Here is a 230686-nt window from a genome sequence, read left to right on the forward strand (position 1 = left end):
GTCGGAACGGAATTCCAGGTCTACACCTTCCATTTCGAACAGCTTGGCATACTGCTTGGTCAGGGCGTTTTTCGGCTCGGTCAGAATCTGCATCAACGCCGCTTCATCCAACTCGTCCAGCGTCGCCAGGACCGGCAGACGACCGACGAATTCCGGGATCAGACCGAACTTGACCAAATCGTCAGGTTCGACTTCACGCAGGGACTCACCGACCTTCTTGCCCTCTTCCTTGCTGCGCACTTCGGCGTTGAAACCAATGCCACCACGGGTGGAACGGTTTTGAATAACCTTTTCCAGGCCGGAAAACGCACCACCGCAGATGAACAGGATGTTACGGGTGTCGACCTGCAGGAATTCCTGCTGCGGATGCTTGCGACCACCTTGGGGTGGAACGGAAGCGACCGTGCCTTCGATCAACTTGAGCAAGGCCTGCTGCACGCCCTCACCGGAAACATCCCGGGTGATGGACGGGTTGTCGGACTTGCGGGAAATCTTGTCGATTTCGTCGATGTAGACAATGCCCATCTGGGCTTTTTCCACATCGTAGTCGCACTTCTGCAACAACTTCTGAATGATGTTCTCGACGTCTTCACCTACATAACCCGCCTCGGTGAGGGTGGTTGCGTCGGCGATGGTGAACGGAACGTTCAGCAAACGGGCCAGGGTTTCGGCAAGCAGGGTCTTACCCGAGCCTGTCGGGCCGATCAGCAGAATGTTGCTCTTGCCGAGTTCGACCTCGTCATTCTTTTTGTCACGCTGGTTCAGGCGCTTGTAGTGGTTGTATACCGCTACGGCCAGTACCTTTTTTGCACGTTCCTGACCAATCACATACTGATCAAGGATGCCGCTGATTTCTTTAGGCGAAGGCAATTTATGCGCGCTGCTCTCGGCCTGGGCTTCCTGCACCTCCTCGCGGATGATGTCATTGCACAGGTCGACGCACTCGTCGCAAATGAAGACCGAGGGGCCGGCAATCAATTTGCGCACTTCATGCTGGCTTTTGCCACAGAAGGAGCAATAAAGCAGTTTGCCGTTGTCCTCGCCGTTGCGGGTGTCAGTCATTCGATCGATCCAAATCCGATAGGCTTGCAACACAAGATGAAGGCAATTGCGGGCTTTTTCAAGCCCGCAGGCGGCCGGTCATCCCAACCACCTGCATTTTGAGCGGCTTAGGCAGGCATTTGACGCTTGTTGATCACCGAGTCGATCAGGCCATATTCGGCTGCACGCTCGGCGCTCATGAAGTTGTCACGCTCGGTGTCGCGCTCAATGGTTTCGAGGCTCTGGCCGGTGTGATGGGCCAACAACGAATTCAGGCGCGAACGAATGTGGAGGATTTCCTTGGCATGGATGTCGATGTCCGACGCCTGGCCCTGGAAGCCGCCCAATGGCTGGTGAATCATCATCCGCGAGTTAGGCAGGCAGTGGCGCTTGCCCGCTGCGCCGCCGGCGAGCAGGAAGGCACCCATGCTGCAGGCCTGGCCGATGCAGATGGTGGAAACGTCAGGCTTGATGAACTGCATGGTGTCGTAGATCGACATGCCCGCAGTCACCGAACCGCCAGGTGAGTTGATGTACAGATGGATATCCTTGTCCGGGTTTTCCGCTTCAAGGAACAACAGTTGCGCCGCGACCAGGTTGGCCATGTAGTCTTCAACGGGGCCGATCAGGAAGATGACGCGTTCCTTGAGCAGACGCGAGTAGATGTCATAGGCACGTTCGCCGCGGGCGGACTGCTCGATAACCATCGGGACCAGGCCGCCTGCGGCCTGGATGTCAGAGCTCTGCTGATAAAAAGAATTGCGGGACATGTCTCGCAGTCACTCCCAAATAGTTATGTCTTGAATACGCATAAGCCAGCACGAAGGCTGGCTTATGGGTGTTTATTTCTTACCGCAGAACCATCAATCGGCTTGTGGAGCTTCCACCGGCTTGACCGCTTCTTCGTAAGAGACCGCTTTATCGGTCACGCTAGCTTTCTGCAGAACAGTATCCACAACTTGTTCTTCCAGCACAACCGAACGGACTTCGTTCAGTTGCTGGTCGTTCTTGTAGTACCAGGACACGACTTGCTCAGGCTCTTGATAGGCCGAGGCCATTTCCTGGATCAGCTCGCGAACGCGGGCTTCGTCAGGCTTGAGCTCGAACTGCTTGACCACTTCGGCAACGATCAGGCCCAGCACGACGCGGCGCTTGGCTTGCTCTTCGAACAGCTCGGCAGGCAGCTGGTCCGGCTTGATGTTGCCGCCAAACTGTTGAACAGCCTGCACACGCAGACGGTTCACTTCGTTGTCCAGCAAAGCCTTTGGCACTTCGATCGGGTTGGAGGCCAGCAGACCGTCCATGACCTGGTTCTTGACCTTGGACTTGATGGCCTGGCGCAGCTCACGCTCCATGTTCTTGCGAACTTCGGCGCGGAAACCTTCCAGACCGGTTTCCTTGATGCCGAACTGGGCGAAGAACTCTTCGTTCAGCTCAGGCAGTTTCGGCTCGGAAACGCTGTTGACGGTTACGGTGAACTCGGCGGCTTTGCCAGCCAGGTCCAGGTTCTGGTAGTCCTCAGGGAAGGTCACGTTCAGAACGCGCTCTTCACCGGCCTTGGCGCCAACCAGGCCATCTTCGAAACCAGGAATCATGCGACCGGAGCCCAACACCAGCTGGGTGGCCTTGGCAGAACCGCCAGCGAACACTTCGCCGTCGACCTTGCCGACGAAATCGATGTTCAGCTGATCTTCGTTCTGGGCAGCACGCTCGGTCACTTCGAAACGGGTGTTCTGCTTGCGCAGGATGTCCAGCATCTTGTCCAGGTCGGCATCCGACACGTCAGCGCTCAGGCGCTCGACGGCGATGGATTCGAAACCGGCAACCGTGAACTCAGGGAACACTTCGAACGTGGCGACGAACTCCAGGTCCTTGCCTTTTTCCAGCACTTTAGGCTCGACGGACGGGGCGCCGGCCGGGTTCAGCTTCTGCTCGACGACCGCTTCGTAGAACGAAGACTGGATCACATCGCCCACGGCTTCCTGACGCGCATCAGCTTCGTAACGCTGACGGATCACGCTCATTGGCACTTTGCCTGGGCGGAAACCTGGGATTTTGGCCTTTTGGGCAGTCTGCTGCAGACGCTTGTTGACCTGAGTCTCGATACGCTCAGCCGGCACGGTGATGCTCATGCGGCGCTCAAGAGCAGAAGTATTTTCAACAGAAACTTGCATGGATATTCCTCGTTGCACAGACGTTGGCCGGGCGTTTCCGACCCCAGAATCAAGGGCATGCATTCTAGTAGGTCAAACTCAAGAAGTCACCCTACTGAAAACGCGCTGGAAACAGGCGCCGGATTTAGGACGGGGCAAACGGTCATGCCCCACCCGGATTGCAAATACAGTCGATTCAATCCAAGGCTCTGCGCCAACGCTTCTATATATAGAAGCGACTTGTCCGGTCGCGCAGCGCCCCGTCCCACAAGGAGACCGACGGGCATGCCGCGCATCATCACGAAACACATTCGCGACGAACCGACCGCAGCGCACAACCACAAAAACAGTGCCGACGCCAAACACAGAACCATTGAAAACAAAAACGGCGCAGCCCTTTTCAGGTACTGCGCCGTTTTCTGCTATTTAAATAGCGACTTGTATGGTGCGGACGGAGAGACTCGAACTCTCACACCTTGCGGCGCTGGAACCTAAATCCAGTGTGTCTACCAATTCCACCACATCCGCGTATCAAGCTTTTAAAGCAAAGGCGCCAGATTGTTAGATCTGGCGCCTTTCTAGAATATGGGGTGGACGATGGGGATCGAACCCACGACAACGGGAGTCACAATCCCGTGCTCTACCAACTGAGCTACGCCCACCATATTGCCTTGTTGCCTTACTTGTGCCAAAGCTGCCTAATTGGCGCACCCGGCAGGACTCGAACCTGCGACCATCCGCTTAGAAGGCGGATGCTCTATCCAGCTGAGCTACGGGCGCCTTTTTAATCTGTATTCTTGGACGATTACAAACTAAGTGCTTTCAGTTTTGCCGAGTTGAAACAACCAACTCCGCTCCACCTTCTTAACCAGTGCTAGGCTGTGCCCGACAAGTGCGACGAATGTTATAGACGGCCTGATAGGTCGTCAACTCTTTTTTAAAAAAATTCATTTAATTAAAGGGGTTAGGGGAATTTGCAGACCAAGCGCCTTTGCCCTCACGCCCCGGCATGCGAGAATGCGTTCTCTTTTTTTCCCCTCTCGATGGTTAACCACGCGCAATGACTGCACAACTTATCGACGGCAAATCGATCGCCGCCAGCCTGCGCCAGCAGATCGCCCAACGAGTCACCGAGCGCCGCCAGCAAGGCCTGCGTACGCCCGGCCTTGCGGTGATCCTGGTCGGCAGCGATCCTGCCTCTCAGGTTTATGTCTCGCACAAGCGTAAAGACTGTGAAGAGGTCGGCTTCCTTTCCCAGGCCTACGACCTGCCTTCCGAAACCACCCAGCAAGCGTTGGCCGATCTGATCGATCGCCTGAACGACGATCCGAACATCGACGGTGTTCTGCTCCAGTTGCCGCTGCCTGAACACCTCGACGCCTCCAAGCTGCTGGAGCGCATCCGCCCGGACAAAGACGTCGACGGTTTCCATCCTTATAACGTCGGCCGCCTGGCCCAGCGTATCCCACTGCTTCGCCCCTGCACCCCCAAAGGCATCATGACCTTGCTGGAAAGCACTGGCGTGGACCTGTATGGCCTCGATGCCGTGGTGGTAGGGGCGTCCAACATCGTTGGCCGTCCGATGGCCATGGAACTGCTGCTGGCCGGCTGCACCGTGACCGTGACCCATCGCTTCACCAAGGACCTGGCCGGCCATGTCGGCCGTGCCGACCTGGTGGTGGTGGCCGCCGGCAAACCCGGCTTGGTCAGGGGCGAGTGGATCAAGGAAGGCGCCATCGTCATCGACGTGGGCATCAATCGCCAGGACGACGGCAAGCTGGTGGGTGACGTGGTCTACGAGACCGCCCTGCCCCGCGCCGGCTGGATCACCCCGGTCCCCGGCGGCGTCGGCCCGATGACCCGCGCCTGCCTGCTGGAAAACACGTTGTACGCGGCCGAGACGCTGCATAGCTGATAGACGCGCTAACAAAGACCCTGTGGGAGCGAGCGTGCTCGCGATAGCGGTGGACCGGCCAACATCCAGTTGACTGACACACCGCTATCGCGAGCAAGCTCGCTCCCACAGGTGTTTCTGGGGCCCGGACTTTAGCCGCCAGGGATCGAGCGCGTACGCGGAGCACGCAAATTACGAATTTTTCAGATTCGATTCGCCAGAATCCTCCTTTATTAAACTTTATTTATTCACAAGCCTTGGCGATACAGGCATATAGCGCTGCTGTCGCCCATACTCCTAGAATGCGACGTTTTTTTAAAAGTCGTTGCTCAACGGCACCTTCAACTCCATCGAGTCTACTCGCGTGAAAATCCGCCTTTCGATCATCAGCCTGTTCTTCGCTTTCACAGGCCCTTTTATCACGCAAAATGCCGTTGCCCAGGAAACCATCGCAGCGCCTCGGGATACGGCCAAGCTGCAAGTTGCCTCGGGCAGCGCGATGCTGTTGGACCTGCAGACGGATAAAGTCGTTTATTCGAGCAACCCGGACGTGGTGGTGCCCATCGCTTCGGTGACCAAGCTGATGACCGGCCTGATCGTGCTGGATGCCAAACAGAACCTGGATGAATACATTTCCATCACCATCGCCAACACCCCGGAGATGAAGGGGGTGTTTTCCCGGGTCAAGCTCAACAGCGAACTGTCGCGCCGGGACGTGCTGTTGATCGCCCTGATGTCTTCGGAAAACCGCGCCGCCGCTAGCCTTGCCCACCACTATCCGGGCGGCTACGCAGCGTTCATTGCCGCGATGAACGCGAAGGCCAAGGCGCTGGGCATGACCAGCACGCATTACGTCGAACCCACGGGCCTGTCGATCCACAACGTCTCCACCGCCCGGGACCTGACCAAACTGCTGATCGCCGCCCGCAAGTACCCACTGCTGAGCGAACTGAGTACGACCAAGGAAAAGACCGTTACCTTCCGCAAGCCCGTATATAGCCTGGGGTTCCGTAATACCGATCACCTGGTCCACAAGGCTAACTGGGACATCCAACTGACCAAGACCGGTTTCACCAACCAGGCCGGACACTGCCTGGTGCTGGTGACGAAGATGGGTAATCGCCCGATGGCGCTGGTGATCCTCGACGCCTTTGGCAAGTACACGCACTTCGCCGATGCCAGCCGGATTCGTAGCTGGGTGGAAACCGGAAAAAGCGCCGCCGTGCCGGCGGTGGCCCTGCAATACAAGGCTGCCAAGAATCTCAAGAGCCGCCAGAGTGGTGTGGTGGAGGCCTCCAAGTAAGCCGCGCGTTGTAATGCTGTTCACTTAGAAAAAGCGGCGCTTCTTTTTGGGAGCGCCGTTTTTTTTTGCTTGGATTTTGAGTTTTGGGTGTATATCCGTTTCTTCGGTAACGGCTACTTAGGGTTCCGCCCTGACGGCGGGTCAATTTCGAAAAGCCCGGAAGCCGGCTCTTTCAAAAGTGACCCGCTGTAAGAGCGGAACCATAAGCCGCCGTTACGCAAAAAACGGATATACACACCAAACCACGCGTCTATCTACGGCTTCAGGTCACCCAGCGGATCATAAGACTTGGGCTTGCCCTCATCCTTCTTCTCGTCCAGAGGCGCCTTGGCCGGCCCTACCGGATCGACCTGGGGATCCTCAAGGTCCGGCGAATCCGGATCGAACCCCAGGTCATCACCGCTGGAATGCTCCGATGAATGTGGCCCCGTAGGTGTTTTCGACTGTGCCATGCGTGCCTCCTCCAATCACGGTCGGAAAATGCCCCAACCCTGACAATAAGAGCCCCAGGACTGCCGGGTCGTGCCCGCCAAGTGACGAACGGGCCGATCAATCAATGCGCAGCGCCCAGGGCCTTGGTGGCCCGCGCCGCAGCTTGCTCCTGCCCTGCCCCGCCCAGATCAGCCGCCGCTTTCAACCAACGCTGTGAATCGACATTGGCGGGAAGCTGCGTGGGTCGCTGCACAAGCACCGCCCAGCCGCCCGCACTCTGAAAGGCCGATTCGAAGGCACTGAAGCTCATCAACTGCCGCGGGTTCATGCCGGCACGCAGCAATACCGTCTGCTTCTGACGGTTGTAGCCGGCGAGAATCCCATACCGAGGCTCGGCCCAGAACGCCGAACCGTCGATATAGCGCACCAGCACCGGATAGCCCGCCGCGACCTGCTCCAACAGCGCAGGCAGCTTGGCGTCGAGGGGATACACCAGCAGTCCATACTCGCGCGCCAGGGTGGACATATTCTGCTGCAAACCGGCTTCGCCGCCCGGTAGGTGCAACGGTTTTTCCAGCAACCCCGGAGTGATCACGGTGCCTTGCAACGTCAACAGAGCGGCCAGGGACTGCGGGGCTCCCTGGTGCATTTCACCACGGTAGAACGGGACGCTGTTGAGCTCCACCCGCTCGGGCAGGCGCTGGATCTGCGGCGATACGCTGCCCGCGCAACCCGCCAGGGCGACGAGGCAGGACGCCGCCAGTACCAGTGATCGAAACGATGAAATGACCGGCGACATAACGACTCTCTTGTTCAGGCACCCGGCATCCAGGCCAGGCTCGGGTCGACGATCATAAGGTGCGCCCAGCCCTGGGTATAGCCATAACCCTCGTTTTACGACGGCAATAGAACGAACCGATCCGAACCCAAGCGCCACAGATCGATTAGCTGCAACACTTGAGCGACTAGACTGTCCATTGTACTGAGTGCGATATCCCGGACCGGGATAGAAGGAGGCACAATGAGCCTGACGACGACAATCCTGATGCTGGTATTCGGCTGGCTGAGCGTAGCCACGGCCATGCTGTGGGGAGTGCTCCGAATCGCCCGGCGCCATCATCACGCGCCACCAGCGCCATCGGAAAAAGCCACCAAACCTGCCCGGCGCCACGCCGCCGCACACTGACTGCTCACTTTCACACCTATATTTCTCAAATCCAAAAAAAAGCCACCCGGGCCTGGACCCGGGTGGCTTCTGTCTGCCTGGAATCAGGCGTTGTCGGGCAGCGTCTTTTCCCTGGCTCGACGGGACAACATGTTCAACACCTCGATCGCCGCCGAGAATGCCATGGCCGCGTAGATATAGCCCTTGGGCACATGGGCGCCGAAGCCTTCGGCGATCAGCGTCATGCCGATCATGATCAGGAAGCCCAGGGCCAGCATGACCACCGTCGGGTTGTCATTGATGAACTTGGCCAGCGGTTCGGCCGCCAACAGCATCACCAGCACCGAAACGACGACTGCGATGATCATGATCGGCAGATGCTCGGTCATGCCCACGGCCGTGATGATGCTGTCGATGGAAAATACCAGGTCCAACATCAGGATCTGACCGATGGCCGCGGCGAAGCCCAGGGTCACGCCGGACGTGGCCGACTTGGGATCATTCGGCGCCGGGTCCATGCTGTGGTGGATTTCAGTGGTCGCTTTCCACAGCAAGAACAGGCCACCGGCGATCAGGATCATGTCCTTCCAGGAGAACGCCTGGCCGAGGATTTCGATGACCGGCTCGGTCAACTGCACAATGAAGGCAATGGTGCTCAACAAGCCCAGGCGCAGGATCAACGCCATGCCGATACCGATCCGCCGCGCCTTGGCACGATGTTGTACGGGCAGCTTGTTGGTCAAAATCGAAATGAAGATCAGGTTATCGATGCCAAGCACGATTTCCATCACGACCAGAGTCGCCAGGGCGATCCACGCGGTGGGGCTGGCGGCGAGCTGTAAAAGATAATCCATGGGTCAGTCCTGACTGATGTGACGCGTTAGATGGTTTTGGTAGGGGTTTGGGTTTCGTCAGCTTTGTCCGACGGTTCTTTCTTCGGGCTGATCAAGCCGCCAGTGGCTTCGCTGATCGCCTGTTCGGCGGCCTTGTGGGTATCGTCGATGGCCTGCTTGGCGGTTTCCGCAGCCTGCCCCATCAGTTGCTGGGCACTTTTTTCAGCCTGCTCACAGCCCGCCAGTGTCAGTGCAGACATGACCAACAGGGACGCAAGCCCGAAGGATTTGTATGTCATGAAATAAATGCCTCTTGAGAAATAGAAGGAGCACGAAAGTGGCCCACCAATGGCGAGGCATTCTAGAGAGGCGAATACTTCAGGAAAATTCGTATTTTCAGCGGTTATACTTCGGTTTTTACGAAGCCATGTGATGCCATGCTCAATTATCGACAACTGCATTACTTCTGGGTGGTGGCGAAAACCGGCAGCATCGTGCGCGCGTGCGAGCAGTTGAACCTGACCCCACAGACCATCAGCGGGCAGATTTCCCTGTTTGAGCAGACGTATAACATCAAGCTGTTTCGTCGAGTCGGGCGACAGTTGGAACTGACCGAAGCCGGCCGCCAGACGCTGCCCTACGCCGAACACATGTTCCAGTTGGGCGGAGAGCTGGAACTGATGCTGCGGGCACAACCCAACGAACAGCAAACCCTGTTCCGGGTCGGGGTGGCGGATGTGGTGCCCAAATCCATCGTCTATCGGCTGCTGGCGCCGACCATGGAGTTGAGTGAGCCGCTGCGCATCACCTGTCGCGAAGACAAGCTCGAACGGCTGCTGGCGGACCTGGCAATCCAGCGTCTGGACCTGGTGATTTCCGACAGCCCGATGCCGACTCACTTGGACATCAAGGGCTACAGCCAGAAACTGGGAGAATGCGGGATCAGCTTTTTCGCCACCGCCGCGCTGGCCGAACGCTATGGGCAGGATTTCCCCCATGGCCTGCATGACGCTCCGCTGCTGATTCCCGGGCCGGAAACCGTGGTGCGCAGCCGTTTGCAACGCTGGTTCGCCGAACAACAGATCCAGCCGCGCATCGTCGGCGAATTCGACGACAGCGCATTGATGCAGGCCTTCGGTCAATCCGGCAGCGGGATTTTCATCGGCCCGAGCGTGATCGCCGAAGAGGTCAAGCGCCAATATGGCGTAGAAGTGATCGGCCAGACCGATGCGGTGAGCGAATCCTTCTACGCCATTTCCGTGGAACGCAAGGTCAGCCACCCCGGCATCGTCGCGATTGCCGAAGGTGCGCGTCGCGAGTTGTTCAGCGCTTAGCTATCCATGCACGTCGCGCGGGGCTTGAAGGTCATCAGGAGCAACGCCAGCAGAATCGATACAAAGATGAACCCGGCCGCCGCGAACCCGACACTGCCCAGGCCCAGGTGATCGATGACCCGGCCACCGACCATCGCCCCCAGGCCAATCCCCAGGTTGGCCCCGGCAATGTTCAACGAGGCGGCAAACGCCGGTGCTTCGGGGGCCGCCTTCATCAGCCGCACGTGGCTGACCAGGAACAACGCCGCCTGGGTCACACCCCAGATGCCCATCGCCGCCGCCAGCGCGAGGGGCGAATGAATGCTCGGCACCAACGCCACCATGCCGCCGATCAGGAACAGGCAGAAGACCATCGACGCGATCAACGGATGCCGATCCACCGCACGGCCGCCCAGGGAATTGCCCAGCAACCCGACGGCACCGAAGCCCATCAGGCACCAGCCCACCAGGGTGCCATCGAACCCGGCGAGACGCTCGAGGATATCCGCCAGATAGGTGTAGGCGGTGAACATGCCGCTGAACACCAGGATCGACAACAGCACGTGCCCTTGCATCAACGGACTGCGCAGGATCTTCAACTGCGAACGGAAGCTCACCTGATGCTGGTGCAAGTTGGTTTTCGGCAAGTAGATAAACAGCAACAAGGCCTTGGCGAAGGCAATGACCGCCAGGATCGCAAACGCGCTGCGCCAGCCAAACGCATCGGCAATCAACGTGCCCACTGGAATGCCGAACACCGTGGCACAGACAATGCCGAAGCCGATCCGGGCAATGGCCCGCCCGGCCAACTGCGGTCCGACAATGTCCACTGCCGTTTCACTGGCCAACGCCCAGAACACCGGCAGGCCCAGGGCCGGGATCAGCCGGGCAATCGCCATCACCCAGATGTTGGGAGCGAAGGTGGCCAGCAGGTTGGCCAGGCCGAACATCACCAGCACGCTGATAAACAGCTTGCGCCGCTCGAAGCGGGCGAACCAAGCCGTCAGGAATGGCCCGAACGCCGCCACCGTAAACGCGAACAACGTCACCAACAGCCCAGCCTGGGGAATGGTGACGTGCAGGTCGCGGGCAATGGACGGTAACAAGCCGACGATGACGAATTCCGTGGTCAGCACGGTAAAACCGGCGGCCGACAACAGGAAAATGGGTAACAACATGCAGAACTCCAGCAAAACGACGACACCAGCGTTAGCCGAAGGGCCCGCTGGCGGAAAGAAAGTGAGAACGACAAAGCCTAACAGAATGCGCGCGTCATACAAACGCTCGGCATGGCCCGGATGAGGGTGACGGACTGTCACAGGCCCGTCAGATTTTTTACCGGCTGTGATAAAGTCCGCGGCCTGCAAACGCCATACTTTCTCTCGGTCCGCTCATGTGGCCTGCCCGCTTGTTGCCCTGATTCGTCGACCGTCGTACACAATAAAATCAGAGATGCCGCTATGACAGCTTCGTCCGTTACCCCTTTGCAACGCCTCAAACGCACCAGCCTGGTGACACAAATCATCATTGGCCTGATCGCCGGTATTGTCCTGGCATGGCTGGCGCCCGACGTGGCGAAGTCCACCGCATTCATCGGCAAGGTCTTCGTGTCCGCGCTCAAGGCCGTGGCACCGATCCTGGTGTTCGTGCTGGTCATGGCGTCGATCGCCAACCACAAGCACGGCCAGGAAACCCATATCCGCCCCATCCTGTTCCTCTACCTGCTGGGCACGTTCGCCGCAGCGGTGGTCGCGGTGGTTGCCAGTACGCTGTTCCCCTCCAGCCTGGTGCTGTCGACCCACGATGTCGCGGTCTCGGCGCCCGGTGGCATCAGCGAGGTGCTGCAAAGCCTGCTGCTGAGCGTGGTGGATAACCCGGTTCGGGCGCTGATGGACGGTAACTTCATCGGCATCCTGGCCTGGGCCATCGGCATGGGCATCGCCATTCGGCATGCTGGCCAGACCACGCGCACCGTGCTCGAAGACCTGTCCAACGGCGTGACCGTGATCGTGCGCCTGGTGATCCGCTTCGCCCCGCTTGGGATCTTCGGGCTGGTGGCCTCGACCCTGGCCACGTCCGGCTTCGGCGCCCTGCTCGGCTACCTGCACCTGCTGACCGTATTGATCGGTTGCATGCTGTTCGTGGCGTTGGTGGTCAACCCACTCATCGTGTTCTGGAAACTGCGTCGTAACCCATACCCGCTGGTGTTTACGTGCCTGCGCGAGAGTGGCATCACCGCGTTTTTCACCCGCAGCTCGGCGGCGAATATTCCGGTGAACCTGGAACTGAGCAAACGCCTGGGCCTGCACGAAGACACCTATTCGGTGTCGATCCCGCTGGGCGCGACCATCAACATGGCCGGCGCCGCCATTACCATCACGGTATTGGCCCTGGCGGCCGTGCACACCCTGGGTATTGCGGTGGACGTGCCAACGGCCGTGCTGCTGAGCGTTGTCGCCGCCATTTGCGCCTGCGGTGCATCCGGGGTGGCCGGCGGTTCGCTGTTGCTGATTCCCCTGGCGTGCAGCCTGTTTGGCATTCCCAGTGAGATCGCCATGCAGGTGGTCGCGGTGGGCTTCATCATCGGTGTCCTGCAGGACTCGGCGGAAACGGCGTTGAACTCGTCGACGGATGTGCTGTTCACGGCGGCGGCATGCCTGGGTGAGGAAGAGAAGCTCGCGCGTACGGCGTAACAACTGCGGTGGCTGTTCGGTCGCTATCGCGAGCAAGCTCGCTCCCACAGGAGATTTGTTGTGTAGCGGCTATTGTGCGAGCACCGTTGCCCCTGTGGGAGCGAGCTTGCTCGCGATAGCGGCGAAACATCCGTCGAGGATGTAACAGGCAGCCACAAAAAAGCCCGGGAACGGCCCACACCGTCCCGGGCTTTTTCATGCCTGCGGGGTTAGAACGCGCCCATGTAGTCGCGCTTGCCCACTTCCACGCCATTGTGGCGCAGCAATGCATAGGTGGTGGTGACGTGGAAGAAGAACTGCGGCAAGCCGTAGGTCAGCAGGTAGTTCTGGCCGCTGAAGCGCTTCTCCTTCGGCGTCCCTGGACGGGTAACGATTTCGATACCTTCCTTGCCGTCGATCTGCGAAGGAGCGATGCCATCGATAAAGGCCAATACCTTGGCGATCAGGGCTTGCAGCTCGGCGAACGTGGTCTCGCTGTCGTCATACTTCGGCACTTCGACCTCGGCCAAGCGGGCGGACACACCCTTGGCGAAGTCCACCGCGATCTGCACTTGGCGCACCAGCGGGAACATGTCCGGGTACAGGCGGGCTTGCAGGAAAGCGTTCGGATCGATGTTCTTCGCGGTGGCGTGGGCTTCGGCCTTGTTCAGAACGTCGCTCAACGCGTTGAGCATCTGCTTGAAAACCGGGACGGAAGCGGCGTACAGGGAAATAGTCATGGCAATCTCATGCAGGTGGCAGGAAAGAATGAATCAAACGGCTGCGATTATAGCCACGGCTTGTTGCACGGCTTGTCTTTTATTGCGCAAGGATTAGGCTAGGCGGCTTCCACAGCATAGGGAACGCGCGATGAGCATCGAAGAACAACAGCAGGCTGAAGAACCACGGCTCAATAGCACGGAAATCCGCATCCTCGGCGCGCTGGTCGAGAAACAGGCCACCAACCCTGAGACCTACCCGCTGACCCTCAACGCCCTGGTATTGGCTTGCAACCAGAAAACCAGCCGCGAACCGGTGATGAACCTCAACCCGGGCCAGGTCGGCCAGAGCCTGCGGGCGCTGGAAGGTCGCGGCTTTACCAAGCTGGTGATGGGCAGCCGCGCCGACCGCTGGGAGCATCGGGTCGACAAAGCCCTGGAGCTGGTGCCGGCCCAGGTGATCCTGATGGGCCTGCTGTTCCTGCGTGGCCCGCAAACGGTCAATGAGCTGTTGACCCGCAGCGGACGTATGCACGACTTCGAAGACGCCGAACAAGTGGTACACCAGCTCGAACGCCTGATCGCCCGCGGTCTGGCGCTGTTGGTGCCACGCCAGGCCGGCCAGCGCGAAGACCGCTATGTCCACGCCATGGGCGACCCGGCGGACATCGAAGCGATTCTAGCCGCCCGCCAGCATCCGGTGGAGCGTGGCGCCAGCGGCGGTGTCTCGCTGGAGCGCATCGAAGAACTCGAAGCACGGATCGCGGCACTGGAAGAACGCCTGGCGCGCCTGGAATAGCAGCGCCTACGCCGACCGGGCGAAGGCGACGGCCTTTTCAAATTGCTCCAGGTTGGGCCGCACACCGGTGTACAGCACAAACTGCTCCAGGGCCTGGATCGCAATGACTTCCAACCCGGTGATGACCCGTTTGCCGTCGGCCCGGGCGCGTACGATCAGTGGCGTTTCCGACGGGATCGCCACCACATCGAACACGGTCTGGGCCGCGGCGATGGTCTCGGGTTCGAACGCCAACTGATCGGCTTCCGGGCCGCCGGTCATGCCGATCGGCGTGACGTTGATCAGCATCTGCGGCCGCCGGGCGCCCAATTCCGCTTGCCATTCATAGCCCAAGGACTCGGCCAGGGCGCGCCCGGTGGCTTCATTGCGGGCCACGATCAGCCCGTGCTTGTAGCCGCCATCGCGCAAGGCACTGGCCACAGCCTTGGCCATGCCGCCGCTGCCGCGCAGGGCAAAAGTCGAATCCTTGGGCACGGCGTGGCTTTGCAGCAATTGGGCGATGGCGATGTAGTCCGTGTTGTAGGCCTTCAGATGGCCGTTGGTATTGACGATGGTGTTGATCGACTGGATCGCGGCAGCGGAAGGATCCAGTTCGTCCACCAGGGCGATGCAGGCTTCCTTGAACGGCATCGACACGCCGCAGCCGCGAATGCCCAGGGCGCGGATACCCACCACCGCGCCAGGCAGGTCCCGGCTGCTGAACGCCTTGTAATAGAAGTTCAGGCCCAATTGCTCATACAAATGATTATGAAAACGCAGGCCGAAGTTTCCGGGACGCCCCGAAAGCGACATGCACAGTTGGGTGTCTTTGTTGGGGTTGATCTGCATGCGTGTCTCCTTGCATTCACTTTCGGACAGACGGAACACCGTCGCGAAAGGTTTATTCGATGATGATACTGCCTGGCCCGGCCCGATCTCAGGCCGCTGGATGACGCGGCGCGGTAAAGAAAAGCGCTACAGACCTTACACAATATTTACCCAACGGCGGCGCAAATCCTGAGAAAATCGCTGTCATAGCAAGTATCCCCGCAACCCTCATCGGGTCTGTTGCAGACCACAAGCGTCGGGGCCGAAACGAGGAACAGCCATGAATCGTAGACTTCCCATCATCGCCCTGCTCATGGGGGCACTCGCGGTCACCGGCCAGGCATTCGCCCACGGTCGTGGTGGTTGGGAGGGGCCCGCCGTGTTTGGTGCCATCGTCGGTTCGGCCATCGTTGGCTCAGCCATCATCAACCGTGATCGTCCGGTGTATGTGCAACAACCGGTCTACGTCCAGCCACAGCCGGTCTACTACCAGGCACCACCACCGGTCTACTACCAGCCGCAGCCAGTGTATGTAGAGCGGCCGATCTACTATCGCCCGGCACCGGTGTATTACGGGCCACCACGGGGCTATTACTACGGCCCACCCCGGGGTCATTACGGCCGCTGGTAATCGGTCTTCCGGTCGGTACAAAAAGGCCTGTGATCATTGATCACAGGCTTTTTCATGTCCGCTAGGTCACGGGTATCTATCAGACATGCTCGCTGCTTTTCAGTCGGATCGGCCCATGCTCCGCTGGCGCGAGAACAGGCTCCGCCACCACGGGGATCTCGTTGCCATCGCAGTCGTGCAGCTTGCCGTCGCTGAAATAGTCGCCTTCGCGCAGCGCCGCCAGGTCCTGGTAACGCAACACCCGCTCGGTACCGGCGGCGAAGACTGACTGCTGGTCGGAATTGCCGGTGGTGAAGTGGTTGAACGTCAGGTTCAGCACGATCGCCATGATTGCCGAAGAACTGATGCCCGAATGAAAGATGGTCGCGAACCAGCTGGGGAAATGATCGTAGAAATTCGGTGCGGCGATAGGAATCATGCCGAAGCCGATGGAGGTGGCGACGATGATCAGGTTGACGTTGTTGCGGTAATCGACTTTCGACAGCGTGCGGATGCCACTGGCAGCCACCGTGCCGAACAGCACGATACCGGCACCGCCCAGCACCGAGGTCGGCACGGCGGCGATCACCCGCCCCATGAACGGCAACAGACCGAGCACCACCAGGAACACCCCACCGGTCGCTACCACGAAACGGCTCTTGATCCCGGTCACCGCCACCAGCCCGACGTTCTGGGCAAAGGCACTCTGGGTGAAGGAACCGAAGATCGGCGCGATCATGCTCGACAGCATGTCAGCCCGCAAGCCGTTGCCCAGGCGCCGGGAGTCGACTTTGGTGTCGATGATCTCGCCCACCGCCAGGATGTCGGCAGAGGTTTCCACCAGGGTCACCATGATCACAATGCACATCGACAGGATCGCGGCGATATGGAACGTCGGCATGCCGAAATGGAACGGTGTCGGGAAGCCGAACATCGGGCCTTGGCTGACCGCTGAAAAGTCCGCCATGCCGAGGAATACCGCGATGACCGTACCGATGACCATCGCCAACAGAATCGATAACCGCGAGATGGTTGCGCTGCCCATTTTGCTCAGCAACAGCACCAGCACCAGGGTCACCGCGGCCAGGCCAATGTTCGCCATGCTGCCGAAATCGGCGGCGTGGCTGTTGCCACCCATCGCCCAACGCGCCGCTACCGGCATCAAAGTGAGACCAATGGTGGTGATCACAATGCCAGTGACCAGTGGCGGAAAGAACCGGGTGATGCGAGAAAACACCGGGGTGATCAGCAAACCTATCAGGGACGCGGCGATCACCGCTCCTAGGATGGCTTGAAAGCCCCCTTCCCCCCCGCTGCCGACAATCGCCACCATGGTCGCGACACCCGAAAACGATACGCCCTGCACCAAAGGCAGTTGGCAGCCGAAAAACGGCAGGCCGAGGGTTTGCAGCAACGTTGCCAGGCCACCCGCGAACAATGACGCGGCGATCAACAGGCCGATGTCCGCCGGCGAAAGCCCGGCCGCCTGGCCGATGATCAACGGCACGGCGACAATGCCACCGTACATGGTCAACACATGTTGCAGGCCGTAAGCCATATTCGCGCCGACGCCGAGGTTTTCGTCCTCGGGCCGTGGGAGTGAAACATGGGGCGTTTTCATGGTTCGGGGGTTCCCTGTTTTTTGTTATGGGCACACTGTATTCAAAACTCAGGACAAATGTCCATAGAGTTGTATACAACTTACTGTGTGCACATTTGGAACAGATCCCTGGCCAAACCCTTTTAGGCCTGGAGCAACCCCACCAGCGCGGGCCGCAACAGCTCGCGTGGCGGCACGCGCAGGCTGAATTCCTGCTCCAATAAATCGATCAACTCATCGGCATCGATGATCACGCGCCGCTCACTCTCCTGCCCTATGCGGTGCACGGCATAGCTGTTGCCGTTCAGGGTCTTGCGCAGCCCGTCACCGGTACGAGCCACCATCAAGCGGCCCATGAACGGCGACTCCGGATGGTTGCAGACGTACCAATTGCCGACTGTGTAGTCGATGTCTTCCTGGCGTTGCAGATCGAACAGGTACATCGGCCGCCATTCGCCGGCAACGTTGGCGCGCAACAGATAACCGTCCGCATGGGTGTCGATGCGATACGGCTCATGGGGCGTGACTTGGGCCTCACGGCTGTCCAGCAGCAGCGGCGCGGTGGGCACCATGCCGCCAAAACCGACGTCGGTGATATAGCGCACACCGTCGATCGTCACCAGACTCAACCGATGGGTCCGGGCAGGCCAGGCGCCCTCAGGCGCATTCATCACCACGCGCCCTGTGATGCCGCGGGCATCGAAACCCAGTGCCTGCAACAGCGCCAGGAACAACTGGTTGAGTTCATAGCAATAGCCGCCGCGCCCCTCTTCGAAAACCTTGCGCTCGACCGATTCCAGGTCGATGGGCACAGGCTGACGCAACAACGTCGACAGGGTTTCAAAGGGGAATTCGGCGGTATGCCGCCATTGCAGCTGACGCAAGGTCTCGAGGGTCGGCGCCGGTGGTGCGTCGAAACCCAGACGCCGCAGATAACGGGCCGTATCGCTCAGTTGGGGATGACTCATGAGGGTGTCCTTTTCCGGGGTCGGCCAGCGCTCACAACAAGCGCATGGCTAATGGCGCCAGGTATAAGGCATTCCCCTTACAGAGACAACAACCGACCGCCCCCCTGCCCCGTCAGCGCCGTTTGCGCGAAGCCAGCCGGATCCAGGTGGGGGCATGGTCGCTGGGGTGGGGCTGGTTCCTGACCCAGGCGTCCACGCCGGCCTCGCTCAGGTAGGCGCTGGCGACCGGGTTGAGCAACAGGTGATCGATGCGCAGTCCAGAGTTCTTTTGCCAATGCTGACGGAAATAGTCCCAGAAGGTGTAGATCCGCTCGTCCGGATACAAGTGGCGCAGCGAATCGGTCCAGCCCTGATCCAATAAGCGCTGGTAGCACGCGCGGCTTTCGGGTTGTAGCAGCGCATCCTTGAGCCAGGAGCGCGGGTTGTAGATATCCATGTCGGTGGGCACCACATTGTAGTCACCGGCCAGCACCACGGGATGATCACTGGCCTGCAACCCTTGAGCGTATTCGATCAGCCGTTCGAACCAGGCCAGCTTGTAGTCAAACTTGGGACCCGGTTGCGGATTGCCGTTGGGCAGGTAAAGGCACCCCACCAGCACGCCGTGCACCGCCGCCTCCAGATAGCGACTGTGGCTGTCATCGTCCCCGCCGGGCAGGCCTCGTCGGCTCTCCAATGGCTGCGCGTCACGGGCCAGGATCGCGACACCGTTCCAGGACGCCTGCCCGTGCCAGATCGCCCCATACCCCACCGACTCCAGCTCCGCCGCCGGGAAATCCTTGTCCGCCGCCTTGAGCTCCTGCAAACAGGCAATGTCGGGTTTCTCCCGCTCCAGCCATTCCAGCAGGTTGGGCAGCCGCGCCCGGATGCCATTGATGTTGAAGGTCGCAATTCGCAGGTTTTTCATAGAGCCAGCACTCGAAATGTCACGTTACTGGCTGTGACCGACAACCGGGCGCGGTGGTTGCATCCGTCTTCAGCAGCCCATTTTCGGCAAGGGCCGGCCGTTCTCCAGCAACTGCGCAAAGGCCTGTTTATCGATCGGCCGGCTGAGGAAATAACCCTGCACTTCGTGGCATTGGTCCGAGCCCAATGAGCCGAGCTGAGCCAGGGTTTCCACACCTTCGGCGGTGACCGTCAGCCCCATGGCCTTGCCCAGGTTGATGATCGCCTGCACCACGGCGCGGTCGTTGCTGCTGTTGCTCATGGAGGCGATGAAGCGCTTGTCGATCTTGATGCCGTCGAATGGATAGGTGCGCAGGTAACCGAGGGACGAATAACCGGTACCAAAATCGTCCATGTTCAAGCGTACGCCTAGCTCCTTCAGGGCATTCATGACCTGCAGGGCGCCATCGACATCATTGAGCATCACGTTTTCGGTGAGTTCGAGTTCCAGGCGACTCGCCGGGAAACGGGTTTCGATCAACACCTGCCGCACATCTTCCACCACGTCGCTGCGCTCGAACTGCACCGGCGACAGGTTGACCGAAACCATCAGTGCCACCGGCCAGGTCAGCGCGGTTTCGCAGGCCTCGCGCAACACCCAACGGGAAAGCGGGACAATCAGGTCGGTTTGCTCGGCCAACGGGATAAAGGTATCGGGGCCCAATAGGCCTTGGGTTGGATGCTGCCAGCGAACCAACGCCTCGACCGCCACGATCTCCCGACCATCGACGGTGTAGCGCGGCTGGAAATGCAGGACAAATTCGTTGTTCTTCACGGCCTGGCGCAGATCGCTTTCCAACTGGCGACGATGCTGGATCTGATCGTTCATTTGCGAGGCAAAATAACACCAGGTTTTCTTGCCCTCGGACTTGGCCTGGTACATCGCAATGTCGGCGCAACGGATCAGTTCACCGGGCACGTAACCCTGACGGTGGCTCAGGGCGATACCAATGCTGGCGCCGATGTGCAACGAATGGGTTTCGTAGAGAATCGGTTGCTGCAGGCTGTCGATCAGCCGCTCACAGAATCGATCGATCTCAGCGGTGTTATCCATTCCACTGAGCACCACCACGAATTCGTCGCCCCCCAGGCGCGCCACCAGGTCTTGCTCGCGGGTGCTGTCGCGCAGCCGCCGGGCCACTTCCAGCAACACCGCATCGCCGGCCGGATGGCCGAGGGAGTCGTTGATCGGCTTGAAGTTATCCAGGTCCACCATCAGCAATGTCAGGGGGGCGGAATGCTCCTTGGCCAGCAGCGCATCATCCAGGTGTCGCGCCAGCTTGTTGCGGTTCGGCAGGCCGGTCAGCGCATCGTGCATCGACAGGTGCTGGACCTGGGCATGGGCGGCCACCTCGTCGGTGATGTCGCTGGCGGTGCCGCGATAACCCATCACCTCGGCCTTGTTGTAGATCGGGCGGGCCGACACTCGACAGAAGCGCAGTTGCCCGGAATGATCGCGGTAGGAGCAGCGCAAGTTGCTGGCGTTCTGTTCCTCTGTCAACTTGGCCAACCAGAGGGCAATCGGCGTAGTGTCGCAATACAGCAGTTGCTCAAGCAGTTGCCCCAGCCATTGCTGGTCGGAAAACCCGGTGACCGTATTGAAACGCCCCGACAGATAAGTGATGTGTTGCTGCCCGTCGATTTCCCAGATCCAGTCGGAAGCCGCTTCGGCCACGGCCCGAAAGCGCTCCTCGCTGGCCTCCAGGGCATGCGCTGATCTTTCCAGGCTGTCGTAGCTGGCGTCCACGTGCCGTGCCGTGCGCAATGCATAGCGAAAAAAGTAAGCGGTCAGCAGGGCCAGGATCAGCAGCGCGCCACCCAGCGGCGGCACCAGGGACCAGAGCAATTGCTGGCCCGGGCGCACCAGTCGGGACACCAGGCTGTAGCCGGTGCTGTCCAGCGACACGGCCGGCTGGCCGGGCTTGAGCTCGGTGTCTTTCTTGAGCTTCAAATCGGTGAGGCCATAACTCTTGCCCAGTTTGCGCAACTTGACGGGCGTCAGCTGGTCGACGAACAGCAGGACCGAGGTGCTTTGGGCCTCGACCAGGGGCCGTTCGTCGTTGGGCGTAATCACCGACGCGGTGACGATGGCCGGCCAGCCCTCGAACAATGTGTAGCGGACCATGGGTATCGTCAGGTCAGGCTGCGCCTGGAGTTGGTCCATCAGCTCCGCCAGCGGCGCGTCCATATAAACTGCGGTATCCGCTTGGACGTTACGCCCACGCACCACGGCATATTTGGTGCGTTGCCGATCGATGACAAACACACCCTCGTATTCATCATTGGTGAACAGGGTCTTGCCCATGTTCTGCTCGGTGTAAGCCCATTGCACATCGACTTCACCGTTGAGGTGGTCATAGGCCGTGGTCCAATACGCATAGCTGGCGATGTAGTTTTTCGAGGCGGTGACGCGATTCTCGAGGGCGCGCTCGGTATAGAAATGCGTCTTGCGCAAATCATCCGCGTCGAGCTTTTGCGCAATGTTGAACAGCGCGGCAATCGCCACCAGGACGCCCAGGACGAACAGCCCCCCGACCGCCACGACCAGGCGACGGGTAATCGGGGTGTGGCGCGCGGTGCGTGAAGGGCTATCGGCAGTGGAATCCATTGACCTACTCCTGTCCTTTCAACGCTGGCTTCGATATCGAGAACGGCGAGGACCGAGCCAGTCGTCTCCCCAACCTTAGCACCCACTGCCTGATCAGCTGGCGAGCCCACGGTTTTTTGCGAAAGAGCCTACACACCGCTTGAAGTTCGCCAGCACAATGCTTGAGTAATGGGCCGGGCAAGCTGCCGGTGATTCCAACCGATCTCAACGATCCGAGCGCGCCAACGTATCGAGCCCGCCCTCCGTGGATAACACCGCCACCCGGTTGCGGCCGCTGTGCTTGGCCTGGTAAAGCGCCGCATCGGCGCGCTGGATAAAGACTTCGATGCTGTCCAGGCTGCTGGGCACAAAGGCATAGCAGCCCAGGCTCACCGTGAGGTAGCCGGTCGGGGAGCCGGAATGAGTGATGTGCTTGTCGATGACGCTGCGACGGATCTGCTCGGCCAGCGCCATGGCCCCCGAAAGGTTGGTGTCGGGCAGCAGTACCGCAAATTCTTCGCCGCCATACCGTACCGCCAGATCGGCCTTGCGGTGACAGCAACTCTTGAGCACTTTGGCCACTTCCGCCAGGCAGTGATCCCCGGCCACGTGCCCATAGGCGTCGTTGTAGCGTTTGAAAAAATCGATGTCGAGCATGATCAGGCTCAAAGGGCTGCGCTGACGAGCGCCCCGCCCGAACTCGATGTCCAGGGCCCGTTCGAACAGACGCCGATTCGCCAGCCCGGTGAGGCTGTCATGGGTGGCAATCAGTTCCAACGCTTCCTGCGCCTTGCGCAAGTCCGCTTCGATCTTCTCGCTGTTGCGTACCTGGCGCACGAATACCCAGCCGAACATGCAAATGCCCAGGACCACCAGGCCGACGATGAGGCTGGATTGGAAAGCCCGGTCATGCCAGCCCACCAGGATCGACTCTTCGGACATCGCGGCGGTGACCACCAGCGGATAAGCCTGTAAATGTTGATGCCCATACAGCCTGACGACACCATCGATGGCCGAACGGATGATCCCATCGCCAGACATCCCGCCGTCCAGGGCATGGTTGTAGATATGTTCCTCGGCCAACGGGCGACCGATCCGCGCCTCATCGAAGGGGCGTCGGGCCAACAGCGTCCCGTCAGACAAAGCCAGGGCCATCTCGCCTTGCTCATCGAGGCTGAAGCTTTTGAAGAACCGGTCGAAGTAGGACATTTTGATGCCGGCCATCAACACGCCCTGGAAGTTGCCGTCGCGATCATTCAAGCGCCGGGAAACCGGGATGATCCACTCGCCGTTTTGCCGACTGCGGATCGCCGGGCTGATATGGGCGATCAGGGAGGCGTTCTGCTGGTGGAAAAGGAAATAATCTCGATCCGCTACCCCTGCCCCCCTGTGCAGGTCGTCAAAGGAGGTAATGACCCAATGACCGTGCTTGTCGAACAGAAACAGGCCATGCAACTGCTCGAGCGACTGCACGCGGCGAGCAAAGGTTTGCTGTAAACGTTGCTGCACCGCAGGACCGAATCCATCGATCTGGATCCAATCCGCCAGGCTGGCCAAGACCAGATCGGCCTGCAGGAAGGTGTCCTGGGCCTGTTGGGCCATGGCCCGGGTAAGGGTAGCCGAGGCAATGCGGGCCGACTCCAAATCGTGTCGGCGGGACTGCTCCACCTGCAGGTAAAGCAAACCACACAGGCACAGGCACACCGCTGCGATAAACGTAACCGCAGCTTTGAGCAACGGCAGGCGTTTCAAGGCACCGGCGGGGAGATGAAAAGGATCGTAGGTGGGGATTGGCAAGCGAATTCCTGAAGAGGGCAAAGCATGAGCGAATTCGCTCATAACCCCCAATATTCGTGAGCTTAGCCTACCGCTTGTGAGGCGGCAATTTGCCTGTGCAGCGGAGCCGATGGGTGGCCGCAGTGGATCCAAAAAGGCACCCCTGAGCCAGCAAAAATACCCGCTTCAAAACGAAGAAATTCCCCGTGGCGAGGGCGCTTGCTCCCGCTGGTCGTAATCGTTGAAGGGCTATTTTTTACAAGCAAACCTTTCTGGGGGCTATCTAAATGGCGTAACGCCCCATAACGTATGGTCGCCTTTGACTTCCAAGTGCCCCGTCGACCATGAGCAAACCGATCCGAATCGATGATGAACAGGCCCTGACCCAACCCGGCGCCGTCAGCCTGCGCGAGGCGTTCTGGTTCTGGCTCAAACTGGGCTTCATCAGTTTCGGCGGCCCAGCGGGGCAGATCTCGATCATGCACCAGGAGTTGGTGGAACGTCGGCGCTGGATTTCCGAGCGGCGTTTCCTGCACGCCCTTAATTACTGCATGTTGCTGCCGGGGCCCGAGGCCCAGCAACTGGCAACGTACCTGGGCTGGTTGATGCACCGAAGCTGGGGTGGCGTGATCGCCGGAGCGTTGTTCGTATTGCCTTCACTGTTCATTCTCATCGCGTTGTCGTGGCTGTACATCGCCTTTGGCGAAGTGCCGGTGGTGGCGGGTATATTCTATGGGATCAAGCCGGCCGTGACCGCCATCGTGGTGCATGCCGCCCACCGGATCGGCTCTCGCGCACTCAAGAACAATTGGCTGTGGGCCATCGCGACGGCATCGTTCACCGCGATCTTTGCCTTTGACCTCCCCTTCCCGCTGATCGTACTGGGGGCCGCTGCCATCGGTTATTTCGGTGGCCGCTGGGCACCGGAAAAATTCAGCCTGGGCGGTCACGCGACCCAGCACCAGTCCTTCGGCCCCGCCTTGATCGACGACGACACGCCAACCCCGGACCACGCCCGGTTCAGCGCCGCCAGGTTGGCCCGATTGGCAGTCGTCGGTGCCCTGTTGTGGATCGTGCCAATGGGCCTGCTGACCCTCGTGTTCGGCTGGAGCGGCACGTTGACGCAAATGGCCTGGTTCTTTACCAAGGCCGCACTGCTGACCTTCGGCGGCGCCTATGCCGTTTTGCCCTACGTGTACCAAGGCGCCGTCGGACACTTCGGCTGGCTGACGCCGACACAAATGATCGACGGCCTGGCCCTGGGCGAAACCACGCCCGGGCCGCTGATCATGGTCGTGGCCTTCGTCGGTTTCGTCGGAGGCTACGTGATGCAGGTGTTCGGGCCCGAGCAAGCCTTTCTCGCCGGAGCCGTCGCGGCCACGCTGGTGACCTGGTTCACGTTCCTGCCCTCGTTCCTGTTCATCCTGGCCGGCGGCCCGCTGGTGGAATCGACCCACAACGCGTTGAAATTCACCGCACCGCTGACCGCGATTACCGCGGCGGTGGTCGGGGTGATCCTCAACCTGGCCTGCTTCTTCGGTTACCACGTGCTCTGGCCCAACGGTTTTGCAGGTGCCCTGGACTGGCCGTCGGCGATCATCGCCCTCTTGGCGGCCGTTGCGCTGTTTCGCTACAAGCGCGGAGTAATCCAGGTGTTGCTGGCGTGCGGGCTGGCCGGGTTGACGGTGCATTTGCTGCGCTAGACGAGGCGTTTGCTCAGGTACGTCGCCGAGGCCGGGCACAAGGTCTTGAACTGGGCCGTCGCGCTGATCGAAGCGGGTGCCAGCGAACGGTCCTCCGGCTGATAGCCCTGGCCGATAAAAAACGCGGCGGCGCTGTCGGTCAACAGGTGAAGCCGCTGTGTGCCCTCGCGTTTCGCAAACGCCTCGATAGCGGCCAGCACCGCCGCGCCAGCACCCTTGCCCCGCTGCCCCTCAAGGACAACCAGCGAGCGCAGCAACCGCTCGGCGCCCTCCCCCTCGATACCGCCAAACGCCACATCAACACCTTGATGGCTGAAGCTGAAAAACCGTCGACCGGGATACGTCAGGTCGTCCACGGGTAGCCCGGCCAGGGTGAGCGCAGCGCGCAGTGGTCCCAGGTCGTTATTGCTCAGTGCTCTCGTGCGCATGGTGGGTGCTCGGTCCTGTGTCTTGTCCTGATCATCGAGCGTTCCCGAGTTTAGTTGCAACTCACCGGGCGCATCGGGGGGCGGAGTTCAATAGGCTTGCTCGAAAGTAAGCCACTGGCGCACATTAGCAATGATCTTTATTGAAACTCCAATTTTTACCCGTCGGGTCAAAGAACTGATGGGTGACGATGATTTCGCCTGTCCTACAGAAAATACTGGTCTGCAATCCTTCCGCTGGTGATGTTATGCAAATGACCAGAACCTCTCAGGCACTGCTTCCATGGGGCGAAGGCGCTTGCTCCTAACACCCCCATGACCCAGCGCAAACGAACGCCCCAGCCCATCAGCTAAGCTCAACCTATCATCACGACAGGGGATCGACATGAGCAAGGCAGACGAGCTAGCGGCCAAATTGAGGAAAACCCAGCAGACCCGCGCGGACACCGACAACTGCGCCGACCTGGCGATCGAGCACTGGCCCGCCCAGGTCTACGAGCTGTATCGCCAGATCGAAATCTGGCTGGCGCCCGTGTGCGAGGCGGGCCTGGACATTCGGCGCAACCCCACCCACGTCTTTGAAAGTCATTCCAGCGGGTCGACGTACAACTACGCCATCGATCAACTGGTGATCGAAGGTAATCATCGCCGCATTTCATTCGACCCGATTGCACGTTTCTCGCTCAAGGGCGAGGGCTGCATTGAAGTCCATATGAAGGGGAGCGAACACTGCATCGTGCGCACACTCGGTGAGCATGGCGAATCGCTTTGGCATGTCCAGGCCCTGCAATCGGCCGGACAACCGCGCCCTGAACCTGCCATCCTGGATGAGGACACCTTGCTCTCGCTGATAGAAGAAGGCCTTGGCCTTTAACGCAAATGGGCGACCCGAGGTCGCCCATTTTTATTGGAGAACACACTAGATCTGTGGCGCTGATTCGAGTGTTGGGTCGGTCCCGGGCACCGGTAGCGCCAGTTCCATCGCCGGCCTTCCCACAAGGGCATTCAAGGCATTGTCGATTTCGTCAGCCGCGCCTTGCGCGTATCGGGCATCCGCCCAGCTCCAGTACGGATCGGATATCAGCCCACCCACGGCCTGCGCGCACAATTCATCGCGGCTGATGCCCATCTTCCCGGCAGCGGCGATCACAGCCATCAGGGCTTGCTCTAATTGGGAAATTCGCTCGGTAGTCACAATCAACCAACATGATGGGTAACAGACCCAGAGTATAACAAGCCATCAATGTGCCATTAACCTCAGGCGCCCAACGGTCGCCCTCTCTTGGCTTACATCACTCGCCTCAAACCGCCGCGCCATAGTGCGTTGCTTGCGTGGTCGATAAAGATTGCCGGAGCGCTGAGCGAGCAGCCAGCACCGTCAGCACAGCCGCCATAGCCAACACGGCTGCACTGGTTTCGAAGGTCGCGCGATAGCCACTCAGATCAAACAGCAACCCACCCACTGTCGCGCCTCCGGCGATGGCGAGCTGGACGATCGCCACCATCAGGCCGCCACCGGCTTCGGCATCTTCCGGCAGCGTTCGCGAAAGCCAGGTCCACCAACCTACGGGCGCAGCGGTGGCCACCAGGCCCCAAAGGCCGAGCAAGAGGGTCGTGAACACCACCGACTCGCCGAACCCCACCAGGGCAATGGCAATCGCGGCCATCAACAGGGGGATGACGATGAGCGTCCGATAGAGGTGGTTTTTCAAGCAGGTCCCGATCAGGAAGGTACCCAGCAGCCCCGCCACACCGATCACCAGCAACATGAAGGACAGCATTGAAACGCTCACCTGCGTCACCGTTTCGAGGAATGGTCGCAGATAGGTGAACAACATGAACTGGCCCATGAAAAACGTGCTGACCGCCAGCATGCCCAGCGCGACCGGTGCCCGGGTCATCAACTTGAAGACGCTGGTACTGCCCTGCTTCGCCTGCGCAGGCATGGAAGGCAGGCGTAGCAGCAGCCAGACCAGGGCGATGGCGGCGACGGGCACGATGCAGAAAAACGCGCCACGCCAACCGATGATCGCCCCCAAGAAACTGCCCAGCGGCGCAGCAATCACTGTCGCCAAGGCATTGCCGCCGTTGACGATGGCCAGTGCCTGCGGAACCTGAGCGTCCGGCACGAGCCGCATGGCCGTGGCCGCCGACAGCGACCAGAAACCGCCAATCGCCACGCCGATCAACGCGCGACCGACCATGAATACCGGGTAGTTCGGCGCGAACGCCACCACGGTGCCTGAGACGATCATCAGCAAGGTCAGCCCCAGCAGGAGCCATTTTCGGTCGACCCGGGCGGCAATCGAAGCGATGAACAGACTGGTGATCAAGGCAAAGGCGCCAGAAACGGCAATGCCTTGACCGGCCTGCCCTTCGCTGACATGAAGATCGGCCGCTACCGGCGTCAGCAAGCTGACGGGCATGAACTCCGAGGCAACCAGCACGAACGCGGCAAGCGCCATGGCAAGTACCGCGCCCCAGGCGGGCCGGTCTTGTGGCAATGAGTTATCGGTCATTGGATGACAATCCTGTGTTGCTTGACGGATCTGTGAGCGCAAGCCTGCTCGCGATGACGGTGGCACATCCAACATCACCGCTTCAGGCAGACCGCTATCGCGAGCAAGCTCGCTCCCACAGTTTTGAATGGGGGTGTTCACCTATTTCGTGCCTGCCACACCTCCCCTGTGGGAGTGAGCTTGCGCGCGAAGGCGTCGGCACAGCCAACATCACGGCCCCAGGCAGCCCCCTTTCGCGAGCAACCCATTGGCACGCCTATCAGCCGGCCAAGGACGCGTTATCGATCACGAAGCGATACTTGACGTCGCCCTTGAGCATGCGTTCATAGGACGCGTTGATCTGCTCGGCCCGAACCAGTTCGATGTCAGCGACGATGCCGTGCTGCGCGCAGAAGTCGAGCATCTCCTGGGTCTCAGGAATGCCACCGATCATCGACCCGGCGAGGGTGCACCGCTTCATGATCAGGTTGAAGACATTCGGCGAAGGATGCGCGGTTGCCGGGGCGCCCACCAGGGCCATCGTGCCGTCGCGCTTGAGCAGCACCAGCAACGCGTCGAGGTCATGGGGCGCCGCTACGGTGTTGAGGATGAAATCAAAGCTCTTGGTATGCCCGGCCATTTCTTCGGCATTGCGCGACACGACGACCTCGTCAGCCCCCAATTGCCTGGCATCCTCGCGCTTGGACTCGGACGTGGTGAACGCCACGACATGAGCCCCCATTGCATGGGCGAGCTTGATACCCATGTGACCCAAGCCACCGATGCCGACCACACCGACTTTCTTGCCCGGCCCGACGTTCCAGTGGCGCAACGGCGAATAGGTGGTGATGCCGGCGCAGAGCAGTGGCGCGACGGCGGCCAGTTGGTCCTCGGCGTGACGAATGCGCAACACATAGCGCTCATGCACCACGATGTTTTGCGAATAACCGCCCAGCGTCCAACCGGGTTCATCCGGGGTTGGGAAGTTGTAGGTCCCGATCATCCCGTCGCAATAGTTTTCCAGGCCACTGTCGCAGTCGTCGCAGTGCTTGCAACTGTCGACGATGCAGCCGACGCCGACCAGGTCGCCCGTCTTGAAGACGGACACATGGGCACCGACCGCCGCTACCCGACCGACGATTTCGTGGCCCGGCACGCAGGGGAACTGGGTACCCGCCCACTCGGCGCGCACCTGGTGCAGGTCCGAATGGCAGATACCACAAAAAGCGATGTCGACCTGGACGTCGTGGGCGCCCGGCGTCCGACGAGTGATCTGCAGGGGTTCAAGGGGCTTGTCGCCCGTGCGGGCGCCATAGGCTTGTACACGCATCAGAAGACTCCTTGCTGGATAGAGTGAGGGGGTATTTTCAGGGCTCAACCCGGCCGGCCGGTAACGCATTACGCTGAGATGCTTGCCTGATCCTATGAGTTCTTCCATCGCGTATAGGCAGCGCTTCATTTAGCGCGTTAATGTTCTGCCTATAGCGCTTGAGCCCAGATGACACCCGGAGCCGACATGGCCGTCCAACGCAGATCCGTACAAGAGACATTGAGCGCCATCATTGGCGCCTGGGCCCCACACCCGGGCGACTTCGAAACGCCCATTCCCGGCCTCGTCTTCTTCCGGCGTGAAACCCCGGCGCCGCCGGTGATTTGCATGATCGAACCAAGCATCGTGCTGGTGGCCCAAGGCGAGAAGCAGGTATGGATCGGCGGCGAAGCCTATGGTTACGACACCAGTCGGTTCCTCATGACCTCTCTGGACATCCCGGCCAATTCCGAGGTGTTGCAGGCGAGCCCGGAACAACCCTGCCTGGGCCTGGTCCTGAGGCTCGACTTGCGCATGGTGGCCGACCTGATCGCCCAAGGCAGCCTGGCGCCGTCGCGTGATCGAGCGGTCGGGATTGGCGCAGGAATTGGCACCGCGACACCAGACCTGCTGGCGCCGTTCGCACGCCTGCTGGCGTTGCTCGATGAGCCGGAAGCGATTCCCATACTGGCACCATTGATCCAGCGCGAGATCCACTATCGGCTGCTACTCAGCGACCAAGCCGCCCGGCTGCGGCAGATCGCCTCGGTCGATAGCCAGGGCTACCGGATCGCCAAGGCCATCGACTGGTTGAAATTGAACTACACCGAGCCCGTGCGCGTGGACGACCTCGCAGCGCGAGTGCAAATGAGCGCGCCGACGTTTCACCACCACTTCCGCCAGCTCACGGCGATGAGCCCGCTGCAATACCAGAAGTGGCTGCGGTTGAACGAAGCCAAACGCTTGATGCTCAACGAGCACGTGGACGTGGCGAGTGCGGCCTTCAAGGTGGGCTATGAAAGCCCGTCCCAGTTCAGCCGCGAATATGCCCGCTTGTTTGGCGTGCCGCCCAAGCGGGACATTGCGGCGTTGCGCGGGCCAGCCAAGGCTGGTTGATTCATCTGTGGGAGCAAAGCTTGCTCGCGATGCAGGCACCTTGGCCTTCAGGAGACCGCGTTAGCTTCATCGCGGGCAAGCCTTGCTCCCACAGGACCGTGCCTTTGCGCCAACGCCACACACTTCAACGCCAGGATCATCGTCGGATCAACCAGCGCCACCGTGTGCCCATTGATATCGAACGCCTCGCAATGCGCCAGCACCAGCGGCAACTCGGTACACCCCAAGATCAACACCCCCGCCCCCAACTCGCACAGGTGCTCCGCCGCCAGCAACAATTGCTCCTTGCAGAGCCCTTGCGTGAAGCCAGCCTTGATCCCCCGCGGTCCGTAGATGGCGTCCATGACCATCGCCTGGTAATCGACACCTGGCGTAAGCACCTGGAGCCCGGCATGACACGCCGCCTGGTGATAAACCTGGCTCTGCACCGTACCGGACGTCGCCAGCAGGCCAATCACCTTGCCCGAACCATAGGTGCGCGCGATCCACGCCACCGTCTCGCCCAGCATGTTCACGATGGGCACCCTCAGGTGAGCCTGGATCCGTTCGACGAACGCATGGGCGGTGTTGCAGGGAATGGCGATGGCGTTGGCGCCGGCACTTTCGAGACGTTTGCACGTGGCGTACATCGCCATCGTCGGATCGGTTTCATCGCGCAGCAGGTTGGCCGTTCGATCCGGTATCTGCGGGTTTTGCTCGACCACCATCTTGATGTGGTCCTGGTCCTTCCCCGCTGGTGTATTGGCCACCACCTTGGCCATGAAATCCACCGTGGCGGCAGGCCCAACGCCGCCCACGATGCCCAACTTGAACGGCGGTCGCCTGGGCTGCTGGTCCAGTGTCGCGAAGTCGGCGTAAATCTCATTGATGTCCAGCACGGTGATTCCACGACGCTGCAAATCGGCGCAGACCAGGGAAAGCTCGGTCATGCCCGGCAGGATCACCGTCGCCCCCCGGGCCTGCAATGAGAGACACGCCCGATAGACCGCTTCAAGCGGCACGCCCTCCAGGTGACCGTCCTTGATGCCGTTGAGGCCGTACATCGCCTCCATCAACCCCGCTTGAGCGTCTGCGTCGGGGTAAACAATCTGGAAGTCTTTGCCAAAATGTCGCTCGAACAAGCCGCAATGGCGCACGAAGTCGGAGGCGATCACCCCCAACATCGCCTGGGGCGGCACCGTGTGGCTGACGTGCCGGGTCAAGGCAGCCATCATGTCCAGTACGGGAATGCCCAGTTCCTCCTCGATTTCAGCGCGAAAGGTATGGCTGGCGAAGCATGGGAGCATCACCGCATCGAAACCACCGTCCTCGAACGACTTGCACACCTGATACACATAAAACTTGCGTGACGTCATGCTCGCGCCCTGGTCCAGCGGCAGTAGCACGTCCTTGAAGGGGTGCTGCTCGAAGAGGAAATGGTAGCGCCCCTGATCCTCTAGCACCGCCCGGGACTTGACCAACTTGTAGAACAGATCGCCGCCGGCCAGTGATCCAAGCCCACCGACAATGCCCAACTTGCGAACCACGGAAGCCTTGCGGCTCGACTTCGCTTTAGCCTTCATGACCGTCTCCTCAAGCCACCGGCACCGGCTCGGATCGCGACCGAGCAGGCGCATGTACGCCTTCGGCCTCGTCGGCCTCTTCATGGGGTTCGGACTTGGCGACCACCGCCGTGGCAATGCTGTTGCCCACCACGTTGGTGGCGGTGCGGGCCATGTCGAGGAACTGGTCGATACCGATGATCAACAGCAGCCCCGCCTCGGGTAGATTGAACATCGGCAACGTCGCTGCGACCACGACCACCGAAGCCCGGGCGACACCGGCCATGCCCTTGCTGGTGATCATCAGCGTCAGAAGAATCAGCATCTGCTGAGTGAAACTCAAATCAATGTTGTAGGCCTGGGCGATGAACAGGATGGCGAACGCTTGGTACATCATCGATCCATCGAGGTTGAACGAATAGCCCAAAGGCAACACGAAACTGGACACACGTTTGGGCGCGCCAAACTTCTCCAGCGCCTCGATAGTTTTCGGGTAGGCGGATTCGCTGCTGGCGGTGGAAAAGGCCAGGAGAATCGGTTCGCGAATGAGCTTGCCGAGGTAGAAAACCGAGCGACCGAGGAACAGGTAGCCGGCTCCGAACAGCAGCGCCCAGAGGATCAGGATCCCCAGGTAGAACTCGGCGATCAGCTTGCCGTAATCCACCAGCAAGCCAAGCCCCTGGGTAGTAATCGCCGAGGCGATGGCGGCAAACACCCCAATCGGCGCGAAGGCCATCACGTAGTCGGTGATCTTGAACATCACCTTCGCCAGCTCTTCGATGGAGTCGGTGATCCGGGTGTAGCCCGCCCGCTTCACCCCCGCCAGTGCAAAGCCGAAGAACAGCGAAAACACTACGATCTGCAGGATCTCGTTATTGGCCATCGCTTCGGCGATGCTGCGGGGAAACACGTGGCCGATAAACGCCTTGAGACTGAAGTCACCGGTATTGACCGGCACAGCCGCCGTTGCGTGCTGGGCCACGTCCATGTTCAACCCGGCACCGGGTTGAAACAGGTTGACCAACCCCATTCCGATCAGCAGCGAGACGACCGAGGCGGTGACAAACCAGGCCATCGCCCGGGCTCCGATCCTGCCGACGGAACGGGAATTGCCCATGCTGGCGATACCGCCCACCAACGTCGCGAAGACCAGGGGCGCGATGATCATCTTGATCATGCGCAGGAAAATATCAGTGACCATCGAGAAGTAACTGGCAATCTCTTTGGCACTTTGCTCGCTCCCTGCGAAATGGTGACATGCCCAACCGACCAGCACGCCCAAGGCAATGCCCATTGCAATTCGACGGGGGAGCTTATTCTTCTTCACGGTGCTGTCCTCAAGTAGTTCTTGGAGTTTTTTTACTTGGCAGGATCGATTCTAAAGAGCGGATTCGGAGGGATGATGAGTAATCCAGCTAGCCCTATGCGGTTTTGGAATAGTTATCGAAAGGCCGCGCTATGCCGGGGAGTTGCGCAGTAAGATCCTGCTCTCACAGCGGGAGTTCTCGATATGCAACTCAAATGGCTGGATGATCTTCTGGCGATTGGCGAATGGAAAAATTTCTCCCGCGCGGCCGAGGTGCGTTGCGTGACGCAATCGGCCTTGTCCCGGCGTATCCGCTCACTTGAGGAATGGGTGGGGGTCAAGTTGGTGGACCGGGGCACCTACCCCGTCCAGCTCACCCCGGCGGGGGTCACTTTCTGCGATGAAAGCCGAGAGGCCCTCGCCGGATTGCTGAGGTTGCGCTCGACGCTGCGCGACGTGGAACGAATGCCCGGGCGCTCGATCCAGATCACCGCCGGCCACAGCCTGTCGATGACCTTCCTGCCCAAGTGGCTCTCGCAGTTCCAGCCACACAACGAGCAATTCAACGCCCGGGTGGTGGCCGCCAACATCCATGACGCCGTCATTGCCTTGGAGGAAGGCAGTTGCGACTTGATGATGGTCTACCATCACCCGCTTGCCCCCATCCTGCTGGACGCCGAGCGTTTTGGCAGCCTGGTACTCGGCCACGACGCGTTCATCCCCCTGTGTGCGCCCAACCGCAAGGGCGAACCGCTGTTCCGCCTGCCCGGCCGCGCCGGCAAGCCGGTGCCCTACCTGGCCTATACGGCAACCACGTTTCTGGGGCGCGTCGCCGACATCGTCATCAACAACGGCCCAGAACCGATCGCGCTGGAACGCTGTTATGAAGCGGACATGGCCATGCTGCTGATGCGCATGGCCATCGAGGGCTACGGCGTGGCCTGGTTGCCGCAGAGCGCGGTGGCCGACGAACTGGAGCGTGGGCTGTTGGTACGGGCCGGTGGAGAGCAATGGAGCACGCGATTGGAGATTCGCTCGTACTGTGCGATTGCCAATCGCAATCCGACGATGCGCAAGCTGTGGAAGACCTTGGAGGGTGCTTCGTTGCATCGGCTGGGCAGCGCATCCTCTACGCCTACAGATGCGGACTGATCAACGCCACTCAAGCGCTGTTCGCCAATGGCGGGTTCACACCAATTGACTGTGGGAGCGAGCTTGCTCGCGATGACGGCAGCACATCCATCATCGCCATCAACTGACCCACCGCTATCGCGAGCAAGCTCGCTCCCACAGTGGACTGAGGGTGTACGCAAAATTTGCGTACCCACCAAACCCTGTGGGAGCGGGCTTGCTCGCGAAGGCGTCGGCACGACCAGCAACCTGCAAACTGACACACCGCTTTCGCGAGCAAGCCCGCTCCCACAGAGGGTTTGCAACGAACGCACTACCTGTGAACTCCCCGAAAAAAACTGTGGGAGCGAGCTTGCTCGCGATGACAACAGCACATCCAACATCGCCATCAACTGACTCACCGCTATCGCGAGCAAGCTCACTCCCACAGGGTTACAAGCTGACAGTGCAGGCGACCTTATGAGGTCGCCCACTTCCATTACAACGCCAACACCTGCGCCTGCAATCGCCGCCCGATCACATCCAGCAGATCACACCCATCGCGCAGGGGGATCGCCAGCACTTGGGCGAAATCATGGAGTACCACCGCGTCCGTACTGATGTCGGAACGCATGGCGAGGTTTTCCAGCAACTGCGTAACAGCGGCGATGCGGTAAGCGGCGGTGTCGTGCAGCACGTCCAGCGGCGCTTCCGTGTCGATCAGGAGCGCGTGGAAATTGTTTTCGATACCGGTGATGGGCATGTAGCGGGACATGAGGGGTTACTCCTGCGGGGATGGGAGGTCAGTGGCGGATTGGGATGCCGCTGGCAAAGGGACCGAATCCGGGATCGAGATTCGGATATTTGGCAGGAGATATTCTTGGGTGACGCTAGACGAAAGCCACCTTGGATTAGCTGTGGTTTTCTGAGAGTTGGGGGTGAGCTTTTTCATTGGCTTGTACCTAGGTTATGTAAAGGAACTGCCTTCACCACTTCCACCTGGTGGGTGGCAGCTGTACGCGGGTGTGGAAGACCGAGAACCTAGGACCCGGCGCACCCGAAGGCGCCCCGCGTACAGCCGCCGTAATTTAACAGCAGACCTAGGAAAAGCGTCTGCTTTTTAATTTAGCGGTGCAACGCGCTAGGTTTTCGTGAGGGCTTCCACACCCTCTCGCTGAATTTGCAGCGACGGAGAAAACTTAGCGCACAGGGTGATGGGGTGGATAGTCAGCGGGGAACGACACAGCTTGAGGGAAACTTCCGATGGGAATGTCCGGCGATGGATTCAGAACTTGTTTAATCCTCAACAACAGTACCAACAACAATCCGCTTGCCCATTTTCTCCCCCACCTCCAACGCCTGCCCATCCCGCTGCTTCCCCCGCCGCGCCAACCCCACCAGTCGAGGAATCAACTCCCCCTCCGGCAAGTGCTGCCAGAATCGCCCCGGCATGTGCTGACGTAGCGCCTGGGGATTGAGCCGCGCCGGGTTGAAAATGTGTTTGTAATAGGTCCGCCAAAGCTCAGCACCGGGATCGTCGGCGTGACGCGCCCAATGCTGCCACTGCTCGGGGCAACGTCGCTGGTAATCCAGCAACCGTCCATCGAAGCGGATGCCATCGCGCGGCGTTGCGATCAGCCAGCGTTGCTGCCCTAGCCGCTCGGCAAAATGGCCGCTGGCGCTTTCGAGGATGTCATGGGCCGGCTGGTGAAAGGCGACCAGGTCCAATTGCAGTTGCTCGGCTAATGCCAGCGGCAGGGGGATAAAGCGCACGAAAGCATGCAGGTGATGAGCCTCGCGCTGGACCTGCTTGATCCGCCGCTGCAGTTCACTGCCCAGACGGTCGCCCGCGAGCATGGCTGTGCGGTCACCATGGGCAACGCGCCAAAGCACTTCATACAACAAATTCCAACGCTGTTCGCCTTGGTAACGGCCAGCCTGTTCGAGCTGGGTCAGCAAGGCTGCGGGGACCCGCGTACGGAACGAGCCAGGCCCTTGAGGCAGCGGCGTTGGCATGGCCAAAAGATCGGCCATCGGACCTTGGGCCCAGGTGACATCGCTCGGGTCGATGCCGTGGCCGAGCAACGTTCGAGCCTGATCGCGCCACGTGGAGAAATCATCATCACAATCCAGGGCAATCATCACCAAAGCCCCATCTGCACCGGCCGCTGAGGGTCACGCAACCGCGCCCGCAGCAGGCCGCTACGCACCTGGGCGTCGGCAGGCCGGTAATCGCTGGTGACAATGAACGGTCGCGCCTTCTCCAGCACGCACCGCAACTGCACCAGGTCGTCATAACGCACCCGCCGTTCCCGGCGCAGTGCAACCAGACGCTGCACGCTACGCAGGCCAATCCCCGGAATACGCGCCAGCAATGCGGGTTCGGCGCGGTTGACATCCAGCGGGAACACCTCTCGATTGGCCAGCGCCCACGCCAGCTTGGGGTCGATGTCCAAATCCAGGTTGTGGGTTTCGCTCAGAAGCTCGCCGGCCTTGTAGCCGTAACCGCGCATGAGAAAGTCGGCCTGATAAAGCCGGTGCTCGCGCAGCAACGGAGGCGCCGCCAGGGGCACGCTGGCAGGGCTGTCGGGAATCGGGCTGAACGCTGAATAGTAAACCCGTCGCAAACCGTACCCCTGGTAGAGCGACTCGGCGTTGCTCAGGATGGCGTGATCATCAGTGGCATCCGCCCCTACAATCACCTGCGTGCTCTGCCCGGCCGGGGCGAAACGCGGCGCCCGCGGCTCATCGGCCACCGCCTGTTGCCCCTGGTGGATGGTGCCCATGGCCTGGCGGATGGTCGTCAACTGCTTTTCCGGTGCCAAGCGCTTGAGGCTGATGTCGGAGGACAGCTCGATATTCACGCTCAAGCGATCCGCCAACCGCCCCGCCTCCTCGATCAACAGCGGATCGGCATCGGGAATGGTCTTGAGGTGGATATAGCCACGAAACTGGTGCACCTCCCGCAACAACCGAGCGACCCGTATCAGCTGCTCCATGGTGTAATCGGCCGAGCGAATGATGCCGGAACTCAAAAACAGCCCACTGATGCAATTGCGTCGATAGAAATCCAAGGTCAGCCGGACCACCTCCTCCGGCGTAAAACGCGCCCTCGGCACGTTGCTGGAACGACGGTTGACGCAATACTGGCAGTCGTACAGGCAAAAGTTGGTCAGCAACACCTTCAGCAACGAGACGCAGCGCCCATCCGGCGTATAGCTATGGCAAATGCCCATGCCATCGGTGGCTCCCAACCCCTCACGGCCTCGAGAGCTACGCTTGGGCGCACCGCTGCTGGCGCAGGAGGCGTCATACTTGGCAGCGTCGGCAAGAATGCCGAGCTTGGCGATAAGCTGCATGAAGTGATCTCGAATACTGGATATAAACACAGTATTTTGAGATGAACCGTAACGCAAGCGCCATTGGTCAATTCAACGCCTGATGCCAGTGGCCCAAGTCGCGACATAGGCCCATGCCAACGGGATGGGCTATAATCGGCCAACCAACGCGATTGAGGTCCAGCCCCATGGGCAATGTCAGCCTTGAAACCAAAAAGGCCTATGCCGCCAGGACGCGTAGATCCAACTACGCGGCCAGCCTCCGTCTGGAAGGCTTCAAAACGACCTTCGCGGACGGCGAACGCAAAATGCCAACGCGTGAAGAGGTCTTGAAGGCCTTCACCCAGACCCGAACTTGATGCCTGACAAATATGGAGTCGGTGAGGACGCTTATTGCTATCCCGGCTCCACAGTCCTTCGCAACAAACTCGATATCCGTGACGAACCGACCCTGAGCGAAGCCGAACAACAGCTTTCGGCCATCGCAGCGGACAACGTCGAATTCAGCCCTCCTCCCTATAGCCTGGCCTACCTTCAAAACATTCATCGAACCCTCTTTTCTGACCTGTTTGAGTGGGCCGGAGAGCTGCGCACCGTTGGCATGGCCAAACAAGCCACCCGCTTTTGCCAACCCGAATACATGGAAAAGGAAGCCAGCAAGGTCTTCACGACCATGGCGGCGGCAAACTGGTTCGAAGGGATGGAGCGAGCAGAGCTGATAATTACCGTGGCAGAGGCCTATTCCGACATCAACGTCGTACACCCCTTCCGCGAAGGCAATGGCCGTGCGCAACGCATTCTGTTTGAACACCTCATCATGAATGCCGGGTTTGAAATCAGTTGGTGGGGGATTGAGAAGGACGAGTGGATTTTTGCCAACATTGCGGCTTATAACGGCGTCATGGAGCCTATGGAGCAGGTTTTTGAGAAGTGTGTTGGGCAGGCGATTCAAGCTTGACTGTACAACGCTATTCCCCCGTCCAGCGTCTTACTGTTTATTTCGCCAAGTGATACAGTCACCGCCAATCAACATCTGCTGAAGCACTGAAAAGTATACAGAACGAGATCGTTCCCACCCAACAAAGAAGGTCGCGACTTTGTAGTGGGCGACGTTCACGGGCATTTTAAACTTCTAACAGCAGCCTTAAACAAACTGGATCGTATTTTTTCCGTGGGCGACCTCATTGACCGAGGCCCGGACTCCATAGATATATTGAATGGCTTGAAATCCGTGGTTCCATGCCGTGCGTGGCAATCATAAACAGATGCTTATTCACTGCATCTCCGGCCACGGGGATATACCCCGACATATCCGAAACGGTGGTGCCTGGCTCTACGAGTTAGAACCCGACATTCAGCAAGAACTATCAAAAACCCTGCAAGCACTTCCACTGGTCATTGAAATCAAACTTTCAAACGATCACACAATTGGAATAGTTCATGCCGAAGCCCCCGTCATCCAAAGTAACGATGACTGGCAGGAAGCCAAAGATGCAATCACAGGAAAATCTGGAGAGCAGCCATCAGCGGCCAGTCTTGAAGACAGCGTTGTATGCCAGAGAAAAAACTTATCAACAATATCATACAACCATTAAAGGAGTAGACCGGATCTATGTTGGGCACTCAACGGTGCCCAACATTATGCTTTTGGGCAATGTCGTATATATCGACACTGGCTGCGCATTTTCCGATAGTGCATTAAGCCTGGTTGATGTAAAAACCGAAGCCAGCATGAGCCAGTGAGACAACACATCGCTCTACTCAGTTTTTTCTTCGAGGCGAAATAGCCATCAGATGAAGTGAAAAGGCTACCAGAGCGCACAGCAAACGATTCCGTTACCTCAACTGCCGGCACCATCGCCTCGATCGGGCTCATCACGCGCTCGCTCAGGGTGCCGTACAGCGCATAGTTGGAGGAGAACGGAACAATGCCGTGCTGCTTGAGCTTGTGCTTGATCTGGAAGTACGACTCGCCCATTTTGATGAATGGCTTGGCGTCGTAGCTCCGGGCGATGACACAGCCATCGTTGTTGCTCAGCAGCACTATGGGCACCTTCGCCGAGTCGGGACGGAATACCCGCTCGCAACTGGCATAGAAGCTGTTGCAGTCGATCAGTGCGAAGGTTGACTGCTGCTTAGACATGGCTGCGTACTGTGCTGGTTATCACGCCCCAGCTCGACAGCTCGACGCCTTCGAGAATGTAGCGTACCGGGAGTTTGGGATTCTCAGAAAGCAGAACCACCTCCCGGCCGAGCTTACAAACGCTTGCAGACAGGCTCATTGTTCCAGCAGTGCAACCACCACATGCCCGTGGATTGGATCAATGGCACGATCCACCACAGCCAGGTCACCATCGAATATCCCAACGCCTTGCAAGCTCTCCCCGGTGATGGCCACCAAGTACACATGCGGCGCGCGGATGTTCAAAACCTCATCCAGCGAGATGTGCTGCTCAATGCGATCCGCTGCCGGCGAAGGTGACCTGGGGATGGCCGATTGCCGTGCATTTGCAACGCCCTCGCAATATTATGCACGGCTGAATTCAAAGGAACCTAGAGCACGCATGAGAAACAAAGTTTGCAAGCAGGCATATCAAGCATGAATGCCATTCCCCCTACCATGAATTTGTCGAAGCTCGACGGCCTGCGCGGCATCGCAGCGACAATCGTCATTTTCTCGCACACATTATTTTGGTTTCTGCCAGCCGTTCACCTGGGCGAAAGGACGAAAGGCCGCCCGCTTGATGGAATTGAGCTATTCAACAGCCCATTCTCTTTTTTCTATCGCGGTGGTTTTTCAGTCTCCATGTTCTTCATTTTGAGCGGCTTGGTACTCACCTATAGCATCTCTAGAAAAAGCGACGTTTTATCAGCCATACGTAAATCCACACTGAAACGATATATCCGTCTCGGCTTCCCTGTGGCAATCTCTGTGTTGATCGGCTGCCTGCTGATGTTCGCGGGCGTGTACGAAGCCCCCGACATCTCACCATTACCGGTTCTATCCGCACCGTATAGCTTCACCCCCAACTGGTTGGTTGCAATAAAAGACGCGTTATATGGGGCTTTGCTATTTGGTGACAGCAGATACAACTATGTGCTTTGGACAATACAAATTGAACTGATAGGCTCAATTGCCGTTTTCGCCGGCTACGCTTTGTGTGGAACCAACAAAAATATTTTTAGAATCTTCTGCGTGGTGACATTTCTAGCCCTATCGGCGTCAACAAATAAGCTAGCGATGTACACCTCACTTTTCTTCCTAGGGGCGCTGTTAACAACCGTAGAGTTTTCGCAGCAATCGACGCGAGCGAGAAAGGTGCTTTCCATTTCGGGCCTGATCTTTGGGCTGTACCTGGCAGGCTTTCACTCAGCCAGTGACTCGTACACCGCCATAACGGCATTCACGAATTTCATATCCCAGAACTTTAACTACGCTCCATCTTGGTTGGCAATAGCGCCTGCACTGGGCGGTTTCTTGATTGTTATCAGTATACTTTCATCAGACTCAACCTACTCAATACTTGATAGTCGCCCGATGAAATGGCTCGGAAAACTGTCATTTTCGGTCTACCTGCTTCATACGTTTGTGCTGGTAATCGCAGGTCAATTTTTCACAAAACACTTTGGCATGACGTTAACAGCACTTGCATTGACGCTATCTTCAACATTGCTCATCACTTTTACCCTCTCATATTTTTATTATAAAAAAGTGGATTTATTGTCTATCGCGCTAGCGGAGAAATTCGCCAATGCCTGCATCACACAAAAATCGGTTGCGCAATTGCCTAGATCTACACGAAAAGTTCAAACTGAGAAATAATCTTCGAACTATGTAAACGTTGATCGAAGCAGCATCACCCTGGCCTTGCAGCGCCCCATGACGTCGGCCATCCACTCGTAGTTCTCAAAGGGAAGATCCACGCCGTAACCTGCCGTCTGCCAGTAAGGCGGATCCATGTAGTGAGACGTATGCGTACGGTGGTAACGTTCAGCGTAACCGATCCGTAAACCCCACCTAGATTACGCATGGTAAACGGTTTACCGTGGCATTTTCGGTGGGCAGTTCCACGGCAACAGTGCTTCATAGTCAGCTACCGACTGCGCATGCGGCAGTCGCTCCAGTACGTGGCGCAGCCTCGTATAAGGCTCTTGGCCGTTGACCTTGGCAGTTTCCACCCTGGGCACTTGCCGTCGCGACTTTGGGCTTGTCGCTGAACAGCCAAGCCTTGCGACCGATCACAAACGGCTTTATTACATTGCGCGCTCTGCCGGGTTGTTGTCGATCGGTAAAAAGCCAGCCTCCACGTAACGCTCCAGCCGACGGAGCGAGTTCCAGTCTCTATGGCCAGATACATTCGACACCCTAGGTATTCCCAGTCCATTTCGAACAGCCTGCTTACGCCTTCATGGCGCAGATCATGGAAAAGAAGATTCTCCACTCCCAACATTGGACAAGCTCGGGTGGAGGCAGGCGACACTGACCTTCCGTTATAAGGGAAAATCCCCTTCTTCACCTTGGGCATCGTTTTGATGATCGCCCAGGCCTCGTCTGGCCAAATGGCACCACACATCGTTGCCGATCTTTTGCCCTGGGTTTTTCATGTCTCGCACCAGTACAGCTTGCCGAGACTCGTCGAGGTCGTCGCAGCGAAATGGCTTATAATCCCAACATAGCAACCAGCGCTCCCAAGGTCCCCGATTAAAACCGGGAATCTCTGGCCCTGGGAGATTCGACTCTCTCCCCGATCTAGCCCGCCAGTCTTACCCGATCCCATTCCTGATAAACTCCCCCGCCTCAGCCCTACGCATTTAGATTCCCCAATGTCCTTATTCACAACTGCCCCCCAATCACCCTCCCGCCGCTTCTCCGTCGCCCCGATGATGGATTGGACCGACGCCCACTGTCGCTTCTTCCTACGCATCCTCTCCAAACACGCCCTGCTCTACACCGAAATGGTCACCACTGGCGCCCTACTCAACGGTGACCACGAACGCTTCCTGCGCCACCACAAGTCCGAACACCCCCTGGCCCTGCAACTGGGCGGCAGCGTCCCAGCCGACCTGGCCGCCTGCGCCCGCATGGCCCAGGAGCACGGCTACGACGAGGTGAACCTCAACGTCGGCTGCCCCAGCGACCGGGTGCAGAACAATATGATCGGCGCGTGCCTGATGGGCCATCCGGGGTTAGTGGCCGATTGCGTGAAAGCCATGCGCGATGCGGTGTCGATTCCGGTGACGGTCAAGCATCGCATCGGGATCAATGGGCGGGACAGTTACGAGCAGTTGTGTGAGTTTGTCGGGACGGTGCGTGAGGCCGGTTGTACGAGTTTTACCGTGCATGCGCGGATTGCGATTCTGGAGGGGCTGTCGCCGAAGGAGAATCGCGACATCCCGCCGCTGCGTTATGACGTGGCCGCGCGGTTGAAAGCGGATTTTCCGGAGTTGGAGATTGTGCTCAACGGTGGAATCAAGACGCTGGAGGCGTGCCACGAACATCTGCAGACGTTCGACGGCGTGATGCTGGGGCGCGAGGCCTATCACAATCCTTATCTGCTGGCTGAAGTGGATCAGCAGTTGTTTGGCAGCACCGCGCCGATCATCACCCGGGCCGAGGCGCTGGCGCAGTTGCGACCTTATATCGCCGATCACCTGGCCGCTGGCGGGGCGATGCATCACATCACCCGTCACGTGTTGGGCTTGGGCACCGGGTTCCCGGGAGCGCGGCGGTTTCGGCAGTTGTTGTCGGTGGACATTCACAAAACCAAGGATCCATTGGCGTTGCTGGATCAGGCCGGGCAACTGCTGGAAGGGCGTTAACCGTCACTTGCTTTGAACCTGCACGCGGTTTTGGCATCGTATCTACCGATACCGCCCCGGCCTTTCAAACAGCCGTTTTCAGGTTGTTGCCGCTGGGGCCGTCGATACCTCTTCACGCCCTTGAGTGGCTGCCGGCCCTCGGGTAATGTCAACGGACCCATAGGACAGAGCACGCTCATGACTTCCAAGCTGGAACAACTCAAGAAATTCACCACCGTCGTGGCCGATACCGGCGACTTCGAGGCCATTGCCCGCGTCAAACCCGTGGACGCTACCACCAACCCTTCCCTGCTGCTCAAGGCGTCGGCCATTCATGGCTATGCCGAGCAACTGAACGCTTGCGTGGCGGACTGCAAGGGCGATGTGGGCCTGGCCAGCGACCGTTTTGCCGTGGCGGTCGGGCAAGAGATTCTGAAAGTGATCCCAGGGCGTATTTCCACTGAAGTGGATGCGCGCCTGTCGTTCGACACCGAGGCCATGCTGAAGCGTGCGCATCGTCTGATCGATCTGTACGAAAAGGCCGGCATTGGCCGAGATCGCGTGTTGATCAAGATCGCCTCCACCTGGGAAGGCATTCGTGCTGCCGAGCAACTGGAGCGTGAAGGCATCCAGTGCAACCTGACGCTGCTGTTCTCCTTCGCCCAGGCCGCCGCCTGCGCCGATGCCGGGGTGTTCCTGATTTCGCCGTTCGTGGGCCGTATCTACGACTGGTACAAGAAAGCCAATGGCAACGACTACACCGGCGCGGATGATCCGGGCGTGCAGTCGGTAACGCGCATCTACAACTACTACAAGGCCAATGACTACAAGACCGTGGTCATGGGCGCGAGCTTCCGCAACCTTAACCAGATCGAGCAACTGGCCGGCTGCGACCGCTTGACCGTCAGCCCGGACCTGCTGGAAAAACTCGCCGCCGACGAAGGCAAGCTGGAGCGCAAGCTGGCGCCAGGGCAAGCTGGGGAGGCGCGCTTGATCCTCAACGAAGCGCAGTTCCGCTGGTTGTCCAACGAGGACGCCATGGCGACCGAGAAACTGGCCGAAGGCATTCGTCAGTTTGCCCGGGACCAGGAGAAGCTGGAGGCGTTGCTGCAAGCCAAGCTTTGAGCTGATTCAGCCGGCATGCAAAAAGGGCGAACCTGGTTGGGTTCGCCCTTTTTTATGCGGTTTGGCTTAAGAGTGTGGCGGCTCGACAGACGCTATCGCGAGCAAGGTCGCTCCCACAGAGGGATGTCGGTTAGGCTCGATTATGAGAACGCCACAAAACCTGTGGGAGCGAGCTTGCTCGCGATGAGGCCAGTGCAGCCTACACAAAGCCCAAGGCTCAAGGTCGCTCCAACGCATTCACCAGATCATGAAAGGCTTCACGATTGGAATCGTTGAGCCCCATGAGAATCTTGTGGGCTTCAAGCACCTTGATCCGCACTTCCTCTTCGGACTGGTCCTGGTCAGGCAGGTCGTCCAGGCACTCCGGACACGGCACAGGGTCGCCCACGATGTTGAACACCTGGTCGAAGCCCATCGATTGCAGCAGACGGGTGATGTCGTTGTGGGTGGTGACGACGGTCGGCAGCAGGCCGACCTTTTGCCGCGACAGGATCGACAGTTTGGCCAACAGGCCCAACGTGGTGCTGTCGATGCTGCGGGTTTCGGTCAGGTCGATCACGATGGCGCTGAAGTTCAGCGCGGTGAAGATCCGCTCAATAGTCGCATCCAGCGCCGAACACAGGGTCAGGCGCACTTCACCGACAAACTTCAGGACGAAGGTGCCGTCCTGCTCGGCGAACTGGATTCTACCGGTACTCATCAAAGGTTCCTGCTCAACACTAACAGGGCGATATCATCCGGCATCTCCCCGAGCGTGGCTAATCCAAACACTTGACGCAAGCCTTCCAGGCTGCCGCCCGCTGCGCTCACCCGTTCAGGCAAGGCCGCTTCTTTCTCTTTGAGTGTAGGTTCTGTCAAAAGGTCCAAAATGCCATCAGACATCAGCGTCAGGCTGAAGGTCGGCGGCAATTCCAGTACGTGATCTTCATAGGTGGCCTCGTTGAACAGGCCCACCGGCAAACCACGCCCTTCCAGATAACGAACACTGTCTGGCGTATACAACACAGGCAACGGCAGGTGACCGCCGATGCTATAGGTCAACAAACCAGTCTCCTCGTCGATGACTCCACCGACCATTGTGACGTGTTTGCCCAGCTTACAACTGATCAGGCCTCGGTTGATATGCCCAAGGACTTCTGATGGCTTGAACTCTGGCAGCGTGCCGTTGCGCTTGGATTCGAACAACAGCCGCGTGGTCATGAACTTCAACAGCACCGTCACGAAGGCCGAGGACGCACCATGGCCGGAAACGTCCGCCAGGTAGAACGCCACTCGCCGCTCATCAACGCGGAAATAGTCCACGAAATCGCCCGACAGGTACAACGACGGGATGATCTGGTGGGCAAAACGGAAATCGTCGACTGTCCAGGGGCTGACCGGCAGCATGTTCATCTGCACCTGGCGCCCGGCGTTCTGATCTTCCTGCAACAGGTTCAGGCTGGCTTCCAGCTCGCGGTTGGCGGTTTCCAGCTTCTCGCGGTAGCGCTGGTTTTCCACCAACAGGCGCGAACGGTCCAAGGCCCGGCGCACCGAGTGCTCGAGCACCGCGAGGTCTTCAAGGGGCTTGATCAGGTAATCCGCCGCACCCAGGCGCAATGCCTCGACCGCATCGTTCATCACGCCCGCGCCCGACACCACGATCACCGGGGTCTGCGAGGAAATCTCGGTGACCTGGCGAATGAGTTCGAGTCCGCCCATCTGCGGCATGCGCAGGTCGCAGATGACCAAGTCGGGCTTGTCTTGCTCGAATACCTGAAGACCCTGTTGGCCATTGCTGGCCTGCAGGACGCTGAAACCACTGTCTTCCAAGTAGGCTGCGAGACTGGCTCGCACCACTTCGTCATCATCGATTATCAGCAGCGTGGCACTGGTTTTTGGCATGTGGGCAAACGGCGCCAGAATTAGGTTGGCGTAGCGGGCTGGGCGGTCGGGCCTGGCACGCACTACTGGATTCGCTTTCTAGCCTCTCTGTCGTACCGGTTTCAGGCCTTTGCCCTACACGCCGTTACATCAGAGGTGCCCTTCTAAGGCGCAGACGGTACTCCCATCCGCCGGGCGTTTCAAGCTCATGCAGATAGCCGCTTGCCGTCTTTATTTGTCAAAGCACAGAGAGTTATAAGAACCGAGCGAAGCGTAACTCAATGGAAGGATCAAACCCGCTCAAGCACGGCCTCAAAACACAGAAGGCGGCCTTTTGGCCGCCTTCTGTGTTTTACAGGTCGAGATTAAAAATCGTCTTCGACCTGGCCATCCTTGACCTTGAATTCGCGGTTTTGCAGGTAGGCATTGCGAATGAAAACGTATTTGTCGCCGCTCACCATCTTCTCGGCCGACAGCAGGCTGGCGCGGGTGTCGACGACATTCAGGCCGCGAATGGAGTTACGCACCGAGACGTTATCGATATAACGGTACGGCGCCGTGTAGTCATCGACCAGCTTGGCCGGCGCGTCACGCAGGGTGCTTGGCCCCAGCAGCGGCAGCATCACATACGGACCACTGCCCAGGCCCCAGTAACCCAGGGTCTGGCCGAAATCTTCATCGCTGCGCTGCAGGCCCATCTGGGTGCCCACGTCAAAGAAGCCCAGCAGGCCGAAGGTGGTGTTGAAGATCAACCGGGCGGTGTCGACCCCGGCGGCGGCCGGCTTGGCCTGCAGCACGTTGTTGGCCAGGTTGCCGACGTCGCCGATGTTACGGAACATATTGTGGATGCCGTCCTCGAGGAACTGCGGCGTCACGTATTGATAACCCTGGGCCAGTGGCTTGAGCGCATAGGTATCGAGGGTGTCGTTGAAGGTGAAGATTGGACGGTTGATGCTTTCCCAAGGATCTTCTTCCGTCGCGGCCTGGGTGGCGAACGGAACCAGCAGGACACAAGCGGAAAGACACAGCTGAGCTAGACGATGGCTCCAGCGCATAGGGGAAAACTCCTTGGATTATTCAGGCAAGGGCGCCGAGCCCAGGCGGTAAGCTGGCTAGTATAAGACGGAACGCGTGGATAGGCAGCACCGAAAAACACGCAGGCCGTAGGACTTTTCCGCGACTGCCCCCCTTCATCTCACTGTCACCGGACTGTCATCGCAGCCCATTAGGCTGCTGGTTATTTCAAGGACGTTCCCATGCCCCGCGCCGAAGCCCTGCCCCTCCCCGCCCCCAGCCTGACCGCCGTACTGTTTGGCCTCAGCGGATGCCTGGTGGATTTCGGCGCACGCATTCGCCAGCCAGGGGCAGCGCCAGCGGATCACGCCCACCCGACACCCGGCGCCCTGGAAAGCCTGCACCGCTTGCAACACCTGAATATCCCCTGCGCCTGGCTCGACGAGTTGCCTCCTGCCATCAGCCATAGCCTGGCGGCCTCATTGCCCACGTCCATCAAAGCGCCGCAACTTCCTGCAACAAATTATCCATGGCCGGCGCCGCATGCCTGCTGGCAAGCGCTGATGGCGCTGAACGTCCAACAGTTGGACGGCTGCGTGTTGGTCAGCGGCGAACCACGGTTGTTGCAGTCAGGACTCAACGCAGGGTTGTGGACGATCGGACTAGCTTCCTGCGGCTCTTTGTGTGGCCTGGCGCCCGCCGAGTGGCAGGCATTGAGCCAACAAGAGCGGGAAAACAAACGCGCCAAGGCCACTGTGCAGTTGTTCGGCCTGGGGGTGCATTCAGTGATCGATCACCTGGGCGAACTCGACACTTGCCTGGCTGATATCTGCCTGCGTCGCATTAAAGGCGAGAAGCCCTGACCGGGATCATGCAGGGCACGTGAGTGTGGATTACTCTTAAGACAGGCCATGGACTTTTGACGCAGCGTCGCGGTCCATGGTGTGCCTATCAATAAAGGGAGTACGCCAATGCCTGCCCGCGAATTGCAAGAACAGCTCAATACACTGCGCGAGCAATTGGAACAGAATCCACCGCTTACCGAAGGCGAGCGCGAGGACCTGCACGCGCTGATGCAAAAGATCGAATTTGAGCTCGCGCTGGAAACCAAAACACCGGACAACAACCTCGCCGACAATGTGAACCTGGCTGTCGAACGTTTCGAGGTGGAACACCCGACGCTGGCCGGGACCTTGCGCAACATCGTGTTGGCCTTGGGCAACATGGGGATCTGAACCCTTCGAATGCAAAAAGCCCTGCTATTGCTAGCGGGGCTTTTTAGTTTCACGTGACCTGCAATGCAATCCCCTGTGGGAGCGGGCTTGCTCGCGATAGCAGTGTGTCAGCCAACCTCAATGTTGGATGTGCTGCCCTCATCGCGAGCAAGCTCGCTCCCACAAGTACCCGCTCCCACAGAGGTTATTACTGGCGGACCAGGCGCTGGTTCGGCAGTTGAACATCTTCGGTACTGCGATACGGGTTGATGTCCAGCCCACCACGGCGCACATACCGCGCATACACCGTCAACTTTTCCGGTTTGAGCAACCGCTGCAGGTCAAGAAAGATCCGCTCCACGCATTGTTCATGGAAATCCGAATGCTGACGGAAGCTGACGATGTAGGCCAGCAGGCTGGCCGGGTCCAAGGCCGCGCCACGATATTCCACCGCCACGCTGCCCCAGTCTGGCTGGCTGGTCACCGGGCAATTGGACTTGAGCAAGTGGCTGTGCAGGCTTTGCTCGACGATGCGCGAAGCATCGCAGCGCAGCAGCTCTGGGCGCGGATGCGCGTAGGAGTCGACGCTGATGTCCAGGTCGTCGATGCAGGTACCGGGCAATGCCACGATGCCTTCACGCTCCACGTCCTTGAGGCTGCGGATCCGCACACCCACCGTCTTGCCGGCCGCCGCCGACAGGTCCTGGCGCAGGGTAGCTTCCAAACTCGCGGTATCGGCGAACGGGGTCTGGTTCAAGGAGTTGAGGTACAGCTTGAAGGATTTGGATTCGATGATGTTCGGCGAATCCGCCGGGATCGCGAATTCACCGATGGCCACCACCGGCTTGCCGGAGGGCAACAGCCACGACAGCTCGAAACAGTTCCAGAAATCCACACCCTTGTATGGCAGGGTCTCGGCCGTCAGGCCCAGTTCCGCCCATTTCGCGGTGCGCGGGATCGGGAACAGCAGTGACGGCGTGTACGTGGCGATGTATTCGCTGGATTTGCCCAGCGGCGAATGTTCGGCTGCGGGATGCATGACGGAAACCTGACTGAATAATCAGCGGATTCTACCAGCCTTTGCCGCAGCCTTTGAGTGCTTACTGACTGACTGTCAGGTCGCCCTTCATCCCGGCCTGGTAGTGGCCGGGAATATTGCAGGCAAACTCCAGGCGCGTGGCCTGGCTGAAGGTCCAGGTCAGCTCGGCGGTCTTGCCCGGCTCCACCAACACGCTGTTGGGATCATCGTGGCGCATGCTCGCCTGGTCGTGGCCCATGGCGGCATGATCCATACCCGGCTTCATCGCGGTTGGCAGCAACTGGCCGCTCTGCTGCATCTTGAGCATTTCCTGTTGATGGTCGGCGTGCATGGCCGCGTTGCCCAGGTTGAATTCGTGGAGCAACCGGCCCTTGTTGATCAGCACGAACCGAACCGTCTCGCCGGCCTTGATATCAAGGGCTCCGGGAGCGAACGTCATGTCCCCCATTACCACCTCAATGCTACGACTGGCCTTGGCCGCCAGCGCTGGCTGACCAAAATCGAAATGGCCCGGCGACGCCCACAACGGCGCACTGAAAGCCAGCGCGCAAGCAGCCAGGATCAGGCGGTTCCCCATCAACATGTCCATACTCCAATCAGATTCAACGTGTGGGAAACTCTATCGTTGCAGGCCTGCCAGTCGGCTGACAGCTCGATTACAACTTTGTCAGGTTGTGCCACGAGCCCGCCTGCCACGGTATAACGCCCTCGTCCCAACCTGCCTTGAGCCGCCCATGAAACTGCTGATCGTCGAAGACCAAACCAAAACCGGCCAATACTTGCGCCAAGGCCTGGGCGAAGCCGGGTTCAACGCCGACCTGGTGGCCGACGGCGTCACCGGCCAGCAACTGGCCTTGAGCGGTGAATACGCCTTGCTGATCCTCGACGTGATGTTGCCCGGTCGTGATGGCTGGCAGATCCTGCAAGCCGTCCGCGGGGCCGGGCTGGATACTCCGGTGCTGTTCCTCACCGCGCGGGACGCGGTACAGGATCGGGTCCACGGTCTGGAGCTGGGCGCCGATGATTATCTGGTCAAGCCCTTTGCCTTTTCCGAGTTGCTGGCGCGGGTGCGCAGCCTGTTGCGCCGAGGCAGTTCGACGCACCAGGAAACCAGTCTGCAACTGGCCGACTTGCGCCTGGACCTGATCCGCCGCCGTGTCGAACGCAGCGGTCGGCGCATCGACCTCACCGCCAAGGAGTTCGCCTTGCTGGAAATGCTCTTGCGCCGCCAGGGTGAAGTGCTGCCCAAGTCGCTGATCGCCTCCCAGGTCTGGGACATGAACTTCGACAGCGACACCAACGTCATTGAAGTCGCCATCCGGCGATTGCGCATCAAGATCGACGATGAGTTCCCCAATAAGCTCATCCACACCGTGCGGGGTATGGGCTACGTGCTTGAAGAGCACAGCCTGTGAGGGGCCGGTGGTCGCTGAGCAGCCGCCTGGCGCTGCTGTTCGCCGCCTGCACCGCGGTAGTGTCCTTGTTCGCCGGGGTCTTGTTCAGCCGTGGCAGCGAAGCGCATTTCATCGAACTGGACCAGCAACTGCTCGAAGGCAAGCTGATCGGCCTGCGCCGAGCCCTGCAAGACCTCGACGCCGAGCAGACCCAGCGCCGACTGGAAGATGAACTGAGCCGTCAGGCCGACCTGGCGTTGCGCATCAAGGGCAGCGACGGCGTGCGTTGGTACGACAGTTCGATCCGGATTCCGCCTCAATTGCCGGAGCGTCCTGGCCTGTCGACCCTCAGCGATGCCGACAACGACTACCGAGTGTTGAATGCGCCGCTGTACCCAGGCCGAGCCGATTCGCCGCAGTTGACCCTGTTGCTGGACATCACCCATCACCAGCACTTCCTGCAACGGATGCAACGGCTGATCTGGCTGACCGTCGGTCTCTCGGCCCTGGCCACCGCGCTACTGGGGGCCTGGGCCGCCCGGCGGGCCTTGCGGCCGTTGCGACGCATGGGCGCCATCGCCGGCAACGTCTCGGCTCGTTCCCTCAATGCCCGGCTGCCTGAAGAACAAATGCCTGCGGAATTGGCGGAATTGGCCCACAGCATCAACGCCATGCTCGGACGCCTCGACGATGCCTTTCAGCGGCTCTCGGCGTTCTCTGCCGACATCGCCCATGAGTTGCGCACGCCGCTGTCGAACCTGCTGACCCACACCCAGGTCACCCTCACCCGCGAACGCTCCCTGGAGGATTACCGCGAGGCGTTGCACAGTAACCTTGAAGAACTGCAATGGATGGCGCAACTGGTCAACGACATGCTGTACCTGGCCAAGGCCGACCATGGCCTGCTGGCGCTCAATCGCGAACCGCTGCAATTGGCCGAGGAAGTGGACGTGCTGCTGGATTTTTTCGCCCCCCTGGCCGAAGACGCCAATGTGCGCCTGAGCCGCGAGGGCGAAAGCCGTATCGAGGGTGACCGCAACATGTTGCGCCGGGCCCTTTCCAACCTGCTGGACAACGCCCTGCGCTTCACCCCCATTGGCGGCGAAGTTCGGGTGCGAATGGTCGATGGGGCTCAAGGGGTGAGCGTAAGTGTGGAAAACAGTGGCGAAGGGATTCCAGCGGACTTGCTGCCGCGCCTGTTCGACCGTTTCTACCGCGCCGACCCGGCCCGCCAGGAAGGCAGCAGCGAACACGCGGGGCTTGGACTGGCCATCACCCGCTCGATCATCCGCGCCCATGGCGGGCAGATTCGTTGCGAGTCGGCCGATGGCTGGACGCGGTTCCTGATCGAATTGCCGAAGGCTAATTAAGCCCGACGCAAATCCCTGTGACGAAGAGACTTATCTGTGGGAGCAAGGCTTGCCCGCGATACAGGCGCCTTGTTTTCCCGCAGACCGCGTCGTCTGCATCGCGGGCAAGCCTTGCTCCCACAGACATTTCGCTAAATCCCCTCGCCACAAGCAGTCTTCAGCAAGCCCCCTCTGCCACAGAGGTCTGTGCCGTATCAGGAATACCGCAACGCCTGCGCCGGCTCGATCTTCGCCGCACGCCACGCCGGGTACACGGTGGCGAGGAAGCTCAGGATGAACCCGGCCGAGCAGATCAGCACCACGTCGCCACGCTGCAGCTCCGACGGCAGGTTGCTGACGAAGTACACATCGGAACTGAAGATGTGCTGGCCGCTGACCCGTTCCAGCCAGCCCACCAGCGCACTGACGTTCAACGCCGCGATCACCCCCAGCACGCCGCCAATGAGCGTGCCGACGACACCGATCACCGTTCCCTGAACCATGAAGATCGCCATGATCTGCCTTGGCGTGGCGCCGATGGTGCGCAGGATCGCGATGTCCGCGCCCTTGTCGTTCACCACCATGATCAGCGTGGCGATGATGTTGAACGCCGCCACCGCGACGATCATCAGCAACAGCAAGCCAATCATGGTTTTTTCCATTTTCATGGCGCTGAACAGGCTGCCCTGGGTATGGGTCCAGTCGTCAGCCTTGTAATCCGCGCCAAGACCGGTGGCGATGTCACCGGAGACCTTCGGCGCCGCGTACAAGTCTTTCACCGCCAGGCGCACGCTTTGCACCTGGTTCGGCTGCCAATGCTGCATCTGCGCGGCGTCGGCCAAGTGGATCAGGGCCATGGAGCCGTCCAGCTCGGCACCGACCTTGAACACACCCACGACGTTCAAGCGCTGCATCCGCGGGGTGATGCCGCCCGGCGCGGTGCTGACTTCCGGCACGATCAACGTCAGTTTGTCACCGACATTCAAACGGAAACGCCGGGCAGTGATTTCGCCGATGACCACGCCAAACTCGCCCGGTTTCAAGGCGTCGAGGCGCCCCTGGACGATATGCTGGGCAACGATGGACACCTTGCCTTCCTGGGCCGGATCGATGCCGCTGATCTGGATCGGCTGCATCGAACCTTTATGGCTCAGCATGCCTTCCATCTCAGTAAACGGCACCGCAGCGGTGACTTCGGGATTCTTCAGCGCCGCGGCGGCCACCGGCTGCCAGTCATCGATCGGGTTGACGCCGACGATGGTGGCGTGGGGCACCATGCCGAGGATGCGCGAGCTCATTTCGCGCTGGAAGCCGTTCATCACCGACAACACCACGATCATCGCCAGCACACCCAGGGCGAGGCCGATCATCGAGGTCATGGAGATGAACGAAACAAAGCGATTGCGGCGCTTGGCGCGGGTATAGCGCGTGCCGATAAAGATCGATAACGGTCTGAACATTCGCGGGGCACCGTATAAAAATAAAAGACCCGGCACGGGTTTCAAGTGCCGGGTTTCTGTCGGTCAGATGGGCGTCAGGCAACCTTCCTGCAAATGCAGGACGCGGTCCATCTGCCGGGCCAGGTTCATGTCGTGAGTCACCACCAGGAACGCCGTGCGCATCGAAGTGCTGAGCTCCAGCATCAAGTCCTGGATACCTTGGGCGGTGTGGGAATCAAGGTTGCCGGTCGGCTCATCGAGCATCACCAGGCCAGGCTTGTTGACCAGGGCCCGGGCAATCGCTACGCGCTGGCGTTCGCCACCGGACAGTTCGGCCGGCTTGTGTTCCAGGCGATGGCCCAGCCCTACCCGCTCCAGCAATGCCGTGGCGCGCTGACGGGCTTCAGGAATCGCCGTGCGACCGATCAACAGCGGCATGCAGACGTTTTCCAGCGCGGTGAACTCGGGCAGCAAATGGTGGAACTGGTAGACGAAGCCCAGGGAACGGTTACGCAGCAGGCCACGGGCCTTTTCGTTCAGTGCCGACAGTTCTTCGCCGGCCAGCCAGACACTGCCGGCGGTCGGCGTATCCAGGCCACCCAGCAGGTTGAGCAAGGTGCTCTTGCCCGACCCGGAGGTGCCGACAATCGCCACGCGCTCGCCAGGGTGCAATTCCAGTTGCAGGCCCGACAACACCACCACCGACTCCGGGCCTTCCTCGTAGGATTTGCCCAGGTTGCGGCAGCTCAAGATTGCTTTTTCACTCATGCCCGACTCACTCATAACGTAACGCCTCCGCAGGCTGGGTGCGCGCGGCACGCCAGGCAGGATACAGGGTGGCGAGGAAACTCAGGACCAACGCAGCGCCGCAGACCATCAACACGTCATCGGCCTGCAACTGCGATGGCAGGTAGTCGATGAAGTACACGTCGGCGTTGAGAAACTTGTGCCCGATCAGGCCTTCGAGGGCGGCGATCGCGGCACTGACATTCAGTGCGGCGAACATCCCGACCAAGGCCCCCACGAACGTGCCGATCACGCCAATGACCGTGCCCTGGACCATGAAGATCCGCATGATCTGCCCCGGCGTGGCACCGAGGGTGCGCAGGATAGCGATGTCGCCCTTCTTGTCGTTCACCACCATCACCAGCGTGGAAATGATGTTGAACGCCGCCACGGCGACGATCAGTAACAGCAGCAGGCCGATCATGGCTTTTTCCATGCGGATCGCCTGGTACAGGTTGCCGTGGGTGCGGGTCCAGTCCCGGGCGTAGTAACGGTCTTCGCCGAGCTGCTGGGCGATGGTCCAGGCCACACGCGGGGCCTGGAACAGGTCGTCGAACTTCAGGCGCAGGCCCTGGACCTGATCCGGTTTCCAGCGGTGCAGGCGAGCCAGGTCCTGGAGGTTGGTGACACCCAGGTAGCCGTCCAGCTCGCCAGCGCCGACATGGAAAATGCCGACCACGGTAAAGCGTTTCATGCGAGGGAACATGCCGCCCGGGGTCACGGTGACCTCCGGGGCGACGAAGGTCAGCTTGTCGCCGATGGCAACGCCGAGCTTGGCCGCGGCCTTGTCGCCGATAACGATGCCGAAGCTGCCGGGCGCCAAGTCGTCGAGTTTGCCCTGCTGCATGAAGTTATCGATGATCGATACCTGCCGCTCGAGCCCGGGGTCGATGCCATTGAGCAGCACCTTGGACACCTTGCCGTCGTTGGTCAGCAACCCCTGCATCTGGATGAATGGCGCCACGGCCAGCACCTGCGGGTTCTGCTTGACCTTGGCGGCCAGGCTCGGCCAATCGCTGATGGCTTCGCCGGTTTCGAGGGTCGCGTGGGGCACCATGCCCAGCACACGGGTGCGCATCTCATGGTCGAAGCCGTTCATCACCGAGAGCACGACGATCATCACGACCACACCAAGGGCCAGTCCGATGATGGACGTCAGGGAAATGAACGATACGAAATGATTGCGACGCTTTGCACGGGTATAACGCGTGCCGATAAATACGAAGAGAGGTCTGAACATGTCGGGGCTTGTTCGGAGGGAAAAGGAACGTCCTTGTGGCGGGGGTCACAAACCAGCTTTACACTCAGACCACCGCCGCTACCATGGGTTCGCCATGTCGACATTAGATGAAGAAGATCGCCGCGAATACTACCGTATCGAGGACACGATCGCACTGGAAATTCGGCCCCTGTCCATTCCTGAAGCTGCTGGCCAGGAAGTGTTGCAGGATGCTTCTCCATTGTTCAATCTGCTCAGCGAACTGCACCTGAGCGAATTCGAGTCACAGCACCTGTTGCGCCAGATCAGTGAGCGCGAACGCAGTATCGCGGCGTACCTCAAGGCGATGAACAAACGCATCGACCTGCTCAGCCAGGTCATTGCCCTGACGGTGCTCGGCGAAATCGGCGAACCGCAGCCGGTGATCATTTCCGAAGGCGGCATCGACTTCCAATACCCCACGCCGATCGCCGTCGGCACCCACTTGTCGATCAAGCTGGTGCTGATGCCCCAGGCCCTCGGCTTGTTGCTGCGGGCGCGGGTGACCCACTGCGACCCCAAGGGCGACGGCTACGACGTGGGCACCGAGTTCGAACGCCCGACCGACGCCCAGCGCCAGTTGCTGGCCCGCTACATCCTGCAGAAACAGGCGCAAGAACGGCGCCTGGCCCGGGAACTGAACGAATCAGGTATCAATAAGGAAGAACCGTGACCCTCATTTATGGCCACCGCGGCGCCAAGGGCGAAGCACCGGAAAACACCCTGACCGGTTTTCAGGAGTGCCTCAAGCACGGCGTACGCCGTTGCGAGCTGGACCTGCATCTTTCGATGGATGGCGAGTTGATGGTGATCCACGATCCGACCCTCAAGCGCACCACGGACCGTCGCGGCAAGGTGGTGGAACATTCCGCCGCCGAGCTGGTGACCTACGATGCGCGCAAGGGTGGCCCGGGTTGGATCAAGCCGTGCCCGATCCCACGCCTGGAGGAGCTGTTCGAGAAGTGTGACTTCGAGCATTGGCAACTGGAGGTCAAGAGCGCCTCGCGCACCCGCGCCGCGGCCACGGTGCTGGGCATCCGTGAAATGGCCCAGCGTTTCGGGCTGCTGGACAAGATCACCATCACGTCCAGTTCCCGGGAAGTGCTCAAGGCGGCCCTGGACCTGACCCCGGACATCTCCCGCGGACTGGTGGCCGAATACGCCTGGCTCGACCCGTTGAAGGTCGCCCAGAGTTACGGCTGCGAGATTCTGGCGCTGAACTGGACCCTGTGCACGCCGGAACGCCTGGTCAAGGCCCAGCGCCAGGGGTTGCATGTGTCGGTGTGGACCGTCAACGAGCCCGCGCTGATGCGCAGGCTCGCCGACTTTGGCGCTGACAGCCTGATTACAGACTTTCCCGGTTTGGCCACTGCCACGCTCGAGAACTGCTGAAATCGGTCTCCCCGGCCGGCTCAGGCCACCGGCCGGAGCCGCTCAAAAAAGCCGGTTGAGGCCGTCGTAGGCGGCTACCCGATAGGCTTCGGCCATGGTCGGGTAGTTGAACGTGGTGTTGACGAAGTACTTCAACGTGTTCAGTTCGCCCGGCTGGTTCATGATCGCCTGGCCGATGTGCACGATCTCCGACGCCTGGTAGCCGAAGCAGTGCACGCCCAGCACTTCCAGGGTCTCGCGGTGGAACAGGATCTTCAGCATGCCTTGCGGCTCGCCGGCGATCTGCGCCCGCGCCATGCTCTTGAAGAAGGCCTTGCCCACTTCGTACGGCACCTTGGCCTGGGTCAGCTCCTGCTCGTTCTTGCCGATCGAGCTGATCTCCGGAATGGTGTAGATACCGGTCGGCACGTCGTTGACGAAGCGCCAGCTGCCGTTGTCGACAATGCTGCCGGCGGCCGAACGGCCCTGGTCGTGGGCGGCACTGGCCAGGCTCGGCCAGCCGATCACGTCACCGGCACCGTAGATGTTCGGCACGCAGGTGCGGTAGTTCTCGTCGACTTCGATCTGGCCGCGGCTGTTGACCTTCACGCCGATGTTTTCCAGGCCCAGGGTGTCAGTGTTGCCGGTACGGCCGTTGCACCAGAGCAAGGCGTCGGCCTTGATCTTCTTGCCGGATTTGAGGTGCAGGATCACGCCATTGTCGACACCTTCGACGCGGTCGTAGTCTTCGTTGTGGCGCACGGTGATGTTGTTGTTGCTGAAGTGATAGCTCAGGGCCTGGGAGATTTCCGAGTCCAGGAAGCTCAGCAACTGGCCGCGGTTGTCCACCAGTTCCACCAGCACACCCAGGCCGCTGAAGATCGAGGCGTATTCGCAACCGATCACCCCAGCGCCGTAGACGATGAGCTTACGCGGGGTGTGACCCAGGCTCAGGATGGTGTCGCTATCGTAGATGCGCGCATGGTTGAAATCGATGTCGGCCGGGCGATACGGGCGCGAACCGGTGGCGATGATGATGTGCTTGGCCACCAGCTTCTCGACCACGCCATTGCCGCAGACCACTTCGACCGTCTGCTCGTCGGCAAAGCTGCCCGTACCGAAGAACACGTCCACACGGTTGCGGGCGTAGTAGCCGGTGCGCGAGGCCACTTGCTTGGAGATGACCTTCTCGGCGCTCTTGAGCACGTCCGGGAAGGAGAACCAGCGCGGCTCGCCGATGGCCCGGAACATCGGGTTGGTGTTGAACTGCATGATCTGCCGGACCGAGTGACGCAAGGCCTTGGACGGGATGGTACCCAAGTGGGTGCAGTTGCCGCCGACCTGCCGACGGCTGTCGACCATCGCCACCTTGCGCCCTGCCTTGGCCGCGTTCATTGCCGCGCCTTCACCCGCCGGGCCGGAACCCAGTACCACCACGTCGTAGTTGTAGACAGCCATGCGTACTCCTCAGAACAGGCCGTGGCGCCTCACTTGGCACCAACGGCTAAATCATGCCGGCCTGCGGCATGAAGGAACAATTTGGGGCCGGTTCACGAGCCCGGCCACAGTCTATAGAAGCGTCAACGCCGCGCACATTACCCCTTGGTCGCGTCGTAGGCTAGTTTTGCCTGCGCTATTTCGCCACAGGTAACCTTTCAGAGCGCTATCATCATTGGGTTTTTCCACCACTGATCCGTTCAAACGCATCGTTGGTACGGGAGACAAAACGATTGCCATCGCGCAACACGAAAAATACCCCGATGCCCTGTTTCTGGGCATAGTCCCAACCCCGTTCAGGCCCGAGAATCAGCAACAGCGTCGACAGTCCATCGGCCATCAACGCCGAAGGATGAATCACCGTGACTGACGCCAGGTTGTGTAGGACCGGCGCACCGGTGCGCGCATCGAAGGCGTGGGAATAACGCACGCCGTCCTGCTCGAAATAACGACGGTAATCACCGGACGTCGAAACCCCGTAGCCATTGACCTCGATGACACGCTCGGCCACTTGCCGGTCATCCCGTGGCTCCTCCAGGGCAATGCGCCAGGCCGAACCATCGGGTTTGCGCCCGACGGCCTTGAGTTCGCCGGTGGCTTCGGCCAGGTAACTGTCGATGCCCAGGGCCTGGAGCCGGGCGGCGATCCGATCAACGGCGTAACCCGCGGCAATACTGTTGAAGTCGACCTCCACTGCGGCATCCTTGCACAACCGGTCGTCGTCGATACGCAGATGACCATGCCCGACGCGCTGGCGCACCAGGGTCAGAGCTTCTGCAGTCGGTACTTTCTCGGCTCGGGACTGGGGACCGAAGCCCCACAGGTTCAGCAGCGGCTCCACCGTCAGGTCAAAGGAGCCATCGCTTTGGGCCGACAACTGCTCGCCCACCCGAATCAATTCCAGGACCGGGCCAGGCATGGGCTGACAGCTGTTGGCCGGCAACGCATTGAAACGCTCAATGTTCGAGTCACTGCGATAGGTCGAGAATTGCCGATCCACTTCGGCAAGGATGTTTTCCACCTCGGCCTGCACCGTTTTCGGATCGGGCCCGGCGGTATGCCTGACGTACTGAATGGAATAATGACTGCCCATGGTCGGACCGTCGAAACGTTCCAGGCTGTCGCCGCTGCCACAACCGGATAACACACCAGCCAGCATCACAAGCCCAACCCATCGTCCAGTTAACAAATCTTCATCTCCCCTCAAAACCGCGCCGGCCATTATGAGCGCCAGCGCACGCAAAAAAACCTGTGGGAGCCAACGGAGTCCTGTGGGGCCATGGAGGTACTGGGGGAGCCATGGGAGTCTGTGGGAGCAAAGCTTGCTCGCGATGCAGGCGACACGGTTTAGCTGCAAGACCGCGTCATCGTTAATCGCGAGCAAGCTTTGCTCCCACAGACTCCCAGATTCCAAGATTCCAAGATTCCAAGGTTCCAAGGTTCCAAGGTTCCAAGGTTTCTACAAGGCTCCCACAGGAGTGCAGCGCACTTCATACAAGATTTGCCAGAGTGAGTACCTATCCATGTCTTCCAATACGAGCAACGGCAAGGCGATTTTTCGCGTTGTCAGCGGCAACTTCCTGGAGATGTTCGACTTCATGGTCTATGGCTTCTACGCCACGGCCATCGCCAAGACGTTCTTCCCCGCCGACAGCGCGTTCGCCTCGCTGATGCTGTCCCTGGCCACGTTCGGTGCCGGGTTCCTGATGCGTCCCCTGGGGGCGATTTTTCTCGGCGCCTACATCGACCGCCACGGCCGCCGCAAAGGCTTGATCATCACCCTGGCGCTGATGGCCATGGGCACCATACTGATCGCCTGCGTGCCAGGCTACGCCGTCCTCGGCGTGGCGGCACCCTTGCTGGTACTGCTGGGCCGATTGCTGCAAGGCTTCTCCGCTGGCGTGGAACTGGGCGGCGTGTCGGTTTACCTGGCGGAAATTTCCACGCCGGGGCGCAAGGGTTTCTTTGTCAGTTGGCAATCCGCCAGCCAACAAGCGGCCGTGGTGTTTGCCGGCCTGCTGGGGGTCGGTCTCAATCACTGGCTGAGCCCCCAGGAGATGGGCGACTGGGGCTGGCGCGTACCGTTCCTGGTGGGCTGCATGATTGTCCCGGCCATCTTCATGATCCGTCGCTCGCTGGAAGAAACACCTGAGTTCCAAGCGCGAAAACATCGTCCCAGTCTGTCGGAAATTGTCCGTTCCATCGGTCAGAACTTCGGAATTGTCCTGGCCGGTATGGCGCTGGTGGTGATGACCACCGTGTCGTTCTACCTGATCACCGCCTACACACCGACCTTCGGCAAGGCCGAGTTGAACCTGTCGGACCTGGATGCGTTGCTGGTCACGGTGTGCATCGGCTTGTCGAATTTTTTCTGGCTGCCTGTGATGGGGGCGTTTTCCGACAAGATCGGACGCAAACCCCTGCTGCTCGGTGCGACGATCCTGGCGATCCTGACCGCTTATCCGGCGCTGTCCTGGCTGGTGGCGAACCCCAGCTTCAGCCATTTGCTGATCGTCGAGCTGTGGTTGTCGTTCCTGTATGGATCGTACAACGGTGCCATGGTGGTGGCCTTGACGGAAATCATGCCGGTCGAGGTGCGCACCACCGGTTTTTCCCTGGCCTACAGTCTGGCGACAGCGACGTTCGGCGGGTTCACCCCGGCGGCCTGTACTTATCTGATTCATGTGCTGGATAACAAGGCAGCGCCAGGGATCTGGCTCAGTGGTGCGGCGGTGCTGGGGTTGATTGCGACCCTGGTGTTGTTCAAGGGCAATCGGCATGAACTGCGGACGGCGCAGGCCTCGGTGGTCGGCGGCGCCTGATCGATCGCTATCGCGAGCAAGCTCGCTCCCACATTGGACCGCATACATCAGCAGCAACTCGGTCAACTGTGGGAGCGAGCTTGCTCGCGATGAGGCCAGACCAAGCAACACAAAACCCAGACAAAAAAAACGCCCCGACAAGTCGGGGCGTTTTCATCTGCGGCTAAAGCTTAGCGCGGGAACGCAGGCGGGTTTACACCGGCCATGTCTTCCATCACGCGAACCACCTGGCAGCTGTAACCGAATTCGTTGTCGTACCAGACGTACAGGACAACGCGGTTGTCTTGGCTGATGGTGGCTTCAGCATCCACGACACCGGCGTGGCGCGAGCCCACGAAGTCGGTGGACACCACTTCCTGGGAATTGACGAAGTCGATCTGCTTATGCAGCTCGGAGTGCAGCGCCATGTAGCGCAGGTACTCGTTCATCTCTTCACGGGTGGCGGCTTTCTCAAGGTTCAGGTTGAGAATGGCCATCGACACGTTCGGCGTTGGCACGCGGATCGCGTTGCCGGTCAGCTTGCCGGCCAGTTCAGGCAGAGCCTTGGCGGCGGCGGTGGCGGCACCGGTCTCGGTGATGACCATGTTCAGCGCGGCGCTGCGGCCACGGCGATCGCCCTTGTGGAAGTTGTCGATCAGGTTCTGGTCGTTGGTGTACGAGTGAACTGTCTCAACGTGCCCGTTGACGATGCCGAACTTGTCGTTCACAGCCTTGAGCACCGGCACGATGGCGTTGGTGGTGCAAGAGGCGGCGGAGACGATCTTGTCGTCAGCGGTGATTTCGCCGTGGTTGATGCCGTGAACGATGTTCTTCAGCTTGCCCTTGCCAGGCGCGGTCAGGACAACGCGGTCGACACCCGGGCAGGCCAGGTGCTGGCCCAGGCCGTCGGCGTCACGCCATACACCAGTGTTGTCCACCAGCAGCGCATCCTTGATCCCGTACTGGGTGTAGTCCACCTCGGTCGGGTTCTTCGCGTAGATCACCTGGATCAGGTTGCCGTTGGCGGTGATGGTGTTGTTTTCTTCGTCGATGGTGATGGTGCCGTTGAACGAACCATGGACCGAATCGCGACGCAGCAGGCTGGCACGCTTGGTCAGGTCGTTCTCGGCGCCCTTGCGCACCACGATGGCCCGCAGGCGCAGGCCGTCGCCGCCACCGGTTTTTTCGATCAGGATGCGCGCCAGCAGACGGCCGATACGACCGAAGCCGTACAGGACCACGTCAGTGCCTTTGCGAGCCGAAACGTTCTGCTGGCCAACCACATCAGCCATCTCTTCACGCACGAACTGCTCGGCGCTGCGGCCATTGCCTTCGTTGCGGAATTTGAACGCCAACTTGCCCAGGTCCACCGAAGCCGCGCCGAGCTTGAGCTCGCTCATGGCCTTGAGCAGAGGGAATGTTTCGTGGACGGAGAGTTCGCTGTCGTCGGAAGAACGGTGGCGAGCAAAGCGGTGGGCTTTGAGGATCGCGATGACAGACTGGTTGATCAGGCTGCGGCCATAGATCGAGCTCACCACGTTGTTATTGCGGTAGAGCTGACCGATGAGAGGGATCATCGCTTCGGCGAGCGCTTCACGATCAATCCATTCACCAAGACACTGGTCGGGCTTCTGAGTCACGGTAACCTTCCACATGTAGGGGCTGAAAAAAGGGGCTACATTATGCCGCCGAGTCCTCGGCGGAGCAATGCGCGCCCGTCGCGCCGTGGTTTTCCTGCCTGCCAGGGTAGTCTGCGACTGACAGCAGCCCCCTTCCCCCGCTACAATTGTCGACTTTGTCGCAATGCTGGAGCTCAATCTTCCGTGCCCGTTCTGCGTCTTCCGCTTCTCCCTGCCGCGGCAGGTAAACAGCACTGGGGCAACCTGCCCGGTGCCGCCCTGAGCCTGGCCATCGCCGAGGCTGCCAGCGCTGCAAAGCGTTTTACCCTGCTGCTGACCGCCGACAGCCAAAGTGCCGAACGGTTGGAACAGGAACTGAGTTTCTTCGCTCCGGATTTGCCGGTCTTGCATTTCCCGGACTGGGAAACCCTGCCCTACGATCTGTTTTCGCCGCATCAGGACATCATTTCCCAGCGAATTGCCAGCCTTTATCGGCTGCCGGAGCTCAGTCATGGCGTTTTGGTAGTGCCGATCACCACGGCCCTACATCGCCTGGCACCGACCCAATTCCTGCTCGGCAGCAGCCTGGTGCTGGACATCGGCCAGAAGCTCGATGTCGAGCAAATGCGCACCCGCCTCGAGGCCAGTGGCTATCGTTGCGTCGACACGGTGTACGAGCACGGCGAGTTCGCGGTGCGGGGCGCCTTGATCGACCTGTTCCCGATGGGCAGCAAACTGCCGTATCGCATCGACCTGTTCGATGACGAAATCGAGACCCTGCGCACCTTCGACCCGGAAAACCAGCGCTCCATCGACAAAGTGCAGTCGATCCGCCTGTTGCCGGCCAAGGAGTTCCCGCTGCAAAAAGACGCCGTGACCCGCTTCAAGGCACGCTTTCGCGAGCGCTTCGATGTGGATTTCCGGCGCTGCCCGATCTTCCAGGACCTGAGCAGCGGGATCACCCCCGCCGGTATCGAGTACTACCTGCCGCTGTTTTTCGAAGAAACCTCGACCCTGTTCGATTACCTGCCCCAGGACACCCAGGTGTTTTCCCTGCCGGGCATCGAGCAAGCAGCGGAAAATTTCTGGAACGACGTGCGCAACCGCTACGAAGAGCGTCGCGTCGATCCTTCCCGGCCTTTATTGCCGCCGGCCGAACTGTTCCTGCCGGTGGAAGACTGCTTTGCCCGCCTCAAGAGCTGGCCGCGGGTGGTAGCAAGCCAGCAGGACGTGGAAACCGGCGTCGGCCGTGAACGTTTCCCGGCCAAGGCGTTGCCGGACCTGGCCATCGAAGCCAAGGCCACGCAGCCATTGGCGGCACTGGCGGGCTTTCTCGATGCTTTCCCCGGCCGCGTCTTGTTCACCGCCGAATCCGCCGGTCGTCGCGAAGTGCTGCTGGAACTGCTCGAACGCCTGAAGCTGCGACCGAAGACCGTCGACAGCTGGCCGGACTTCGTCGCCGGCAAGGATCGCCTTGCGATCACCATCGCGCCGTTGAACGACGGCCTGGTCCTGGACGAACCGGCCCTGGCACTGGTAGCGGAAAGTCCTTTGTTCGGCCAACGCGTCATGCAGCGTCGCCGTCGCGAGAAACGCGCCGACGCCACCAACGACGCCGTCATCAAGAACCTCACCGAGCTGCGCGAAGGCGCGCCCGTGGTGCACATCGACCACGGTGTAGGCCGCTACCTGGGCCTGGCGACACTGGAAATCGACAACCAGGCCGCCGAGTTCCTGACCCTGGAATACGCCGAGGGCGCCAAGCTCTACGTGCCGGTGGCGAACCTGCACCTGATCGCCCGCTACACCGGCAGCGATGACGCCCTCGCCCCGCTGCATCGCCTGGGCTCGGAAACCTGGCAGAAAGCCAAGCGCAAGGCGGCCGAACAGGTGCGCGACGTGGCCGCCGAACTGCTCGATATCTACGCCCGTCGAGCGGCCCGCGAGGGCTATGCCTTCGCCGATCCGAAAGCCGATTACGAAACCTTCAGCGCCGGCTTCCCGTTCGAAGAAACCGTCGACCAGCAGACCACCATCGAAGCCGTGCGCGCCGACATGCTCGCGCCCAAGCCCATGGATCGGCTGGTGTGTGGCGACGTGGGCTTCGGCAAGACCGAAGTGGCGATGCGCGCCGCGTTCATTGCCGTGCACGGCGGCAAGCAGGTGGCGATCCTGGTTCCGACCACCCTGCTCGCCCAGCAGCACTACAACAGTTTCCGCGACCGCTTCGCTGACTGGCCGGTGACCGTGGAAGTGATGAGCCGCTTCAAATCCACCAAGGAAGTGAACGCCGCCGTAGCCGAGCTGGCCGAGGGCAAGATCGACATCGTCATCGGCACGCACAAGCTGCTGCAGGACGACGTGAAGATCAAGAACCTGGGGCTGGTGATCATCGATGAAGAGCACCGTTTTGGCGTGCGCCAGAAAGAACAGCTCAAGGCCCTGCGCAGCGAGGTCGACATCCTGACCCTGACCGCCACGCCGATTCCGCGCACGCTGAACATGGCGGTGTCGGGCATGCGTGACCTGTCGATCATCGCCACGCCGCCGGCCCGGCGCCTGTCGGTGCGCACCTTTGTCATGGAGCAGAATAAAAGCACGGTCAAGGAAGCCCTGCTGCGTGAGTTGCTGCGTGGCGGCCAGGTCTATTACCTGCACAACGACGTGAAGACCATCGAGAAGTGCGCCGCCGACCTGGCCGAACTGGTGCCGGAAGCGCGCATCGGTATCGGCCACGGGCAGATGCGCGAACGTGAACTCGAACAAGTGATGAGCGACTTCTACCACAAGCGCTTCAACGTGCTGATTGCCTCGACCATCATCGAGACCGGCATCGACGTGCCGAGCGCCAACACCATCATCATCGAGCGCGCCGACAAATTTGGCCTGGCCCAGTTGCACCAGTTGCGCGGCAGGGTCGGTCGTAGCCATCACCAGGCCTATGCCTACCTGTTGACGCCACCGCGCCAGCAGATCACCCCGGATGCGGAAAAACGCCTGGAAGCCATCGCCAATACCCAGGACCTCGGCGCCGGCTTCGTGCTGGCCACCAACGACCTGGAAATCCGTGGCGCCGGCGAGTTGCTCGGCGACGGCCAGAGCGGCCAGATCCAGGCCGTCGGCTTCACCTTGTACATGGAAATGCTCGAACGGGCGGTCAAGTCGATCCGCAAGGGCGAACAGCCGAACCTCGATCAACCCCTGGGCGGCGGGCCGGAAATCAACCTGCGAGTGCCGGCATTGATCCCGGAAGACTACCTGCCGGATGTCCACGCACGGCTGATTCTCTACAAACGCATCGCCTCGGCCAGCGACGAGGAAGGCCTCAAGGACCTGCAAGTGGAAATGATCGACCGCTTCGGCCTGCTGCCGGAACCGACCAAGAACCTGGTGCGCACCACGTTGCTCAAGCTCAAGGCCGAGCAACTGGGCATCAAGAAAGTCGATGGCGGCCCCAACGGCGGTCGGATCGAGTTCGAGGCCCAGACCCCGGTCGACCCGTTGGTGCTGATCAAGTTGATCCAGGGCCAGCCCAAACGCTACAAGTTCGAAGGTGCCACGATGTTCAAATTCATGGTGCCCATGGAACGCGCGGAAGAGCGTTTCAATACCGTAGAAGCGCTGTTCGAGCGCCTCACTCCGACCACTGCTTGAAGGACGCCCCATGCGCCTGTTTCGCTCACTGACCTTGTTGTTGACTCTGGTCGCTCCCTTGGCGTTTGCCGATGACCTGTATCAGGTTGAAATGATTCTGGTGCGTCAGAACGCCGAGCCGGCGATTGTCAGCCGCGCCGCGCCGGAAGACTGGGACGCCGGCGCGCAACGCCTGGGCGCGGACAGCCAGCGCACGCCGGCCCTGGGCAACATCGTCGAGAAACTCACCGCCAGCGGCCAATACACGGTATTGATGCACAAGGCCTGGCAACAGACCCTCGGTGAACAGGGCCGCAAAGTCGCCATCAGCGACGGCGCCGAACAGTTCGGGCAATTCCCCATCGAGGGCACCCTGGAGCTGAAACTGGGCCGTTTCACCGACGTGGATGCCGATTTCTGGATCAACCAGATCGACACCAATGGCCTGGTCACCGCCAGCGAGCGCCTCAAACAGCAGAGCCATACCAAGAATGGCCAACTGAACTTCCTCGACAACGGTCACCTCGGCCTGCTGATCAAGATCACCTCGTTGACCGCGCCCGCGCCAAGGCAGGCACCTGAAGTCATTCCGGACTGATTGGCGCGCTTATGCCCTCGCCCCTGAGCAAACCCCTGGCACCTTCCTGGGTCAATCGATTCAAGGAACAGAGCCTGGAGCGCGGGCGCCGTTACGCGCTGGAAAACCGCGTCAGGATCGTCGAGGCCGGCGACAGCACCATCACCGCCAGTTGCGAAGGCTCTGGCGGTAACGTCTACCGTCAAACCATTCGCCTTAAAGAGTCAGCCAAGGGCACGCTGATTCTGCTCGAAGCCGCGTGCTCGTGTCCGGTGCGCATCAACTGCAAACACTGCGCGGCGGTATTGCTGCAAGTCCAGGAAACCCTGGCCTACCCGGCCGCCGAAAAAGACGCCCACTTGCTGGAGAAACTCCAGTCGGTGCTGGACAACCGCAGCCCCAAGGCCCCGCCCCAAGTGCTGGTGGACAACGTGCAGCCGGTGCCGCGCCTCTGGCTGGCCAGTATCGAGTTCAGTGCCTTCGAGCCACGCAACGGCAAGATGCAGCGCTACATCCAACACCGCGCCGCCCTGTCCTTCAGCTATCTGGACGAGTACGTCAGCGGCCAGCGCAACACCGACGTATTGATTCGCCAGGAAACCCAGACGTTGCGGATAAAACGCCACACCGATGTGGAGCAGTCCTACCGCGAACAACTACGAATCCTCGGCTTCAAGGTCGCGACCCGACAAAGCAAGGCCCTGCCGGAAAGCGCCGGTGAACTGTACGAAATGGTCAACGACAGTGCCTGGCTGACGTTCACCCTCAACGACCTGCCGAAACTGCGCACCCAGGGCTGGGAATTGCAGATCGACGAGGATTTCGGCTTCGACCTGACGGCGGTGGACGAGTGGTACGCCACGGTGGAGGAAACACCGGAACGGGATTGGTTCGACCTGGAACTGGGGATCATCGTCAACGGCGAGCGTCTGAGCCTGCTGCCGATCCTGTTGAACCTGATGCGCTCGCACATCGAATTGTTCAACCCGGAACGCCTGGCCAGACGCCGGGACGATGAACTGATTCTGGTCAACCTGCCCAACCGCCCGAACTCGGAGTTCGGCCCGCAGCAAGTGGCCCTGCCCTACGGCCGGCTGAAACCGGTGCTGGCGACCCTGGGCGAGTTCTACCTGCAAGAACCCGGCACCACCAGACTGCGCCTCAACAGCGCGGACGCCTTGCGCCTGAACCCGCTGCAGGACATGCCGCTGACCTGGGAAGGCGGCGAACACATTCGCGGCCTGGCCCAGCGCCTGCGGGACATCAAGGATTACACCACCACCGCGCCGGAAGGCCTGAACGCGACGCTGCGGCCTTATCAACTCGAAGGCTTGAGCTGGATGCAATCGCTCAGGCAGCTGGAAGTCGGCGGCATCCTCGCGGATGACATGGGCCTGGGCAAAACCCTACAGACCCTGGCGCACATCCTCAGTGAGAAAAACGCCGGGCGCCTCGATCGCCCGTGCATGGTGGTGATGCCCACCAGCCTGATTCCCAACTGGCTCGACGAGGCAGCTCACTTCACGCCGCAACTCAAGGTACTGGCCCTGTATGGTGCCGGGCGCAAAAAGCATTTCGAACGACTGGCCGATTACGACCTGGTCCTCACCACCTATGCCCTGCTACCCAAGGATGTCGAGCGCCTGGCCGCACAGCCATTGCACGTGCTGATCCTCGACGAAGCCCAGTACATCAAGAATCCCACCAGCAAAGCCGCCCAGGCCGCCCGGGAACTGAACGCCCGCCAGCGGCTGTGCCTGTCCGGCACGCCCCTGGAAAATCACCTGGGCGAGCTGTGGTCGTTGTTTCACTTCCTTTTGCCGGGCTGGCTCGGGGACGTCAAGAGCTTCAACCGCGATTACCGCGTACCGATCGAAAAGCGCGGCAGCGATGTACGACTGCAGCACCTCAACGGTCGGATAAAACCTTTCCTGCTGCGCCGGACCAAGGAGCAAGTGGCGACGGAGTTGCCGCCCAAGACCGAAATCATCCATTGGGTCGAGCTCAGCGATGCCCAGCGGGACGTCTACGAAACCATGCGCCTGGCGATGGACAAGAAGGTCCGCGACGAGATCACCCGCAAAGGCGTGGCCCGCAGCCAGATCATCATTCTCGAGGCGCTGCTCAAGCTGCGCCAGGTGTGCTGCGATCTACGTCTGCTCAACGACGCCGCCTTGCCCGCCCGAGGCAGCACGTCGGGCAAGCTCGACAGCCTGATGGAAATGCTCGACGAGCTGTTTGAAGAAGGCCGTCGGGTGCTGCTGTTTTCCCAGTTCACCTCCATGTTGGCGCTGATTGAAGATGAGCTGAAGAAGCGCGGCGTCGAGTACGCGATCCTGACCGGCCAGACCCGGGACCGACGCACGCCCGTCAAGGAATTCCAGAGTGGCAAGCGTCAGATCTTTCTGATCAGCCTGAAGGCCGGGGGTGTAGGCCTGAACCTGACCGAGGCCGACACGGTGATTCACTACGACCCGTGGTGGAACCCGGCCACCGAAAACCAGGCCACCGACCGCGCCTATCGCATCGGCCAGGAAAAACCGGTATTCGTCTACAAGCTGATTGCCCGAGGCACGGTGGAAGAGAAGATCCAGCTGCTGCAGAAGGAAAAGTCCGACCTCGCAGCCGGCGTGCTGGACGGACGCGTGGCCGGAGATTGGAAATTGCAGAACGACGATATCGAGGCACTGTTCGCGCCGCTGCCGGAAAAGCTGGAAAAGCGCTGACGCTCCTCAATTCTTGTGGGAGCCGAGCTTGCTCGCGATAGCGGTGGTTCAGTTGGCGCAGATGTTGGCTGTGCGGCCGTCATCGCGAGCAAGCTCGGCTCCCACAGGGGAGTTGCGGCGTTCACAAAACCTGATGTCCACCACACTTCCACTGTGGGAGCCGAGCTTGCTCGCGATAGCGGTGGTTCAGTTGGCGCAGATGTTGACTGTGCGGCCGTCATCGCGAGCAAGCTCGCTCCCACAGGGAAGTTGCGGCGCTCACATAACCTGATGTCCACCACACTTCCACTGTGGGAGCCGAGCTTGCTCGCGATAGCGGTGATTCAGTTGGCGCAGATGTTGGCTGTGCGGCCGTCATCGCGAGCAAGCTCGGCTCCCACAGGGGAGTTGCGGCGCTCACAAAACCTGATGTCCACCACACTTCCACTGTGGGAGCCGAGCTTGCTCGCGATAGCGGTGGTTCAGTTGGCGCAGATGTTGGCTGTGCGGCCGTCATCGCGAGCAAGCTCGCTCCCACAGGGAAGTTGCGGCGTTCACATAACCTGATGTCCACCACACTTCCACTGTGGGAGCGAGCTTGCTCGCGATAGCGGTGGTTCAGTTGACGCAGATGTTGACTGTGCGGCCGTCATCGCGAGCAAGCTCGCTCCCACAGGGGAGTTGCGGCCACACTGCTCAGCGCTAATCAATCAGTTGGGCAGCCCGCAGCGCGCCGAGCGCCGCCAGCCAGCGAGGGTCCTGGCGGTATTCCGTGCACGCGTAGGCCTGGCCGCGCATGCGAGCGATCCGCGCCGAAGGCTTGACCTTCAGGCGCTGGGCGGCGCTCAAGGCCAACTCCGCGGCGGCGCGGTCGTTGCACACCAGGCCCATGTCACAACCCGCCGTCAAAGCGGCCTCTATACGGCTGGCGGCATCCCCCACCACATGGGCGCCGGCCATCGACAGATCATCACTGAAGATCACGCCATCGAATTGCAACTCACCGCGCAGGATGTCCTGCAGCCAGCGTCGGGAAAAGCCGGCTGGATTGGCGTCAACCTGGGGATAAATGACATGAGCCGGCATGACCGCCGCGAGCTGCTTGCTCAGTTTGGCGAACGGCACCAAGTCGTTGGCGCGAATCTGTTCGAGGCTGCGTTCATCGGTCGGAATCGCCACATGGGAATCGGCTTCGGCCCAGCCATGCCCCGGGAAGTGCTTGCCGGTGGCAGCCATCCCGGCAGCGTTCATGCCGCGGATAAAGGCACCGGCCAGCAACGCCGCGCGCTCGGGGTCGCCTTCGAAGGAACGACTGCCGACGACGGCGCTGCGCTGGTAGTCGAGGTCCAGCACCGGGGCAAAACTCAAGTCGAGACCGACCGCCAACACCTCAGTGGCCATGATCCAGCCGCACTGCTCGGCCAGGTATTCGGCATTCGGGTTGTCGGCGATCGCCCGCATCGCCGGCAACCGTACAAACCCCTGGCGCAGCCGCTGAACACGGCCACCTTCCTGGTCCACGGCCAATAGAAGGTCGGGACGGATGGCGCGAATCGACGCGCTCAACTCTCGCACTTGCCGCGGATGCTCGATATTGCGGGCAAAGATGATCAGGCCGCCTACCTCAGGCTGGCGCAACAGGTGGCGATCTTCGGCCGTCAGCCAGGTACCGGCGACGTCCACCATCAACGAGCCTTGCAGGCCAGCAGTCATAGCATTTCCTTAATAACGATGAACCCGCGCGGTGGCACAGGCATGACCACACCGCCAGGCCCGAAGCCCGGCAAGTCGCGGTCATGCACTAAAGAATGGAACGGGTTCGAAACGAGAGTCGGCATGGGCGGCTAGCTTAGCGGATGTGGGCAGCCGCGCCCACCCGTGCACTCAAGCCTTGGCCAGCGCCGGCGTCGATTTGCTGCGTGGACGCAGTTGCGCGGCCGCCATGGCCTCATCGGTGACGCCGCTTTCGGCACGCATGCCGGCCGCCAGGAACGGCACCATCAAGCGCATCACCTGCTCAATTGACGTGTTCACGCCAAAATCGGTTTCAGCGATGGCCCGCAACGCCTTGATCCCGGACATGCTGAACGCCGCGGCACCGAGCATGAAGTGCACTCGCCAGAACAACTCGATGGGTGGGATGCGCGGTGCGGCTTCGTTGACCAGCAGCATGTAGCGACGGAAAACCTTGCCGTACATGTCTTCCAGGTAACGCCGCAGGTGACCCTGGCTCTGGCTGAAGGCCAGGCCCAGCAGGCGCATGAAAATGGACAGGTCGTTACCGCTACGGGGCTGCACGACGAGGGCTTGCTCGACCAGGATTTCCAGCAGCTCTTCCAGGGTCGGCTTGACGTCAGGCTTGGCCTGGCGCCGCTCCAGCTCGCGATCGAGACTGAGGCAGAAGGGCCCGAGGAACCGCGAGAAAACCGCCTGGATCAGGGCTTTTTTCGAGCCGAAGTGATAGTTCACCGCCGCCAGGTTCACCCCGGCCTTGCTGGTGATCAGACGCAACGAGGTTTCGGCGAAACCTTTTTCCGCGAACAACTGCTCGGCAGCATCGAGAATGCGTTCAACGGTTTCCGACTGGGCCATGGTTACTCCGCCTGACAAACACTTGTTTGAAACATACGTTTCAGCCTAGGGGTTGTCAAGCCTGCCGGGGCGTTTTGCGAACGCTCGGTCACGTATTTAACCACACCTTTTCACAGGGGGTAGCCCTGCCCTATCCAACAACCCGACCGACCGTCCAGCGGCCTGCGTAAAAAGGAGGATTGCCAAGCGGCGGCCACTGTATATAATCCCAGTCACTGTATAAAAAGACAGAGCGATCAATATGCTAAAGCTGACGCCACGCCAAGCAGAGATTCTGGCCTTCATCAAACGCTGCCTCGAAGACAACGGCTACCCGCCGACCCGTGCGGAAATCGCCCAGGAACTGGGTTTCAAGTCGCCCAACGCGGCTGAAGAACACCTCAAGGCGCTGGCGCGCAAGGGTGCGATCGAAATGACCCCGGGCGCATCCCGCGGCATTCGTATCCCCGGCTTCGAAGCCAAGGCCGACGAAACCACCCTGCCGATCATCGGCCGGGTCGCCGCTGGCGCACCGATCCTCGCCCAGCAGCATGTCGAGGAGTCCTGCAACATCAACCCTTCGTTCTTTCATCCCAGGGCCGATTACCTGCTTCGGGTACACGGCATGAGCATGAAGGACATCGGTATCTTCGACGGTGACCTCCTGGCCGTCCACACCACCCGCGAAGCCCGCAATGGCCAGATCGTGGTGGCGCGAATCGGCGACGAGGTGACCGTCAAGCGTTTCAAGCGCGACGGCAGCAAGGTCTGGCTCATTGCTGAGAACCCGGAGTTCGCCCCCATCGAAGTGAACCTGAAAGATCAGGACCTGGTCATCGAAGGCTTGAGCGTTGGCGTCATTCGCCGCTAAAGGAGGCTTTATGCAGTTCCCACACACACCACAACACACACAACTTCCGCTGTTCGAGGCATTCATGGCCCAACCGCTGGTTCCAGTCCTGAAAGAGGTCATCGAGTCGCCCTGGGGCGTCGAACCCGAGGCTTTCAGCGAACTGTCGTTACGTGGTGCGGCCGGAAACTGCCTGAACCTGCTGGCGCCGATTCTGCGAGAACTCAGCCAGGACCAGGATGCCCGCTGGTTGACGCTGATCGCCCCACCGGCCAGTGTCACCCAGGCCTGGCTGCGGGACGCCGGCCTGAATCGTGAACGCATCCTGTTGTTGCAACCGCGGGGCACCCAAAGCGCCCAACAGTTGACCTGCGAAGCCTTGCGCCTGGGCCGTAGCCACACCGTGGTCAGTTGGCTCAATCCGCTGACCGCGACGGCACGGCAACAGTTGATCAGCGCCGCCCGCATCGGGGACGCACAAAGCCTGAATATTCGATTGGGCTAAGACAAACGCGGGGCTTCTCCATGATAGAGAAGCCGGACAGTCACACTATCCAAAAAGCCGACAGACGGGATCAGTGAAGAACCCGCGGCCCCTCTTCCTTGCTGAATTCGCCTTCAACCAGGCGACCTGCCATTTGGACGCCCACGCTCAACATCGCCTTGGCGACTTCGACGTGTTGGCCCTGGAGGAATACCTTGGCATCTTCGGAGAAGTTCAAGGTAACCAGAGAACCCTCGTCCTCGGCCCTGCGCAGCTCGATGCGGCCATCAGGAAGTTCGACAATTTCTAGAAAGGACGTAGGCATAAAAGTCTGTTCTCCACGAAAGGCGAGGATTATATAGTCATCGGCCAGGCTCCGCTCGGGATCTTGACCAAGCGTTATCAACGAACGTAACGGGCCGAGGGGAAACTCAGCACTCGTTCAACCCTTCACGAAAGCGTATCGCCAAGCTCTTGAGGTTCTGGCGCCAGCTCTCCAGCTCCTCCCGGCTCAACTCTTGCTCGGGGTCTTGCTCATCCAGATTGACCGCAACGATTAACGGCTGGGTCACGTCCCCCTTGGGCTTGCGAGGGGCCCGTGGCGGCTCGAACAGCGCCGCATGAGCCGCCAAGAGCTTCGCCAGCCAGGTTTCCGGGTTATGCGCCAGTTCGACCATTTCGGCCAACTCTGGAATAGCGATGGTTTCCAGCACTTCGCGGGTCAACAGCAGCTCGGCCCGCGCGGCATTCGCTTGTGGCAGGCGATAAAAACCGGCGATTTCATGGCACAACCCCAACAACGCACCGTACAGGTGAAACAGTGCGGACTCGCGTCCTGCCTGGAGCAGCGCCGGGGAATTCATCGCACGCCCGTCTTCGGCCCTGGTGAGCGCTTCGAGCGACAGACCGGCGAAATATATTTTCTGATTGGTGCGGGTATAGAGTTCGTGGGCCATGGTGGCATCTCCCCAACGAAATGAAAGCTTCACGCAAGTGCGACAGTGTCGTGGATCAACCGAGGCCACTGCAAGCCAAAAACAAAAGGCCACATGAAAACCTATGGGTTGTCATGCGGCCTTTTGTTCAGTCGGGCCCTGTTGGGGACGGCTGCGCCGCCCAGCGGGAGCAAGCTCTCTCGCCACAGGGAAGCTCGCTTAGCCCCGTATTTTCAAACAGACGCCACAATCAGCGCTTGTCTTCGACCGTCCACTTACCGCCGTCGTAGTAGGCTTTCCAACCCGTCGGCTTGCCGTCGACTTCGGTCTGCACGTATTGCTCCTTGGTCTTGCGGCTGTAGCGAATGACCGCCGGGCGCCCTTCCGGATCCTTCTGCGGTGCTTCACAGAGGAAATGGTACTTCGGATCGATTTCGTCCTTGTGCGGCACGATCTCCATCACCAATGGCGCACGGGTCTCACGGTTTTTCGGGAACTGGCTGGCCGCCAGGAACAGGCCGGAGGCACCGTCGCGCAGGATGTAGGTGTCGTTGACCTTCTCGCATTTGAGCTCAGGCATCTTCACCGGGTCCATCTTCGGCGGCGCCGCGTCACCGCTCTTGAGCAGTTTGCGGGTGTTCTTGCAGGTCGGGTTGGTGCAGCCGAAGAACTTGCCGAAACGGCCGGTCTTGAGCTGCATCTCGCTACCACACTTGTCGCATTCCAGGCTCGGGCCTTCGTAGCCCTTGATGCGATAAGTGCCCTCTTCAATCTCGTAGCCGGCACAGTCCGGGTTGTTACCGCAGATGTGCAGCTTGCGCTTCTCGTCCAGCAGGTAGGCATCCATCGCCGTGCTGCAGATCGGGCAGCGATGCTTGCCACGCAACACCAGGGATTCCGATTCACCCTCGTCGTCCGCGGCGATTTCGTCGCCCGGCACCAGGTTGACCGTCGCCTTGCAGCGCTCCTTGGGTGGCAGGCTGTAGCCCGAGCAACCGAGGAAGACGCCGGTCGAGGCGGTACGGATTTGCATCGGCCGCCCGCAGGTCAGGCACGGAATGTCGGTCATGACCGGCTGGTTGGCGCGCATGCCGCTGTCAGGGCTTTCAGCCACTTCGAGTTTTTTCTTGAAGTCGCCGTAGAACTCGTCGAGAACGTTTTTCCAGTCCCGCTCGCCCTGGGCCACATCGTCGAGGTTCTCTTCCATGCCGGCGGTGAAGCCGTAGTCCATCAGGTTCGAGAAGCTCTCGGACAAACGCTCGGTGACGATATCGCCCATCTTTTCCGAATAGAAACGACGATTGTGCAGCGCCACATAGCCGCGGTCCTGGATGGTGGAAATGATGGCTGCGTAGGTCGAAGGACGACCGATGCCGCGCTTTTCCATTTCCTTGACCAGGCTGGCTTCGGAGTAACGTGCCGGCGGCTTGGTGAAATGCTGGGTCGGATCGAGCTTGATCAGCTTCATCACGTCGCCCTGGGCCATGTCCGGCAGGACGTCGTCATCCCCAGGCTTGGTGATTTGCGGCATGACGCGAGTGTAGCCGTCGAACTTCAGGATGCGGCCCTTGGCGCGCAACTCAAAGTCGCCGGCACCAACGCTGACGGTGGTCGACAGGTATTGCGCCGGCAGCATCTGGCAGGCCAGGAACTGGCGCCAGATCAGCTCGTAGAGACGCTCGGCATCGCGCTCCATGCCCGACAGCTTGCTTGGCTCGGTGTTGGCATCGGACGGACGAATCGCTTCGTGCGCCTCCTGTGCGCCTTCCTTGCTGCTGTAGACGTTCGGCGTGTCCGGCAGGTATTTCTTGCCGAACTCGCTTTCTATATAAGTGCGCGCCATTGCCACGGCATCGACCGAAAGGTTGGTCGAGTCGGTACGCATATAGGTGATGTAGCCGGCTTCGTACAGACGCTGGGCCATCATCATGGTTTTCTTCACGCCAAAGCCCAGACGATTGCTCGCAGCCTGTTGCAGCGTGGAGGTGATGAACGGTGCCGACGGTTTGCTGCTGGTCGGTTTGTCTTCGCGCTTGACGATGCTGTAGCTGGACGCCTTGAGCTTCTCCAGCGCCGCCATGGCCTGGGCTTCGTTGAGCGGCTTGAAGGCTTCGCCCTTCTCGCGGGCCACGTCAAAACGCACGGTCGCGCCCTTGGCAGTGCCGAGGTCCGCGTGGACTTCCCAGTACTCTTCAGGGATGAACGCGCGGATCTCGCGCTCGCGCTCCACCACCAGCTTCACGGCAACCGATTGCACACGCCCGGCCGACAGACCACGGGCGATCTTGGCCCACAGCAGCGGCGAGACCATGTAGCCCACCACGCGGTCGAGGAAGCGACGCGCCTGTTGGGCGTTGACCCGATCGATATCCAGCTCGCCCGGCTGGGAGAAGGCCTCCTGGATGGCCTTCTTGGTGATTTCGTTGAACACCACGCGCTTGTAACGGCTGTCATCCCCACCAATGGCTTCGCGCAGGTGCCAGGCAATGGCTTCCCCTTCGCGGTCCAAGTCCGTCGCGAGATAGATGGTGTCGGCATCCTTGGCGAGCCGACGCAGCTCTTCGATGACCTTTTCCTTGCCCGGGAGGATCTCGTACTTGGCTTTCCAGCCGTGTTCCGGATCGACCCCCATGCGTGAGACCAGCTGCTTGCGCGCCTTTTCTTTCGGCGACAGCGCCGGCGCTTCGCCGGCAGCAGCCTTGCCGCGCTTGGCGGCAGGCTCCTTGCTGGCGCTAGCCGAACCGCTGGTGGGCAGGTCTCGGATATGGCCGATACTCGACTTCACCACGTATTGGTTACCCAGATACTTGTTGATGGTCTTGGCCTTAGCCGGGGATTCCACAATGACCAGCGATTTGCCCATGGATCAGAAAATTCCTGAATTCTAAAAAGTGAAAGGCGGTTGGCGCCTGACGCGGCACCGCTATATATAGTGGCTGCAAGGTGAGGTCAAGCGCAGGGTTGCCCGCATGCCGGCCTCAAGGCTTGGAAAAAATGCTCTCCTCGGCCTGCACCAAAGCAAAGCGTGGCACCTGTTCGCCGTCAACCTCGACGGACTCCTGGAACATGCTCAAAGGACGCACCCAAAAGCCGTAATCGCCATACAGGGCTTGATAGAAGACCACTTCTTCTTCGGTCTCGGAATGCCGCGCGATGCTGAATACGCGGTACTGCGGACCTTTGTAATGCTGGTAGAGCCCAGGTTGTATCGGCATGCGTGGCACTCACTCAAATTTTTTCAAAATAAAAACAAAATCTTTTTTTTACTAAACCCGAAAAAACAAAAACCGGGGCACTTGGCCCCGGCTTCCATCAACGCAACGCTTAGACGCGTTCGAAGACAGTGGCGATGCCTTGGCCGAGGCCAATGCACATGGTCGACACACCGAAGGTGCCGCCATTCTGCTTCATGACGTTGAGCAGCGTGCCGGAGATACGCGCACCGGAGCAACCGAACGGGTGACCCAAGGCGATGGCGCCGCCGTGCAGGTTAACCTTCTCGTTCATCTTGTCGAGCACTTTCAAATCTTTCAGCACGGGCAGGGCCTGTGCAGCGAAAGCTTCGTTGAGTTCGAAGAAGTCGATATCGGCAATACCCAGGCCTGCGCGCTTCAAGGCTTTCTGCGTGGCCGGTACTGGACCATAGCCCATGATCGCCGGGTCCACACCCGCCACGGCCATCGAACGAATCACCGCCATCGGCTGGATACCCAGGTCCTGGGCACGCTGGGCCGACATCACGATCATGCACGAGGCACCGTCGGTGATCTGCGACGAAGTACCGGCTGTCACGGTGCCGCCCTTCGGATTGAAGGCCGGCTTGAGGGCCGCCAGACTTTCCAGGGTGGTTTCCGGACGAATGGTTTCATCGTAGTCGAACAGCTTCAGGAAGCCGTTCTCATCGTAGCCCTGCATCGGGATGATCTCATCCTTGAACTTGCCTTCCACAGTCGCCTTGTGAGCGAGCTGGTGGGAGCGCACGCCAAAGGCGTCCTGCTGTTCGCGGGTGATGCCGTGCATTTTGCCGAGCATTTCCGCGGTCAGGCCCATCATGCCCGAGGCTTTCGCCGCGTACAGCGACATGTGCGGGTTCGGATCGACACCATGCATCATGCTCACGTGGCCCATGTGCTCGACACCACCGACGACGAACACGTCACCGTTGCCAGTCATGATCGCCTGGGCGGCGGTGTGCAGCGCGCTCATGGACGAACCGCACAGGCGGCTGACGGTCTGGCCGGCCGCGGTGTGAGGAATCTGGGTCATCAGCGAGGCCATGCGGGCGATGTTCCAGCCCTGCTCCAGGGTCTGGTTCACACAGCCCCAGATCACGTCTTCGACTTCGTTGGGGTCGACCTTGACGTTTCGTTCCAGCAGTTTGCTGATCAGGTGCGCCGACATGTCTTCGGCGCGGGTATTGCGGTGCATGCCGCCCTTGGAGCGGCCCATCGGCGTACGACCGAAGTCGACAATCACGACGTCTCTAGGATTCAAGCTCATAAATGTTCTCTCGCTCTAGTCGTTGGGCGCTTAACCGAAGAAACGCTGGCCGTTCTTGGCCATTTCACGCAGCTTCGCGGTCGGGTGGTACAGCGCGCCCAGATCAGCGTACTGGTCAGCCAGGGCAACGAACTCGGCCACACCGATCGAATCGATGTAGCGCAGCGCACCGCCACGGAATGGAGGGAAACCGATACCGTAGACCAGGCCCATGTCGGCTTCGGCGGCGGTTTCGACAATGCCATCTTCCAGGCAACGCACGGTTTCGAGGCACAGCGGGATCATCATCCAGTTGATGATGTCCTCGTCGGTGACGTCGCGCTGCTCATAGACGATCGGCTTGAGCACTTCCAGCACCGACGAATCGGCGACTTTCTTCTGCTTGCCGCGCTTGTCGGTCTCGTAGGCGTAGAAGCCCTTGCCGTTCTTCTGGCCCAGGCGCTTGGCTTCGTAGAGCACGTCGACAGCTGAACGACGGTCGTCCTTCATGCGGTCCGGGAAGCCTTCAGCCATGACGTCGCGACCGTGGTGGCCGGTGTCGATGCCGACCACGTCCATCAGGTACGCCGGGCCCATCGGCCAGCCGAATTTTTCCATGATCTTGTCGATGCGCACGAAGTCCACACCGGCGCTGACCAGCTTGGCGAAACCGCCGAAGTACGGGAACAGCACGCGGTTGACCAAAAAGCCCGGGCAATCGTTGACGACAATCGGGTTCTTGCCCATTTTCTTGGCGTAGGCGACGGTGGTGGCAACGGCCAGTTCACTGGACTTCTCGCCACGGATCACTTCCACCAGCGGCATCATGTGCACCGGGTTGAAGAAGTGCATGCCGACGAAGTTTTCCGGACGCTTGAGGGCCTTGGCCAGCAGCGAAATGGAGATGGTCGAGGTGTTCGAGGCGAGGATGGTGTCCTCTTTGACCTTGTCTTCGACTTCGGCCAGTACCGCCTGCTTGACCTTCGGGTTCTCGACAACCGCTTCGACCACCAGGTCGACATGGCCGAAATCGCCATAGGACAGGGTCGGACGAATGCCATTGAGCACTTCGGCCATCTTCGCGGCGGTCATGCGACCTTTGTCGACACGCCCCACCAGCAGCTTGGCGGCTTCGGCCAGGCCCTGCTCGATCCCGTGTTCGTTGATGTCTTTCATCAGGATCGGCGTGCCTTTGGACGCCGACTGGTAGGCGATGCCGCCTCCCATGATGCCGGCGCCGAGCACGGCGGCCTGCTTCACGTCACGGGCGATTTCGTCGTAGGCCTTGGCCTTTTTCTTCAGTTCCTGGTCGTTGAGGAACAGACCGATCAGGCTTTGCGCGGCCGAGGTCTTCGCCAGTTTGACGAAGCCAGCGGCCTCGACTTCCAAGGCCTTGTCGCGACCGAAGTTCGCGGCTTTCTGGATGGTCTTGATCGCTTCGACCGGCGCCGGGTAGTTCGGGCCTGCTTGACCTGCCACGAAACCCTTGGCGGTTTCGAAGGCCATCATTTGTTCAATAGCGTTGAGCTTGAGCTTTTCCAGCTTCGGCTGGCGCTTGGCCTTGTAGTCGAACTCGCCGCTGATGGCGCGCTTGAGGGTTTCAAGGGCCGCTTCCTGGAGCTTGCCAGGTTCGACCACGGCATCCACGGCACCGACTTTCAGCGCGTCTTCAGCGCGGTTTTCCTTGCCGGCGGCAATCCACTCGATGGCGTTGTCGGCACCGATCAGGCGCGGCAGGCGCACGGTGCCACCGAAGCCCGGGTAGATGCCCAGCTTGACTTCCGGCAGGCCGATCTTGGCCGTGGCGGCCATGACGCGGTAATCCGCCGCCAGGCACATTTCCAGGCCGCCACCCAGGGCGATGCCGTTGATGGCCGCGACGGTCGGTACGTTGAGGTCTTCGAAGTCGCTGAAAATACGGTTGGCTTCGAGGTTGCCAGCGATCAGTTCGGCATCGGGCAGCTTGAAGTTATCGACGAATTCGGTGATGTCGGCACCGACGATGAACACGTCCTTGCCGCTGCTGACGATCACACCCTTGATCGAAGCATCTGCCTTGATAGTGTCTACGGCCTGACGCAATTCATTCAGGGTTAGACGGTTGAACTTGTTGACGGACTCACCCTTGAGGTCGAATTTCAGTTCGACGATGCCACTTTCAAGAGCCTTAACCGTGATGGCTTTACCTTCGTAAATCATCAACTGATCTCCACGATATGGAAGCTGAACAGTACACGTTGGACGCTGACCGCAGGTGTGGCACTGACGTTATCGTCGATGCTACGCCAATCCGCCAGGCACACCCGTCAACGCGATAGTCGGGGTCTGTAGGAGCCGTCTGAAAATACAAACGCTCAATTCATACGCCCGTTTGATTTGGGTACGTCACCTTCACGGAATTTCCGACAATTGTCAATCGCCCTAAACACAGGCGTGAACGCGACTTCACGGTCATTTCCGTACCCTACGGATCCGCAACACGGCGCCGCATGAGCAGCCATTCATAGAATCAATCATTAGAAAAATCGCCCTAATTCCAGACAGACCGGATCCAGCCGGCTACGCTGTCGGGAGTGCGATTGAGATTTGCGAAACGAAGGGCGTTGCGAACGCACGCCCTGACACGAGATGGATTACCGGCCTGCCTGGCCAACCCGCCCGATGAGACTGTCGGGCTTTTTTATGCCTGTAGGAGCTGCCGAAGGCTGCGATCTTTTGATCTTTCGCTTGAGATTCAAGTGTCTGGGGAAAGATCGCAGCCTCGCTTCGCTCGACAGCTCCTACGTGGCTAAAGTCGCTCAGGCGAGTGCCTTGAGCGTGCTGGCAATGTCCTGCAAAACAGTGGCTTCGCCCTTTTCACCCCAATACAAGGCGATCATTTGCCCGTCGGCTTCAACTTTGTAGACGTTGGCCGGCAATTTTTCGAAATGATTGAGCAGGGACTCATCCAGACAAACTTCCCGCCACTGATTGACCCAAACGCCCGGCGCAGTTTGCCAGTAGCTCCAACAGGCCGGCTGACTGCCGCGCCGAGGCCGATAGTACTGGGCGCAGGGGTTTGGCGGCTGTTGGCCGAGCCAGTGCGGCCACTCCTGCGGCGCCAGTTGCATGGCCAGGCCCAGGCGTCGCGCTTCCATGCGCAGGGCCATGCGACCACTCTGTACACGGGACGGACGCAACCATGCCAATGGACTTAACACCACCAACAGGATTGACAGCACTATCCAGACCGTCATATTCGTACTCCCCGATTCTGATGAGCCCATTGACCCAGGTCGCCGTCAATGCGCTTGAAACCAGCCATACTTACCGTATCGCAATTCTCTGGAGTGCTCTTCCATGTACTACAAACACGTTCTGGTCGCCGTTGACCTCACTGAAGAATGCGATCCGGTCGTCAAGCGCGCCCTCGCCCTTTGCGAAGGCCGAGACACCCAGCTGTCGCTGGTGCATATCGTCGAACCGATGGCTATGGCCTTCGGCGGCGACGTGCCGATGGACCTTTCCCAGTTGCAGCAGCAGCAATTCGACCAGGCCAAGGAACGCCTTGACCGACTGATCGTGAAATACCCGGCCCTGAAGAAGGAGTTCAGCCACCTGACCTACGGCCAGCCGCGCCAGGAGATCCATCACCTGGCCAAGGAACAGGGTTGCGACCTGATTGTCGTCGGCAGCCATGGTCGCCACGGCCTGGCGCTGCTGCTGGGCTCGACCGCCAACGATGTGCTGCATGGCGCCCCTTGCGATGTGCTGGCGGTGCATCTGGTCAAGCGCGCATAACCCCATTCCCCTGTGGGAGCGAGTCTGTGGGAGTAAAGCTTGCTCGCGATGAAGGCCTCCCGGTCTGTCGAATGACCGCGTTATCGTTCATCGCGAGCAAGCTTTACTCCCACAGGCTGCCCACTACAGGGAAATAGCGTTTCAAGTAAAAATCCCGGCGTTCATTGCTGAAATCCGGGATTTTTCTCAACAGCGGATCAAGCGTCCAGTTCAGCCCAACGCTCGACCAGCGCGTCCAGCTCGGCCTGCAACTGCTCCAGGTGCGCGATGACCTTGGCGGTTTCGGCCGCTGGTCGCTGGTAGAACCCGGTGTCGGCCATTTCGGCCTCGACCGCTGCGATCTGCTGCTCCTTCGCGTCGATATCACCCGGCAACGCTTCCAGCTCGCGCTGCAGCTTGTAGCTGAGTTTCTTCTTCGCCGGGGCCGGGGCTGCTGCGGCGGCAACCGGGGCTGGCTCGGCTTTGACCACCGCCGAGTTCAGGTCAGCCTTGCCGGACTTGCTCTCGGTTACGCCCAGAAGACGCGGCGAGCCTCCCTGGCGCAGCCAGTCCTGATAACCACCAACGTATTCACGAACCAGGCCTTCGCCTTCGAACACCAGGGTGCTGGTGACCACGTTGTCAAGGAATGCCCGGTCGTGACTGACCATCAGCACGGTGCCATTGAAGGTCAGCAGCACCTCTTCCAGCAATTCCAGGGTTTCCACGTCCAGGTCGTTGGTCGGTTCGTCGAGCACCAGCAGGTTCGCCGGCTTGCTGAACAACTTGGCCAGCAACAGACGGGCGCGCTCACCACCCGACAGCGCCTTGACCGGCGTACGGGCACGCTGAGGACTGAACAGGAAGTCACCGAGGTAGCTCAACACATGGCGGCTCTGACCATCGATGTCGATGAAATCGCGACCCTCGGCCACGTTGTCGATCACCGTCTTTTCCAAGTCCAACTGATGGCGCAACTGGTCGAAGTAGGCGACATCGATCTTCGTGCCCTCCTCCACCTTGCCATTGGTCGGTACCAGGCCGCCGAGCATCAGCTTGAGCAAGGTGGTCTTGCCGGTGCCGTTGGCGCCCAGCAGGCCGATGCGATCGCCGCGCTGCAGCACCATGGAAAAGTCCTTGATCAGGAACGGACCGCCCGGGTGCGCGAAACTCACGTTCTCAAGCACCATTACCTGCTTGCCGGACTTATCAGCGGTATCCAACTGAATGTTGGCCTTGCCAGTGCGCTCGCGACGTTCGCTGCGCTCCATGCGCAAGGCCTTGAGCGCGCGCACACGGCCTTCATTGCGGGTGCGACGCGCCTTGATACCCTGGCGAATCCAGACCTCTTCCTGGGCCAGCTTCTTGTCGAACAACGCGTTGGCGGTTTCTTCCGCCGCCAGCGCCGCTTCCTTGTGCACCAGGAAGCTGGCGTAGTCGCCGTTCCAGTCGATCAGGCCGCCGCGGTCCAGTTCAAGGATGCGCGTCGCCAGGTTTTGCAGGAAGGAACGGTCGTGGGTGATGAACAGCACCGCCCCCTGGAAGTCTTTCAGGGCTTCTTCAAGCCAGGCGATGGCGCCGATGTCCAGGTGGTTGGTTGGCTCGTCGAGCAGCAGCAAGTCCGGCTCTGACACCAGGGCCTGGGCCAGCAGGACGCGGCGACGCCAACCGCCGGACAACTCGGCGAGGGTCTTGTCGGCCGGCAGTTGCAGGCGGCTCAGGGTGCTGTCGACCAGTTGCTGAAGGCGCCAGCCGTCACGGGCCTCAAGGTCGTGCTGCACATGCATCAACTTGTCCAGGTCGGCATCGGTGACGATGTTCTGGCTCAAATGGTGATACTCGGCCAACAGCGCGCCGACACCGTCCAGGCCTTCGGCAACCACGTCGAACACGGTCCGCTCGTCGGCCACCGGCAGTTCCTGGGGCAATTCGCCGATTTTCAGGCCTGGCGCACGCCAGACCGAGCCGTCGTCGGGCTTTTGATCGCCCTTGACCAGCTTCATCATGCTGGACTTGCCAGTGCCGTTGCGGCCGATGATGCACACCCGCTCACCACGGGCGATCTGCCAGGACACCTTGTCCAACAACGGCATAGCGCCGAAAGCAAGGGACACATCGCTGAATTTGAGCAGGGTCATGAGCTTCTCCAAAAACCGGGCGCGCATTCTACCTGAGATGAGCCCTCAAGGGTCCGCCAATTTCGCCACTGAAGCACTCTGCCCAACAAATGTTGCGAACTTGCACCGACGGCCCCGCAAAGCTTTCGCCGGCTGCTGGCAAAAGGCTAAGCTACAGGCAGTTACCCTGGGTTAACCCTTGGGCTTGTCATGTTTTTTCTGCCCGGATGTCTCATGCGCAGTCGCCTTTTCAGTGTTTTATCGTGTCTTTTTGTATGTGCCACTGCCGTTCAATCTGCTCAGGCGGTGGATATTTCCACTCAGCGCCAGTATTACAACGAGGCCAAGCGTGCCTTGGCCAAGGGTGATTCCGGCCCTTACTTTCGCTACAGCCAGGCCCTGCGCGATTACCCGCTGGAGCCGTACCTGGCCTACGACGAATTGACCGCTCGCCTCAAGAGCGCCAGCAACGCCGAAATCGAGAAATTCCTCGCCGAGCACGGTGACCTGCCCCAGGCCAACTGGATGAAGCTGCGCTGGCTGCGTTGGCTGACCGAGCGCGGCGATTGGGCGACCTTCGTCAAGTATTACGACCCCAAGCTCAATTTCACCGAACTGGACTGCCTCAACGCTCAGTACCAGCTTAGCCACGGCCTGAAGGCCGAAGGCTACGCCAACACCGAAAAGCTGTGGCTCACCGGCAAGTCCCAGCCCCAGGCGTGCGACGCATTGTTCGGCCTGTGGGCATCCCAGGGCCAGTTGACCGAGCAGAAACGTTGGGAGCGCGCCAAACTGGCCGCCCAGGCGCGTAATTACCCGCTGGCCAACAGCCTGGTCAGCGGCCTGACCACCCTCGCTCCCCGTGGCCAGTTGCTGGTGGACGTGGCGCAAAAGCCCGAATTGCTCAACCAGCCCTCGCGCTTCAGTCCGGCCGATGAACCGATGTCCGATATCGTCAGCCTCGGCCTGCGTCGCCTGGCCCGCCAGGACCCGGAAAAAGCCATGGCATTGCTGGATGGCTACGCCAGCACCATGCATTTTTCCCGGGATGAAAAAGTCGCGATCGCCCGAGAGATCGGTCTGACCCTGGCCAAGCGCTTCGACAGCCGCGCCCTGGACGTGATGACGAAATACGACCCGGAGTTGCGCGATGACACTGTTTCGGAATGGCGCTTGCGCCTGCTCCTGCGCCTCGCTCGTTGGGACGATGCCTACCAACTGACCCGCCGCCTGCCCGAGTCATTGGCCAGCACCAACCGCTGGCGGTACTGGCAAGCCCGCACGCTGGAGCTGGCGCAGCCGCAGAACCCAGAAGCCCTGACGCTCTACAAGCACCTGGCCCGTGAGCGGGATTTCTATGGCTTCCTGGCCGCCGACCGTTCCCAGTCGCCGTACTCGCTCGTCAACAAGCCGTTGGTGATGAGCCAGGCGCTGATCAACAAGGTTCGCAACACGCCCGGAATACGCCGGGCACTGGAATTTCATGCCCGAGGGGACATCGTCGACGGACGCCGCGAGTGGTATCACGTCAGCCGTCATTTCAACCGGGACGAAATGGTCGCCCAGGCCAAACTGGCCTACGACCTGAAATGGTATTTCCCGGCCATTCGCACCATCAGCCAGGCCAAATACTGGGACGACCTGGACATCCGCTTCCCGATGGCTCACCGCGACACCCTGGTGCGCGAAGCCAAGGTCCGTGGCCTGCATTCAAGCTGGGTGTTCGCCATTACCCGCCAGGAAAGCGCCTTCATGGATGACGCCCGCTCCAGCGTCGGCGCCGCCGGCCTGATGCAACTGATGCCTGGCACCGCCAAGGAAACCGCGCGCAAGTTCAGCATTCCCCTGGCCTCCCCCCAACAAGTGTTGAACCCGGACAAGAACATCCAGTTGGGCGCGGCCTACCTGAGCCAGGTTCATAGTCAGTTCAACGGCAACCGCGTCCTCGCCTCGGCGGCCTACAACGCCGGCCCCGGTCGCGTGCGCCAGTGGCTGCGCGGCGCCGACCACCTGAGTTTCGACGTCTGGGTCGAGAGCATCCCGTTCGACGAAACCCGCCAATACGTGCAGAACGTGTTGTCATACTCGGTGATCTACGGCCAGAAACTCAACTCGCCGCAACCGCTGGTGGATTGGCATGAGCGCTATTTCGATGATCAGTGAGTGAAAAATGCCTATGTGGGAGCAATAACTCCCACTTTTTTTGTGTGCCAAAAAGTCTCAGCGAGGATGCACCAGTGCTTGCTTACCCTGCGAGGTGAGACGATACCGCTGTACGGGACTATTGGGCGATTGAGGGTTGGTCATTTCGATCAATCCGGCCACCAATGCCGGCTTGAGGTAATTAGCCCGGAAGGTAGCTCTATGAGCCAATCCCAGCTGAACCATCAGCTCGTTGACCTTTAGTGAATTGCCGTTGTGTAGCGCCTGAAGCAGTCTTGCTACTTGGTCGGTTACTTGGTCGGTTACTTGGTCGGTAGCCGGCTCGTTACGGATCGCCTCTCCGAGCGCCACACTCAGCGACTGCAACATGAACTCAACAAAAGGTGTCGCCTCAGCCAGCCGGTCGGCAGCCGATAACGCAGCGTAATAAGCATCCTGCTGATCCCGTATGACGGCCTCGACTGGCAGGTAGGCCAGTACAGGTCGCCATCGACTAAGAATCAAGGTTTGCCAAAGACGCCCCATTCGCCCATTACCGTCTGCAAAGGGATGGATGAACTCGAACTCGTAGTGAAAAACACAGCTAATGATTAAAGGATGCCAGTCGCACGTTCCGGCCCACTCCAACAAATCGTCAATCAAATCCCTCACCCGACTGGGCGGCGGCGCCATTTGCACCAGCTGATCACCTCGATAGATGCCCACGCCGGCACGGCGTAACTGCCCAGCATCGTCAATCAAACCGTGCATCAGTAGTTCATGTCCGTTGAGCAGATCGATCCGGCTATCAGGCCGCCAGCCAGGCATGGCTTCGTAGGCGGCAAAGGCATTGCGCACCTCCTGGATTTCACGGGGTAATCCCAGCACTCGTTGCCCGGCCAGAACCGCGGTTACCTGCTCGACACTCAGAGTATTGTTTTCGATCGCCAGGGAAGCATGGATTGTGCGAATCCGATTTCCTCGGCGCAGTTGCGGGGTCTGCTGATTATCCCTTACAGCCGAAAGCTGGCCGATCTGCTCCTGATGTCAGCGATCAATCCCAGCATTCGGGTTGTCAGGGTTAACGGTGGCGTATAACGACTCATACCCTCATCCATGCCAGAGGCTGGCCGACATAATGCCCCAACATGCTGGCATCAGCACTCATCGAACATCCTCAGCCTGCTGATTGAACTGCAACGCCGCCAACCGCGCATACAGGGCATTGCTGGCGACAAGCTCCTGGTGAGTGCCCACGGCAACCACCTTGCCCTGGTCCATCACCGCGATCCGATCGGCGTTTTTCACCGTGGCCAGGCGATGGGCGATCACCAACGTCGTACGGTTTTTCATCAGGCTCGGCAAGGCTTGCTGGATCAGGTGTTCGCTTTGCGCATCGAGGGCGCTGGTGGCTTCGTCGAGCAACAGGATCGGGGCATCCACGAGCAAGGCCCGGGCGATGGCCAGGCGTTGGCGCTGGCCGCCGGATAACCCCAGGCCGCCGTCGCCCAAGTGAGTCTGGTAGCCGTCGGGCATTTTTTCGATGAAGTCATGGGCATAGGCGATCTGCGCGGCCTCGCGCACCTGCTCCGAGGTCGCCTGCGGATTGCCATAGCGAATGTTCTCTTCGACCGTGCCGAAAAACAGCGCCGGGCTTTGTGAAACCAGGGCGAAATGGCGGCGCAGGTCCAGCGGATCGAGCCGGGTCAACGGCACATCGTCGATCAGGATCTGCCCTTGCACGGGATCATAGAAACGCAGCAGCAGGTCGTAGACCGTCGACTTGCCCGCACCGGAAGGTCCGACGAGGGCCAAGGTCTCACCGGCCTTGATACTCAGGTCGAGGCCGTCGACCGCATAACTGTCCGGCCGGGACGGATAGGAAAACCGCACGCCTTCCAGACGCAAATCACCGCGGACCCGGGCCGGCAAGGTCACGAGACCGGAAGCCGGCGCCTGGATGATGTTTTCCGAACGCAACAGCTCGGCAATGCGCTCCGCCGCGCCGGCCGCTCGTTGCAACTCGCCGATCACTTCGCTCAGGGTGCCGAAGGCACTGCCGACGATCAGGCTGTAGAACACGAACGCCGCCAGCTCGCCACCGGAAATCCGCCCGGCGATCACATCCATGCCACCGACCCAGAGCATCACCCCCACCGCCCCCAGCACCAGCACGATCACCAGGGTGATCAACCAGGCCCGCTGGCCGATGCGCTTGCGAGCGGTGTCGAAGGCCTGCTCCACCGTCACGGAAAAACGGTGTTCGTCCTGGACTTGGTGGTTGTAGGCCTGCACGGTCTTGATCTGGCCGAGGGTTTCGGAGACGTAGCTGCCGACGTCGGCAACGCGGTCCTGGCTCTCGCGCGACAAGCTGCGCACTCGACGACCAAAAATCAGGATCGGCGCCAACACCAGCGGCAGGGCAATCACCACGATGCTGGTCAGTTTGGGATTGGTGATGAACAGCAGCACGATGCCGCCCACCACCATCAAGGCGTTGCGCAAAAACAACGACAGCGACGAACCAATCACCGATTGCAGCAAAGTCGTGTCAGTGGTCAACCGTGACTGGATTTCCGAACTGCGGTTGTTTTCGTAGAAACCCGGGTGCAGATACACCAGATGGTTGAAGACCTGCCGCCGGATATCCGCTACCACCCGCTCGCCGATCCAGGACACCAGGTAAAAACGCGCAAACGTACCGATCGCCAACCCCACCACCAGCACCATGAACAGGCCGATGGACTGATTGAGCAAGTGCGGCGAGCGAGTCATGAAGCCCTGGTCCACCAACAAGCGGATGCCTTGGCCCATGGACAAGGTAATGCCGGCGGTGACAATCAAGGCCAGCAAAGCGCCGGCGACCTGTTTGCGATAAGGGGCGATGAAGCCGCTGGCCAGGCGTATGGCACGGCGATGTCGGGAAGAAAGCATCAAAGGCGTCCGATAATGCAGCAGGAAAAAGGCCAGCTCGCGACGCCGAAACGCAGCGCAACCAAGTTTGAATCGCAATGAGTCAGGTTAAATATGACCACTACGACTAGCGGCTAGATGTTATCGGTCTAAAGTCTGGCTGGAAACGCGACTGTGTTTCTGATTGAGTGGAGGTGTCGCCATGAACCTACAAGGAGTGTCATGGCTCGGTCACCTGGCGACATTAAAGTAGACATACAACCTGATGAGGAGACAGGCCATGTCCTTGCAACACAGCAGCGACGACAAGATTCAAGTAATCCGCACGCAACCGGACCAGTCTCTGGGCTGCTCGTTCATCGATGAACAAGGGCGCGAAGTACCGATCACCGAAGACATGATCCGCAAAGCCTGCAGCGAGCTGGAAAAACGACTGGTCAAACCTGCCGAACAACAGTGACACAGCCCGTCTCGATTGAACCCGACCATGATGTCGGGTTTTTTATGCCTGAAAGAACAAGGCTGTCATTGATCTCTGGCTTGGCACTCACTTGTGGCGAGGGGATTTATCCCCGTGGGCTGCGCAGCAGCCCCATTGGTTCAAACTGACACACCGCAATCTTCAGATTTCGGGGCCGCTTCGCGCCCCAGCGGGGATAAATCCCCTCGCCACAAAAAGACGGCGTCTAGACGAGGGTGGCGCCCAACGCCGTGACAATCTGTTGCAAGGCCGTCGACTGCCCTTCGATACGCACCTTCAAACTGTCGATTTCCCGCCGTGGCGGGTAATGCTTGCGCAAGGCATCGAACGCGCGGCGTTGCTCGTCGACGGTGCCCACCAGGCTACGACGCAAATTCGCGTCGTCGCCACGGGGGTCGTACACGCTCCGGCACAGCGCCGCCAAGGCCCAAGCCGGGTCGGTTTCGGCGTCCAGGGTGATGCCACCCAGCCAGGGCCGAGGCAACAGGTCGCTGAGGCTGACTTCAACCGGCCGCTCCAGGAACGCGCACAAGGCCTGGTAGATCTGGGCCGTGCCACGCTGGCGGCCATCGAGGCTGTAACCGGCAATGTGCGGGGTGGCGATCACGCACAAATCGGCCAGGTCCACATCCACGGTAGGCTCCTGCTCCCAGACATCCAGCACCGCTTGCAGGTCTTCGCGCTCCAGCAACACCTCGCGCAGCGCGGCGTTATCGATCACCGGCCCTCGGGCCGCATTGATCAGCCAAGTCCCGGGCTTGAGCTGGTTCAGGCGCGCTTCGTCGAACAAGTGCCAGGTCGGTTGTTCACCGTCGCGGGTCAACGGGGTGTGCAGGCTGATCACATCGCACTGCTCGATGATCTGCTCCAGGCTCACATAGTCGCCGCCCTCGGCAGCCTGACGCGGCGGGTCGCAGACCTTCACGGTCCAGCCCAGCCCCTTGAGCACCTCGATCAACCGCCCGCCCACCTGGCCCGCGCCAACCACGCCGAAGGTCCGCTGCGCCAGCGCCGCACCTTCTATTTCTGCCAGGGTCATCAGGCTGCCCAGCACATAGTCCACCACGCCGCGGGCATTACAGCCGGGTGCGCTGGCCCAGCGGATCCCCGCCTCGGCAAGATAATCCAGGTCCAGGTGGTCGGTACCGATGGTGCAAGTGCCGACGAAGCGCACCTGGCTGCCTTCCAGCAGGGCCCGATTGACCTGACTGACCGAACGCACCAGCAACACATCGGCGCGCTCGACCATCGTCCGGTCAATCCCTCGGCCCGGTACCCGGCGGATTTCGCCAAATCCTTGGAAAAACGCATCAAGCAAGGGGATGTTTTCGTCGGCGACGATCAGCATGGCAGAGCTCCTTTGGCGGGAGGGGCAGTGTAGGCGTTCCGTTGGGCCTGTGCATTACCCGGAGCGAATGATGTTGTGGCGAGGGATTTATGTGGGAGCAAAGCTTACTCGCGATGCAGGCGCCTCGGTTCCTCGGGAGACCACATCAGCTTTATCGCGGGCAAGCCTTGCTCCCACAGGTGCTCGAAAACTGAGAAAGCGATTACAAATCCACAACACAGGTTTTTTCCTGACCACTGCGTCAAAGCGTAGAATTCGCCGCCTTGCGCTTAACCTTTTCGGACGCTTGCCCTGTGAATCCTGTCATCGACACCTCCACCGCCCTCTCCCGCCCGGCCCGGGTTCGTCTGGAACTCAAAAACTTGCTGGCCCTGGCCCTACCGATCATGGTCGCGCAACTGGCAACCACCGCCATGGGCTTTGTCGACGCGGTGATGGCCGGTCGGGTCGGCCCCCGAGACTTGGCGGCCGTGGCTCTGGGCAACTCGATCTGGGTACCGGTGTTCCTGTTGATGACCGGCACGTTGCTGGCGACCACGCCCAAAGTTGCCCAACGCTTCGGCGCCGGTACGTTTGAAGAGATCGGGCCGCTGGTGCGTCAGGCGCTGTGGCTGGCGTTGGTGGTGGGATTGATCGCGACATTGGCGCTGTTCAGCGCCGAGCCGATCCTGCACGTCATGAAAGTCGATCCTGAATTGATCGGCCCGTGCATGGAATACCTGCGGGGCATCGGCACGGGCCTGCCGGCCGTGGCGCTGTATCACGTGCTGCGCTGCTTCAGCGACGGCCTGGGGCGCACGCGACCGGCGATGGTGCTGGGGCTGTGCGGGCTGGCGCTGAACATTCCGCTCAATTACATCTTCATTTACGGACACTTGGGCGTGCCCGCCATGGGCGGCGTCGGTTGCGGCTGGGCCACGGCCATCGTGATGTGGGTCATGGCCCTGGGCATGGCCGGTTGGGCGCTGTGGGCACCGGCCTATCAATCGAGTCGGTTGTTCGGCCGTTTCGACTGGCCGCAATGGGCGGTCATCAAGCGCCTACTGGGCATCGGCTTGCCGATTGGCATCGCGGTGTTCGCCGAGTCGAGTATTTTCGCGGTGATCGCCCTGTTGATCGGCAGCCTCGGTGCCACGGTGGTGGCCGGGCACCAGATCGCGCTGAACTTCAGCTCCCTGGTGTTCATGATCCCCTATTCCCTGGGCATGGCCGTCACGGTGCGGGTCGGCCAGGCCCTGGGCCGTCGTCAGCCTCGCGAAGCGCGCTTCGCCGCTGGCGTGGGCATGGGCACGGCCCTGGCCTACGCCTGCCTCTCGGCAAGCCTGATGTTCGCGCTGCGCGGGCCTATCGCGGCGATCTATACCGCCGATCCGGTGGTGATCGAAGTGGCGTCGATGCTGATCGTCTACGCGGCGCTGTTCCAGTTTTCCGATGCGATCCAGGTCACGGCGGCAGGCGCATTGCGCGGCTACCAGGACACCCGGGTGACGATGATCCTGACCCTGTTCGCCTACTGGGGGATCGGCCTGCCGGTGGGTTACGCCCTGGGCCTGACCGACTGGCTCGGCGCGGCCAGCGGCCCGAGTGGATTGTGGCAAGGCTTGATCGTGGGCTTGAGCTGCGCGGCGCTGATGTTGTCGATCCGTCTGACACGCAGCGCGCGCAAGCAGATCCGCCTCAGCCGCTCGATGGATTAAGCGAGCTTCTTGCGAATCCAGTAGAGGTAGGTGCCCGCCTCTTCCTGCTGGGCCACCAGTTCGTGGTCCAGGAACACGCAAAACTTGGGAATATCGCGGCGGGTCGAGGGGTCGGTGGCGATGACTTTCAGCAGGCCGCCGGGGGCCAGGTCACGGATGTGCTGGTGCAGCATCATCACCGGTTCCGGGCAATTGAGGCCCGTGGCATCCAGCGTGCCGTCGACCGGCGTGTCGTTCATTTCACTCATGTTCTACTCCTGAAACTGGCCGGCATTGTCGCGCAATGTCGGCGTTCGGTCACCCCTGGCTTAACGCCGCCCCTTGTGGGAGCGAGCTTGCTCGCGATGGCGTCGGCACATTCAGCATTGATGCAAGCTGCCCCACCTTCATCGCGAGCAAGCTCGCTCCCACAGGGAGAATTCATTGCCCTTAGAGAGCTAGCGGGACTTGGGCTTTTTGGTATCCAGCCGCCGCAGGTGGCACGTCACTTCCTCGCGGTCGTGGTACAGCTGCTTGCAACCGATCTCGACCTTGATGCCCCGGGCCTTGAACCCCTCGGCGATGCGTTCGAGCAGGCGTTTGACCTCGGCATAACGCTGTTTCATCGGCAGCTTGAGGTTGACCACGGCTTCGCGGCAATGGCCCTCGCCAATCCACTCTTCCAGCATCGCCGCGTTGCGCGCGGGCTTTTCGACGATGTCGCAGACCATCCAGTCCACCGGCTGCTTGGGCTTGAACGTGAAGCCGTCCGCCATCAGGTGCTGCACCAGACCAGTGTCCATCAGGCTTTCGGCCATCGGGCCGTTGTCGATGGCCGTCACCAACATGCCCCGGTTGACCAGTTGCCAGGTCCAGCCGCCTGGCGCGGCACCGAGGTCCACGCCGGTCATGTCACTGTGCAGGCGCTCGTCCCACTGGTCCCGGGGGATGAAATGGTGCCAGGCTTCTTCGAGCTTGAGTGTGGAGCGACTCGGTGCTTCCCGGGGAAACTTCAGACGCGGGATGCCCATCGGCCACATCGCCGAATTATCCGCGTCCGCCAGGCCCAGGAACACTTCACGGCCACTCTTGAACGTCAGCAGCAGACGCGGCTTGCGCGGATCGTCCACCAGCTTGCCGGCCCCGCTCAGCGCCTTGCGCAGCGGGCCTTCGAATTTCTTGCAGAAGTTCGACAGTTCCTTGCCGTCGTTGGTATCGACCACTTCCAGCCACAGGCTGCCGCAAGCTGGGAATGCCGTCATGTGAGCCAGGATGACGCTGATACGGTCGGTTTCCGGTAACTCGATGAACGTGCCACGGGCCCACTGGCGCGGAAAAATCAGCTCGGCAAAACGCTGCCCACGCATCAGCCGCTCGGCGCCATCCTCTTCAGTACAGACAAATTCGGCGCAGGCACTGGCCGGTTTGGCCTTGGCGTAGCCGGCCACGTTGAGGCGTGCGGCGTGTTCGGCGATCTCGGAACAGACCTCGCCTTCGAAGCCCGGCCGGCAGTGCATAAAAAGCGTGTTCATTGAAACTCCGTAGCAAAGCCTGTCACGAAAACCGCCGCATGATAGCGGAGTTCGGAACCGCGAACCTTGCAATAGAGTCCAGTGATTAGTCATACGCTCAAAACAGGGCTAGGTTAAAGGCTCTGTCCGTCCCCTCAGTCCGTAGCCGTGCGGACTCAAAGGAGTGATTTCAATGCCGTCCCTCGATAGCCTGAAAACCCTTAAAACACTGCAAGTCGACGCCAGGACCTACCACTACTTCAGCCTGCCGGATGCCGCCCGAAGCCTGGGTGACCTCGACAAACTGCCCATGTCCTTGAAGGTGCTGCTGGAAAACCTGCTGCGCTGGGAAGATGAAAAAACCGTCACCGGCGCCGACCTCAAGGCCCTCGCCGGGTGGCTCAAGGAGCGCCGCTCCGACCGCGAGATTCAATACCGCCCGGCACGGGTGCTGATGCAGGATTTCACCGGCGTCCCCGCCGTGGTCGATCTGGCCGCCATGCGCGCCGCCGTGGAAAAGGCCGGCGGCGATCCCCAGCGGATCAACCCGTTGTCGCCGGTGGACCTGGTAATCGACCATTCGGTGATGGTGGACAAGTTCGCCAGCAGCCAGGCGTTCGAGCAGAACGTGGACATCGAAATGCAGCGCAACGGCGAACGCTATGCCTTCCTGCGTTGGGGCCAGAGCGCCTTCGCCAATTTCAGCGTGGTGCCGCCGGGCACCGGCATCTGCCACCAGGTCAACCTTGAATACCTGGGCCGCACCGTGTGGACCAAAGAAGAGGACGGCCGCACCTACGCCTTCCCTGACACCCTGGTGGGCACCGACTCCCACACCACCATGATCAACGGCCTCGGCGTACTGGGCTGGGGTGTTGGCGGGATCGAAGCGGAAGCGGCGATGCTCGGCCAGCCGGTGTCGATGCTGATTCCCGAGGTCATCGGTTTCAAACTCATCGGCAAGCTGCGAGAAGGCATCACCGCCACCGACCTGGTGCTGACCGTCACGCAGATGCTGCGCAAGAAAGGGGTGGTGGGCAAATTCGTCGAGTTCTATGGCGACGGTCTGGCCGACCTGCCCCTCGCCGACCGCGCCACCATCGCCAACATGGCCCCGGAATACGGCGCCACCTGCGGGTTCTTCCCGGTGGACGACGTGACCTTGGATTACCTGCGCCTGTCCGGGCGTCCGGCAGAAACCGTGAAACTGGTGGAGGCCTATTGCAAAGCCCAGGGCCTGTGGCGCCTGCCCGGCCAGGAACCGGTGTTCACCGATACGCTGGAATTGGACATGGGCAGCGTCGAGGCCAGCCTTGCCGGGCCCAAGCGCCCTCAGGACCGGGTCTCGCTGCCGAATGTCGGCCAGGCTTTCAGCGACTTCCTGGGGTTGCAGGTCAAACCCACCAGCAAAGAAGAAGGTCGCCTGGAAAGTGAAGGCGGCGGTGGCGTCGCGGTGGGCAATGCCGACCAGGTGGGCGAAGCCGAGTACGAATACGAAGGCCACACCCATCGCCTGAAAAACGGCGCGGTGGTGATTGCCGCCATCACCTCGTGCACCAACACCTCCAACCCCAGCGTGATGATGGCCGCCGGGCTGCTGGCGAAAAAAGCCGTGGAAAAAGGCCTGCTCCGCAAGCCTTGGGTCAAGAGTTCCCTGGCGCCTGGCTCCAAGGTGGTCACCGACTACTACAACGCGGCCGGCCTGACCGAGTACCTGGATAAACTCGGTTTCGACTTGGTGGGCTATGGCTGCACCACCTGCATCGGCAACTCCGGGCCGTTGCCGGACCCCATCGAAAAAGCCATCCAGAAAGCCGACCTGACCGTGGCCTCGGTATTGTCGGGCAACCGCAACTTCGAAGGCCGGGTGCATCCACTGGTGAAGACCAACTGGCTGGCCTCGCCGCCGCTGGTAGTTGCCTATGCCCTGGCCGGCACGGTGCGCATCGACATCAGCAGCGAGCCGCTGGGCAACGACCGGGACGGCAAGCCGGTGTACCTGCGGGACATCTGGCCCAGCAGCCAGGAAGTGGCCGCCGCCGTGGCTCAGGTCAACACCAGCATGTTCCACAAGGAATACGCCGCCGTGTTTGCCGGTGACGAGCAATGGCAGGCCATCGAAGTGCCGCAAGCGGCGACTTACGTCTGGCAGGATGACTCGACCTACATCCAACACCCGCCGTTCTTCGACGACATCGGCGGGCCGCCACCGGCCGTCAGGAACGTCGAGGGCGCCCGGGTCCTGGCCCTGCTGGGAGACTCGGTGACCACCGACCACATCTCCCCGGCCGGCAACATCAAGGCCGACAGCCCGGCCGGTCGCTACCTGCGCGAACAAGGCGTGGAGCCACGGGACTTCAACTCCTATGGCTCCAGACGTGGTAACCACCAGGTGATGATGCGCGGCACCTTCGCCAATATCCGCATTCGCAACGAAATGCTCGACGGCGAGGAAGGCGGCAACACGATCTACATCCCCAGCGGCGAACGCATGCCGATCTACGATGCCGCCATGCTGTACCAGGCCACGGGCACGCCCCTGGTGGTGATCGCCGGCCAGGAGTATGGCACCGGGTCGAGCCGGGACTGGGCGGCCAAGGGCACCAACCTGCTGGGGGTCAAAGCGGTGATCGCCGAAAGCTTCGAGCGCATCCATCGCTCCAACCTGGTGGGCATGGGCGTGCTGCCGCTGCAGTTCAAGCTAGACCAGAATCGCAAGCGCCTGAACCTCACAGGCAAGGAAACCTTGGACATCCTGGGACTCAATGACGTCGAACTGACGCCGCGCATGAACCTGCCCCTGGTCATCACCCGGGAGGACGGCAGCCAGGAGCGAATCGAAGTGTTGTGCCGGATCGATACCTTGAATGAAGTGGAGTATTTCAAGGCCGGTGGGATTCTTCATTATGTCTTGCGACAATTGATCGCCGCGTGAAAAGACCGCCTCGATGGCGAATACGAGCCTAGGCAAATACCTGTGGGAGCGAGCTTGCTCGCGATAGCGGTGGATCACTCAACATCAATGTTGGCTGGCAAGCCCCTATCGCGAGCAAGCTCGCTCCCACATTATTTAACAGGCGCCGTTTTTGTATGAGCCCGCCTATAATCCCGCCGGCACTCACGCAACCGCGTCAGCCAACTGCTTGCCCCTCCTGCGCATGAATCTGCATGGACACAAATGTGCTCTTTGCGCGACACGGTGGCGTCGAAGACCCGACGGCCGCCCTCGCCCAGAGTTTTCCCGCTAAAAGGATGTTGTATGCCCGCTTTACCCTGGCTCCACCTGGCCCTTCTTTCCACAGGCTACGGCCTGGCGCTGGTCTATGGCCAGTTGACCTGGACCGCGCTCATCTCGGTCGCGCTGCTGCTGTTCGCCGGGTATGCGGTTCGCCAGCAACAAACGCCGGTTGGCCAGTTTCTCGGGCACGCCCTGTTTCTGGTCATGGCACTGGCACTGGCCCTGCACTGGATGCCTGGTTTTTTCAACGGACGGGTAATCGCGCCGCAACGCTTGACCGATGACGCCGTGCCGTTTGCCATGTACCTGAACCAGGACAAGCCGCTGATCGGCTTCTGGCTGTTGCTGGCCTGCCCCTGGATCGTCAGCCGACGCTCATGGCGCCTGTCGGTCCAGGCCACGGCCCTTGGCCTGACGTTGAGCGCCGTGCTGGCCCTCGGCGGGGCCGTGCTGCTGGGCATGATCCAGTGGGCGCCGAAGTGGCCGGATCACGCCGGGGTGTGGATCCTTAATAATCTTTTATTGGTAACGCTCGTGGAGGAAGCGCTGTTTCGTGGCTACATTCAAGGGGGCTTGAGTCGGCGCTTCAAACATTTGGCCCAGGGCGACAACCTGGCGCTGCTCCTGGCCTCGCTGCTGTTCGGCCTGGTGCATGCCGGTGCCGGCTGGCAATGGGTGTTGCTGTCGGGCCTGGCGGGGGCCGGTTACGGCCTGGCGTATCGATTTGGTGGCCTTGGCGCGGCGATTGCCACCCATTTCGGCCTCAATCTGCTTCACTTCGCCTTATTTACCTATCCGATGCTGGCGGGATGAAGAGGTCGAAGAATCAGCTCCACTTCAGCAGCCAGCGAACATCACGGCCAGTCCGGCTCTCTGATGAAAAAATCAATAACAAACTCTGAACACCACCAATATGTCAAGTGACATAATGTGAAATTTAGTGGATGGCACAAGGCCTGAAATGTTATTCTTCGGGCCCTCTGAATTTTCCCACCCTCAACGGGGAAATTCCTAGGGTAATTGGAGAATCGTTATGGCCACGGAATGCGCTGAAGCCACACCTCCCATCACGGCAAATGCACCGTAGCGTGTTTGCGGCGCACCGTAGTCGCTTGTCTACCTTTGTAATGGATACCGTCGCTCACCAAAGCGTCACATCCTGACATCGGTTCACCGTGTATCTGTCAAGAAGTGTTCAACTATGCCCCTCAAGACCCTGTCTATTTTCGGAACCCGGCCCGAAGCCATAAAAATGGCTCCCTTGGTACTCCAGCTGGCGACCGATAGTCGTTTCGACTCTAAAGTCTGTGTCACCGCTCAGCATCGCGAGATGCTCGATCAGGTTCTTGATCTATTTGATCTGACGCCGGATTTTGACCTGAACCTCATGAAATCCGGGCAGACGTTGACAGACGTGACGACCGCGATCATTCAGGGTCTCAAACCCGTCCTTGAAGCATTCAAGCCCGATGTGGTCCTTGTTCACGGGGACACGGCGACGACTTTCGCCGCCAGCCTCGCTGCCTATTACCAGCAGATCCCGATTGCCCACGTCGAGGCGGGCTTGCGCACTAACGATCTTTATTCACCCTGGCCGGAAGAAGGAAATCGACGCCTGACGGGCAGCCTGGCGAAGCTTCACTTCGCGCCCACTGAGACCTCGCGTCAAAACCTGCTAAAGGAAGGAGTTGCCTCCTCGGCCATTTCCGTTACCGGCAATACGGTGATTGATGCATTGCTCAGCGTGGTCGAGCGCCTGAACAGTCCGGCCTCAGCACTGCAAACGCAGTTTGATGAGCAATTTGCGTTTTTGCCCCGAGACAACCGCATGGTTTTGATCACAGGGCATCGGCGTGAAAACTTCGGTGGCGGCTTCGAGCGTATTTGCCAGGCGCTGGCTAACACAGCCCGGAAATTTTCTGATGTCGAGTTTGTCTATCCCGTGCATTTGAACCCCAACGTTCGCGAACCCGTGCAACGGCTACTGGCAGACATCGGCAATGTGCATCTGATCGAACCTCTGGATTATCTGCCGTTCGTGTATCTGATGACCCGCTCGTACCTAATCCTCACTGACTCTGGAGGCATCCAGGAAGAAGCACCCGCGCTGGGCAAGCCCGTCCTGGTCATGCGTGACACCACCGAGCGCCCCGAAGCCGTGGATGCAGGCACGGTCAAGCTGGTAGGAACTGAAGTCGAATCCATTACGCATCAGCTCAGCGAATTGCTGAGCAATGAAGCGGCATACCAACAAATGAGCTTCGCTCACAACCCCTACGGCGACGGCACGGCATGTGCCCAGATTCGTGAGGCCCTGATGGTTCTGGTCGATCAACAAAACGAGACTGCTGCATGAATTTTCCACGAGTGTCTGTCATTGGACTCGGCTATATCGGCCTGCCTACAGCGGCAATCTTTGCCTCGCGCAAGAAGCAAGTGATTGGTGTGGATGTCAATAAGCGCGCGGTGGATATTATCAACTGCGGCGAGATTCATATTGTCGAACCCGAACTGGACATGCTGGTTCACGCAGCGGTCACCGAAGGCTATCTGCGGGCGACTACCGTCCCCGAGCCCGCCGATGCGTTTTTGATTGCCGTACCGACTCCGTTCAAGGAAAACCACGAGCCGGACCTGGGTTACATCGAGGCAGCCAGCAAATCGATTGCCAAGGTCCTGAAGAAAAACGACCTGGTTATCCTAGAGTCGACGTCCCCGGTAGGGGCGACCGAGCGCATGGCCGAGTGGCTTGCCGAAGCACGCCCGGACCTGACCTTTCCGACCACTCACGGTGAAAGTTCCGATATTCGCATCGCCCATTGCCCCGAACGCGTGCTGCCCGGCCACGTTCTGCGGGAACTGGTTGCCAATGATCGTATCATCGGTGGTATGACGCCCAAATGTTCGCAAGCCGCTGTGCTCCTCTACCAGACCTTTGTCGAAGGCGAATGCATCATCACCGACACTCGTACGGCCGAGATGTGCAAGCTCACCGAGAACAGCTTTCGTGACGTCAATATCGCATTCGCCAATGAACTGTCGATGATCTGCGCCGAACTGAAGATCAACCCATGGGAATTGATTCGCCTGGCCAATCACCATCCTCGAGTCAACATTCTGCAGCCTGGCCCCGGCGTGGGTGGTCACTGCATTGCCGTCGATCCATGGTTTATCGTCAGCAAGACGCCTGAGCTGGCACGCCTGATCCGCAGTGCCCGCGAAGTCAATGACCAGAAGCCGTTGTGGGTTATTCAACAAGTGAAGCTCGCCGTGGCGGACTACTTGCTCCGCCATCCGGAAAAATCCGCTCGCGACATTCGTATCGCTTGTTATGGTCTGGCATTCAAACCGGACATTGACGATTTGCGGGAAAGTCCGTCTCTCAACATCGCTCGGCAGTTAGGCGATGATCTGGGGGTCGGCTTGCTGTTAATCGAACCCAACATTGAAGAATTGCCCGAAGGCTTGACCCAGCACCAACTGGTGGATATCGCTCACGCGCTGGACAGTGCTCATGTCCATGTGTTGCTGGTCAAGCATCGTGAATTCACAACCATGTTCAAGATGCCTGATGACGCCATCGTGATTGATGCAGCTGGCGTGTTTGCAGCCTGAGAAGAGAATTGAAAGATGAATAGCGTTCAACTCCCCCCGCAGCCGGAAGGCCCTACCGCACTGGCAGATATTCACGACCGTGTCATGGAGGCTTACTACGGGAAGTTGGGCGAGCATTTCATGCGCGAAACCCAGGCGCGCATTCATTGGATCTGTGCGCAGGTCGTGGGTAAGAAAGTGCTCGATGTCGGCTGCTCCCAAGGCATCGTACCGCTATTGCTGGCCCGCGAAGGCTGCGAGGTAATCGGCGTCGACACCAGCCCTCAAGCCATTGAAGAAGCCAAGTCATACCTGGCTGCCGAACCGAGTCATGTGCAGGCCAAAATTTGCTATGTGAATGCTGACTTTTTGTCACTGGACACTACCGAAACAGCGCCTGACACCATCGTCATCAGCGAAGTGCTGGAGCATCTGGTTCGCCCGGAGATGTTTGTGGAGAAAGCCGCAGCTCTGCTCAAGCCGGAGGGGCGACTCATTATCACCGTGCCATTTGGTGTGAATGACTTCATCGACCACAAGCACACCTTCTATCTGCTTGAGCCTTTCCGGTTGTTGAATGAACACTTGCACATCACCGATATCAAAGTGCTGGGCAAGTGGCTGGGGATGGTCGCGATCAAGAAAAACGATGCGACGGCACCTCGCGAAGCGCAGTTGGATATGGCCCAGATCCGAAACCTGGAAAAAGCCTTCGAAGCCATCGAGCGCAACTTGCAGGACAGCCTGACCAGCACGAGCAAGAACCTAGCCGAAGCCAACAGGAAATACCGGGCGGCTACCGAGCAAATCGCCGAGCTCAAGCTACAGGCGCAAAAAGTCGAGGAACTGACAAAACAGAACCGGGCGCAGGAAGCCATTCTTTCCGAGCAAGCCGATATCAAGCGACATCTGGAGGAAGCGAATAAAAAATACCGTGCGGCCACTGAGCAAGTGCAACTCCTCAAGATTCAATTGTCGGAGTTGGAAGGCACGACGAAAACACTCTCTCAGGAAGTTCAGGCACTGACTGCCCAGAACGCTCAATTACGCGAGCAAGTGACCGAAGAGCAATCGGGCCGCCATCAGGCCGAGACCGCGCGAATCAGCGTAATTCACGATGCCGAACAGCAACATCATGCACACGAAGCAATTCAGACACGCTTGGAACAGGACATCGACACGTTGCTGATGCAAGTTGATGACCTTACCCAGCGTCATGAGCGCGAAACACAGGAACTCAACGCCCAGTTCGAAACCGAACGGGCGGCCAGGCAGCAACTGGAACTAACGCTCAACGAACTCGAGCACCAGGCCCAGGAAGCTCTGTTGCAACGCGAGGAACTCGCCGTGGCTCTGGAGCAACAGGCTGCCTCCATGGAAGAGCTGCATCGGCATCCGGCAGCCCTGGAAGAACTGCTCAAACAAAACACCGAGCTACAACAACGGGTGCAACTGGAAGTATCCGGCCGCGAAGCCGCCAACCAGAAATATCGTGAACTCACGGGCACACAAATCCCGCGCTTGAAAGCTGATGTGAAAAAGCTGCTTGAGCAAACGGCCGCTCAGCAGCAAAAAATCGAAGAGCTCAGCGACAACCTGCAACGCGCCAACGCCAAGCGTCATCTGGCAGAACAGCGCTTGATCAAAACCCGCTCAAGTATCACCTATCAATTGGGTTATCAACTGAAGGTCAGCACCAGTTCGCTGGGTGGGTTCGTACGGCTGCCAGGCACATTGTTCAAGTTGTACCGCCAGGCCGGTAAAACCGTAAGAAACACGACCCCGAAAGCTATCGACTTTGACGGTCAGGTACCAACACTGCCCGCGCCACAACTCACCCCCCTGCCCGTCGCCCTTGAAGATACCGAGCATGTGCGCAACGTTCTCCTTAACCACAACCCGGGCAACGCAACGTCGTTAAAAGTGGCCTGCATCATGGACGAGTTCACCTACGGCTCGTATCGCCATGAGTGCAACCTGCTGCAGTTGACGCCGGAAGACTGGCAGTCGCAACTGGAGCAGTTCCAGCCAGAGCTGGTATTTATCGAATCCGCCTGGCGCGGCAAGGACGATTTGTGGGGGAGCAAGGTCGGCCACAAGAGCCAAGAGCTGCAAGACATCCTGGCATGGTGCAAAGAGCACAAAGTACCTTCCGTCTTCTGGAATAAAGAAGACCCGGTCCACTTCGAGACTTTTCTTTCCACTGCCAAACAGTTCGATTTCGTGTTTACCACTGACATCGACTGCATTCATCGCTACAAAGGCGCGCTGGGCCACGAGCGGGTATACCTGCTGCCTTTCGCCTGCCAACCCGCAATGCATAACCCGGTTGAACTGTACGAACGTAAAGATGCGTTCTGCTTCGCCGGTGCCTACTACGCTCGCTACCCGGAGCGCACCCGCGATTTGGGTAACTTCGTCAGCGAACTGCCTCGCTTTCGGCCACTGGAAATCTTTGATCGCAATTTCGGCAAGAACGACGCGAACTATCAGTTTCCTGCGCAGTATCAACCGTACATCGTCGGTACGCTGAGCTTCGAGCAAATCGACCTGGCCTACAAAGGTTATCGTTATGCGATCAACCTCAACTCGATCAAACAGTCGCAGTCGATGTTCGCCCGCAGGGTGTTCGAATTGCTCGGCTCAAATACCATCACGGTCAGTAACTTCTCGCGCGGCATGCGCCTGCTTTTTGGCGACCTGGTGATTACCACCGACAGCGGCGGGGAAATGCTGAGGCGCTTGAATACCTTGGCAGCTAACGAACGAGACAGCGACAAGCTACGCCTGGCCGCCTTGCGCAAAGTAATGCAGGAACATACCTACGCGCACCGTCTCGGCTACGTAATGAGTAAAGTAACTGGCAAGCCCCAAGACCAGAGCCTGCCACACATCTGCATAATCGCGGATGCCGCCAGCCGCCAAGAACTCGAAGCACTCAGCGAGCACCTGCAACGTCAACGCTACCTGAATTTGAACATGCACGTGGTTGTCGACGACGCCGTTGGCGACGTCGTTATAACAGAGCCTCGGCTGAAGCTAATCTCCCGCAAACAACTTAAAGAAATCAGCTTGGGAGAAATTGCCGGAGATGCGCCATGGTTAACTGCCATGGTGAGTGACGATTATTATGGCCCGAACTATCTGCTCGATATGATCCTGGCGACGCGTTACAACCAAGCCCAGGTGATCGGTAAAGGAGCCCATTACGTCTGGAACGAACGGGCCATCGAATTACAAAACCCGACCCAGGCCTATCGCAGCCTGAACAGTGTCCCTGCACGCGCAGCACTGATTAAGACGACGTTGATCGCAGAACAGCCAGCCGGAGAATGGCTCAAGACGCTCTCCACGCGGAACTATGAATACGAACAATCGTTGGCGATCGATGCGTTCAACTATTGCAGAAACGCCGTGGGCATCAATCAACGGGAGGTGGCCGACGCTGTCGACGACCTTGATCTGTACACCGGCATCAGTATCGAGGAGTTGCAGCGGCGCGCCGAAACCATACCACCGCTGGAGGCCAGCCACACTTGTGCAGAAATCTGCGGCCGTGACCTGGCCAAGATGTTCGGACCGATTCGCAGCAAGCACGTGGAAGAGTCTATAGATATCGACACTTGGCAATTCACCTCTACGCTCGTCGACGGCAAGCATGAATATCACTATGCCAAGCAAGAGCTGCCTGTTGCGGAATTGGCAACAAATGAGCGACTTGAACTATTCCTTGATGCTACCCCAGGCCTGAACATCCAACTGGTGGTTCTGTTCCTCGACGCCCAGAAACAACGCATCAGTCACATCATGCAGCATGCCAATCGCAATCAGTCCAGCGATATACCGCCTGAGGCCGCCTTCGTTCGCCTGGGTATCCGTGTCTATGCCAATGGCAATGCAGGTATCAAGGCGCTCGTTCTGGGGCATCGGGATTTGCAACCATCGGAGATCCTTTCCGAATCCAGGCACCTGCTGATTACCAATCACTACCCTTCCTATGACGATCTGTATCGCAACGGTTTCGTCCACACTCGCGTCACGGCCTATAGGGAACAGGGCCTCAATGTGGATGTGTTCCGCCTGCGCAAAAACGAATCGGCCAGTTACCACGAATTTGAAAACATTGATGTCATGACCGGCTCCCAGGCAACCCTGGCGAAAATGCTGAGCTCAGGGTCCTATGAGACCATCCTGGTGCACTTTCTCGATCCAGACATGTGGGAAATCCTGCGTCAGCATCTTGAGACCACAAAAATCATCGTCTGGGTGCATGGCGCAGAGATTCAACCGTGGTGGCGCCGCGAATACAATTTTGTTACGCAAGAGCAACTGGCCCTAGGCAAACTCGACAGCGAAAAACGCATGAGTTTCTGGCGCAATTTGTTGCAGCATCCCCCGGCCAACCTGAAGCTCGTATTCGTTTCTCGCTACTTCGCTGAGGAAGTAATGGAAGACCTTGGGTTCCGTTTGCCTGAAAGCCAGTACGAGATTATTCACAACCCGATCAACACCGAACTGTTCTCATATATTGAAAAGCCAGTAGAACAGCGTAAGAAAATTCTGTCGATTCGGCCGTATGCTTCACGTACTTATGCAAATGACCTGAGCGTCAAAGCGATTCAATTGCTCGCAGAAAAGCCATGGTTCGACGAACTGGAATTCCGCATGGTCGGTGATGGACCGCTGTTCGAGGAAACACTGGCACCGTTGCGACAGTATGCGAATGTGCAAATCCAAAAAGGCTACCTGAAGCAAAATGAGATAGCCGACCTGCACAAGGAATACGGAGTGTTCCTATGTCCAAGCCGCATGGATACTCACGGTGTATCCCGCGATGAGGCGATGTCTTCCGGCTTGATTGCGATTACGAATAGCGTCGCGGCTATCCCGGAATTCGTCGATGAGGACTGTGCGTTCCTGGCCGAAAGCGAGTCGTTTGAAGGACTGAGCGAAGGCATCGAAGCGCTGTTCTTCAATGAACAGCTTTTTGCCGAGAAGTCTTTCAACTCCAGACAGCGCGTCGTGAAACAAAGCGACAAAACAGTTATCTCGCAATCCGAGCTCAACCTCATCAGAACAATGAGTGGCCATGAATAAGCACCTGCAACACTACATCTTTACTAATTTCGGCATCGGCATCAAAGATGAACTGTGGCTGACCTACCGACTCGAGATTTTTTTAAACACTGTATTTCCTACGCTTTCCAATCAAAGCAATAAGAATTTCGAGTGGATTATTTTTGCAGATATCAACCTTCCCATCGTCCACTTGCGACGCCTGCAAGATGCTATTTTGAAGAGCCAGCTCACCGCCAGAATCATTCATGTGGAAGACTACTCGTTGGTGAGCAAAGAAATCTCAGCGATTTTAGCCACCCTATCCACTGACGTACTAGTCACTTCCCGAATCGACGATGACGACTGCATCCATAAGGATGTTATCAGCCTTATTCAAGAGAAGGCCTTGAATGCTGAAAGCAGAGAGCAGGTTCTGCTTATCTCATTGAATAATGGGCTCGAATTTCTACCTTCTGATAATTGCTACCGCCCCGTCAGGTACGACACACTTGCATTGGCCCTGACGTTGGTAGACCGTTCTGCGGGCACTAAAGACAAAAGTATTACCCAATACGCACACCACCTCATCGTTAAAACCTTGGAAAAGCAGGGAATACCATCGAAACACATATCGATAAATAAGCCCTACCCGCTTTTCCTCTATACCAAGCACCCGTTGAGTGACTCGTATTTTTTTGGCGCGCGGGCCAGAATCCTGGGAGACACCGAAAGAAAAACCGGCTTTGACCCAGCGTTATTTCAAGATTACGGCCTAACACAAGAACGCCTGGATTACTTGGGCGCCATGCTGCGTCAATCGCCAATAGGAATGCCGCATAAATATCTGGAAAAACTGGGCAACTTGCGCAATCAGATAAAGCATGAACGTTCAAACTCATCTGAACAGTCGGCTCAACATCTAAGATTCTTAACAGCTCGAAAAGAGCGCCTAGAGCGCCGAGCTGTTCGTCCGAACCCGATAAATGGTGGTACAGCAAAAATCCGCGTGGCAATCTTGGGCTCCTGTGTAACTCGTGATCTTTTTGAGTTTCAAAAAAATGCATTAGACAATTTTGAAGTTTGCTTTTACATGGCCCGCTCCTCAGTTATTTCTTACATGGGAATGCCGAATACCGATTCTAGAATAAAAATTACGGGCGACGGCTTTGAGGACAAACGGGCCCGTTATGACCTTTTCAAAAATCATTGGTCTGATTTGGAACAGTCGCAGCCAGACATCATATTAGTTGACTTCATCGACGAACGTATCGGCCTGATACAACACAACGGCTCTATCTTTTCCGCCAGCGGGCCGACGATCAAGGCATTCGAGCGTGCCAACATCGAGTTTGAGATCAAACGCCCTTGGAGCACCGAGATCACTACGCTTCGAGAGTGGGCAGTCCCAGCTTTTTTGGAAAAAGCCTCATCAATCTGCCAAAATATTTTTGTCCACAAAGCAGTTTGGGCCAGCACTTATCGTGACGAAAACAATAACGTCGCTTCCTTTGAAAACTCGGAGTTTGCGAGACTCATTGAGCTCAACAACGAGGTCCTGAACAAAATGATAACTCCCTTGGAAGATTCTCCAACTGCAGTGGAGCAAATTGGGGGCATAGAGTCTGGATTGATGGCAGGCGGCGATCACAAATGGGCGTTTTGCCCTTATCACTATACGAGCACCTACTACAAAACTGTAGCAAAACAATTGCTTGCAAGAATAATGTACTGATGACAACTCAATTTAATATACAACCGAGCCAACACATGAAGACAATACTAGCGGTAATTACCATAGCACTGACCCTGGCCGCATGCGGAAACTCCGAAAACGCTACGAAAGGCAGCGACGCGTCCATAAAAAACAGTAGCCTGACGCTCCCCGACGGAACGAAAGTTACCTTGAATGGCACCGTAGCCAAGGTAATCACCAAACCAAACAATAAAGGCTCTCTCAATCTGCACGAGATAAAATTCAATTCCAGCTCCAAGCATGCAGAAAGCTCCGTACACAGCGCACTTGCAAAGCTTGGTTATACGCGCAAAGTCATACAGGATTCCAATCAAGGTTTTAAAGTCCACTATTACAAAAAAGACCAACCTGTCATTGGCGGTATCTATCGGGAACAACCCGCCTCAGAGAGCCAGGCTTCGCAGTTATCCATGTATTGGCAATCGATCTGACTACGACGCGGCCATGCCCCGGGTCATGGCCGCTTATGGAGCAGGAGCGTTGAAATGCTGACTACGATATTTGAAAGCAAATGATAACTCTGCAAAAACATATCAGAGCGACACTTGGCTGGTATTATTCGCTTGGCCGTAAATTTCTGGATGTAACTCCGAACTCTACGCTCACGGTTCAAATCGCAAATTTTTTCGCCCAGATCTTATTGATCCTAACCTTTTTCCTACCCATAAAAGTTTTGATATTGCTGGGGTCCGACAGCGTCCCCCATTACTTCCCACTGTATTTGAAAAACATAAAAAAAACCCACCTCATCATTGCCCTCAGCTTTTTAGCGCTCGCCTGCTATGTATTTTATCTAGCGCTGGAACTCATCGCCGCCATATACTCGAAAAAGGGCGCCAAGAAATTACTTGAAAATAATGGAAAATTGATTCTGTTTGAGAATCAACATTTACTCGCCACCCAAGCCTATGCAAAATTTACCCGTGGACTTTCCGCCGGCACATTCACTCTGATTTCCTTTCTGGCGCTGCTGTATATCTATAAATTACTTTTCGTTGCCGCGACTGCATATGCGCTCCTTACCTCCTTGCTGATCATTGCAACATACAACAAAAGCCCTCTATTCAGGAAGCTCCTCGACACCCATCATGCAGTTGCATTGAACATGCTCTGTTCGGTTGGTTTTCTCATCATTTTTTTCTGCATGATTCTGGATTTCCTCTACCTGACACCTCCAAAGATTTTTCCTGCGCTTATTTCTCTATTGTTGATACGACAAGGACTATCCAGACTTAACGTATTCATGCAGGACATCATTGCACTACGTTCCCAGCACCGCCAGATCAACGCACTCTTTTTTCACAACCAGCAATTAATATCACAGACCGGAACCCACTCCGAATATATAAAATCTCTATTAAATGAAGAACAACGCAACCAATGGATTCCGGATGCACTTCGCAATGTAACAGCGGTAGATCTTCCAATGCTCTCGTCCAGATGGCACCAGTTAGGTCGCAACGACATCTACTCGTTTGAAGCTGAATTTTTCTCCGACAAGAAAAACGCAAAGAAAAAGTTCCTCTTCAAACTTTTCGGAAATCACAGCACCTCACTTGCGGAACAGGAGCGCACGTTGCTCCAGCAGGTCCCTCAACTGCCGACGCTCACGTTTCTGGGCAATGTCAGGGTTGGAGATCTGGCATGTCATGTATTTGAGTTAGATGGATATCGTAAACTCGCCCACCGAGAAATTGGTCACGGTGTGATATCAATAAATAAAAGCCTGCTCGCCGTCACCCCCCCCGAAGGATTGACAAAGCGTTTTTCCAAATCACACCAATACCTTGAACAACGGCTCTCCTACGAAATACTGGAAAATTTACGTATTGTCGCTACCGAGGAGCAACTGCCCGGCTTGGCGGTGTTTATCGATCAGTATCAGACCCTGATACAAACACTTTCTTCGCTCCCCAGACAAATCATTTCGCAAGACACCACTTCAGACACCCTGTTGATCAATGAGACAGGAAGCGTCGTCGTGAGTCATTGGGCCAGTTGGAAGATGGAGCCCATCGGGTCTAATTGGCCTACAGGAGAACGAAAAAAATTATGCGAAGCCGTAGAAGCTGCAAAAGCTCAACGGCCTGACCTCAGTAACACCTCATCCGCAGCCGTCGTTTTGGGTGCCCTTGCCTACGCATTCGAACGTCTTTGCCACCGGGCCAACTATAGCGAAGCCATTAACTTGTTACCCGACATGCTTGAGCAATTAAGACTCGTCAGAATTTCCAGTATCGAACAGAGACAAATACCGTGACCCGCATAGCCATGATCGTCTGGAATGAATTCCGCAACGATGCCCGTGTATTGAAAGAAGCCCAGACGCTGCAATCCGCCGGCTATGCCGTCACTGTGTTTGCTCTGCACACGCCTGGGGTCACGCTAGAGAAAGAAACGTTGCAGGGTGGCATCGATGTCGTGCGCGTCGCCCGCAGCCCACTCTGGAAGTTGCGCAAGCCCAAGGCTGGCACGCCCGCCGCCACGGCAGCCAGCGGCGCTATAGGTCGCTTGAGTCCCACCCGGCAGGTACTGCGGATTGTCGCGCGGTTGTGGACACATGCGGGTCTGCTTGCACGGATCGTCAGGCATAAGGCGGCAGTCGTTCATGCCCACGACGTCAATACTTTGCCGACGGCATGGCTGGCGGCCAAGCTAAGCGGCGCGCGCGTGGTATACGACGCCCACGAAATCAGCACCAGCCGCGAGGGTTACAATAGTTTTCGCGTACTGGTAGCGCGGGTCGAAAGCGTACTGATGCCTCGGGTCCAAGGCAGCATAACCACCACGGATGCCAGGGCTAAGTTTTTTGCCAGGGCATACGGCGTCCCGCGTCCGGTGGTACTGCAGAACCGCCCACGTTTAACCGTGAGCCCGGATAGCCAGCGGATTCGCCATGAGCTGCAGCTGCAGCACCCCTGGCCCATCATTGTTTACCAAGGTGGTTTGCAACAAGGCCGTGGTCTTGAGCGGTTGGTGCGTATCGCGGCCTCGGTGGACAACGCCTATTTCGTTTTCATCGGTGGTGGCAGGCTGACTGCGCCGCTGACCGCCCTGAGCCATGAGCTCGGGCTGACTGAACGTGTGTTTTTCATTCCTACGGTATCGCTGGCCGACCTACCCAGTTACACCGCATCCGCCGATATTGGCGTGCAACCCATTGAGAACACCTGCCTTAATCATTTCACTACCGACTCCAACAAGTTGTTTGAGTATTTGATTGCCGGCCTGCCTGTCGTCGCGACAGATCTGCCGGAAATTCGCCGTGTCGTGAGGGCACATGACATCGGTCTGCTCGTAAGAGAAAGCGATGACGAACAACTGGGCGAAGCGCTTAATTGCCTGGTCAAGGATTCGCAGTTGCGCATGAAATTCGCCGCCAACGCCCGCGCGGCAGCTTTGCAACTTAACTGGGAACAGCAAGAAACACGATTGGTCAACCTTTATAGCTGCGTACTCAAAGGCCGGTCTTATTACGATGGCGCTCGCCCATGACGAAGCGTGTTTTACTGTTGAGCTTTTATTACCCGCCCGATCTGGCGGCGGGGTCGTTCAGAGTCGAGGCCTTGGTAAAGGCATTACTCTCGCAAAACGACTGCAAGTTGCACATCGATCTGGTCACCACGCAACCCAATCGGTATCAGTCGTACTGCGTACCGACCGAAGGTGAATCCGAGTCGTCACGGCTATCGATCAAACGTATTGCCTTGCCTCCTCACAAGAATGGCATTGTTAACCAAGCCAAGGCCTTCCTTGTCTATGCATTGGGCGCTCGCAAGGCCGCCGTCGGGAAAGACTATGATGTGGTGGTGGCATCTTCCTCGCGTTTGATGACTGCCGCCTTGGGCGCATTGATTTCTTTCAAGAGCAGAACGCCTCTTTATCTGGATATACGGGACATCTTCGTCGACACCTTGCCCGAATTGTTCCCCGGGGCAGCCGGCAGAACCATGGCGTATTTTTTCTCTTGGATAGAGCGCCTTACCATTCACCAGGCGACTCAGGTCAACCTGATTTCGCAGGGGTTCTTGGATTATTTCAACGAGCGATACCCGGCCAGGACTTTTACCACCCACACAAACGGTGTCGACGAACTTTTCCTGCAACCGCTGGTTAACGTGACGCCGTTAAGCTCGGAAGAGACCGAACTTAAGATCGTGTATGCGGGAAATATCGGCGCTGGCCAAGGTTTGGAATGTATCGTTCCAGCGATGGCAGAACAGCTTCAGGGGATCGCCCATTTCGAAATCATTGGTGATGGCAGTACTGCCAGTAAGCTTCGTCATGCCTTGGAAAGAAAAAACATTTCCAACGTCAAGCTCATTGCTCCGACCAAACGGTCGGATCTGCTTGAGTATTACCAGAAAGCAGACATCCTGTTTTTGCATCTGAATACATTCAAATCGTTTCGACGAGTTTTGCCTTCCAAGCTTTTCGAGTATGCGGCCACCGGCAAACCTATCCTGGCGGGTCTGGCGGGCTACGCGAAACAGTTCACCAAATCCAGAATTTCCAATGCCATGGTTTTTGAACCCGGCGATATCGAAGGCGCGATCACCGCACTGAATCGTTTGGACTTGGCGCCTGTAAGGAGGACTGCCTTCGTCGAGGATTTCTCCCGGGCTTCGATTCAACAGCGCATGGCGTCAGATGTGCTGCGTACGCCTGAACTGAGCGACGAACGGGCAACGTGGCTTCTGCGCCTGACGCGCTGGGCCTATCTCCAGATCGATTGGATAGGAGCGACCAGCCGATATCCCGTAGCTGCCGAGGTTTTGTCGGCGTCCTTACTAGGTTGAGATAGGTTTTGCCGTTGTACCGGCATGCTGCTCGACAAGCGACTAGGATCCTTGTTGGAAGAGAAGTTCTTCAACAATTACCCAAGCCTGCCGACAACCTTTCAAAGCCTTGCGGATCTACACACCATGCGTAACAACCAACCCGTCACACAGCGCGAAAGGACCTTCCCGGCCCAGCAACGATTGATTTCCACCACCGACGCCAAGGGTGTCATCACCTACTGCAACGATGCATTCGTTGAGGTCAGCGGGTATTCGAAGGAAGAATTGATCCGTGCGCCGCACAACCTCGTGCGCCACCCTGATGTCCCATCCGCCGTGTTCGCGCACATGTGGGGCACGCTGAAACAAGGCTTGCCATGGATGGGCATCGTCAAGAATCGCTGCAAGAGCGGTGACCATTACTGGGTCAACGCCTATGTCACACCCGTGTTCGAGGGCAATCAGGTGGTCGGCTACGAATCGGTGCGGGTCAAGCCCTCCGCCGAGCAGATCGCCCGTGCCGAAGCCCTGTATCAACGCATCAACCAGGGCAAGTCCGCGGTTCCGGGCAGTGACAAATGGGTGCCGATCCTGCAGGACTGGCTACCGTTCATCCTGGTCAGCCAACTGGGCTTCGTCGTCGGCGCGTTTCTGAATTCATCCTGGGGCTTTGCCCTGGCCGCCCTGTTGTCCGTGCCCTTGGGGCTGATGGGCCTGCAATGGCAGCAACGCGGGATCAAGCGTCTGCTGCGCCTGGCCGAGCAAACCACCTCCGACCCGCTGATCGCCCGGATGTACACCGACAGCCGTGGCGTCCAGGCACGCCTGGAGATGTCGATCCTCAGCCAGCAAGCGCGCCTGAAAACCTGCCTGACGCGCCTGCAGGACACCGCCGAGCACCTGAACGACCAGGCTCGCCAGTCCAACACCTTGGCCCATGACAGCTCCAGCGGCTTGGAGCGGCAACGGGTGGAAACCGAACAGGTCGCCACGGCCGTCAACCAGATGGCGGCAACCACCCAGGAAGTCGCCAGCCACGTGCAGCGCACTGCCGATGCCACCCAGGAAGCCAATCGCCTGACCAGTCGCGGCCGCGACATCGCCGGGGAAACCCGCGAAGCCATCGAGCGACTGTCGGTGGTGGTCGGTGAGACCGGTCAAACCGTGACCCAGCTGGCCCAGGACAGCGACGAGATCGGTGGTGTAGTCGACGTGATCAAAGGTATCGCCGACCAGACCAACCTGTTGGCCCTCAACGCCGCCATCGAAGCGGCCCGTGCCGGTGAAATGGGTCGTGGCTTTGCCGTGGTGGCCGACGAAGTGCGGCAACTGGCACAACGCACCAGCGAATCCACTGGGCAGATCCACGCCCTGATCGCCAAGCTCCAGCAAACCGCTACCAATGCCGTGCAAACCATGGAAGCCGGCCACCGCCAGGCCGAAGAAGGCGTGGCGCGGGTCATGGAAGCGGATCAGGCACTGGTGGGCATCAGCGAAGCGGTGGCCCACATCACCGACATGACCACCCAGATCGCCGCCGCCACCGAGGAACAAAGCTCAGTGGCCGAGGAGATTAGCCGCAACATCAGCAACATCTCGGACCTGGCCGACCAGACCTCGGGGCAAGCTCACAGCTCGGCGTTGCTGAGCGAAGAACTGACCCGAACGGCCAATACGCAGTATTCGTTGGTGGAGCGGTTCAACCGCTGACTTCAGTCGGAAAACTAAAACCCGGACAGCGAACGCTTCCGGGTTTTTTATTGCCTGACAGGCCGCTATCGCGAGCAAGCTCGCTCCCACATGGGATGGTCAACGCCGCAAATCCAGTGTGGGAGCGAGCTTGCTCGCGATGAGGCCATGACAGGCACCATCAATCTTGAGACAGGAACCCGGACACCCCCTGCGCCGCCGCCTCCAGATGCTGCTCATGACTGAACCCCGAAGCCTTCAACGGCTTGAGGTCATGATCCCCCGCCACCAACCACAACACCTCGATGCTCGGAGACAAACTGTAGCCCTGCACCGCTTCCCGATTGCCCAACGCATCGCGCTCGCCCTGGACGATCAAGGTTCGGGTCTTCAATGCAGCCAAGTGCTCGACCCGGGGCTTCTCCGGCTTGCCCACCGCATAGAAGGGATAGCCCAGGCACACCAGCGCATCGACGCCCAACTCATCGGCCAGCAAACTCGCCATGCGTCCGCCCATGGACTTGCCGCCAATGGCCAGCCGCCCAGCGACATAAGGCCGCACCGTGGCGTACACCTCACGCCAGCATTCCAGCAGCTTAGGTGCCGGGTTGGGCGGGCGTTTCCCCCCATCCAGACGCCGCTGGGCCATGTAAGGAAACTCGAAACGCAATACGTTGACGCCCCGTGCAGCAAGGCGCGTGGCTATTTCCTCCATGAAACCGCTGTCCATCGGCGCACCGGCACCATGGGCCAGAATCAAGGTCGCAGGCGTGGCGCCCGCGCCCGGCTGCGCGGCCGTCCACAGCCAGCCGTGTTGCGCGACGCACCGCGCCCATTGATCCCCGTCAATACTGGCCTTGTGCTGTTTGTCCATGCTTGCCTCGCTTTTAGTCTGCCTATAACTCCAGGCGAAGAACGCCGCACTGCCTTGCGCAGGCGCTCACTTCGGCTGAACCGTGGATGGGGAACCATGAACACTTCTATCAGTACCGCCTACAACTACAAGGTGGTCCGCCAATTCGCCATTATGACGGTGGTGTGGGGCATCGTCGGCATGGGGCTCGGGGTTTTTCTCGCCGCCCAATTGGTCTGGCCACAACTCAACTTCGATTTGCCCTGGACCAGCTTCGGCCGCCTGCGCCCGCTGCACACCAACGCAGTGATCTTCGCTTTCGGCGGCTGCGCCCTGTTCGCCAGTTCGTTCTACTCGGTGCAACGCACCTGCCAGACCCAGCTGTTTGCGCCGAAAATCGCCGCGTTCTGCTTCTGGGGCTGGCAACTGGTGATCCTGCTGGCGGCCATCAGCCTGCCCCTGGGCTACACCAGTTCCAAGGAATACGCCGAACTGGAATGGCCGATCGACATCCTGATCACCATCGTCTGGGTGGCCTACGCCATCGTGTTCTTCGGCACCGTGGCCAAGCGCAACACCAAGCACATCTACGTCGGTAACTGGTTCTTCGGCGGGTTCATCCTGACCGTGGCGATCCTGCACATCGTCAACAACCTGGAACTGCCGGTGAGTTTCACCAAATCCTACTCGGTGTACGCCGGGGCCACGGATGCGATGGTGCAATGGTGGTACGGGCACAACGCCGTAGGCTTTTTCCTCACCGCAGGCTTCCTGGGGATGATGTACTACTTCGTGCCGAAACAGGCCGAACGTCCGGTGTATTCCTATCGCCTGTCCATCGTCCACTTCTGGGCACTGATCACCCTGTACATCTGGGCCGGCCCGCACCACCTGCACTACACCGCGCTGCCGGACTGGGCGCAGTCCCTGGGCATGGTGATGTCGCTGATCCTGCTGGCACCCAGCTGGGGCGGCATGATCAACGGCATGATGACCCTGTCGGGGGCCTGGCATAAGTTGCGCAGCGACCCGATCCTGCGCTTTTTGGTGGTGTCCCTGGCGTTCTACGGCATGTCGACCTTCGAAGGTCCGATGATGGCGATCAAGACCGTCAACGCCCTCTCCCACTACACCGACTGGACCATCGGCCACGTGCATGCCGGCGCGCTCGGCTGGGTGGCGATGATTTCCATAGGGGCGCTGTACCACATGATCCCGAAAGTCTTCGGTCGGCCACAGATGCACAGCATCGGCCTGATCAACGCGCATTTCTGGCTCGCGACCATCGGCACGGTGCTGTACATCGCCTCGATGTGGGTCAACGGTATCGCCCAGGGCCTGATGTGGCGTGCGGTGAACGAGGACGGCACGCTTACCTACTCCTTCGTCGAAACCCTGGTGGCCAGCCACCCAGGCTTCGTCGTGCGGTTGGCGGGCGGGTCGATCTTCCTTCTCGGCATGCTGCTGATGGCCTACAACACCTGGCGCACCGTGCGGGCCTACCAGCCTGCCGAAGCCGCCGCTGCCGCGCAGATGGCCTGAGGAGTCCGCCATGAAACACGAAACAATCGAAAAAAACGTCGGCCTGCTGATGCTGTTGATGGTCCTGGCCGTGAGCATTGGCGGCCTGACCCAGATCGTGCCGCTGTTCTTCCAGGACGTGACCAACAAGCCGGTGGACGGCATGAAGCCCTACACCGCCCTGCAACTGGAGGGCCGCGACATCTACATCCGTGAAGGCTGCGTCGGCTGCCACTCGCAGATGATCCGTCCGTTCCGCGCCGAGACCGAGCGCTACGGCCACTACTCCGTCGCTGGCGAAAGCGTCTGGGACCACCCATTCCTGTGGGGCTCCAAGCGTACCGGGCCGGACCTGGCACGGGTCGGCGCACGCTACTCCGACGACTGGCACCGCGCCCACTTGTACAACCCGCGCAACGTTGTGCCCGAGTCGAAAATGCCGGCCTACCCGTGGTTGGTGGCCCAGGCGGTGGACAGCAGTCACACCGAGGGCAAGCTGCGCGCCATGCGCACCCTCGGCGTGCCGTACACCGACGACGACATCGCCGGCAGCGTGGCCGCGCTCAAGGGCAAGACCGAAATGGACGCGCTGGTGGCCTACCTGCAAGTGCTCGGCACTGCCATCAAGAGCAAGAGGTAAGCCTGATGTTCTTTGAAATGAGCACTGGAATGATCCGTGGCCTGGGCACCGTCGTGGTGTTCATCGCCTTCATCGGCCTGACCCTGTGGGTATTCAGCAGCAAACGCGGGCCGGAATTCGCCCAGGCGCGCCTGCTGCCGTTCGCCGACGAACCGCCCGCCGACATCACCCCCCAAGACCCTGCGACAAGGAGTACCCGGCCATGACCACCTTCTGGAGTACGTGGATCTGCGTACTGACCATCGGCAGCCTCATCGGCCTGACCTGGCTGCTGATCGGCACCCGCAAGGGCGAGACCAAGGGCAGCGTCGACCAGACCATGGGCCACAGCTTCGACGGCATCGAGGAATACGATAATCCGCTGCCGCAGTGGTGGTTCCTGTTGTTCGCCGGCACCCTGGTGTTTTCCGTTGGCTACCTGGTTCTCTATCCGGGCCTGGGCAACTGGAAAGGCATCCTGCCCGGCTACGAAAACGGCTGGACCGGCGCCCATGAATGGGAAAAGGAAATGGCCAAGGCCGACGCCCGGTTCGGGCCGATCTTCGCCAAATTCGCCGCCATGCCCGTGGAAGAAGTGGCCAAGGACCCACAGGCCTTGAAGATGGGTGGGCGCCTGTTTGCCTCCAACTGCTCGGTCTGCCATGGCTCGGACGCCAAGGGTGCCTTCGGCTTCCCGAACCTGGCCGACAGCAACTGGCGCTGGGGCGGCGCCGCCGACACCATCAAGGCGACCATCATGGGCGGCCGCATGGCGGCGATGCCAGCCTGGGGTGAAGTGCTGGGGGACGCCGGGGTCAAGAACGTGGCCGCGTATGTACGCCACGACCTGGCCGGCCTGCCGTTGCCGGCGGACAGCGGTGCCGACCTGCAAGCCGGCCAGCAGGCCTTCAACACCACCTGTATCGCCTGCCACGGCGCCAACGGCCAGGGAACCGAAGCCATGGGCGCGCCGAACCTGACGCAACCGGCCGGCTTCATCTACGGCACCAGCCTGGCCCAGTTGCAGCAGACCATTCGCCATGGTCGCCAGGGCCACATGCCGGCGCAGAATGAGTTGTTGGGCAATGACAAGGTGCAACTGCTCGCGGCTTATGTCTACAGCCTGTCCCAGGGTGCGGGCACCGAGCGCCTGCAAGCGGAACACAAAAGCGAATAAATCCTGACCACACGAACCGCCGCATTCATCTGGATGCGGCGGCTCCGTGCCCCTGCGCGACGCATTGTCGCACCCTCCCTTCGTCTTTCTTTCGGTTCCCTGGAATCGGGTCTAAGCTTGCCTCTGCGTGCGCTGGCGACTGCCGGTTTCAGGTCGACCCGACCCGATGCGTTCGACAATCGTTCGACAAAAAGGCCGCAAAGGCAGGTGAATACCGGCTGTTGCGACAGTTGCCTGGCATCACCCGAACGCCGTGTTCGAACACACCCCGTTACAACCGACCTGACCCCCTCGCCTCTTTCCTTCGTTGCGACATTTTGCCGAGGGCCAATTTTGTCCCTACTCGGCACATGGAAAGGCCGCAGAATCAGCTTTGGAAAGCATTGACCCAGGTCATGGCGCGTTGCAATGACCCCCCGCTTTCTCCATACTTGCGACCGATTTTTATCCTAATAAAACACCCAAACCGTGGAACCTTAGAATGAGCACAGCAATCAGTCCGACTGCTTATAACTATAAGGTAGTCCGCCAGTTCGCCATCATGACGGTGGTCTGGGGGATCCTTGGCATGGGGCTCGGTGTCTTCATCGCCTCGCAACTGGTCTGGCCGGAGTTGAACTTCGATCTGCCATGGACGACATTTGGACGCCTGCGCCCGCTGCACACCAACCTGGTGATCTTCGCCTTCGGTGGTTGTGCGTTGTTTGCCACTTCTTACTACGTCGTGCAGCGAACCTGCCAAACGCGACTGATCTCCGACAGCCTCGCCGCCTTCACCTTCTGGGGCTGGCAAGCGGTGATCGTCGGTGCGATCGTGACCTTGCCAATGGGTTTCACTACCACCAAGGAATACGCGGAACTGGAATGGCCCCTGGCTATCCTGCTGGCCATCGTCTGGGTGACCTACGGTTTGGTGTTCTTCGGCACCATCGTCAAGCGCAAGACCAAGCACATCTACGTCGGTAACTGGTTCTACGGTGCTTTCATCGTCGTGACCGCCATGCTGCACATCGTCAACCACGCCTCCCTGCCGGTCAGCTTCTTCAAGTCGTACTCGGCCTACTCGGGCGCGACCGACGCGATGATCCAGTGGTGGTACGGCCACAACGCCGTAGGCTTCTTCCTGACCACCGGCTTTTTGGGGATGATGTACTACTTCGTGCCGAAACAGGCCGAGCGTCCGATCTATTCCTATCGCCTGTCCATCGTCCACTTCTGGGCGCTGATCACCCTGTACATCTGGGCCGGTCCGCACCACCTGCACTACACCGCACTGCCGGATTGGGCACAGTCCCTGGGCATGGCAATGTCGATCATCCTGCTGGCGCCAAGCTGGGGCGGCATGATCAACGGCATGATGACCCTGTCGGGTGCCTGGCATAAGCTGCGCACCGACCCGATCCTGCGGTTCCTGGTCGTGTCGTTGGCGTTCTACGGCATGTCGACCTTCGAAGGCCCGATGATGGCCATCAAGACCGTCAACTCCCTGAGCCACTACACCGACTGGACCATCGGCCACGTGCACGCCGGTGCGCTCGGCTGGGTGGCAATGATCTCCATCGGCGCCATCTACCACATGATCCCGAAACTGTTCGGTCGTGCGCAGATGCACAGCACCGGCCTGATCAACGCGCACTTCTGGCTCGCGACCATCGGCACCGTGCTCTACATCGCCTCGATGTGGGTCAACGGCATCACCCAAGGCTTGATGTGGCGTGCGATCAACGACGACGGCACCCTGACCTACTCGTTCGTCGAAGCGCTGCAAGCCAGCCACCCTGGCTTCATCGTGCGTGCCCTGGGCGGCGCGTTCTTCGCCAGCGGCATGCTGTTCATGGCCTACAACGTGTACCGCACCGTTCGTGCCTCTGACCCGGCTGAAGCTGAAGCCGCCGCCAAGATCGCCGTAGTTGGAGCTCACTGATGAAGCACGAAGCAGTAGAGAAGAATATCGGCCTGCTGGCCTTCTTCATGGTCATCGCCGTGAGCGTCGGCGGCCTGACCCAGATCGTTCCACTGTTCTTCCAGGACGTGACCAACAAGCCGGTCGAAGGCATGAAGCCGCGTACCGCCCTGGAACTGGAAGGCCGCGACATCTACATCGCCAACGGCTGTGTCGGCTGCCACTCGCAGATGATCCGTCCGTTCCGCGCTGAAACCGAACGCTACGGCCACTACTCCGTTGCCGGTGAAAGCGTCTGGGACCACCCGTTCCTGTGGGGTTCCAAGCGTACCGGTCCGGACCTGGCCCGCGTTGGCGGCCGTTACTCCGACGACTGGCAGCGTGCGCACTTGTACAACCCGCGCAACGTCGTGCCTGAATCGAAAATGCCGGCCTATCCGTTCCTCGTAGAAAACAAGCTCGACGGCAAAGACACCGCCAAGAAAATGGAAGTCCTGCGCGCCTTGGGCGTGCCTTACACCGACGAAGACATCGCCGGTGCCAAGGATGCCGTCAAGGGCAAGACTGAAATGGACGCGCTGGTGGCCTATCTGCAAGGCCTGGGCACCATCATCAAAAGCAAACGGTGATCTGGATGGATATCGGGATGATTCGTGGCCTGGGCACCGTCGTCGTGATGGTGGCCTTTATCGGCCTGGCCTTGTGGGTGTTCAGCCCCAAGCGCAAGTCGGAGTTTGACGACGCGACCTTGCTGCCGTTCGCGGATGATCCCGAAGCCATCAAGCACGTCGAGCAAGCTTCTAGGAGTAACAAAGAATGACTACGTTCTGGAGTCTGTACGTCACAGTCCTCAGTCTGGGTACGATCTTCGCCCTGACCTGGCTGCTGCTGTCGACCCGCAAGGGCCAGCGCAGCGAAGCCACCGAAGAGACGGTTGGCCACTCCTTCGACGGGATCGAGGAGTACGACAACCCGCTGCCGAAATGGTGGTTCATGCTGTTCGTGGGCACCATCGTGTTCGCCCTCGGTTACCTGGTGCTCTACCCTGGCCTGGGCAACTGGAAAGGCCTGCTGCCAGGCTATAACTACCTGGACAACGAAAAGCAGACCGCCTTCGCCAACGGCCAGACCGGCTGGACAGGCGTTCACGAGTGGGAAAAGGAAATGGCGCGCTCGGACGCCAAGTTCGGTCCGATCTTCGCCAAGTTCGCCTCCATGCCGATCGAAGAAGTCGCCAAGGACCCGCAAGCCCTGAAGATGGGTGGCCGCCTGTTCGCCTCCAACTGCTCGGTCTGCCACGGTTCCGACGCCAAGGGTGCCTACGGCTTCCCCAACCTGACCGACGCCGACTGGCGCTGGGGCGGTGAGCCGGAAACCATCAAGACCACCATCATGGGCGGCCGTCACGCGGTGATGCCGGGCTGGGCTGCCGTGGTGGGCGAACAAGGCGTGGCCGACGTGGCCTCCTACCTGGTGACCAGCCTGCACGGTCGCAAACTGCCGGAAGGCGCCAAGGCCGACCCGGCCAACGGCCAGAAACTGTTCGCGGCCAACTGCGTGGCCTGCCACGGTCCTGCCGGCAAGGGCACGCCCGCCATGGGCGCACCTGACCTGACGCACCCGGCCGGTTTCATCTACGGTTCGAGCTTCGCTCAACTGCAGCAGACCATCCGCTACGGTCGCCAGGGCCAGATGCCGGCCCAGGCCGACCTGCAAGGCAACGATAAGGTCCACCTGCTGGCGGCCTATGTCTACAGCCTGTCTCACGGCGAAAAGGCTCCGGCCGCTGACGCCCAGTAAGACCAGCAACTGATACACGAAAGGCCCCGCCAATCCGATTGGCGGGGCCTTTTTGTTACCGGTCGAAAAACCTGGACGAATCGGTTGCGCTTGCCGCCCCTCCATACCAGTAGTAACGTGCCTACATTCGAATTCAAAATGAGGGCGCGCCCATGTCCATCACGACGATCTCCAGCCGCGAATTCAACCACGACACAAGTGGTGCCAAAAAAGCCACCCGTGAAGGGCCAGTAATCATCACCGACCGTGGCAAGCCGGCCCATGTGCTGCTAAGCATTGAGGAGTACCAGAAACTGACCGGCATTGGCGCCAGCATTGTCGAGTTGTTGGTCATGCCCGATGCGCCGGACATCGATTTCGATACCGAGCGCGCCGTCATCACACCCCGCTCGGTGGACCTGTCCTGAATGTTTCTACTCGATACCAACGTCATTTCCGAACTGCGCAAATCCCAGGCAGATAAAAACGTCCAGGCCTGGGCCCGTAGCGTTCCCGCTCCCAGCCTGTACGTCTCGGCGATTACCGTACTGGAGCTGGAAACCGGCGTGCTGCGCTTCGAACGCAAGGACCCGATGCAAGGCAGCCGCTTGCGGGCCTGGCTGGATAATCATGTGCTGCCGGCCTTTGCCGGCAGGATCCTGGCCGTGGACCGTGCCGTCGCGCTGCGTTGCGCTCGCCTGCATGTGCCTGGCCGCAGCAATGAAAGCGATGCATTGATTGCCGCTACCGCATTGGTCCATGGATTGACCGTGGTGACCCGCAACGTGAGTGATTTCCAGAGCAGCGGCGTGGCGGTATTCAACCCGTGGTCAGGAGATGAAAAGAACTAGATCTGAAGCTCCAGGTGCGGACCTGTGGCGAGGGGATTTATCCCCGCTGGGCTGCGAAGCAGCCCCCAATAAGCTGATTACATCGGCCTGACACACCGCGTTGGCAGGTTTTAGGACTGCTTCGCAGCCCAGTGGGGATAAATCCCCTCGCCACAAAGACAGACCTGCACCTGACAGAGGCATTTGCCCGCACCTGATGGAGCCTTCAGCGACCAAGTTGGGGGTTGCTCCTGTCTACTGATTTGTCCACAACCCCTCTTTCGTTTTTTCGTCAACGCCATGAACTGTCTATAGTCAATTGATCTGGGTCATGACTTGTTACATCCGCTACACCATTCGGCCCAGACGCCCAACGCGACCAAAGGTCGCACCCTTGAGCCAGAGCGACAGGCGTATCATTGCGCCACTGCAACACCCTTTCTGACCGAGGTCGGCACGTACTGGCCCCGGCACTTTTCCACTGCCGTGGGATGCAATTTGATGAGTAACCAGATTCCGGTACATGACGTTACCCCGCCTGCCAAGGACGCGAACAACAGCGTCGATCTGTATGCCTCTCGGGAAAAAATCTACACCCGCGCCTTCACGGGCCTGTTCCGCAACCTGCGGATGCTTGGCGGAGCGTTCTTGTTCCTGCTGTATTTCGGTACGGTCTGGTTGAACTGGGGCGGCCATCAGGCCGTCTGGTGGAACCTGCCGGAACGCAAGTTCTTCATTTTTGGCGCGACCTTCTGGCCCCAGGATTTCATCCTGCTGTCCGGGATGCTGATCATTGCGGCATTTGGTCTGTTTTTCATCACGGTCTATGCCGGACGGGTGTGGTGTGGCTACACCTGCCCACAAAGCGTGTGGACCTGGATCTTCATGTGGTGCGAAAAAGTCACCGAAGGCGATCGCAACCAGCGCATCAAGCTCGACAAGGCCCCCATGGGCGCCAACAAATTCCTGCGCAAATTCGCCAAGCACAGCCTGTGGCTGCTGATCGGCTTCGTCACCGGCGTGACCTTTGTCGGTTACTTCACGCCGATCCGCGAACTGGTGTTCGAGTTCTTTACCGGCCAGGCCGATGGCTGGTCGTATTTCTGGATCGGCTTCTTCACCCTCGCCACCTACGGCAACGCCGGCTGGCTGCGCGAGCAGGTGTGCATCTACATGTGCCCTTACGCACGCTTCCAAAGCGTGATGTTCGACAAGGACACGTTGATCGTGTCCTACGACCCACGGCGTGGCGAAAGCCGTGGTCCGCGCAAAAAAGGCGTGGATTACAAGGCCCTGGGCCTTGGGGACTGCATCGACTGCACCATGTGCGTCCAGGTCTGCCCGACCGGCATCGACATCCGCGACGGCTTGCAGATCGAGTGCATCGGCTGCGCGGCCTGCATCGATGCCTGCGACAACATCATGGACAAAATGGATTATCCCCGTGGCCTGATCAGCTACACCACCGAACATAACCTCTCGGGGCAGAAAACCCATAAACTGCGCCCGCGCCTGATCGGTTACGCCTTGGTGCTGCTGGTCATGATCAGCTTGCTGGCAGCGGCATTCTTCATGCGTTCGCTGGTGGGTTTCGACGTCAGCAAGGACCGCGTGCTGTACCGCGAAAACGCCGAAGGCCGGATCGAGAACGTCTACAGCCTGAAGATCATGAACAAAGACCAACACGACCATACGTATGTCCTGGAAGCCGTCGGCCTGCCCGACCTCAAGCTGCAAGGTCGCCGGGAAATCAAGGTCGCGGCCGGCGAGATCTATAGCCAGCCGGTTGAACTGTCCAGCGCACCGGAACAACTGCCATCGAGCACCAACGAGGTGACCTTCATCCTCAAGGACGCCGATGACGAAAGCGTACATGTCGAAGCCAAGAGCCGGTTCATCGGCCCACAAACTCGTTGAGAGAAATGAACATGCCTGCAGCAACCGCCACCAGCCCTTGGTACAAGCACCTCTGGCCGTGGATTATCATTGCGATCCTGAGCTGTTCGGTGACACTGAGCCTGACGATGGTGACCATTGCGGTGAAGAACCCGGACAACCTGGTCAACGACAACTATTACGAAGCCGGCAAAGGCATCAACCGCTCGCTGGAGCGCGAACTGCTGGCCCAGACCCTGCAACTGCATGCCAACGTGCAACTGGATGACGTGACCGGCGAAGTGAACCTGCGCCTGAACGGCAACAGCCGCCCCCAGACACTGGAACTGAGCCTGATCTCGCCGACCCAGCCGGAGAAGGACCGCAAGATCATCCTCACCCGCAACGACAGCGAACCGGGTCGCTACGTCGGCCAGTTGACGGACAAGATCGAAGGCCGGCGCTTTGTCGAATTGCTGGGGGTGGAGAACGACAAGACCTGGCGCCTGTTCGAAGAAGAACAGATCAACCACGACCAGGCCATCCTGCTCGGCGATGAACCGCTGCAAGGCGCTGAAGACCTGAAAAAATAGACGACTGCGCTTCGCGCAATCGCGAGCAAGCTCGCTCCCACAGTTGATCGCGGATGGCTATACACCGCCCATCCCCTGTGGGAGCGAGCTTGCTCGCGAAGAGATTTTCAGACGCCCTGAAAGCTGCGATATGTGAATACTCATGACCACTCCACAGCCTTGCTACCACTGCGCCCTGCCCGTCCCCCCTGGCAGTCGCTTCACCGCCGTTGTCCTCGGTGAAACCCGCGAGCTGTGCTGCCCGGGCTGCCAGGCGGTGGCCGAAGCCATTGTCGCCGGTGGCCTGGAAAGTTATTACCTGCATCGCAGTGAAGCGTCGGCCAATCCCGAGACCCTGCCCGTCCAGTTGACCGATGAACTGGCGCTGTACGATCGCCCTGATGTGCAGCAGTCGTTCGTGCGCCATGAGGGCGACTTGGCCGAAACCACCCTGTTGATGGAAGGCATCAGTTGCGCCGCCTGCGGCTGGTTGATCGAAAAACAGCTGCGCAGCCTGCCGGCCGTGGCTGAGGCGAGGTTGAACCTGTCCAACCATCGCTTGCATGTGCGTTGGGCCGACGCCCAGTTGCCGCTGAGCACGCTGCTCGCCGAGTTGCGCCAGATCGGCTACGTCGCCCATCCGTACCAGGCCGACCAGGCGTGCGAGCAACTCGCCGCACAAAACCGCCTGGCCCTGCGCCAGTTGGGCGTGGCCGGCCTGTTGTGGTTCCAGGCGATGATGGCAACGATGGCCACCTGGCCGGAATTCAACATCGACCTCAGTCCCGAGATGCACACCATCCTGCGCTGGGTCGCCTTGTTTCTCACCACGCCCATCGTGTTCTACAGCTGCGCGCCATTCTTCAAAGGCGCCATGCGCGACCTGCGCACCCGCCACCTGACCATGGACGTGTCGGTGTCCCTGGCAATTGGCAGCGCCTACGTTGCCGGAATCTGGACGTCGATCACCGGCGTCGGCGAGTTGTACTTCGATGCCGTGGGCATGTTCGCCCTGTTCCTGCTGGCCGGCCGTTACCTGGAACGCCGGGCCCGGGAGCGCACGGCCGCCGCCACCGCCCAACTGGTCAATCTGCTGCCGGCCTCGTGCCTGCGCCTGGCGGCTGACGGCCAGAGTGAACGCATCCTGCTCAGCGAATTGCGCACTGGTGACCGGGTGTTGGTGCATCCCGGGGCGGTCCTGCCGGCTGACGGCAAGATCCTCGAGGGGCAGTCCAGCATCGACGAATCGCTGCTGACCGGCGAGTACCTGCCACAACCTCGACAAGCGGGCGATGCGGTCACCGCGGGCACACTGAATGTCGAAGGCGCCTTGACCGTCGAGGTGCTGGCCCTCGGGCAAGACACCCGGTTGTCGGCCATCGTGCGGCTGCTGGAGCGGGCCCAGGCCGAGAAACCGCGACTGGCGGAAATCGCCGACCGCGCCGCTCAATGGTTCCTGCTGTTCTCCCTGGTCGCGGCAGCGGCCATCGGCCTGTTGTGGTGGCAACTCGATGCCTCGCGGGCTTTCTGGATCGTCCTGGCGATGCTGGTCGCCACCTGCCCCTGCGCATTGTCCCTCGCCACGCCGACCGCCCTCACCGCGGCCACCGGCACCTTGCACAAACTTGGCCTGCTGCTGACACGCGGCCATGTGCTGGAAGGCCTGAACCAGATCGACACGGTTATTTTCGACAAGACCGGAACCCTCACCGAAGGCCGCTTGGCGTTGCGCGCCATTCGGCCGTTGGCGGCCCTCGACAGCGATCAATGCCTGGGGCTGGCCGCGGCCCTGGAAAACCGCTCGGAACACCCCATCGCCCGAGCCTTCGGCCGCGCGCCACTGGCCGCCGAGCAGGTGCAAAGCACCCCGGGACTGGGGCTGGAAGGCTTCGTGGCCGAACAACGCCTGCGCATCGGCCAGCCCGGTTTTGTCTGCGAACTGAGTGGCGCCGCCGTGCCGCAAATGCCGGACGAACCCGGGCAATGGCTGTTGCTGGGCGACGAGATCGGACCATTGGCCTGGTTCGTCCTCGATGACCGCTTGCGCGCCGATGCTCCGGCCCTGCTGGCGGCCTGCAAGGCGCGGGGTTGGCGAACGCTGCTGCTGTCGGGCGATAGCTCACCGATGGTCGCCAGCGTCGCCGCCGAACTGGGCATCGATGAAGCCCGCGGCGGCCTGCGCCCGGACGATAAACTGGCGGTATTGCAGCAATTGCACCAACAGGGCCGCAAGGTGCTGATGCTCGGCGATGGCGTGAACGACGTGCCCGTGCTGGCGGCGGCCGACATCAGTGTCGCCATGGGCTCGGCCACCGACCTGGCCAAGACCAGCGCCGACGCCGTGCTGCTGTCCAACCGCCTCGACGCCCTGATCCATGCCTTCAACCTGGCCCGGCGCACTCGCCGGGTGATCGTCGAGAACCTGGTGTGGGCAGGGCTGTACAATGGCCTCATGTTGCCGTTCGCCGCCCTCGGCTGGATTACGCCGGTGTGGGCCGCGGTCGGCATGTCCATCAGTTCGTTGACCGTGGTGTTGAATGCCCTGAGGCTAACGCGTCAGCCCAAGGCGCAGGTTTTCGCCGCCACGCCCGATACCCGCCCGCTGCCGGCCTGAGCCGCGCGGGCATGGAGTTCCGACATGCCAGCTCTTTACGTGATGATCCCGGCCGCGCTGCTGATCGTGGCCATCGCCGTGTACATTTTCTTCTGGGCCGTGGACAGCGGGCAGTACGACGACCTCGACGGTCCGGCCCACAGTATTCTGTTCGACGATCAGGACCCGAACCACAAGGCAGCGGTGGACGAAGCCAGTGGCGAGGCCCGCCAGCCGGACGACAAGGCCCCGCCCCATGCTTGACCTGGCGCCACTGCTGGTTTCGGCCGTCATCCTTGGCCTGTTGGGCGGCGGCCACTGCCTGGGCATGTGCGGCGGCCTGATGGGCGCCCTGACCCTGGCGATTCCCAAGGAACAGCGCAGCCGCCGCTTTCGGTTGCTGCTGGCGTACAACCTGGGGCGGATCCTGAGCTATGCCACCGCCGGGTTGCTGATCGGCCTGGCCGGCTGGGCTGTGTCCAACAGCCCGGCCGCGATGATCATGCGGGTGCTGGCCGGCTTGCTGTTGATTGCCATGGGCCTGTACCTGGCGGGCTGGTGGAGCGGCCTGACCCGCATCGAAAGCGTGGGGCGTGGCCTGTGGCGGCACATCCAACCCGTCGCCAACCGCTTGCTGCCGGTGTCGAGTCTGCCCCGGGCCTTGCTGCTCGGCGCCCTGTGGGGCTGGCTGCCGTGCGGGTTGGTCTACAGCACTCTGCTCTGGTCCGCCAGCCAGGGCAATGCTCTGGACAGTGCCTTACTGATGCTCGCCTTCGGCCTGGGCACCTGGCCGGTGCTGCTCGCCACCGGCCTGGCCGCCGAGCGCATCACCGCCCTGCTGCGCAAACGCAGCGTGCGCATGGCCGGTGGGCTGTTGGTGATTGTCTTTGGCATCTGGACATTGCCAGGGCCGCATCAGCATTGGCTCATGGGGCATTGACCGAGTCGCCCCAATCGCGAGCAGGCTCGCTCCCACAGCAGACTTGTGGTGAACACTCATTTGTGAACACCACATCCCCATGTGGGAGCGAGCTTGCTCGCGATGGCGGTGGTTCATCTGACATCCCTGCTGGACGTGCCGCCGTCATCGCGAGCAAGCTCGCTCCCACAGTAATACCCCGTCCTCGAATCCATGAGCGCCGCAGATCCCCTGTGGGAGCGAGCCTGCTCGCGATTGCCCCTGACTCAGCCCCCACCCGTTGACGTAAATCAAAACGGCCTCGTGCCCAGCCCCCTAGACTCGCCCCATGCCAGCCTACCCGGGGAACACCCGCATGCTCGACGCCATCCGTTGGGACTCAGACCTGATCCGCCGCTACGACCTGGCGGGACCACGCTACACCTCGTACCCGACTGCGGCGCAGTTCGGCGGCCAGGTGGGCACCTTCGACCTGCTCCATGCCCTGCGTGACAGCCGCAAGGCCCGGCGGCCACTGTCGCTGTATGTGCACGTGCCGTTCTGCGCGAACATCTGCTACTACTGCGCCTGCAACAAGGTCATCACCAAGGACCGTGGCCGCGCCCACGCCTATCTGCAACGCCTGGAACAGGAGATCCAGCTGATCGGCTGTCACCTGGACCCCACCCAGCGCGTGGAGCAGCTGCACTTTGGCGGCGGCACCCCGACGTTCCTCAGCCACGACGAGCTGCGCCAACTGATGGCCTCGCTGCGCCAGCACTTCAATCTGCTGAACGACGATTCCGGCGACTACGGCATCGAGATCGATCCCCGGGAGGCCGACTGGTCGACCATGGGGCTATTGCGTGAACTGGGCTTCAATCGGGTCAGCATCGGCCTGCAAGACCTCGACCCGGCGGTGCAGCGTGCCGTCAATCGCCCGCAAAGCCTGGAAGAAACCCGCGCCGTGGTCGAGGCTGCCCGGACCTTGCAATTCCGTTCGATCAACATCGACCTGATCTATGGACTGCCCAAGCAGACCCCGGACACCTTCGCCCGCACCGTCGAGGAAGTCATCCACCTGCAACCGGACCGGCTCTCGGTGTTCAACTACGCCCACCTGCCGGAACGCTTCATGCCCCAGCGGCGCATCAACAGCCAGGACTTGCCGAACCCGGAGCAAAAACTGGCGATGCTACAAGACACCATCGAACAGCTAACCTGCGCCGGCTACCGCTACGTGGGCATGGACCACTTCGCCCTGCCCGACGACGAGCTGGCCATCGCCCAGGAAGAGGCCACGTTGCAGCGCAACTTCCAGGGCTACACCACCCATGGGCATTGCGACCTGATCGGCCTCGGCGTGTCGGCCATCAGCCAGATCGGCGATGTGTACTGCCAGAACAGCAGCGACCTGAACCATTACCAGAACACCCTCGCCAACGGGCAATTGGCGACCAGTCGCGGCCTGATCTGCAATACCGACGATCGGTTGCGACGCGCGGTGATCCAGCAGTTGATCTGTCACTTTCATCTGGCCTTCGCCGAGATCGAGCAACGCTTCAATATCGATTTCCGCGGTTACTTCGCCCCGCTTTGGCCGCAATTGCGGGCGATGGCCGAGGATGGGCTGATCAAATTGGATGACACCCACATCCAGGTATCGCCCGCTGGTCGCTTGCTGGTGCGATCGGTGTGTATGGTGTTCGACGCCTATTTGGAACAACATAATCGGCAGCGTTTCTCCCGCGTTATCTGAGCGCGACAATTTGACGAGGAAAGCGCGCTAGTCGGAGTGCCTGCACTGGGGTACCCTTACGTCTTATGTGTGTTTTCCCACAAGGATTGAAGAAATGTCCGAGCCAGTCAAACTGCGCGCCCACAACCAGGCCCACTGCAAGGATTGCAGCCTGGCGCCTCTGTGCCTGCCACTTTCATTGAATCTGGAGGACATGGAGGCGCTGGACGAAATCGTTAAACGGGGCCGTCCGTTGAAAAAAGGTGAATTTCTGTTTCGCCAGGGTGACACCTTCGATTCCGTCTATGCGGTGCGCTCGGGCGCCTTGAAAACCTTTAACCTGAGCGACGGCGGCGAAGAACAGCTCACCGGTTTCCACCTGCCCAGCGAACTGGTGGGCCTGTCGGGCATGGACACCGAGACCCATCCGGTCTCGGCCCAGGCGCTGGAGACCACCTCGGTGTGCGAAATTCCTTTTGATCGCCTGGACGAGCTGGCCATCCAGTTGCCGCAACTGCGTCGCCAGTTGATGCGGGTCATGAGCCGGGAAATCCGTGACGATCAGCAGATGATGCTGCTGCTCTCGAAAAAAACCGCCGACGAGCGCATCGCCACGTTCCTGGTCAACCTCTCGGCGCGCTTCCGCGCCCGCGGGTTCTCGGCCAACCAGTTCCGCCTGAGCATGTCGCGCAACGAAATCGGCAATTACCTGGGCCTGGCAGTGGAAACCGTGTCCCGGGTGTTCACCCGTTTCCAGCAGAACGAGTTGATTGCCGCCGAAGGCAAGGAAATTCACATCCTCGACCCGATCCAGCTTTGCGCCCTGGCCGGCGGCTCGATCGAAGGCTGATGGACGAGCGCGGCTGAGGGATTGGCCTCGCCGCGCTATACTGCGCCGTTTGCAGCCCTGCCAGGACACTTCCACGATGGTCTTTGACTCCTTCGACATCAAATCCCTGATCCGTCCCGTGATCGACTTCCCCAAACCCGGCGTGATCTTTCGCGACATTACCCCCCTGTTCCAATCCCCGACCGCCCTGCGCCTGGTCATGGACAGTTTCGCCCACCGCTATGTCGAGGCCGAGTTCACTCACATTGGCGCGATGGATGCCCGGGGCTTTCTGATCGGCTCGATCCTGGCCTATCAGTTGAACAAGCCGCTGATCCTGTTTCGCAAGCAAGGCAAGCTGCCGGCCGACGTGCTGGCCGAGGGTTACCAGACCGAATACGGCGAAGCCTTCCTTGAAGTGCATGCCGACAGCCTGTGCGAGGGGGATTCGGTGGTGATGTTCGATGACCTGATCGCCACCGGGGGCACGCTGATCGCCGCCGCCAACCTGATCCGCCGCATGGGCGCCAAGGTCCACGAGGCCGCAGCGATCATTGACTTGCCGGAACTGCTCGGCTCCCAGCGTCTGGAAGACATGGGGATTGCGACGTTCTGCCTGACGCAGTTTTCGCTCAGCGAAAAATAATTACCGAGTGAGTAACCCTGTGGGAGCGAGCTTGCTCGCGATAGCGGTGTGTCAGCAAACATAGATATCGGCTGATCTACCGCCATCGCGAGCAAGCTCGCTCCCACAGGGGATCGTGTTGCTGCTGTTACAACGCGATCGGCTTGCGCCCCGCAAACGAATGCGCCAACGTCCCGCCATCTACCAGTTCAAGCTCCCCACCCAGCGGCACGCCGTGGGCGATGCGGGAGGCGATCAGGCCTTTGTTGTTGAGCAGTTGGGCGATGTAATGGGCAGTGGCTTCACCTTCGACCGTCGGATTCGTGGCGAGGATGACTTCCGTAAACGTGCCCGCCTCTTCGATCCGCGCGATCAGCTGTGGAATGCCGATGGCTTCAGGCCCCAAGCCGTCGAGCGGGGACAAATGGCCCTTGAGCACGAAATAACGGCCACGAAAACCAGTCTGTTCCACCGCATACACATCCATCGGCCCCTCCACCACGCAGAGCAAGGTGTCGTCCCGACGCGGGTCGGCACATTGCGGGCAGAGGTCGTCTTCGGTGAGGGTGCGGCATAAGCGGCAATGCCCCACGCCTTCCATGGCCTGGCTCAAGGCCTGGGCCAGGCGCGAACCGCCGCTGCGATCACGCTCAAGCAATTGCAACGCCATGCGCTGGGCAGTTTTCTGACCCACACCCGGCAACGTTCGCAGGGCATCGATCAGTTGGCGAATCAAAGGGCTGAAGCTCATGGAGGAAATGTCCGACATAACAACGAGACGCGGTTTATACCCGCGCCTCCGATTAGCGTCAAATACTCAATCCTGCGCGACTCGCACCACCAACTTGCCGAAGTTGCGTCCTTCCAACAGGCCGATAAACGCCTGTGGCGCATTTTCCAGGCCATCGACCACGTCCTCGCGGAACTTGACCTTGCCATCGCGCACCCAAGGGGCCATGGCACTGATGAACTCCGGCTGACGGTCACCGTAGTCATCAAACACAATAAACCCCTGAATCCGCACGCGCTTGGTCAGCAAGGTGCGCTGCAGTTGCGGCAAGCGATCCGGGCCGCTCGGCGCCTGATGCTCGTTGTAGGACGCGATCAGGCCACAGAGCGGGATCCGTGCCTTGGCGTTGAGCAACGGCACGACGGCATCGAAGACCTTGCCGCCGACGTTTTCGTAATAGATATCGATGCCCTTGTCACAGGCCCGCGCCAGTTCCTCGGCAAAATTTTCGCTCTTGTGATCGACACAGGCATCAAAACCCAGCTCGTCGACCACGTACTTGCATTTTTCGCTGCCGCCCGCGACGCCGACCACACGCAGGCCCTTGATCTTCGCCACCTGGCCGACCACCGAGCCCACGGCACCCGAGGCGGCCGCGACCACCAGGGTTTCCCCGGCCTTGGGCTGGCCAATGTCCATCAGTCCCATGTAAGCGGTCATGCCCGGCATGCCCAGTACACCCAAAGCCATCGACGGGCTGGGCAACCCCGAGGGGATGGGCATCACGTTGCGCCCGTCGCTGATGCTGTGGCTCTGCCAACCCGTGGCGCCCACCACCAGATCACCCTCCTGGAATTTCGGGTGCGTCGAACGTTCCACGCGGCTGACAGCGCCGCCGGTCATCACTTCATCGATTTCCACCGGAGCGGCGTAGGAAGGGCCTTCACTCATGCGCCCGCGCATGTAGGGGTCCAGGGACAGGAACAGCGTCTTGAGCAGGATCTGCCCTTGTGCCAGGTCCGGCAGGGTCACGTGCTCCAGGCGGAAATTGTCCGGGGTCGGGGCGCCGTGGGGGCGAGAGGCCAGGACGATGCGCTGGCTGGTGGTCGATGCTTGTGACATGGAAGCGTCTCCTTGATCGTTGAGTGGCACGTATAGGGAGCAGACCATTATCGGGGGCGCGGCGTTCGATGTTTGTTCAGCGGGTCATTGTGGGAGCAAGGCTTGCCCGCGATGCAGACGCCTCGGTTTGTCGGAACTGCGCGCCATCGTTCATCGCGGGCAAGCCTTGCTCCCACAGAGCCTTGCTCCCACAGGTTAGGTTTGTGTCACCGCTCACCCCTATGACAGAAACAAAAATGCCAGGCGCGATGCCTGGCATTGTGTGTAGCCCATCCCGACCGGGATGGCGAATCAGAACGGCAGTTTCATGCCCGGCGGCAGTTGCATGCCAGCGGTCATGCCGGACATCTTGTCCTGGCTATTGGCTTCAATCTTGCGCACCGCGTCATTGACGGCGGCGGCGAAGAGGGCTTCGAGCATTTCCTTATCATCTTCGCTCAGGCCTTCGACCACGCTTGGGTCGATGCTGACGCGCTTGATGTCGTGGCGACCGGTCATGACCACGGTCACCATGTCGCCGCCGGATTTGCCGGTGACTTCGGCGTTGGCCAGTTCTTCCTGCATCTTGGCCATTTTTTCCTGCATCTGCTGCGCCTGCTTCATCAGGCCGGCCATGCCACCTTTCATCATGGGAATCACCTCGAAAGTACTTGGATAAACAACGCGCCCGGCCCGTTCGGCCCGGCGCCTTCAGTTATGAGCCCTGGGTGACCGGGGCTTCGACAGGTTCGATAGTATCGTGACGGACCACGGCGCCGAACTGTTGCATCATCTGCTGGATGAATGGATCACTGTGGATCGACTCCTCGGCTTCACGCTGACGGTCGGCACGGCGACGGGACGCGGCCTGGGCCGGGGTCTCCTGCTCGGGCTTGATCAGCTCGATGGTCAGCGTCAGGGTGCGCTGGTGGTACTGGTTCAGCGCATCGTTGAGGCGACGTTGCTGGGTCGCGTTGAACAGTGCGCTGTGGGCCGGATCCAGGTGCAACAGCCAGTGGTCGCCTTCCACGGCCATCAGCGTGCAGTTGGCCGCGATGCTGCCAGTCATGCCGCTGATCGGCAGTTTAGGGAACAGTTCCAGCCATTGCAGGGCCAGCCCGGTGGCCGGCATCGCCGCCGGTTCCGGCTCGGGCTCCGGGGCCGGCTCAGCGGCGTGCTCGCTGGCCAGGTCGTCCAGGTAGCTGTAGGCCGAATCCATGTCCGGCTCGATGTAATCCTCGTCCAGCGGCGGCTCGTCGTCCAGGTCGATGCCTGGCGTGGCGACATCGACGTCGGCCACCGTCGGCTCGGGCACGGGTGCGGCGACCCACTCAGGCGCATCGGGCACCACGCTGTCGGGCGTCGGCAGCGGCATCGGCGGCAACTCGGGCTGCTCGGCGACCGTTTCCAGCACGGGCTCGACGACCGGCTGCTGGACCACTTCCGGCTCGACCGGGTCATTCCAAGGCAGGTCGACGACTTCTTCAGCGACGGGTTCGGGCAACGCCTCGACGACCGGCTCGGGTTCCGGCTCAGGCGCCGCGACCACAGGTACTGGCGCCGGAATCGGTTGGGGTACAGGTGCCACCGCTGCCGGCACCGAAGCCACTGCCGGCGCAACGACGGGCGCGGCAGCCACTGGCTTGGCGGAATCAGCTGTGGCCTGGCTGATCCCCACTGGCTTTAGCGTTTGCCTCGGGGCGTCCGCCGTGTCGGCTGGCCGGAACGCCAGCATGCGCAGCAGAACCATTTCGAAGCCGCCTCGCGGATCCGGCGCCAGGGGCAGGTCGCGACGGCCGATCAGGCCCATCTGGTAATAGAACTGTACGTCTTCGGCCGGCAGTGCCTGGGCCAAGGCCAGTACGCGATCACGGTCGCCATGGCCGTTGTCGACGCCTTCAGGCAGGGCCTGGGCGATGGCGACACGGTGCAGCACGTTGAGGATTTCCGAGAGCACGCCATTCCAGTCCGGCCCCTGCTCGGCCAGGTGACGCACCGCCTCGAGCAGCGCCTTCGCGTCGCCTTCGATCAGCGCATGCAAGACGTCATAGACCTGGCCGTGGTCGAGGGTTCCGAGCATGGCCCGGACATCGGCGGCCATGACCTTGCCTTCACCGAAAGCGATGGCCTGGTCGGTCAGGCTCATGGCGTCGCGCATCGAACCATCGGCGGCGCGGCCCAGCAGCCACAGGGCATCGTCTTCGAACGGCACGTTCTCGACGCCCAGTACATGGGTCAGGTGCTCGACCACCCGTTCCGGCGTCATGTTCTTGAGGGAGAACTGCAGGCACCGCGACAGAATCGTTGCAGGAAGTTTCTGGGGGTCGGTGGTCGCCAGGATGAACTTGACGTAGGGCGGCGGTTCTTCGAGGGTCTTGAGCAGCGCATTGAAGGAATGGCTGGAAAGCATGTGCACTTCGTCGATCAAGTAGACCTTGAAGCGCCCGCGGCTCGGGGCGTACTGCACGTTATCGAGCAGTTCACGGGTGTCTTCGACCTTGGTGCGGCTGGCGGCGTCGATCTCGATTAGGTCGACGAAGCGGCCCTCGTCGATTTCCCGGCAGACCGAACACTCGCCACAAGGTGTCGAAGTGATACCGGTTTCACAGTTCAGGCACTTGGCAATGATCCGCGCGATGGTGGTCTTGCCCACGCCCCGGGTACCGGTGAACAGGTAGGCATGGTGCAGCCGCTGGCTGTCCAAGGCATTGATCAGAGCCTTGAGCACATGGGTCTGGCCGACCATTTCGCGGAACGAGCGCGGACGCCATTTACGTGCAAGAACCTGATAACTCATCGAAAACCGTCGCAACGAAGGAACATAAGCGGCTAATGCTAGCGGAGCAGGGGCGAAATTGCATCCGGTGTGCTCGTCTAATCTGACTAAGCTTGGACTTGGGACTCGGTTGTCGACACGGTTTTGTACAGTCAGGAGAGTTTATGCGCTCAGCCATGGGGGCTTTGCTGTTGTTGGGTACCGGTTGTTTTGCCGAGGAAGGCCCCTTGCGTTTCGCCATTACCGACGGTTGGGCAATGCCCCTGGTGCAGATCGAACGAGGTCGCCCGACCCAGGGCATCATTCCCGACATCATGACCAGCCTGGCGACCCAGGTAGGCAGGCCGGCGCAATTCCACGTCCTGTCCCGCGCCCGGCTCGATGGCGCCATGAAACACGGCGAAATCGACATGCGTTGCTACGTCAGCCCCGACTGGGTGAAGGACAGTGGCGATTACCTGTGGAGCATCCCGTTGTTTTTCCAGCGTGACCTGATCGTTGCCACGGCCAGCCCCCCTGTGGCGGTAACACTGGCCACGTTGCCGGAACAACCCATCGGCACGGTGCTCGGCTATACCTACCCAACCTTGCAACCCTTGTTCGACCGCAACCAACTGCACCGCGACGACGCCCGCAGCCAGGAACAAGTGCTGGCGAAACTGCTGGCCGGGCGTTATCGCTATGGGATCAGTAATCAGTGGGCACTGGACTGGTTCAATCAGCGCCATACCGAAGATCGACAACTTCATGAAGTGGCTGTGCTTCAGGAACAGCAGTTGAGCTGTTACGTGCGCGACGATCCAAACATTCCAGCACAACGCATCCTGAGGACCTTGCTGAACATGAAAACGTCCGGGGAAATCGACGCGATCATCCAGCTTTACACCGGCCGCAGTGAAGCATCGCGGGCCAGGAGCGAGACGCCCTCGCCCTGATCGACTGGCCGTTGCTGCCATTGCGACGGCGGGATGAATCCCTGCACCCAGGCCGGTATCTGTTCGGGCGGCATGGGCCGGGCGATGAAATAACCTTGTGCCACCTCGCAGCCCAGGCTCAGCAACAGTTGGCCATGCTCCAGGCTGTCCAACCCCTCGGCGACCACCTCGCGACCAAACGCCCGGGCCAAGCCGATCACCGCTTCGGTCAGCGCCAGGTCGTCACGGTCATCGAGAATGTCGCGCACGAAGGTCTTGTCGATTTTGATGGTTTGCGTACGCAGGTGCTTGAGGTCGTTGAGCGAGCAGTAGCCGGTGCCAAAACCGCCCAGGGAAAACCCCACGCCCAACGCCTGGCAGGCCTGGAGACAGGCGCTGACGTGGGCAAGGTTCTCCACGGCGACGGATTCGACAATCTGCAGATCCAACAGGCGTGGCGGCACAGCCGGATGCCGCTCCAATACCTGCCGCAGCCGCTCGACAAAATCCGCCCGCTGGAAATGCCGCGCCGAGATATTGATGCTCACCGGCCAGCCCTGCCCCGCTTGTTGCCATTGCTGCAACTGGGTCAAGACCTGTTCCATGACCCACTCGCCAATCTCGACGATCAGGTCCGTCTCCTCCACCAGAGGCAGGAACTCCCGAGGCGGCACCAGGCCACGTTGCGGATGCTTCCAGCGCAGCAGTGCCTCCAGCCCGACCACGGTGCCATGACGCATATTGACCTTGGGCTGGAAATGCAGCCGCAACTCGTTATCGGCCAGTGCCTGGCGGACCCGTTCGACAGTCTGGTAAGTGGCCCGTACCTCCTTGTCCCGGGACACATCGAACAAGTGGAAACGATTGCGACCGCTTTGTTTGACCACGTACATCGCCTGGTCGGCGTGACGCAACAAGGTCTCGGCGTCTTCGTTGTCCCATGGGAACAGCGTGACGCCAATACTGGCGAAAACCTTGATGTCCTTGCCGTCAATGGCATACGGCATGGAGACGGCGATCAACACCCGGTTCAACGCGGCATGCAACTCTTCCATCCCACGCACATGGCGCAGCACCAGTACGAACTCGTCCCCGCCCAGCCGCGCCACCACGTCCTCGCCACGCACGATGCTGCGCAGGCGCCTGGCGACCTCCACCAACAGTCGATCACCGCTGGCGTGACCATAGCCGTCATTGACTGCCTTGAAGCCATCGAGGTCGAGCATGCACACCGCCAAGGGCAGGTTTTCCGCACGGGAAAACTCCAGGGCCTGGTCCAGCAAATCCGACAGATAAGTACGATTGGGCAGCCCGGTCAGCACATCGTGACCAACCCGCCATTGTAATGAATGCAGCAAGCGACGCTTTTCGCTGACGTCGAAGCGAATCGCCAGGTAGCGCTCGATTTGGCCTGTCTCGTCGTCGATCACCGGCACCAGGGTGGTGTCGACCCAGTGCAGCGTACCGTCCTTGGCCCGGTTGCAGATTTCCCCTTTCCAGACCTGGCCCAGGGCAATGGTGCGCCACATGGCGCTGAAGAACTCGCCAGGGTGCTGGCCGGAATTGAGCAGGCGATGGTTCGCACCCAGCAACTCATCGCGCCGGTAACCAAAAAGGCTGCAAAATTGATCATTGACGTAGGTGATGCGCCCGCTCAGATCGGTCTCGGAAAAAATCGCGGCGGCGTCAACGGCCCTGCGGTACTTCTTATCCATCGAAGCAGTCATCCATGAGTCAGGCTCATTTGTCGCGCGCGGTTGCACCGCCTTCAAGACAGGCGAAAATCAACTAGGCTCAAACACTCTGAGAGAAACTGGAGCGCGGGCCCTGGCGGCGCCAAGGGAGGGCTCAGCCCTTGCCTTGTATCGTGGCAAGAACACAAGGCCCGGTCCCTGCACATACCTCGGCTTCGAAAAGCAGGTCACCAAATACCCGTGCCAAAGGCCGATTCTACGAAACACATCACATTTTGCAAAGCAAGGTGATGGATCACGCGGTTGCCTAATGCGAAAATCTATCGTTAAGTTCTTGATTCTAAATGGGAATTAAGCGATGCAAATTTCAAGTTTGGGTCCAGCCATCAGACGCTACCGCAAAGTAGCGGGGCTTACTCAGGCTGAACTTGGCGAAAAAACCGGTTTTGACCCTAAAACCATCAGCCGCTTCGAAACCGGCACCTACACCCCCAGCATCGAAGCCTTGTTCCTGCTTGCCAACGTGCTGGATGTGCAGATGAAGGCCTTTTTTGCCGACATGGCCGATGAGGACGAACAGCGGGCGTACCTGTTTGGTGTCATACATAAAGCCACCCCGAAGGACCTGGGAAAGCTGATCGCAGCGGTCGACCAGGCCTTGTCCAAGCCTTGATGCAGTGAAAGAGAAACCTGGCCTGTCGATACGAGACAGGCTGGGCTTCTCTTTGCTCGCTCGCCCAATCCCGAGGGTGACGCAAGACACAATGTCACGTTGACATCGCTTGCCACGAACCTCGACTATCAACGCGTTGATTCCTGCGTCCCCATGACGCCTACGACTCGTCGACACAATAAAATCCCAGGGAACACTGTGCATAAACTTTCGATCATTCTTGCCTCGATACTCGCCACCGGCTGTACCGCCAAATACGCGCAACAAGAGGTATTTCCCAACCCGGGAAAACTTGATCGGCAAATGCCCGTCACCATCGCCACACCGATCGACGGCCGCTACGAAACAACGCCCTACCCTGCCTCCGGCGATATGACAGCTGCCGCTGTCAAAACAGCCTTCTCTTATTACACCAACCGTGTGACGGTCATGGGCTCGTGTCGTGAATTGAGCTGCCTGAGACAGAGCAACCCTTCGGGCTACTACGTCATCCCGGAAATCCTGCATTGGGAAGAACGCGCCACGGAATGGTCGGGCCTCCCCGACAAGATTGAGGTGAAGCTCGCCATTTATGGTCCGACTGGCGCACAGCCGCTGGGGTCTGCGATCTTGTCCGGTAAAAGCAAATGGGCGACTTTCGGCGGGGATCATCCGCAGGATCTTTTACAAGAGCCGATTGCTGAGTACGTGAAGGCTCAGTACTGACGGCAGGCCGCGGTCCTGTCGATGCACAGGGCCGGCCTCCTTGTTGACGTTGACACTCGGTTGCCCTGTCTGGCCAAAGACCGGACAGCAGAACGCACCGATCGGTACCGATCAGCAAAACAACAAGAAATTTTGAATTGGCAAACCTTGCGAATGAAGGCCTGGGCGTTATGGAGGCAACCCCACCAGCCACACCCCGGCACACAATGTTCCCGCTGTGGCTGCTTCCTTCCGGATCTGACCAGGTTCACGGGTAATCGTTGCGGGGGGACCGATGGGGTCACCATAACGACGCCCGCCTGACGGCGAGCCGCGCCATTGTACCTATCTGGCAAGAAGTTACAACCGTTCGTGCCGGATAAAAAAACTGAAGAGGTTCAAGCACTTGCTGTGGGAACCCAGCTTGCCTGTGATGGCGCCGACACATTCGGCATGGGTTCTGGCTGACCAGCCGCTATCGCGAGCAAGCTCGCTCCCACAGGGGATCTGAAGCGAACACTGGATCTGTGAACACTAGAGACCCCATGTGAGAGCCGAGCTTGTTCGCAATGACGGAGGCTCATTCATCGATTCACCGCCATCGCGAGCAGGCTCGCTCCCACAGGGAACCTGTAGTGAAGTTTTAACAGACTGAACCTTTCAACCAACGACTAATGACTAACTACGACCTTAAATCATGGTTGATATTAAATAATCGGTCACGACGAAGTATTACAAACTACCACTGGACAGAACGCCCCAAACTCACCATTGGAAGCTTGCGCCCGAACTTGAACATTGAAATAGACCGGTCGGGCGCCGCCACTGACGCCTATTTCATGTCGGTACCAACCGCGCCCGTCCGGTTTCACTTGGGTTGCAGGAACAAACTGCGGCTGCCCAGTTGCCACCGCAGTGACTTTAAACGTATGAGCCGCTATCTGATCGGGCCGAGCATTATCCGAGATTTGCCAAGCCAATATAATGCTGTATTTGCTTTGTCCGGCCTGGGCAAGCCGCCGAGGCGCATTGGGAATGGTTGTCGCTTTATCCACGTCATCATGTTTCATAGTATTTTCCTTAATAAATATAGCCATCATCCATGGCGGCCTTAGGGTAAAGGAAAACTTGAATATGAAACTACTATCAAAACAAATAGCATTACTTTAACTTGGCCCAGCTCCCTTATCGAGAATCGACGATGTAATCTGGCGAACAAACACCTGCTAGTTACATCAGCACCTCATCCGCCCGACCACCCTCCTCCTGGATCACCAGATGGATGAAATGCAGCTTGGTGATCACCGCCGCGGGTACGACGAACGGATAGAAATCCGGTTGGCCCATGCTGCGGGACAATTCGTTGAGCATGCCGGCCAGCTCGATCCAGGCGTTGACGAACGAGAGGAACGCCGCACCGCCTGTGTGCTCGGCGTCGTACAAGGTTTCGGGCGGGAACGGTTGGTAGTCGAAATCCATCTCCCGGGCACTCATGCCGAAGCCCAAGGCGGTGTCCACCGCGTCCATCATGTGCAGGTAATGGGCCCAGGTTTCCGCCCAGTCCTCCCACGGGTGCATGGTGGCATAGGCGCTGACGTAGCGGGTTTGCCAATCCAGCGGCGCGCCTTGCTGGTAGTGCCGCTCCAGGGCTTCGGCGTAGCTGGCGCGCTCGTCACCGAACAGTTCGCGAAAAGCCTCGAGCCAGTGGCTGTTGGCAATCAGCCGGTCCCAATAGTAATGCCCCACCTCATGACGAAAATGCCCGAGCAAGGTGCGATACGGCTCGCGCATCTGCTGGCGCACGTATTCACGATGGGCGTCGTCCGCCTCTTTGATGTCGAGGGTGATCAGCCCGCTGGCATGGCCGGTCATTGGCGATTTGCCGTCGGGGTCGACGCCGATGAAGTCGAAAGCCAGGCCGATAGTTTCGTCGACGGTTTTGGGGATGACCGGCAAGCCGAAGGTAATCAGCTGCGCGACCAGCCGACGCTTGGCGGTCTCGACCTTGCGCCAACGCTCAGGGTTTTCCGGAATCGACAGGTCGGGGATGGTGCGATTCAGGCTGCAGGCGATGCACAGGGTATCGCGCCCATTGTCCGGCAGCAGCCAATTGCAGGCAGCCGGGGTGTCGAGGTTGGCGCAACGGCGGAACAGCCCGGCGTGCGGATCGGCATCCAGCGTCCAGGTGTCGGGCTGCTCACCGGGTTGCAAGGACGACAGGCGACTCTGCTCGGGTTGATACCCCAGGGCCGCCAGGCAGGCCAGGCATTGGCTGTTGCGAAAGAACAACGACTGGCCGCAGCGGCACGACCAGACCTTGCTGTTACGTGACCGATCGCCCAGGAACGGCGCGGCGATGCGTGAGCTCAGTTGTTCGAAGAAGCGGTACATGGCGATCTCTCCCTGGAGCCTGCAAGACTAGATCACCTTACGTTCATGATCGTTCCAAAGCGCTGCGTCATAGCGCCGATCAACCGTGGCGAGGGAGCTTGCTCCCGCTCGGCGGCGCAGCCGTCGCAAAACCGGCCAATGCGGTCCACCAGGAGGATTGGGTCGCCCCGATTGGGGCGGCTGCGCCACCCAGCGGGAGCAAGCTCCCTCGCCACAAAAAGCCGAGCACCCTCAGAGTGCGACGCCATGCCCTGTCAGGAAATCGACAAAGGCTTGTTCATCCAGCACCTTGAGCCCCAGCTCATTGGCCTTGGTCAGTTTCGAACCCGCCCCCGGCCCGGCCACCACACAATGGGTTTTCGCCGACACGGAACCGGCGACCTTCGCCCCCAGGCTCTCCAGCTTGTCCTTGGCAACGTCGCGACTCATCAGCTCCAGCGAACCGGTCAGCACCCAGGTGTGCCCTGCTTCGGGCAAGCCTTCGACGACTTTCCTCTCGCTTTGCCAATGCATACCGAAATCGCGCAACTGTTGTTCCGCTGCTTCGGCCTGCTGACGGTTGGCAGCAATGGCGAAAAACTCGCGTACGGCGTTGGCCTGCTTTTCCGGCAGCGCCTGGCGCATGTCCAGCCAGTCGGCGCTCATCACCCCTTCGAGGGAGCCGAACTTGTCCGCCAGTTTCTGCGCCCCGCCCGGTCCGACCGAAGGAATGTGCAGCTTGTCGAGAAAGCCGCCCAGGGTAGTGCTGGCGGAGAACTCGGCGCCCAACTCGCCCTGATCCTGGATCTCAAGACCGTGACGCAGCAGGTCCTTGATCACCTGGCGATTGTGCGGGTCTTCGAAGAAGCTGTGGATCTCGTGGGCGACTTCCAGGCCGACGTCAGGCAAGTACGTGAGCACCTGGGGCAACGCCGCCTGCACGCGCTCCAGCGAACCGAGGGAGCGGGCCAGGACCTTGGCGGTCTCCTCGCCCACGTCCGGGATGCCAAGGGCATAGATGAAACGCGCCAGGCTCGGTTTTTTGCTGTCGACGATGGCGGCCAGCAGGTTCTTGCTCGACAGTTCGGCGAAGCCTTCCAGGTCGACCACCTGTTCGAAGGTCAGGGCATACAGATCGGCAGGCGAACCCACCAACCCCTCATCCACCAGTTGCTCGACGCTCTTCTCGCCCAGGCCTTCGATGTCCATGGCCCGACGCGAGACGAAATGGATAATCGCCTGCTTGAGCTGCGCGCCACAGGCCAGGCGACCAACGCAGCGGTACACCGCACCTTCGCTGACGGTTTCACGGCCCTTGCTGCGTTTGATCAATTGCGTGCGCTCGACGTGGGAGCCGCAGACCGGGCATTGCTGGGGTACTTCCACCGGGCGGGCGTTTTCCGGGCGGCGCTCGGTGACGACCTGCACCACCTGCGGGATCACATCCCCGGCGCGACGGATGATCACCGTGTCGCCAATCATCACGCCCAGGCGCGCCACTTCGTCCATGTTGTGCAAGGTGGCGTTGGCCACGGTCACGCCAGCGACTTTTACCGGTTTGAGACGGGCCACAGGGGTCACCGCCCCCGTGCGGCCGACCTGGAACTCGACGTCGAGCAACTCGGTGAGTTCTTCAGTGGCGGGAAACTTGTGGGCGATGGCCCAACGCGGTTCCCGAGCGCGGAAACCGAGCTCGCGCTGCGAGGCGATGCTGTTGACCTTGAACACCACACCGTCGATCTCGTAGGGCAGCGCGTTGCGTCGCTCGCCGATGTCACGGTAGTAATCCAGGCATTCATCGATGCCGTGGGCCAGCTTCAACTCACGGCTGATGGGCATGCCCCAGGCCTTGAGTTGCTTGAGATTGCCTATATGGGTGTCGGCGATGTCCGACGTCACCTGGCCGATGCCGTAGCAACAGAACTCCAGGGGACGGTTGGCCGTGATCCTGGAATCGAGCTGACGCAGGCTGCCGGCCGCCGCGTTGCGCGGGTTGGCAAACGTCTTGCCGCCCACCTCCAACTGCGTGGCGTTGAGACGCTCGAAGCCGGCCTTGGACATGTACACCTCGCCGCGCACTTCCAGCAGCGGTGGCCAACCAGTGCCTTGCAACTTGAGGGGAATGTTGCGCACGGTGCGCACATTGACGCTGATGTCCTCGCCCGTGGTGCCGTCACCGCGGGTGGCACCACGCACCAGCATGCCGTCCTGATACAACAGGCTGACCGCCAGGCCATCGAGCTTCGGCTCGCAGCTGTATTCCACCGCCGCGCCACCACCCAGCAAATCGCCCATGGGCAGGTCGAGACCTTCCGTCACCCGGCGGTCGAATTCACGCATGGTGGTTTCATCGAAGGCGTTGCCCAGGCTGAGCATCGGGATCTCATGGCGCACCTGGCTGAACGCCGACAGCGCCACGCTGCCGACCCGCTGGGTCGGGGAATCGCTGGTGACCAGTTCCGGGTGCTGCTCTTCCAGGGCCTTGAGCTCGTGGAACAGACGGTCGTACTCGGCGTCCGGGATGCTCGGTTCATCGAGGACGTGGTAACGGTAGTTGTGCTGGTCCAGCTCGGTGCGCAGCTGTTGGATGCGGGATTCGACGGCATTCATGGGGTGTTCTCTCATAAAGCAAAAGAGCAGCCTGGGCTGCTCATTTTTTCAAGACTTTTTTGGGGGGGCTTCGCCCCCAGCGGGAGCAAGCTCCCTCGCCACAAAAAGCCCTAGCCATAAAGACTCTGGCGACTTTAGCGCTTCTGCGTCAGTGCCCGGCGCTCGAATTCGACGATGCGCTGGCGGTAATGCTCGATGGTCTGGGCGGTCAGCACGCTGCGCTGGTCATCCTTCAGTTCGCCATTGAGCTCCTGGGACAGCTTGCGAGCCGCGGCCACCATCACGTCGAAGGCCTGTTTGGGATGACGCGGGCCAGGCAGGCCGAGGAAGAAGCTCACCGCCGGCGTGCTGAAATGATCGATGTCGTCCAGATCGAACACACCAGGCTTGACCGCGTTGGCCATGGAGAACAGCACCTCGCCGTTGCCGGCCATGCTTTCGTGACGGTGAAAAATGTCCATCTCGCCGAAACGCAGGCCGCTTTCGAGGATGTTCTGCAGCAACGCCGGGCCCTTGAAGCCGGCCGGGTCGCGGCAGATGACGCTGATCACCAGCACTTCTTCAGCCTGGGCCTGGTCCTTGTCGACGCTCGGGGTCTTGCTCTCGTCCGGGAAGTCGCCGTCGCGACTGCTGAAGCTCGGCCCGCCATCCAAGTCGAGGTTCAGGTTCAAATCACCCTGGGACGGCTCGCTGTTGCGCTTGCCGCGCTTGGAACCTGTCTCCCGTGGCTCACGGGCAGGCGCGCTCATCGACGGCAAGTCGTGTTCATCCAGCTGCGGCTCCTTGTGGGTGTCCAGCACCCGCGGCGGGCCCAGCAGTTCGGCGCTGTCATCCTCATCGGGCAGGTTCGACAGGCTGCGATCCAGGCGAAACTTCAGTTTCCCCTTGCCGCCGCGCATGCGACGCCAGCCGTCGAAAAGAATACCGGCAATGACAATGATGCCGATGACGATCAGCCACTCGCGCAGACCGATTTCCATGTAATCCCGTGCCTCTATAAAAATGCTGAAAAATAAGGGGCTTAGCTATTTGCAAACCGCTTTAAAACGTGGCGCCAACTCTATGTTCTGAATGGCGTTTTGCCCACGCATACGAAAAATTGACATTAAACTAGCACGACCAAAGATAACTTTACACCGTCTGTCGCATAGGCTTGTGCCCAATCTGTGAATTGAACATCAGCCACCCGGGTAAAAAATACCTACAGCGTTCGAAGCAGAAGCCCTACAACCGGTTCTTCAGGCATCCACCAGAGCCATGGCCTCCTCCACATCCACCGCCACCAGTCGCGAACAGCCCGGCTCGTGCATGGTCACCCCCATCAACTGATCGGCCATTTCCATGGCGATCTTGTTGTGGGTGATGTAGATGAACTGCACCGTTTCAGACATCTCCTTCACCAGCCGTGCGTAACGGCCTACGTTGGCGTCGTCCAATGGCGCGTCGACTTCGTCGAGCATGCAGAACGGCGCCGGGTTCAATTTGAAAATGGCAAAGACCAGGGCCAGCGCTGTCAGCGCCTTTTCGCCGCCGGAGAGCAAATGGATGGTGCTGTTCTTCTTGCCAGGAGGACGCGCCATGATTGTCACCCCTGTATCGAGTAAATCTTCGCCCGTCAGTTCCAAGTAGGCGCTGCCACCACCGAAAACTTTTGGAAAAAGTGCCTGCAAACCGCCGTTGATCTGATCAAAGGTATCCTTGAAGCGGTTGCGGGTTTCCTTGTCGATCTTGCGGATGACGTTTTCCAGGGTCTCCAGCGCTTCCACCAGATCATCGTTCTGGGCGTCCAGGTAGCGCTTGCGCTCGGACTGCTGCTGGTACTCGTCGATGGCCGCCAGGTTGATTGCCCCCAGGCGCTGGATGCGCTGGGCAATGCGTTCCAGTTCTTCCTCGGCATCCTTCTCGTTCGCTCCGGCCACCAGGGTGGCGAGCACGCCATCGAGGTCGTAGCCGTCTTCCAGCAACTGGTCCTGCAAGGCTTTGCGCCGCACCGTCAGGGCTTGCCACTCCATGCGTTGCTGTTCCATCTGGCCGCGGATCAGTTGGGATTGCTGCTCGGCCTGGCTGCGGCGCTTTTCGGCGTCGCGCAGTTCGCGGTCGGCGTCCTCCAAGGCGATCTGCGCGGTCTTGAGTTCTTCGTCGACGCTCATGCGCTTGTCGAGCAACTCCTCAAGCTTGAGACGCAGCTCTTCCAGCGGCGCCTCGCCCTCCTCCAGATTGAGGCTCAACTGCTCGCGTTTTTCGGTCAGGCGCTCGGACTGCATTTCCAGCCGTTCCAAGGCCTGGCGCGTGGAATCGTGCTGGGCCTTGAGCGAGCCCAGGCGCACCGCCAACTGATGGGCATGGTCCTTGTGCTGGCGCGCTTCCTGGCGCACCCGGTCCAGGCGCTCACGCAAGCTGTCACGCTGGGCCAGCAGCAACTCGCGCTGCTCGGTGTCCAGCGCCATGGCATCGAGGGCTTCTTGCAGTTGCAAGCGCGCCTCGCCGATCTGTTCGTGCTCCAGCGCCCGCTGCTCGCCCAGTTCGGCGATCTCTTCATCGAGGCGGGTGCGGCGCAGCGCCAGTTGTTCAACCTTGGCCTTGCCGGCCGACAACTGCGCCTTGAGCTCGCCTTGCTGGCGCGCTTCATCCTGCAACAGCCGCCGCAGGTGCTCGCGGCCGTTCTCCTGCTGACGCTGTTGCGCCCGCAGGTTTTGCAATTCGGTTTCCAGGGCTTCGACGCTGGCCTCACGCTCTTCGCGCTCGGCGCCCAGGCGCTGAATTTCCTGGCCGCGGGCGAGCATGCCGCTTTCGGCTTCGCTGGCCCGGCGCACCCGCAGGAAATGCCGGCCAACCCAATACCCGTCACGACTGATCAGGCTTTCGCCGGCCGCCAATTGCCCACGCAGGGCCAAGGCCTGTTCAAGGCTGTCCACCGGTTTGACCTGCCCGAGCCAGGGCGACAGGTCGACCTGAGCCTCGACCTTGTCCAGCAAGCTGCCGGGGATTCGCACGCCGTCGCCGGCCGGGCTGAGCAGACGCAGATCGCCCTGGGTGAAGCCCGACAGGTCGAAGCCGCCGAAGTCATCCACCAGCACCGCTTGCAGGTCGGCCCCCAGCACGGTTTCCACCGCCAGCTCCCAACCGGCATCGACCTTCAGGCCCTCGGCCAGTCGCGGACGCTCGGCCAAGTGCTGGTCGCGCAGCCATTCGGCGGCGCCAGTGCCCGGATCCAGCGCCGCTTGCTGCAAGGCCTCCAGCGAAGCCAGGCGCCCATTGAGCCGCTGCAACTCACCCTGGCCCTGCTGCTGGTTCTGCAAGGCCAATTGCAAGGCCTGGCGCAGTTGCTCGAGGCGTTCGACTTGGGCGTCTTCGCTGGCCTGCAGGTCTTCGAGGGTGGCTTCGCTGGTCGCCAGCTGCTCGCTCAGTTCCAGGATCGCGGCGTCTTCCGGGTCCGCCGCGAGCAACGCGCGTTCTTCGGACAAGCGGCGCTGACGTTCGGCCAGGCGCTCCATGCTGCTTTCCAACTGCTGGATGCGCGACTGCTGGACTTCAGCCTGACGCCGCGGCTCGGCCGAGGTCAGGTTGAAACTGTCCCACTGCTCTTGCCAGCCATGCATGGTCAGTTCGGCTTCTTCCAGGGCCGCGGCAGCCTCTTCGGCGGCGGCGCTGGTGATTTCCTGCTCCGGCGTCAGCCTGTCCAGCTCTTCGCCGAGGGTCAACAGCAGGGTGCGGTCGTGGCCCAGGTGCGATTCGGTTTCCAGGCGCGCCCGCTCGGCTTCCTTCAAATCATCCTGCAACTGCCGCAGCCGTTGCTGCCCATGCTGGATGCTCTGCTCGACCCGGGCGATGTCACCCCCCACGGAATAGAAGCGCCCTTGCACCAGATTGAAGCGCTCGGACAGATCATGGTGGCCGTCGCGCAGGCGCTCGATGGCGGCGTCTGCATTACGCTGCTCGGCCACCAGGGCTTCGAAGCTGACTTCCTGGTTGCCGATGATCGCCTCACGCTGGCCGACCTGCTCGTTCAACGCCTGCCAGCGCAGGGCCGACAGTTGGGCCTTGAGCTGGCGCTCCTCGCCCTTGTATTCCTGGTACTTTTTCGCGGCCTCGGCCTGACGGTGCAGACGTTCAAGCTGGCGTTCGAGTTCTTCGCGCAGATCGGTCAGGCGTGCCAGGTTTTCGTGAGTGCGACGAATGCGGTTTTCGGTCTCGCGCCGTCGCTCCTTGTATTTGGAAATACCGGCGGCTTCTTCGATGAAATTGCGCAGGTCTTCGGGCTTGGCTTCGATCAGCTTGGAGATCATGCCCTGTTCGATGATCGAGTAGCTGCGCGGGCCCAGGCCGGTGCCGAGGAAAATGTCGGTGATGTCGCGACGCCGGCACTTGGTACCGTTGAGGAAATAGCTGTTCTGGCTGTCGCGGGTCACTTTGCGACGAATGGAGATTTCCGCATAGGCCGCGTATTCGCCCACCAGGGTGCCGTCGGAGTTATCGAACACCAGCTCGATGCTCGCCTGGCTCACCGGCTTGCGACTGGTGGAGCCGTTGAAGATGACGTCGGTCATCGACTCGCCGCGCAGGTTCTTGGCCGAACTTTCGCCCATCACCCAGCGCACTGCGTCGATGATGTTCGACTTGCCGCAACCATTGGGCCCGACCACCGCCGCCATGTTACTGGGGAAGTTCACCGTGGTCGGGTCGACGAAGGATTTGAACCCCGCCAACTTGATGCACTTGAGCCGCACGTCAGGCCGCCGTCAGGGCAGCAACCACCAGATCGCAACTGCGCTGGGCGTAAGCCGTGAGCACGATGCGGATCTGCGGCAAATCACGGGCCAGCACGGCGGCGAGCAGGCGCTGGAACAGGTCGAGGAATTCGCTCATTTCCGCCTTGCGCTGCTCCAGGGCCAGGAAATAGGCGCGGCTCATGGCCGGTTGCAGGTTCTCGACGGTTTCCTGCAGGTACGGGTTGTTGGCAAACGGATAGGCGGCGCGCATCACGCTGAAGCTTTCATCGACGAAAGTGCGAATGTCCTGGTGTGCGTAGGCGTCCTTGAGACGCTGCTGGATCGCCACGAACGGCGCCATGTCGGCCTGTTCTTTCCAACCATGGGCCACGGCGTTGCCCAGCAGGATGTACAGCTCGCTCATCAACGCGCAGAGGCTGCGCACCTTGTGCTCGGTGAGTTCGGTGACGTGGGCGCCACGGCGCGGCAGGATCGCGATCAAATGGCGTCGCTCCAGGATCAGCAAGGCCTCGCGGACCGAGCCGCGGCTGACGTTGAGCGCCAGCGTGACCTTCTGCTCCTGGATGCGCTCTCCCGGTTTCATTTCGCCGCGAATGATGCGTTCGGCGAGGTGATGGGCGATTTGCTCGGCGAGGCTGTCCGGGGCCTTGAACGTCATGGTTGTCCTTCAAACTCTTCGATTTGCACAAGCGGCGCAGTGTAGCGCACTCAATACGTCATGGCGCAGGGCCTGTAGCGGGTTTTTGGCACGATTCAAGCAAAAAAGTTTGAGCCTTCACCTTGAAACCAAACCTGTGGAAGAACCTGTGGGAGCGAGCTTGCTCGCGATAGCGGTCTGTCAGCTTGCATCCATACTGAATGTACCGCCGTCATCGCGAGCAAGCTCGGCTCCAACAGGGTTCTACAGTGTCCATAGATGGTTGTTTATCGACTAGACGGATTTTCTTGACCCTTAAGTCAGAAAATCGTTGACCGAAAAGTCAGACCTGATAAATTCAGGCTCACGTCGATACAACAATAATGAGTCTGCGAGGCCTTCCGTGATCCAGTTTTTACTCAACCAGGAACTCCGTAGCGAGCACGCCCTGGACCCGAACCTGACCGTGCTCAACTATTTGCGCGAACACGTTGGTAAACCAGGCACCAAGGAAGGCTGCGCTAGTGGCGACTGTGGTGCGTGCACCGTGGTGGTGGGCGAATTGGAAACGGACGCGAATGGCCGCGAACGCATTCGCTACCGCAGCCTCAATTCGTGCCTGACCTTCGTCTCGTCCCTGCACGGCAAGCAACTGATCAGCGTCGAAGACCTCAAGCACCAGGGCCAATTGCACAGCGTCCAGCAAGCCATGGTCGATTGCCACGGTTCGCAGTGCGGCTTCTGCACACCGGGCTTCGTCATGTCGCTGTTCGCCCTGCAAAAAAACAGCGAACAACCCGACGCCCACCAGGCCCACGAAGCCCTGGCCGGCAACCTGTGCCGTTGCACCGGCTATCGGCCGATCCTGGCCGCCGCCGAGCAGGCCTGCTGTGACAAGCCAGCGGACCAGTTCGACGCCCGCGAGGCCGAGACCATCGCCCGCCTCAAAGCCATCGCCCCGACCGAGACTGGCGAGCTCAACAGCGGCGACAAACGCTGCCTGGTGCCACTGACCGTGGCCGACCTGGCCGACCTCTACGACGCTTATCCCCAGGCGCGCCTGTTGGCCGGCGGCACCGACCTGGCCCTGGAAGTCACCCAGTTCCACCGCACCCTGCCGGTGATGATCTACGTGGGCAACGTCGCCGAACTCAAGCGTGTCGAACGCTTTGACGATCGCCTGGAGATCGGCGCCGCCACGGCGCTGTCCGATTGCTACGGGGCCCTGAAAGCCGAATACCCGGACTTTGGCGAATTGCTGCAACGCTTTGCCTCGCTGCAGATCCGCAACCAGGGCACCCTGGGCGGCAACATCGGCAATGCCTCGCCGATTGGCGACTCGCCGCCCCTGCTGATCGCCCTCGGTGCGCAGATTGTGCTGTGCAAGGGCCAGACCCGTCGCACCCTGGCCCTGGAAGACTATTTCATCGACTACCGGGTCACCGCCCGCCAGGAAAGCGAATTCATCGAAAAAATCATCGTGCCCCGGGCCAGTGCCGAACAGGCGTTCCGCGCCTACAAGGTGTCCAAGCGTCTGGACGATGATATTTCCGCGGTGTGCGCGGCGTTCAACCTGCGCATCGACAACGGCGTGGTCCGCGATGCCCGCGTGGCCTTCGGCGGCATGGCCGCCACACCGAAACGCGCCAAGCATTGTGAAGCCGTATTGATCGGTGCGCCGTGGACCGACAGCACCGTCGAACGCGCCTGTATCGCCCTGGCCGAGGACTTCACACCGCTGTCGGATTTCCGCGCCAGCAAGGAATACCGACTGCTCAGTGCCCGCAACCTGTTGCGCAAATACTTCATCGAACTGCAAACGCCGCACATCGAGACTCGGGTGACCGCTTATGTCTAACCATCACGCCGTAGAGAAGACCCAAGCCGAACTGGCCGAGCTGTTCGCCCGCGACCTCACCACTGGCGTGGGCCGCAGCGTCAAGCATGACAGCGCCGCCAAGCATGTGTCCGGCGAGGCGCAGTACATCGATGACCGCCTGGAATTCCCGAACCAGTTGCACGTCTATGCCCGGCTTTCGGACCGCGCCCACGCCCGGATCATCCGCATCGATACCGCGCCCTGCTACGCCTTCGAAGGCGTGCGCATCGCCATTACCCATGCAGACATCCCGGGGCTGAAGGACATCGGCCCGCTGTTGCCCGGCGACCCGCTGCTGGCCATCGATGATGTGCAGTTCGTCGGCCAACCGGTGCTGGCCGTCGCCGCCAAGGATCTTGAGACGGCACGCAAGGCGGCCATGGCCGCAATCATCGAATACGAAGACCTGGAACCGGTGCTGGACGTGGTCGAGGCCTTGCGCAAGCGGCATTTCGTGCTCGACAGCCACACCCACCAGCGCGGCGATTCGACCACAGCGCTGGCAAGCGCCGAACATCGCATTCAAGGCTCGCTGCACATCGGCGGCCAGGAGCATTTTTACCTGGAAACCCAGATTTCCTCGGTGATGCCCACCGAAGACGGCGGCATGATCGTCTACTGCTCGACCCAGAACCCCACCGAAGTGCAGAAACTGGTGGCCGAGGTGCTGGGCGTGTCGATGAACAAGGTCGTGGTGGACATGCGCCGCATGGGCGGCGGCTTTGGCGGCAAGGAAACCCAGGCCGCCAGCCCCGCGTGCCTGTGTGCGGTCATCGCACACCTCACCGGTCAGCCAACCAAGATGCGCCTGCCCCGCGTGGAAGACATGCTGATGACCGGCAAGCGCCATCCCTTCTACATCGAATACGACGTGGGTTTCGACAGCACCGGACGCCTGCAAGGCATCGCCTTGGAACTGGCCGGCAACTGCGGTTGCTCGCCGGACTTGTCGGCCTCGATTGTCGACCGGGCGATGTTCCACGCCGACAACGCCTATTACCTGGGCAATGCGACCATCAACGGCCACCGCTGCAAGACCAACACCGCGTCTAACACCGCTTACCGGGGTTTCGGCGGCCCCCAAGGCATGGTCGCCATCGAAGAGGTGATGGATGCCATTGCCCGGCACCTGGGGCTCGATCCGCTGGCGGTGCGCAAGGCCAACTATTACGGCAAGACCGAACGCAACGTCACCCATTACTACCAGACCGTCGAGCACAACATGCTCGAGGAAATGACCGCCGAGCTTGAACAAAGTAGCCAGTACACCGAGCGCCGTGAAGCGATCCGTCGCTACAACGCAGGCAGCCCGATCCTGAAAAAAGGCCTGGCGCTGACACCGGTGAAATTCGGCATTTCGTTCACCGCCAGCTTCCTCAACCAGGCCGGCGCCTTGATCCATGTCTACACCGACGGCAGCATCCACCTCAACCACGGCGGCACCGAAATGGGCCAGGGCCTGAACACCAAGGTCGCTCAGGTGGTGGCCGAGGTGTTCCAGGTGGAAATGGACCGCGTGCAGATCACCGCGACCAACACCGACAAGGTGCCGAATACCTCGCCCACCGCGGCCTCCAGCGGCGCCGACCTGAACGGCAAGGCGGCACAGAATGCCGCCGAAACCATCAAGCGGCGCCTGGTGGAGTTCGCTGCGCGGCAGTACAAGGTCAGCGAAGAAGACGTGGAATTCCACAACGGCCATGTGCGGGTGCGCGATCACATCCTGACGTTCGAGGCCCTGGTTCAGCAGGCGTATTTCGCCCAGGTCTCGCTGTCGAGCACCGGCTTCTACAAGACCCCGAAAATCTACTACGACCGCAGCCAGGCCCGTGGCCGGCCGTTCTATTACTACGCCTATGGCGCGGCCTGTGCCGAGGTGATCGTCGACACCCTCACCGGCGAGTACAAGATGCTGCGCACCGACATCCTCCACGACGTCGGTGCCTCGCTGAACCCGGCCATCGACATCGGCCAGGTCGAGGGCGGCTTCATCCAGGGCATGGGCTGGCTGACCATGGAAGAGCTGGTGTGGAACGACAAGGGCAAGCTGATGACCAACGGTCCGGCCAGCTACAAGATCCCCGCCGTAGCCGACATGCCCCTGGATCTGCGGGTCAAGCTGGTGGAAAACCGCAAGAACCCCGAAGACACCGTGTTTCACTCCAAGGCCGTGGGCGAACCGCCGTTCATGCTCGGCATCGCCGCGTGGTGCGCCATCAAGGACGCCGTGGCGAGCCTGGGGGATTACCGGCACCAACCGAACATCGATGCGCCAGCGACACCGGAGCGGGTGTTGTGGGGGTGTGAGCAGATGCGGGGGCTAAAAGCGCTCAAGGCCGAGAAGGCTGAAGCCGAAGTGGCTTCGCTCTAGACCGCGGCGCGGCCATCGCGAGCAAGCTCGCTCCCACAGGGGATTTGTGAATACCGACCCAATGTGGGAGCGAGCTTGCTCGCGATGAGGCCCGAACAGACAACAGAGATGTCGAGGTGAATATGTACAACTGGATCAGCGCCCTCGCCGACCTGCAAACCCGCGGCGAACCCTGCGTGCTGGTGACGATTATCGAAGAGCTCGGCTCCACCCCGCGCAACGCCGGTTCGAAGATGGTCATCAGCGCCAGCCAGACGTTCGACACCATCGGTGGCGGGCACCTGGAATACAAGGCCATGGAAATCGCCCGGAACATGCTTGCCAGCGGCCAGCAGAACACCCATCTGGAGCGCTTCAGCCTCGGTGCGAGCCTGGGCCAGTGCTGCGGCGGCGTCACCGTGTTGCTGTTTGAACCCATGGGCCAGGTCCAGGCGCAGATCGCCGTGTTCGGCGCCGGCCATGTCGGCCGCGCCCTGGTGCCGCTGCTGGCGAGCCTGCCCTGCAAGGTGCGCTGGATCGACTCGCGGGAAGCGGAGTTCCCCGAACACCTGCCCCACGGCGTGCACAAGATCGTCACCGAAGAGCCACTGGATGAAGTCGACGAATTGCCCGCCGGCAGCTACTGCATCGTCATGACCCACAACCACCAGCTCGACCTGGAACTGAGCGCCGCGATCCTCAAGCGCAACGACTTCGCCTACTTCGGCCTGATCGGCTCGAAAACCAAGCGGGTCAAGTTCGAACATCGCCTGCGCGATCGTGGTTTCGACAGCAGCACCTTGCAACGCATGCGTTGCCCGATGGGCATCGGCGAAGTCAAAGGCAAGCTGCCTGTGGAAATCGCCATCTCCATCGCCGGCGAAATCATCGCCACCTATAACGCCGATTTCGGCCAGCACACCGTGCGCGCCGAACCGATTGCCAAGCTGCTGCCGGCTTCGCGCCGCAGCCAGGCGAACCGTTGAACACTCGTTGAGAACTCCCATGCCCCTGACACGCAAAGCCTACCGCGCCGCCCTGCTCCACAGCCTCGCCGACCCGGCCGAAGTCGGTATCGAGGCGTCCTATGAATATTTCGAAGACGGTTTGCTGGTGGTGGAAAACGGCCAGATCAGCGCCATCGGCCACGCCCACGACCTGCTGCCCACCCTGGCGGCGGATATCGAAATCGCCCACTACCCGGACGCGCTGATCACGCCGGGTTTGATCGACACCCACATCCACCTGCCGCAAACCGGCATGGTCGGCGCCTATGGCGAGCAATTGCTGGACTGGCTCAACACCTACACCTTCCCCTGCGAGAGCCAGTTCGCCGACAAGGCCCATGCCGAGGCGGTGGCGGATATTTTCGTCAAGGAACTGCTGCGCAACGGCACCACCACCGCGCTGGTGTTCGGCAGCGTGCATCCGCAGTCGGTGAATGCGTTTTTCGAAGTGGCCCAGAAGCTCGACCTGCGGATGATCGCCGGCAAGGTGATGATGGACCGCAACGCCCCGGACTACCTGACCGACACTGCCGAATCCAGCTACACCGAGAGCAAGGCGCTGATCGAGCGCTGGCACGGCAAGGGCCGGCTGCACTACGCCGTGACCCCGCGTTTCGCCCCCACCAGCACCCCGGAACAACTGGCCCTGGCCGGTCAGTTGCTGGGGGAATACCCCGACTTGTACATGCAGACTCACATCAGTGAGAACCTGCAAGAAGTGCAGTGGGTCAAGGAACTGTTCCCGGAGCGCAAGGGCTACCTGGACGTCTACGATCACTACCAACTGCTCGGCGAGCGCTCGGTGTTCGCCCACGGCGTGCACCTGTGCGATGACGAATGCGCGCGCCTGGCCGAGACCGGTTCGGCCATTGCCTTCTGCCCGACCTCGAACTTTTTCCTTGGCAGCGGCCTGTTCAACCTGCCGATGGCCGAGAAGCACAAGGTGAACGTAGGACTGGGCACAGACGTGGGTGGCGGCACCAGTTTTTCGCTGCTGCAAACCCTGAACGAAGCCTACAAGATGATGCAGCTGCAGGGCGCACGGCTGAGCCCGTTCAAGTCGCTGTACCTGGCCACCCTCGGCGGCGCCCGGGCCCTGCGCCTGGAGGACAAGATCGGGACGTTGCAGCCGGGGACGGACGCGGATTTCCTGATATTGGACTACAACGCCACGCCGCTATTGAGCTATCGCCTCAAGCAGGCCAAGGACATTGCCGAGCGGTTGTTCGTGTTGATGACGCTGGGGGATGATCGGACGGTGGCGCAGACTTATGCGGCGGGTCGGTTGGTGCACCACCGCTAGGTATTTGTCGCCAGCCAAATCGCCTTCGCGAGCAAGCCCGCTCCCACATTTGGAATGCATTTCAACGTGGGAGCGGGCTTGCTCGCGAAGGGCGCGACTCGGTATGACTGATTCAACCCATCAAAGCTTGGCCGTCGACCGCCCCGGTTTCTTGCTCTGCAACAAATGCGAGAACACCGCGTGCAAGTCATCCGACGCGCTTTCTTCGTCGAGGTTGAGCTTGCTGTCGATGTGGTCCATGTGATGCATCATCAGGTCCACCGCCAATGTCGCATCGCGCGCCTCGATGGCGTCGATCAACTGCGTGTGTTCGTCGTAGGAACAGTGGGACCGGTTGCCGCTTTCGTACTGGGCGATGATCAGCGACGTCTGGGACACGAGACTGCGCTGGAAACTGATCAGCGGGGCGTTCTTCGCCGCTTCGGCCAGCTTGAGGTGGAACTCGCCCGACAGACGGATGCCGGCACCGCGGTCACCGCGGGAAAAACTGTCGCGCTCGTCGCTGACCATCTGCCGCAGCTCAGCCAGTTGTTCGGCGGTAGCGTGCTGCACCGCCAACTCGGTGATCGCCCTCTCCACCAGGCGCCGGGCCATGAACACCTGGCGGGCCTCTTCGACACTCGGGCTCGCCACCACGGCACCGCGATTGGGCCGCAGCAACACCACGCCTTCGTGGGCCAGGCGTGACAACGCCCGGCGGATGATCGTGCGGCTGACCCCGAAAATTTCCCCCAGCGCCTCTTCGCTCAACTTGGTACCGGGCGCCAGGCGTTGTTCGAGGATGGCCTCGAAGATATGCGCATAGACAATATCGTCCTGGGTTCCGCTGCGGCCGGCTTTACCAGCTCGCGGTTGTTTCTTGAGGGGCTGCAACTGTTCGTTCATGGGCACTCGAGTCGGGAGAACTGCGGCGAATTGACCGTGACTGTAATACGGCACAGCGGGTCGCTGGCAAGTATCGCGTAAAAAACAGCTCGATTGTACACAACCTCTGATGGCAACACGACTGTACGGCTGTTTGCGGGCATGGCTGTATTGCAATCGAAGATGGGGTTGAGTTTAGGCTTAAACCTCGGGTTTGTGGCGAGGGAGCTTGCTCCCGCTGGATTGCGAAGCAATCCCCCCGCATTCGTTCAGATCCCCCGTGACGACCGCTGCGCGGCCGAGCGGGAGCAAGCTCCCTCGCCACAAAAGCAATGGCTCTCCCCGAGACCAGCCAATTTATAACAAGGAACACCGCCCACCATGACCGAAGTCACGACCACACCACTTCGTCCATTGGCCGACACCTCGCCTTCGGCCATCGTCGCCGGGTTCATCGCCATGATGACCGGCTACACCAGCTCCCTGGTGCTGATGTTCCAGGCCGGACAGGCGGCAGGGCTCACCAGCGGGCAGATTTCCTCGTGGATCTGGGCGATTTCCATCGGCATGGCGGTATGCACCATCGGGCTGTCGCTGCGCTATCGCACGCCGATCACCATCGCCTGGTCGACACCCGGCGCGGCGCTGCTGATCACCAGCCTGGGCGGTGTGAGTTACGGCGAGGCCATCGGCGCCTATATCACCTGTGCAGTCCTGGTGACGATCTGCGGCCTGACCGGCAGTTTCGAGCGTTTGGTCAAGCGCATTCCGGCCTCGCTGGCGGCGGCGTTGCTGGCGGGCATCCTGTTCAAGATCGGCAGCGAGATCTTCGTCGCCACCCAGCATCGCACCGGCCTGGTGCTGGGGATGTTTTTCACCTACCTGATCGTCAAGCGCCTGTCGCCGCGCTACGCGGTATTGGCGGCACTCTTGATCGGTACGGCGCTGTCGGGCCTGCTGGGGCTGCTGGATTTCAGTGGTTTTGTCTTGAAAGTCGCGACGCCGGTCTGGACCACTCCGCACTTTTCCCTGGCCGCCACCATCAGCATCGGCATCCCGCTGTTCGTGGTGGCGATGACCTCGCAGAACATGCCTGGCATCGCCGTGTTGCGGGCCGACGGTTACACCGTGCCGGCCTCGCCGCTGATCACCAGCACCGGCATCGCCTCGCTGCTGCTGGCGCCGTTCGGCTCCCATGGCATCAACCTGGCGGCCATCAGCGCGGCCATCTGCACCGGCCCCCACGCCCACGAAGATCGCAACAAACGCTACACGGCGGCGGTCTGGTGCGGGATTTTCTACGGGATCGCCGGGGTGTTCGGCGCGACGCTGGCGGCGTTGTTCGCGGCGCTGCCCAAGGAACTGGTGCTGTCCATCGCCGCGCTGGCGCTGTTCGGCTCGATCATCAATGGGTTGAGCATCGCCATGAGCGAAGTGAAGGAACGGGAAGCGGCGCTGATCACCTTCATGGTCACGGCGTCGGGGATGACGCTGTTCTCCATCGGTTCGGCGTTCTGGGGGATTGTGGCGGGGGTGTTGACCTTGCTCATCCTGAACTGGCGCAACGCCTGACAGCTTTTAAGAGCATCGCGAGCAAGCTCGCTCCCACAGGGAATTTGTGTCGTTCACATCACCACTGTGGGAGCGAGCTTGCTCGCGATGGCGACCTGAAGGACAACACCTACCCAACAGACAGGCACAAAAAACCGGCGCCCAAACGGGCTGCCGGTTTTTGAACATCAAGCGACCGGATTGATCGGCTTTTCCGGGTACCAGACGTCCATCAGCGGGCTGACTTCCACGCTGGTCAGCTCAGGACGCGCCTTGAGCCAGGCTTCAACGGCAGCACGCTGCTCTTCGGTGACCGAGCCACGCTTCTGCAGGCAAACCAGACCGTAGTCGTCGCCGCCGACGTAGCCCAGGCCATTGGCTTCCATGGCTTCTTTCAGGAAAGCGTCGAGGAAAGCGTCAATAGCCTCATCGGCCAGATCTTCTTTGAAATCCAGGTTCAGTTCGAAACCCAGCTCTTGAAATTCATCCACGCACAGTTTTTTGCGCAGACGCTGGGAACGGTTAGTCGCCATTGGAACAATCCTCATAAGTAATAACGGCCGGCACTTTACCAGTTTGGCTCGTCGATTGCCCGACTGATCGGGGCGTATCGGCCTACCGTCGGTAAAAAATAGCAGCCGAAGGGCTCAGGCACGGCCCAAGCCGTTGCGGCTTGGGGCATAATGCCGACACTTTCATGACCGTTGAGGACGTTCATTTTCATGTCCTCGTTTTTTCCCCCTCGCCCGTAGGGTTCTATTTCAAATGATCAAATCTTTGCGTCCACTGCTTCTGGCCAGCCTTCTTCTTCCCCTGGCCCTCCCTGTCACCGCCCACGCCGCCACGATCAACACTGCCCTGTCGCCCAACGTGCAAAAGGCCCTCAAGGCCAGCAAGCTGCAGAACGACGCCCTGTCCCTGGTGATGGTGCCGCTCAATGGTCCCGGCACCCCGACCTTGTACAACGCCGACGTCTCGGTCAACCCCGCTTCCACGATGAAACTGGTGACCACCTACGCGGCCCTGGAAATGCTCGGCCCCAATCACCAGTGGAAAACCGAGTTCTACACCGACGGCACCCTCAGCGGCGGGATCCTCAACGGCAACCTATACCTCAAGGGCGGCGGCGATCCCAAGCTGAACATGGAAAAACTCTGGTTGCTGATGCGCGACCTGCGGGCCAACGGCGTGCAGCAGATCACCGGCGACCTGGTCCTGGACCGCAGTTTCTTCATCCAGCCGCAACTGCCCGAATTCAACGACGACGGCAACGACGAAAACAAGCCATTCCTGGTCAAGCCCGACTCGTTGCTGGTCAACCTCAAGGCCCTGCGCTTCGTCGCCCGCAACGACGGCGGTCGGGTGCTGGTGTCGGTGGAACCGCCGATTGCCAGCATCCGCATCGAAAATCAGGTCAAGGCGGTCAATACCAAACAATGCGCCGGCGGCGTGCGCTACAACCCGGTGCCACAGGCGGACGGCAGCGTGACGGTGACCGTCGGCGGCCAGCTCGGTGACGGTTGCAGCTCCCAGACCTACCTGTCGCTGCTGGACCATGCCACCTACACCGCTGGCGCCGTGCGGGCGATCTGGAAGGAACTGGGCGGCAGCATCCAGGGCAAGGACCGCCTGGCCGCTACCCCGAGCAACGCCAAGGTGCTGGCCCGGGCATTCTCTCCGGACCTGGCGGAGATCATCCGCGACATCAACAAATACAGTAACAACACCATGGCCCAGCAACTGTTCCTGAGCCTCGGCGCGCAGTTCCGTAACGAAGCCGACGGCGATGACGCCAAGGCCGCGCAACGGGTGGTGCGCCAGTGGCTGGCCAAGAAAGGCATCACCGCACCGCACCTGGTAATGGAGAACGGCTCCGGCCTGTCCCGCGCCGAGCGGGTCAGCGCCCGGGAAATGGCCGCGATGCTGCAAGCCGCCTGGCGCAGCCCGTATTCGGCGGAGTTCATCAGTTCGATGCCAATTGCCGGCACCGACGGCACCATGCGCAGACGCCTGAAGACCACCGCCATGGCCGGCGAGGCCCACGTCAAGACCGGGACCCTGAACACCGTCCGCGCCATCGCCGGCTACAGCCGCGACATCAATGGCAACACCTGGGCGGTGGTGGCGATCCTCAACGATCCGAAGCCATGGGGCGCTTCGTCAGTGCTGGACCAGGTGTTGCTGGACCTGTACCGCCAGCCGAAACTGCCACAGACGGCTTCGGTGCTCTGACCCCCGACTCACCACAGATTCAGTGGTGATCAGAGGTACAAATGTGGGAGCGAGCCTGCTCGCGATGCGGTCGGTCAGCAAACATCAATGCTGAATGACATACCGCTATCGCGAGCAAGCTCGCTCCCACAGTGGATCTGTGTCGAACTCGAATGTTGGGCCCACTGAAGATCAAGCTCGCTCCCACAGGGGATTTGTGTCGAGCACAGATTTTTTGCCCACTGAAGATCAACTGTGGGAGCGGGCTTGCTCGCGAAGGCGGCGTGTCAGCCAATGCAATGCTTGAATGTTACACCGCATTCGCGAGCAAGCCCGCTCCCACACCCTTCGCCCCCAGACTCGGCCAAAATGGCTAACCCAACTGCGTCTCGACCCGGTCCCGCCCGGCCTGCTTGGCCGCGTACACGCCTGAATCGGCCCTGAGCAGCAGCGCATCGGCGCCCTCCCCGGCACGCCAAGTGGCGATGCCGAAGCTGGCGGTGACAACGCCCACATCGTCGATGGGCGCAGCCCGCAAGCCTTCCCACAGCTCCAGCGCCAGGGAGTAGGCGCTGTCACTGTCAGTGTCCGGACACAGCACCACGAACTCTTCCCCACCCAACCGACAGAACACATCGGTGCGGCGCAACCGTTGGGCGATGCGCTGGCAGACCGCCTGCAACACCCGGTCGCCCACCGCATGGCCGTGCTGGTCGTTGATGCGCTTGAAGTGGTCGATGTCGAGCATGATGACCGCCAGCCCCCCCGAACCGCGCTCAACCCGGACCATCTCCGAGGTCAGCCGCTCCTGGAAATAACGACGGTTGCGAATGCCGGTCAAAGCGTCGGTCACGGACAAGGCCCGTAGTTCTTCTTCCACCCGTTTCAAGTCGGAAATATCCGAGATGTAGCCGTGCCACAACACCCCACCGCCGGGCAACTCCTCGGGTGTGGCCTCGCCGCGCACCCAGCGCAGGCCGCGTAAAGGCAATTGCACCCGGTACTCTTCCCGCCACGGGCTCAAGGTATGGGCCGAAGCACGAATCGAAGCACGGACGCGCGTGCTGTCCAACGGGTGAATACGCGAGAAAATAGCCTCGGCGTTCTGCACCAGTACGTCGGGTTCCAGCTCATAGATGTCACGAATACCGTCGCTGGCATAGATCACGCTGAAGCGATCATTGAAATCCATCTTGAACTGGTAAATCCCCCCGGGCACGTGGGCGCTGAGCTTTTTCAGCAACAGATCACGGGCCGCCAGCGCTTCGTGAACGCGCTTGCGTTCGGTGATGTCGATGCAGATCGCCAGGTGCCCGACCCACAACCCCTGGTCATCGAGCATCGGTGTAGCCAGCATGTTCACGGTCAGGTGGCTACCATCGCGACGCACCAGCGTCCATTCCCGCGCCTGTTGTCCACCCTGTTCGCCGCCCTCGAGCAACATCGCGTGGCAGGTGGGAATCGGTTTGCCAAAACGCGCGCCAAGCTGGGCGGCCCGAGCCTGGAGTTCGCGCGGCACATGCAAGCTCTCCAGGGTCATGCTTTGCAGCACCTCGCAACTCGGGTAGCCGAGCATCTGTTCGGCGCCGACGTTGAAGGTGGTGATGACCCCGCGCAGGTCCGTGGCGATGATCGCGACCTGGGTCGCGGCATCCAGCACGCCGCGCAATTGGCCATGAGTACCGCGCAGCTCCTGCTCCCGGGCGCGCAGTTCACGGGTGCGTTGCTCGACCAGTTTCAAGGCCCGCTGCCGCTGGCTGACCAGCACATAGAGCAAGGCGCTGAGCAGCAGGCTGAGCAAGCCGCCGAGTATCACCAGGCTGGTGACCGAAGAATGATTGGTCGACAGGAATACCCGGCTGGGCCGTAACTCCACCCGATAGTCGTGATCGGCCAGACGTAACAGGCGGGTCGCCGACAAATCGCTCTGGCCCGGCTGGTTGCGGGATTCGAACAGCGTCTGCGCACCGTTCTCGGCAGACAGGTCCACGACCCGCATCGACAGATTGTCGTGACTGGACGCCGGCAGTCCGTCGCCCACCAGTTGCGACATACTGATAGCCGCCACCACGTAGCCGAACGGTTCATTGGCCGATTCCCTGATGACTGGCGCGACCAGCAATATTCCGTGGGTAGACACCGGGTCGCCGTCCATCAAGTCCAGCGGTTGCGAGGCCACCAGCCCGCCGCGCTGGCGAGCCCGCTGGAGGGTGGCACGGCGCAAGGGTTCGGAAAGCAGATCCAGGCCCAGCGGTGCACCGTAGGGAGTCCGGCTCTGGATGTAGAGCACCGGAACGTACTCGTCCCGTTCGGCGGCCTGCCGCAGGCCACCGTTGCCATCCGCCTCGCGGATCGCAAATTGAGCGGCCCCTTCGGCCTGCGCCTGCTGTTCGAACGCTTGCCGTTCGTCGCGAAGTACCCTGGGCGCCCAGACGAAGGCCCGGGTACGGCGCAACAGCGCGTCGGCGTAGCCACGGAATTCTCGGTTGGAAACGTCTTCGGAGTTGGCAAAGAAGCGCCCGAGGCTGCCGAGGAGTAGCTCCTCGTCCTGGAATTGTTCCTCGATGCGGCTGAAGCGTTCCTCAACGTGCAACTCGAAGCGCTGGCGCAATTGCTGATTGAACAGGTTCGTCATCGCCCAGCTCAACACGCCGGTCAGGAAGGTACCGGCCAGCAACACCAGCGAAGCCACCAGCCAGGCCGACACATCTTCGCTGATAAAGCCCAGGATCCTGGGGCGCACCTGATGCAATGCCATAAATACAACCCGCAAAGGGACCAGGCATAGATACAACCCTGGACACAGCCTAAGTTATAGCTATTCGCCATCACTTTAGCCAGCCCCAAACGAGGCTAGAAGCCCTGAATTACAAGGCTTCGTGGATCCAATCAGGCCCGATCAACGGGCCATGATTTTCCAGGCACGGTGGATCTTGCCGTTGCGGGCGAAATCCGGATCAATCGTCTTGGCGGTGATTTCTTCCACCGCATAGCGCTCGCCGAGGTTGTCCTCGAGTTGGAACTTGCGGAAGTTGTTGGAGAAATACAGCACACCGCCCGGGGCCAGGCGCGCCATGGCCAGGTCCAGCAACTGCACGTGATCGCGCTGCACGTCAAACACGCCTTCCATGCGCTTGGAGTTGGAGAAGGTCGGCGGGTCGATGAAGATCAGGTCGTACTCGTCACGACTGGCTTCCAGCCATGCCATCACGTCACCCTGCTCCAGGCGGTTCTTGTCGGAAAAACCATTGAGCGACAAGTTGCGTCGCGCCCAGTCCAGGTAGGTTTTCGACAAGTCGACACTGGTGGTGCTCCGGGCACCGCCCTTGGCCGCGTGGACGCTGGCGGTCGCCGTGTAGCAGAACAGGTTGAGGAACCGCTTGCCGGCTGCCTCTTTCTGGATCCGCAGGCGCATCGGCCGATGATCGAGAAACAGCCCGGTGTCCAGGTAGTCGGTGAGGTTGACCAACAGCTTCACGCCGCCTTCGTTGACCTCGGTGAACTTGCCCTGGGCGCTCTGGCGCTCGTACTGCTTGGTGCCGCTCTGACGCTCGCGACGCTTGATCACCACCCGGCTCTTGTCGACGTTCAGCGCCTGGGGAATCGCCGCCAGGGCGTCGAAAAGCCGGGCCGAGGCCTTTTCCGGGTCGATGGACTTCGGCGCGACGTATTCCTGGACGTGAACCCAGTCGTGATAGAGGTCGATGGCCATGGAGTATTCCGGCATGTCGGCATCGTAGACGCGGTAGCAGTCCACACCTTCACGCTTGGCCCATTTACTCAGCAACTTGAGGTTCTTTTGCAGGCGATTGGCGAACATCTGCCCGCCTTCGCTCAACCGCGCCTGCTCGACCACAGGGGCCGGCGCCGGCGCCGGTTTGATCGGGTTACCGTTCTTGTTGTACTGGCGCTCTTGCGGTACTTCGGGGGCTTGATCATAGGCGGCCTGTTCGCGCTCGGCCTGGCGTTGCTCCGGAGTACGTCGCTCGCCAGTGACGAACTGGTCCGGCAGGACCTTGATCAGCAACAACTTGCACGGCAAGGCGCCGTTCCAGAACGAATACTGCTTGTGGCTGCGAATGCCCATGCGCTTGCCCAGGTCCGGCGCACCGGTAAACACCGCCGCCTCCCAGTTCAGGCACGCCTGGCGCAGGCGTTCGCCCAGGTTCTGGTAGAGATAAAGCAGGCTGGCTTCGTCGCCCAGACGCTCGCCGTACGGCGGGTTGCAGATCACCAGGCCTTTCTGGTTCTGATCCGGACGCGGTTCGAAGGTGGCAACTTCGCCCTGATAGATCTTGATCCACTCGCTCAGGCCCGCCCGCTCGACGTTGTTGCGGCCCGGTTGGATGAGCCGTGGGTCGGCTTCGTAGCCGCGAATCCACAACGGCGGCTTGGCCAGCCCGGCGGCGGCGCGTTCGCTGGCCTCTTCGTGGAGCTTCTTCCACAACGCCGGCACGTGGCCGAGCCAGGCGGTGAAGCCCCACTGCTGGCGACGCAGGTTCGGCGCCATGTCGGCGGCGATCATGCCGGCTTCCACCAGGAACGTGCCGACACCGCACATTGGGTCGGCCAGCGCCCCGCCTTCAGCGGCAATGCGCGGCCAACCGGCGCGGATCAGGATCGCGGCGGCGAGGTTTTCCTTCAGCGGCGCGGCGCCTTGCTGCAGGCGATAACCGCGCTGGTGCAGGCTGTGGCCGGAAAGGTCGAGGGAGAGGATCGCTTCGCCACGGTCCAGGCGCAGGTGGATGCGCAGGTCCGGGTTGAGCTTGTCGATGGACGGCCGCTCGCCCGATGGCGTGCGCAGCTTGTCGACGATAGCGTCCTTGACCTTCAAGGCGCCGAAGTGGGTGTTGTCGATGCCCGAACCATGACCGCTGAACTCCACTGCCAAGGTGCCATCGGCCAGCATATGGTCTTGCCAGTCGACACCCAGCACACCGTGGTACAGGTCTTCGGCATCCTTCATCGGGAAGCGCTTGAGCACCAGCAACACGCGGTTGGCCAGGCGCGACCACAGGCACAGGCGATAAGCCGTTTCCATGTCGGCCATGCCGCGCACGGCCGAGGTGTGCTCGCGCGCCTCTTCAAGGCCAAGCCCGACGGCTTCCTCGATCAGCAGGCCTTCGAGGCCCTTGGGGCAGGTGAGGAAGAGTTCGAAACGATCGGACATGGGGTTTCCAGAGCCTTTGGCTAAGTGGGCCGGGCAACGCATTGCCGGGCCGGGTTCAGTCAGGTGCTTTTCTCAAGAGCACCCGCGTGGCACGAATGTGTGCCGTGCCGCCCTCGCCGCTCAGGTTAAAAGAGCTTTGATGCGAAGGCAGGTAAAAAATTCTGTGCGACAAATTGTGAAAACTCGACCCTTTCGTCGAATAGTACCTGAGTGCAACAGGGGGACATTCTCATTCAAGGAAAGGCCGTCCCCTTTGGCGCAGGGCCGATCATACAGGGGTCTTGCTCAAAAGCGGTCAATGAACATGAAGTTACTTATCGCCCTAACATCTTTATTGTTACGTGCTTATGACAAAACGATCATTCCATCCCTGTGACGCTTTGGTTAGAACTCAACACAGGTTGACGTCGCAACGGCGTCAACACCTCGGCTCGTCACGCCGGCAACGAGCCACCAACGGCAGAATGATTCTGCCCCGGCCTCGATAGAGGTCGACGCTAAGTAACAGTCAACAAGTGAGGGCAACACCCTATGAGAAGACTTAAGCGTGATCCGTTGGAAAGAGCATTTTTACGTGGTTACCAATATGGCGTTGGTGGTAAATCCCGTGAGCTTTGCCCCTTTACTCTACCGTCGGTACGTCAAGCCTGGATCAATGGCTGGCGAGAAGGACGCGGCGACAACTGGGACGGTATGACCGGCACTGCGGGTATCCATAGACTCAACGAACTTCACGCCGTCGGCTGACACAGGGCTTAATACTCAAGAACTCGACAATTTGAAACCCATATCGATTTAACCACGCACGTCCCATCCGGGCGGCGGGCTACGGCCCAGGGGGCTCCTTCGAGGAGCCCTTTTTAATGCCTGGGTTATTAACTTGAGTTGCAACATGTTGTGGCGAGGCCCTGTGGGAGCAAGGCTTGCCCGCGATGAAGACAACGCGGTCTGTCTGGAACCGAGGCGACCTTATCGCGAGCAAGCTTTGCTCCCACAGAAAACCTGCTCGCCACAATAGAGCCGAGCACTCCTGAATCAACCCAACGCCGCAATCGCATCCACCGACTCACGAATCAACGCCGGCCCCTTGTAGATGAAGCCCGAGTAAACCTGCACCAGGCTCGCCCCGGCGGTGATCTTCTCGGCGGCATGCCTGCCTTCGGTAATCCCGCCCGCCGCGATGATCGGCAAGCGCCCCGCCAACTCAGCGGCCAGCACCTTCACGGTGTGGGTGCTCTTGTCACGCACGGGCGCGCCAGACAAACCGCCCGCCTCGTCACCGTGCTCCAGCCCTTCGACGCCTTCGCGCCCCAGGGTCGTGTTGGTGGCGATCACCGCGTCCATGCCCGTCTCGATCAGGGCCTGGGCCACCTGGCTGGTCTCTTCGTCGGTCATGTCCGGGGCGATCTTGATCGCCAGTGGCACATGCCGACCATGGGTCAAAGCCAGTTCCGCACGACGCCGGGCCAGGTCGGCCAGCAGTTGCTTGAGGGAATCACCGAATTGCAGGCTGCGCAGCCCCGGGGTGTTGGGAGAGCTGACGTTGACGGTCACGTAGCTGGCGTGGGCGTAGACCTTGTCCAGGCAGATCAGGTAGTCGTCGACGGCGCGCTCCACCGGCGTGTCGAAGTTCTTGCCGATGTTGATGCCGAGCACGCCCTTGTATTTGGCCGCGGCCACGCGGGCCAGCAGGTTGTCGACGCCCAGGTTGTTGAAGCCCATGCGATTGATGATCGCCTCGGCTTGCGGCAGGCGGAAGAGCCGTGGCTTGGGGTTGCCCGGCTGCGGGCGCGGAGTGACGGTGCCGATTTCCACGAAACCGAAACCCAACTGGGCGAAGCCGTCGATGGCCGCGCCATTCTTGTCCAGGCCCGCCGCCAACCCGACCGGGTTGGGAAACTCCAGGCCCATGACCGTCACCGGCAATTTCACCGGCGCCTTGCACAGCAAACCGTTGAGGCCGAGGCGTCCGCCCGCGCCGATCAAGTCCAGGGACAGGTCGTGGGAAGTTTCCGGGGAGAGTTTGAACAGCAGTTCACGGGCCAGGGTGTACATGGGCGGCTTTGACTCGGGCGACGAAATGAGGCGGCGATTATAGCCGGGCAACGGCGGCTCAAGCGAGGCGCCCGCACAAAACGATAGCGCTGGCATATGCCTTGCACCCTTTTGGTCATCAGCGCCCATGCCAGCGACGGAATGAGTGCCACACTGTTTTAAGGGACAACGGCGTCGTCGTCCGGTCTCCTGAGCCCGGACACGGCGCTTTTTTATGCGGAAGGTGATACCGATGAATGAAGTTCCAGCCAACCCCCTGGCCTGGGTCAATGGCAGCGATGCCCCGGAAAAGAGCGCGGTCAACCTCGGTTTCATGGCCTTGAGCGACTGCGCCCCGGTGGTCGTGGCCGCCACCCAGGGCTTCGCCCAGCCCTACGGCCTGACCCTGAACCTCAAGCGCCAGGCGTCCTGGGCCAACCTGCGGGACAAGCTGGTCAGCGGTGAAATCGATGCCGCCCACAGCCTGTATGGCCTGGTCTACGCCGTGCACTTGGGCATTGGCGGGGTCGCACCGACCGACATGGCGGTGCTGATGGGGCTGAACCAGAACGGCCAGAGCATCAACCTGTCCCATGGCCTGCAGGCCCAAGGCGTGACCAGTCCTGAAGCACTGGAACGGCACGTGCACCAAACTCGCCCGAAACTGACCTTCGCCCAGACCTTCCCCACCGGCACCCACGCCATGTGGCTCTATTACTGGCTTGCAGCCCAGGGCATCCACCCCTTGTCGGACGTCGACAGCGTGGTGGTACCGCCGCCGCAAATGATCGCGCACCTGCAAGCCGGGCGCATCGATGGGTTTTGCGTCGGCGAGCCTTGGTGCGCCAGCGCGGTGAAGCAAAACCTCGGTTTTACCTTGGCGACTACCCAGACCATCTGGCCCGACCACCCGGAAAAAGTCCTGGGCTGCACCCGGGCGTTCGTCGAGCAATACCCCAATACCGCCCGGGCCTTGGTGATGGCGATCCTCGAAGCCAGCCGCTTCATCGAACAAAGCAGCGAAAACCGTCGCAGCACCGCGCAACTATTGAGTGCACCGGAATACCTCGATGCCCCACTGGACTGCATCGAGCCGCGCCTGCTGGGGATCTATGCCGACGGCTTGGGCAACAGCTGGCAGGATCCCCACGCGATGCGCTTTCATGGCGGCGGCGAAGTGAACCTGCCGTACCTGTCCGACGGCATGTGGTTCATGACCCAGTTCCGTCGCTGGGGCCTGCTGCGTGAAGACCCGGATTACCTGGCCGTGGCCAGGGACGTCCAGCAGCTCAAGCTGTACCGTGAAGCCTGCGCTGCACTCGACATCGCGTCTCCGGACCAGGACATGCGCAGCAGCCAACTGATCGACGGCACCACCTGGGACGGCTCGGACCCGGCCGGGTACGCCCGCAGCTTCAAACTGCACGCCTTGAGCGATGCGGCTCCCCTTCTCGCCAGCCGCTGACAGGAGCCACGACCATGCTGCGTATCCTGCTGATCAACGACACCGCGAAAAAAGTCGGCCGCCTCAAGGCTGCCCTGATTGAGGCCGGCTTCGAAGTGATCGACGAATCCGGCCTGACCATCGACCTGCCGGCGCGCGTCGAAACGGTGCGTCCGGACGTGATCCTGATCGATACCGAGTCACCCGGACGCGATGTGATGGAACAAGTGGTGCTGGTCAGCCGCGACCAGCCACGACCGATCGTCATGTTTACCGACGAGCACGACCCCAATGTGATGCGCCAGGCGATCAAGTCGGGCGTCAGTGCCTACATCGTCGAAGGCATCCACGCTGCGCGCCTGCAACCGATCCTCGACGTGGCCATGGCCCGCTTCGAAAGCGACCAGGCCCTGCGTGCCCAACTCCTGGCCCGGGACCAGCAACTGGCCGAACGCAAGCGCATCGAACTGGCCAAGGGCATGCTGATGAAGATGAAGGAGTGCAACGAAGAACAGGCCTATACCCTGATGCGCCGCCAGGCCATGAGCCGCCAGCAGAAGCTGATCCAGGTGGCGGAGCAGATCATTGCCATGAACGAGTTGCTCGGCTGACAGCCTTGTAGCGCCTGGCCTGACGCCATCGCGAGCAAGCTCGCTCCCACAGGTCCTGTAGCCACTGGAGTTCCAATGTGGGAGCGAGCTTGCTCGCGAAAGCGGCTTTCCATTCAACATCGATGTCGACTGACCGGACGCCTTCGCGAGCAAGCCCGCTCCCACAGGTATTGTGCCCACTGAAGATCCATTGTGGGAGCGAGCTTGCTCGCGATAGCCCTCACGCCAATCCCTCCTGTTGGCACAGATCTCGCTTAAGCAACCCCACAGGTAACCAACGGCGGTTGCCCCACCTACGACAAAGACGTCGCACACCCACCTTGCCTCTCTGGCAATCCGGGTTGCGGCGTTTTTTTGTTTTGGCTCTTCGGAGCCGGTGGTGCGACCACAGACGGCGCACTGCTTCTGAGCACTGACTCATTTCTCGAGACTTTTACAGCTGAGGTGCGCGATGAATTCAAGCTTCTGGAAATCCGGCCACACCCCGACACTGTTCGCGGCCTTCCTCTATTTCGACCTGAGTTTCATGGTCTGGTACCTGCTCGGTCCACTGGCGGTGCAGATCTCCGCCGACCTGCACCTGACCACCCAGCAACGCGGCCTGATGGTCGCGACGCCGATCCTGGCCGGTGCCGTACTGCGTCTGTTCATGGGCTTGCTGGCCGATCGCATCTCGCCGAAAACCGCCGGCATGGTCGGCCAGGTGATTGTGATCGGTGCGTTGTTTTGCGCCTGGAAACTGGGCATCCACAGCTACGAACAAGCCCTGCTGCTCGGCCTGTTCCTGGGCGTGGCCGGCGCTTCGTTCGCCGTGGCCCTGCCGCTGGCTTCCCAGTGGTATCCGCCACAACACCAGGGCAAGGCCATGGGCATCGCTGGCGCCGGTAACTCGGGCACCGTGCTCGCGGCGTTGATCGCTCCGGTCATGGCCGTAGCCTTCGGCTGGACCAACGTGTTCGGCTTCGCGCTGATCCCGCTGGTGTTGACCCTGGTCCTCTTCGCCTGGCTGGCCAAGAACGCTCCCGAACGGCCGAAAGCCAAATCCATGGCCGACTACCTCAAGGCCCTGGGCGACCGTGACAGCTGGTGGTTCATGTTCTTCTACAGCGTGACCTTCGGCGGTTTCATCGGCCTGGCCAGCGCCCTGCCCGGCTACTTCAACGACCAATACGGCCTGAGCCCCGTCACCGCCGGCTACTACACCGCTGCCTGCGTCTTCGGTGGCAGTCTGATGCGTCCCTTGGGTGGCGCCCTGGCGGACCGTTTCGGTGGCATCCGCACCTTGCTCGGCATGTACACCGTTGCTGCAGTCTGCATCGCCGCGGTGGGCTTCAACCTGCCGAGTTCCTATGCGGCCCTGGCCCTGTTCGTTTGCACCATGCTCGGTTTGGGTGCGGGCAACGGCGCGGTGTTCCAACTGGTGCCACAACGCTTCCGTCGCGAAATCGGCGTGATGACCGGGCTGATCGGCATGGCCGGCGGCATCGGCGGCTTCGCCCTGGCGGCGGGCATGGGCGCGATCAAACAAAGCACCGGCAGCTATCAACTGGCCCTGTGGTTGTTCGCCAGCCTCGGTGTCCTGGCCTGGTTCGGCCTGCACGGTGTCAAGCGTCGCTGGAGAACCACTTGGGGTTCGGCAGCCGTCACCGCTGCTCGGGTATAACCTGCAACCATGAGCCTGCAATTGAGCTTCGCCGAAGCCAGTGCCATCGGCCCGCGGGAGGAAAACCAGGACGCCCTGCGCCTGGTCACCCCCGCCCCGGCCCTGGCCGCCAGCAAGGGTTACCTGTTCGCCATCGCCGACGGCGTGAGCCAATGCGCCGATGGTGGGCTGGCCGCCCGTTCGACCTTGCAGGCCCTGGCCCTGGACTACTATTCCACGCCGCAAACCTGGGGCGTGGCCCAGGCGCTGGACCGCTTGTTACTGGCGCAGAATCGCTGGCTGCAGGCCAACGGTGGCGGGCAACCGCTGCTCACCACCGTCAGCGCCCTGGTCCTGCGAGGCCGGCGCTTCACCCTGGCCCACGTGGGTGATTGCCGGGTCTATCGCTGGCACGCCGATCACTTGCAACGGGTCAGCGAAGATCACGTCTGGGAACAGCAAGGCATGCAGCATGTGCTCAAGCGGGCCCTGGGACTGGATCAACACCTGATTCTCGACTTTCTCGACGGTGAACTGCGCACCGACGAAACGTTCGTGTTGCTCAGCGATGGCGTCTGGGCCGTCCTGGGGGACACGGCCATCGCCGGCATCCTTCGCGACCAACCGGACCTGGACCTCGCGGCCCAGACGCTGGTCAACGCCGCGCACCTGGCCGGCAGCCAGGACAATGCCAGCGCGTTGTTGGTGCGGGTCGATGCCCTGGGCGAAGCCAGCATCGGCGATGCCTTGATCCAACTGCAGCAATGGCCCCTGCCCCCCATGCTGAAACCGGGCCAGGTGTTCGAGGGCTGGCAGGTCGAAGGCCTGCTTGGCCAGAGCCAGCAATCGTTGCTCTACCGGGTACATGACGGCCAGGGCCAACCCTGGTTGCTGAAAACCTTGCCCGTGCAGCTACGGGACGACAGCCGGGCTGGACAGGCCTTGCTCTCGGAGGAATGGTTTCTCAAGCGCGTCGCCGGGCGGCAGTTTCCCGAGGTCCATGGCGTTCCCCAGCGTCAGCATTTGTACTATGTGATGCGCGAGTATCCGGGCGCGACCCTGGCCGAGCTGTTCAACCAGGCCGGGCCATTGCCCCTGGCCCAATGGCAGGACCTGGCGCAACGGCTGATGCGGGCGGTGGGCCTGTTGCATCGAAGGCAGATCTACCACCGCGACATCAAGCCGGAAAACCTGCACCTGGGTGACGACGGGGAGTTGCGCTTGCTGGATTTCGGCCTGGCCTACTGCCCGGGCCTGTCCGAGGACCAGGCCAACGTCTTGCCCGGTACGCCCAGCTACATTGCCCCGGAAGCCTTCGGCGGCACCGCACCCACGGCGCAACAGGATTTGTATGCCGTCGGCGTGACCTTGTATTTCCTGCTGACCGGGCACTATCCCTACGGCGAAATCGAAGCCTTCCAGCGCCCGCGCTTTGGCGTGCCGGTCAGTGCCAACCGCTATCGGCCGGACCTGGCTGAATGGCTTGGGCAAAGCCTGGAACGCGCCATCGCGGCGGACCCGGGCCAGCGCTTTGAAACCGCCGAGGAATGGCTGTTGCTGCTGGAACAGGGCGAGCGCCGCAGCTTGAGCGTAAGGCCCAGGCCGTTGCTGGAAAGGGAGCCGCTGAAGGTCTGGCGGACGTTGGCACTGGTGTCGTTGGTGGTGAATGTTGTGTTGTTGTTTCTGATGTTTCACAGCTGAAATCCGGTCGTCCCCATCGCGAGCAAGCTTTGCTCCCACAAGGGACCTGCTGTCACAGGGCATTTGCTGCCACAAGGGATCTGCTGTGGGAGCAAAGCTTGCTCGCGATGGCGGCCTGCCTGCCACTAAAAAGCTATCGGCCCCACGCTCCATTACCGGGCAACACGCTTTGATTCGGTGCAATAAACCCCACCCCAATCCGCTCAATCAGCTCGCTGCTCAATAAATCCGCACCTTAGAGCCAGTTGGCACAACCACTGCATAACCTCTCTCACCATACATAAAGCAACGCCTCCAACGATGAAGGCGGTGCTTCCCGAGAGAACGGGACCAGGACAAAGGCGTCCTCGCTAGCTTGCTAGCGGGACGCCTTTTTTTGTTTTCGTAAAAATTGCCGAGCCAGTCCGATCGCCGTGATGAAACGGACATGAGCTTGCGGAGAACCCTGATGAAAAAACTCAAACTGGTGATGATCGGCAACGGCATGGCCGGGGTTCGAACCCTCGAGGAACTGCTCAAGCTGAGCAACGAGCTGTACGACATCACGGTGTTCGGCGCCGAGCCCCACACCAACTACAACCGCATCCTGCTCTCGCCGGTGCTGGCCGGTGAGCAGACGTTCGAAGAGATCGTGCTCAACGACCTGAGCTGGTACCTGGACAACAACATCAAGCTGCTGCTCAACCGCAAAGTGGTGGAGATCGACCGGATCAAGCGCCGGGTCATCGCCGAAGACGGTAGCGAAGCCGAATACGACCGCCTGCTCATCGCCACCGGCTCCACGCCCTTCATCCTGCCGATCCCCGGCAATACCCTGGACGGCGTGATCGGCTACCGCGACATCGCCGACACCCAGGCGATGATCGACACCGCCAAGACCCACAAGCACGCCGTAGTCATCGGCGGCGGCCTGCTCGGCTTGGAGGCCGCCAATGGCCTGAAGCTGCGGGGCATGGACGTGACCGTGGTGCACCTGGGCGAATGGCTGCTGGAGCGGCAACTGGACAAGACCAGCGGCCAACTGCTGCAGACCGCCCTGGAAAACCGTGGCCTGAAATTCCGCCTCAGCGAACAGACCCAGGCCTTGCACGATGCCGGCAATGGCCGGGTCGGGTCGGTCCAGTTCAAGAACGGCGACATCATCCCCGCCGACCTGGTGGTGATGGCCGCCGGCATCCGCCCCAACACCGAACTGGCGGAAAAATCCGGCATCCCGTGCAACCGCGGGATCCTGGTCAACGACACCATGCAAACCTACGACCCACGCATCTACGCCATCGGTGAATGCGCCAGCCACCGCGGCACCGCCTACGGCCTGGTGGCACCGCTGTTCGAACAAGCCAAAGTCTGCGCCAACCACCTCGCGCAACTGGGCTTCGCCACTTACAAGGGTTCGGTCACGTCGACCAAGTTGAAAGTCACCGGCATCGACCTGTTCTCCGCCGGCGACTTCATGGGCGGCGAAGGCACCGAGACCATCACCCTGTCCGACCCCATCGGCGGCGTCTACAAAAAACTGGTGATCAAGGATGACGTGCTGGTCGGTGCCTGTCTGTACGGCGATACCGCGGACGGCGGCTGGTATTTCCGCCAGATCCGTGAGAACCACGGCATCAGCGAGATCCGCGATCACCTGATGTTCGGTGAGAATGCACTCGGCGACGTAGGCCACCAGGGCCAGGACAAAGCCATGAGCATGGCCGACAGCGCCGAAGTCTGCGGCTGCAATGGCGTGTGCAAGGGCACCATCGTCAAGGCGATCCAGGAACACGGGCTGTTCAGCGTCGATGACGTGAAAAAACACACCAAGGCCGCCAGTTCCTGCGGTTCCTGCGCCGGCCTGGTGGAACAGATCCTGATCAACACCGTCGGCGGTGCGGCGGACGTCAAGCCGAAAAGCGAAAAAGCCATCTGCGGTTGCAGCGACCTCAACCACGGCCAGATCCGCCAGGCGATCCGCGACCAGCACCTGCTGACCATCGCCGGGACCATGAGCTACCTGAACTGGCGCACCCCGAACGGCTGCGCCACCTGCCGTCCGGCATTGAACTACTACCTGATTTCCACCTGGCCCGGCGAAGCCCACGACGACCCGCAGTCACGCCTGATCAACGAACGCGCCCACGCCAACATCCAGAAAGACGGCACCTACTCCGTGGTTCCGCGGATGTGGGGCGGCGTGACCAACCCATCGGAACTGCGGCGCATCGCCGACGTGGCCGACAAATACAACGTGCCCATGGTCAAGGTCACCGGGGGCCAGCGCATCGATTTGCTGGGGATCAAAAAGCAGGACCTGCCCGGCGTGTGGAAAGACCTCGACATGCCTTCCGGCCACGCCTATGGCAAGTCCATTCGCACCGTGAAGACCTGCGTGGGCAGCGAGTTCTGCCGCTTCGGCACGCAGAACTCCACCCAACTGGGCATCGAGCTGGAACACGACCTGTTCAACATGTGGTCGCCCCACAAGGTCAAGCTGGCCGTCTCCGGTTGCCCACGCAACTGTTCGGAAGCCGGGATCAAGGACGTCGGCATTATCGGCGTCGATTCCGGCTGGGAGATGTACATCGGTGGCAACGGCGGGATCAAGACCGAGGTCGCCGAGTTTTTCGTCAAGCTCAAGACCGCCGAAGAGGTGCGTGAATACAACGGCGCCTTCCTGCAGCTCTACCGTGAGGAAGCCTTCTACCTCGAACGCACCGTGCATTACATGCAGCGGGTTGGCATGGAGCACATCAAGAAAGCCGTGCTGGAAGACCCCGAACGACGCAAGGCCCTCCACGAACGCCTGAAGTTTTCCCTGTCGCTGGAACAGGACCCTTGGAAGCAACGCCTGGAACAGCCTCAGTTGAAGAAAGAGTTCGAGGCCATCCCCGTGAAGAACCTGGAGGTGCCGGCATGAACTGGTTGGATATCTGCGCACTGGAAGAGATCAACATCCTCGGTTCGCGCATCATCAATGGCCCCAAAGGCGATATCGCGATATTCCGCACCAGCGACGATGAAGTGTTCGCACTGGATGACCGTTGCCCGCACAAGGGCGGCCCGTTGTCCCAAGGGTTGGTCTACGGCAAGCGCGTGGCCTGCCCGCTGCACAACTGGCAGATCGACCTGGAAAGCGGCCAGGCCCAGGCCCCCGACGTGGGCTGCGCCCATCATCATTCGGCCCGGGTCGAGAACGGCCGGGTGCAACTAGCCCTGCGGGATGCAAGCTGATGAACCGCCAGATCACTGCCTCCACCTGCTGTTATTGCGGGGTCGGTTGCGGCGTCTTGATCGAGCATGATGGCGAGCGCATCCTCGGCGTCAGCGGCGATCCCGCCCATCCGGCCAACTTTGGCAAACTGTGCAGCAAGGGCTCGACACTGCACCTGACCGGCGACCTCGCCGCCCGCGCCCTGTACCCTGAACTGCGCCTGGGCAAAGGCCTGGCCCGCGCCCGCACCGACTGGGACAGCGCCCTGGATCACGCCGCCAGCGTCTTCGCCGAGACCATCGCCGAGCACGGCCCCGACAGCGTGGCGTTCTACATCTCCGGCCAACTGCTGACCGAGGATTACTACGCCTTCAACAAACTCGCCCGGGCATTGGTGGGCACCAACAACATCGACAGCAATTCCCGGCTGTGCATGTCCTCCGCCGTGGTGGGCTACAAACGCAGCCTCGGCGCCGACGCCCCACCCTGCAGCTACGAAGACCTGGAACTGAGCGACTGCGTGATGATCGTCGGCAGTAACATGGCCTACGCCCATCCCATCCTCTTTCGCCGCCTCGAAGAGGCCAAATCCCGCCGATCACAGATGAAAATCATCGTCATCGACCCCCGTCGTACCGACACCTGCGACCTGGCGGACCTGCACTTGGCGATCCTGCCCGGCACCGATGTCGCTTTGTTCCATGGGATTTTGCACCTGCTGCTGTGGGAAGACTGGGTCGACCGCGACTTCATCAAGGCCCATACCGAAGGCTTCGCAGACCTGAAGAACCTGGTGCGCGACTACACCCCGGCCATGGTCGCCCAGTTGTGCGGCATCAGCGTCGAACAACTGCACCAGTGCGCCGAATGGGTCGGCACGTCGCCAAGCTTCCTGTCGTTGTGGTGCATGGGTTTGAACCAGTCCACCGCCGGCAGCGCGAAAAACAGCGCCCTGATCAACTTGCACCTGGCCACGGGACAAATCGGTCGACCGGGTGCAGGCCCCTTCTCTCTGACCGGCCAACCCAATGCCATGGGTGGACGGGAAACCGGCAGCCTGTCGAACCTGCTGCCGGGCCATCGCGAAGCCGCCAACCCGGAGCATCGCGCCGATGTCGCCCGCTATTGGGGTGTCGAGCAATTGCCCGCCACCACCGGTTTGAGCGCCATCGAGCTGTTCGAACAGGTGCGCAGTGGCAAGATCAAGGCCTTGTGGATCGCCTGCACCAACCCGGCCCAGTCGATGCCGGACCAGACAGCGGTACGTGAGGCGCTGCAAGCTTGCCCGTTCGTGGTGTTGCAGGAAGCCTTCCGGACCACCGAGACCGCCGCCTTTGCCGACTTGCTGCTGCCGGCAGCCAGCTGGGGCGAGAAAGAAGGCTCGGTGACCAACTCCGAACGGCGGATTTCCCACGTCCGTCGGGCCGTCGGCGCACCGGGTGAAGCACGTCCGGACTGGGCAATCACAGTGGATTTCGCACAGCGCCTGGAGAAACGTCTGCGCCCGGGCCAAACCAGCCGGTTCGCCTTTGACACCCCGGCCCAACTGTTCGATGAATACAAACAACTGACCCGAGGCCGCGACCTGGACTTGTCCGGCATCAGCCATGCCCTGATCGATCAACTCGGCCCCCAGCAATGGCCCTTCCCCGAAGGCGCCACGGTCGGAACGGCGCGCCTGTACGTGGACGGGATTTTCCCGACCGACAACGGCCGGGCGCGTTTCGTGGCCGATCCCTATCGCGCCGCCCAGGAACTGCGTGACGCCCGCTACCCATTGACCCTCAACACTGGCCGCCTGAGGGACCAGTGGCACGGCATGAGCCGTACCGGCACCGCCGCGCAGCTGTTTGGTCATGTGAACGAAGCCGTGCTCAGCCTGCACCCCGACGAAATGCAGCGCCATCGCCTGCAAGCGGGCGACCTGGTCAACCTCAAGAGCCGTCGCGGCAGCGTGATCGTGGCCGTGGACAGCGACGACAGCGTGCGCCCGGGCCAGGCGTTCCTGCCCATGCACTGGGGTGATCGGTTCCTCAAGGGCGGCGTGAACACCCTGACTCAACCGGCCTTCGACCCCTTGTCGAAACAACCGGAACTCAAGCACAGCGGCGTGCGCCTGGAACCGGTGAACCTGCCTTGGCAGTTGTTCGCCTTGATCGAAGGCGATGTTCAACAACATCTGGAGGCGCTGCGCCCCCTGTGCGAGGGGTTTTCCTACGTCAGCCTGAGCCTGACCGGCCGTGAGCGTCCCGCATTGCTGATTCGCGCTGCCAGCGCCGTCGCGCCAGAACCGCAACTGCTCAAGGCCATCGACGAGCAATTGGGCCTGATCGACGGGCCGGTACTGGCCTATGACGACCCGCGTCGCGCCATCGGTAAACGGGTGCGCATCGAAAACGGCCGCATCACCGCCATCCGCCTGGCCGGCGAAACCCTGGCCCGGCACTGGCTGCAGAACCTGTGGCTGGAAGGCCGTGCCGATGAACAACTGCGGCGCTGGCTGCTGGCGCCTTTGAGCGCGCCGCCGGGCAATGTCGGCGCTACAACGGGTGGCAGCAAAACGCTGTGCAACTGCATGAACGTGAGCCAGCGTGCGATCTGCGCAGGCATCGAGCGTGGCTTGGACTTGCAGGGGCTCAAGCAAGAATTGGGCTGTGGCACGCAATGTGGTTCTTGCGTACCGGAAATCAAACGTCTGCTGGTTGCCACGGCGCAACCGCTGGCGGCTATCTCGTGAGGAAAACACTATGAACGCAAAAGTCTGGCTGGTGGGTGCAGGTCCCGGTGACCCTGAATTGCTGACCCTCAAAGCCGTGCGCGCCTTGGGCGAGGCCGACGTGGTGTTGATCGATGACCTGGTGAATACCGCGGTGCTGGAACACTGCCCCGACGCGCGCATCATTGCCGTGGGCAAGCGCGGCGGCTGCCGCTCCACACCGCAGGCTTTCATTCATCGGCTGATGCTGCGTTATGCCCGCCAGGGCAAATGCGTGGTGCGCCTCAAGGGTGGCGACCCGTGCATCTTCGGCCGCGGCGGTGAAGAGGCGCAGTGGCTGCGCGAGCATGGCGTCGAGGTGGAACTGGTCAACGGCATCACCGCAGGCCTCGCGGGGGCGACTCAGTGCGATATTCCACTGACCTTGCGCGGAATTGCCCGGGGCGTGACCCTGGTCACGGCCCACACTCAAGACGGCAGCAGCCTGAACTGGCAAGCCCTGGCGCAAAGCGGGACCACCTTGGTGGTGTACATGGGCGTGGCAAAACTGAGCGAGATCCGCGAGCAGTTGCTGGCTGGTGGCCTGGCGGCGAACACGCCCGTGGCCATGATCGAAAACGCCTCCCTGCCCCACCAGCGTGATTGCCGCAGCGACCTGGCCTCGATGGAAGCCGATGCCAGCACCTTTCAACTCAAGAGCCCGGCGATTCTGGTGATTGGCACGGTGGCCGGCGCTGCCGAATGTGCAGGGTCGCAGCCTTCGTGGGTTCAGGCTTCGGCGCTGTAACAACAACACCCAACCACCGAACCTGTGGGAGCAAAGCTTGCTCGCGATAGCGGTGTGTCAGCCCATATGAATGTTGCTGGCCCTACCCCATCGCGAGCAAGCTTTGCTCCCACAGGTTCGGTGTTTTAAGCAGCCACACTGTGGCGACACCAAGGCTCTTTCCATAAATCCCAGGCAAAGAAAAGCCCGGCCTAGGCCGGGCTTTTCCAAAGCTGTGGGCTAATTACTTAGCTTGGGCTTCAACCTGCGCTTCTACGCGACGGTTAACTGCACGACCAGCGTCAGTGGCGTTGTCGGCAACTGGGCGGGATTCGCCGTAGCCAACAGACTGAACGCGGGACGATTCAACACCGTACTGGTTGGTCAGAACTTGCTTAACGGCGTTTGCACGACGCTCAGACAGTTTCTGGTTGTAAGCGTCAGGACCGACGGAGTCAGTGTGACCTTCAACAGTAGTGGTGGTGGATGGGTACTGCTTCATGAAGTCAGCCAGGTTCTTGATGTCGCCGTAGCTGTTAGGCTTGACAGTCGACTTGTCGAAGTCGAACTTGACGTCCAGCTCAACACGAACGACTTCAGCAACAGCTGGGCAGCCATCAGCGTCAACAGTTACGTTGGCTGGGGTGTCAGGGCACTTGTCGACGTTGTCGCACACGCCATCGTTGTCGCTGTCGGAGCAGACTTCAGCCGGAGCTGGAACTGGAGCAGCAGCAGGCTTGGAGCCGCCACCGAAGTTCACACCGATACCGACGCTTGGTGCCCACTCGGTGTCGCCCTGGTCGATGTTGTACTGAGCTTCGACGCCAGCACGGGCGTAGAAGTTGTCAGTGAAATACAGCTTGGCGCCGCCACCAACGTTAGCGAAGGTAGAACGGTTACGACCGTTGCTGCCATTCTGGTCGATGCTCTGGTCCGAGAAACCGGCAGAGACGTAAGGACGCAGCATGTCGCCTGGGTTGTTGAAGTGGTACAGAGCGTCCAGAGCGGTGTTGGCGCCCTTGACGTTAGTGCCGTCTTCGGTACGTGCGTTGTGCACTTCGTCGTAGGCCAAACGCAGTTCAACGTCGTCGGTCAGGAAGTAACCAACCGAACCGCCGAACAGGTTGCCGTTGTTCTTGAAATCACGAGCGCTGTCGAACATTTCTTTCTTGGCGAAGCCTTCGATTTCAACTGCGCCTTGGCCTTGTGCCAGAGCGCCGAACGAAGTGGCAGCAATCAAAGAACCAATGGCAAAGCCCAAGGTGTTTTTCAGTTTCATCCGTTAAATCCCCATCTGGTGATTGTGAAGCAGTCCCGCAAACCGGGGGACAACTCGGCGGCAAGTCTATCAGAACTTGCCTACACGTAAGAGATATTTGCGCCGAACTAAGTTTCAGCAATGCCCGCAAATTTCTCACGCAATTTGTCAAGAGCGCGCTTGTAACGCATTTTTGTCGCGCTCAAACCCATATGCATTATGTCTGCGATCTCCTGGAATTCCAGCTCTGCGACAAATCGTAGCACCAGAATTTCCCGGTCGATCGGGTTTACATAGACCAACCAGCGATCGAGTCCACCCTTTTCCTCGGGCTTGGGCGCCTTGTCTTCCGACGCTTCCTCGAGAGGGTCCAGGCTCAATGCGTCCATCAAGCGACGCTTTCGCCGTTCCTTGCGATACTGCGTGATGCATTCGTTGTACGTGATGCTGTAGAGCCAGGTCTTGAACTTCGATTTCCCCTCGAAGTTCTTCAGGCCATACAGCACCTTCAACATCACCTCCTGACAGACATCGTCAGCATCACGATCGTTCCCTAGATAACGCGCACAAACGTTAAATAAAGTTCTCTGGTAGCGACGCATCAACTCTTCATAGGCGCGTGTTACGTGAAACAGCTCCGTATGCGCGCGCGCGACCAACTCCTCATCGGAGAGATCACGGGGGTCGTAGCGCGTGGATAGCGATTGGGGTTTGTTCAAAACAAGTCGGGCCGACAGTCTAGGTCAATGTGCGCCACAGCCTGTGGTAGCAGGCATTTCGCGGCGGCATACATTAGCAGGGTTTGCCGGGTTAGCGGCTACTCACATGCTGTTCCAGCAGGATCCGATTGGAAAGCGACACCAGCTCGCCCTCCTCGGTCAGCAATGTGGTTTTCACCGTGCCGATCTCTTCGATCTGGCCTTCGACCTCGCCAACACGCACTTGTTGCCCAACCTCATACAATTCACGCACATAGATTCCCGCAAGAATCTGACCGGCGATTTCCCGGCTTCCCAATCCCATTGCCAGCGCAACCGCCAGACCAACGGTAATCAATACGATCACGATCACGTGGTTGAGCAGGTCAGTCTTGACCTCCAACTGGCTGATCGCCACCGAAATACTGATGATAATCACCAGGCCCTGGGCGATACGCCCCACGCCAGCGGCGTAGTCCAGCCCGACGCCTTCGGCCGCACCGCGCACCAGCCCATTGGCCAGTTGCGCCAGCAGGACACCGACCAGCAACACCAGCGCGGCACCAAAAACCTTCGGCAAATACAATGCGAGCATATCGAGCGTAGCCGAAACTCGCTCAAGGCCAAGGGATTCTGCTGCGGAAACCAGGAAAATCAGCAAGACGAACCAGTACACGATCTTGCCGACCAGGGTCGAGATCGGTACCTGGATGCCGCCACGGGACAGCAGCTTGGTCAGGCCAGTGCCGCCCATCAGGCGATCGAGGCCCAGCTTGGCGAGCAGCTTGGACAGCAGCGTGTCCAGCAACTTGGCCACGACAAAACCCAACAACAGCACCACCAGCGCGCCGAAGAGGTTCGGGATGAAGTTAGCTACCTTGGTCCACAACGCAGTCATTGCCGTGACGAGGCTCTGGGTCCAGAGATCAAGTTCCATATTCAATCAGCCTTATCAGCGGTGCGAGCAACAGGTTTACGGCGGGAAACCGGCGAGACATGGGCCGATCCATTATTCAGGGCGATCATCAGCGCGGGCAACCAACGGCCCAGCAGGCTGAACAGATCGCCCGCACCGACCTGGCGGTTGGCGGTTTTCAGTACACGCCCCAAGCACGCGTCGTCGTCCCGGCTGGACGGCGAAGCCTTGAGCATGTCGCGCAAAGACTGTTCAAACGGATCGTGCATACGCACCTCTCGTGATGTCTGTGGAAGACGCGATCACATTTGGTCGGGTCACATGAAACCCCATCACACCCAGCGCAAGCGGCGAAACAACCACCACTGCCCCAGCGCCACGCAGATCATCAGCAGGCACGCGACCATGAAACCGTAGGGACTTTCGGAGAACGGAATGCCGCCGACGTTGATACCCAAAAGACCGGTGAGAAAACTCATCGGCAGGAAAATCCCGGTGACGATGCCGAAGCGGTACATGGTGCGGTTCATGCGCACCGAAAGTCGCCGGTCTTCAGCCTCCAGCACAAGCCCCACGCGCTCTCGGGTCAATTCAAGCTCTTCGAGATAACGGGTCAGGCTGTTGTTCAATTCGTTCCAATAGTCGCCGTCTTCCTCCAGGAACCATGGCAACTTGATCCGCGACATCTGGCCGAAAATATCCCGTTGTGGTGCCAGGAAACGCTTCAGTCCGGCGGCCCTTCGACGGATGTGCAAAATGGCGTCATGCTCGGGTGCATACCGTTCGTCGGCGTCGAGTTTTTCTTCCTCGCCATCGACGATTTCCGAGAGGCAAGTGACCAGGTCCTGCACCTTGTCGGTGAGGTATTGCGCCATATAAAGGATGAGCTCAGAGGCGTTTTCAGGCCCCTTGCCTTCAGCCAGTTGCGCCAACAATTCATCGGTAGCGCGCAACGGCCGCAGGCGCAGGGAGATCACCCGCTGGGCGGACGCGAAGATCCGTACCGAGACCATGTCTTCAGGTTCGGCGCCCGGGTTGAGGTTGATCCCCCGCAGGAACAGCAGCATCTCGGCATTGGGCAACGGCAACAACCGCGGCCGCGTGTTCTCTTCGAGCAGCAGGTCGCAGTTGAATTCGCTCAAGCCGCTGGATTTGCGCAGCCAGGTGTGGGTTTGCGGATGACTGCGATCCCAGTGCAGCCACAGGCTTTCGTGGGCCTGCAACTGCAAATCGTCGAGTTCGGTCCGGGCTATGGAACGCGCGCCGCCTTTACCATCCAGCACCAGGGCATGCACCAGCCCCCATTGCGCGTTTTCTTCCTCGAACATCCTCATCCCTTATGGCAGTGGTGCTTCATTCAGGCATTTTCAGCGGGCTTGGCGAAACGATCACGCCGTTGTTGTCGGCATAGACATACTCACCCGGGCGGAACGTCACGCCGGCAAAGGTCACCGCTACATTGAGCTCGCCGACGCCGAGCCGGTTGGTTTTCATCGGATGGCTGGCCAGGGCCTGGACCCCGAGGTCGGTCTGGGCGATGACATCGACGTCACGGATGCAACCGTAGATCACCAGCCCTTCCCAGCCATTTTTCGCGGCTTTTTCCGCCAGCATGTCCCCCAGCAGTGCCCGACGCAGGGAACCGCCGCCGTCGACCACCAGCACCTTGCCGTTGCCTTTGAGTTCAACCTGCTCCTTGACCCGCGAGTTGTCCTCGAAGCACTTGATGGTCACGATTTCGCCACCGAAGGAGTCGCGGCCACCGAAATTGCTGAACATCGGTTCCAACACCTGCACCAGTTCCGGGTAGGCGTCGCACAGGTCGGGCGTGAGGTAATGGTTCATCGAACAACTCCTGAAAGGCTGGAACGTCAGACTGAATGAGCAACCGTTTGTGACTGGAACCGCTAGACGCGTCATATCTTAGCCGCAAGCCGACCAGAGCGAAATGCCCTTGTCAGAGCCTTCGCTTCAAACCGCCTCGGCCAGCTGGGGCTGTTCGCCCAGCAAGGGTGCCTGCTGATCCTCGAGCCAACGGGCCACCAACGGCCAGACCTCAAGGTGAGCGGCTTTGCTGACCAGCATCTCGACGTGACCGAAATCGTCACTGAAGCCCTGTCCCCGGCCCAGGCAGACAAACTGCTTGTGCGCGGAACCGATCTGATCGAAGAGTTTGCGGCACGCCCAGGTCGGGTCCTGGTGATCGCCGGCTGCACTCACCGCCAGCACCGGCAGCTGGACATCGGCCAACCCGGCCCACCAGTTTTTCTCGGCATCGCCGAAACGCCCGAACAGGCCGTACCAGCGCATGCTTTCCAGGGCCAGGCCGATGGGTTCGTCCTCGGGGCCGCGCTTGAGCCTTGAACCGGACAATTGGGCAAAACGCTTGAGAATGAAGCGACCGCTCCATTCCACCGGCGGGATCTTCAGCGGCCAGTAGGTGCGGCTGACCTGGGTGCCGAAAAACGCCGCCGACGCCACCGCGGGCTCACCCAGGTAGTGGCCGCCCAAAGCTGCCGCCAGGGTAATGCCACCCAGCGAATGACCGATCCAGTGGGGCACTTGCCCGCTCTGCTCACGCACGAAGGCGCCAATGGCCGGCAAGTCGTAACGGGCATAGTCGGCCACACGATTGTTGCGATAGCCCTGGTTGCGCTGGGACAAGCCGTGGCCGCGCATCTCGGGAATCCACACATCGAACCCCAGGCGTGCCAGGTACGCCCCCAGGCCCAGGCCCTTGGGCGAGTACCAGAAGCGCCGGTTGGAAAAACTGCCATGCAACAGAATCACCGGGACGCCACGGGTTTCACCGGCGTCGGCCATGCCCAATCGGGTGACAGCCAGTTCGACACTGGCGTCCGGGCTGTTGCCGGGTTTCAAGCGATAGACATCTTCGCTCAGATCACCGCGCCGCTCGGCGCTGATCAAGGCGACAGGAAAGAGGTTGCTGCTGCTTTGCATAATCTTCTTGCACAAAAAAAGACGACTGTGGGAGCGAGCTTGCTCGCGATTGCGGTGGATCAGCAAAAACAATCTTGGCTGACATCCCGCTATCGCGAGCAAGCTCGCTCCCACAAAGGTTACCCGGCTTACATTACCGGCGAGGCCCCTTCACTCAATCAGACCGCAGCCTGACCCTCAGCCAGGAAGAACCAGGTTTCCAGCACGGAGTCCGGGTTCAACGAAACGCTTTCGATGCCCTGCTCCATCAGCCATTTGGCCAGGTCCGGGTGGTCCGAAGGGCCCTGGCCGCAGATGCCGATGTACTTGCCGGCCTTGTTGCAAGCGGCAATGGCGTTGGCCAGCAGCTTCTTGACCGCCGGGTTACGCTCGTCGAACAGGTGGGCGATGATCCCGGAGTCGCGGTCCAGGCCCAGGGTCAATTGGGTCAGGTCGTTGGAACCGATGGAGAAACCGTCGAAGAACTCAAGGAACTCTTCAGCCAGGATGGCGTTGGACGGCAGCTCGCACATCATGATCACGCGCAGGCCGTTGTCGCCACGGGCCAGACCGTTTTCCGCCAGCAGGTCGACGACCTGGCTCGCTTCGCCCAGGGTCCGCACGAACGGCACCATGATCTCGACGTTGGTCAGGCCCATCTCGTTGCGCACGCGCTTGAGGGCGCGGCATTCGAGCTCGAAACAGTCGCGGAACGATTCGCTGATGTAGCGCGAAGCACCACGGAAGCCCAGCATCGGGTTCTCTTCTTCCGGCTCGTAGAGCTTGCCGCCGATCAGGTTGGCGTATTCGTTGGACTTGAAGTCCGACAGCCGCACGATGACCTTTTTCGGCCAGAACGCCGCCGCCAGGGTGCTGATGCCTTCCACCAGTTTCTCGACGTAGAAGCCGACCGGGTCGTCGTAGCCGGCAATGCGCTTGTCGACGCTGTCCTTGATGTCCTGGGGCAGGCCGTCGTAGTTCAGCAGTGCCTTGGGGTGCACGCCGATCATGCGGTTGATGATGAATTCCAGGCGGGCCAGGCCCACGCCGGCGTTCGGCAACTGTGCGAAATCAAAGGCGCGGTCCGGGTTGCCGACGTTCATCATGATCTTGAACGGCAGGTCCGGCATGGCATCGACGGAGTTTTTCTTGATGTCGAAGCCCAGTTCCCCTTCGAAGATGTAACCGGTATCGCCTTCGGCGCAGGAAACGGTCACGCCCTGGCCGTCTTTCAACAGCTGGGTGGCGTTACCGCAACCCACCACAGCCGGAATACCCAGTTCACGGGCAATGATCGCCGCGTGGCAGGTACGCCCGCCGCGGTTGGTAACGATGGCGCTGGCGCGCTTCATCACCGGTTCCCAATCCGGGTCGGTCATGTCGGAGACCAGTACGTCGCCGGCCTGGACCTTGTCCATCTCCGAGACGTCCTTGATGATCCGCACCTTGCCCGCGCCGATGCGCTGGCCGATGGCACGGCCTTCCACCAGCACAGTGCCGGTTTCCTTGAGCAGGTAACGCTCCATGACGTTGGCCTGGGTACGGCTCTTCACGGTTTCCGGGCGGGCCTGCACGATGTAAAGCTTGCCGTCGTCACCGTCCTTGGCCCACTCGATGTCCATCGGGCACTTGTAGTGCTGCTCGATGATCATCGCCTGCTTGGCCAGCTCGCTGACTTCGGCGTCGCTCAGGCAGAAACGCGCGCGCTCGGCCTTGTCCACATCGACGGTTTTCACCGAACGACCGGCCTTGGCTTCGTCGCCGTAGATCATCTTGATGGCCTTGCTGCCCAGGTTGCGGCGCAGGATGGCCGGACGACCGGCTTGCAGCGTGCCTTTGTGAACGTAGAACTCATCCGGGTTCACCGCGCCTTGCACGACGGTTTCACCCAGGCCGTAGGCGCCGGTGATGAACACCACGTCACGGAAGCCCGACTCGGTGTCGAGGGTGAACATCACGCCGGCGGTGCCGGTTTCGGAGCGGACCATGCGCTGCACACCGGCGGACAGGGCGACCAATTTGTGGTCGAAGCCCTGGTGCACGCGGTAGGAAATGGCACGATCGTTGAAAAGGGAGGCGAAGACTTCCTTGGCTGCACGGATGACGTTTTCCACGCCACGGATGTTCAGGAAGGTTTCCTGCTGACCGGCAAAGGAGGCATCCGGCAGGTCTTCGGCGGTGGCCGAGGAGCGCACGGCGACGGCGATGTCGGGATTGCCTTCGGATAGCTTGGCGAAAGCGGTACGGATCTCGGCGTTCAGTTTCTCGGGGAACTCGGCTTCCATGATCCATTGGCGGATCTGGGCACCGGTCTTGGCCAGGGCGTTGACGTCATCGACGTCCAGGGCATCGAGCGCATCGTGGATCTGCTGGTTCAGGCCGCTCAGTTCCAGGAAATCACGATAAGCCTGGGCGGTCGTGGCGAAGCCACCTGGCACCGATACGCCGGCACCGGCGAGGTTGCTGATCATCTCGCCCAGGGATGCGTTCTTGCCCCCCACATGCTCCACATCATGGACGCCGAGCTTATCGAGGGAAACTACGTACTCTACCAAGGTGATCTCTCCACTAACTGTGTTGGAAAAGCTCAAGGCACCGGCGGCTCCAGGGGAGCGCTTGCCGGCGATATGGCCTGGACCTGGAAAATAAGTGAGAATGCAGGCCACTGGCGGCCGGCAAATCGCGCCTATCATATCCAAGAATCGTCACTAGCTCACTAGCTTAAGGCCCAAGGCGCAAATGAAACGATCTGCTTTCTTTATCTCCGACGGCACCGGCATCACGGCCGAAACGCTAGGCCAAAGCCTGTTGGCACAGTTCGAAAACATTACCTTCGCCAAATTCATACGTCCGTACATCGACAGCGTCGACAAGGCGCGGGCCATGGTACAGCAAATCAATAAAGCCGCCGAAACCGACGGTTTCCGCCCGATCATCTTCGATACCATCGTCAATCAGGACATCCGTGAGATTCTCGCAACGTCCAATGGTTTCATGATCGACATTTTTTCCACCTTCCTGGCGCCCCTGGAACAGGAGCTGAGCGAGCATTCCTCCTACTCGGTCGGCAAGTCCCATTCCATTGGCCACAACTCCAACTACATGGAGCGGATCGAGGCGGTCAATTTCGCGCTGGACAACGATGACGGCGCCCGCACGCATTATTACGACAAGGCCGACCTGATCCTAGTGGGCGTGTCGCGTTGTGGTAAGACACCGACGTGCCTGTACATGGCGATGCAATTCGGCATCCGCGCGGCCAACTATCCGCTGACCGAAGACGACATGGAGCGCCTGCAACTGCCCAGCGCCCTGCGCGCCCACCAGCACAAGCTGTTCGGCCTGACCATCGACCCGGACCGCCTCACCGCGATCCGCAACGAGCGCAAGCCCAACAGCCGTTATTCAAGCTACGCCCAGTGCGAGTTCGAAGTGCGTGAGGTGGAAAACCTGTTCCGGCGGGAGAACATTCCCCATATCAACTCCACGCATTTTTCCGTGGAAGAGATTTCGGCGAAGATCCTGGTGGAGAAAGGGGTGGAGCGGCGGTTCAAATAAAACCGCCACACCACTAAAACCTATGGGAGCGAGCTTGCTCGCGATTGCGGAGTGTCAGCCGGCATCAATGTTGCTGATCCGCCACTATCGCGAGCAAGCTCGCTCCCACAGGAGAATCTCCCACAGGGAAATCGGTGGTGTTCCTGGGTCAGCGCTTCAGACGCTTGACCAACGCCTGCCCCACCGCCAGCGCCGACGCCGGGTTCTGGCCCGTGATCAATTCCCGATCCGTCACCACATGGGACGTCCACGGCGAGGTGTTGCTGCTGTAGTGCCCTCCCGCCTGCTCCAACGCGGTTTGCGGATAGAACTTCATGCTCCCGCCGCCCAGCAGGCCCTTGGCCAGCTCTTCTTCCTGATTGCTGATCACCGTCATCTTGTACCCGGCATAGATCCAGTCGGCCTTGCCCGAGGCCTGGCCTTTGGCGGCCAACTGACCCACGAAACCCTCGGCATCAGGCAGCGTCGACAGCAGCGCGATTGGCCCGTGGCAAACCAGCGCGGTGGTCTTGCCCTTGTCATGGAAGTGCGTCAGCACCCGCCCCAACAGTGCGCTCGTCAGCAAATCCTGCATCGGCGCATGTCCGCCGGGGATGTACAGGGCGTCGAACTGTTCCAGGCCGATCTGCTCGACACGGGCCAGGCTGATCACCGGCGAGTCCTTGGCCGACGTGATGTTCAACTGCGCCAGCAACGCCTGATAGCGCTCCAGCTCCGCCGAGTCGTTATTGAAATACATCTTGTCCACCGAGGACCGGTCCAGCGTCGGCGCCTTGCCTTCGGGCGTCGCGAACGTCACCTGGTGACCGGCATCCAGCAACAGTTTCACCGGTTGCAGCAGTTCGTTGAGATAGAACCCGGTGGAGAAGACCTGGCCATTTTTCAGATCCAGATGATCGGAATCGGACAGGACCACCAGCACGTTATCGGCATGGGCCGCGACACTGATGCCTGCCAGAACGACAGATGTTGCCAAGGTCGTGAGCTTTTTCATGATGACTCCAGAACGCTTCGAGAAAAGATGCGCTCACTGTATTGATGCGCTTACCGGCGATAAACTTGTTCTCCGGAACATCACTTGGCCCCTGGAGGCAACAATGCCCCGTCGATTCGATCATCTGGCCGACGTGGAGGCCTTCGTCACGGTCGTGGAGAAAGGCACCCTCAGCGCCGGAGCCGTGGCGCTGGGCACCACACCTTCGGTCCTGAGCCGCGCCATTTCCCGCCTCGAAGCCCGGCTCGGGGTGCAACTGTTGCGACGCACGACCCGGCGGCTGAACCTGACCGATGCCGGCACGTTGTACCTGGAACAGTCGCGCTCGGCCTTTGCCCTGATTGACGACGCCGAGCGGCGAATCCAGGGCCAGGACGGTGTCTTGACCGGACGCGTGCGCTTGAGCGTACCGACCACCTACGGTCATTACCGCCTGCCATCGCTGCTGTCGCGTTTCGCCCAGGCGTGCCCGCAAGTTCGGGTCGAACTGAGCATCACCAACCGCAATGTCGATCTGGTCGCTGAGGGGTATGACTTGGCAATCCGCCTTGGGCCGCTGCCGGACAGCGGGCTGGTCGGGCGCAAACTCGAAGACGCCCGCCTTTGCCTGGTGGCTGCGCCGCAGTATCTGGAACGCGCCGGAACGCCCCGGCACCTCGATGAACTGGCTGCCCACGCTTGCCTGCCCTTCGTGATGCCCAGCAGCGGACGCATCGCACCCTGGCTGTTTCGCTTAAATCAGGAAGATCGAGAATGGCTGCCGACGGGCAATGTGCAAGTGTCCGACGATGTATTGGGCATCGTGTCCCTGGCTCAGGCCGGGATGGGGATCTGCCAGACCTATGACTTCATTGTCCGGGAGCGAATCGAGCGTGGGGAACTGGTGGCGTTGCTGGAGGACGTTGGCGGGCGCAGCCGACCGTTTTCGATCATCTACCCGCCCCATCGACAATTGCCAGCGGCGGCACGGGCGTTGATTGATTTTTTGATTGGGCAATAGCTGGTACCGCCGGCCGTCCCTGTGGGAGCGAGCTTGCTCGCGATGGCGGCGTGTCAGCCGGCATCGATGTTGCTGATCCGCCGCCATCGCGAGCAAGCTCGCTCCCACATGGGTTCCGATGTGACTGCAGGATTTGCATCCTCCCGCAGCCATCCTGTGGAAAGCTTCCTTGCTGCCACAGGTTCTACATTCAATGAACCGCAGCCGCCTGCTCCTCCATCTTCTTGCGCAGGCTCAGCGGGCGCATGTCGGTCCAGACTTCTTCGATGTAGGCCAGGCATTCCTTCTTGAAGCCGCTTTTGCCAACGGTGCGCCAGCCCTCGGGGACGGCCTTGTAGTCCGGCCAGATCGAATACTGTTCTTCGTGGTTGACCACGACCTGAAAGACGATGTCCTCGCGGTCGAATACTGAAGTCATGGGTGTCTCTCCATCTTTGCTCGAGGTTCGCTGCGTCGCATACGCAGCCAGGATATGAAAGGAACGTACGGGGCCGGGTGAAAATTAGCTGTCGGTGACCGCCGCATGCAGGGCTCGCCCGAAAATCTCGGCGACCCGGTCGATTTCCGCCCGGGTGATGATCAACGGTGGCAGGAACCGCACCACGCCGCCCTGCCGGCCGCCCAGCTCCAGGATCAGCCCGCGCTTGAGGCATTCGCGTTGCAGCCGTGGCGCCAACTGTGCATGCACGGGCGGATGACCGAGGGCATCCGGCTTGCCCGCCGGGTCTACCAGTTCAACACCAAGCATCAACCCGCGACCGCGGATATCGCCCAGTTGCGGGAAGTCCCGCTGCAGGATGCGCAGGTGCTCGCTCAAGCGTTCGCCCATGGCGGCGGCGTGGGCCGGCACGTCGTGCTCACGCAGATAGCGCATGACTGCGGAACCGGCGGCCATGGCCATCTGATTGCCACGGAAGGTCCCGGCGTGAGCGCCCGGCAGCCAGGTGTCGAGCCACTCGCGGTAAACCACCACCGCCAGCGGCAAGCTGCCGCCGATGGCCTTGGACAGCACGACCACGTCCGGGATGATCCCGGCATGCTCGAAGGCAAACATTTTGCCGGTACGGCCGAAGCCGCTCTGGATTTCGTCGACGATCAACGCCACCCCGGCCTGCTCGGTGATCCGCCGCAAGCCGCGCAGCCAGTCCAGGTCGGCGGGAATGACCCCACCCTCGCCCTGCACCACTTCGACGATGACCGCCGCCGGCAATTGCACGCCGGCCTCCGGGTCGTTCAGCAGGTTTTCCAGATAATGCAGGTTGGCCTTGACGCCCTCGACACCGCCCAGCCCGAACGGGCAGCGGTAATCGTAGGGGTATGGCATGAACTGCACACCACTGCTGAGCAAGGCGCCCAAGGGTTTCTTCGGCCCCAGGCTGCCCATCAGGCTCAATGCCCCCTGGCTCATGCCGTGGTAACCGCCCTGGAACGACAGCACGGTGCTGCGTCCGGTGGCGGTGCGCACCAGCTTGAGGGCGGCTTCCACCGCGTCGGTACCGGTGGGGCCGCAGAACTGGATTTTCGCCTCGGCGGCCAGCTCTATCGGCAACAGACCGAACAGATCCTGGACGAAGCGGTCCTTGACCGGCGTGGTCAGGTCCAGGGTGTGCAACGGCAGTTCATCGGCCAGCACCTGCTGGATCGCGTCGATCACCACCGGGTGGTTATGCCCCAGCGCCAGCGTGCCGGCGCCGGCCAGGCAATCGATGAAGGTACGGCCCTCGACGTCCTCGACATACAATCCCTTGGCGCGCTTGAGGGCCAGGGGTATCCGCCGTGGATAGCTGCGGGCATTGGATTCCTGCCGACTCTGGCGCGCCAGCAGTGGTGATTCATTGAACTGGTAGAGCGTCTCGGCCGGCACCGGGCTGACCCGGGCCGGCTGTGCTTCGATAAGGCTGTTGGCGACTGACATCTCTCGACCCCACAGTACGTAGTGACCCAAAACGACACACCGGGCAGGTGCGCATCCGGTCGGGGCGCACATGCAGGTTTCCTGTTGTGGAAACGCATCAGCCACGGGCGGATTTACTCGCGGGCAGCACTTTCGCCAGTGGCGCGATCAGTGGCTTGTGCATCGCGATGGACTTGACCCCGCCGACGGCGAAGGCGTCAGCGCTTTGCTCGAAGCCCAGGTGTCGATAGAACGCCTGGCTGCTACGGGTGCTGTTGAGACGCACCCAGGCCACCCCGCGCCCGCGCAGCCAGGCCTCGATGTCCCGCACCAGCGCCTGGCCGACACCGCGGCGGAAGGACTCCGGTTGTACATAGCAGAAGGCGATCCGGCCACTGGTCGAGGTCATGGCGACACCCACCGGCCGCCCCTGCAAACGTGCCAGGGTCAGGCGCAAGCGTGGGTCGGCCAACCAGGGGTGGATATGCGCAAGGGTGTTATTGCGTACCCAGGCGGCGACGATAGTGGGGTCGTTGCGGTGTTCGGCGGCACACCCGATCCGTATGGAGCGTTCGGCGATCCGGCTGATGATGCCGGCATCGCTGGGCGTGGCCGTGCAGATTTCGATGAACGTGTCCATGGCGCGGTTTTCCTCAGTCCTTGAGTCGAGCTGAAAAAAACATAGACCCGGATAAGGCCGAGGCGCCAATGGCGGATCGTTACAGCAGATGTACACAAGCCTGAAGAAGCAAATTCCGTGGGAGCAAAACCTGTGGGAGCAAAGCTAGCTCGCGATGGCAGCACCTTGGCCAACAGTCAGACCGAGGTGCCTGCCTCGCGAGCTAGCTTTGCTCCCACAGATAATTAACCGGGCAGCACCTGCACCGGCATCGTCAATTCGACCCGCAACCCATCCGGGCGGCTGTCGAAATGCAGCCCGCAGCCGCACCGCTGGACAATGGCCTGGACGATCGCCAGCCCTAGCCCGCAGCCGGTGCTCTGGCCGTTGCGCCAGAAGCGCTGGGTCAGGTGCTGAATGTCGTCGGCGGCGATGCCCGGGCCATGATCGCGGACCTGGAAGCGTACGCGCTGGCCAATCATTTCCAGGCTCAGTTCCACATCGGTATCGTCCGGGGTATGGCGCAGGGCGTTATCCAGCAGGTTGCGCAAGGCGGCGATGGAGAGCACCGCCGGCATCTGCACCGGTGCATCGGACAGCCCTGGGGCCAGGTGCAGCTTGATTCGCCGGGAATCGCTGCTGGCCGAGTCCTGGATCGCCAATCGCGCGACCTGCTCGGCATTGCAGTGCACGCCATCGTCGAACGACAGGCTGCCTTCGACCCGCGCCAGCAACAGCAGTTGTTCGAGGGTGCGATGCAAGCGGTCGGCGCCCTCCTCGGCCCGGGCCAGGGATTGGTCACGGGCGGCGCCCTCGGTCATGCGCGCCACTTGCAGGTGGGTCTTGATGGCGGTCAGTGGGCTGCGCAGTTCGTGGGCGGCGTCGCCGGTCAGCCGGCGCTCGCGTTCGATGGTCTTGCCGATGCGCTGGAACAACTGGTTCTGGGTCTCCAGCAAGGGTCGCAACTCGCTGGGCAGCGGATGGATCTGCAAGGGCTCCAGAGAGTCGGCATTACGCCGCATCAGCGCATCGCGCATGCGGTTGAGCGGCGCCAGGCCCTGGCCGATGCCCAGCCACAACAGGCACAGGCAACCGAGCAACGCCACGCCCACCGGCACCGAGGCGGCCAGCAGTATCGACATGTTCAGGGCTTCGCGCTCGATCTGGCGGTCGGCGGTGGTGATGCGCAAGTCGCCCCGGGCCAGGGTGAAGCTGCGCCAGGGCGCGCCGTCGATCATCTGGTCGTGGAAGCCCATTTTCTCGGCTTCCAGGACCTGTTCCGGGGTGCCGTGGCTGCGGGCCAGAATCTCCCCGCGCAAGGAACTGACCTGGCAGGCCATGCCGCCGGGAATGCTCAATTGCTCGGAGCTCAAATGCGTGCCGTCGCCCTTGCTGGGCAACGGCGGCATCTGTTCCAGCAACCCGGCGACCATCCGCGCCGAGGCCACCAGACGCTGGTCGAGGGAGAACATCATCTGGTTGCGCAGGTCACTGAGCATCCACGCCGCGGCCAGGGCCCAGATCAGGGCGAAGGCCGCGCCGAGGGTCAAGCTCAGGCGCAGTCGCAGGCTCATCACTTGGAGGACTCTCCGCCGTCGGCCGGCCCCAGGCGATAACCCAGGCCGCGCACGGTCTCGACAATGCCGTTACCCAGCTTGCGCCGCAGGTGATGGATATGGACGTTGAGGGCGTTGCTTTCCAGTTCGTCGTTGAACCCGTAGACGCTGTCCTTGAGTTGCTCGCTGGACAGCACCCGACCGCGACTGTGCAAGAGCGCCTGCAACAGCGATTGCTCGCGCCGGGACAGATCCACCGGCTGGCCGTCCAGGGTGGTCTCCCGACTGCTGGGGTCGTAGGTCAGGCGACCGTGCTCGATCAGGTTGACGCTACGCCCCGCCACGCGCCGCAGCAACGTATGCAGGCGCGCCGCGAGCTCGCGCAGGTCGAAGGGTTTGAGCAGATAGTCATCGGCGCCGGCCTGCAAGCCATCGACCCGGTCGGTCACCGAGTCACGGGCGGTGAGGATCAGCACCGGCGTTTCCAGCCCCTGCTGACGCAGTTGCCGGAGCAACTTGAGACCGTCCTCATCGGGCAATCCCAGGTCCAGCACCATGACATCGAACTCCGCCACGCCGACCATCGCCCGCGCCGCCGATGCGGTGGCCACGTGCTCGACCGTCAGGCCCTGCGCCGTGAGGCCGGCAACGATCCCGCTGGCAATCAACTCATCGTCTTCGCAGACCAGTACGCGCATGGTAAGCCCCGTGGAAAAAGGTACATTAGGCCGCCGGCCGATTAAGCCGACATTATGCGACGAGTACGGCCAACATGGGCGATCATTGCGGCCTGCCGGTCGTCGCCGGGTTAATCGACGGTTAATCGCCAGCCGCCATTGTGTTTTCCACTTGCTTCGTTCTAAGGCTTTATCCATGCGTCGATTGTTTTTGCTGTGGCTGTTCCTGATCTCGGGCCTGGCCCAGGCCGCCAATCCCTTCGAAACCAAACCCGATTTCCTGCCGGTGGAAAAGGCGTTCGTGTTGACCTCCGAACGCCTGGACTCCGGTCAGACGCAGCTGTTCTGGCAGATCGCCGATGGGTACTACCTGTATAAGCAGCGGCTCAAGTTCGATGGCCTGGCCGAGGCGCAGAAACCGCAGCTGCCGGAGGGTGAGGCCCACAGCGACGAGTTTTTCGGCGACCAGCAAGTCTATCGCCAGGCGCTGGAACTGAAGATACCCGCCGGTGCCACGGGCAAGATCAAGGTGGGCTTCCAGGGCTGTGCCGACGCCGGCCTGTGCTATCCACCCCAGACCCAGGTGATTGACCTGGGTGGCAGCGCACCCGCGGCGGCCACCGGCGAGGCGCCGGACCAGGCCCTGGCCAGCGGCCTGCAACAACGGGCCTTGGGCTGGAGCCTGCTGGTGTTCTTCGGCCTGGGCCTGCTGCTGGCGTTCACCCCTTGTTCGCTACCTATGTTGCCGATTTTGGCCGGGCTGGTGGTGGGCAGCGGCGCCGGACCGAGACGCGGCCTGGCCCTGGCCGGCAGCTACGTGATCAGCATGGCCCTGGTGTATGCGGCCATGGGCGTGCTCGCCGCGCTGCTGGGGGCTAACCTGCAGGCACTGCTGCAACAACCATGGCTGCTGGGCAGCTTCGCGGCCGTATTCGTGTTGCTGGCGTTGCCGATGTTCGGTTTCTTCGAATTGCAATTGCCGGCGGCGCTGCGTGACCGTCTGGAAAACGCCGGACGCCAGCGGCGCGGTGGCAGCCTGGTGGGCGCCGGTATTCTCGGGGCGTTGTCCGGCCTGTTGGTGGGCCCGTGCATGACCGCCCCGCTGGCCGGCGCCCTGCTGTACATCGCCCAGAGCGGCAATGCGCTGCACGGCGGGCTGATCCTGTTCACCATGGGCATCGGCATGGGTCTGCCGCTGTTGCTGCTGGTGACCGTGGGCAACCGCTTCCTGCCCAAGCCCGGCGCCTGGATGAACCTGCTCAAGGGCGTGTTCGGCTTCCTGTTCCTGGGCACCGCGCTGCTGATGATTCGCCCGATCATCGACGGCTCGCTGTGGATCGGCCTGTGGGGCGTGCTGCTGTTGATCGCCGCCTATAGCGCCTGGCGCCAGACCGAAGGCTTCGGCCGCATGGCCTACCTCTGCGGCAGCGCTTCGTTGCTGTTCGGCCTGTGGGGCAGCCTGCTGGTGATTGGCGCAGCGGGCGGTGGCGATGACCTCTTCCAACCCCTGAAGGTCTACGCCGGCAGCGAGGGCAGCGCGAGCGTCAGCGTCCACGACACCTTCGTTACCGTCAGCGAGCCCGCCGCCCTGCAACGGGAACTGGATGCCGCCAAGGCCCAGGGGCAGTGGGTGCTGCTGGACTATTACGCCGACTGGTGCGTGTCCTGCAAGATCATGGAAAAACAGGTATTCGGCCGCGCCGAGGTACTCGACGCCCTGCAAGGCGTGCGCCTGCTGCGCCTCGACGTCACCGCCGACAGCCCCGCCAGCCGCGAGCTGCTGAGCCGTTACCAGGTACCGGGGCCGCCGAGCCTGCTATGGATCGGCGCCGACGGTGAAGAGCGCCGCAGCCAGCGGATCACCGGGGAAGTCGACGCCAAGGCGTTCCTGGAGCGCTGGAACCTCACCCGGGACGCACGCTGATGCTGACGTTCACCCTCGGCACCTTCGCCATCGCCCTTAACCACCTGTTGCTGATCAGCGCCCTGGCCCTGGCGACGTTCGTCGGCTGGCGGGTGGCCAAGCGCGGTGGCGAGAACCCCGAGTCGGTGCTGTTCGTGCTGTTTCTACTGGGGCTTTTGGCCGCGAGGATCGGCTTCGTCGTCGCCTATTGGCAACATTACCGCGACGACCCTTGGCAGATCGTCGACCTGCGCGACGGCGGCTTCCTCGCCTGGCCGGGGATTGTGGCGCTGCTGATCGGCGCCTTGTTGTGGGCCCGGCACCGCCCGGCCCTGCGCCGACCGTTGGGCTTCGGCGTCGGCAGCGGCCTGCTGTTCTGGCTGGTGGCGACCCTGTCGCTGACGATTTATGAACAAGGCACCCGACTGCCGGACATCACCCTGCGCACCGCCGACGGCCAGACCGTGAAGCTCACCGACTACCAGGGCGGCCCGCTGGTGATCAACCTCTGGGCCACCTGGTGCCCGCCCTGCCGGCGAGAAATGCCGGTGCTCGAAGAAGCCCAGCAACAGCGCCCGGACCTGACCTTCCTGTTCGTCAACCAGGCCGAAAGCATGCAAAGCGTCAGCACCTACCTGGCCACCCAGGGCCTGAGCCTGACCAACGTATTGTTCGATGGCAGCGGCCGCCTCGGCCAGGCCGTGGGTTCCATGGCCCTGCCGACCACCCTGTTCTACAGCGCCGACGGCCGCCTGCTGGGCAGCCACCTGGGCGAATTGTCGGAAGCGAGCCTGGCCCGCGCCCTGGAAAACTTCGAAACACCGGGCTCGACCACGGTGCCCCACTCCGCCACAAGGAAACCGCCATGCCCCGCCTCCGCCACCTGCTGACCCTGGCCGTTGCCGCCACACTGTCGCAGGCCCCGTTGCTCCAGGCCGAAGAATTGCCTGCGGCCATCAAGAAGATCGAAGCCAAGGGCGCGAAAATCATCGGCACCTTCGAGGCCCCGGACGGGTTGCGCGGTTACGCCGCGCAATACCAGAACCGTGGCATGGCGCTGTACCTGACCCCGGATGGGCAGCATGTCCTGCTGGGCAACCTGTACGACGCAAACGGCAAGGACCTGAGCGCCGAGCCGCTGCAAAAACTGGTCTATGCACCGATGGCCAAGGCCATCTGGGCGAAGATGGAAGCGAGCAACTGGATCGCCGACGGCAACAAGGACGCACCACGCACGGTGTACCTGTTCAGCGACCCGAACTGCCCTTACTGCAACATGTTCTGGGAGCAGGCCCGGCCTTGGGTCAAGGCTGGCAAGGTGCAGTTGCGCCACATCATGGTGGGCATCATCCGCGAAGACAGCCCAGGTAAATCCGCCGCCTTGCTGGCCGCCAAGGACCCGGAAAAAACCCTGGCCGAGCATGAAAAAGCCGGCAAGGGCAGCCCGCTCAAACCACTCAAGGACATACCGCCCGCCATCCAGGCCAAACTGGACGCCAACCAGCAGTTGATGGACGAACTGGAACTGTCCGCCACCCCGGCGATTTTCTACCTGGATGAGAAAGGCGACCTGCAACAGCAGCAAGGCGCGCCGTCGCCGGACAAGCTGGTGAAGATTCTCGGGCCGAAGTGACCGACCGCCAGACCGCCACTGCAGCCCCCCTGTGGGAGCGAGCTTGCTCGCGATTGCGGCAGATCAGTCAGCATTGAGGTGACTGACATACCGCTATCGCGAGCAAGCTCGCTCCCACAGTGGATTTGCATCGGTCACAAAATCCCTGCACGCGATGACAACGGTCAGCGACGCAGGAACTCCAGCAACGCCTCGTTCACGAATTGCGGGTTCTCCAGGTTGGAGATATGCCCCGCCTCCGGAATCAACACACGGGCACACCCGATCAACTCGGCCATTTCCAACGCCTCGGACGGCGGACGCGGTTTGTCCTGGTCGCCGCACATCACCACTGTGCCCTTGGCATCCAGGGCATGCAGGCGTGGCAGGATGTCGTCCCGACCGAAAATGATCCGCCCCAGCGGCACGATGCTGTCGCGCAGTCGTTCAGTCGGCAGCGCGGCCAATGTGGCGCGGAACTGTTGATAGAGCGCCGACTGCGGATCGATACCCGGCCGGAAGAAGATCGGCACGACGATGTCCAGCAACGGCTCGGGAATGCTGCCGATGGCCTCGATCTTGTCGAACAGTGAAAAATAATAAAGCCGGGTCGGCTCCGGCTCGACGCCGACGTAGGTGTCCATCAATACCAGCGACTGCACGCGCTCAGGCGCCGCCAGCGCCAGCCGAGCGCCCCACATCCCGCCCACCGAAAGCCCGACCAGGTGGAAGCAGTCAATGTCCAGGTGATCCATCAACGTCAATGCCTGGCGGGCCAGGTCGTCCAGGGAGGTCATGCCCTCGGGCAATCGCCCGGACTGGCCGTGGCCCCACAGGTCCAAGGCAATGACCCGGTAATGCCGGGATAACACCTCGATCTGCGGCGCCCACATGGTGTGGTCCCACAGATAGCTGCTGCCCAGCAGCACCACCGGGCCCTGGCCTTGGTCCAGGTAGTGAAGCGGTTGTCCGTCGATCGTTGCAAAGGGCATGGGTGACCTCCTTGTTTGAGTCTGGAAAAAAGCCTTGGGAGACTGAGCGGTACAGAGTAAGCAGTCAACCTTTAGGCCAACAGTGCCTGTTCTGCCCTCATCGCGGGCAAGCCTTGCTCCCACAGAGTTGAAGCTCGAACACAGATAATCTGCTCGCAGCCGATCCCTGTGGGAGCAAGGCTTGCCCGCGATGAGGCCTCTATAGACGCCGCAAAACTACATTCCTTCCAACTCCGCCATCAAATCATTCAACCGATCCACCTTTTCCTCAGTGATTTCGCTGGCCGCCAGGCCATCGATGTAGTCGGCCAGTTCCTGCACCGTGCTGCACTCGAACATCGCCCGCAGCGGCACGTTGCGTTGCAGGGCCTTTTGCACCCGTGAGGCGATTTGCGTCGCCAGCAAGGAATGACCGCCCAGCTCGAAGAAGTTGTCCCGCACGCCCACGCGCTCGACTTTCAGCACCTGGGCCCAGATGTCCGCCAGGGTCTGCTCCAGCTCATTGCCGGGCGCCTGATAGTCCTGGCTTTGCAACTGGCCGATCTCCAGAGCCGGCAAGGCCTTGCGGTCGAGTTTGCCATTGGCGTTGAGGGGCAGGCAGTCGAGCCACAGCCAGTGCAGCGGCACCATGTACTCCGGCAGCTCGGCCCGCAGGCGCTGCTTGATGCGCTCCAGGCGTTCGGTGGGTTTCAGTGCCGAATCGGTGGCAACCAGGTAGCCCACCAGATGCTTGCCATTGGCGCCCTCCTGGACGCCCACCGCCCCATCGCGCACTTCCGGCTGTTCATGCAACCGCGCTTCGATTTCCCCCAGTTCGATGCGGTAGCCCCGGATCTTCACCTGATGGTCGATGCGCCCGACGTACTCCAACACCCCGTCGCTGCGCCGCCGCGCCAGGTCGCCGGTGCGATACAGCCGCTCCCCCGGTGCCCCAAAAGGGTTCGGCACAAAGACCGGGGCGGTGCGCGACGGATCGCTGACATAACCGCGTCCAACCCCCGTGCCCGCCACGCACAACTCGCCCACCGCGCCGAGCGGTACCAGGTCCAGCGCGCCGTCGAGCAGGTACAAACGGTTGTTATCGGTAGGCGTGCCAATCGGTAAGTAAGTGCCACGGGTCGAGGCCATGTCGACCCGGAAAAACGCTACGTCATCGGAGCATTCCGCCGGACCGTAGGCGTTCACCAGGCCGATATCCGGGTAGCGCAACAGCCATTGATGAGCCAACTGCGGCGGCATCGCTTCGCCGGTGGGCAGCATCCAGCGCAGGCCGTCCAGACCGATACGGTCCTGGGCGAGCATGCCCTGGATCAGCGACGGCACGCTTTCCAGCACGGTAATGCCCTGGTGTTGCACATGCTCCAGCAGCCCTTGCGGGTCGTGGGCTATGGCGTTGGGCACGATGTCGACCCGGGCGCCGAACAACGGTGCGGCGAGGAACTGCCAGACCGAAATATCGAAGCTTTGGGACGCCGTCTGGGCGATCACGTCCGCCTCGCTCAGCGCCAGGTACGGCACTTTGCTCAATTGGTTGTTGAGCATGCCGCGCTGTTCCACCATCACGCCTTTGGGCTGGCCGGTGGAGCCGGAGGTGTAGATCACGTAGGCCAGGTTATCCGGCCCGCTGTAGACGCCGGGGTTTTCCTGCGACACAGCGCTGGCCTGGATGGCTTCCCACACCAGCAACTTCGGCCGCCCGGCACAGGCGAACTCCTCCAGCAGCGCCAGCGCCTGGGCATGACAGGCCTGAGTGCAGACCAACAGCGGCGTGCGGCTCAGTTCGATGATGCGGCTCAGGCGCTGGCTCGGCAGGCCCGGATCCAGCGGCAAGTAGCCGGCACCGGCCTTGAAACTGCCGATGATCATGCCCAGCAGTTGTGCATCCCGTTCAGCCAGCAACGCCACCGGCTGATCCAGGCCGACACCGGCCGCGATCAGGGCGTGGCCGAGGCGGTTGCTGCGAGCATTCAACTCGGCGTAGCTGTAGCTCGCGTCCAGGCAACTGACCGCACGGCGGTGGGGATGGGCCGCGACCCGCGCCTCGAACAGCTCGACGTAGCTCTGCTCCAGCGGATAGGCATGCGCGCTCTGGTTGCAGCCCTCGATGAGGAAGTCCTGTTCTTCGGCACCGATCAGCGGCAGCTCGCTCATGTCGCCGTGCAAGCCCTCCATCAACGCCAGCAGCAACCGTTTGAACTCGCCCAACAGCCCCTGGACGGTGCTTTCATCGAAGTAGCGCTGGTCGTACGAAAGGTGCAGTCCCAGGTCATCCCCCGGGTAGCAGACCGCCGTCAGCGGGAAGTTGGTGTGGGTGCGCCCCGAGTCGGAGGTGGCATTGAGGCTTTGGGCACGGTCCAGCACCGAGACTTCCACCGGCGCGTTCTCGAACACGAACAGGCTGTCGAACAGCGGCTGGCCCTTGGGCAGTTCGCTGACTTCCTGGATGCTCACCAGCGGCAGGTATTCGTACTCGCGCAGTTGCATGTTGCGGTCCAGCAAATCGCTGAGCCACTGGCGCACGCTGCAGCGCTGATGGTCCTCGGGCATCTGCACGCGCAGGGCGATGCTGTTGATGAACAGCCCCACGGTGCGTTGCATCTGTGGCAGTTCCACCGGGCGTCCGGCCACGGTGACGCCGAACAGCACGTCGCGGTCGCCGCTGACCCGGCGCAGTACCAGGGCCCATGCCGCCTGGGCGAAGGTGTTGACCGTCAGTTGGTGGGCCTGGGCCAGTTCCCGCAGCCGTGCGCCGTCCCGGGCATCGAGACGGGTGTAGCAGTCGCCGACGATCATGCCGCCGCTGTCACCGGCGTGCTCGCGCAGGAACGGCCGGTCGCCAGGGATCGGCGTGGTCCGCTCAAAGCCTTGCAGGTTGCGCTTCCACCACTGCCGGGCGTCGTCCAGGCTCTGGTGTTGCAGCCAGCCGATGTAGTCGCGATAGCGCGGCGGCACGGCCAACTGCGGCTCGCGCTGTTCGCCCAGGGCGGTGTAGAGCTCGAAGAAATCGTCCATCAGCAGCGAACGGCACCAGGCATCGATGAGGATGTGGTGGTTACTCATCATGAACCAGTAGCGCGCCGCGCCGACCCGGATCAGCCGCAGGTGGAAGGGCGCCTGGTTCAATAGATCGAAACCGGCCTCGCGTTCATCCTTGAGCAGGGCCTGGAGCTTGGCTTCCTGGGCGTCTTCCAGCACCTCGGACCAGTCGAGGTAATCCACCGGCGTGCGGCCCGGCTTGTGGATAATTTGCAGCATGTCTTCGCCGACGTTCCAGCAGAACGAGGCGCGCAAGGCTTCGTGGCGAGCGATGACCGCCTGCCAGGCCTGGGCAAAACGCCGCGGGTCCAGTTCGCTGTTAATGCGGTAGCGATCCTGCATGTAGTACAGGCCGGTGCCCGGTTCCAGCAGGGTATGCAACAGCATGCCTTCCTGCATGGGCGTCAGCGGGTAGACGTCTTCGATCTGCGCGGCCGGCACGGGCAGGCTGTCGAGCTGGCCCTGGGTCAGCTTCGCCAGGGGGAAATCCGATGGCGTCAGGCCGCCCGCTTCGTCCGTCAGGCAATGTTCGATCAGGCGTTGCAACTCATCGAGGTAGGCCTCGGCCAGCGTGGCGATGGCCTCTGGGTCGTGACGCTGAGCGCTGAAGGTCCAGCGCAGCACCAGCTCGCCGCCGCTGACCTGGCTGTCTACGCTCAGTTCGTTGGGCAACGGTGCATCGGGATCGTGGATCGCCCCCAACGGCGCATCCAGCGGCTGGAACAGCGCATCCTGACCGAGGGTCTGGTCGAGCTGCCCCAGGTAGTTGAAGGTGATCGCCGCGTGCGGCAGGCCGGCCATCGCCTCGCGAGTCGCCGCGTCCGCCAGGTAACGCAGCACGCCATGGCCGAGGCCCTTGTGGGGCACCGCGCGCAGTTGCTCCTTGATGCTCTTGATCGAGACACTGAAATCTGCGGCCGCTGGACTCAGGCGCACAGGATAGACGCTGGTGAACCAGCCCACGGTGCGGGTCAGGTCGAGGTCGTCGAACAGCGCTTCACGGCCGTGGCCTTCAAGCTGGACCAAGGCCGAATCATGGCCGCTCCAACGGCACAGCACCCGGGCCAGCGCCGTGAGCAGCAGGTCATTGACCTGGGTGCGATAGGCGCTCGACGCCCGTTGCAGCAGTTGCCGGGTGCGCTCGGCGTCCAGGTGCACGCTGACGGTTTGCGCGTGACGTTCCTGCAGCCCGCCGTCAGGATTGGCGCACGGCAACGCCAATGGCGCACCGCTCAACTGCGCTTGCCACCAATCCAGTTCTTCGCGCAAAGATTCGCTGCCGGCGTAGGCCTGCAAACGCGCGGCCCAGTCACGCAACGGGCTGGTCTTGGCCGGCAGTTGCAGCGCCTGCCCGGCGCTGAGCTGGCGATAGACAGTTTGCAGGTCGTCCAGCAGCACCCGCCACGACACACCGTCCACCACCAGGTGATGGATGACGATCAGCACCCGTTGCTGGCCATCCGGGAACTGCGCCAGCACGGCACGCAGCAACGGCCCGGTGGCGAGATTGAAACGGCTCTGCGCCTCGGCGAACAACGCTTCGCACGCCTGCGCGGTGTCCACGCAGACCTGCTGCAACAGCACGGCGCCAGACAACGACTGGTGCTCGGCGCACCACTGCCCGGCGCTTTTGTCGAAGCCCAGGCGCAAGGCATCGTGGTGCTGGAAGACGGCGTGCAACGCCCGTTCCAGAAGTTGCGGTGCCAGGGCCGTGGTCGGCTCCAGCACCAGCGCCTGATTCCAGTGATGCCGGTTGGGGATCGGACGGTCGAAGAACCAGTGCTGAATCGGCGTCAGCCCCGATTCACCCTGCAACAGCCCCTGCTCGGCGTGCACCTGCTGGCTGCGCGTGGCAACGGCGGCCAGGGTCTGTACGGTCTGGTGCTGGAACAAGTCCCGGGGGGTGAAATGAATACTCTGCTGTCGGGCGCGGCTGACCACCTGGATGGACAGGATCGAGTCGCCGCCTAGCTCGAAGAAGTTATCGTTGAGGCCCACCTGCGTCACGTTCAGCACCTCGCACCAGATCGCCGCCAGGGCCTGCTCCAGAGCATTGCTCGGCGCCACGTAGTGTTGGCGATTGAGCTCAAGATCGGGCAGCGGCAAGGCGCGGCGGTCGAGCTTGCCGTTGGCGGTCAGCGGCATGCTCGCCAGCAGGATCAGGTGCGTGGGCACCATGTAGTCCGGCAGTTGGGTCTTGAGATGGTTTTTCAGTGCCTCGCGCAGAGCCGCTTGTTGCTCGTCGTCCTGGCTGGCGATGTCGCTCACCAGGTAGCCGGCCAGTTGCTTGCCGCCAGGCATGTCGAGGGCCAGGACCACCGCCTCGCGCACCGCCTCATGTTCCAGCAGACGGGTTTCGATTTCCCCCAGCTCGATACGGAAACCACGGATTTTCACCTGATGGTCGATCCGTCCCAGGTATTCCACCAGCCCGTCGGCACGCTGGCGCACCAGGTCGCCGGTGCGATACAGGCGCCCGCCCTCGGTGGCGAACGGGTCGGCGACGAAACGCTCGGCGGTCATGCCCGGACGCTGGTGATACCCCTGGGCCAGACCGGCGCCGCCGACATACAACTCACCCGTGGCGCCTGGCGGCACCAACGCCAGGTCGGCGTCGAGGATGTACGCCACCCGGGCGCCAATCACGCTGCCAATCGGCACACTGGCCGCGCCCTCCTCCAATTGCTCTGGGGCCAGGCTTGCCAGGGGCATGACCACGGTTTCGGTCGGGCCATAGGCATTGAAGAACAGGCTCGGGCTGAACGCGGCGCGAATGCGCTGCAAATGCTCGCCCGTCAGGGCTTCGCCGCCGGTGATGCACATGCGCACGGGCAAGGTCTGCCCTTGGGTCGCCAACCACTGCGCCAACTGGCTGCCGTAGCTGGGGGTGAAACCGAGGATGTTGATGCGGTGCTGGCGAATCAGCCCGCAGATTTCCTCGGCGTCCCACTGGCCCTGGGCCCGCAGCACCACGTGGGCGCCACTGAGCAACGGCACCAACAGGCGTTCGGTGGCCGCGTCGAAGTTGATGGAATAGAAATGCAGTTCGCAATCGTCCGGGCGCATGCCAAAGCGCTGGATCACCGCCTGGCAATGCATGGCGATTTCACCGTGGGACACCACCACGCCCTTGGGCTTGCCGGTGGAACCGGAGGTGTAGATCAGGTACGCCTGATGCTGTGGCAGATTGATCAGCGGCAGCGAGTGATCCGGGTATTGGGCCAGGGCCGCCGAATCATCTTCCAGGCACCAGCACCCCACACCCTCAGGCAATGCACCGAGGGCCTGGAGCATCGCCCGGTCGCTGAGCAGCAGGCTGATGCCACTGTCTTCGATCATGTAGCTCAAGCGGTCCAGCGGGTATTCCGGGTCCAGCGGCACATAGGCACCGCCAGCCTTGAGGATCGCCAACAGGCCGATGACCATTTCCAGCGAACGCTCCAGGGCCAGACCGACCCGCACCTGCGGCCCAACGCCTCGCTCGCGCAGGCTCCAGGCCAGGCGATTGGCGTGGCTGTCCAGTTGCGCATACGTCAGGGTCTGCCCGGCGAAGGTCAGGGCTGGGGCGTCGGGACGCGCCCGGGCCTGTTCGTCGAACAGTGCGTGGAGGCACTGGTCCAGGCGATGCTCACCGGGCTCGACACCCAGGCTGTCGAGCAGTTGTTGCTGCTCGCTGGCGCCCAGCAACGGCAACTCGCTCAGCCGCCGGGCCGGATCGTCCAGCAACGCTTCCAGCAGATTGCGCCAGTGCCCGGCCATGCGTGCGATGCGCGGTTCGTCGAACAGGTCGGTGCTGTAGGTCAGGCAGCACCCCAGTCGCTGATCCAGGTCGGTGACCTCCAGGTTGAGGTCGAACTTGGTGGCCCGGGCGTCGTTGACCAGGTATTCGACGCTCATGCCGGCCAGGGTGCGGCTCTGCTGGAATTCCCAGCGCTGCACGTTGCACATCACTTGGAACAACGGGTTGTAGGCCGCACTGCGCGGTGGTTGCAGGGCTTCCACCAAATGATCGAACGGCAAATCCTGATGGGACTGGCCTTCGATGACGGTGTGGCGCACCTGCTCAAACAATTCGCCCACCGACATCTGCCCGTCGAGCTGGCAACGCAGCACTTGGGTGTTGAGGAACGCACCGATCAAGCCTTCACTTTCCGGGCGGATGCGGTTGGCCACTGGCGCGCCGATGCGCAGGTCGGTCTGGCCGCTGTAGCGGTAGAGCAGCACGGCCAGGGCGACGGTCATGGTCATGAACAGGGTCAGGCCCTGCTGCGCATTGAAGGCGCGGACCCGCGCTGCCAATTCATCGCTGAGATCGAAACGGAACAGTTCGCCGCGATGGCTTTGCACCGACGGACGCGGGCGATCGCCGGGCAGCTCCAGCAGCGGATGTTCGCGGCCCAGTTGCGCGGTCCAGTAGTCCAACTGCCGTTGACGCTCGCCGGATTCCAGCCATTGGCGCTGCCAGACGCTGTAGTCCAGGTACTGCACCGGCAACGGTTCCAGCGGGGATTCACGGTCGTCGACAAAGGCTTCGTACAGCGCGCTCAGTTCACGGGCGAAAATGTCCATCGCCCAACCTTCGGTGACGATGTGGTGCAGCGTCAGCACAAAGTAATGCTCATGCTCGGCGGTCTTGACCAGACAGGCCCGCAGCAGCGGACCGGTTTCCAGGTCGAAAGGCTGGTGGGCCTCGCTGTCCGCCAGTTGCTGCACCCGCTGCTGGCGAATGTCCGCAGCCAGCCTCGAGAAGTCCTTCCAGCCCATGCGCAGGCCCGTCTCGCCGTGCACCTGTTGGCGAGCCACACCGTCGACGCTCGGGAACGTGGTGCGCAGGGTTTCGTGGCGCAGGATCAACGCCTGCAAGGCCGCCTCGAAGCGCCCGACATCCAGCACCCCGCGCAAGCGCGCCATGCCGCCGACGTTGTAGGCCGGGCTGTCCGGCTCCATCTGCCAGAGGAACCACATACGCTGTTGGGAATACGACAGCGGCACCGGTTGGCTGCGGTCGACCTTCTCGATGGGCGGCTGGCGGTTGGTCTGGCCGCTGCCCTGGATCAAGCGCACCTGTTCGGCGAAAGCCCCAAGCTCACTGGCCTCGAACAAGGTGCGCAGTGGCAGCTCGACGTCGCAGACCTGGCGGGTGCGGGAAATGATCTGCGTCGCTAACAGCGAATGGCCGCCCAAAGCGAAGAAATCATCCCGCAGGCCGACGCGCGCAAGGCCCAGCACGTCGCGCCAGATACCAGCGATTTGCTGCTCAAGGGCGCTGACCGGCTCGACGTGCTCGCGCACCTGCCATTGCGGCTCGGGCAAGGCGCGGCGATCGAGCTTGCCGCTCGGACCCAGGGGCATGGCGTCCAGGCGCAGCAGTTGAACAGGCACCATGTAGTCCGGCAGCTCGGCGGCCAGGGCGGCCTTGAGCCGGGTGTTCAATTCGTCCTGGCCGAGGGCAACCTCAGGCGCGGTGTAATAACCGATCAACTGCTGGCCAGCCGAGGTGTCGCACACCAGCACCGCCACTTGGGCGACGCCGTCCTGGGCCAGCAGGCGCGCTTCGATTTCCTGCGGTTCGACCCGGAAACCGCGCAGTTTGACCTGCTGGTCTAGGCGACCGAGGTATTCGATCACGCCGTCGGCGCTCCAACGTGCCCGGTCGCCGGTGCGGTACAACCGCGACCCGGCCGGCCCGATTGGGTCGGCGACGAAACGCTCGGCGCTCAGGCCCGGACGACCGAGGTAACCCCGGGCCAGGCCCAGGCCGCCGATGCACAGCTCGCCCGGCACACCGGCCGGCACGGGATTGAGGTCGCTGTCGAGCACCCGGCACAGCACGTTGCCCAACGGCCGCCCAATCGGCGAGCGCTCGCCATCGGCTTCAGTGCACTGCCAATGGGTGACGTTGATCGCGGTTTCGGTCGGGCCGTAGCGGTTGTGCAATTGCGCCGACGGCAGGCGCGCCAGCACCCGGTTGCGCAACTCGGCCGGCAAGGCTTCGCCCCCAGAGAAGACCCGTCGCAGGCTGCTGCAATGGGCACTCAGCGGTTCGTCGACGAACAGGCTCAACAGCGGTGGTACGAAGTGCAGCGTGGTGACGCCAAACTGCTGCGCCAACTGGGCGATGCGGTGCGGATCACGGTGCTCGCCGGGGCCGGCCAGCACCAGTTGGCTGCCGGTGATCAGCGGCCAGAAGCATTCCCAGACCGACACATCGAAGCTGATGGGGGCCTTTTGCATCAGCACATCGCTGGCATCCAGCCGGTAGGTCGCTTGCATCCATTGCAGGCGCTCGGCCAGGGCCGCGTGGGTATTGCCGACGCCTTTGGGCTGGCCGGTGGAGCCGGAGGTGTAGATCACGTAGGCCAGGTGATCGCCGTGCAGGTGCAGGCCCGGCGGGTTGCTCGGCCATTGTTCCAGGTGCAGGGCGTCCATGGCGATCACGCTGACACCCTCGCAAGCCGGCAAGCGTTCGAGCAACGCGGTTTGGGTCAGCAGCAAGTCGACGCCGCTGTCGTCGAGCATGTAGGCCAGGCGGTCGGCCGGGTAGTCCGCATCCAACGGCACATAGGCACCGCCGGCCTTGATGATGGCCAGCACGCCGATGAGCAACTGCGGCGAGCGCTCGGCGGCAATCGCCACGCACACGTCCGGGCCAACGCCCTTGTCCCGCAGGTAATGGGCCAGGCGATTGGCCTGGAGGTGCAGCTCGGCATAATCGAGTTGACCGCCGTCCCAGCGCAGGGCGATTCGTTGCGGCGTGCAGCGGGCCTGCTCGTTCAACAGCTCCGGCAACCATTGGCTGGCCGGCGCGCACGGGGCCGCGCTCCACTGCTGCTGTTGGCTATGCTCATCGGCGGTCAACAGCGGCACATCGCCGATGGCTTGCTGCGGATCGGCACAGACCGCTCGCAACAGGTTGCAGTAATGCACTGCCAGCCGCTCGATGGTCGTCGCCTCGAACAGTTCGTCGGCGTAGTCGAACGAGAGGGTCAGCCGGCCGTTGCGATCTTCTTCGCTGTGCAATTGCAGGTCGAACTTGGCTTCGCGGCTGTGCCACGGTAATTCCTCGGCCAGCAACCCCGGCAAACGGCGCAAGGCACTCAGGTCACGCTGCTGGTGGTTGAACATCACCTGGAACAGGCCTTGTTCGCGCGCTTCGGGAAACGCTTCGAGCAGTTGTTCGAACGGCAGGTCCTGGTGGGCCTGGGCTCCGAGCGTGGCTTCCCGGGCCTGGGCCAGCAGCGCGGCGAACGGTTGACGGGAATCGACCTGCCCGCGCAAGACCTGGGTGTTGATGAAGAAGCCGATCAGCCCCTGGGTTTCCAGGCGCGGACGGTTGGCATTGGGCACACCGACGCGGATGTCGGATTGCCCGGTGTAACGCTGCAACAGCGCCTGGAAGGCCGCCAGCAACAGCATGAACGGCGTCGCGTCATGGGCCTGGGCCACATGGCGCAGGGCCTCGCCGAGATCCTTGTCCAGACGCAGGCTGTGCCGCGCGGCGCTGCGCAGACGTTGAGCGCTACGTAGGTGATCCGTGCCCAGCACCAGGGCCGAATGTTCAGCGCCCAGTTGCTGCTTCCAGTAGCTCAGTTGGCGCTCGGCCTCACCCTCGGCGAGCCACTGGCGTTGCCAACTGCCGTAGTCGGCGTATTGCAAGGGCAACGGCGCCAACTCGGCGATCTGGCCTTGGGAGGCGGCGGCATACAACCGGGAGAATTCTTCGAGCAATACATTCATCGACCAGCCGTCGGCGATGATGTGGTGCAGCGTCACCAGCAGTTGATGGTCATCCTCGTCGAGGCGCAACAGGGTGACCCGCAGCAGCGGCCCCTTCTCCAGATCGAACAGCGTGGCCGCTTCGTCTTCTCGAACCTGCCGCGCCCGGGCTTCGCGCCGGCTCCCTGGTTCGTCACTGAGATCGATCACCTGCAGCTTGAATTCGCCAGCCGGATCGACCTGTTGCAAGGCCACGCCATCGCGTTCCAGAAACCGCGTGCGCAAGGACTCATGACGCTCGATCAGTTGCTGGAAACTGGCGCGCAACGCGTCTTCGTCCAGCTCGCCGCGCAGGTGCAAGGCGCCGGGAATGTTGTAGGCGCGGCTCGTCGGGTCGAGCTGCCAGGTGATCCACAAACGGTTCTGCGCCAGGGACTGTGGCAGTGGCGCGTGGCGCGGCAATGCGCTGATCGCACCCTGGGCCCGGCCGCCGTCCTGCTGCTGGTTCGCCACCGCTGCCGTGAACGCAGCCAGGGTCGGGGCTTCGAACAACAGGCGCAGGTTGAGCGCCAGCCCGAGGGTTTCGCTCAATCGTGCAATCACCTGGGTGGCGGCGATGGAGTTGCCGCCCAGCAGGAAGAAATGATCGTCGGCCTGGACCTGCTCGACCTGCAATTGCTCCCGCCAGACTTGGCCGATGAGGGCTTGCAACTCGGAGGCTGGGGCAAACTCATCAACCCCGTCGACTTCGACGGACGGGAACTGCGCATAACTGTCCAAGCTGCCGTCGGCCAATCGGCTGCGGCAGGCCGAGCGCTGCAACTTGCCGCTGGAGGTCTTGGGCAGCGCGCCGGGGTTGAGCAGCACCACCACGCTCGGGGCTTGCTGGCAGGCCTCGGCCACGGCCTGGCGAATGGCTTTGATCAAGGCCTCTGGCGGCAGGACTTTCTGCACGCTGCGGCTGATTTCCGCGGCGATGCCGATGCCTTCCTCGCCGTTGTCGTTGACCGCGAACACCGCCACCCGGCCCTTGCGCACCACTTCCACTTCGCGCTCGATGGTTTGCTCGATGTCCTGGGGATAGAGGTTGTGCCCACGCACAATCAGCAGGTCTTTCAGGCGACCGGTGATGAACAGTTCGCCGCAACGCCGGAACCCCAGGTCCCCGGTGCGCAGCCAGGTCCGGCCGTCGTGCTGGACAAAGGTCTTGGCGCTGGCTTCGGGGTTGCGCCAGTAGCCCAGGGCGATGCTCGGCCCGGCGGCCCAGACTTCACCGACCTGGTTATCGGCCAACGGCTGCAACGTGGCGGGCTCGACGATCAGCACCGCGTGCCCGGGTTGGCTGACACCGCAACTCATCACCGCGCCGCCCTGCCCCGGCTCGACCCGGTTTTGCGCCAGCGCCGCGTCATCCACCCGCAGCGAAGGAATGCCGTGGCGGCGTGGCGTGCCGGCGACGAACAAGGTCGCTTCGGCCAAGCCATAGGAGGCCATGAAACTGTCCGGCGTGAAGCCGCACGGGGCGAACTTCTCGGCAAAACGCTCCAGGGTGTCGAGGCGGATCGGCTCGGAGCCGGAATAGGCCACACGCCAGCCGCTCAGGTCGAGACGCTGCAGGGCCGAATCACTGACCCGCTCGCTACACAACCGGTAGGCGAAATCCGGGCCGCCGCTGATGGTGCCGCCGTACTCGCTGATCGCTTCGAGCCAACGCAGGGGTCGGGCCAGGAAATAAGCCGGAGACATCAATACGCAGGGAACGCCGCTGAACACCGGCTGCAACAAGCCACCGATCAGACCCATGTCGTGGTACAGCGGCAGCCAACTGACGATGACGTCGTCGGGGTTCAGGTCGATGCCGAAGCCATGGCGAATCAGCAATTCGTTGGCCACCAGGTTGCCGTGGCTGACCTGCACGCCCTTGGGCAACGCGGTGGAACCGGAGGTGTATTGCAGGAACGCAATGTCATCGTCCTGCAGCGTCGGCATCCGCCATTGCCCGGCGCAGGCCGGGTCGAGGGTATCGACGCACAACACCGGCGGCGCCGATTCGATGGCTTGCAGCGGCTCGCGCAGATCACTGCTGGTGAGCAGCAGGCGCGGTTCGGCGTCTTTGAGGATCGACAGCAAACGCTCCTGATGATGGCGACGGGCGGACTCCGGTGGATAGGCCGGAACGGCAATCACCCCGGCATAGAGGCAGCCAAAGAACGCTGCGACGTAATCCGGGCCGCTGGGGAACAGCAGCACGGCGCGATCGCCCAGTGCCGCTTCGGCCTGCAAGGCGCCGGCAATGGTCCGGGCGCGCAGGTCCAGCTCGCGATAACTCAACACCACACCCTGCTCCGGGGTGTCGGCAAGGAAGCGCAAGGCCACCCGGTCCGGCGTCAGCGCGGCGCGGCGCTGGAGGGCATGAGCCAGGGTGCTGGGGAGTTCGAACGCGTCGGTCATGGGGGTTTCCTGCCTGAATTCGGCTTGCAAGTTGTCCCCCATGGAACGGATAGCCCCGACAAATAATTAGTCGGGCCGCCGACTCACCACACCCTGCAGCGAAGCATCCGACAGTCACGCGCCGCGGCAATGGGTCGCGGGGCCGAGGCTGGATTTTATTGCACCAATAATTCTCCTTCTCAATTGACAATCATTATCATTAAGCCTAATTTGGCGCTCGATGTGTAGGACGGGTCCGCCATCCGGACGTCCCGCTAACTTTTTGCAGCAAGGTGAATTCCATGACGGAACAAGTATCCACAAGCAGGTGCGACTCACCGTTACTCCAGGCGTTCGTCGATAACCGACTGATCCTGGTCAAGATCGCGGCGCGCATTACCGGTTGCCGGTCCCGCGCGGAAGATGTGGTACAGGACGCTTTTTTCCGGCTGCAATCGGCGCCGCAGATCACCTCCTCGTTCAAGGCGCAGCTCAGCTATCTGTTCCAGATCGTGCGCAACCTGGCGATCGACCACTACCGCAAGCAGGCGCTGGAACAACGGTACTCGGGACCGGAAGAGGAAGGGTTGAACGTGGTGATCCAGGGTGCTTCGCCAGAAACCTCCCATATCAACTTCTCCACGCTGGAGCACATTGCCGACGCCCTGACCGAACTGCCCAGCCGTACCCGCTATGCCTTCGAGATGTACCGCCTGCACGGCGTGCCACAGAAGGACATCGCCAAGGAACTGGGCGTCTCGCCGACCCTGGTGAACTTCATGATCCGCGACGCCCTGGTGCATTGCCGCAAGGTGTCGGGGGTTCGGGGGGATACTTTCGCCCGGCGGTAATGCGGGCAGCAGTTCCGGCCCCATCGCGGGCAAGCCTTGCTCCCACAGGTTACCTGTTCACAAAAAGGTGCCTGATAGAGATCCTGTGGGAGCAAGGCTTGCCCGCGATAGCGTCCTGACGGCAGCCACTTGGGCCGAGCTGAACCTCACATCAACCCACACCGATCAAAAAACCGCTCACGCCCCAGGATCATCAGTGCCGCGCGCTTGTGGGGGAAATCGAATTCCTTTTCGCAATGAAAGCACTGGTTGTGCAGGTGCCCGATCATCCGGGCATTGTCGGCCCGAGGTTCGGCCACCACACGCTGGGTGCGCGGGTCGTCCAGGAACAGGTAGTGCACCAGCGCCGACAGCCAGCTCGCCACCTTGTGCGGCCCGCGGTGCTGCTCTTCGCCCACCAGCATGTGGATGCCGCGGTCGTAGTGGTCGGCCTCATAGAACGGCGCGATCCGGTCTTCCTTGGCCCAATAGGCTTCGAAGTAGGCGAACGGCTGGTCATCGAAGCAACCGATCAGGGTCAGGACCCGGGGATCGGCCTGCAGCTTGCCCAGGTACTCACGATGTTGTTCCAGGCTGCCCTCCTCCTGCCAGAAACTCGCCACCCGCGGGCTGTTCTGCCAGCGGTTGAATCGCTCCAGGTCCTGCTCGATTTCCACGGTGCGCAAGGACACCCAGGCCCCCAACCGCGCATCGAAACGCCGGTACACCTCGCCACGCGGCTTCATCGGCCGGCGTGGATGGCGGCGGCCATCGGTGATGATCATCTGTTGCGGGTAACTGCCGCTGAACGACTCCCCCAACCAGGGCTGCGGCAATTGCCAGAACATCGTGCGCTCGCAACGGTATTCACCGGCACGCTCGGTGCCCGTCAATAAACCGCTGAGCAAGGCTTCGCCGGGGCGTTCGTCGAGGTGCCAGGTCAGGTGCTGACATTCGGGGTCGCGGGCAAACAGCCAATAGCAGGCCGCCCACAGCGCCGGGCCCACCGGGCGATCATTGATTTCCTGCAAATGCACATGCAACGCGGGACCGCGCACCAGGCGCAGCCGGATCAGCGGCGCGCCTTCAAGCATCAGGCTCAGGTGGCGTTCGGTTTCATCGGCGCCGAGGCGACGGCCACCAGGCAAGGGCAGCGTCGTCGGGTGGTTGAGGTTGGACATGGGAGCGGCTCGCGTAGTCGTCGGTAGTCAACGTGTGACGTGAGCCGGGGAGGGAAATTTAGTGTCGCCTTCAATGGGAATGCGTGGGCACCAGCTGGATCTGGTAAGGCTGGAAAATCTTCAGCAACTGACCGTTATCCCGCAGCATTTGCAGCAACTGTGCAAACGCCTCACTGGAAATGGGCGCCTGCGGGCGGATCAGCGCGTAATGGTGGTAAACCTGATCGATGCGCTCGGACACCAGCAATTGCGGGCCGACTTCGGGATTGCGCAGCACGTAATCGTTGAGGTACGAACGGGTCACCAGGGCGATATCCGCCCGCCCGCGCAACACCATCAACAAATTGCTGTCGTGGGAATACGTCAGCGTGGCGTTGTATTGGCCGATGAGGAACTTGGGGTCGGCGTTGAATTCGGCAAAGGCGTAGTGATAACCGCTGAACAGCGCCAGGCGCTTGCCCCTGAGATCGGCGAAATAACTTTGCTGTCGCTCCGGCTGGCGCTGAGCGACGAAGACTTCCGCATCTTCCAGGCCCATGTCCACCGCAGTGTGCGGCACCTCCTGCCAACCCCATTCGGGGTTCTCGAAAATCGCCATGTCGACCCGGCCCTGCTTGAAATCATTGAACCGGCGCGGGATCGAAGTTGGCACCAGTACGAACTGATAGTCGCTTTGCGACTGGTTCAAGGCCTCCACCATCTGCGGCAGCAGGCCGGTGTCGGCGCCGTTCTCGGGACGAACGGTATAGGGCGGAAAATGCGCCGCGCCGATCCTCACCAGTTGCGCCGCCTCGAGTGGCAACGCCAGGAAAACGGCCAGAGTGGCCAGCAGTACACGCGAGGTCATCCCCATCGGCGAAAACGTCAAGATAACCCACTCCCCAAAAGTCCCCATCACTACAATCAAGCTAGGCGGTTTCAGCCGCTTAGCCAGCCACACGGCCATTTATAGCACCGCTCGATTATTGTTTTTCTTCAAGCACCAGGATCAAGGCCTGCTCGGCCAGTTCATCGAGGCTCAGGCTGCCTTCGGCGCGAAACCAGGTGGTGGTCCAGGACAACGCCCCCGTGAGGAAGCGCCGGGTAATGGACACGTCCCCGCGAATATACCCGGCCTCCTTGGCCTGGCCCAGGACCTCGAGCCACAGCGCTTCATAACTATCACGCAGGGCCAGCACATGTCGCTGTCCATCCTGCGAAAGCGAACGCCACTCGTAGACCAGCACCGCCATGGCCTCGCCCGTGCCGCCCATGATCGACTGCAATTCGCAGCGAATCAGCGCCAGCACCCGCTCGCGCACGCTGTCGGCTTCGGCCAGGGCGGCGCGCATCAACGCGGTGTTGTAGCGGATGGTTTCTTCCATCACCGCCCGCAGGATGTCGTCCTTGCTTTTGAAATGATGAAAGATACTGCCCGACTGGATGCCCACGGCACTGGCCAGGTCGCGCACCGTGGTGCGCTCGAAGCCTTTGTTGCGAAACAGGTGGGCGGCGGTCTGGAGCAGTTTGCCGCGAGCACTGTCCGGGTCGGTCAGTTGCCCGTTGTCGACCAGCTCACGCATCACGCCCTGGGCTTTTTGCTCGTCCACCCATTCTCTCCTACAGTCGATCCACCAACGCGCCGCCATCGCACACCAAAGCATCGGTGGCGCGGGCAATTTAAGCCGAGCGAGGCAACCAAGCAAGCGCTCGGCCCGAAGAACCGGTGGACGTTTACAAACCAAGCGCTTGCTTGGTAGTCTCGAACCACCTTTGCCGGAGGGAACGCCATGCCCAAAACGATCCGAATCGGTTGCGCCAGCGCCTTTTGGGGCGATACCTGCACCGCGGCGGCGCAACTGGTCGAGGGCGGGAATCTGGACTACCTGGTGTTCGACTATCTGGCCGAAATCACGATGTCGATCATGGCCGGGGCGCGCCTGAAGGACCCATCGAGCGGCTATGCCACGGACTTCATCGAAGTCCTCACCCCGCTGCTCCAGCAGTTGCATGACGACGGGATCCGCGTCATCAGCAACTCCGGCGGGGTCAATCCCCAGGCCTGCGCGAAGGCCTTGCAAGCCGCCTGCGACCAGGCTGGCGTAGCGCTGAAGATCGCCGTGCTGCTGGGCGATGACCTGCAACCGCAAGGTGAACGACTCGCCATCCAAGATATCCGCGAGATGTTCAGCGGCGAGCCCTTGCCAGCCACGTGTGTGTCCATCAATGCCTACCTCGGCGCGCCCGGTATCGTCGAGGCGCTGCGCCTGGGCGCCGATGTGGTGATCACCGGCCGCGTGGTGGACAGTGCCGTGGTCAGCGCCGCCCTGGTGCATGAATTTGGCTGGGCCTGGGACGATTACGACCGATTGGCCCAGGCCGCACTGGCGGGGCATCTCATCGAGTGCGGCGCCCAGTGCACCGGCGGCAATTTCACCGACTGGCAGGACGTGCCGGATTACGAGCACATCGGCTTTCCTATCGTCGAGGTCAGCGCCGACGGCCCATTCATTGTCACCAAGACCGAAGGCAGCGGTGGGCTGGTCACGCCGTTGACCGTCGGCGAGCAACTGCTCTACGAAATCGGCGACCCGCAAGGTTATCTGTTACCCGACGTAATCTGTGATTTCAGCCAGGTCAGGTTGATCCAGCAGGGCAAGCACGCCGTGCGCGTCCATGGGGCCAAGGGCCTGCCGCCCAGCGATCGATACAAGGTCTGCGCCACGTGGCTGGACGGTTGGCGCTGCACCGCCACTTGCCTGATCGCCGGCATCGATGCAGTGGCCAAGGCTGAACGGGTCAGCCAGGCGATTGTCGCCAAGACCTCGCAGCTATTGCACCAACGTGGCTGGGCGCCCTACAGCGAAGTGAGCATCGAACTGCTGGGCAGCGAAGCCACTTATGGCCAGCACGGCCAGCGCCGGGACAGCCGTGAGGTGGTGATCAAACTGGCGGTACGGCACCCGGACAAACAACCGCTGGTGCTGTTTTCCAGGGAAATCGCCCAGGCCGCCACTGGCATGGCGCCGGGACTGACCGGCCTGGTCGGCGGCCGGCCGACGGTGTCACCGTTGATTCGCCTGTTCTCGTTCCTGGTCGAAAAAGCCACCTGCCGGCTCGACATCGAACTCGACGGCCAGCGCCACCCTTGCCCCCTGCCCGCTGTCGAACCGCTGCACACCGTCGATCTGCCGGTCGCCCCGGCCCCGCCCAAACCCCAGGGCCAGGCCGACGCCAGCGTGCCGCTGATCAAACTGGCAGTGGCGCGTTCCGGCGACAAGGGCAACCACAGCAACATCGGCGTGATCGCCCGGGAACCCGAATACCTGCCCTGGATCTCCGAGGCGCTGACCCCAGAGGTGATGGTCGACTGGATGAGCCACGTGCTCGACCCGCTGCTGGGCCGGGTCGAACGCTGGTACCTGCCGGGCATCCACGGTTTGAATTTCCTGCTGGAAAACGCCCTCGGCGGCGGCGGTGTCGCCAGCCTGCGCATCGATCCCCAAGGCAAGGCGTTCGCCCAGCAGTTGCTGGAGATCCAGATACCGGTGCCGCAGCACATTGCCGACCGGGTCGGCTAAGGGATGGTCGCCATGGCAAGTAAACGATCAGCGCCACAAGGGTTCAGCTGATCCGTTCCAACACGAGGAGTCTGCATGCCGGTCATCGAATCGCACCTGGATCCCCACAGCGCTGACTTCACGCGCAACCACGCGGCGATGCTGGCCGGCGTCGAACAGTTGCGCCAGCTCGAACGGGCCGTGGTGGAGAAAGCCGCCCAGGCCCAGGGCAAGTTCGACCAGCGCGACCAACTGCTGCCGCGCCAGCGCCTGAACCTGCTGCTGGACCCCGGGGCGCCGTTTCTCGAACTGGCGAGCCTGGCCGGCTACAAACTCCATGACGACAAGGACGGCAGCCAGGCCGGCGGCGGCCTGATCGCCGGGATCGGCTATGTGTCCGGGGTGCGGGTGCTGGTGGTGGTCAACAACAGCGCGATCAAGGGCGGCACGATTTCCCCCAGCGGGTTGCACAAGACCCTGCGCCTGCAACAGATCGCCATGGAAAACAAACTGCCGGTCATCACCCTGGCCGAAAGTGGCGGCGCCAATCTCAATTACGCTGCGCAGATTTTCGTCGAAGGCGCGCGCTGCTTCGCCAATCAGGCGCGTATGTCGGCCATGGGCCTGCCGCAAATCACCGTGGTGCATGGCTCGGCCACGGCCGGTGGCGCTTATCAACCGGGTTTGTCGGATTACGTGGTGGTGGTGCGCGACAAGGCGCGGCTGTTCCTGGCCGGGCCACCGTTGCTCAAGGCCGCGACCGGCGAAGTGGCCAGCGAAGAGGAACTGGGCGGTGCGCTGATGCACGCGCAGGTGGCCGGCACCGCCGAATACCTGGCCGAGAACGACGCCGATGGCATACGCCTGGCTCGGGAAATCCTCGACTTGCTGCCCTGGAATGCACAATTGCCGCCACAGCCCGAACGGACCTGGACCGAGCCGCTCTACCCCGCCGACGAATTATTGGGACTGGTGCCTGACGACCCGAAGAAACCCTATGACGTGGGGGAAATCATTGCCCGTATCGCCGACGGCTCGCATTTCCTGGCCTTCAAAAGCGAATTCGACCCCCAGACGATTTGCGGCCACCTGCGCATTCGCGGCCATGCCTGCGGCCTGATCGGCAACAACGGGCCGATCACGCCCCAAGGCGCCAGCAAGGCCGCGCAGTTCATCCAGTTGTGCGATCAGAGCCGCACGCCGTTGCTGTTTTTGCACAACACCACGGGATTCATGGTCGGCACGGAGTCGGAGCGACAAGGGGTGATCAAGCACGGCGCCAAGATGATCCAGGCGGTGGCCAATGCCCGGGTGCCCAAGCTGACCGTCGTGGTGGGCGGCTCCTATGGCGCTGGCAACTATGCCATGTGCGGCCGCGGGCTTGACCCACGCTTCATCTTCGCCTGGCCCAACAGCCACACCGCCGTGATGGGCGGCGCCCAGGCCGGCAAAGTCCTGCGGCTGGTCACCGAGGCCACGCAACTCAAGAACGGCCTGAGCCCCGACCCGAAGATGCTGGACCTGCTCGAGCACACCACCGCGCAGAAACTCGACAGCCAGTCCACTGCCCTCTACGGCAGCGCCAGCCTGTGGGACGACGGGCTCATCGACCCGCGTGACACCCGCACCTTGCTGGGCTACCTGCTGGACATCTGTCACGAAGCCGAACAGCGGCCATTGCAAGCCAACAGTTTCGGCGTGGCCCGTTTCTGAGGACGCTCCACGACTCACAGGAGAACAATAAAAATGATCTTCACCCAGGAACACGAGGCACTGCGGCGCACCGTTCGCCAGTTTGTCGACCACGACATCAACCCCTACGTCGACGAATGGGAGCAGGCCGGGCGCTTCCCCATCCACGAGATTTTCCGCAAGGCCGGCGCGCTGGGCCTGCTGGGCATTTCCAAGCCGCAGGCCTTCGGCGGCATGGGCCTGGACTACAGCTATTCGATCGTCGCGGCCGAGGAATTCGGCACCATTCATTGCGGCGGCGTGCCGATGTCCATCGGCGTGCAGACCGACATGTGCACCCCGGCCCTGGCCCGTTTCGGCTCCGATGAGTTGCGTGAAGCGTTCCTGCGCCCGGCCATTCGCGGCGAACAGGTGGGCTGCATCGGCGTCTCGGAAGTCGGTGCCGGCTCCGACGTCGCCGGGCTCAAGACCACGGCGCGCAAGGACGGCGATGACTACGTCATCAACGGCAGCAAGATGTGGATCACCAATGCGCCGTGCGCCGATTTCATTTGCCTGCTGGCCAACACCTCGGACGACCAGCCCCACGTCAACAAATCGCTGATCATGGTGCCGATGTGCAGCCCCGGCATCAGCCTCGGCCAGCACCTGGACAAACTCGGCATGCGCAGCTCGGAAACCGCCCAAGTGTTTTTCGATGACGTGCGGGTGCCACAACGCAATCGCATCGGCCAGGAAGGCGCCGGGTTCATGATGCAGATGCTGCAATTCCAGGAAGAACGCCTGTTCGGCGCGGCCAACATGCTCAAGGGCCTGGAACATTGCATCGACAGCACCATCGCGTACTGCAAGGAACGCAAGACCTTCGGCGCGGCCCTGATCGACAACCAGGTGATCCACTTTCGCCTGGCGGAACTGGCCAGCGAGATCGAATGCCTGCGGGCGCTGGTCTACCAGGCCACCGAGCAGTACATCCACGGCCAGGACGTCACACGCCTGGCGTCGATGGCCAAGCTCAAGGCCGGACGCCTGGCCCGGGAAACCACCGACAGTTGCCTGCAGTACTGGGGCGGCATGGGCTTCATGTGGGACAACCCGGTCGCCCGGGCCTATCGCGACGTACGGCTGGTGTCCATTGGTGCCGGCGCCGACGAAATCATGCTGGGCATCATCTGCAAGCTCATGGGCATTTTGCCGGGGAAGAAAAAATGAATACAACGCCTGCCAGGCAGCCATCGCGAGCAAGCTTTGCTCCCACAATGCCTGGCGAGTGCATTCGCCTGTGAGAGCAAAGCTTGCTCCCACAATGCCTGGCGAGTGCATTCGCCTGTGGGAGCAAAGCTTGCTCGCGATGAGGCCCTGATAGCCACCGCAACCCCCCGGGAGCAACCATGCCCACCTTCAGCAAAATCCTCATCGCCAACCGTGGCGAAATCGCCTGTCGCATCCAGCGCACCGCCCAGGCCCTGGGTTATCGCACCGTGGCGGTGTTCAGCGAAGCCGACGCCGATGCGCTGCACGTGCGCATGGCCGATGAAGCCGTGCTGGTCGGTCCGGCCCCGGTGCAGCAGTCCTACCTCGACCCCTTGGCCATTCTCGACGCGGCCCGGCGCAGCGGTGCCGATGCGCTCCACCCCGGCTACGGTTTTCTTTCGGAAAATGCCGGGTTCGCCCAAGCCTGCGCAGACGCCGGCATCGTTTTCATCGGCCCCAGCCCCGAAGCCATCGACCTGATGGGCAGCAAGCGCCGCGCGAAAATCGCCATGATCCAGGCCGGCGTTCCCTGCATTGCCGGTTACCAGGGCGCGGCCCAGGACGACGACGCGCTGCAGCGCGAAGCCGGGCGCATCGGCTACCCGCTGATGATCAAGGCCAGCGCCGGCGGTGGCGGCCGCGGCATGCGCCTGGTCCAGTGCGCCGAAGACCTGCTGGAGCAATTGCGCAGCGCACGCTCGGAAGCCCTGCACGGCTTCGGCAGCGACGAATTGATCCTCGAACAGGCGTTGATCGATCCACGGCATGTGGAAGTGCAGGTCTTCGGCGACCATCATGGTCAGTTGATCCACCTGGGCGAACGGGACTGCTCGATCCAGCGGCGCCACCAGAAAATCATCGAGGAAGCGCCCTGCCCGGTCATGACCGCCGACCTGCGCCAAGCCATGGGCGAGGCGGCGCTCAAGGCGGGGCGTGCAGTGAATTACATCGGTGCCGGGACCGTGGAATTCCTGCTCGCGGCGGACGGCCAGTTTTACTTCCTGGAAATGAACACGCGCCTGCAGGTCGAACACCCGGTCACCGAGTTGATCACCGGCCTGGATCTGGTGGCCTGGCAATTGGACGTCGCCGCCGGCAAGCCGCTGCCCCTGCGCCAGGACCAGGTGACGTTCAGCGGCCATGCCCTGCAAGCGCGGTTGTACGCCGAGGACCCGGCGGCGGATTTCCTGCCCCAGACCGGGCGATTGGTGGGCTGGGAGCCGCCCATCCGCGACGATGTGCGAGTCGACCATGGCCTGCTGGAGGGCCAGGTCATTACCCCGTTCTACGATTCGATGCTGGGCAAACTCATCGCCTACGGCGTCACCCGCGAAGAGGCCCGCCGTAAATTGTTGCGAGCGGTGGACGATTGTGTGCTGCTTGGGGTCCAGAGCAACCAGCGCTTGCTCGCCGGGCTGCTGGCACATCCGCGCTTCATCGACGGCGACGTCAGCACCGGTTTCATCGGGCAGCACTTTGCCGATCATTCGGCGCTCCTGCCCCTTGAGCCCTCGGCCGAACAACTGGCCATCGCCACGGCAGCGTTTTATCAGGCTTCGCAGGCACGGCATGCCCCCGGTCTGGGTGGATGGCGCAACAGCCTCGGCACGGCGCGGCATTGCCGGATCGGCGTTGGGGAGCGCGACTGGGTGCTGAGCCTTGAGGCCGAAGCCGACGGGACACTGAACATCCGCAGTGCCGGACGCCTGATCGAACTGAAGCTGCTCGACGTTGACGCGCAGGGTGCAACGCTGGTCATCGACGGGATTCGCCAGCGCCATGCCTGGCGCCTCGATGGCCACGATCTCTGGCTGTCCACCCGCCCCGGCGGCCTGCACTTGCAGGATCGGACCCTGGCCCCGGTCGCCGCCCAGGCCAGCGCCAGTGACGGGACACTCCAGGCCCCCATGGACGGTGCCATTATCGAGGTGCTGGTCAGCGAAGGCAGCCCGGTGCACCAAGGCCAACTGCTGATGGTGCTCGAGGCGATGAAAATGGAGCACCCACTCAAGGCCGGCATCGACGGCGTGGTCAGGCAATTACACGTCACACGGGGTGCCCAGGTGAAAAACCGCCAGGTTTTGTTGCGCGTTGAAACAGCCCACTAGTCGGATGCCGAGGGTTTGACTACGCTCAAACCCATCAGCACGCCGACACCGGGAACCTCGCAATGCCTCACTGGCTGGTGATTGATCTGGAGGCCACCACCGATGAAGGTGGCTGGCCGGTAACCGAAATGGAAATTATCGAAATCGGCGCCACGCTGGTGAATCGTGACGGCCGCGAAGTGGATCATTTCCAGCGCTTCGTACGCCCCCTGCGACGACCGCTGCTCACGCCGTTCTGTCGCGAACTGACTCACATCACCCAAGCCAATATTGACGGCGCCGCGCCCTTGACCGAAGTCTGGCCGGCGTTCGAGCGTTGGCTGGCGCCGTATCATCCGAAGCTGGAAAGCTGGGTCAGTTGGGGCGACTACGACCGCAAGCAATTACTTCAGGAATGGCAGCACCAACAGTTGCACAGTGTCCTCGCCCAGATGCCGCACATGAACCTCAAGCAACGCTTCGCCAAGGCCCGTCGGCTGGAACGACCGCTGGGGCTCAATGGCGCGCTGCAACTGGCGGGCCTGCAATTTTGCGGGCAACAGCACCGCGCCCTGGAAGATGCCCGTAACACCGCGCGGTTGTTGCCCCTAGTGCTGCCGGGTTGAGCGGCGGCCACCGCCCGGCGCGGCAGATGACGAATGTTCAAGCCTTGTGCATACTGGCCGGCCTTTTTAAGCCCCTTTTTCGAGGAATCGCCCATGTTTAAAGTCAACGAGTACTTCGACGGCACCGTCAAGTCGATCGCTTTTGGCACTGCCGAAGGCCCCGCGACCATCGGCGTCATGGCACCGGGCGAATATGAGTTCGGCACGGCCCAACGGGAAATCATGCACGTCGTTTCCGGCGCCCTGACCGTGAAGCTGCCCGACAGCACCGGCTGGGAAACCTTCGCGGCCGGCAGCCAGTTCAATGTACCGGCCAACAGCAAGTTCCAGCTCAAAGTGACCGTCGACACTGCCTATCTGTGTGAATACCGCGGCTGATTCGGCACACCACCGAAACTGGCCCCCTCCCGGAGACACGGTTACCTCTGTGGCGAGGGAGCTTGCGGCTGATTCTGTGGCGAGGGGATTTATCCCCGTTGGGCTGCGCAGCAGCCCCAAGACCTGCCGCCTTGGTGTGTCAGGCTGATTGTGCTAAGCCTTGTTGGGGGCTGCTTTGCAGCCCAGCGGGGATAAATCCCCTCGCTAGAAAAGCTAGAAAAGCCGTGACGTGACAAACAAAAATGCCCGTGTCCAATGACACGGGCATTTTTATTCACGGCTCTTTTTATTCGAGCACTTCAACCGGCATGCCGACTTCAAGCCGGCCATCGCTGTCGTTGACCAGGTTCTGGCCGAACATCGCACCGTCCGGCGTCGAACGGTATTGCTGCAACGTGGCAAAGGGTTCGCGATGCGGATCGCGTTCTCCGGTGTGCGGATCGACCGTGGTCATGATGCAACGCGAGCAAGGCTTGACCAGCCGAAACTCCACCTCGCCGATACGAATGCGCTTCCAGCCGTCCTCGGCAAACGCCTCGCTGCCCTCGACCACCAGGTTGGGACGAAAGCGCAGCATTTCCAACGAGCGACCGACCCGGCTCGACAAGTCCTGCAATGATGCCTGGCCAATCAGCAGCAGGGGGAAACCATCGGCAAAAGCGACCTTGTCGTCGTCCTTGCCATAACCGGCGGCGGTGGTACGTGCCAGTTCCACCGGCACATGCACCAGCCGCGTGGGGTTGCCGATGAATTCGCTGACCCAGGCCGCGGCCGCGTCACCGGCGTCCGGCACACGCAAGGTGTCACGCCAGATGATCACGCCGCGCCGCTGCTCTTGCTGGGTGGGCGGCAACGGCACGTCGATGGCGCCATGGCCCGGCGCGCTGAGCGTCAGGCCACCCGCCTCGTTCCATAAGGCCGAAAGCTGGCTCATCTTCGCCACGGCGCGTTGGGTCAAGAACCGGCCCGTGCCCTCGTCCACCAGCATCCAGCGCCGATCACCGTCCAGCCCGAGCTTGTCCAGGCCAATGTCCTGCAGGGGTTGACCCTTGCCGGACTTCAACGGATACCGATACAGCGCGCTCAGCCGCAACATGGTCAACTCCCCGGTGGCAAAAAAATGCCACCTTATACGAGCCGGCCGTTGAAGCAAACCACCATCGGTTTCAGTCGAGCATCAACCGCTGACGCACCACGTCGACCAGCTTGTCCGGCTGGAATTTGGAGAGGAAATTGTCGCAACCGACCTTCTTGACCATCGAGTCGTTGAAGCTGCCGGACAGCGAGGTGTGCAGTACGACATAGAGCCCACGCAAACGCGGGTCGTTGCGGATTTCGGTGGTCAGGCGGTAGCCGTCCATTTCCGGCATTTCCGCGTCGGTGAAGATCATCAGCAATTTGTCGGTCATGACCTCGCCGGTATCGGCCCAGGCCTTGAGCATGTTCAGGGCCTTCAGGCCGTCGCTGGCGATGTGCATTTTCACGCCCAGTTGACCCAGGGTGTCTCGCAGTTGCGAGAGCGCAACATTGGAGTCGTCCACCAGCAGCACTTCGCGGCCACGGGCGCGCTCCAGCACCGGGTCTTCGAGTTTGTCCCGGGAGACCTTGGCGTTGTAAGGCACGATTTCGGCCAGGACTTTTTCCACGTCGATGATTTCCACCAACTGATCGTCCACCTTGCTGATGGCCGTCAGGTAGTGCTCGCGACCGGCGCTGGTCGGCGGTGGCAGGATCGCTTCCCAGTTCATGTTGACGATGCGGTCGACACCGCCCACCAGGAACGCCTGAACCGAACGGTTATATTCGGTCACGATAATGGTGCTGTTGGCTCCTGGCACCAGCGGACGCATGCCAATGGCCTGGGACAGGTCGATCACCGGCAGCGTCTGGCCTCGCAGATTGACCACGCCGCACACGAACGGGTGGCGTTGCGGCATCAGGGTCAACTTCGGTAGTTGCAGGACTTCCTGGACTTTGAACACGTTAATGGCGAACAACTGCCGACCCGCCAGGCGAAACATGAGAATTTCCAGACGATTCTCACCCACCAGTTGGGTTCGTTGATCTACTGTGTCGAGAATGCCGGCCATCGATGACTCCTGGGCTTGTTCGGATGAATCCAATAAAACCGATATCGGCCGTACGAACCGAATCTTGACCCCCGGATAAAACACAGCGAGGGGAATTGATATCACATTAACATCATGTTTTACTGGCTTCATGATTTCATCTGCTACTTTTCCCCGCTGCGCGACTCCGGTTTGCGCACTAAGTTCCCCTGCCTAAGGGATTCCCCTAGGCA

Annotated in this window: 180 protein-coding genes, 3 tRNA genes, 1 other RNA gene and 6 pseudogenes (1 of these 190 only partly in view); 93 read left to right on the forward strand and 97 right to left on the reverse strand. The window is 60.9% G+C overall.

The genetic code is table 11. The features are described 5' to 3' along the window. The 6 genes from clpX to AB4N80_RS24515 all read right to left on the reverse strand — a co-directional run. On the reverse strand, positions 1 to 1062 hold the 5' portion of the coding sequence (gene clpX / locus AB4N80_RS24490; RefSeq protein WP_024778305.1) for an ATP-dependent Clp protease ATP-binding subunit ClpX. 222 nt of this gene lie to the left of the window's left edge; 1062 of the gene's 1284 nt are visible here — the first part of the coding sequence; it begins with the start codon at positions 1060 to 1062; the stop codon falls past the left edge of the window. A gap of 107 nt (positions 1063 to 1169) precedes the next feature. Beyond that, positions 1170 to 1811 (reverse strand): ATP-dependent Clp endopeptidase proteolytic subunit ClpP, encoded by a 642-nt coding sequence (gene clpP / locus AB4N80_RS24495; RefSeq protein WP_003183177.1) that lies wholly within the window; start codon positions 1809 to 1811, stop codon positions 1170 to 1172. Between the two features lie 93 nt (positions 1812 to 1904). Next, a complete protein-coding gene (gene tig, locus AB4N80_RS24500) occupies positions 1905 to 3215 on the reverse strand; it encodes a trigger factor (RefSeq protein ID WP_122568033.1) in 1311 nt (436 codons plus the stop codon). A gap of 422 nt (positions 3216 to 3637) precedes the next feature. After that, positions 3638 to 3722 (reverse strand) — tRNA-Leu (locus tag AB4N80_RS24505). Positions 3723 to 3780: 58 nt separating this feature from the next. Next, positions 3781 to 3856 (reverse strand) — tRNA-His (locus tag AB4N80_RS24510). Positions 3857 to 3897: 41 nt separating this feature from the next. After that, a tRNA-Arg gene (locus AB4N80_RS24515) sits at positions 3898 to 3974 on the reverse strand. 280 nt (positions 3975 to 4254) lie between these two features. Between AB4N80_RS24515 and folD the strand changes: the two genes are divergently transcribed. Together folD and pbpG are read left to right on the forward strand one after the other, a co-directional pair. Then, positions 4255 to 5109 (forward strand): bifunctional methylenetetrahydrofolate dehydrogenase/methenyltetrahydrofolate cyclohydrolase FolD, encoded by an 855-nt coding sequence (gene folD, locus AB4N80_RS24520; RefSeq protein WP_053120836.1) that lies wholly within the window; start codon positions 4255 to 4257, stop codon positions 5107 to 5109. Between the two features lie 343 nt (positions 5110 to 5452). Beyond that, positions 5453 to 6391: a D-alanyl-D-alanine endopeptidase gene (pbpG, locus tag AB4N80_RS24525; RefSeq protein WP_122568404.1), complete on the forward strand. Its 939-nt coding sequence runs from the start codon at positions 5453 to 5455 to the stop codon at positions 6389 to 6391. A 254-nt stretch (positions 6392 to 6645) separates the two neighbouring features. Here pbpG and AB4N80_RS24530 read toward each other — a convergent pair whose 3' ends face one another. Further along, entirely contained in the window at positions 6646 to 6843 is a 198-nt protein-coding gene (locus AB4N80_RS24530) for a DUF6021 family protein (RefSeq protein WP_122568032.1), read from the reverse strand. Between the two features lie 101 nt (positions 6844 to 6944). Further along, on the reverse strand, positions 6945 to 7622 hold the full coding sequence (locus AB4N80_RS24535) for a peptidase C39 family protein (RefSeq protein ID WP_122568031.1): 678 nt from the start codon (positions 7620 to 7622) through the stop codon (positions 6945 to 6947). A gap of 222 nt (positions 7623 to 7844) precedes the next feature. Between AB4N80_RS24535 and AB4N80_RS24540 the strand changes: the two genes are divergently transcribed. Further along, complete coding sequence (locus AB4N80_RS24540) at positions 7845 to 8009, forward strand: hypothetical protein (RefSeq protein WP_163006831.1); 165 nt, start codon at positions 7845 to 7847, stop codon at positions 8007 to 8009. 83 nt (positions 8010 to 8092) lie between these two features. Here the strand turns inward: AB4N80_RS24540 and AB4N80_RS24545 are convergent, their stop codons facing one another. Both AB4N80_RS24545 and AB4N80_RS24550 read right to left on the reverse strand, forming a co-directional pair. Then, positions 8093 to 8842: a TerC family protein gene (locus tag AB4N80_RS24545; RefSeq protein WP_122568030.1), complete on the reverse strand. Its 750-nt coding sequence runs from the start codon at positions 8840 to 8842 to the stop codon at positions 8093 to 8095. A 26-nt stretch (positions 8843 to 8868) separates the two neighbouring features. Then, positions 8869 to 9120 carry a hypothetical protein gene (locus AB4N80_RS24550; RefSeq protein WP_305470400.1) on the reverse strand — a complete coding sequence of 84 codons (252 nt, stop codon included), beginning with the start codon at positions 9118 to 9120 and terminating at the stop codon, positions 8869 to 8871. 138 nt (positions 9121 to 9258) lie between these two features. On the opposite strand from AB4N80_RS24550, the gene nhaR reads away from it, so the two are divergent. Further along, positions 9259 to 10155, forward strand: coding sequence for a transcriptional activator NhaR (nhaR, locus tag AB4N80_RS24555; protein WP_063322135.1), 897 nt, complete (start codon positions 9259 to 9261; stop codon positions 10153 to 10155). Here nhaR and AB4N80_RS24560 read toward each other — a convergent pair. Then, the gene (locus tag AB4N80_RS24560; protein WP_122568027.1) at positions 10152 to 11312 is read right to left on the reverse strand and encodes an MFS transporter; all 1161 of its coding nucleotides are present in this window, start codon (positions 11310 to 11312) and stop codon (positions 10152 to 10154) included. The genes nhaR and AB4N80_RS24560 overlap by 4 nt on opposite strands. Before the next feature lie 282 nt (positions 11313 to 11594). Here AB4N80_RS24560 and sstT point away from each other — a divergent pair, with 282 nt between their 5' ends. After that, positions 11595 to 12827, forward strand: coding sequence for a serine/threonine transporter SstT (gene sstT, locus AB4N80_RS24565; RefSeq protein ID WP_122568026.1), 1233 nt, complete (start codon positions 11595 to 11597; stop codon positions 12825 to 12827). A 209-nt stretch (positions 12828 to 13036) separates the two neighbouring features. Here sstT and AB4N80_RS24570 read toward each other — a convergent pair whose 3' ends face one another. Continuing rightward, positions 13037 to 13546 (reverse strand): DUF1993 domain-containing protein, encoded by a 510-nt coding sequence (locus tag AB4N80_RS24570; RefSeq protein ID WP_122568025.1) that lies wholly within the window; start codon positions 13544 to 13546, stop codon positions 13037 to 13039. 130 nt (positions 13547 to 13676) lie between these two features. Between AB4N80_RS24570 and AB4N80_RS24575 the strand changes: the two genes are divergently transcribed. Further along, positions 13677 to 14324: a YceH family protein gene (locus AB4N80_RS24575; RefSeq protein WP_122568024.1), complete on the forward strand. Its 648-nt coding sequence runs from the start codon at positions 13677 to 13679 to the stop codon at positions 14322 to 14324. Between the two features lie 6 nt (positions 14325 to 14330). On the opposite strand, the gene AB4N80_RS24580 is transcribed toward AB4N80_RS24575, so the two are convergent. Beyond that, complete coding sequence (locus AB4N80_RS24580; RefSeq protein ID WP_354336778.1) at positions 14331 to 15152, reverse strand: shikimate 5-dehydrogenase; 822 nt, start codon at positions 15150 to 15152, stop codon at positions 14331 to 14333. 259 nt (positions 15153 to 15411) lie between these two features. Here AB4N80_RS24580 and AB4N80_RS24585 point away from each other — a divergent pair, with 259 nt between their 5' ends. Next, positions 15412 to 15762 carry a hypothetical protein gene (locus tag AB4N80_RS24585; RefSeq protein ID WP_460079277.1) on the forward strand — a complete coding sequence of 117 codons (351 nt, stop codon included), beginning with the start codon at positions 15412 to 15414 and terminating at the stop codon, positions 15760 to 15762. Between the two features lie 79 nt (positions 15763 to 15841). Here the strand turns inward: AB4N80_RS24585 and AB4N80_RS24590 are convergent, their stop codons facing one another. The 5 genes from AB4N80_RS24590 to AB4N80_RS24610 form a co-directional block, all read right to left on the reverse strand. Next, positions 15842 to 17362, reverse strand: a complete 1521-nt coding sequence (locus tag AB4N80_RS24590) for a nucleobase:cation symporter-2 family protein (RefSeq protein ID WP_460079280.1) — start codon at positions 17360 to 17362, stop codon at positions 15842 to 15844. A 122-nt stretch (positions 17363 to 17484) separates the two neighbouring features. Further along, on the reverse strand, positions 17485 to 18309 hold the full coding sequence (locus AB4N80_RS24595) for an arylamine N-acetyltransferase family protein (RefSeq protein ID WP_460079283.1): 825 nt from the start codon (positions 18307 to 18309) through the stop codon (positions 17485 to 17487). A 112-nt stretch (positions 18310 to 18421) separates the two neighbouring features. Next, positions 18422 to 19216, reverse strand: a complete 795-nt coding sequence (gene xth, locus AB4N80_RS24600) for an exodeoxyribonuclease III (RefSeq protein ID WP_460079285.1) — start codon at positions 19214 to 19216, stop codon at positions 18422 to 18424. 69 nt (positions 19217 to 19285) lie between these two features. Further along, the gene (locus tag AB4N80_RS24605) at positions 19286 to 21862 is read right to left on the reverse strand and encodes a bifunctional diguanylate cyclase/phosphodiesterase (protein ID WP_305470397.1); all 2577 of its coding nucleotides are present in this window, start codon (positions 21860 to 21862) and stop codon (positions 19286 to 19288) included. A 204-nt stretch (positions 21863 to 22066) separates the two neighbouring features. Then, positions 22067 to 23638 (reverse strand): sensor domain-containing diguanylate cyclase, encoded by a 1572-nt coding sequence (locus AB4N80_RS24610; protein WP_354336773.1) that lies wholly within the window; start codon positions 23636 to 23638, stop codon positions 22067 to 22069. 323 nt (positions 23639 to 23961) lie between these two features. Between AB4N80_RS24610 and chrA the strand changes: the two genes are divergently transcribed. Next, positions 23962 to 25320 (forward strand): chromate efflux transporter, encoded by a 1359-nt coding sequence (gene chrA / locus AB4N80_RS24615; protein ID WP_460090370.1) that lies wholly within the window; start codon positions 23962 to 23964, stop codon positions 25318 to 25320. Here chrA and arsN2 read toward each other — a convergent pair. Next, complete coding sequence (gene arsN2, locus AB4N80_RS24620; protein ID WP_354336772.1) at positions 25317 to 25748, reverse strand: arsenic resistance N-acetyltransferase ArsN2; 432 nt, start codon at positions 25746 to 25748, stop codon at positions 25317 to 25319. The two genes, chrA and arsN2, sit on opposite strands and share 4 nt — an antisense overlap. Positions 25749 to 26130: 382 nt before the next feature. On the opposite strand from arsN2, the gene AB4N80_RS24625 reads away from it, so the two are divergent. Next, positions 26131 to 26619 carry a hypothetical protein gene (locus AB4N80_RS24625; protein WP_122568015.1) on the forward strand — a complete coding sequence of 163 codons (489 nt, stop codon included), beginning with the start codon at positions 26131 to 26133 and terminating at the stop codon, positions 26617 to 26619. Positions 26620 to 26664: 45 nt separating this feature from the next. Here the strand turns inward: AB4N80_RS24625 and AB4N80_RS24630 are convergent, their stop codons facing one another. The 3 genes from AB4N80_RS24630 to AB4N80_RS24640 all read right to left on the reverse strand — a co-directional run bounded on the left by AB4N80_RS24630 (position 26665) and on the right by AB4N80_RS24640 (position 29573). After that, positions 26665 to 26901 carry a hypothetical protein gene (locus AB4N80_RS24630; RefSeq protein WP_205929649.1) on the reverse strand — a complete coding sequence of 79 codons (237 nt, stop codon included), beginning with the start codon at positions 26899 to 26901 and terminating at the stop codon, positions 26665 to 26667. 145 nt (positions 26902 to 27046) lie between these two features. Continuing rightward, on the reverse strand, positions 27047 to 28264 hold the full coding sequence (locus AB4N80_RS24635) for an MFS transporter (RefSeq protein WP_460090368.1): 1218 nt from the start codon (positions 28262 to 28264) through the stop codon (positions 27047 to 27049). A 259-nt stretch (positions 28265 to 28523) separates the two neighbouring features. Then, positions 28524 to 29573: an NAD(P)-dependent alcohol dehydrogenase gene (locus tag AB4N80_RS24640; RefSeq protein ID WP_460079291.1), complete on the reverse strand. Its 1050-nt coding sequence runs from the start codon at positions 29571 to 29573 to the stop codon at positions 28524 to 28526. Between the two features lie 186 nt (positions 29574 to 29759). On the opposite strand from AB4N80_RS24640, the gene AB4N80_RS24645 reads away from it, so the two are divergent. Beyond that, entirely contained in the window at positions 29760 to 30668 is a 909-nt protein-coding gene (locus tag AB4N80_RS24645; RefSeq protein WP_460079294.1) for an AraC family transcriptional regulator, read from the forward strand. 47 nt (positions 30669 to 30715) lie between these two features. On the opposite strand, the gene cuyB is transcribed toward AB4N80_RS24645, so the two are convergent. Together cuyB and AB4N80_RS24655 are read right to left on the reverse strand one after the other, a co-directional pair. Beyond that, on the reverse strand, positions 30716 to 32230 hold the full coding sequence (gene cuyB / locus AB4N80_RS24650; RefSeq protein WP_122568011.1) for a cysteate racemase: 1515 nt from the start codon (positions 32228 to 32230) through the stop codon (positions 30716 to 30718). 10 nt (positions 32231 to 32240) lie between these two features. Next, complete coding sequence (locus tag AB4N80_RS24655; protein WP_305483134.1) at positions 32241 to 33536, reverse strand: dicarboxylate/amino acid:cation symporter; 1296 nt, start codon at positions 33534 to 33536, stop codon at positions 32241 to 32243. Positions 33537 to 33719: 183 nt separating this feature from the next. Between AB4N80_RS24655 and AB4N80_RS24660 the strand changes: the two genes are divergently transcribed. Then, entirely contained in the window at positions 33720 to 34667 is a 948-nt protein-coding gene (locus AB4N80_RS24660; RefSeq protein ID WP_305491996.1) for a LysR substrate-binding domain-containing protein, read from the forward strand. Positions 34668 to 35124: 457 nt separating this feature from the next. On the opposite strand, the gene AB4N80_RS24665 is transcribed toward AB4N80_RS24660, so the two are convergent. The 3 genes from AB4N80_RS24665 to AB4N80_RS24675 form a co-directional block, all read right to left on the reverse strand. Then, positions 35125 to 35400, reverse strand: a complete 276-nt coding sequence (locus AB4N80_RS24665) for a hypothetical protein (RefSeq protein ID WP_103308880.1) — start codon at positions 35398 to 35400, stop codon at positions 35125 to 35127. Positions 35401 to 35921: 521 nt separating this feature from the next. Further along, positions 35922 to 36767: a TIGR03915 family putative DNA repair protein gene (locus AB4N80_RS24670; RefSeq protein WP_460079300.1), complete on the reverse strand. Its 846-nt coding sequence runs from the start codon at positions 36765 to 36767 to the stop codon at positions 35922 to 35924. Beyond that, the gene (locus tag AB4N80_RS24675) at positions 36767 to 37984 is read right to left on the reverse strand and encodes a putative DNA modification/repair radical SAM protein (protein WP_122568007.1); all 1218 of its coding nucleotides are present in this window, start codon (positions 37982 to 37984) and stop codon (positions 36767 to 36769) included. The genes AB4N80_RS24670 and AB4N80_RS24675 overlap by 1 nt, the downstream gene beginning before the upstream one ends. Positions 37985 to 38151: 167 nt before the next feature. Here AB4N80_RS24675 and AB4N80_RS24680 point away from each other — a divergent pair, with 167 nt between their 5' ends. From AB4N80_RS24680 to AB4N80_RS24695, 4 genes are all read left to right on the forward strand, one after another. Beyond that, on the forward strand, positions 38152 to 38322 hold the full coding sequence (locus tag AB4N80_RS24680) for a YhfG family protein (RefSeq protein WP_003199786.1): 171 nt from the start codon (positions 38152 to 38154) through the stop codon (positions 38320 to 38322). Continuing rightward, complete coding sequence (locus tag AB4N80_RS24685; RefSeq protein WP_460079302.1) at positions 38322 to 38921, forward strand: putative adenosine monophosphate-protein transferase Fic; 600 nt, start codon at positions 38322 to 38324, stop codon at positions 38919 to 38921. The genes AB4N80_RS24680 and AB4N80_RS24685 overlap by 1 nt, the downstream gene beginning before the upstream one ends. Positions 38922 to 39065: 144 nt before the next feature. After that, positions 39066 to 39224: a metallophosphoesterase gene (locus tag AB4N80_RS24690; RefSeq protein ID WP_460079305.1), complete on the forward strand. Its 159-nt coding sequence runs from the start codon at positions 39066 to 39068 to the stop codon at positions 39222 to 39224. Beyond that, positions 39208 to 39558 carry a metallophosphoesterase family protein gene (locus AB4N80_RS24695; protein ID WP_460079308.1) on the forward strand — a complete coding sequence of 117 codons (351 nt, stop codon included), beginning with the start codon at positions 39208 to 39210 and terminating at the stop codon, positions 39556 to 39558. Before AB4N80_RS24690 ends, AB4N80_RS24695 begins: the two co-directional genes overlap by 17 nt. 215 nt (positions 39559 to 39773) lie before the next feature. Here the strand turns inward: AB4N80_RS24695 and AB4N80_RS24700 are convergent. Together AB4N80_RS24700 and AB4N80_RS24705 are read right to left on the reverse strand one after the other, a co-directional pair. After that, positions 39774 to 40106, reverse strand: a pseudogene (locus AB4N80_RS24700) (Y-family DNA polymerase); the annotation flags it as partial. Next, positions 40099 to 40454: pseudogene (locus AB4N80_RS24705) on the reverse strand (LexA family protein). The pseudogenes AB4N80_RS24700 and AB4N80_RS24705, both read right to left, overlap by 8 nt. Before the next feature lie 108 nt (positions 40455 to 40562). Between AB4N80_RS24705 and AB4N80_RS24710 the strand changes: the two are divergent. Further along, positions 40563 to 41786: an acyltransferase family protein gene (locus AB4N80_RS24710; protein WP_460079310.1), complete on the forward strand. Its 1224-nt coding sequence runs from the start codon at positions 40563 to 40565 to the stop codon at positions 41784 to 41786. Positions 41787 to 41815: 29 nt separating this feature from the next. Here the strand turns inward: AB4N80_RS24710 and AB4N80_RS24715 are convergent. The 3 pseudogenes from AB4N80_RS24715 to AB4N80_RS24725 form a co-directional block, all read right to left on the reverse strand. Continuing rightward, positions 41816 to 41959 (reverse strand): annotated as a pseudogene (locus AB4N80_RS24715) (DNA adenine methylase); the annotation flags it as partial. A gap of 45 nt (positions 41960 to 42004) precedes the next feature. After that, a pseudogene (locus tag AB4N80_RS24720) lies at positions 42005 to 42298 on the reverse strand (transposase domain-containing protein); the annotation flags it as partial. Further along, positions 42284 to 42616: pseudogene (locus AB4N80_RS24725) on the reverse strand (site-specific integrase); the annotation flags it as partial. The pseudogenes AB4N80_RS24725 and AB4N80_RS24720, both read right to left, overlap by 15 nt. A gap of 171 nt (positions 42617 to 42787) precedes the next feature. On the opposite strand from AB4N80_RS24725, the gene dusA reads away from it, so the two are divergent. Next, the gene (gene dusA / locus AB4N80_RS24730) at positions 42788 to 43783 is read left to right on the forward strand and encodes a tRNA dihydrouridine(20/20a) synthase DusA (RefSeq protein WP_460079313.1); all 996 of its coding nucleotides are present in this window, start codon (positions 42788 to 42790) and stop codon (positions 43781 to 43783) included. Positions 43784 to 43960: 177 nt separating this feature from the next. Further along, complete coding sequence (tal, locus tag AB4N80_RS24735; protein WP_122567961.1) at positions 43961 to 44887, forward strand: transaldolase; 927 nt, start codon at positions 43961 to 43963, stop codon at positions 44885 to 44887. Between the two features lie 217 nt (positions 44888 to 45104). Here tal and rssC read toward each other — a convergent pair whose 3' ends face one another. The 3 genes from rssC to AB4N80_RS24750 form a co-directional block, all read right to left on the reverse strand. Beyond that, positions 45105 to 45587 carry an anti-sigma factor antagonist RssC gene (rssC, locus tag AB4N80_RS24740; protein ID WP_025212773.1) on the reverse strand — a complete coding sequence of 161 codons (483 nt, stop codon included), beginning with the start codon at positions 45585 to 45587 and terminating at the stop codon, positions 45105 to 45107. Beyond that, positions 45587 to 46768, reverse strand: coding sequence for a two-component system response regulator RssB (gene rssB, locus AB4N80_RS24745; protein WP_053120765.1), 1182 nt, complete (start codon positions 46766 to 46768; stop codon positions 45587 to 45589). Before rssB ends, rssC begins: the two co-directional genes overlap by 1 nt. Positions 46769 to 47112: 344 nt before the next feature. Continuing rightward, positions 47113 to 47802, reverse strand: a complete 690-nt coding sequence (locus AB4N80_RS24750) for an MlaA family lipoprotein (RefSeq protein ID WP_122567960.1) — start codon at positions 47800 to 47802, stop codon at positions 47113 to 47115. A gap of 201 nt (positions 47803 to 48003) precedes the next feature. Between AB4N80_RS24750 and AB4N80_RS24755 the strand changes: the two genes are divergently transcribed. Further along, a complete protein-coding gene (locus tag AB4N80_RS24755) occupies positions 48004 to 48624 on the forward strand; it encodes an HAD family phosphatase (protein ID WP_305470377.1) in 621 nt (206 codons plus the stop codon). 108 nt (positions 48625 to 48732) lie between these two features. Then, complete coding sequence (locus AB4N80_RS24760) at positions 48733 to 48996, forward strand: DUF4404 family protein (RefSeq protein WP_122567958.1); 264 nt, start codon at positions 48733 to 48735, stop codon at positions 48994 to 48996. Positions 48997 to 49183: 187 nt separating this feature from the next. Here the strand turns inward: AB4N80_RS24760 and queF are convergent, their stop codons facing one another. After that, a complete protein-coding gene (gene queF, locus AB4N80_RS24765; RefSeq protein ID WP_122567957.1) occupies positions 49184 to 50014 on the reverse strand; it encodes an NADPH-dependent 7-cyano-7-deazaguanine reductase QueF in 831 nt (276 codons plus the stop codon). 61 nt (positions 50015 to 50075) lie between these two features. Beyond that, on the reverse strand, positions 50076 to 50597 hold the full coding sequence (gene copI / locus AB4N80_RS24770; RefSeq protein ID WP_122567956.1) for a copper-resistant cuproprotein CopI: 522 nt from the start codon (positions 50595 to 50597) through the stop codon (positions 50076 to 50078). Positions 50598 to 50748: 151 nt separating this feature from the next. Here copI and AB4N80_RS24775 point away from each other — a divergent pair, with 151 nt between their 5' ends. Together AB4N80_RS24775 and AB4N80_RS24780 are read left to right on the forward strand one after the other, a co-directional pair. After that, positions 50749 to 51429: a heavy metal response regulator transcription factor gene (locus AB4N80_RS24775; RefSeq protein ID WP_122567955.1), complete on the forward strand. Its 681-nt coding sequence runs from the start codon at positions 50749 to 50751 to the stop codon at positions 51427 to 51429. Further along, the gene (locus tag AB4N80_RS24780; RefSeq protein WP_354336758.1) at positions 51426 to 52778 is read left to right on the forward strand and encodes a heavy metal sensor histidine kinase; all 1353 of its coding nucleotides are present in this window, start codon (positions 51426 to 51428) and stop codon (positions 52776 to 52778) included. Before AB4N80_RS24775 ends, AB4N80_RS24780 begins: the two co-directional genes overlap by 4 nt. A 194-nt stretch (positions 52779 to 52972) precedes the next feature. On the opposite strand, the gene AB4N80_RS24785 is transcribed toward AB4N80_RS24780, so the two are convergent. The 3 genes from AB4N80_RS24785 to AB4N80_RS24795 all read right to left on the reverse strand — a co-directional run bounded on the left by AB4N80_RS24785 (position 52973) and on the right by AB4N80_RS24795 (position 56222). Continuing rightward, on the reverse strand, positions 52973 to 54217 hold the full coding sequence (locus AB4N80_RS24785) for a lipoprotein-releasing ABC transporter permease subunit (RefSeq protein ID WP_354336756.1): 1245 nt from the start codon (positions 54215 to 54217) through the stop codon (positions 52973 to 52975). Positions 54218 to 54280: 63 nt separating this feature from the next. Next, on the reverse strand, positions 54281 to 54964 hold the full coding sequence (lolD, locus tag AB4N80_RS24790; protein ID WP_162843734.1) for a lipoprotein-releasing ABC transporter ATP-binding protein LolD: 684 nt from the start codon (positions 54962 to 54964) through the stop codon (positions 54281 to 54283). Between the two features lie 7 nt (positions 54965 to 54971). Beyond that, the gene (locus tag AB4N80_RS24795) at positions 54972 to 56222 is read right to left on the reverse strand and encodes a lipoprotein-releasing ABC transporter permease subunit (protein WP_122567952.1); all 1251 of its coding nucleotides are present in this window, start codon (positions 56220 to 56222) and stop codon (positions 54972 to 54974) included. 94 nt (positions 56223 to 56316) lie between these two features. On the opposite strand from AB4N80_RS24795, the gene AB4N80_RS24800 reads away from it, so the two are divergent. Together AB4N80_RS24800 and AB4N80_RS24805 are read left to right on the forward strand one after the other, a co-directional pair. Continuing rightward, the gene (locus AB4N80_RS24800) at positions 56317 to 56913 is read left to right on the forward strand and encodes a PilZ domain-containing protein (RefSeq protein WP_053120743.1); all 597 of its coding nucleotides are present in this window, start codon (positions 56317 to 56319) and stop codon (positions 56911 to 56913) included. Then, positions 56910 to 57632, forward strand: a complete 723-nt coding sequence (locus AB4N80_RS24805; RefSeq protein WP_116831868.1) for a glycerophosphodiester phosphodiesterase — start codon at positions 56910 to 56912, stop codon at positions 57630 to 57632. Before AB4N80_RS24800 ends, AB4N80_RS24805 begins: the two co-directional genes overlap by 4 nt. A gap of 42 nt (positions 57633 to 57674) precedes the next feature. Here AB4N80_RS24805 and sthA read toward each other — a convergent pair whose 3' ends face one another. Together sthA and AB4N80_RS24815 are read right to left on the reverse strand one after the other, a co-directional pair. Beyond that, positions 57675 to 59069: a Si-specific NAD(P)(+) transhydrogenase gene (sthA, locus tag AB4N80_RS24810; RefSeq protein ID WP_003183399.1), complete on the reverse strand. Its 1395-nt coding sequence runs from the start codon at positions 59067 to 59069 to the stop codon at positions 57675 to 57677. Between the two features lie 211 nt (positions 59070 to 59280). Next, complete coding sequence (locus tag AB4N80_RS24815) at positions 59281 to 60267, reverse strand: FAD:protein FMN transferase (RefSeq protein ID WP_354336752.1); 987 nt, start codon at positions 60265 to 60267, stop codon at positions 59281 to 59283. 364 nt (positions 60268 to 60631) lie between these two features. Between AB4N80_RS24815 and tcuC the strand changes: the two genes are divergently transcribed. Further along, the gene (gene tcuC, locus AB4N80_RS24820) at positions 60632 to 61930 is read left to right on the forward strand and encodes an MFS transporter (protein ID WP_122567949.1); all 1299 of its coding nucleotides are present in this window, start codon (positions 60632 to 60634) and stop codon (positions 61928 to 61930) included. Positions 61931 to 62100: 170 nt separating this feature from the next. Here the strand turns inward: tcuC and AB4N80_RS24825 are convergent, their stop codons facing one another. Continuing rightward, the gene (locus tag AB4N80_RS24825; RefSeq protein WP_122567948.1) at positions 62101 to 63564 is read right to left on the reverse strand and encodes a glyceraldehyde-3-phosphate dehydrogenase; all 1464 of its coding nucleotides are present in this window, start codon (positions 63562 to 63564) and stop codon (positions 62101 to 62103) included. Positions 63565 to 63732: 168 nt separating this feature from the next. Here AB4N80_RS24825 and mfd point away from each other — a divergent pair, with 168 nt between their 5' ends. From mfd to AB4N80_RS24840, 3 genes are read left to right on the forward strand one after another with little or no spacing between them, the layout of a single operon-like run. Further along, complete coding sequence (gene mfd / locus AB4N80_RS24830; RefSeq protein ID WP_122567947.1) at positions 63733 to 67182, forward strand: transcription-repair coupling factor; 3450 nt, start codon at positions 63733 to 63735, stop codon at positions 67180 to 67182. Between the two features lie 10 nt (positions 67183 to 67192). Further along, positions 67193 to 67759: a CsiV family protein gene (locus tag AB4N80_RS24835; RefSeq protein WP_354336750.1), complete on the forward strand. Its 567-nt coding sequence runs from the start codon at positions 67193 to 67195 to the stop codon at positions 67757 to 67759. Between the two features lie 11 nt (positions 67760 to 67770). Next, positions 67771 to 70464: an SNF2-related protein gene (locus tag AB4N80_RS24840; RefSeq protein WP_122567945.1), complete on the forward strand. Its 2694-nt coding sequence runs from the start codon at positions 67771 to 67773 to the stop codon at positions 70462 to 70464. 681 nt (positions 70465 to 71145) lie between these two features. Here the strand turns inward: AB4N80_RS24840 and nagZ are convergent. Further along, on the reverse strand, positions 71146 to 72144 hold the full coding sequence (gene nagZ / locus AB4N80_RS24845) for a beta-N-acetylhexosaminidase (protein ID WP_205929653.1): 999 nt from the start codon (positions 72142 to 72144) through the stop codon (positions 71146 to 71148). 183 nt (positions 72145 to 72327) lie between these two features. Beyond that, positions 72328 to 73035 (reverse strand): TetR/AcrR family transcriptional regulator, encoded by a 708-nt coding sequence (locus tag AB4N80_RS24850; RefSeq protein WP_013692622.1) that lies wholly within the window; start codon positions 73033 to 73035, stop codon positions 72328 to 72330. 241 nt (positions 73036 to 73276) lie between these two features. Here AB4N80_RS24850 and lexA point away from each other — a divergent pair, with 241 nt between their 5' ends. Then, complete coding sequence (gene lexA / locus AB4N80_RS24855) at positions 73277 to 73885, forward strand: transcriptional repressor LexA (protein ID WP_003199651.1); 609 nt, start codon at positions 73277 to 73279, stop codon at positions 73883 to 73885. A gap of 10 nt (positions 73886 to 73895) precedes the next feature. After that, positions 73896 to 74369 (forward strand): SOS-induced cell division inhibitor SulA, encoded by a 474-nt coding sequence (gene sulA / locus AB4N80_RS24860; RefSeq protein ID WP_122567943.1) that lies wholly within the window; start codon positions 73896 to 73898, stop codon positions 74367 to 74369. Positions 74370 to 74439: 70 nt separating this feature from the next. Here sulA and AB4N80_RS24865 read toward each other — a convergent pair whose 3' ends face one another. The 7 genes from AB4N80_RS24865 to AB4N80_RS24895 form a co-directional block, all read right to left on the reverse strand. Beyond that, entirely contained in the window at positions 74440 to 74673 is a 234-nt protein-coding gene (locus tag AB4N80_RS24865; protein ID WP_122568400.1) for a hypothetical protein, read from the reverse strand. A gap of 106 nt (positions 74674 to 74779) precedes the next feature. Further along, positions 74780 to 75304, reverse strand: a complete 525-nt coding sequence (locus tag AB4N80_RS24870) for a DUF6586 family protein (protein WP_122567942.1) — start codon at positions 75302 to 75304, stop codon at positions 74780 to 74782. Between the two features lie 229 nt (positions 75305 to 75533). Beyond that, positions 75534 to 78146 (reverse strand): type I DNA topoisomerase, encoded by a 2613-nt coding sequence (gene topA / locus AB4N80_RS24875; RefSeq protein ID WP_122567941.1) that lies wholly within the window; start codon positions 78144 to 78146, stop codon positions 75534 to 75536. A gap of 115 nt (positions 78147 to 78261) precedes the next feature. Further along, positions 78262 to 78498: a DUF1653 domain-containing protein gene (locus tag AB4N80_RS24880; protein WP_025212748.1), complete on the reverse strand. Its 237-nt coding sequence runs from the start codon at positions 78496 to 78498 to the stop codon at positions 78262 to 78264. A 109-nt stretch (positions 78499 to 78607) separates the two neighbouring features. Then, on the reverse strand, positions 78608 to 79783 hold the full coding sequence (fadA, locus tag AB4N80_RS24885; RefSeq protein WP_024618393.1) for an acetyl-CoA C-acyltransferase FadA: 1176 nt from the start codon (positions 79781 to 79783) through the stop codon (positions 78608 to 78610). Between the two features lie 30 nt (positions 79784 to 79813). Next, positions 79814 to 81961 carry a fatty acid oxidation complex subunit alpha FadB gene (fadB, locus tag AB4N80_RS24890; protein WP_122567940.1) on the reverse strand — a complete coding sequence of 716 codons (2148 nt, stop codon included), beginning with the start codon at positions 81959 to 81961 and terminating at the stop codon, positions 79814 to 79816. Positions 81962 to 82560: 599 nt separating this feature from the next. Next, entirely contained in the window at positions 82561 to 82998 is a 438-nt protein-coding gene (locus AB4N80_RS24895) for a hypothetical protein (protein WP_122567939.1), read from the reverse strand. A gap of 103 nt (positions 82999 to 83101) precedes the next feature. Between AB4N80_RS24895 and AB4N80_RS24900 the strand changes: the two genes are divergently transcribed. Further along, positions 83102 to 83542 (forward strand): universal stress protein, encoded by a 441-nt coding sequence (locus tag AB4N80_RS24900; RefSeq protein ID WP_122567938.1) that lies wholly within the window; start codon positions 83102 to 83104, stop codon positions 83540 to 83542. Between the two features lie 197 nt (positions 83543 to 83739). Here the strand turns inward: AB4N80_RS24900 and AB4N80_RS24905 are convergent, their stop codons facing one another. Next, positions 83740 to 85659 carry an ATP-binding cassette domain-containing protein gene (locus AB4N80_RS24905; protein ID WP_305470369.1) on the reverse strand — a complete coding sequence of 640 codons (1920 nt, stop codon included), beginning with the start codon at positions 85657 to 85659 and terminating at the stop codon, positions 83740 to 83742. Between the two features lie 213 nt (positions 85660 to 85872). On the opposite strand from AB4N80_RS24905, the gene AB4N80_RS24910 reads away from it, so the two are divergent. Continuing rightward, the gene (locus AB4N80_RS24910) at positions 85873 to 87801 is read left to right on the forward strand and encodes a transglycosylase SLT domain-containing protein (protein WP_122567936.1); all 1929 of its coding nucleotides are present in this window, start codon (positions 85873 to 85875) and stop codon (positions 87799 to 87801) included. A gap of 57 nt (positions 87802 to 87858) precedes the next feature. Here the strand turns inward: AB4N80_RS24910 and AB4N80_RS24915 are convergent. Then, positions 87859 to 88886: pseudogene (locus AB4N80_RS24915) on the reverse strand (Fic family protein). A 58-nt stretch (positions 88887 to 88944) separates the two neighbouring features. After that, on the reverse strand, positions 88945 to 90714 hold the full coding sequence (locus AB4N80_RS24920; protein WP_460079337.1) for an ABC transporter transmembrane domain-containing protein: 1770 nt from the start codon (positions 90712 to 90714) through the stop codon (positions 88945 to 88947). A 259-nt stretch (positions 90715 to 90973) separates the two neighbouring features. On the opposite strand from AB4N80_RS24920, the gene AB4N80_RS24925 reads away from it, so the two are divergent. Further along, complete coding sequence (locus tag AB4N80_RS24925; RefSeq protein ID WP_122567934.1) at positions 90974 to 91153, forward strand: PA1571 family protein; 180 nt, start codon at positions 90974 to 90976, stop codon at positions 91151 to 91153. 226 nt (positions 91154 to 91379) lie between these two features. Here the strand turns inward: AB4N80_RS24925 and pdxB are convergent, their stop codons facing one another. Continuing rightward, positions 91380 to 92522 carry a 4-phosphoerythronate dehydrogenase PdxB gene (gene pdxB / locus AB4N80_RS24930; RefSeq protein ID WP_460079344.1) on the reverse strand — a complete coding sequence of 381 codons (1143 nt, stop codon included), beginning with the start codon at positions 92520 to 92522 and terminating at the stop codon, positions 91380 to 91382. 293 nt (positions 92523 to 92815) lie between these two features. Between pdxB and AB4N80_RS24935 the strand changes: the two genes are divergently transcribed. Next, a complete protein-coding gene (locus AB4N80_RS24935) occupies positions 92816 to 94219 on the forward strand; it encodes an MATE family efflux transporter (protein WP_460079347.1) in 1404 nt (467 codons plus the stop codon). On the opposite strand, the gene tusA is transcribed toward AB4N80_RS24935, so the two are convergent. Together tusA and rlmM are read right to left on the reverse strand one after the other, a co-directional pair. Then, the gene (gene tusA, locus AB4N80_RS24940; RefSeq protein ID WP_003183455.1) at positions 94216 to 94467 is read right to left on the reverse strand and encodes a sulfurtransferase TusA; all 252 of its coding nucleotides are present in this window, start codon (positions 94465 to 94467) and stop codon (positions 94216 to 94218) included. The two genes, AB4N80_RS24935 and tusA, sit on opposite strands and share 4 nt — an antisense overlap. 189 nt (positions 94468 to 94656) lie before the next feature. Beyond that, entirely contained in the window at positions 94657 to 95730 is a 1074-nt protein-coding gene (gene rlmM, locus AB4N80_RS24945; RefSeq protein ID WP_122567931.1) for a 23S rRNA (cytidine(2498)-2'-O)-methyltransferase RlmM, read from the reverse strand. Positions 95731 to 95902: 172 nt separating this feature from the next. On the opposite strand from rlmM, the gene acnA reads away from it, so the two are divergent. The 11 genes from acnA to AB4N80_RS25000 all read left to right on the forward strand — a co-directional run bounded on the left by acnA (position 95903) and on the right by AB4N80_RS25000 (position 115843). Further along, positions 95903 to 98644 carry an aconitate hydratase AcnA gene (gene acnA / locus AB4N80_RS24950; RefSeq protein ID WP_122567930.1) on the forward strand — a complete coding sequence of 914 codons (2742 nt, stop codon included), beginning with the start codon at positions 95903 to 95905 and terminating at the stop codon, positions 98642 to 98644. Positions 98645 to 98968: 324 nt separating this feature from the next. Beyond that, the gene (locus AB4N80_RS24955; protein ID WP_460079351.1) at positions 98969 to 99760 is read left to right on the forward strand and encodes a CPBP family intramembrane glutamic endopeptidase; all 792 of its coding nucleotides are present in this window, start codon (positions 98969 to 98971) and stop codon (positions 99758 to 99760) included. 388 nt (positions 99761 to 100148) lie between these two features. After that, on the forward strand, positions 100149 to 101303 hold the full coding sequence (wecB, locus tag AB4N80_RS24960) for a non-hydrolyzing UDP-N-acetylglucosamine 2-epimerase (protein WP_460079354.1): 1155 nt from the start codon (positions 100149 to 100151) through the stop codon (positions 101301 to 101303). Continuing rightward, positions 101300 to 102562 (forward strand): UDP-N-acetyl-D-mannosamine dehydrogenase, encoded by a 1263-nt coding sequence (gene wecC / locus AB4N80_RS24965; RefSeq protein ID WP_460079358.1) that lies wholly within the window; start codon positions 101300 to 101302, stop codon positions 102560 to 102562. Before wecB ends, wecC begins: the two co-directional genes overlap by 4 nt. Positions 102563 to 102577: 15 nt before the next feature. Next, positions 102578 to 107638, forward strand: coding sequence for a methyltransferase domain-containing protein (locus AB4N80_RS24970; RefSeq protein WP_460079362.1), 5061 nt, complete (start codon positions 102578 to 102580; stop codon positions 107636 to 107638). Next, positions 107631 to 109331 (forward strand): DUF6270 domain-containing protein, encoded by a 1701-nt coding sequence (locus AB4N80_RS24975; protein WP_460079365.1) that lies wholly within the window; start codon positions 107631 to 107633, stop codon positions 109329 to 109331. The genes AB4N80_RS24970 and AB4N80_RS24975 overlap by 8 nt, the downstream gene beginning before the upstream one ends. A gap of 35 nt (positions 109332 to 109366) precedes the next feature. Beyond that, positions 109367 to 109783, forward strand: a complete 417-nt coding sequence (locus tag AB4N80_RS24980) for a hypothetical protein (RefSeq protein WP_460079369.1) — start codon at positions 109367 to 109369, stop codon at positions 109781 to 109783. Between the two features lie 80 nt (positions 109784 to 109863). Further along, positions 109864 to 111612, forward strand: coding sequence for a hypothetical protein (locus tag AB4N80_RS24985; RefSeq protein WP_460079376.1), 1749 nt, complete (start codon positions 109864 to 109866; stop codon positions 111610 to 111612). Further along, positions 111609 to 112847 carry a glycosyltransferase family 4 protein gene (locus tag AB4N80_RS24990; RefSeq protein WP_460079380.1) on the forward strand — a complete coding sequence of 413 codons (1239 nt, stop codon included), beginning with the start codon at positions 111609 to 111611 and terminating at the stop codon, positions 112845 to 112847. Before AB4N80_RS24985 ends, AB4N80_RS24990 begins: the two co-directional genes overlap by 4 nt. Continuing rightward, a complete protein-coding gene (locus tag AB4N80_RS24995) occupies positions 112844 to 114151 on the forward strand; it encodes a glycosyltransferase family 4 protein (protein WP_460079382.1) in 1308 nt (435 codons plus the stop codon). The genes AB4N80_RS24990 and AB4N80_RS24995 overlap by 4 nt, the downstream gene beginning before the upstream one ends. Before the next feature lie 126 nt (positions 114152 to 114277). After that, positions 114278 to 115843, forward strand: a complete 1566-nt coding sequence (locus tag AB4N80_RS25000; protein ID WP_122567927.1) for a methyl-accepting chemotaxis protein — start codon at positions 114278 to 114280, stop codon at positions 115841 to 115843. A gap of 160 nt (positions 115844 to 116003) precedes the next feature. Here AB4N80_RS25000 and AB4N80_RS25005 read toward each other — a convergent pair whose 3' ends face one another. Next, on the reverse strand, positions 116004 to 116696 hold the full coding sequence (locus tag AB4N80_RS25005; RefSeq protein WP_122567926.1) for an alpha/beta family hydrolase: 693 nt from the start codon (positions 116694 to 116696) through the stop codon (positions 116004 to 116006). Between the two features lie 96 nt (positions 116697 to 116792). Between AB4N80_RS25005 and ccoN (AB4N80_RS25010) the strand changes: the two genes are divergently transcribed. The 18 genes from ccoN (AB4N80_RS25010) to AB4N80_RS25095 all read left to right on the forward strand — a co-directional run bounded on the left by ccoN (AB4N80_RS25010) (position 116793) and on the right by AB4N80_RS25095 (position 133655). Then, positions 116793 to 118217, forward strand: a complete 1425-nt coding sequence (gene ccoN / locus AB4N80_RS25010; RefSeq protein ID WP_003199614.1) for a cytochrome-c oxidase, cbb3-type subunit I — start codon at positions 116793 to 116795, stop codon at positions 118215 to 118217. A gap of 10 nt (positions 118218 to 118227) precedes the next feature. After that, the gene (gene ccoO, locus AB4N80_RS25015) at positions 118228 to 118836 is read left to right on the forward strand and encodes a cytochrome-c oxidase, cbb3-type subunit II (RefSeq protein ID WP_122567925.1); all 609 of its coding nucleotides are present in this window, start codon (positions 118228 to 118230) and stop codon (positions 118834 to 118836) included. A gap of 5 nt (positions 118837 to 118841) precedes the next feature. After that, positions 118842 to 119042, forward strand: coding sequence for a cbb3-type cytochrome oxidase subunit 3 (locus tag AB4N80_RS25020; protein WP_060743060.1), 201 nt, complete (start codon positions 118842 to 118844; stop codon positions 119040 to 119042). Then, the gene (gene ccoP, locus AB4N80_RS25025; protein ID WP_122567924.1) at positions 119039 to 119992 is read left to right on the forward strand and encodes a cytochrome-c oxidase, cbb3-type subunit III; all 954 of its coding nucleotides are present in this window, start codon (positions 119039 to 119041) and stop codon (positions 119990 to 119992) included. Before AB4N80_RS25020 ends, ccoP (AB4N80_RS25025) begins: the two co-directional genes overlap by 4 nt. Positions 119993 to 120473: 481 nt before the next feature. Further along, on the forward strand, positions 120474 to 121916 hold the full coding sequence (ccoN, locus tag AB4N80_RS25030) for a cytochrome-c oxidase, cbb3-type subunit I (RefSeq protein ID WP_053120682.1): 1443 nt from the start codon (positions 120474 to 120476) through the stop codon (positions 121914 to 121916). Further along, positions 121916 to 122524 carry a cytochrome-c oxidase, cbb3-type subunit II gene (ccoO, locus tag AB4N80_RS25035; protein WP_122567923.1) on the forward strand — a complete coding sequence of 203 codons (609 nt, stop codon included), beginning with the start codon at positions 121916 to 121918 and terminating at the stop codon, positions 122522 to 122524. The genes ccoN (AB4N80_RS25030) and ccoO (AB4N80_RS25035) overlap by 1 nt, the downstream gene beginning before the upstream one ends. Positions 122525 to 122529: 5 nt before the next feature. Next, positions 122530 to 122715 (forward strand): CcoQ/FixQ family Cbb3-type cytochrome c oxidase assembly chaperone, encoded by a 186-nt coding sequence (locus AB4N80_RS25040; RefSeq protein WP_003183474.1) that lies wholly within the window; start codon positions 122530 to 122532, stop codon positions 122713 to 122715. After that, positions 122712 to 123695: a cytochrome-c oxidase, cbb3-type subunit III gene (gene ccoP, locus AB4N80_RS25045; RefSeq protein ID WP_060738428.1), complete on the forward strand. Its 984-nt coding sequence runs from the start codon at positions 122712 to 122714 to the stop codon at positions 123693 to 123695. Before AB4N80_RS25040 ends, ccoP (AB4N80_RS25045) begins: the two co-directional genes overlap by 4 nt. 152 nt (positions 123696 to 123847) lie before the next feature. After that, on the forward strand, positions 123848 to 124102 hold the full coding sequence (locus AB4N80_RS25050) for a type II toxin-antitoxin system Phd/YefM family antitoxin (RefSeq protein WP_122567922.1): 255 nt from the start codon (positions 123848 to 123850) through the stop codon (positions 124100 to 124102). After that, positions 124103 to 124525: a type II toxin-antitoxin system VapC family toxin gene (locus AB4N80_RS25055; RefSeq protein ID WP_122567921.1), complete on the forward strand. Its 423-nt coding sequence runs from the start codon at positions 124103 to 124105 to the stop codon at positions 124523 to 124525. It begins immediately after the preceding gene. Positions 124526 to 125005: 480 nt separating this feature from the next. Next, positions 125006 to 126421, forward strand: a complete 1416-nt coding sequence (ccoG, locus tag AB4N80_RS25060; protein WP_122567919.1) for a cytochrome c oxidase accessory protein CcoG — start codon at positions 125006 to 125008, stop codon at positions 126419 to 126421. 11 nt (positions 126422 to 126432) lie between these two features. Then, the gene (locus tag AB4N80_RS25065; protein WP_122568399.1) at positions 126433 to 126972 is read left to right on the forward strand and encodes a FixH family protein; all 540 of its coding nucleotides are present in this window, start codon (positions 126433 to 126435) and stop codon (positions 126970 to 126972) included. A 142-nt stretch (positions 126973 to 127114) separates the two neighbouring features. Then, positions 127115 to 129565 carry a heavy metal translocating P-type ATPase gene (locus AB4N80_RS25070; protein ID WP_122567918.1) on the forward strand — a complete coding sequence of 817 codons (2451 nt, stop codon included), beginning with the start codon at positions 127115 to 127117 and terminating at the stop codon, positions 129563 to 129565. Between the two features lie 24 nt (positions 129566 to 129589). Continuing rightward, positions 129590 to 129808 carry a cbb3-type cytochrome oxidase assembly protein CcoS gene (gene ccoS, locus AB4N80_RS25075; RefSeq protein WP_122567917.1) on the forward strand — a complete coding sequence of 73 codons (219 nt, stop codon included), beginning with the start codon at positions 129590 to 129592 and terminating at the stop codon, positions 129806 to 129808. Beyond that, positions 129801 to 130484: a sulfite exporter TauE/SafE family protein gene (locus AB4N80_RS25080; RefSeq protein WP_072407868.1), complete on the forward strand. Its 684-nt coding sequence runs from the start codon at positions 129801 to 129803 to the stop codon at positions 130482 to 130484. The genes ccoS and AB4N80_RS25080 overlap by 8 nt, the downstream gene beginning before the upstream one ends. Before the next feature lie 334 nt (positions 130485 to 130818). Then, positions 130819 to 132201, forward strand: a complete 1383-nt coding sequence (hemN, locus tag AB4N80_RS25085; protein WP_122568398.1) for an oxygen-independent coproporphyrinogen III oxidase — start codon at positions 130819 to 130821, stop codon at positions 132199 to 132201. 94 nt (positions 132202 to 132295) lie between these two features. Then, positions 132296 to 133030: a fumarate/nitrate reduction transcriptional regulator Fnr gene (fnr, locus tag AB4N80_RS25090; RefSeq protein ID WP_122567916.1), complete on the forward strand. Its 735-nt coding sequence runs from the start codon at positions 132296 to 132298 to the stop codon at positions 133028 to 133030. A gap of 76 nt (positions 133031 to 133106) precedes the next feature. Beyond that, on the forward strand, positions 133107 to 133655 hold the full coding sequence (locus tag AB4N80_RS25095; RefSeq protein WP_122567915.1) for an adenine phosphoribosyltransferase: 549 nt from the start codon (positions 133107 to 133109) through the stop codon (positions 133653 to 133655). 127 nt (positions 133656 to 133782) lie between these two features. Here AB4N80_RS25095 and recR read toward each other — a convergent pair whose 3' ends face one another. The 4 genes from recR to dnaX all read right to left on the reverse strand — a co-directional run bounded on the left by recR (position 133783) and on the right by dnaX (position 138262). Next, positions 133783 to 134385, reverse strand: coding sequence for a recombination mediator RecR (recR, locus tag AB4N80_RS25100; protein WP_122568397.1), 603 nt, complete (start codon positions 134383 to 134385; stop codon positions 133783 to 133785). 66 nt (positions 134386 to 134451) lie between these two features. Beyond that, positions 134452 to 135486 carry an NADP-dependent oxidoreductase gene (locus tag AB4N80_RS25105; RefSeq protein WP_122567914.1) on the reverse strand — a complete coding sequence of 345 codons (1035 nt, stop codon included), beginning with the start codon at positions 135484 to 135486 and terminating at the stop codon, positions 134452 to 134454. 291 nt (positions 135487 to 135777) lie between these two features. Next, entirely contained in the window at positions 135778 to 136116 is a 339-nt protein-coding gene (locus AB4N80_RS25110; protein WP_003183512.1) for a YbaB/EbfC family nucleoid-associated protein, read from the reverse strand. A gap of 64 nt (positions 136117 to 136180) precedes the next feature. After that, positions 136181 to 138262, reverse strand: a complete 2082-nt coding sequence (gene dnaX, locus AB4N80_RS25115; RefSeq protein WP_305483074.1) for a DNA polymerase III subunit gamma/tau — start codon at positions 138260 to 138262, stop codon at positions 136181 to 136183. A 143-nt stretch (positions 138263 to 138405) separates the two neighbouring features. Between dnaX and AB4N80_RS25120 the strand changes: the two genes are divergently transcribed. Further along, the gene (locus tag AB4N80_RS25120) at positions 138406 to 139176 is read left to right on the forward strand and encodes a substrate-binding periplasmic protein (protein WP_354336740.1); all 771 of its coding nucleotides are present in this window, start codon (positions 138406 to 138408) and stop codon (positions 139174 to 139176) included. Here the strand turns inward: AB4N80_RS25120 and AB4N80_RS25125 are convergent. Continuing rightward, on the reverse strand, positions 139122 to 140870 hold the full coding sequence (locus tag AB4N80_RS25125; RefSeq protein ID WP_122567911.1) for a putative bifunctional diguanylate cyclase/phosphodiesterase: 1749 nt from the start codon (positions 140868 to 140870) through the stop codon (positions 139122 to 139124). The two genes, AB4N80_RS25120 and AB4N80_RS25125, sit on opposite strands and share 55 nt — an antisense overlap. A gap of 337 nt (positions 140871 to 141207) precedes the next feature. Here AB4N80_RS25125 and AB4N80_RS25130 point away from each other — a divergent pair, with 337 nt between their 5' ends. Both AB4N80_RS25130 and AB4N80_RS25135 read left to right on the forward strand, forming a co-directional pair. Further along, the gene (locus AB4N80_RS25130) at positions 141208 to 141522 is read left to right on the forward strand and encodes a helix-turn-helix domain-containing protein (RefSeq protein ID WP_122567910.1); all 315 of its coding nucleotides are present in this window, start codon (positions 141208 to 141210) and stop codon (positions 141520 to 141522) included. 198 nt (positions 141523 to 141720) lie between these two features. Beyond that, on the forward strand, positions 141721 to 142227 hold the full coding sequence (locus AB4N80_RS25135; protein ID WP_305483072.1) for a DUF4823 domain-containing protein: 507 nt from the start codon (positions 141721 to 141723) through the stop codon (positions 142225 to 142227). 180 nt (positions 142228 to 142407) lie between these two features. On the opposite strand, the gene ffs is transcribed toward AB4N80_RS25135, so the two are convergent. From ffs to AB4N80_RS25170, 7 genes are all read right to left on the reverse strand, one after another. Further along, positions 142408 to 142504, reverse strand: an RNA gene (gene ffs, locus AB4N80_RS25140) — signal recognition particle sRNA small type. Between the two features lie 421 nt (positions 142505 to 142925). Beyond that, on the reverse strand, positions 142926 to 143276 hold the full coding sequence (locus tag AB4N80_RS25145; protein ID WP_163006828.1) for a hypothetical protein: 351 nt from the start codon (positions 143274 to 143276) through the stop codon (positions 142926 to 142928). Between the two features lie 160 nt (positions 143277 to 143436). After that, positions 143437 to 144597 carry a zinc-binding metallopeptidase family protein gene (locus AB4N80_RS25150; RefSeq protein WP_122567908.1) on the reverse strand — a complete coding sequence of 387 codons (1161 nt, stop codon included), beginning with the start codon at positions 144595 to 144597 and terminating at the stop codon, positions 143437 to 143439. 231 nt (positions 144598 to 144828) lie between these two features. Next, positions 144829 to 147186 carry an NAD-dependent DNA ligase LigA gene (gene ligA / locus AB4N80_RS25155; protein WP_305483069.1) on the reverse strand — a complete coding sequence of 786 codons (2358 nt, stop codon included), beginning with the start codon at positions 147184 to 147186 and terminating at the stop codon, positions 144829 to 144831. Between the two features lie 134 nt (positions 147187 to 147320). Beyond that, the gene (gene zipA, locus AB4N80_RS25160; RefSeq protein ID WP_122567906.1) at positions 147321 to 148166 is read right to left on the reverse strand and encodes a cell division protein ZipA; all 846 of its coding nucleotides are present in this window, start codon (positions 148164 to 148166) and stop codon (positions 147321 to 147323) included. A gap of 258 nt (positions 148167 to 148424) precedes the next feature. Then, complete coding sequence (gene smc / locus AB4N80_RS25165; RefSeq protein ID WP_460079400.1) at positions 148425 to 151913, reverse strand: chromosome segregation protein SMC; 3489 nt, start codon at positions 151911 to 151913, stop codon at positions 148425 to 148427. Position 151914: 1 nt separating this feature from the next. Next, positions 151915 to 152574, reverse strand: a complete 660-nt coding sequence (locus tag AB4N80_RS25170; protein WP_460079403.1) for a GntR family transcriptional regulator — start codon at positions 152572 to 152574, stop codon at positions 151915 to 151917. A 382-nt stretch (positions 152575 to 152956) separates the two neighbouring features. Between AB4N80_RS25170 and xdhA the strand changes: the two genes are divergently transcribed. The 4 genes from xdhA (at position 152957) to guaD (ending at position 159092) form a co-directional block, all read left to right on the forward strand. Next, positions 152957 to 154411, forward strand: a complete 1455-nt coding sequence (gene xdhA / locus AB4N80_RS25175; RefSeq protein WP_122567902.1) for a xanthine dehydrogenase small subunit — start codon at positions 152957 to 152959, stop codon at positions 154409 to 154411. After that, positions 154404 to 156803, forward strand: coding sequence for a xanthine dehydrogenase molybdopterin binding subunit (gene xdhB, locus AB4N80_RS25180; RefSeq protein ID WP_122567901.1), 2400 nt, complete (start codon positions 154404 to 154406; stop codon positions 156801 to 156803). Before xdhA ends, xdhB begins: the two co-directional genes overlap by 8 nt. Before the next feature lie 122 nt (positions 156804 to 156925). Continuing rightward, positions 156926 to 157768 carry a xanthine dehydrogenase accessory protein XdhC gene (xdhC, locus tag AB4N80_RS25185; RefSeq protein WP_122567900.1) on the forward strand — a complete coding sequence of 281 codons (843 nt, stop codon included), beginning with the start codon at positions 156926 to 156928 and terminating at the stop codon, positions 157766 to 157768. 19 nt (positions 157769 to 157787) lie between these two features. Then, a complete protein-coding gene (gene guaD, locus AB4N80_RS25190; RefSeq protein WP_354336736.1) occupies positions 157788 to 159092 on the forward strand; it encodes a guanine deaminase in 1305 nt (434 codons plus the stop codon). A gap of 120 nt (positions 159093 to 159212) precedes the next feature. On the opposite strand, the gene AB4N80_RS25195 is transcribed toward guaD, so the two are convergent. Continuing rightward, positions 159213 to 159977, reverse strand: coding sequence for a GntR family transcriptional regulator (locus tag AB4N80_RS25195; protein WP_003183531.1), 765 nt, complete (start codon positions 159975 to 159977; stop codon positions 159213 to 159215). A 360-nt stretch (positions 159978 to 160337) separates the two neighbouring features. Between AB4N80_RS25195 and AB4N80_RS25200 the strand changes: the two genes are divergently transcribed. Then, complete coding sequence (locus AB4N80_RS25200; RefSeq protein ID WP_460079408.1) at positions 160338 to 161528, forward strand: benzoate/H(+) symporter BenE family transporter; 1191 nt, start codon at positions 160338 to 160340, stop codon at positions 161526 to 161528. 167 nt (positions 161529 to 161695) lie between these two features. Here AB4N80_RS25200 and AB4N80_RS25205 read toward each other — a convergent pair whose 3' ends face one another. Further along, positions 161696 to 162040 (reverse strand): YggL family protein, encoded by a 345-nt coding sequence (locus AB4N80_RS25205; RefSeq protein WP_072407906.1) that lies wholly within the window; start codon positions 162038 to 162040, stop codon positions 161696 to 161698. Positions 162041 to 162272: 232 nt separating this feature from the next. Between AB4N80_RS25205 and dacB the strand changes: the two genes are divergently transcribed. After that, positions 162273 to 163739 carry a D-alanyl-D-alanine carboxypeptidase/D-alanyl-D-alanine endopeptidase gene (gene dacB / locus AB4N80_RS25210; RefSeq protein WP_122567897.1) on the forward strand — a complete coding sequence of 489 codons (1467 nt, stop codon included), beginning with the start codon at positions 162273 to 162275 and terminating at the stop codon, positions 163737 to 163739. 352 nt (positions 163740 to 164091) lie between these two features. Here the strand turns inward: dacB and AB4N80_RS25215 are convergent, their stop codons facing one another. Then, positions 164092 to 166476, reverse strand: coding sequence for a GGDEF domain-containing protein (locus tag AB4N80_RS25215; RefSeq protein ID WP_122567896.1), 2385 nt, complete (start codon positions 166474 to 166476; stop codon positions 164092 to 164094). 141 nt (positions 166477 to 166617) lie between these two features. Then, on the reverse strand, positions 166618 to 168888 hold the full coding sequence (rlmKL, locus tag AB4N80_RS25220) for a bifunctional 23S rRNA (guanine(2069)-N(7))-methyltransferase RlmK/23S rRNA (guanine(2445)-N(2))-methyltransferase RlmL (RefSeq protein ID WP_460079411.1): 2271 nt from the start codon (positions 168886 to 168888) through the stop codon (positions 166618 to 166620). 531 nt (positions 168889 to 169419) lie between these two features. Between rlmKL and rmf the strand changes: the two genes are divergently transcribed. Continuing rightward, the gene (gene rmf / locus AB4N80_RS25225) at positions 169420 to 169635 is read left to right on the forward strand and encodes a ribosome modulation factor (RefSeq protein WP_003223300.1); all 216 of its coding nucleotides are present in this window, start codon (positions 169420 to 169422) and stop codon (positions 169633 to 169635) included. Positions 169636 to 169923: 288 nt separating this feature from the next. Here the strand turns inward: rmf and AB4N80_RS25230 are convergent, their stop codons facing one another. After that, positions 169924 to 170943 (reverse strand): quinone-dependent dihydroorotate dehydrogenase, encoded by a 1020-nt coding sequence (locus AB4N80_RS25230; protein ID WP_122567894.1) that lies wholly within the window; start codon positions 170941 to 170943, stop codon positions 169924 to 169926. A gap of 232 nt (positions 170944 to 171175) precedes the next feature. On the opposite strand from AB4N80_RS25230, the gene AB4N80_RS25235 reads away from it, so the two are divergent. The 8 genes from AB4N80_RS25235 to cobA all read left to right on the forward strand — a co-directional run bounded on the left by AB4N80_RS25235 (position 171176) and on the right by cobA (position 183019). Next, positions 171176 to 172387, forward strand: coding sequence for a CmpA/NrtA family ABC transporter substrate-binding protein (locus AB4N80_RS25235; protein WP_122567893.1), 1212 nt, complete (start codon positions 171176 to 171178; stop codon positions 172385 to 172387). A gap of 14 nt (positions 172388 to 172401) precedes the next feature. Then, positions 172402 to 172977, forward strand: a complete 576-nt coding sequence (locus AB4N80_RS25240; RefSeq protein WP_003199539.1) for an ANTAR domain-containing response regulator — start codon at positions 172402 to 172404, stop codon at positions 172975 to 172977. 451 nt (positions 172978 to 173428) lie between these two features. Then, positions 173429 to 174640 (forward strand): nitrate/nitrite transporter, encoded by a 1212-nt coding sequence (locus AB4N80_RS25245; RefSeq protein WP_025212688.1) that lies wholly within the window; start codon positions 173429 to 173431, stop codon positions 174638 to 174640. Positions 174641 to 174649: 9 nt separating this feature from the next. Next, positions 174650 to 176320 (forward strand): bifunctional protein-serine/threonine kinase/phosphatase, encoded by a 1671-nt coding sequence (locus AB4N80_RS25250; RefSeq protein WP_122567892.1) that lies wholly within the window; start codon positions 174650 to 174652, stop codon positions 176318 to 176320. Between the two features lie 448 nt (positions 176321 to 176768). Beyond that, positions 176769 to 179222, forward strand: a complete 2454-nt coding sequence (gene nirB / locus AB4N80_RS25255) for a nitrite reductase large subunit NirB (RefSeq protein WP_122567891.1) — start codon at positions 176769 to 176771, stop codon at positions 179220 to 179222. Next, a complete protein-coding gene (nirD, locus tag AB4N80_RS25260) occupies positions 179219 to 179536 on the forward strand; it encodes a nitrite reductase small subunit NirD (RefSeq protein WP_018605256.1) in 318 nt (105 codons plus the stop codon). Before nirB ends, nirD begins: the two co-directional genes overlap by 4 nt. Continuing rightward, complete coding sequence (locus AB4N80_RS25265) at positions 179536 to 182253, forward strand: nitrate reductase (RefSeq protein WP_460079419.1); 2718 nt, start codon at positions 179536 to 179538, stop codon at positions 182251 to 182253. The genes nirD and AB4N80_RS25265 overlap by 1 nt, the downstream gene beginning before the upstream one ends. Positions 182254 to 182263: 10 nt before the next feature. Next, entirely contained in the window at positions 182264 to 183019 is a 756-nt protein-coding gene (cobA, locus tag AB4N80_RS25270; protein ID WP_305491965.1) for a uroporphyrinogen-III C-methyltransferase, read from the forward strand. 223 nt (positions 183020 to 183242) lie between these two features. Here the strand turns inward: cobA and AB4N80_RS25275 are convergent, their stop codons facing one another. The 8 genes from AB4N80_RS25275 to ppsA all read right to left on the reverse strand — a co-directional run bounded on the left by AB4N80_RS25275 (position 183243) and on the right by ppsA (position 191365). Next, entirely contained in the window at positions 183243 to 184277 is a 1035-nt protein-coding gene (locus AB4N80_RS25275) for an OmpA family protein (RefSeq protein ID WP_122567888.1), read from the reverse strand. A 107-nt stretch (positions 184278 to 184384) separates the two neighbouring features. Then, on the reverse strand, positions 184385 to 184975 hold the full coding sequence (sigX, locus tag AB4N80_RS25280; RefSeq protein WP_003183614.1) for an RNA polymerase sigma factor SigX: 591 nt from the start codon (positions 184973 to 184975) through the stop codon (positions 184385 to 184387). A gap of 91 nt (positions 184976 to 185066) precedes the next feature. Beyond that, entirely contained in the window at positions 185067 to 185891 is an 825-nt protein-coding gene (locus AB4N80_RS25285) for a mechanosensitive ion channel family protein (protein WP_003199523.1), read from the reverse strand. 2 nt (positions 185892 to 185893) lie between these two features. Next, positions 185894 to 186139, reverse strand: coding sequence for a CrfX protein (locus AB4N80_RS25290; protein WP_122567887.1), 246 nt, complete (start codon positions 186137 to 186139; stop codon positions 185894 to 185896). Between the two features lie 63 nt (positions 186140 to 186202). Continuing rightward, positions 186203 to 187198, reverse strand: a complete 996-nt coding sequence (locus AB4N80_RS25295) for a zinc transporter ZntB (protein WP_122567886.1) — start codon at positions 187196 to 187198, stop codon at positions 186203 to 186205. Positions 187199 to 187223: 25 nt separating this feature from the next. After that, positions 187224 to 187715 (reverse strand): ribonuclease E activity regulator RraA, encoded by a 492-nt coding sequence (gene rraA / locus AB4N80_RS25300; protein WP_122567885.1) that lies wholly within the window; start codon positions 187713 to 187715, stop codon positions 187224 to 187226. Positions 187716 to 187841: 126 nt separating this feature from the next. After that, a complete protein-coding gene (locus AB4N80_RS25305; RefSeq protein ID WP_122567884.1) occupies positions 187842 to 188831 on the reverse strand; it encodes an alpha/beta fold hydrolase in 990 nt (329 codons plus the stop codon). A 158-nt stretch (positions 188832 to 188989) separates the two neighbouring features. After that, entirely contained in the window at positions 188990 to 191365 is a 2376-nt protein-coding gene (ppsA, locus tag AB4N80_RS25310; protein WP_122567883.1) for a phosphoenolpyruvate synthase, read from the reverse strand. Positions 191366 to 191549: 184 nt separating this feature from the next. Between ppsA and ppsR the strand changes: the two genes are divergently transcribed. Continuing rightward, a complete protein-coding gene (gene ppsR, locus AB4N80_RS25315) occupies positions 191550 to 192368 on the forward strand; it encodes a posphoenolpyruvate synthetase regulatory kinase/phosphorylase PpsR (protein ID WP_003199510.1) in 819 nt (272 codons plus the stop codon). A 148-nt stretch (positions 192369 to 192516) separates the two neighbouring features. Here ppsR and AB4N80_RS25320 read toward each other — a convergent pair whose 3' ends face one another. After that, positions 192517 to 193362, reverse strand: coding sequence for a type 1 glutamine amidotransferase domain-containing protein (locus AB4N80_RS25320; RefSeq protein WP_354336725.1), 846 nt, complete (start codon positions 193360 to 193362; stop codon positions 192517 to 192519). A 103-nt stretch (positions 193363 to 193465) separates the two neighbouring features. On the opposite strand from AB4N80_RS25320, the gene AB4N80_RS25325 reads away from it, so the two are divergent. Further along, the gene (locus AB4N80_RS25325; protein WP_122567881.1) at positions 193466 to 194362 is read left to right on the forward strand and encodes a LysR family transcriptional regulator; all 897 of its coding nucleotides are present in this window, start codon (positions 193466 to 193468) and stop codon (positions 194360 to 194362) included. A 190-nt stretch (positions 194363 to 194552) separates the two neighbouring features. Here AB4N80_RS25325 and AB4N80_RS25330 read toward each other — a convergent pair whose 3' ends face one another. The 5 genes from AB4N80_RS25330 to AB4N80_RS25350 all read right to left on the reverse strand — a co-directional run bounded on the left by AB4N80_RS25330 (position 194553) and on the right by AB4N80_RS25350 (position 199129). Then, positions 194553 to 194780 (reverse strand): MbtH family protein, encoded by a 228-nt coding sequence (locus tag AB4N80_RS25330; RefSeq protein WP_014337323.1) that lies wholly within the window; start codon positions 194778 to 194780, stop codon positions 194553 to 194555. Positions 194781 to 194864: 84 nt separating this feature from the next. Next, a complete protein-coding gene (locus AB4N80_RS25335; protein WP_122567880.1) occupies positions 194865 to 196277 on the reverse strand; it encodes an aspartate aminotransferase family protein in 1413 nt (470 codons plus the stop codon). Between the two features lie 97 nt (positions 196278 to 196374). Continuing rightward, positions 196375 to 196896, reverse strand: coding sequence for a GNAT family N-acetyltransferase (locus tag AB4N80_RS25340; RefSeq protein ID WP_122567879.1), 522 nt, complete (start codon positions 196894 to 196896; stop codon positions 196375 to 196377). Between the two features lie 224 nt (positions 196897 to 197120). Beyond that, complete coding sequence (locus AB4N80_RS25345) at positions 197121 to 198452, reverse strand: ATP-binding protein (protein WP_122567878.1); 1332 nt, start codon at positions 198450 to 198452, stop codon at positions 197121 to 197123. Beyond that, positions 198449 to 199129 (reverse strand): response regulator, encoded by a 681-nt coding sequence (locus AB4N80_RS25350; RefSeq protein ID WP_122567877.1) that lies wholly within the window; start codon positions 199127 to 199129, stop codon positions 198449 to 198451. Before AB4N80_RS25350 ends, AB4N80_RS25345 begins: the two co-directional genes overlap by 4 nt. 175 nt (positions 199130 to 199304) lie before the next feature. Between AB4N80_RS25350 and dsbD the strand changes: the two genes are divergently transcribed. From dsbD to dsbG, 3 genes are read left to right on the forward strand one after another with little or no spacing between them, the layout of a single operon-like run. Next, positions 199305 to 201032 (forward strand): protein-disulfide reductase DsbD, encoded by a 1728-nt coding sequence (dsbD, locus tag AB4N80_RS25355; RefSeq protein ID WP_305470339.1) that lies wholly within the window; start codon positions 199305 to 199307, stop codon positions 201030 to 201032. Next, positions 201032 to 201901, forward strand: a complete 870-nt coding sequence (locus tag AB4N80_RS25360; protein WP_122567875.1) for a TlpA disulfide reductase family protein — start codon at positions 201032 to 201034, stop codon at positions 201899 to 201901. Before dsbD ends, AB4N80_RS25360 begins: the two co-directional genes overlap by 1 nt. After that, entirely contained in the window at positions 201877 to 202644 is a 768-nt protein-coding gene (dsbG, locus tag AB4N80_RS25365) for a thiol:disulfide interchange protein DsbG (RefSeq protein WP_122567874.1), read from the forward strand. Before AB4N80_RS25360 ends, dsbG begins: the two co-directional genes overlap by 25 nt. A 164-nt stretch (positions 202645 to 202808) precedes the next feature. Here dsbG and AB4N80_RS25370 read toward each other — a convergent pair whose 3' ends face one another. Together AB4N80_RS25370 and AB4N80_RS25375 are read right to left on the reverse strand one after the other, a co-directional pair. Continuing rightward, entirely contained in the window at positions 202809 to 203615 is an 807-nt protein-coding gene (locus tag AB4N80_RS25370) for an alpha/beta fold hydrolase (protein WP_122567873.1), read from the reverse strand. Between the two features lie 216 nt (positions 203616 to 203831). Continuing rightward, positions 203832 to 216818 (reverse strand): non-ribosomal peptide synthetase, encoded by a 12987-nt coding sequence (locus AB4N80_RS25375; protein WP_460079431.1) that lies wholly within the window; start codon positions 216816 to 216818, stop codon positions 203832 to 203834. A 281-nt stretch (positions 216819 to 217099) separates the two neighbouring features. Between AB4N80_RS25375 and AB4N80_RS25380 the strand changes: the two genes are divergently transcribed. After that, positions 217100 to 217648: an RNA polymerase factor sigma-70 gene (locus AB4N80_RS25380; RefSeq protein ID WP_092327046.1), complete on the forward strand. Its 549-nt coding sequence runs from the start codon at positions 217100 to 217102 to the stop codon at positions 217646 to 217648. A gap of 146 nt (positions 217649 to 217794) precedes the next feature. On the opposite strand, the gene AB4N80_RS25385 is transcribed toward AB4N80_RS25380, so the two are convergent. The 3 genes from AB4N80_RS25385 to AB4N80_RS25395 form a co-directional block, all read right to left on the reverse strand. Further along, positions 217795 to 218808, reverse strand: a complete 1014-nt coding sequence (locus tag AB4N80_RS25385; protein WP_122567871.1) for a GNAT family N-acetyltransferase — start codon at positions 218806 to 218808, stop codon at positions 217795 to 217797. 70 nt (positions 218809 to 218878) lie between these two features. After that, entirely contained in the window at positions 218879 to 219655 is a 777-nt protein-coding gene (locus AB4N80_RS25390) for a substrate-binding periplasmic protein (RefSeq protein WP_163006840.1), read from the reverse strand. 115 nt (positions 219656 to 219770) lie between these two features. After that, positions 219771 to 220397 (reverse strand): TetR/AcrR family transcriptional regulator, encoded by a 627-nt coding sequence (locus AB4N80_RS25395; RefSeq protein ID WP_122567870.1) that lies wholly within the window; start codon positions 220395 to 220397, stop codon positions 219771 to 219773. Positions 220398 to 220577: 180 nt separating this feature from the next. On the opposite strand from AB4N80_RS25395, the gene AB4N80_RS25400 reads away from it, so the two are divergent. The 6 genes from AB4N80_RS25400 to ppnP all read left to right on the forward strand — a co-directional run bounded on the left by AB4N80_RS25400 (position 220578) and on the right by ppnP (position 228384). Next, complete coding sequence (locus AB4N80_RS25400; protein ID WP_460079434.1) at positions 220578 to 222368, forward strand: acyclic terpene utilization AtuA family protein; 1791 nt, start codon at positions 220578 to 220580, stop codon at positions 222366 to 222368. Between the two features lie 75 nt (positions 222369 to 222443). Then, positions 222444 to 224060: a geranyl-CoA carboxylase subunit beta gene (gene atuC, locus AB4N80_RS25405; RefSeq protein ID WP_122567868.1), complete on the forward strand. Its 1617-nt coding sequence runs from the start codon at positions 222444 to 222446 to the stop codon at positions 224058 to 224060. Between the two features lie 33 nt (positions 224061 to 224093). Further along, entirely contained in the window at positions 224094 to 225251 is a 1158-nt protein-coding gene (gene atuD, locus AB4N80_RS25410) for a citronellyl-CoA dehydrogenase (RefSeq protein ID WP_305470333.1), read from the forward strand. Between the two features lie 179 nt (positions 225252 to 225430). Further along, a complete protein-coding gene (locus AB4N80_RS25415; RefSeq protein WP_122567866.1) occupies positions 225431 to 227401 on the forward strand; it encodes an acetyl/propionyl/methylcrotonyl-CoA carboxylase subunit alpha in 1971 nt (656 codons plus the stop codon). A 62-nt stretch (positions 227402 to 227463) separates the two neighbouring features. Next, complete coding sequence (locus tag AB4N80_RS25420; RefSeq protein ID WP_122567865.1) at positions 227464 to 228006, forward strand: 3'-5' exonuclease; 543 nt, start codon at positions 227464 to 227466, stop codon at positions 228004 to 228006. Positions 228007 to 228099: 93 nt separating this feature from the next. Further along, positions 228100 to 228384, forward strand: a complete 285-nt coding sequence (ppnP, locus tag AB4N80_RS25425) for a pyrimidine/purine nucleoside phosphorylase (RefSeq protein WP_122567864.1) — start codon at positions 228100 to 228102, stop codon at positions 228382 to 228384. A gap of 286 nt (positions 228385 to 228670) precedes the next feature. On the opposite strand, the gene AB4N80_RS25430 is transcribed toward ppnP, so the two are convergent. After that, on the reverse strand, positions 228671 to 229480 hold the full coding sequence (locus AB4N80_RS25430; protein WP_122567863.1) for an MOSC domain-containing protein: 810 nt from the start codon (positions 229478 to 229480) through the stop codon (positions 228671 to 228673). Positions 229481 to 229550: 70 nt separating this feature from the next. Next, positions 229551 to 230474 (reverse strand): chemotaxis protein CheV, encoded by a 924-nt coding sequence (locus AB4N80_RS25435; RefSeq protein WP_053120553.1) that lies wholly within the window; start codon positions 230472 to 230474, stop codon positions 229551 to 229553. Positions 230475 to 230686: the final 212 nt, after the last annotated feature.

This window comes from Pseudomonas sp. H3_A02, from assembly GCF_054671965.1.

Bases quoted from the DNA above. Each gene is read 5' to 3' on its own strand.
- clpP (WP_003183177.1), bottom strand. From the start codon at position 1,811: ATGTCCCGCAATTCTTTTTATCAGCAGAGCTCTGACATCCAGGCCGCA.
- tig (WP_122568033.1), bottom strand. From the start codon at position 3,215: ATGCAAGTTTCTGTTGAAAATACTTCTGCTCTTGAGCGCCGCATGAGC.
- folD (WP_053120836.1), top strand. From the start codon at position 4,255: ATGACTGCACAACTTATCGACGGCAAATCGATCGCCGCCAGCCTGCGC.
- AB4N80_RS24530 (WP_122568032.1), bottom strand. From the start codon at position 6,843: ATGGCACAGTCGAAAACACCTACGGGGCCACATTCATCGGAGCATTCC.
- AB4N80_RS24535 (WP_122568031.1), bottom strand. From the start codon at position 7,622: ATGTCGCCGGTCATTTCATCGTTTCGATCACTGGTACTGGCGGCGTCC.
- AB4N80_RS24540 (WP_163006831.1), top strand. From the start codon at position 7,845: ATGAGCCTGACGACGACAATCCTGATGCTGGTATTCGGCTGGCTGAGC.
- AB4N80_RS24545 (WP_122568030.1), bottom strand. From the start codon at position 8,842: ATGGATTATCTTTTACAGCTCGCCGCCAGCCCCACCGCGTGGATCGCC.
- AB4N80_RS24550 (WP_305470400.1), bottom strand. From the start codon at position 9,120: ATGACATACAAATCCTTCGGGCTTGCGTCCCTGTTGGTCATGTCTGCA.
- nhaR (WP_063322135.1), top strand. From the start codon at position 9,259: ATGCTCAATTATCGACAACTGCATTACTTCTGGGTGGTGGCGAAAACC.
- AB4N80_RS24560 (WP_122568027.1), bottom strand. From the start codon at position 11,312: ATGTTGTTACCCATTTTCCTGTTGTCGGCCGCCGGTTTTACCGTGCTG.
- sstT (WP_122568026.1), top strand. From the start codon at position 11,595: ATGACAGCTTCGTCCGTTACCCCTTTGCAACGCCTCAAACGCACCAGC.
- AB4N80_RS24570 (WP_122568025.1), bottom strand. From the start codon at position 13,546: ATGACTATTTCCCTGTACGCCGCTTCCGTCCCGGTTTTCAAGCAGATG.
- AB4N80_RS24575 (WP_122568024.1), top strand. From the start codon at position 13,677: ATGAGCATCGAAGAACAACAGCAGGCTGAAGAACCACGGCTCAATAGC.
- AB4N80_RS24580 (WP_354336778.1), bottom strand. From the start codon at position 15,152: ATGCAGATCAACCCCAACAAAGACACCCAACTGTGCATGTCGCTTTCG.
- AB4N80_RS24585 (WP_460079277.1), top strand. From the start codon at position 15,412: ATGAATCGTAGACTTCCCATCATCGCCCTGCTCATGGGGGCACTCGCG.
- AB4N80_RS24590 (WP_460079280.1), bottom strand. From the start codon at position 17,362: ATGAAAACGCCCCATGTTTCACTCCCACGGCCCGAGGACGAAAACCTC.
- AB4N80_RS24595 (WP_460079283.1), bottom strand. From the start codon at position 18,309: ATGAGTCATCCCCAACTGAGCGATACGGCCCGTTATCTGCGGCGTCTG.
- xth (WP_460079285.1), bottom strand. From the start codon at position 19,216: ATGAAAAACCTGCGAATTGCGACCTTCAACATCAATGGCATCCGGGCG.
- AB4N80_RS24605 (WP_305470397.1), bottom strand. From the start codon at position 21,862: ATGGATTCCACTGCCGATAGCCCTTCACGCACCGCGCGCCACACCCCG.
- chrA (WP_460090370.1), top strand. From the start codon at position 23,962: ATGAGCAAACCGATCCGAATCGATGATGAACAGGCCCTGACCCAACCC.
- arsN2 (WP_354336772.1), bottom strand. From the start codon at position 25,748: ATGCGCACGAGAGCACTGAGCAATAACGACCTGGGACCACTGCGCGCT.
- AB4N80_RS24625 (WP_122568015.1), top strand. From the start codon at position 26,131: ATGAGCAAGGCAGACGAGCTAGCGGCCAAATTGAGGAAAACCCAGCAG.
- AB4N80_RS24630 (WP_205929649.1), bottom strand. From the start codon at position 26,901: ATGGCTGTGATCGCCGCTGCCGGGAAGATGGGCATCAGCCGCGATGAA.
- AB4N80_RS24635 (WP_460090368.1), bottom strand. From the start codon at position 28,264: ATGACCGATAACTCATTGCCACAAGACCGGCCCGCCTGGGGCGCGGTA.
- AB4N80_RS24640 (WP_460079291.1), bottom strand. From the start codon at position 29,573: ATGCGTGTACAAGCCTATGGCGCCCGCACGGGCGACAAGCCCCTTGAA.
- AB4N80_RS24645 (WP_460079294.1), top strand. From the start codon at position 29,760: ATGGCCGTCCAACGCAGATCCGTACAAGAGACATTGAGCGCCATCATT.
- cuyB (WP_122568011.1), bottom strand. From the start codon at position 32,230: ATGAAGGCTAAAGCGAAGTCGAGCCGCAAGGCTTCCGTGGTTCGCAAG.
- AB4N80_RS24660 (WP_305491996.1), top strand. From the start codon at position 33,720: ATGCAACTCAAATGGCTGGATGATCTTCTGGCGATTGGCGAATGGAAA.
- AB4N80_RS24665 (WP_103308880.1), bottom strand. From the start codon at position 35,400: ATGTCCCGCTACATGCCCATCACCGGTATCGAAAACAATTTCCACGCG.
- AB4N80_RS24670 (WP_460079300.1), bottom strand. From the start codon at position 36,767: ATGATTGCCCTGGATTGTGATGATGATTTCTCCACGTGGCGCGATCAG.
- AB4N80_RS24675 (WP_122568007.1), bottom strand. From the start codon at position 37,984: ATGCAGCTTATCGCCAAGCTCGGCATTCTTGCCGACGCTGCCAAGTAT.
- AB4N80_RS24680 (WP_003199786.1), top strand. From the start codon at position 38,152: ATGGGCAATGTCAGCCTTGAAACCAAAAAGGCCTATGCCGCCAGGACG.
- AB4N80_RS24685 (WP_460079302.1), top strand. From the start codon at position 38,322: ATGCCTGACAAATATGGAGTCGGTGAGGACGCTTATTGCTATCCCGGC.
- AB4N80_RS24710 (WP_460079310.1), top strand. From the start codon at position 40,563: ATGAATGCCATTCCCCCTACCATGAATTTGTCGAAGCTCGACGGCCTG.
- dusA (WP_460079313.1), top strand. From the start codon at position 42,788: ATGTCCTTATTCACAACTGCCCCCCAATCACCCTCCCGCCGCTTCTCC.
- tal (WP_122567961.1), top strand. From the start codon at position 43,961: ATGACTTCCAAGCTGGAACAACTCAAGAAATTCACCACCGTCGTGGCC.
- rssC (WP_025212773.1), bottom strand. From the start codon at position 45,587: ATGAGTACCGGTAGAATCCAGTTCGCCGAGCAGGACGGCACCTTCGTC.
- rssB (WP_053120765.1), bottom strand. From the start codon at position 46,768: ATGCCAAAAACCAGTGCCACGCTGCTGATAATCGATGATGACGAAGTG.
- AB4N80_RS24750 (WP_122567960.1), bottom strand. From the start codon at position 47,802: ATGCGCTGGAGCCATCGTCTAGCTCAGCTGTGTCTTTCCGCTTGTGTC.
- AB4N80_RS24755 (WP_305470377.1), top strand. From the start codon at position 48,004: ATGCCCCGCGCCGAAGCCCTGCCCCTCCCCGCCCCCAGCCTGACCGCC.
- AB4N80_RS24760 (WP_122567958.1), top strand. From the start codon at position 48,733: ATGCCTGCCCGCGAATTGCAAGAACAGCTCAATACACTGCGCGAGCAA.
- queF (WP_122567957.1), bottom strand. From the start codon at position 50,014: ATGCATCCCGCAGCCGAACATTCGCCGCTGGGCAAATCCAGCGAATAC.
- copI (WP_122567956.1), bottom strand. From the start codon at position 50,597: ATGTTGATGGGGAACCGCCTGATCCTGGCTGCTTGCGCGCTGGCTTTC.
- AB4N80_RS24775 (WP_122567955.1), top strand. From the start codon at position 50,749: ATGAAACTGCTGATCGTCGAAGACCAAACCAAAACCGGCCAATACTTG.
- AB4N80_RS24785 (WP_354336756.1), bottom strand. From the start codon at position 54,217: ATGTTCAGACCGTTATCGATCTTTATCGGCACGCGCTATACCCGCGCC.
- lolD (WP_162843734.1), bottom strand. From the start codon at position 54,964: ATGAGTGAAAAAGCAATCTTGAGCTGCCGCAACCTGGGCAAATCCTAC.
- AB4N80_RS24795 (WP_122567952.1), bottom strand. From the start codon at position 56,222: ATGTTCAGACCTCTCTTCGTATTTATCGGCACGCGTTATACCCGTGCA.
- AB4N80_RS24800 (WP_053120743.1), top strand. From the start codon at position 56,317: ATGTCGACATTAGATGAAGAAGATCGCCGCGAATACTACCGTATCGAG.
- sthA (WP_003183399.1), bottom strand. From the start codon at position 59,069: ATGGCTGTCTACAACTACGACGTGGTGGTACTGGGTTCCGGCCCGGCG.
- AB4N80_RS24815 (WP_354336752.1), bottom strand. From the start codon at position 60,267: ATGCTGGCTGGTGTGTTATCCGGTTGTGGCAGCGGCGACAGCCTGGAA.
- tcuC (WP_122567949.1), top strand. From the start codon at position 60,632: ATGTCTTCCAATACGAGCAACGGCAAGGCGATTTTTCGCGTTGTCAGC.
- AB4N80_RS24825 (WP_122567948.1), bottom strand. From the start codon at position 63,564: ATGTGGAAGGTTACCGTGACTCAGAAGCCCGACCAGTGTCTTGGTGAA.
- AB4N80_RS24835 (WP_354336750.1), top strand. From the start codon at position 67,193: ATGCGCCTGTTTCGCTCACTGACCTTGTTGTTGACTCTGGTCGCTCCC.
- AB4N80_RS24840 (WP_122567945.1), top strand. From the start codon at position 67,771: ATGCCCTCGCCCCTGAGCAAACCCCTGGCACCTTCCTGGGTCAATCGA.
- AB4N80_RS24850 (WP_013692622.1), bottom strand. From the start codon at position 73,035: ATGGCCCAGTCGGAAACCGTTGAACGCATTCTCGATGCTGCCGAGCAG.
- lexA (WP_003199651.1), top strand. From the start codon at position 73,277: ATGCTAAAGCTGACGCCACGCCAAGCAGAGATTCTGGCCTTCATCAAA.
- sulA (WP_122567943.1), top strand. From the start codon at position 73,896: ATGCAGTTCCCACACACACCACAACACACACAACTTCCGCTGTTCGAG.
- AB4N80_RS24865 (WP_122568400.1), bottom strand. From the start codon at position 74,673: ATGCCTACGTCCTTTCTAGAAATTGTCGAACTTCCTGATGGCCGCATC.
- AB4N80_RS24870 (WP_122567942.1), bottom strand. From the start codon at position 75,304: ATGGCCCACGAACTCTATACCCGCACCAATCAGAAAATATATTTCGCC.
- topA (WP_122567941.1), bottom strand. From the start codon at position 78,146: ATGGGCAAATCGCTGGTCATTGTGGAATCCCCGGCTAAGGCCAAGACC.
- AB4N80_RS24880 (WP_025212748.1), bottom strand. From the start codon at position 78,498: ATGCCGATACAACCTGGGCTCTACCAGCATTACAAAGGTCCGCAGTAC.
- fadA (WP_024618393.1), bottom strand. From the start codon at position 79,783: ATGAGCTTGAATCCTAGAGACGTCGTGATTGTCGACTTCGGTCGTACG.
- fadB (WP_122567940.1), bottom strand. From the start codon at position 81,961: ATGATTTACGAAGGTAAAGCCATCACGGTTAAGGCTCTTGAAAGTGGC.
- AB4N80_RS24895 (WP_122567939.1), bottom strand. From the start codon at position 82,998: ATGACGGTCTGGATAGTGCTGTCAATCCTGTTGGTGGTGTTAAGTCCA.
- AB4N80_RS24900 (WP_122567938.1), top strand. From the start codon at position 83,102: ATGTACTACAAACACGTTCTGGTCGCCGTTGACCTCACTGAAGAATGC.
- AB4N80_RS24905 (WP_305470369.1), bottom strand. From the start codon at position 85,659: ATGACCCTGCTCAAATTCAGCGATGTGTCCCTTGCTTTCGGCGCTATG.
- AB4N80_RS24910 (WP_122567936.1), top strand. From the start codon at position 85,873: ATGCGCAGTCGCCTTTTCAGTGTTTTATCGTGTCTTTTTGTATGTGCC.
- AB4N80_RS24920 (WP_460079337.1), bottom strand. From the start codon at position 90,714: ATGCTTTCTTCCCGACATCGCCGTGCCATACGCCTGGCCAGCGGCTTC.
- AB4N80_RS24925 (WP_122567934.1), top strand. From the start codon at position 90,974: ATGTCCTTGCAACACAGCAGCGACGACAAGATTCAAGTAATCCGCACG.
- pdxB (WP_460079344.1), bottom strand. From the start codon at position 92,522: ATGCTGATCGTCGCCGACGAAAACATCCCCTTGCTTGATGCGTTTTTC.
- tusA (WP_003183455.1), bottom strand. From the start codon at position 94,467: ATGAGTGAAATGAACGACACGCCGGTCGACGGCACGCTGGATGCCACG.
- rlmM (WP_122567931.1), bottom strand. From the start codon at position 95,730: ATGAACACGCTTTTTATGCACTGCCGGCCGGGCTTCGAAGGCGAGGTC.
- acnA (WP_122567930.1), top strand. From the start codon at position 95,903: ATGCCGTCCCTCGATAGCCTGAAAACCCTTAAAACACTGCAAGTCGAC.
- AB4N80_RS24955 (WP_460079351.1), top strand. From the start codon at position 98,969: ATGCCCGCTTTACCCTGGCTCCACCTGGCCCTTCTTTCCACAGGCTAC.
- wecB (WP_460079354.1), top strand. From the start codon at position 100,149: ATGCCCCTCAAGACCCTGTCTATTTTCGGAACCCGGCCCGAAGCCATA.
- wecC (WP_460079358.1), top strand. From the start codon at position 101,300: ATGAATTTTCCACGAGTGTCTGTCATTGGACTCGGCTATATCGGCCTG.
- AB4N80_RS24970 (WP_460079362.1), top strand. From the start codon at position 102,578: ATGAATAGCGTTCAACTCCCCCCGCAGCCGGAAGGCCCTACCGCACTG.
- AB4N80_RS24975 (WP_460079365.1), top strand. From the start codon at position 107,631: ATGAATAAGCACCTGCAACACTACATCTTTACTAATTTCGGCATCGGC.
- AB4N80_RS24980 (WP_460079369.1), top strand. From the start codon at position 109,367: ATGAAGACAATACTAGCGGTAATTACCATAGCACTGACCCTGGCCGCA.
- AB4N80_RS24985 (WP_460079376.1), top strand. From the start codon at position 109,864: ATGATAACTCTGCAAAAACATATCAGAGCGACACTTGGCTGGTATTAT.
- AB4N80_RS24995 (WP_460079382.1), top strand. From the start codon at position 112,844: ATGACGAAGCGTGTTTTACTGTTGAGCTTTTATTACCCGCCCGATCTG.
- AB4N80_RS25000 (WP_122567927.1), top strand. From the start codon at position 114,278: ATGCGTAACAACCAACCCGTCACACAGCGCGAAAGGACCTTCCCGGCC.
- AB4N80_RS25005 (WP_122567926.1), bottom strand. From the start codon at position 116,696: ATGGACAAACAGCACAAGGCCAGTATTGACGGGGATCAATGGGCGCGG.
- ccoN (WP_003199614.1), top strand. From the start codon at position 116,793: ATGAACACTTCTATCAGTACCGCCTACAACTACAAGGTGGTCCGCCAA.
- ccoO (WP_122567925.1), top strand. From the start codon at position 118,228: ATGAAACACGAAACAATCGAAAAAAACGTCGGCCTGCTGATGCTGTTG.
- AB4N80_RS25020 (WP_060743060.1), top strand. From the start codon at position 118,842: ATGTTCTTTGAAATGAGCACTGGAATGATCCGTGGCCTGGGCACCGTC.
- ccoP (WP_122567924.1), top strand. From the start codon at position 119,039: ATGACCACCTTCTGGAGTACGTGGATCTGCGTACTGACCATCGGCAGC.
- ccoN (WP_053120682.1), top strand. From the start codon at position 120,474: ATGAGCACAGCAATCAGTCCGACTGCTTATAACTATAAGGTAGTCCGC.
- ccoO (WP_122567923.1), top strand. From the start codon at position 121,916: ATGAAGCACGAAGCAGTAGAGAAGAATATCGGCCTGCTGGCCTTCTTC.
- AB4N80_RS25040 (WP_003183474.1), top strand. From the start codon at position 122,530: ATGGATATCGGGATGATTCGTGGCCTGGGCACCGTCGTCGTGATGGTG.
- ccoP (WP_060738428.1), top strand. From the start codon at position 122,712: ATGACTACGTTCTGGAGTCTGTACGTCACAGTCCTCAGTCTGGGTACG.
- AB4N80_RS25050 (WP_122567922.1), top strand. From the start codon at position 123,848: ATGTCCATCACGACGATCTCCAGCCGCGAATTCAACCACGACACAAGT.
- AB4N80_RS25055 (WP_122567921.1), top strand. From the start codon at position 124,103: ATGTTTCTACTCGATACCAACGTCATTTCCGAACTGCGCAAATCCCAG.
- ccoG (WP_122567919.1), top strand. From the start codon at position 125,006: ATGAGTAACCAGATTCCGGTACATGACGTTACCCCGCCTGCCAAGGAC.
- AB4N80_RS25065 (WP_122568399.1), top strand. From the start codon at position 126,433: ATGCCTGCAGCAACCGCCACCAGCCCTTGGTACAAGCACCTCTGGCCG.
- AB4N80_RS25070 (WP_122567918.1), top strand. From the start codon at position 127,115: ATGACCACTCCACAGCCTTGCTACCACTGCGCCCTGCCCGTCCCCCCT.
- ccoS (WP_122567917.1), top strand. From the start codon at position 129,590: ATGCCAGCTCTTTACGTGATGATCCCGGCCGCGCTGCTGATCGTGGCC.
- AB4N80_RS25080 (WP_072407868.1), top strand. From the start codon at position 129,801: ATGCTTGACCTGGCGCCACTGCTGGTTTCGGCCGTCATCCTTGGCCTG.
- hemN (WP_122568398.1), top strand. From the start codon at position 130,819: ATGCTCGACGCCATCCGTTGGGACTCAGACCTGATCCGCCGCTACGAC.
- fnr (WP_122567916.1), top strand. From the start codon at position 132,296: ATGTCCGAGCCAGTCAAACTGCGCGCCCACAACCAGGCCCACTGCAAG.
- AB4N80_RS25095 (WP_122567915.1), top strand. From the start codon at position 133,107: ATGGTCTTTGACTCCTTCGACATCAAATCCCTGATCCGTCCCGTGATC.
- recR (WP_122568397.1), bottom strand. From the start codon at position 134,385: ATGAGCTTCAGCCCTTTGATTCGCCAACTGATCGATGCCCTGCGAACG.
- AB4N80_RS25105 (WP_122567914.1), bottom strand. From the start codon at position 135,486: ATGTCACAAGCATCGACCACCAGCCAGCGCATCGTCCTGGCCTCTCGC.
- AB4N80_RS25110 (WP_003183512.1), bottom strand. From the start codon at position 136,116: ATGATGAAAGGTGGCATGGCCGGCCTGATGAAGCAGGCGCAGCAGATG.
- dnaX (WP_305483074.1), bottom strand. From the start codon at position 138,262: ATGAGTTATCAGGTTCTTGCACGTAAATGGCGTCCGCGCTCGTTCCGC.
- AB4N80_RS25120 (WP_354336740.1), top strand. From the start codon at position 138,406: ATGCGCTCAGCCATGGGGGCTTTGCTGTTGTTGGGTACCGGTTGTTTT.
- AB4N80_RS25125 (WP_122567911.1), bottom strand. From the start codon at position 140,870: ATGGATAAGAAGTACCGCAGGGCCGTTGACGCCGCCGCGATTTTTTCC.
- AB4N80_RS25130 (WP_122567910.1), top strand. From the start codon at position 141,208: ATGCAAATTTCAAGTTTGGGTCCAGCCATCAGACGCTACCGCAAAGTA.
- AB4N80_RS25145 (WP_163006828.1), bottom strand. From the start codon at position 143,276: ATGAAACATGATGACGTGGATAAAGCGACAACCATTCCCAATGCGCCT.
- AB4N80_RS25150 (WP_122567908.1), bottom strand. From the start codon at position 144,597: ATGTACCGCTTCTTCGAACAACTGAGCTCACGCATCGCCGCGCCGTTC.
- ligA (WP_305483069.1), bottom strand. From the start codon at position 147,186: ATGAATGCCGTCGAATCCCGCATCCAACAGCTGCGCACCGAGCTGGAC.
- zipA (WP_122567906.1), bottom strand. From the start codon at position 148,166: ATGGAAATCGGTCTGCGCGAGTGGCTGATCGTCATCGGCATCATTGTC.
- AB4N80_RS25170 (WP_460079403.1), bottom strand. From the start codon at position 152,574: ATGACGTTCAAGGCCCCGGACAGCCTCGCCGAGCAAATCGCCCATCAC.
- xdhB (WP_122567901.1), top strand. From the start codon at position 154,404: ATGTCTAACCATCACGCCGTAGAGAAGACCCAAGCCGAACTGGCCGAG.
- xdhC (WP_122567900.1), top strand. From the start codon at position 156,926: ATGTACAACTGGATCAGCGCCCTCGCCGACCTGCAAACCCGCGGCGAA.
- guaD (WP_354336736.1), top strand. From the start codon at position 157,788: ATGCCCCTGACACGCAAAGCCTACCGCGCCGCCCTGCTCCACAGCCTC.
- AB4N80_RS25195 (WP_003183531.1), bottom strand. From the start codon at position 159,977: ATGAACGAACAGTTGCAGCCCCTCAAGAAACAACCGCGAGCTGGTAAA.
- AB4N80_RS25200 (WP_460079408.1), top strand. From the start codon at position 160,338: ATGACCGAAGTCACGACCACACCACTTCGTCCATTGGCCGACACCTCG.
- AB4N80_RS25205 (WP_072407906.1), bottom strand. From the start codon at position 162,040: ATGGCGACTAACCGTTCCCAGCGTCTGCGCAAAAAACTGTGCGTGGAT.
- dacB (WP_122567897.1), top strand. From the start codon at position 162,273: ATGATCAAATCTTTGCGTCCACTGCTTCTGGCCAGCCTTCTTCTTCCC.
- AB4N80_RS25215 (WP_122567896.1), bottom strand. From the start codon at position 166,476: ATGGCATTGCATCAGGTGCGCCCCAGGATCCTGGGCTTTATCAGCGAA.
- rlmKL (WP_460079411.1), bottom strand. From the start codon at position 168,888: ATGTCCGATCGTTTCGAACTCTTCCTCACCTGCCCCAAGGGCCTCGAA.
- rmf (WP_003223300.1), top strand. From the start codon at position 169,420: ATGAGAAGACTTAAGCGTGATCCGTTGGAAAGAGCATTTTTACGTGGT.
- AB4N80_RS25230 (WP_122567894.1), bottom strand. From the start codon at position 170,943: ATGTACACCCTGGCCCGTGAACTGCTGTTCAAACTCTCCCCGGAAACT.
- AB4N80_RS25235 (WP_122567893.1), top strand. From the start codon at position 171,176: ATGAATGAAGTTCCAGCCAACCCCCTGGCCTGGGTCAATGGCAGCGAT.
- AB4N80_RS25240 (WP_003199539.1), top strand. From the start codon at position 172,402: ATGCTGCGTATCCTGCTGATCAACGACACCGCGAAAAAAGTCGGCCGC.
- AB4N80_RS25245 (WP_025212688.1), top strand. From the start codon at position 173,429: ATGAATTCAAGCTTCTGGAAATCCGGCCACACCCCGACACTGTTCGCG.
- AB4N80_RS25250 (WP_122567892.1), top strand. From the start codon at position 174,650: ATGAGCCTGCAATTGAGCTTCGCCGAAGCCAGTGCCATCGGCCCGCGG.
- nirB (WP_122567891.1), top strand. From the start codon at position 176,769: ATGAAAAAACTCAAACTGGTGATGATCGGCAACGGCATGGCCGGGGTT.
- nirD (WP_018605256.1), top strand. From the start codon at position 179,219: ATGAACTGGTTGGATATCTGCGCACTGGAAGAGATCAACATCCTCGGT.
- AB4N80_RS25265 (WP_460079419.1), top strand. From the start codon at position 179,536: ATGAACCGCCAGATCACTGCCTCCACCTGCTGTTATTGCGGGGTCGGT.
- cobA (WP_305491965.1), top strand. From the start codon at position 182,264: ATGAACGCAAAAGTCTGGCTGGTGGGTGCAGGTCCCGGTGACCCTGAA.
- AB4N80_RS25275 (WP_122567888.1), bottom strand. From the start codon at position 184,277: ATGAAACTGAAAAACACCTTGGGCTTTGCCATTGGTTCTTTGATTGCT.
- AB4N80_RS25285 (WP_003199523.1), bottom strand. From the start codon at position 185,891: ATGGAACTTGATCTCTGGACCCAGAGCCTCGTCACGGCAATGACTGCG.
- AB4N80_RS25290 (WP_122567887.1), bottom strand. From the start codon at position 186,139: ATGCACGATCCGTTTGAACAGTCTTTGCGCGACATGCTCAAGGCTTCG.
- AB4N80_RS25295 (WP_122567886.1), bottom strand. From the start codon at position 187,198: ATGTTCGAGGAAGAAAACGCGCAATGGGGGCTGGTGCATGCCCTGGTG.
- rraA (WP_122567885.1), bottom strand. From the start codon at position 187,715: ATGAACCATTACCTCACGCCCGACCTGTGCGACGCCTACCCGGAACTG.
- AB4N80_RS25305 (WP_122567884.1), bottom strand. From the start codon at position 188,831: ATGCAAAGCAGCAGCAACCTCTTTCCTGTCGCCTTGATCAGCGCCGAG.
- ppsR (WP_003199510.1), top strand. From the start codon at position 191,550: ATGAAACGATCTGCTTTCTTTATCTCCGACGGCACCGGCATCACGGCC.
- AB4N80_RS25320 (WP_354336725.1), bottom strand. From the start codon at position 193,362: ATGAAAAAGCTCACGACCTTGGCAACATCTGTCGTTCTGGCAGGCATC.
- AB4N80_RS25325 (WP_122567881.1), top strand. From the start codon at position 193,466: ATGCCCCGTCGATTCGATCATCTGGCCGACGTGGAGGCCTTCGTCACG.
- AB4N80_RS25330 (WP_014337323.1), bottom strand. From the start codon at position 194,780: ATGACTTCAGTATTCGACCGCGAGGACATCGTCTTTCAGGTCGTGGTC.
- AB4N80_RS25335 (WP_122567880.1), bottom strand. From the start codon at position 196,277: ATGTCAGTCGCCAACAGCCTTATCGAAGCACAGCCGGCCCGGGTCAGC.
- AB4N80_RS25340 (WP_122567879.1), bottom strand. From the start codon at position 196,896: ATGGACACGTTCATCGAAATCTGCACGGCCACGCCCAGCGATGCCGGC.
- AB4N80_RS25350 (WP_122567877.1), bottom strand. From the start codon at position 199,129: ATGCGCGTACTGGTCTGCGAAGACGATGAGTTGATTGCCAGCGGGATC.
- dsbD (WP_305470339.1), top strand. From the start codon at position 199,305: ATGCGTCGATTGTTTTTGCTGTGGCTGTTCCTGATCTCGGGCCTGGCC.
- AB4N80_RS25360 (WP_122567875.1), top strand. From the start codon at position 201,032: ATGCTGACGTTCACCCTCGGCACCTTCGCCATCGCCCTTAACCACCTG.
- dsbG (WP_122567874.1), top strand. From the start codon at position 201,877: ATGCCCCGCCTCCGCCACCTGCTGACCCTGGCCGTTGCCGCCACACTG.
- AB4N80_RS25370 (WP_122567873.1), bottom strand. From the start codon at position 203,615: ATGCCCTTTGCAACGATCGACGGACAACCGCTTCACTACCTGGACCAA.
- AB4N80_RS25375 (WP_460079431.1), bottom strand. From the start codon at position 216,818: ATGACCGACGCGTTCGAACTCCCCAGCACCCTGGCTCATGCCCTCCAG.
- AB4N80_RS25380 (WP_092327046.1), top strand. From the start codon at position 217,100: ATGACGGAACAAGTATCCACAAGCAGGTGCGACTCACCGTTACTCCAG.
- AB4N80_RS25385 (WP_122567871.1), bottom strand. From the start codon at position 218,808: ATGTCCAACCTCAACCACCCGACGACGCTGCCCTTGCCTGGTGGCCGT.
- AB4N80_RS25390 (WP_163006840.1), bottom strand. From the start codon at position 219,655: ATGACCTCGCGTGTACTGCTGGCCACTCTGGCCGTTTTCCTGGCGTTG.
- AB4N80_RS25400 (WP_460079434.1), top strand. From the start codon at position 220,578: ATGCCCAAAACGATCCGAATCGGTTGCGCCAGCGCCTTTTGGGGCGAT.
- atuC (WP_122567868.1), top strand. From the start codon at position 222,444: ATGCCGGTCATCGAATCGCACCTGGATCCCCACAGCGCTGACTTCACG.
- atuD (WP_305470333.1), top strand. From the start codon at position 224,094: ATGATCTTCACCCAGGAACACGAGGCACTGCGGCGCACCGTTCGCCAG.
- AB4N80_RS25415 (WP_122567866.1), top strand. From the start codon at position 225,431: ATGCCCACCTTCAGCAAAATCCTCATCGCCAACCGTGGCGAAATCGCC.
- AB4N80_RS25420 (WP_122567865.1), top strand. From the start codon at position 227,464: ATGCCTCACTGGCTGGTGATTGATCTGGAGGCCACCACCGATGAAGGT.
- ppnP (WP_122567864.1), top strand. From the start codon at position 228,100: ATGTTTAAAGTCAACGAGTACTTCGACGGCACCGTCAAGTCGATCGCT.
- AB4N80_RS25430 (WP_122567863.1), bottom strand. From the start codon at position 229,480: ATGTTGCGGCTGAGCGCGCTGTATCGGTATCCGTTGAAGTCCGGCAAG.
- AB4N80_RS25435 (WP_053120553.1), bottom strand. From the start codon at position 230,474: ATGGCCGGCATTCTCGACACAGTAGATCAACGAACCCAACTGGTGGGT.